Annotated in this window: 203 protein-coding genes, 16 tRNA genes, 3 rRNA genes, 1 pseudogene and 1 riboswitch (2 of these 224 only partly in view); of the genes and pseudogenes, 145 read left to right on the top strand and 78 right to left on the bottom strand. The window is 33.4% G+C overall.

The genetic code is table 11. The features are described 5' to 3' along the window. Together AC1QSP_RS08905 and AC1QSP_RS08900 are read left to right on the top strand one after the other, a co-directional pair. Positions 1-2438, top strand: partial view of a DNA gyrase/topoisomerase IV subunit A gene (locus AC1QSP_RS08905; protein ID WP_484078392.1) — the 3' portion only. 124 nt of this gene lie to the left of the window's left edge; only the last 2438 of its 2562 coding nucleotides appear in the window; its start codon lies off the left edge, out of view; its stop codon occupies positions 2436-2438. A 5-nt stretch (positions 2439-2443) separates the two neighbouring features. Further along, a complete protein-coding gene (locus tag AC1QSP_RS08900; protein WP_484078391.1) occupies positions 2444-3145 on the top strand; it encodes a rhomboid family intramembrane serine protease in 702 nt (233 codons plus the stop codon). A 56-nt stretch (positions 3146-3201) separates the two neighbouring features. Here the strand turns inward: AC1QSP_RS08900 and AC1QSP_RS08895 are convergent, their stop codons facing one another. Continuing rightward, positions 3202-3834 (bottom strand): C40 family peptidase, encoded by a 633-nt coding sequence (locus tag AC1QSP_RS08895; protein WP_484078390.1) that lies wholly within the window; start codon positions 3832-3834, stop codon positions 3202-3204. A 222-nt stretch (positions 3835-4056) separates the two neighbouring features. Between AC1QSP_RS08895 and AC1QSP_RS08890 the strand changes: the two genes are divergently transcribed. From AC1QSP_RS08890 to AC1QSP_RS08870, 5 genes are all read left to right on the top strand, one after another. Beyond that, positions 4057-4128, top strand: a tRNA-Glu gene (locus AC1QSP_RS08890). A gap of 98 nt (positions 4129-4226) precedes the next feature. Beyond that, entirely contained in the window at positions 4227-4481 is a 255-nt protein-coding gene (rpsT, locus tag AC1QSP_RS08885) for a 30S ribosomal protein S20 (protein WP_322971637.1), read from the top strand. 13 nt (positions 4482-4494) lie between these two features. Next, positions 4495-4566: transfer RNA gene (locus tag AC1QSP_RS08880), tRNA-Glu, on the top strand. Between the two features lie 304 nt (positions 4567-4870). Next, positions 4871-4942: transfer RNA gene (locus AC1QSP_RS08875), tRNA-Glu, on the top strand. 98 nt (positions 4943-5040) lie between these two features. Then, positions 5041-5112: transfer RNA gene (locus tag AC1QSP_RS08870), tRNA-Glu, on the top strand. A 191-nt stretch (positions 5113-5303) separates the two neighbouring features. Here AC1QSP_RS08870 and purE read toward each other — a convergent pair. Next, positions 5304-5807 (bottom strand): 5-(carboxyamino)imidazole ribonucleotide mutase, encoded by a 504-nt coding sequence (gene purE / locus AC1QSP_RS08865; protein ID WP_484078389.1) that lies wholly within the window; start codon positions 5805-5807, stop codon positions 5304-5306. A 6-nt stretch (positions 5808-5813) separates the two neighbouring features. Further along, positions 5814-6944, bottom strand: a complete 1131-nt coding sequence (locus AC1QSP_RS08860; RefSeq protein WP_484078388.1) for a 5-(carboxyamino)imidazole ribonucleotide synthase — start codon at positions 6942-6944, stop codon at positions 5814-5816. A gap of 152 nt (positions 6945-7096) precedes the next feature. On the opposite strand from AC1QSP_RS08860, the gene AC1QSP_RS08855 reads away from it, so the two are divergent. Next, on the top strand, positions 7097-7948 hold the full coding sequence (locus tag AC1QSP_RS08855; RefSeq protein ID WP_484078387.1) for an endonuclease/exonuclease/phosphatase family protein: 852 nt from the start codon (positions 7097-7099) through the stop codon (positions 7946-7948). 36 nt (positions 7949-7984) lie between these two features. On the opposite strand, the gene AC1QSP_RS08850 is transcribed toward AC1QSP_RS08855, so the two are convergent. The 3 genes from AC1QSP_RS08850 to AC1QSP_RS08840 all read right to left on the bottom strand — a co-directional run bounded on the left by AC1QSP_RS08850 (position 7985) and on the right by AC1QSP_RS08840 (position 9719). Further along, a complete protein-coding gene (locus tag AC1QSP_RS08850; protein WP_484078386.1) occupies positions 7985-9010 on the bottom strand; it encodes a tetratricopeptide repeat protein in 1026 nt (341 codons plus the stop codon). Beyond that, a complete protein-coding gene (locus tag AC1QSP_RS08845; protein ID WP_484078385.1) occupies positions 8976-9275 on the bottom strand; it encodes a hypothetical protein in 300 nt (99 codons plus the stop codon). The genes AC1QSP_RS08850 and AC1QSP_RS08845 overlap by 35 nt, the downstream gene beginning before the upstream one ends. 138 nt (positions 9276-9413) lie before the next feature. Further along, a complete protein-coding gene (locus AC1QSP_RS08840; protein ID WP_484078384.1) occupies positions 9414-9719 on the bottom strand; it encodes a GNAT family N-acetyltransferase in 306 nt (101 codons plus the stop codon). Positions 9720-10001: 282 nt separating this feature from the next. On the opposite strand from AC1QSP_RS08840, the gene AC1QSP_RS08835 reads away from it, so the two are divergent. Beyond that, positions 10002-12137, top strand: coding sequence for a TonB-dependent receptor (locus AC1QSP_RS08835; protein ID WP_484078383.1), 2136 nt, complete (start codon positions 10002-10004; stop codon positions 12135-12137). Between the two features lie 40 nt (positions 12138-12177). Here the strand turns inward: AC1QSP_RS08835 and AC1QSP_RS08830 are convergent, their stop codons facing one another. From AC1QSP_RS08830 to AC1QSP_RS08815, 4 genes are all read right to left on the bottom strand, one after another. Then, on the bottom strand, positions 12178-13023 hold the full coding sequence (locus AC1QSP_RS08830; protein ID WP_484078382.1) for an alpha/beta hydrolase family protein: 846 nt from the start codon (positions 13021-13023) through the stop codon (positions 12178-12180). A gap of 84 nt (positions 13024-13107) precedes the next feature. Next, entirely contained in the window at positions 13108-13953 is an 846-nt protein-coding gene (locus AC1QSP_RS08825) for an alpha/beta hydrolase family protein (RefSeq protein WP_484078381.1), read from the bottom strand. After that, positions 13940-14575: an endonuclease III gene (gene nth / locus AC1QSP_RS08820; protein WP_323674078.1), complete on the bottom strand. Its 636-nt coding sequence runs from the start codon at positions 14573-14575 to the stop codon at positions 13940-13942. Before nth ends, AC1QSP_RS08825 begins: the two co-directional genes overlap by 14 nt. A gap of 60 nt (positions 14576-14635) precedes the next feature. Beyond that, entirely contained in the window at positions 14636-15337 is a 702-nt protein-coding gene (locus AC1QSP_RS08815; RefSeq protein ID WP_484078380.1) for a DUF4919 domain-containing protein, read from the bottom strand. A gap of 83 nt (positions 15338-15420) precedes the next feature. Between AC1QSP_RS08815 and AC1QSP_RS08810 the strand changes: the two genes are divergently transcribed. The 3 genes from AC1QSP_RS08810 (at position 15421) to recA (ending at position 18896) form a co-directional block, all read left to right on the top strand. Next, entirely contained in the window at positions 15421-17253 is a 1833-nt protein-coding gene (locus tag AC1QSP_RS08810) for a mechanosensitive ion channel family protein (RefSeq protein ID WP_484078379.1), read from the top strand. Between the two features lie 116 nt (positions 17254-17369). Further along, entirely contained in the window at positions 17370-17825 is a 456-nt protein-coding gene (gene bcp / locus AC1QSP_RS08805) for a thioredoxin-dependent thiol peroxidase (RefSeq protein WP_323674079.1), read from the top strand. A gap of 12 nt (positions 17826-17837) precedes the next feature. Next, on the top strand, positions 17838-18896 hold the full coding sequence (gene recA, locus AC1QSP_RS08800; protein ID WP_484078378.1) for a recombinase RecA: 1059 nt from the start codon (positions 17838-17840) through the stop codon (positions 18894-18896). A gap of 240 nt (positions 18897-19136) precedes the next feature. On the opposite strand, the gene AC1QSP_RS08795 is transcribed toward recA, so the two are convergent. Then, positions 19137-20579 carry a TonB-dependent receptor gene (locus AC1QSP_RS08795; RefSeq protein WP_484078377.1) on the bottom strand — a complete coding sequence of 481 codons (1443 nt, stop codon included), beginning with the start codon at positions 20577-20579 and terminating at the stop codon, positions 19137-19139. 39 nt (positions 20580-20618) lie between these two features. Between AC1QSP_RS08795 and AC1QSP_RS08790 the strand changes: the two genes are divergently transcribed. From AC1QSP_RS08790 to AC1QSP_RS08775, 4 genes are all read left to right on the top strand, one after another. Next, a complete protein-coding gene (locus AC1QSP_RS08790; RefSeq protein ID WP_322971655.1) occupies positions 20619-21401 on the top strand; it encodes an MBL fold metallo-hydrolase in 783 nt (260 codons plus the stop codon). A gap of 53 nt (positions 21402-21454) precedes the next feature. Then, a tRNA-Leu gene (locus AC1QSP_RS08785) sits at positions 21455-21534 on the top strand. Positions 21535-21757: 223 nt separating this feature from the next. Beyond that, complete coding sequence (locus AC1QSP_RS08780; RefSeq protein WP_484078376.1) at positions 21758-22111, top strand: hypothetical protein; 354 nt, start codon at positions 21758-21760, stop codon at positions 22109-22111. 61 nt (positions 22112-22172) lie between these two features. Next, positions 22173-23918 carry an N-acyl-D-amino-acid deacylase family protein gene (locus AC1QSP_RS08775; protein WP_484078375.1) on the top strand — a complete coding sequence of 582 codons (1746 nt, stop codon included), beginning with the start codon at positions 22173-22175 and terminating at the stop codon, positions 23916-23918. 36 nt (positions 23919-23954) lie between these two features. Here AC1QSP_RS08775 and zupT read toward each other — a convergent pair whose 3' ends face one another. Beyond that, on the bottom strand, positions 23955-24752 hold the full coding sequence (gene zupT / locus AC1QSP_RS08770) for a zinc transporter ZupT (RefSeq protein ID WP_484078374.1): 798 nt from the start codon (positions 24750-24752) through the stop codon (positions 23955-23957). A 156-nt stretch (positions 24753-24908) separates the two neighbouring features. On the opposite strand from zupT, the gene AC1QSP_RS08765 reads away from it, so the two are divergent. Continuing rightward, positions 24909-26213, top strand: coding sequence for a mechanosensitive ion channel family protein (locus tag AC1QSP_RS08765; protein ID WP_484078373.1), 1305 nt, complete (start codon positions 24909-24911; stop codon positions 26211-26213). On the opposite strand, the gene AC1QSP_RS08760 is transcribed toward AC1QSP_RS08765, so the two are convergent. After that, a complete protein-coding gene (locus AC1QSP_RS08760) occupies positions 26210-28285 on the bottom strand; it encodes a DUF2339 domain-containing protein (RefSeq protein ID WP_484078372.1) in 2076 nt (691 codons plus the stop codon). The genes AC1QSP_RS08765 and AC1QSP_RS08760 overlap by 4 nt on opposite strands. Before the next feature lie 321 nt (positions 28286-28606). Here AC1QSP_RS08760 and porQ point away from each other — a divergent pair, with 321 nt between their 5' ends. The 7 genes from porQ to rrf all read left to right on the top strand — a co-directional run bounded on the left by porQ (position 28607) and on the right by rrf (position 36411). After that, on the top strand, positions 28607-29632 hold the full coding sequence (gene porQ / locus AC1QSP_RS08755; protein ID WP_484078371.1) for a type IX secretion system protein PorQ: 1026 nt from the start codon (positions 28607-28609) through the stop codon (positions 29630-29632). A gap of 53 nt (positions 29633-29685) precedes the next feature. Next, positions 29686-30375: a (d)CMP kinase gene (gene cmk, locus AC1QSP_RS08750; protein WP_484078370.1), complete on the top strand. Its 690-nt coding sequence runs from the start codon at positions 29686-29688 to the stop codon at positions 30373-30375. A gap of 967 nt (positions 30376-31342) precedes the next feature. Beyond that, positions 31343-32859 (top strand): 16S ribosomal RNA (locus AC1QSP_RS08745). A gap of 119 nt (positions 32860-32978) precedes the next feature. Continuing rightward, positions 32979-33052 (top strand) — tRNA-Ile (locus AC1QSP_RS08740). A 34-nt stretch (positions 33053-33086) separates the two neighbouring features. Beyond that, a tRNA-Ala gene (locus tag AC1QSP_RS08735) sits at positions 33087-33160 on the top strand. Between the two features lie 216 nt (positions 33161-33376). Next, a 23S ribosomal RNA gene (locus tag AC1QSP_RS08730) occupies positions 33377-36157 on the top strand. 146 nt (positions 36158-36303) lie between these two features. Beyond that, a 5S ribosomal RNA gene (rrf, locus tag AC1QSP_RS08725) occupies positions 36304-36411 on the top strand. Together the 16S, 23S and 5S rRNA genes with 2 tRNA genes alongside form the textbook arrangement of a ribosomal RNA operon. Positions 36412-36952: 541 nt before the next feature. On the opposite strand, the gene AC1QSP_RS08720 is transcribed toward rrf, so the two are convergent. The 9 genes from AC1QSP_RS08720 to AC1QSP_RS08680 all read right to left on the bottom strand — a co-directional run bounded on the left by AC1QSP_RS08720 (position 36953) and on the right by AC1QSP_RS08680 (position 45471). After that, complete coding sequence (locus AC1QSP_RS08720) at positions 36953-37738, bottom strand: nitrilase-related carbon-nitrogen hydrolase (RefSeq protein ID WP_484078369.1); 786 nt, start codon at positions 37736-37738, stop codon at positions 36953-36955. Further along, on the bottom strand, positions 37735-38391 hold the full coding sequence (locus AC1QSP_RS08715) for a phosphatase PAP2 family protein (protein WP_484078368.1): 657 nt from the start codon (positions 38389-38391) through the stop codon (positions 37735-37737). Before AC1QSP_RS08715 ends, AC1QSP_RS08720 begins: the two co-directional genes overlap by 4 nt. Positions 38392-38481: 90 nt before the next feature. Next, the gene (gene rplT / locus AC1QSP_RS08710; RefSeq protein WP_322971675.1) at positions 38482-38826 is read right to left on the bottom strand and encodes a 50S ribosomal protein L20; all 345 of its coding nucleotides are present in this window, start codon (positions 38824-38826) and stop codon (positions 38482-38484) included. A 102-nt stretch (positions 38827-38928) separates the two neighbouring features. Further along, positions 38929-39126 (bottom strand): 50S ribosomal protein L35, encoded by a 198-nt coding sequence (gene rpmI / locus AC1QSP_RS08705; RefSeq protein WP_286512418.1) that lies wholly within the window; start codon positions 39124-39126, stop codon positions 38929-38931. Between the two features lie 57 nt (positions 39127-39183). Then, positions 39184-39693, bottom strand: coding sequence for a translation initiation factor IF-3 (infC, locus tag AC1QSP_RS08700; RefSeq protein ID WP_484080399.1), 510 nt, complete (start codon positions 39691-39693; stop codon positions 39184-39186). Between the two features lie 59 nt (positions 39694-39752). Then, positions 39753-41675 (bottom strand): threonine--tRNA ligase, encoded by a 1923-nt coding sequence (gene thrS / locus AC1QSP_RS08695; protein WP_484078367.1) that lies wholly within the window; start codon positions 41673-41675, stop codon positions 39753-39755. 139 nt (positions 41676-41814) lie between these two features. After that, complete coding sequence (locus tag AC1QSP_RS08690) at positions 41815-42909, bottom strand: LptF/LptG family permease (RefSeq protein ID WP_484078366.1); 1095 nt, start codon at positions 42907-42909, stop codon at positions 41815-41817. Between the two features lies 1 nt (position 42910). Continuing rightward, a complete protein-coding gene (gene tgt, locus AC1QSP_RS08685) occupies positions 42911-44041 on the bottom strand; it encodes a tRNA guanosine(34) transglycosylase Tgt (protein ID WP_322971678.1) in 1131 nt (376 codons plus the stop codon). Between the two features lie 125 nt (positions 44042-44166). Next, positions 44167-45471, bottom strand: a complete 1305-nt coding sequence (locus tag AC1QSP_RS08680) for a DUF937 domain-containing protein (protein WP_484078365.1) — start codon at positions 45469-45471, stop codon at positions 44167-44169. 150 nt (positions 45472-45621) lie between these two features. On the opposite strand from AC1QSP_RS08680, the gene AC1QSP_RS08675 reads away from it, so the two are divergent. Together AC1QSP_RS08675 and AC1QSP_RS08670 are read left to right on the top strand one after the other, a co-directional pair. Further along, the gene (locus AC1QSP_RS08675; protein WP_484078364.1) at positions 45622-46515 is read left to right on the top strand and encodes a mechanosensitive ion channel family protein; all 894 of its coding nucleotides are present in this window, start codon (positions 45622-45624) and stop codon (positions 46513-46515) included. 16 nt (positions 46516-46531) lie between these two features. Further along, complete coding sequence (locus AC1QSP_RS08670; protein ID WP_484078363.1) at positions 46532-47791, top strand: D-alanyl-D-alanine carboxypeptidase/D-alanyl-D-alanine-endopeptidase; 1260 nt, start codon at positions 46532-46534, stop codon at positions 47789-47791. 44 nt (positions 47792-47835) lie between these two features. On the opposite strand, the gene AC1QSP_RS08665 is transcribed toward AC1QSP_RS08670, so the two are convergent. After that, positions 47836-48312 carry a DUF6702 family protein gene (locus AC1QSP_RS08665; protein WP_484078362.1) on the bottom strand — a complete coding sequence of 159 codons (477 nt, stop codon included), beginning with the start codon at positions 48310-48312 and terminating at the stop codon, positions 47836-47838. 183 nt (positions 48313-48495) lie between these two features. Further along, positions 48496-48909: a hypothetical protein gene (locus AC1QSP_RS08660; protein ID WP_484078361.1), complete on the bottom strand. Its 414-nt coding sequence runs from the start codon at positions 48907-48909 to the stop codon at positions 48496-48498. A 146-nt stretch (positions 48910-49055) separates the two neighbouring features. On the opposite strand from AC1QSP_RS08660, the gene trmB reads away from it, so the two are divergent. Continuing rightward, positions 49056-49733 carry a tRNA (guanosine(46)-N7)-methyltransferase TrmB gene (gene trmB / locus AC1QSP_RS08655; protein WP_484078360.1) on the top strand — a complete coding sequence of 226 codons (678 nt, stop codon included), beginning with the start codon at positions 49056-49058 and terminating at the stop codon, positions 49731-49733. Positions 49734-49842: 109 nt separating this feature from the next. Then, positions 49843-51294, top strand: a complete 1452-nt coding sequence (locus AC1QSP_RS08650) for a M20/M25/M40 family metallo-hydrolase (RefSeq protein ID WP_484078359.1) — start codon at positions 49843-49845, stop codon at positions 51292-51294. Between the two features lie 58 nt (positions 51295-51352). Here AC1QSP_RS08650 and AC1QSP_RS08645 read toward each other — a convergent pair whose 3' ends face one another. After that, positions 51353-52708 (bottom strand): orotate phosphoribosyltransferase, encoded by a 1356-nt coding sequence (locus tag AC1QSP_RS08645; RefSeq protein WP_322971686.1) that lies wholly within the window; start codon positions 52706-52708, stop codon positions 51353-51355. Between the two features lie 185 nt (positions 52709-52893). On the opposite strand from AC1QSP_RS08645, the gene nadA reads away from it, so the two are divergent. The 14 genes from nadA to AC1QSP_RS08575 all read left to right on the top strand — a co-directional run bounded on the left by nadA (position 52894) and on the right by AC1QSP_RS08575 (position 69354). Further along, the gene (gene nadA, locus AC1QSP_RS08640) at positions 52894-53898 is read left to right on the top strand and encodes a quinolinate synthase NadA (RefSeq protein ID WP_484078358.1); all 1005 of its coding nucleotides are present in this window, start codon (positions 52894-52896) and stop codon (positions 53896-53898) included. Further along, a complete protein-coding gene (nadB, locus tag AC1QSP_RS08635) occupies positions 53898-55457 on the top strand; it encodes an L-aspartate oxidase (protein WP_484078357.1) in 1560 nt (519 codons plus the stop codon). The genes nadA and nadB overlap by 1 nt, the downstream gene beginning before the upstream one ends. A gap of 1 nt (position 55458) precedes the next feature. Then, complete coding sequence (locus AC1QSP_RS08630; RefSeq protein WP_484078356.1) at positions 55459-56325, top strand: hypothetical protein; 867 nt, start codon at positions 55459-55461, stop codon at positions 56323-56325. Position 56326: 1 nt separating this feature from the next. Then, positions 56327-57187, top strand: a complete 861-nt coding sequence (nadC, locus tag AC1QSP_RS08625) for a carboxylating nicotinate-nucleotide diphosphorylase (protein WP_484078355.1) — start codon at positions 56327-56329, stop codon at positions 57185-57187. Positions 57188-57247: 60 nt separating this feature from the next. After that, entirely contained in the window at positions 57248-58030 is a 783-nt protein-coding gene (locus AC1QSP_RS08620) for a hypothetical protein (RefSeq protein ID WP_484078354.1), read from the top strand. 3 nt (positions 58031-58033) lie between these two features. Beyond that, positions 58034-58879: a hypothetical protein gene (locus AC1QSP_RS08615; protein ID WP_484078353.1), complete on the top strand. Its 846-nt coding sequence runs from the start codon at positions 58034-58036 to the stop codon at positions 58877-58879. Positions 58880-59398: 519 nt separating this feature from the next. After that, the gene (locus tag AC1QSP_RS08610; RefSeq protein WP_484078352.1) at positions 59399-61807 is read left to right on the top strand and encodes a TonB-dependent receptor; all 2409 of its coding nucleotides are present in this window, start codon (positions 59399-59401) and stop codon (positions 61805-61807) included. Between the two features lie 404 nt (positions 61808-62211). Further along, positions 62212-64680, top strand: a complete 2469-nt coding sequence (locus tag AC1QSP_RS08605) for a TonB-dependent receptor (protein WP_484078351.1) — start codon at positions 62212-62214, stop codon at positions 64678-64680. Positions 64681-64768: 88 nt separating this feature from the next. Further along, positions 64769-65701, top strand: a complete 933-nt coding sequence (locus AC1QSP_RS08600) for a S66 peptidase family protein (RefSeq protein ID WP_484078350.1) — start codon at positions 64769-64771, stop codon at positions 65699-65701. A 9-nt stretch (positions 65702-65710) separates the two neighbouring features. Continuing rightward, positions 65711-66346: a uracil phosphoribosyltransferase gene (upp, locus tag AC1QSP_RS08595; RefSeq protein WP_484078349.1), complete on the top strand. Its 636-nt coding sequence runs from the start codon at positions 65711-65713 to the stop codon at positions 66344-66346. Positions 66347-66364: 18 nt separating this feature from the next. Next, entirely contained in the window at positions 66365-66730 is a 366-nt protein-coding gene (locus AC1QSP_RS08590) for a YraN family protein (protein WP_484078348.1), read from the top strand. A gap of 6 nt (positions 66731-66736) precedes the next feature. Continuing rightward, positions 66737-67396, top strand: coding sequence for a DedA family protein (locus tag AC1QSP_RS08585; protein WP_484078347.1), 660 nt, complete (start codon positions 66737-66739; stop codon positions 67394-67396). A gap of 44 nt (positions 67397-67440) precedes the next feature. Further along, complete coding sequence (locus tag AC1QSP_RS08580) at positions 67441-68079, top strand: VTT domain-containing protein (RefSeq protein ID WP_484078346.1); 639 nt, start codon at positions 67441-67443, stop codon at positions 68077-68079. A gap of 159 nt (positions 68080-68238) precedes the next feature. Further along, positions 68239-69354: a GNAT family N-acetyltransferase gene (locus tag AC1QSP_RS08575; protein WP_484078345.1), complete on the top strand. Its 1116-nt coding sequence runs from the start codon at positions 68239-68241 to the stop codon at positions 69352-69354. 53 nt (positions 69355-69407) lie between these two features. On the opposite strand, the gene AC1QSP_RS08570 is transcribed toward AC1QSP_RS08575, so the two are convergent. The 3 genes from AC1QSP_RS08570 to AC1QSP_RS08560 all read right to left on the bottom strand — a co-directional run bounded on the left by AC1QSP_RS08570 (position 69408) and on the right by AC1QSP_RS08560 (position 70675). Further along, positions 69408-69608 (bottom strand): CsbD family protein, encoded by a 201-nt coding sequence (locus tag AC1QSP_RS08570; protein WP_484078344.1) that lies wholly within the window; start codon positions 69606-69608, stop codon positions 69408-69410. A 99-nt stretch (positions 69609-69707) separates the two neighbouring features. Continuing rightward, positions 69708-70295 (bottom strand): SOS response-associated peptidase, encoded by a 588-nt coding sequence (locus AC1QSP_RS08565; protein ID WP_484078343.1) that lies wholly within the window; start codon positions 70293-70295, stop codon positions 69708-69710. A gap of 298 nt (positions 70296-70593) precedes the next feature. Next, positions 70594-70675, bottom strand: a tRNA-Leu gene (locus AC1QSP_RS08560). A gap of 118 nt (positions 70676-70793) precedes the next feature. Here AC1QSP_RS08560 and AC1QSP_RS08555 point away from each other — a divergent pair. Both AC1QSP_RS08555 and aat read left to right on the top strand, forming a co-directional pair. Next, on the top strand, positions 70794-71171 hold the full coding sequence (locus tag AC1QSP_RS08555; protein WP_484078342.1) for a DUF3127 domain-containing protein: 378 nt from the start codon (positions 70794-70796) through the stop codon (positions 71169-71171). A gap of 70 nt (positions 71172-71241) precedes the next feature. Further along, positions 71242-71883 carry a leucyl/phenylalanyl-tRNA--protein transferase gene (gene aat / locus AC1QSP_RS08550; RefSeq protein ID WP_484078341.1) on the top strand — a complete coding sequence of 214 codons (642 nt, stop codon included), beginning with the start codon at positions 71242-71244 and terminating at the stop codon, positions 71881-71883. A gap of 35 nt (positions 71884-71918) precedes the next feature. Here the strand turns inward: aat and AC1QSP_RS08545 are convergent, their stop codons facing one another. From AC1QSP_RS08545 to AC1QSP_RS08535, 3 genes and pseudogenes are all read right to left on the bottom strand, one after another. Further along, positions 71919-72683 carry a DUF3108 domain-containing protein gene (locus AC1QSP_RS08545; protein ID WP_484078340.1) on the bottom strand — a complete coding sequence of 255 codons (765 nt, stop codon included), beginning with the start codon at positions 72681-72683 and terminating at the stop codon, positions 71919-71921. Positions 72684-72868: 185 nt separating this feature from the next. Next, positions 72869-73102 (bottom strand): annotated as a pseudogene (locus AC1QSP_RS08540) (NifU family protein); the annotation flags it as partial. Position 73103: 1 nt separating this feature from the next. Next, positions 73104-74207 (bottom strand): Mrp/NBP35 family ATP-binding protein, encoded by a 1104-nt coding sequence (locus AC1QSP_RS08535; RefSeq protein WP_484078339.1) that lies wholly within the window; start codon positions 74205-74207, stop codon positions 73104-73106. Positions 74208-74343: 136 nt separating this feature from the next. Between AC1QSP_RS08535 and AC1QSP_RS08530 the strand changes: the two genes are divergently transcribed. Beyond that, entirely contained in the window at positions 74344-74805 is a 462-nt protein-coding gene (locus AC1QSP_RS08530) for a DinB family protein (protein ID WP_484078338.1), read from the top strand. A gap of 46 nt (positions 74806-74851) precedes the next feature. Here AC1QSP_RS08530 and AC1QSP_RS08525 read toward each other — a convergent pair whose 3' ends face one another. Further along, complete coding sequence (locus AC1QSP_RS08525) at positions 74852-75424, bottom strand: nitroreductase family protein (protein ID WP_322971710.1); 573 nt, start codon at positions 75422-75424, stop codon at positions 74852-74854. Positions 75425-75497: 73 nt separating this feature from the next. Between AC1QSP_RS08525 and AC1QSP_RS08520 the strand changes: the two genes are divergently transcribed. The 5 genes from AC1QSP_RS08520 to AC1QSP_RS08500 all read left to right on the top strand — a co-directional run bounded on the left by AC1QSP_RS08520 (position 75498) and on the right by AC1QSP_RS08500 (position 81812). Then, positions 75498-76253 carry a hypothetical protein gene (locus AC1QSP_RS08520; RefSeq protein ID WP_484078337.1) on the top strand — a complete coding sequence of 252 codons (756 nt, stop codon included), beginning with the start codon at positions 75498-75500 and terminating at the stop codon, positions 76251-76253. 12 nt (positions 76254-76265) lie between these two features. Then, positions 76266-77225: an aminodeoxychorismate synthase component I gene (locus tag AC1QSP_RS08515; protein WP_484078336.1), complete on the top strand. Its 960-nt coding sequence runs from the start codon at positions 76266-76268 to the stop codon at positions 77223-77225. Next, positions 77209-77820, top strand: coding sequence for an aminotransferase class IV (locus AC1QSP_RS08510; protein ID WP_484078335.1), 612 nt, complete (start codon positions 77209-77211; stop codon positions 77818-77820). The genes AC1QSP_RS08515 and AC1QSP_RS08510 overlap by 17 nt, the downstream gene beginning before the upstream one ends. Before the next feature lie 44 nt (positions 77821-77864). After that, a riboswitch (SAM riboswitch) is annotated at positions 77865-77966 on the top strand. 73 nt (positions 77967-78039) lie between these two features. Further along, the gene (locus AC1QSP_RS08505; RefSeq protein WP_484078334.1) at positions 78040-80436 is read left to right on the top strand and encodes a TonB-dependent receptor plug domain-containing protein; all 2397 of its coding nucleotides are present in this window, start codon (positions 78040-78042) and stop codon (positions 80434-80436) included. An 83-nt stretch (positions 80437-80519) separates the two neighbouring features. Beyond that, on the top strand, positions 80520-81812 hold the full coding sequence (locus AC1QSP_RS08500) for an APC family permease (RefSeq protein WP_484078333.1): 1293 nt from the start codon (positions 80520-80522) through the stop codon (positions 81810-81812). A 36-nt stretch (positions 81813-81848) separates the two neighbouring features. On the opposite strand, the gene AC1QSP_RS08495 is transcribed toward AC1QSP_RS08500, so the two are convergent. From AC1QSP_RS08495 to AC1QSP_RS08485, 3 genes are all read right to left on the bottom strand, one after another. Further along, positions 81849-83852 carry a flavohemoglobin expression-modulating QEGLA motif protein gene (locus AC1QSP_RS08495; protein WP_484078332.1) on the bottom strand — a complete coding sequence of 668 codons (2004 nt, stop codon included), beginning with the start codon at positions 83850-83852 and terminating at the stop codon, positions 81849-81851. Then, positions 83849-84829, bottom strand: a complete 981-nt coding sequence (gene gshB / locus AC1QSP_RS08490; protein ID WP_484078331.1) for a glutathione synthase — start codon at positions 84827-84829, stop codon at positions 83849-83851. The genes AC1QSP_RS08495 and gshB overlap by 4 nt, the downstream gene beginning before the upstream one ends. Before the next feature lie 204 nt (positions 84830-85033). Next, positions 85034-85549, bottom strand: a complete 516-nt coding sequence (locus AC1QSP_RS08485; RefSeq protein ID WP_484078330.1) for a TlpA family protein disulfide reductase — start codon at positions 85547-85549, stop codon at positions 85034-85036. A 106-nt stretch (positions 85550-85655) separates the two neighbouring features. Between AC1QSP_RS08485 and pth the strand changes: the two genes are divergently transcribed. From pth to AC1QSP_RS08465, 4 genes are read left to right on the top strand one after another with little or no spacing between them, the layout of a single operon-like run. Further along, entirely contained in the window at positions 85656-86222 is a 567-nt protein-coding gene (gene pth, locus AC1QSP_RS08480; protein ID WP_484078329.1) for an aminoacyl-tRNA hydrolase, read from the top strand. After that, a complete protein-coding gene (locus tag AC1QSP_RS08475; protein ID WP_322971722.1) occupies positions 86212-86625 on the top strand; it encodes a rhodanese-like domain-containing protein in 414 nt (137 codons plus the stop codon). The genes pth and AC1QSP_RS08475 overlap by 11 nt, the downstream gene beginning before the upstream one ends. Beyond that, the gene (locus AC1QSP_RS08470; RefSeq protein ID WP_484078328.1) at positions 86625-86858 is read left to right on the top strand and encodes a DUF3820 family protein; all 234 of its coding nucleotides are present in this window, start codon (positions 86625-86627) and stop codon (positions 86856-86858) included. The genes AC1QSP_RS08475 and AC1QSP_RS08470 overlap by 1 nt, the downstream gene beginning before the upstream one ends. Before the next feature lie 36 nt (positions 86859-86894). Beyond that, positions 86895-87506, top strand: coding sequence for a hypothetical protein (locus AC1QSP_RS08465; protein WP_484078327.1), 612 nt, complete (start codon positions 86895-86897; stop codon positions 87504-87506). Positions 87507-87537: 31 nt separating this feature from the next. Here AC1QSP_RS08465 and AC1QSP_RS08460 read toward each other — a convergent pair whose 3' ends face one another. The 5 genes from AC1QSP_RS08460 to AC1QSP_RS08440 form a co-directional block, all read right to left on the bottom strand. Next, the gene (locus AC1QSP_RS08460; protein WP_484078326.1) at positions 87538-87981 is read right to left on the bottom strand and encodes a GNAT family N-acetyltransferase; all 444 of its coding nucleotides are present in this window, start codon (positions 87979-87981) and stop codon (positions 87538-87540) included. Between the two features lie 6 nt (positions 87982-87987). Next, positions 87988-88554 (bottom strand): nicotinate (nicotinamide) nucleotide adenylyltransferase, encoded by a 567-nt coding sequence (nadD, locus tag AC1QSP_RS08455; RefSeq protein ID WP_484078325.1) that lies wholly within the window; start codon positions 88552-88554, stop codon positions 87988-87990. A 101-nt stretch (positions 88555-88655) separates the two neighbouring features. Further along, positions 88656-89243 carry a Maf family nucleotide pyrophosphatase gene (locus tag AC1QSP_RS08450; protein WP_484078324.1) on the bottom strand — a complete coding sequence of 196 codons (588 nt, stop codon included), beginning with the start codon at positions 89241-89243 and terminating at the stop codon, positions 88656-88658. Further along, on the bottom strand, positions 89243-89773 hold the full coding sequence (locus AC1QSP_RS08445) for a KdsC family phosphatase (RefSeq protein WP_484078323.1): 531 nt from the start codon (positions 89771-89773) through the stop codon (positions 89243-89245). The genes AC1QSP_RS08450 and AC1QSP_RS08445 overlap by 1 nt, the downstream gene beginning before the upstream one ends. Further along, the gene (locus tag AC1QSP_RS08440) at positions 89770-90534 is read right to left on the bottom strand and encodes a Rossmann-like and DUF2520 domain-containing protein (protein WP_484078322.1); all 765 of its coding nucleotides are present in this window, start codon (positions 90532-90534) and stop codon (positions 89770-89772) included. Before AC1QSP_RS08440 ends, AC1QSP_RS08445 begins: the two co-directional genes overlap by 4 nt. A gap of 209 nt (positions 90535-90743) precedes the next feature. On the opposite strand from AC1QSP_RS08440, the gene AC1QSP_RS08435 reads away from it, so the two are divergent. Beyond that, the gene (locus tag AC1QSP_RS08435; protein WP_484078321.1) at positions 90744-93137 is read left to right on the top strand and encodes a TonB-dependent receptor domain-containing protein; all 2394 of its coding nucleotides are present in this window, start codon (positions 90744-90746) and stop codon (positions 93135-93137) included. Positions 93138-93226: 89 nt separating this feature from the next. On the opposite strand, the gene AC1QSP_RS08430 is transcribed toward AC1QSP_RS08435, so the two are convergent. The 4 genes from AC1QSP_RS08430 to AC1QSP_RS08415 form a co-directional block, all read right to left on the bottom strand. Beyond that, on the bottom strand, positions 93227-94393 hold the full coding sequence (locus tag AC1QSP_RS08430) for a dicarboxylate/amino acid:cation symporter (RefSeq protein ID WP_484078320.1): 1167 nt from the start codon (positions 94391-94393) through the stop codon (positions 93227-93229). Positions 94394-94474: 81 nt separating this feature from the next. Then, complete coding sequence (locus AC1QSP_RS08425) at positions 94475-96331, bottom strand: amino acid ABC transporter substrate-binding protein (protein WP_484078319.1); 1857 nt, start codon at positions 96329-96331, stop codon at positions 94475-94477. A 38-nt stretch (positions 96332-96369) separates the two neighbouring features. Further along, positions 96370-97968, bottom strand: coding sequence for a bacillithiol biosynthesis cysteine-adding enzyme BshC (gene bshC, locus AC1QSP_RS08420; RefSeq protein ID WP_484078318.1), 1599 nt, complete (start codon positions 97966-97968; stop codon positions 96370-96372). Positions 97969-97973: 5 nt separating this feature from the next. Further along, positions 97974-98870: a glycerophosphodiester phosphodiesterase family protein gene (locus tag AC1QSP_RS08415; RefSeq protein ID WP_484078317.1), complete on the bottom strand. Its 897-nt coding sequence runs from the start codon at positions 98868-98870 to the stop codon at positions 97974-97976. Positions 98871-98953: 83 nt separating this feature from the next. Between AC1QSP_RS08415 and AC1QSP_RS08410 the strand changes: the two genes are divergently transcribed. Together AC1QSP_RS08410 and AC1QSP_RS08405 are read left to right on the top strand one after the other, a co-directional pair. Then, entirely contained in the window at positions 98954-99370 is a 417-nt protein-coding gene (locus AC1QSP_RS08410) for a hypothetical protein (RefSeq protein ID WP_484078316.1), read from the top strand. A gap of 131 nt (positions 99371-99501) precedes the next feature. Next, positions 99502-100467 carry a hypothetical protein gene (locus AC1QSP_RS08405; RefSeq protein ID WP_484078315.1) on the top strand — a complete coding sequence of 322 codons (966 nt, stop codon included), beginning with the start codon at positions 99502-99504 and terminating at the stop codon, positions 100465-100467. Positions 100468-100506: 39 nt separating this feature from the next. Here the strand turns inward: AC1QSP_RS08405 and AC1QSP_RS08400 are convergent, their stop codons facing one another. Together AC1QSP_RS08400 and AC1QSP_RS08395 are read right to left on the bottom strand one after the other, a co-directional pair. Beyond that, positions 100507-101577, bottom strand: a complete 1071-nt coding sequence (locus AC1QSP_RS08400) for a mannose-1-phosphate guanylyltransferase (RefSeq protein WP_484078314.1) — start codon at positions 101575-101577, stop codon at positions 100507-100509. A 5-nt stretch (positions 101578-101582) separates the two neighbouring features. Beyond that, on the bottom strand, positions 101583-102173 hold the full coding sequence (locus tag AC1QSP_RS08395) for a SprT-like domain-containing protein (protein WP_484078313.1): 591 nt from the start codon (positions 102171-102173) through the stop codon (positions 101583-101585). 53 nt (positions 102174-102226) lie between these two features. Between AC1QSP_RS08395 and AC1QSP_RS08390 the strand changes: the two genes are divergently transcribed. The 6 genes from AC1QSP_RS08390 (at position 102227) to AC1QSP_RS08365 (ending at position 106522) form a co-directional block, all read left to right on the top strand. After that, positions 102227-102973 carry an MlaE family ABC transporter permease gene (locus AC1QSP_RS08390; RefSeq protein ID WP_484078312.1) on the top strand — a complete coding sequence of 249 codons (747 nt, stop codon included), beginning with the start codon at positions 102227-102229 and terminating at the stop codon, positions 102971-102973. Next, the gene (locus tag AC1QSP_RS08385) at positions 102973-103740 is read left to right on the top strand and encodes an ABC transporter ATP-binding protein (RefSeq protein WP_484078311.1); all 768 of its coding nucleotides are present in this window, start codon (positions 102973-102975) and stop codon (positions 103738-103740) included. Before AC1QSP_RS08390 ends, AC1QSP_RS08385 begins: the two co-directional genes overlap by 1 nt. 8 nt (positions 103741-103748) lie before the next feature. Beyond that, positions 103749-104342, top strand: a complete 594-nt coding sequence (locus AC1QSP_RS08380) for a porin family protein (protein ID WP_484078310.1) — start codon at positions 103749-103751, stop codon at positions 104340-104342. A gap of 75 nt (positions 104343-104417) precedes the next feature. After that, positions 104418-105122, top strand: coding sequence for a tetratricopeptide repeat protein (locus AC1QSP_RS08375; RefSeq protein ID WP_322971742.1), 705 nt, complete (start codon positions 104418-104420; stop codon positions 105120-105122). Positions 105123-105219: 97 nt separating this feature from the next. Beyond that, on the top strand, positions 105220-105711 hold the full coding sequence (gene ribH / locus AC1QSP_RS08370) for a 6,7-dimethyl-8-ribityllumazine synthase (protein ID WP_484078309.1): 492 nt from the start codon (positions 105220-105222) through the stop codon (positions 105709-105711). A 67-nt stretch (positions 105712-105778) separates the two neighbouring features. Then, positions 105779-106522 carry an acyl-[acyl-carrier-protein] thioesterase gene (locus AC1QSP_RS08365; RefSeq protein ID WP_322971744.1) on the top strand — a complete coding sequence of 248 codons (744 nt, stop codon included), beginning with the start codon at positions 105779-105781 and terminating at the stop codon, positions 106520-106522. Between the two features lie 28 nt (positions 106523-106550). Here AC1QSP_RS08365 and AC1QSP_RS08360 read toward each other — a convergent pair whose 3' ends face one another. Beyond that, the gene (locus AC1QSP_RS08360) at positions 106551-107015 is read right to left on the bottom strand and encodes a copper resistance protein NlpE (RefSeq protein WP_484078308.1); all 465 of its coding nucleotides are present in this window, start codon (positions 107013-107015) and stop codon (positions 106551-106553) included. Between the two features lie 103 nt (positions 107016-107118). Then, positions 107119-107535 carry a nucleoside-diphosphate kinase gene (locus tag AC1QSP_RS08355; RefSeq protein WP_484078307.1) on the bottom strand — a complete coding sequence of 139 codons (417 nt, stop codon included), beginning with the start codon at positions 107533-107535 and terminating at the stop codon, positions 107119-107121. 199 nt (positions 107536-107734) lie between these two features. Here AC1QSP_RS08355 and AC1QSP_RS08350 point away from each other — a divergent pair, with 199 nt between their 5' ends. From AC1QSP_RS08350 to AC1QSP_RS08340, 3 genes are read left to right on the top strand one after another with little or no spacing between them, the layout of a single operon-like run. Next, positions 107735-108160, top strand: a complete 426-nt coding sequence (locus AC1QSP_RS08350; protein ID WP_484078306.1) for a MarR family winged helix-turn-helix transcriptional regulator — start codon at positions 107735-107737, stop codon at positions 108158-108160. 3 nt (positions 108161-108163) lie between these two features. Beyond that, positions 108164-108589, top strand: a complete 426-nt coding sequence (locus AC1QSP_RS08345; protein WP_484078305.1) for an organic hydroperoxide resistance protein — start codon at positions 108164-108166, stop codon at positions 108587-108589. A gap of 6 nt (positions 108590-108595) precedes the next feature. After that, on the top strand, positions 108596-109231 hold the full coding sequence (locus tag AC1QSP_RS08340) for an NAD(P)H-dependent oxidoreductase (RefSeq protein WP_484078304.1): 636 nt from the start codon (positions 108596-108598) through the stop codon (positions 109229-109231). Between the two features lie 33 nt (positions 109232-109264). On the opposite strand, the gene AC1QSP_RS08335 is transcribed toward AC1QSP_RS08340, so the two are convergent. Both AC1QSP_RS08335 and alaS read right to left on the bottom strand, forming a co-directional pair. Continuing rightward, positions 109265-110167 carry a DMT family transporter gene (locus tag AC1QSP_RS08335; RefSeq protein WP_484078303.1) on the bottom strand — a complete coding sequence of 301 codons (903 nt, stop codon included), beginning with the start codon at positions 110165-110167 and terminating at the stop codon, positions 109265-109267. Between the two features lie 83 nt (positions 110168-110250). Further along, entirely contained in the window at positions 110251-112860 is a 2610-nt protein-coding gene (gene alaS, locus AC1QSP_RS08330; RefSeq protein WP_484078302.1) for an alanine--tRNA ligase, read from the bottom strand. A 98-nt stretch (positions 112861-112958) separates the two neighbouring features. On the opposite strand from alaS, the gene AC1QSP_RS08325 reads away from it, so the two are divergent. The 13 genes from AC1QSP_RS08325 (at position 112959) to AC1QSP_RS08265 (ending at position 123457) form a co-directional block, all read left to right on the top strand. Continuing rightward, a complete protein-coding gene (locus tag AC1QSP_RS08325; RefSeq protein ID WP_322971751.1) occupies positions 112959-113909 on the top strand; it encodes a peptidoglycan DD-metalloendopeptidase family protein in 951 nt (316 codons plus the stop codon). Between the two features lie 115 nt (positions 113910-114024). After that, complete coding sequence (locus AC1QSP_RS08320; RefSeq protein WP_484078301.1) at positions 114025-114387, top strand: MerR family transcriptional regulator; 363 nt, start codon at positions 114025-114027, stop codon at positions 114385-114387. Positions 114388-114498: 111 nt separating this feature from the next. Then, complete coding sequence (gene dnaE, locus AC1QSP_RS08315) at positions 114499-118899, top strand: DNA polymerase III subunit alpha (RefSeq protein WP_484078300.1); 4401 nt, start codon at positions 114499-114501, stop codon at positions 118897-118899. Between the two features lie 108 nt (positions 118900-119007). Then, a complete protein-coding gene (gene trxA / locus AC1QSP_RS08310) occupies positions 119008-119325 on the top strand; it encodes a thioredoxin (protein WP_322971755.1) in 318 nt (105 codons plus the stop codon). Positions 119326-119458: 133 nt separating this feature from the next. Next, positions 119459-119535: transfer RNA gene (locus AC1QSP_RS08305), tRNA-Asp, on the top strand. Positions 119536-119582: 47 nt separating this feature from the next. Beyond that, positions 119583-119659 (top strand) — tRNA-Asp (locus AC1QSP_RS08300). Between the two features lie 45 nt (positions 119660-119704). After that, a tRNA-Asp gene (locus AC1QSP_RS08295) sits at positions 119705-119778 on the top strand. Between the two features lie 59 nt (positions 119779-119837). Then, positions 119838-119914, top strand: a tRNA-Asp gene (locus AC1QSP_RS08290). 266 nt (positions 119915-120180) lie between these two features. Further along, positions 120181-120600: an NUDIX hydrolase gene (locus tag AC1QSP_RS08285; protein WP_484078299.1), complete on the top strand. Its 420-nt coding sequence runs from the start codon at positions 120181-120183 to the stop codon at positions 120598-120600. 123 nt (positions 120601-120723) lie between these two features. After that, complete coding sequence (locus tag AC1QSP_RS08280) at positions 120724-121560, top strand: TraB/GumN family protein (RefSeq protein WP_484078298.1); 837 nt, start codon at positions 120724-120726, stop codon at positions 121558-121560. 82 nt (positions 121561-121642) lie between these two features. After that, positions 121643-122074, top strand: a complete 432-nt coding sequence (locus AC1QSP_RS08275) for an RNA polymerase sigma factor (protein ID WP_484080398.1) — start codon at positions 121643-121645, stop codon at positions 122072-122074. Then, positions 122058-122654 carry a hypothetical protein gene (locus AC1QSP_RS08270; RefSeq protein ID WP_484078297.1) on the top strand — a complete coding sequence of 199 codons (597 nt, stop codon included), beginning with the start codon at positions 122058-122060 and terminating at the stop codon, positions 122652-122654. The genes AC1QSP_RS08275 and AC1QSP_RS08270 overlap by 17 nt, the downstream gene beginning before the upstream one ends. Positions 122655-122743: 89 nt before the next feature. After that, complete coding sequence (locus AC1QSP_RS08265) at positions 122744-123457, top strand: hypothetical protein (protein WP_484078296.1); 714 nt, start codon at positions 122744-122746, stop codon at positions 123455-123457. An 84-nt stretch (positions 123458-123541) separates the two neighbouring features. Here AC1QSP_RS08265 and ahcY read toward each other — a convergent pair whose 3' ends face one another. Then, positions 123542-124855, bottom strand: a complete 1314-nt coding sequence (gene ahcY, locus AC1QSP_RS08260; protein ID WP_484078295.1) for an adenosylhomocysteinase — start codon at positions 124853-124855, stop codon at positions 123542-123544. A 72-nt stretch (positions 124856-124927) separates the two neighbouring features. On the opposite strand from ahcY, the gene AC1QSP_RS08255 reads away from it, so the two are divergent. The 4 genes from AC1QSP_RS08255 (at position 124928) to AC1QSP_RS08240 (ending at position 127769) form a co-directional block, all read left to right on the top strand. Beyond that, positions 124928-125557 carry a 4'-phosphopantetheinyl transferase family protein gene (locus AC1QSP_RS08255; protein WP_484078294.1) on the top strand — a complete coding sequence of 210 codons (630 nt, stop codon included), beginning with the start codon at positions 124928-124930 and terminating at the stop codon, positions 125555-125557. Positions 125558-125586: 29 nt separating this feature from the next. Further along, positions 125587-126252: a nicotinamide riboside transporter PnuC gene (gene pnuC, locus AC1QSP_RS08250; RefSeq protein WP_484078293.1), complete on the top strand. Its 666-nt coding sequence runs from the start codon at positions 125587-125589 to the stop codon at positions 126250-126252. 33 nt (positions 126253-126285) lie between these two features. Beyond that, positions 126286-126981, top strand: a complete 696-nt coding sequence (locus tag AC1QSP_RS08245) for a Bax inhibitor-1/YccA family protein (RefSeq protein WP_484078292.1) — start codon at positions 126286-126288, stop codon at positions 126979-126981. 71 nt (positions 126982-127052) lie between these two features. Next, the gene (locus AC1QSP_RS08240) at positions 127053-127769 is read left to right on the top strand and encodes an LOG family protein (RefSeq protein WP_484080397.1); all 717 of its coding nucleotides are present in this window, start codon (positions 127053-127055) and stop codon (positions 127767-127769) included. Positions 127770-128287: 518 nt separating this feature from the next. Here AC1QSP_RS08240 and AC1QSP_RS08235 read toward each other — a convergent pair. From AC1QSP_RS08235 to AC1QSP_RS08225, 3 genes are read right to left on the bottom strand one after another with little or no spacing between them, the layout of a single operon-like run. Further along, positions 128288-129361 carry a SusE domain-containing protein gene (locus AC1QSP_RS08235; protein WP_484078291.1) on the bottom strand — a complete coding sequence of 358 codons (1074 nt, stop codon included), beginning with the start codon at positions 129359-129361 and terminating at the stop codon, positions 128288-128290. Position 129362: 1 nt separating this feature from the next. Beyond that, complete coding sequence (locus tag AC1QSP_RS08230) at positions 129363-130982, bottom strand: RagB/SusD family nutrient uptake outer membrane protein (protein ID WP_484078290.1); 1620 nt, start codon at positions 130980-130982, stop codon at positions 129363-129365. An 11-nt stretch (positions 130983-130993) separates the two neighbouring features. Further along, positions 130994-133915: a SusC/RagA family TonB-linked outer membrane protein gene (locus AC1QSP_RS08225; protein ID WP_484078289.1), complete on the bottom strand. Its 2922-nt coding sequence runs from the start codon at positions 133913-133915 to the stop codon at positions 130994-130996. Positions 133916-134137: 222 nt separating this feature from the next. On the opposite strand from AC1QSP_RS08225, the gene AC1QSP_RS08220 reads away from it, so the two are divergent. The 11 genes from AC1QSP_RS08220 (at position 134138) to AC1QSP_RS08170 (ending at position 152358) form a co-directional block, all read left to right on the top strand. Next, positions 134138-135157, top strand: a complete 1020-nt coding sequence (locus AC1QSP_RS08220; RefSeq protein ID WP_484078288.1) for a LacI family DNA-binding transcriptional regulator — start codon at positions 134138-134140, stop codon at positions 135155-135157. Positions 135158-135316: 159 nt separating this feature from the next. After that, the gene (locus tag AC1QSP_RS08215) at positions 135317-136663 is read left to right on the top strand and encodes an MFS transporter (protein WP_484078287.1); all 1347 of its coding nucleotides are present in this window, start codon (positions 135317-135319) and stop codon (positions 136661-136663) included. 5 nt (positions 136664-136668) lie between these two features. After that, complete coding sequence (gene pgmB / locus AC1QSP_RS08210) at positions 136669-137325, top strand: beta-phosphoglucomutase (protein WP_484078286.1); 657 nt, start codon at positions 136669-136671, stop codon at positions 137323-137325. Positions 137326-137354: 29 nt separating this feature from the next. Beyond that, a complete protein-coding gene (locus tag AC1QSP_RS08205; protein WP_484078285.1) occupies positions 137355-139649 on the top strand; it encodes a glycoside hydrolase family 65 protein in 2295 nt (764 codons plus the stop codon). Positions 139650-140022: 373 nt separating this feature from the next. Beyond that, on the top strand, positions 140023-141879 hold the full coding sequence (locus AC1QSP_RS08200) for a glycoside hydrolase family 13 protein (RefSeq protein ID WP_484078284.1): 1857 nt from the start codon (positions 140023-140025) through the stop codon (positions 141877-141879). A gap of 229 nt (positions 141880-142108) precedes the next feature. Next, complete coding sequence (locus AC1QSP_RS08195; protein WP_484078283.1) at positions 142109-144214, top strand: glycoside hydrolase family 97 protein; 2106 nt, start codon at positions 142109-142111, stop codon at positions 144212-144214. Positions 144215-144555: 341 nt separating this feature from the next. After that, a complete protein-coding gene (locus tag AC1QSP_RS08190) occupies positions 144556-146925 on the top strand; it encodes a glycoside hydrolase family 31 protein (protein WP_484078282.1) in 2370 nt (789 codons plus the stop codon). 24 nt (positions 146926-146949) lie between these two features. Beyond that, positions 146950-148605 carry an alpha-amylase family glycosyl hydrolase gene (locus tag AC1QSP_RS08185; RefSeq protein ID WP_484078281.1) on the top strand — a complete coding sequence of 552 codons (1656 nt, stop codon included), beginning with the start codon at positions 146950-146952 and terminating at the stop codon, positions 148603-148605. 18 nt (positions 148606-148623) lie between these two features. Next, positions 148624-150006: an alpha-amylase family glycosyl hydrolase gene (locus tag AC1QSP_RS08180; protein ID WP_484078280.1), complete on the top strand. Its 1383-nt coding sequence runs from the start codon at positions 148624-148626 to the stop codon at positions 150004-150006. Positions 150007-150103: 97 nt separating this feature from the next. Continuing rightward, positions 150104-150616, top strand: coding sequence for a PepSY-like domain-containing protein (locus AC1QSP_RS08175; RefSeq protein ID WP_484078279.1), 513 nt, complete (start codon positions 150104-150106; stop codon positions 150614-150616). Between the two features lie 146 nt (positions 150617-150762). Continuing rightward, complete coding sequence (locus AC1QSP_RS08170) at positions 150763-152358, top strand: class I SAM-dependent methyltransferase (RefSeq protein ID WP_484078278.1); 1596 nt, start codon at positions 150763-150765, stop codon at positions 152356-152358. Between the two features lie 63 nt (positions 152359-152421). On the opposite strand, the gene AC1QSP_RS08165 is transcribed toward AC1QSP_RS08170, so the two are convergent. Both AC1QSP_RS08165 and AC1QSP_RS08160 read right to left on the bottom strand, forming a co-directional pair. After that, positions 152422-153375 carry a hypothetical protein gene (locus AC1QSP_RS08165; RefSeq protein ID WP_322971781.1) on the bottom strand — a complete coding sequence of 318 codons (954 nt, stop codon included), beginning with the start codon at positions 153373-153375 and terminating at the stop codon, positions 152422-152424. Between the two features lie 107 nt (positions 153376-153482). Then, the gene (locus AC1QSP_RS08160; protein WP_484078277.1) at positions 153483-156224 is read right to left on the bottom strand and encodes a M16 family metallopeptidase; all 2742 of its coding nucleotides are present in this window, start codon (positions 156222-156224) and stop codon (positions 153483-153485) included. Positions 156225-156341: 117 nt separating this feature from the next. On the opposite strand from AC1QSP_RS08160, the gene AC1QSP_RS08155 reads away from it, so the two are divergent. The 5 genes from AC1QSP_RS08155 to AC1QSP_RS08135 all read left to right on the top strand — a co-directional run bounded on the left by AC1QSP_RS08155 (position 156342) and on the right by AC1QSP_RS08135 (position 165360). Beyond that, positions 156342-158759 (top strand): alpha-ketoacid dehydrogenase subunit alpha/beta, encoded by a 2418-nt coding sequence (locus AC1QSP_RS08155; protein ID WP_484078276.1) that lies wholly within the window; start codon positions 156342-156344, stop codon positions 158757-158759. Between the two features lie 84 nt (positions 158760-158843). After that, on the top strand, positions 158844-160109 hold the full coding sequence (locus tag AC1QSP_RS08150) for a type IX secretion system plug protein (RefSeq protein WP_484078275.1): 1266 nt from the start codon (positions 158844-158846) through the stop codon (positions 160107-160109). Between the two features lie 98 nt (positions 160110-160207). Further along, positions 160208-161764, top strand: coding sequence for a GEVED domain-containing protein (locus AC1QSP_RS08145; protein WP_484078274.1), 1557 nt, complete (start codon positions 160208-160210; stop codon positions 161762-161764). Positions 161765-161843: 79 nt separating this feature from the next. Then, on the top strand, positions 161844-162824 hold the full coding sequence (locus AC1QSP_RS08140; protein WP_484078273.1) for a hypothetical protein: 981 nt from the start codon (positions 161844-161846) through the stop codon (positions 162822-162824). A 1-nt stretch (position 162825) separates the two neighbouring features. Continuing rightward, complete coding sequence (locus AC1QSP_RS08135) at positions 162826-165360, top strand: hypothetical protein (protein ID WP_484078272.1); 2535 nt, start codon at positions 162826-162828, stop codon at positions 165358-165360. 36 nt (positions 165361-165396) lie between these two features. Here AC1QSP_RS08135 and AC1QSP_RS08130 read toward each other — a convergent pair whose 3' ends face one another. Continuing rightward, positions 165397-165840, bottom strand: coding sequence for a hypothetical protein (locus AC1QSP_RS08130; RefSeq protein ID WP_484078271.1), 444 nt, complete (start codon positions 165838-165840; stop codon positions 165397-165399). A gap of 114 nt (positions 165841-165954) precedes the next feature. Between AC1QSP_RS08130 and pruA the strand changes: the two genes are divergently transcribed. From pruA to AC1QSP_RS08020, 22 genes are all read left to right on the top strand, one after another. Beyond that, on the top strand, positions 165955-167583 hold the full coding sequence (pruA, locus tag AC1QSP_RS08125) for an L-glutamate gamma-semialdehyde dehydrogenase (RefSeq protein ID WP_484078270.1): 1629 nt from the start codon (positions 165955-165957) through the stop codon (positions 167581-167583). Between the two features lie 45 nt (positions 167584-167628). Beyond that, on the top strand, positions 167629-168558 hold the full coding sequence (locus AC1QSP_RS08120; protein WP_322971790.1) for a cation diffusion facilitator family transporter: 930 nt from the start codon (positions 167629-167631) through the stop codon (positions 168556-168558). Between the two features lie 240 nt (positions 168559-168798). Further along, on the top strand, positions 168799-169941 hold the full coding sequence (locus AC1QSP_RS08115; RefSeq protein WP_322971791.1) for an acyl-CoA dehydrogenase family protein: 1143 nt from the start codon (positions 168799-168801) through the stop codon (positions 169939-169941). A gap of 68 nt (positions 169942-170009) precedes the next feature. Further along, positions 170010-170204, top strand: coding sequence for a 30S ribosomal protein S21 (gene rpsU / locus AC1QSP_RS08110; protein ID WP_484078269.1), 195 nt, complete (start codon positions 170010-170012; stop codon positions 170202-170204). An 86-nt stretch (positions 170205-170290) separates the two neighbouring features. After that, entirely contained in the window at positions 170291-171190 is a 900-nt protein-coding gene (locus tag AC1QSP_RS08105; RefSeq protein ID WP_484078268.1) for a tyrosine-type recombinase/integrase, read from the top strand. 3 nt (positions 171191-171193) lie between these two features. Further along, positions 171194-171493, top strand: a complete 300-nt coding sequence (hpf, locus tag AC1QSP_RS08100) for a ribosome hibernation-promoting factor, HPF/YfiA family (protein ID WP_322971794.1) — start codon at positions 171194-171196, stop codon at positions 171491-171493. Between the two features lie 139 nt (positions 171494-171632). Further along, positions 171633-171706 (top strand) — tRNA-Thr (locus tag AC1QSP_RS08095). A 30-nt stretch (positions 171707-171736) separates the two neighbouring features. Continuing rightward, positions 171737-171818: transfer RNA gene (locus tag AC1QSP_RS08090), tRNA-Tyr, on the top strand. Between the two features lie 83 nt (positions 171819-171901). Further along, a tRNA-Gly gene (locus AC1QSP_RS08085) sits at positions 171902-171974 on the top strand. A gap of 159 nt (positions 171975-172133) precedes the next feature. Continuing rightward, positions 172134-173321, top strand: coding sequence for an elongation factor Tu (tuf, locus tag AC1QSP_RS08080; RefSeq protein WP_484078267.1), 1188 nt, complete (start codon positions 172134-172136; stop codon positions 173319-173321). 66 nt (positions 173322-173387) lie between these two features. Then, positions 173388-173458 (top strand) — tRNA-Trp (locus tag AC1QSP_RS08075). A gap of 16 nt (positions 173459-173474) precedes the next feature. Then, complete coding sequence (gene secE / locus AC1QSP_RS08070) at positions 173475-173663, top strand: preprotein translocase subunit SecE (protein ID WP_484078266.1); 189 nt, start codon at positions 173475-173477, stop codon at positions 173661-173663. A 38-nt stretch (positions 173664-173701) separates the two neighbouring features. Next, positions 173702-174250: a transcription termination/antitermination protein NusG gene (gene nusG / locus AC1QSP_RS08065; protein WP_322971796.1), complete on the top strand. Its 549-nt coding sequence runs from the start codon at positions 173702-173704 to the stop codon at positions 174248-174250. Positions 174251-174329: 79 nt separating this feature from the next. Then, entirely contained in the window at positions 174330-174770 is a 441-nt protein-coding gene (gene rplK / locus AC1QSP_RS08060) for a 50S ribosomal protein L11 (protein WP_322971797.1), read from the top strand. An 18-nt stretch (positions 174771-174788) separates the two neighbouring features. Next, positions 174789-175484 (top strand): 50S ribosomal protein L1, encoded by a 696-nt coding sequence (gene rplA / locus AC1QSP_RS08055; protein ID WP_322971798.1) that lies wholly within the window; start codon positions 174789-174791, stop codon positions 175482-175484. An 18-nt stretch (positions 175485-175502) separates the two neighbouring features. Continuing rightward, a complete protein-coding gene (rplJ, locus tag AC1QSP_RS08050; RefSeq protein WP_484080396.1) occupies positions 175503-176024 on the top strand; it encodes a 50S ribosomal protein L10 in 522 nt (173 codons plus the stop codon). A 49-nt stretch (positions 176025-176073) separates the two neighbouring features. After that, on the top strand, positions 176074-176442 hold the full coding sequence (gene rplL, locus AC1QSP_RS08045) for a 50S ribosomal protein L7/L12 (RefSeq protein ID WP_484078265.1): 369 nt from the start codon (positions 176074-176076) through the stop codon (positions 176440-176442). A 101-nt stretch (positions 176443-176543) separates the two neighbouring features. Beyond that, positions 176544-180386 carry a DNA-directed RNA polymerase subunit beta gene (rpoB, locus tag AC1QSP_RS08040; protein WP_484078264.1) on the top strand — a complete coding sequence of 1281 codons (3843 nt, stop codon included), beginning with the start codon at positions 176544-176546 and terminating at the stop codon, positions 180384-180386. Positions 180387-180447: 61 nt separating this feature from the next. Then, positions 180448-184725: a DNA-directed RNA polymerase subunit beta' gene (gene rpoC / locus AC1QSP_RS08035; RefSeq protein WP_484078263.1), complete on the top strand. Its 4278-nt coding sequence runs from the start codon at positions 180448-180450 to the stop codon at positions 184723-184725. Continuing rightward, the gene (locus AC1QSP_RS08030; RefSeq protein WP_322971803.1) at positions 184725-185015 is read left to right on the top strand and encodes a DUF3467 domain-containing protein; all 291 of its coding nucleotides are present in this window, start codon (positions 184725-184727) and stop codon (positions 185013-185015) included. The genes rpoC and AC1QSP_RS08030 overlap by 1 nt, the downstream gene beginning before the upstream one ends. Positions 185016-185247: 232 nt before the next feature. Further along, positions 185248-186561, top strand: a complete 1314-nt coding sequence (locus tag AC1QSP_RS08025; RefSeq protein WP_484078262.1) for a dihydrolipoamide acetyltransferase family protein — start codon at positions 185248-185250, stop codon at positions 186559-186561. Positions 186562-186645: 84 nt separating this feature from the next. After that, positions 186646-187149 (top strand): hypothetical protein, encoded by a 504-nt coding sequence (locus AC1QSP_RS08020; RefSeq protein WP_484078261.1) that lies wholly within the window; start codon positions 186646-186648, stop codon positions 187147-187149. Here AC1QSP_RS08020 and AC1QSP_RS08015 read toward each other — a convergent pair. Both AC1QSP_RS08015 and AC1QSP_RS08010 read right to left on the bottom strand, forming a co-directional pair. Next, entirely contained in the window at positions 187133-187615 is a 483-nt protein-coding gene (locus AC1QSP_RS08015; protein ID WP_484078260.1) for a hypothetical protein, read from the bottom strand. The genes AC1QSP_RS08020 and AC1QSP_RS08015 overlap by 17 nt on opposite strands. A gap of 130 nt (positions 187616-187745) precedes the next feature. Next, positions 187746-189245 (bottom strand): Do family serine endopeptidase, encoded by a 1500-nt coding sequence (locus tag AC1QSP_RS08010; RefSeq protein ID WP_484078259.1) that lies wholly within the window; start codon positions 189243-189245, stop codon positions 187746-187748. 168 nt (positions 189246-189413) lie between these two features. Between AC1QSP_RS08010 and dapF the strand changes: the two genes are divergently transcribed. After that, on the top strand, positions 189414-190190 hold the full coding sequence (dapF, locus tag AC1QSP_RS08005; RefSeq protein ID WP_484078258.1) for a diaminopimelate epimerase: 777 nt from the start codon (positions 189414-189416) through the stop codon (positions 190188-190190). Between the two features lie 2 nt (positions 190191-190192). Continuing rightward, positions 190193-191212, top strand: coding sequence for an endolytic transglycosylase MltG (gene mltG, locus AC1QSP_RS08000; protein ID WP_484078257.1), 1020 nt, complete (start codon positions 190193-190195; stop codon positions 191210-191212). Positions 191213-191732: 520 nt separating this feature from the next. On the opposite strand, the gene AC1QSP_RS07995 is transcribed toward mltG, so the two are convergent. The 9 genes from AC1QSP_RS07995 to panB all read right to left on the bottom strand — a co-directional run bounded on the left by AC1QSP_RS07995 (position 191733) and on the right by panB (position 201207). Continuing rightward, entirely contained in the window at positions 191733-194462 is a 2730-nt protein-coding gene (locus tag AC1QSP_RS07995; RefSeq protein WP_484078256.1) for a carboxypeptidase regulatory-like domain-containing protein, read from the bottom strand. 23 nt (positions 194463-194485) lie between these two features. Next, a complete protein-coding gene (locus AC1QSP_RS07990; protein WP_484078255.1) occupies positions 194486-195262 on the bottom strand; it encodes a GLPGLI family protein in 777 nt (258 codons plus the stop codon). A gap of 42 nt (positions 195263-195304) precedes the next feature. Next, entirely contained in the window at positions 195305-195907 is a 603-nt protein-coding gene (gene pncA, locus AC1QSP_RS07985) for a bifunctional nicotinamidase/pyrazinamidase (RefSeq protein WP_484078254.1), read from the bottom strand. A gap of 118 nt (positions 195908-196025) precedes the next feature. Further along, positions 196026-196808 (bottom strand): GLPGLI family protein, encoded by a 783-nt coding sequence (locus AC1QSP_RS07980; protein WP_484078253.1) that lies wholly within the window; start codon positions 196806-196808, stop codon positions 196026-196028. A gap of 74 nt (positions 196809-196882) precedes the next feature. Continuing rightward, positions 196883-197647, bottom strand: a complete 765-nt coding sequence (locus AC1QSP_RS07975) for a GLPGLI family protein (RefSeq protein ID WP_484078252.1) — start codon at positions 197645-197647, stop codon at positions 196883-196885. 68 nt (positions 197648-197715) lie between these two features. Further along, positions 197716-198708, bottom strand: coding sequence for a glycosyltransferase family 2 protein (locus tag AC1QSP_RS07970; protein WP_484078251.1), 993 nt, complete (start codon positions 198706-198708; stop codon positions 197716-197718). Continuing rightward, a complete protein-coding gene (locus tag AC1QSP_RS07965) occupies positions 198705-199577 on the bottom strand; it encodes a lysophospholipid acyltransferase family protein (RefSeq protein ID WP_484078250.1) in 873 nt (290 codons plus the stop codon). The genes AC1QSP_RS07970 and AC1QSP_RS07965 overlap by 4 nt, the downstream gene beginning before the upstream one ends. A gap of 22 nt (positions 199578-199599) precedes the next feature. Beyond that, complete coding sequence (locus AC1QSP_RS07960) at positions 199600-200283, bottom strand: RluA family pseudouridine synthase (protein WP_484078249.1); 684 nt, start codon at positions 200281-200283, stop codon at positions 199600-199602. A gap of 108 nt (positions 200284-200391) precedes the next feature. After that, complete coding sequence (gene panB / locus AC1QSP_RS07955; protein WP_484078248.1) at positions 200392-201207, bottom strand: 3-methyl-2-oxobutanoate hydroxymethyltransferase; 816 nt, start codon at positions 201205-201207, stop codon at positions 200392-200394. A gap of 286 nt (positions 201208-201493) precedes the next feature. Between panB and rfbB the strand changes: the two genes are divergently transcribed. The 11 genes from rfbB to AC1QSP_RS07900 all read left to right on the top strand — a co-directional run bounded on the left by rfbB (position 201494) and on the right by AC1QSP_RS07900 (position 211397). Then, positions 201494-202540 (top strand): dTDP-glucose 4,6-dehydratase, encoded by a 1047-nt coding sequence (rfbB, locus tag AC1QSP_RS07950; protein WP_484078247.1) that lies wholly within the window; start codon positions 201494-201496, stop codon positions 202538-202540. 44 nt (positions 202541-202584) lie between these two features. Beyond that, on the top strand, positions 202585-202950 hold the full coding sequence (locus tag AC1QSP_RS07945) for a four helix bundle protein (protein WP_484078246.1): 366 nt from the start codon (positions 202585-202587) through the stop codon (positions 202948-202950). 36 nt (positions 202951-202986) lie between these two features. Further along, positions 202987-203847, top strand: a complete 861-nt coding sequence (gene rfbA / locus AC1QSP_RS07940) for a glucose-1-phosphate thymidylyltransferase RfbA (protein WP_484078245.1) — start codon at positions 202987-202989, stop codon at positions 203845-203847. Between the two features lies 1 nt (position 203848). Continuing rightward, positions 203849-204688, top strand: a complete 840-nt coding sequence (locus AC1QSP_RS07935; protein WP_484078244.1) for an ABC transporter permease — start codon at positions 203849-203851, stop codon at positions 204686-204688. A gap of 9 nt (positions 204689-204697) precedes the next feature. Continuing rightward, a complete protein-coding gene (locus AC1QSP_RS07930) occupies positions 204698-205942 on the top strand; it encodes an ABC transporter ATP-binding protein (RefSeq protein WP_484078243.1) in 1245 nt (414 codons plus the stop codon). Positions 205943-205947: 5 nt separating this feature from the next. After that, complete coding sequence (locus tag AC1QSP_RS07925) at positions 205948-206658, top strand: glycosyltransferase family 2 protein (protein WP_484078242.1); 711 nt, start codon at positions 205948-205950, stop codon at positions 206656-206658. After that, a complete protein-coding gene (locus AC1QSP_RS07920) occupies positions 206648-207577 on the top strand; it encodes a glycosyltransferase family 2 protein (RefSeq protein WP_484078241.1) in 930 nt (309 codons plus the stop codon). The genes AC1QSP_RS07925 and AC1QSP_RS07920 overlap by 11 nt, the downstream gene beginning before the upstream one ends. Positions 207578-207973: 396 nt before the next feature. Further along, complete coding sequence (locus tag AC1QSP_RS07915; RefSeq protein ID WP_484078240.1) at positions 207974-208690, top strand: hypothetical protein; 717 nt, start codon at positions 207974-207976, stop codon at positions 208688-208690. Between the two features lie 228 nt (positions 208691-208918). Further along, a complete protein-coding gene (locus AC1QSP_RS07910; protein ID WP_484078239.1) occupies positions 208919-209851 on the top strand; it encodes a glycosyltransferase family 2 protein in 933 nt (310 codons plus the stop codon). Continuing rightward, a complete protein-coding gene (locus tag AC1QSP_RS07905) occupies positions 209848-210720 on the top strand; it encodes a glycosyltransferase family A protein (RefSeq protein ID WP_484078238.1) in 873 nt (290 codons plus the stop codon). The genes AC1QSP_RS07910 and AC1QSP_RS07905 overlap by 4 nt, the downstream gene beginning before the upstream one ends. Further along, on the top strand, positions 210717-211397 hold the full coding sequence (locus AC1QSP_RS07900) for an NAD-dependent epimerase/dehydratase family protein (RefSeq protein WP_484078237.1): 681 nt from the start codon (positions 210717-210719) through the stop codon (positions 211395-211397). Before AC1QSP_RS07905 ends, AC1QSP_RS07900 begins: the two co-directional genes overlap by 4 nt. Here the strand turns inward: AC1QSP_RS07900 and AC1QSP_RS07895 are convergent. Beyond that, complete coding sequence (locus AC1QSP_RS07895; protein WP_484078236.1) at positions 211379-212383, bottom strand: glycosyltransferase family 2 protein; 1005 nt, start codon at positions 212381-212383, stop codon at positions 211379-211381. The two genes, AC1QSP_RS07900 and AC1QSP_RS07895, sit on opposite strands and share 19 nt — an antisense overlap. A 90-nt stretch (positions 212384-212473) precedes the next feature. Between AC1QSP_RS07895 and AC1QSP_RS07890 the strand changes: the two genes are divergently transcribed. Genes AC1QSP_RS07890 through AC1QSP_RS07880 form a run of 3 tightly spaced genes read left to right on the top strand, consistent with a single transcriptional unit; the run spans position 212474 to position 214954 of the window. Continuing rightward, positions 212474-212998, top strand: coding sequence for an acyltransferase (locus AC1QSP_RS07890; protein ID WP_484078235.1), 525 nt, complete (start codon positions 212474-212476; stop codon positions 212996-212998). Next, positions 212991-213932, top strand: coding sequence for a glycosyltransferase family 2 protein (locus AC1QSP_RS07885; protein ID WP_484078234.1), 942 nt, complete (start codon positions 212991-212993; stop codon positions 213930-213932). The genes AC1QSP_RS07890 and AC1QSP_RS07885 overlap by 8 nt, the downstream gene beginning before the upstream one ends. Then, positions 213929-214954, top strand: a complete 1026-nt coding sequence (locus AC1QSP_RS07880) for a glycosyltransferase (protein WP_484078233.1) — start codon at positions 213929-213931, stop codon at positions 214952-214954. The genes AC1QSP_RS07885 and AC1QSP_RS07880 overlap by 4 nt, the downstream gene beginning before the upstream one ends. Here AC1QSP_RS07880 and AC1QSP_RS07875 read toward each other — a convergent pair. The 7 genes from AC1QSP_RS07875 to nusB form a co-directional block, all read right to left on the bottom strand. Further along, positions 214947-215930 (bottom strand): polysaccharide pyruvyl transferase family protein, encoded by a 984-nt coding sequence (locus AC1QSP_RS07875; protein ID WP_484078232.1) that lies wholly within the window; start codon positions 215928-215930, stop codon positions 214947-214949. The genes AC1QSP_RS07880 and AC1QSP_RS07875 overlap by 8 nt on opposite strands. A 78-nt stretch (positions 215931-216008) precedes the next feature. Continuing rightward, complete coding sequence (locus AC1QSP_RS07870; protein ID WP_322971841.1) at positions 216009-216704, bottom strand: response regulator transcription factor; 696 nt, start codon at positions 216702-216704, stop codon at positions 216009-216011. A 4-nt stretch (positions 216705-216708) separates the two neighbouring features. Continuing rightward, a complete protein-coding gene (locus tag AC1QSP_RS07865) occupies positions 216709-218259 on the bottom strand; it encodes a sensor histidine kinase (RefSeq protein WP_322971842.1) in 1551 nt (516 codons plus the stop codon). Positions 218260-218282: 23 nt separating this feature from the next. Beyond that, positions 218283-218885, bottom strand: a complete 603-nt coding sequence (coaE, locus tag AC1QSP_RS07860) for a dephospho-CoA kinase (RefSeq protein WP_484078231.1) — start codon at positions 218883-218885, stop codon at positions 218283-218285. Positions 218886-218951: 66 nt separating this feature from the next. Next, positions 218952-219299: a preprotein translocase subunit YajC gene (yajC, locus tag AC1QSP_RS07855; protein WP_322971844.1), complete on the bottom strand. Its 348-nt coding sequence runs from the start codon at positions 219297-219299 to the stop codon at positions 218952-218954. A 16-nt stretch (positions 219300-219315) separates the two neighbouring features. Then, positions 219316-219807: a DUF1573 domain-containing protein gene (locus AC1QSP_RS07850; RefSeq protein WP_484078230.1), complete on the bottom strand. Its 492-nt coding sequence runs from the start codon at positions 219805-219807 to the stop codon at positions 219316-219318. Between the two features lie 47 nt (positions 219808-219854). Further along, complete coding sequence (gene nusB, locus AC1QSP_RS07845; RefSeq protein ID WP_484078229.1) at positions 219855-220802, bottom strand: transcription antitermination factor NusB; 948 nt, start codon at positions 220800-220802, stop codon at positions 219855-219857. A gap of 63 nt (positions 220803-220865) precedes the next feature. On the opposite strand from nusB, the gene AC1QSP_RS07840 reads away from it, so the two are divergent. Then, a complete protein-coding gene (locus AC1QSP_RS07840; RefSeq protein WP_484078228.1) occupies positions 220866-222629 on the top strand; it encodes an ABC transporter ATP-binding protein in 1764 nt (587 codons plus the stop codon). 110 nt (positions 222630-222739) lie between these two features. Then, entirely contained in the window at positions 222740-223129 is a 390-nt protein-coding gene (locus AC1QSP_RS07835; RefSeq protein WP_484078227.1) for a PUR family DNA/RNA-binding protein, read from the top strand. A 110-nt stretch (positions 223130-223239) separates the two neighbouring features. On the opposite strand, the gene sucC is transcribed toward AC1QSP_RS07835, so the two are convergent. Beyond that, on the bottom strand, positions 223240-224433 hold the full coding sequence (sucC, locus tag AC1QSP_RS07830; protein WP_322971851.1) for an ADP-forming succinate--CoA ligase subunit beta: 1194 nt from the start codon (positions 224431-224433) through the stop codon (positions 223240-223242). 174 nt (positions 224434-224607) lie between these two features. On the opposite strand from sucC, the gene AC1QSP_RS07825 reads away from it, so the two are divergent. The 5 genes from AC1QSP_RS07825 (at position 224608) to AC1QSP_RS07805 (ending at position 229117) form a co-directional block, all read left to right on the top strand. Beyond that, the gene (locus AC1QSP_RS07825) at positions 224608-226260 is read left to right on the top strand and encodes an ArnT family glycosyltransferase (RefSeq protein ID WP_484078226.1); all 1653 of its coding nucleotides are present in this window, start codon (positions 224608-224610) and stop codon (positions 226258-226260) included. A 20-nt stretch (positions 226261-226280) separates the two neighbouring features. Next, positions 226281-226961: an ABC transporter ATP-binding protein gene (locus AC1QSP_RS07820; RefSeq protein ID WP_322971853.1), complete on the top strand. Its 681-nt coding sequence runs from the start codon at positions 226281-226283 to the stop codon at positions 226959-226961. Further along, the gene (locus tag AC1QSP_RS07815; RefSeq protein WP_484078225.1) at positions 226962-227726 is read left to right on the top strand and encodes a TIGR02757 family protein; all 765 of its coding nucleotides are present in this window, start codon (positions 226962-226964) and stop codon (positions 227724-227726) included. 65 nt (positions 227727-227791) lie between these two features. After that, entirely contained in the window at positions 227792-228370 is a 579-nt protein-coding gene (locus AC1QSP_RS07810) for an NUMOD4 domain-containing protein (protein ID WP_322971855.1), read from the top strand. A gap of 90 nt (positions 228371-228460) precedes the next feature. After that, positions 228461-229117, top strand: a complete 657-nt coding sequence (locus tag AC1QSP_RS07805; protein ID WP_484078224.1) for an alpha/beta hydrolase — start codon at positions 228461-228463, stop codon at positions 229115-229117. A gap of 36 nt (positions 229118-229153) precedes the next feature. Here AC1QSP_RS07805 and AC1QSP_RS07800 read toward each other — a convergent pair whose 3' ends face one another. After that, positions 229154-229669 (bottom strand): hypothetical protein, encoded by a 516-nt coding sequence (locus tag AC1QSP_RS07800; protein ID WP_484078223.1) that lies wholly within the window; start codon positions 229667-229669, stop codon positions 229154-229156. A gap of 92 nt (positions 229670-229761) precedes the next feature. Here AC1QSP_RS07800 and AC1QSP_RS07795 point away from each other — a divergent pair, with 92 nt between their 5' ends. Beyond that, a protein-coding gene (locus AC1QSP_RS07795) for a glycosyltransferase (RefSeq protein ID WP_484078222.1) crosses the window boundary here: on the top strand, positions 229762-230686 show its 5' portion. The gene runs 266 nt beyond the window's last position; 925 of the gene's 1191 nt are visible here — the first part of the coding sequence; its start codon is at positions 229762-229764; its stop codon lies off the right edge, out of view.

The raw sequence follows: 230686 nt of genomic DNA, 5'->3' as shown, positions 1-230686 counted from the left end.
TGCAACGAAGAATTTTACATTCGATGCGCGAGTTAGAAGATGGACGTTACAATAAAGTAGCCAATATTGTTGGTAATACAATGAAATATCACCCGCATGGGGATGCAGCCATTTCTGATGCTATAGTACAAATCGGTCAAAAGGATTTGTTAATCGATATGCAAGGAAACTGGGGGAACGTTTATACAGGCGATCGAGCTGCTGCTGCGCGTTATATCGAGGCACGTTTAACAAAGTTTGCCTTAGAAGTTGTATTTAATCCAAAAACAACGGATTGGCAACCATCTTATGATGGTCGTAATAAAGAACCAAAGGATTTACCGATTAAATTTCCACTTTTACTTGCACAAGGAGTAGAAGGGATTGCGGTAGGTTTATCCACAAAGATATTACCTCACAATTTTAATGAATTAATTGATGCTTCAATTGCTCATTTACGGGGTAAAAAGTTTCAGTTGTATCCTGATTTTTTAACAGGAGGTTTGATTGATATATCAGATTATAATGATGGCCTACGTGGAGGTAAAGTACGAGTACGTGCTAAAATTTCGCAAGAGGATAAAACATTATTAAAGATTACTGAGATTCCATACGGAACGACTACGGGCTCATTAATTGATTCGATTTTAAAAGCCAATGACAAAGGGAAAATTAAAATCAAAAAAATTGAAGATAATACTGCCGCTGAGGTCGAAATTTTAATTCATTTAGCGCCAGGAATTTCACCGGATAAAACAATCGATGCTTTATATGCTTTTACCGATTGCGAGATTTCAATTTCTCCTAATGCTTGTGTGATTCATGATCAAAAGCCTGAATTTTTAAATGTGACGGAAATTTTGAAATTCAATACCGACAATACTTTACAATTATTAAAACGTGAGTTGGAAATTGAATTGGATGAGTTACAAGAGCAATGGCATTTTTCATCTTTAGAAAGAATCTTTATCGAAAATCGTATCTATCATGATATTGAGCAAGAGGAAACGTGGGAAGGAGTGATCGAAGCAATTCGTAAAGGTCTTCAACCACATATTGCACATTTGGTACGTGAGGTAACAGAAGAAGATATCATTCGATTAACCGAAATTAAGATCAAACGAATTTCAAAATTTGATTTAGATAAAGCTCAGCAATACATCGAATCTTTAGAAGATAAGATTGCGAATGTTAAACATCACTTAGAGCATTTGGTGGATTTTGCGGTGGAATACTTTAAATCACTAAAAGCGAAATACGGAAAAGATAAACAACGCAGAACAGAGATACGTACCTTCGATACCATTGATGCTTCGAAAGTAGCAGTAGCGAATACACGTTTTTATGTGGATCGCTTTGAAGGATTTATTGGAACGTCTTTAAAGAAAGATGAATTTGTTTTCGAATGTTCTGATATTGATGATATTATCGTTTTTAAACAGGATGGATCGATGGTTGTAACCAAAGTGGATGTAAAAACATTTGTTGGTAAAGGCATTATTCATGTAGGCGTTTGGCGAAAAAATGATAAACGTACCATTTACAATTTAATTTATCGCGACGGTAAAAATGGGCCAGCTTATCAAAAACGATTTGCGGTAACGGGAATTACTCGTGATAAAGAATATGATTTAACCAATGGAACAAAAGGATCGGATATCCTTTATTTTTCAGCCAATCCCAATGGAGAGGCAGAAGTGGTTTCGGTTATTTTGAAAACGCATCAACGCATTAAAAAATTAAAATTTGATGTTGATTTTGCGGAGCTAGCTGTAAAAGGACGATCAAGTAAAGGAAATTTGGTAACGAAATATCCAATTAAGAAAATCGAACTGAAAGAAGAAGGTGTTTCAACATTAGCTCCAAGACAAATTTGGTACGATCCAACAGTTCGTCGATTAAATGCGGATGAACGAGGAGAATTATTAGGTTCGTTCAAAGGGGATGATAAGATTTTAACCATTAATTCAACGGGAGAAGCAAAATTGGTATCCTTTGATTTAGGAAATCGTTTTGATGATGAAATGATCATTATTGAAAAGTGGAAGCCAACTAAGCCTATTACATGTATTTATTATGATGCAACCAAAGACAAAAATTTTGTCAAGCGTTTTGTATTAGATGATACTGCAAGTACTCAAGTATTCTTCACTAATGAGGATGAAAAATCAGAAATTAAATTTATATCAACGGATTATTATCCAATGATTGAATTGGTTTTTGCTAAAATAAAAGGAGTAGAACGTGAACCAGAGGTGATAAATTTAGAAGAATTTATTGCTGTAAAAGGAATTAAAGCGCAAGGAAATCAGCTGACTGCTTACAAATTACGTCAAATTGTAACCTTAGATCCTTTGCCTTACGAAGAACCTGAAGAGGAAGAAGTAGAGGAGGATGAGGTGCAACCAACTTTATTTGATGCCGTTACTGAAGAAGAAACGACTAACGAGGAAGAATAAAATTAATGGGAAGTATTTCATTCATCACATTATTAGTGATAGGAGTTAATGTATTGGTCAGTTGGAAAGGATTTAATGATCAATCATTTTTTGAGAAATATAAATTTCAAGTAGGATCGATTTTACATCGAAAAGAAAATTATAGAATCTTAAGTTCTGGATTTTTACATGTTGATTTTACACATTTGTTTTTTAACATGTTTGCATTGTATATTTTCTCCGATTTAATCATCGATTTTTATGCGAGTCCTAAAGCGATGTTTTTTGGAGATTATTCGATGGTGAATAAAAATTTAGGATATGGCATGTTTCTATTAATTTTTATGGCATCGGTAATTGGAGGAAACTTGTTGGCTTTATTTATGCATAAAAATGAAAATTACTATTCTGCAGTTGGAGCATCGGGTGGAGTTTCAGGAATTCTATTTGCAGCGATTGCGGCATTTCCAGACTTAACATTGAATTTGTTTTTCTTTTTACCTATTCCTGCATGGTTATTTGGAATCCTTTATTTGGCTTACTCGGTCTATGGGATGAAGAATAATGTCGGAAATATTGGACATTCAGCCCATTTGGGTGGTGCAATTGTAGGGTTAGTGGGAACAATTATTTATTTTCCCGATTTATTAGCTTATAATTTACTGTATATCCTAGGAATGTTGATACCACTCGCAGTATTAGGATATTATATCATAAAGAATAAATAAAAAAAAAGGCTTGGATGAATTTCCAAGCCTTTTTCTTTTAGATACTAAATATGAGATTATAAAACTCTTTTTGCGTATAAAAAACGTTTTCCCCAGTAACTATCATTTAAAGGAGAAATCATTACGCCTTGAGAAGTAGAGGAATGAATAAAGGTAAGAACACCCTCTTCATTTCTTCCGTGAACAATTCCTACATGAGATACGCGACCTCCTCCTCTTGTGGCGAAGAAGACTAAATCACCTTCTCTTGCTTCTTCCGTAGAAATTCTAAAACCTTGTTTTGCTTGATCAGCTGAAACACGTGGTAAGTTCATGTTAAACGTCTCAAAAACGCTTCTTACAAAGGCCGAGCAGTCAATTCCACTTCGTGTAGTTCCTCCGTAACGGTAAGGAGTTCCAATGTAAGTTTCAGCTTCTTTTAATAAGAATTCTGTGAATAAATTGTTCGTTTCATCTAATACACTATTTAAAACGACCATTGATGAATTTTCATCTTTAACATTCACAGGCTCAACTTCTAAGTTGGCACGCTTGTTGATTAATTTAGTTTGAGTCTCCATAAGTCTTGCTTGTGGTACAAAACTTCTAGAAGAATATTCTTTGACCTCAGAAACTGGGGTTAAGGATGAACATGAAGTAATGAACATCGTACAAATTATTGCAGCCACACCTAATAGCGATGTTTTCATGATTGTATTTTATTTTTCGTTATATCTTTTATTCAAGTAGCTCAAATATATTAGATTAAATTTTAACACTTAATATAGATGAGCTCTTTTGACATTATATTAACTTCTTTAACATTTTTTAACACATAAATTAACATAAAAAAATCTCAAAAAAATTTGGTGGTTTAAAAATATGTTCTAAATTTGCACTCGCTTTTGATAACAACATCAAAAGCTCGGAATGGCCCATTCGTCTAGTGGTTAGGACATCAGATTTTCATTCTGGAAGCAGGAGTTCGATTCTCCTATGGGCTACTCAAGAAATATTTTCAAAATATTAATAAAATTATTTTGGCTAGATAAAATTTTTGTTTTTATCTTTGCCGAACTAAAATAGAAAGAGATTAAAGGTTATGGCAAATCATAAGTCAGCATTAAAAAGAATTAGACAATCAGCGGTTAGACGCGATCGTAATAAATATTATCACAAGTCAGCTCGTACAGCGATTAAAGCATTAAGAGCGACAGAAGATAAATCAGAAGCAGAAACTGTATATCCAAAAGTTTCTTCAATGATTGATAAATTAGCGAAAAGAAACATTATTCACAAGAATAAAGCTTCAAACTTAAAATCTAAGTTAGCTAAACATATCGCGGGATTAGCTTAATAATCATACAAGTGGTCCCTTCGTCTATCGGTTAGGACACTAGATTTTCATTCTAGAAAGAGGGGTTCGATTCCCCTAGGGACTACAAATTAATAGATAGATTGCTGAAATATGCAATCTTTTTTTTCCTTGTTCATAGTTGTTGATTAAAACAACCAGTAAAATTACTGTGTAAAGGAAATTGTTTTTTGTGTTTTGTTTGTAAAGGTTAAACATTTTGTTGATGTTTAATCGGGAAATGAAAATGTCGCTGTATAATTCACTTGGTTCATATTATAAAAGAATTATACATCGACTTTTCTCTAAGCCCGCACAGGAAGTCATCTATTACAATTAAAAAAGACGTTCTTTAAAAATATTTTTAAGATAATAGTATAATTTTGATCTATGGTCCCTTCGTCTATCGGTTAGGACACTAGATTTTCATTCTAGAAAGAGGGGTTCGATTCCCCTAGGGACTACAAAATTTATCTATTTAAAAATATTTAAAAAATAATTTAAATTTTATTTGCAGATTTAAAAAAGATATCTATCTTTGCATCGCAATAAAACGTAAGGCGGTCCCTTCGTCTATCGGTTAGGACACTAGATTTTCATTCTAGAAAGAGGGGTTCGATTCCCCTAGGGACTACAGAAAAAAGCATTCATCTTTTGAATGCTTTTTTTATTTTGAAATAGTTTAGTTTTATTAAGAGAAATCTTAATTGGAAGCGTTTGAAGGTTTACAGTATACTCAAACGCTTTTTTTGTATCATCTACTTTCATTTTGAGAAATAAAAAAAAGCCACTCAACCGAGTGGCTTTTTATATATTCAATAATTTCTATTGATCAAATCCATTAGGATACTCCTGTTTTACAATTTCAATTTTTGCTTCAACAGCTTTTTGTAAATCGTGTTGATATTGTATCATACGTTGCTGAATCTCTGGATTCGTTGCCCCTAAGGTGCGTGCCGCTAAGATTCCCGCATTTTTTGCAGCATTTACTGCTACTGTAGCTACTGGAATTCCATTCGGCATCTGTAAGATTGATAAAATCGAATCCCATCCATCAATCGAATTAGATGACTTAATCGGAACACCAATGACAGGTAAAGGAGTAATTGAAGCGACCATTCCTGGTAAATGGGCTGCTCCACCTGCTCCTGCGATAATCACGTTGATTCCACGTTCATGTGCAGTCTTTGCATATTCGAACATACGCTCAGGCGTACGATGTGCTGATACAATGGTTAATTCGAAAGGAATGTTTAACTCAGTTAATACATCAGCCGCTTGTTTCATGATAGGCAAATCGCTATCACTTCCCATTATAATTCCTACCATAGTTGTTTACTTTTTGGCAACGACACGAATTGTTTCGTTAACCTGTTTTATGTTTTGTTTTAATTGTTCGAAGTCATCATTAACCAAAGTCACATGTCCCATTTTACGACCAGGTTTTGTAACCGCTTTCGCATACCAATGCAAGTACGAACCTGGAATTTGTAATAATGTTTCCACATTTTCAATTTGGGCAGGTCCAGTTTCTCCTTCTGCACCAATTAAATTGACCATCGCAGAAGTAGTATATAACTGTGTTGAACCTAAAGGTAATTCCATTAAAGTTCTTAACATTTGATCAAACTGTGAAGAATAAGCACCTTCAATCGTGGAGTGACCTGAGTTATGAACACGCGAAGCCGTTTCATTTACCCAAATGGATTGGTCTTTGTTCAAGAACATTTCAACAGCAAATACTCCTGGAGAATTTAATGCTTTTACCACATCGCGCGCGATTGCTTCTGCTTTATCGGTTACTTCTGGGGATAATGTAGAGGGTATTAATAAATAATCCAACAAATTGTACTCCTCATTTATGACGAATTCAACTGTTGGATATGTAATGATATTTCCTAAATGGTCGGCAACGGTAACGACAGCAATTTCTCGGTCCAAATCCGCTGGAGTTTCAAAGATAGATGGCGCTTGTAGCATTTTGTCCAAATCATTTGCAGATTTCAAGAACTGAACACCTTTTCCATCATAACCATCTTTTCTCGATTTTTGAAAAATTGGATATTGAACATCTTCCTTCGATTTTAAATCTTCCCAATGTTCTAATTCAAAATACGGTGCAGTCGGAATGTTATTTTTTACATAGAATTCTTTTTGCACACCTTTATCTTGTATAATGGCTAAAGCTTCTGGATCTGGCACCACCTTTTTACCTAAAGCTTTCAAATGACGTAATGCATCTACATTGACATGCTCGATTTCAATACCAATCGCATCTAAATTTTTTCCAAATTCGACTACGGTATCGTAATCTTTAAAATCTCCTTGTACAAAATGATGTGCATGTGGTGCACATGGCGCATCAGCAGCTGGATCCAAGATGCTGATTTCACAAGGATATTGCAATGCATTTTGCAAAAACATATATCCAAGTTGCCCTCCTCCTAAAATTCCGATTTTTATCATATCGCGAAGTTAATGAATATTATAATCTTTACTTTTACAGCAAATAAAATTTAATTGACGAGATGTTAACAAAGAGTACAAAATTTATTTTCCTATTTCTGATAGGATTTTACCTCCTAAGCAAGAGTTTTTATTCCTATTTTGTATTCGATATGTTGGTGCATTATTCGATATATGCTTTAATAATCGCCTTCTTTGTTTTATTATTTTATAATTTCTTAATCCGAAAAGAAAAAAATAAATCCATTCTCTTTTTAATTCCTTTATTTGCTATTCCTTATATCGTCTACAATGAAATGGGATATTTCTATTTCGGAGAAAATGCAAAGGGGGAAGAAAAGAATTTTAAGATTATTTCCATTAATATCTTTTCACAGAACGATGAATATCAATATTTGAAAAAATACATTACTGAAGAAACTGCTGATGTAATTGTTCTTCAAGAATTAACACCTTCATGGCAAAAAAATGTTGAATTTATTCGTGAAAAATACCCTTATTATAAAGAGGAACCACGTAGCAATAATTTCGGAATTGCCGTATATTCTAAAATTCCTTTTGATACCGTCATGACCAAAAATTATATTGATGATATGCATCCTTCATTGATTGGAGAATTAACGGTCAACGGAAAATCAGTTTCAATGCTGATGACCCATCCAGTGCCACCTTTACCCAATCAAGCACGATTTGAACGTCGCAACAAACAATATAAAAAAATGAAAGAGGAAATTGATCAAATGAGCAGTCAGCACATTATTTTAATTGGTGATTTGAACAGTACAGTTTACTCTCCTAATTTTAAATTGGTTCAATCCGATAAATTAAAGGATGCACGAACAGGCTTTGGTTTACAAAATTCATGGAATGCTTTTATTCCGTTACTTCGTACCAATATCGATCAATGTTGGGTGTCCAAAGAAATGAAAGTGACAAATTTCTACAGAGGAAAAGATATTCAATCGGATCATTTTCCAATTGTAGTCGAATTAAAAATAGAATAATAAAAAATGCCTTGAACTTATTCCAGGCGTTGTTTTTTATAATTGCAATTGATTCTTAAAACCGTTGATGATTTCTCGTTGTACTTTTAGCTTGCGCTTATATTGAACATTAAAGAAGATAATAATCAAAATCGCTGTTCCAACAATACTAAGACAAACATATAACAAGGTTTGAATTTTTGTATAACGATTAGTTTCTTCCAATTGTTTGATCCGCTGGTTGGCTTGTTCCGTCTCATAAAAGATTTCTAATGACTTTGTACTGTTATCGAATTGGTATTGATTCTCTTGAAGAATTAATTCTTTTTCTTCTTTCAAATAGCGTAGGGCATCATTCAGATTACCTTTTTTTTCTGCATTACTAGAGAGGTTCGAAAGAAATTTAATTTTATAATTCGTTAATTGTTGATTATCCTTCACCAAATCATACGCCATTTTAAAATATTTTTCCGCTTCATCATAATTTCCCCTTAGACTATAATTTGAACCAATATTATTGTAAATAAATGATTTAAAATCATTGTAATTACTATTCTTATTGGCAATGACCAAAGCTTGCAAAGAATATTTTAAAATTTCATCGGGGTGATCTTTACCTTTTACAAATCCTACCAAACTACTCTGATTCAGATTGTATACAATCATCGAACGATCTCTTACTCTTTCGTCTTCAATTAATTCGGCATAATGTAAAGTTTTTTGAGCTACAGTTACTGCAGAATCAATGTATTTATAATCTTCCGTTTCGTGAAATTTTTGTTTGTAATAATAACCTAAATTGCTGTAGGTATAATTGATTAATAAAGGATTTTTAGAAGCAATTGCATGTTTATTTGCCAATACCGCATCAGTACGGGTATCATTCTCTAAACTATTTTTTGATTTATAATTGTAACGCAAAAAATACAATTGAGTTAAAATAAAATCTTCATCCTCAAAAGCAGAAAATTCATTGATGGTTTGATTTAAAGTTTTGATGAATAATTCATCTTGCTTTAATCGAGAATAATAACGTGTATAACCAAAATTAACATAGGCTTGATCGATTGGTATTTTGAGCAATTTTCTTCGCCGCCTCTAAAGATTCTACCTTCTTTTTTTCATTGTTTACTTCTCCATAATAATCAGCCAAGTAAACATACCCGATAATTTTACGAGTAGGTTCAATCGAAGTGAGAAACTTACTATTGATTAATGATTTTGCTTGATTATATTGTTTGCTATACAAGTAGGAATAGACTTGTTGTTGGTCTTTATCCTGATTGCTTTGCGCAAAAAGAGGTAGACTTATCAAGCAAGTAAGGAACATGAATAAACGATTCGGCATATGACATTACGTTTTAATAGTTTAGGTTTGTTGAGCCGGCAAATATAGAATCTAATTCATTGTTCTGCAATAGGATAAAGTGTTAATGTTGCAAATGAATTACGGAAAAAAAAAGTCCTTTTTGAAGGACTTTAGGCTTTATTCATTTTCATCCAAATATTCTTCATCGAGAAAAGGTCTTAATTCAGGTTTCTCGTTGAATTGTTTAAGGATATAGGGACAAACAGGATAGATTTTAACATCATTTTGTTCGGTAAATTCAAGCAATTCATCAAATAAAACTTCGCCTAAATTTTGTCCTCTTTTGGATTCATCAACGAATGTACCTGTGGCCTTAATATTTCCATTCTTAGCCCACTCGTATTTTATATATCCAATTAAATGATCGTTTTCATATAACGAAAACTGACCATCATTTACGGTTTGAGAGTGTTTTATTTCCATGTTGAAGACTTTACGATTGATGCTTTAAATTACAACAAACTTTTAAATTGAGAAAGGCTTTTTAAAGTTTTAAAATGGTTTCATTTTGAAAATTGAAAAAGTTGATTATCTTTGGTTTATCAAAATCGAAAGGGGTGCTTTATTTTTTATAAGGCTGAGATTATACCCACTGAACCTGGGCGGGTAATGCTGCTAAGGGAAATGGTACTTCACCAAATTACATTCGCGCGTTAAATTTTAAAAAGTGTAAGATGGCTCCTTTCATAATTTTTAAACAATTTTATGAAAAGGTCGATTATTTTATTGTCTTTACTTGGTGCATCGATAGGGTATGCACAAACGAATGATTCGATTCCGGATCACGAAGAAATTTATTTACAAGAAGTTTCAATTACCGAAAAACTGCCAATTACGGTAGAAAAAATTTCCAATAAAATTCTGCAAAAAAAGAATTTGGGACAAGATATTCCCACGTTACTGAACGGTGCGACCTCTGTGATTACAGCGACAGAAGCCGGAAATGGAATTGGATATTCAACCATTCGAATTCGTGGATTGAATGAATCTTCCATTAATGTAACATTAAACGGTATTCCATTAAATAATGCTGAATCCCAAGGGGTTTTTTGGGTGAATATGCCCGATTTAGCGTCTTCCACTAATTCCATTTTAATTCAGCGTGGAGTCGGAACTTCATCCAACGGGATGGCTTCTTTTGGAGCAAGTGTCAATATCGAAACTCAAAATCCTTCTAAAGATCCGTATGCGGAAGCCAATCTTTCGTTTGGAAGTTTCAACACACAGAAATATACCATTCAGGCCGGAACTGGGAAAATCCTCAACCATAAGTTAAGCATCGATGGACGTTTTTCGAAGATTAATTCGGATGGATACATCGAGCGCGCTTCGGCAGATTTATTGGCTTATGACATCACCGCACATTATGAACTGAATGAAAAAACAAGGTTTCGTTTTCAGAACATGTATGGAAAAGAAAAAACATACCAAGCGTGGAACGGAATTGATGGTGAAACGATGAAACGAAATCGTCGATTTAATTCAGCAGGTGCCATTTACAATGCCGATTGGTCGGAGGTCATAGGTTATTACGATAACGAGGTGGATGATTACCAACAAAACCATTATTTCTTAACGTGGATGCAAGATTTTGGACAAAATTGGACATCCAATGTGACGTTGCATTATACAAAAGGTAAAGGTTTTTATGAAAATTATAAGCAAGATGAAAAATTATCGAAGTATAAATTAACGGATTTTCCTTTTACCCGTACCGATTTGGTACGTCAGAAATTCCTAGATAATGATTTTTACGGATTCAATATCGATGTGGAAAACCAAAAGTTAGGAAACTTTAAGGTCTTCTTTGGATTATCTGGAAATACATACGATGGTGACCATTTTGGTCACATTAAATGGATGAAAGATTACGATTGGTCAGCTACAGATTACAAATATTACGAGAACAATTCGTTGAAACGTCAATTATCAGCGTATGGGAAAGTGTTGTATCAATGGAATCAATTGGAATTTTTTGGCGATTTGCAGTACCGATATGTGGACTATGTCGCAAAATATTTACCAAATGGTGAAAATGAAGACGATGATTTCCGTCCCTTTGATGCCACGTTTCATTTTGTGAATCCAAAAGCAGGGGTGAATTACAAATTAAATGCGAACAACATATTTTATGCTTCATACGGAATTTCGCAACGTGAACCTTTGCGTGCTGATTATGAAAATATCGGAAATGAACCCAAAGCGGAGTTTTTACAAGACTATGAATTAGGTTATCGAAAATTAGGACGCTTCTCCATGAGTGCAAACTTTTTTTATATGGATTACCGCAATCAATTGGTACCTACGGGTCGTGTGAATGATGTAGGAACACCGATTCGAGAAAATTCAGGTGCAAGTTATCGCCGAGGGATTGAGTTGGATGCATCTTATCAATTGATGCCATCAAAATTCACCGTATTTGGAAATGTGACGTTATCCCAAAATCAAAATCAAAACTTTACAGAAGAAGATTGGGAGAACGGTGGTATCAAATCCTATGGAAAAACAGCCATTGCGTTGTCCCCAGCTATCATTGCTGCCTTTGGATTTGAAATAAATCCAACCCAAAATCTGTTGATCAATTGCACCAATAAATATGTTGGTGAACAATATTTATCGAATACTGAACCAACGGATGGAAAACTATCGGATTATTTGGTTACCGATCTATTGGTTCGTTATGCACCAAATTGGTTTGGCTTAAAGAAATTAGAATTTTCAGTTTTAGTGAATAATTTATTGGATGTCGAATATGAATCCAATGGATATTATTACGAAGGACCTTATTATTTCCCACAAGCAGGAATTAATGTTTTAGGAGGAATCACCATCCGATTATAATAGCACCCTTGTCAAGGTTTTAAACCTTGACAAGGGTTATTTAACTTTCAATAAATTCCAGTGGAATATGCCACAATTCATTTTTATTTTTTTCTCGGAAAAAGTCCATATGCCCGATATTTTTTAACCCTACATCTTGCGGTTTAATGTTCAGTCGTTTCTTTTTGGCATTCACCATTACTTTAGAAGCGAATAAATCGACCGTTTTCGGCGGCGCCATATAATCATCATCCAAACTAATCATCAACATAGGTTGGGTAATTTCTTTGTAAAAATTTTGGGTCTTATTCGCATAACCAAGAATTGACTCTTGGCCTAATATAATACTCTTCCAATTGTAAGCAATGCCTTTTGGTAATGGATCGCCCATATTTACTTTTTGGGAAGGGAAATAGCCATAAAGAGGGGTAAGCAAAGGTATTATCACTTTAAAAAAAGTTTTAATCTTAAACTTGTCTTTATCATGGAAGTTCTCGATGTACCCAAATTGAGATCCAATCGTGACAAATTTATCATACACTCGAAAGGCACGGGATAAGCCCAACATAATTCCTCCCATCGAATGGCCAATCAAATACTTTTGATGCTTCGGGTACATTTCTTCAATGTATTGAGAAATCGCCATAAAATCTTTATCTGCCCAATCGATAAATTCTGCGTTGAAACCCTTTAACGATTGAGGTTTGGATTGTCCAATGCCTCGATAATCATACGTAAAAACCAAATACCCTTTGTTGGCCAAATAAGTGGCAAACTTGGCGTAAAATTTTTGAGTTACTCCGATGGCTGAAGAAATGACGATAATTTGATGTGTCGAATTATTTTCGCCAAAGGAAGTCACCGCTATGGGATACTGATCAGATGTTTCAAGTTGGAAAGACTTCATTTTTTGTGTTGTTTCACTAAATATACTGAAATCCTTACAATGATAATCATAAAAAAAGCCTCAATCAGTTGAGGCTTAGTGTTTTTATTTTCGAAAGAAAGCTAAGGCATTATCCATCGCTACTTGGAAATCTTCAGGCATTTCGTCTTTTGTCCAAGGATGAGCTGAACCAAACGAATGATTGGCATTTTCAATCAAATACAATTCGACCTTTTCATTCCAGCTTTTAATTAATAAAGCTTCATTCATTTTTACCGTTTCATCGGCTGAACCGTGAATACATAAAAATGGTTTATCTAAATGTTTAATATTTTTTTCGATGCTTAGGCGCTCTTGGTTGTCGATGTAATTTTGATAAAATTGATAGTACAACGGCATCATTTGTTTGGTACGTGTATTCTCAAAATAATGTACACCTTCATTTTTCCAATGATCCAAAGCAGGTTGAGGATATTTGAATCGATTTAAATCGCAAATAGCTCCCAACGAAACAAATTTCTTCACACGATCATCTTCTAATCCTTTTAGAATGGTAATTCCTCCACCACGCGAATGTCCCATCAAATAAATTTCATCCGTATCGATTTCATCTAAAGGAATTATTTCTCCGTTAATGGTTTTAGAAATAATAATATCTAAATCATCCAATTCAGTAGTGTAATTATTTTCTCCAAATGCATTTAGATCGGGAAAGTCAATGGGTTCTTCCACCGTTCCTCCATTGTAAGAGAAATTAAATTTGATGAACGCAAAATTACGTTCAGCCCAATATTTAGCCATCAAATCAAAACATCCGTGGTCTTTGAAGCCTTTGAAACCGTGAGAAAAGATGATAACAGGTTTTTTGATTCCATTATCTTCATAAAACGTATCGTAAACCGATTGACGTTCACGACTTCCTTGGTAAATATTATTTTTAGTTACTTTCATTTTTTTGAAACATTGTACGTGTAATATAATCCTTTTCTAAACTCCAACCACGTGCCGGAGAATATTCTCTTCCGTAGTAGATGATTTGGATGTGTAATTTATTCCATAATTCCTTAGGGAAAATACGTTTCGCATCTTTTTCGACCAATTCTACAGTCTTTCCGTTGCTTAATTTCCATAAGCGTAATAATCGGAAAATATGTGTATCAACAGGGAAAGCAGGATGACCAAACCATTGCGACATCACAACCGAAGCTGTTTTATGACCCACACCAGGTAAAGCTTCTAATTCTTCGAAACTTTCAGGAACTTCGCCATCGTATTTTTCAACTAAAATTTCGGCTAATTTTTTAATGTTCTTGGCTTTGGTATTCGATAAACCAATCTGACGGATATAATATTTGATTTCATCCACTTCTAGTCGTGCCATTGCTTTGGCATTGGCGGCTTTGGCAAATAATTCGGGCGTCACTTCATTCACTTTTTTATCAGTGGTTTGAGCCGATAACAACACCGCAATTAACAACGTAAAGGCGTCTTGGTGATCCAAAGGGATAGGAGGGACAGGATATAATTTTTCCAATTCGTCAATCACGTATTGGATGCGTTCTTTCTTTAACATCATCAGCTAAAAATCTTTGGGGTAAAAATAGAAAATCCTCCTCAGAGAGAAGGATTGTACTTATTTAAATTTCTTATCGTAGAATTCAAAAGGTTTTGTTACATCAAAATACAGCTTGATTTCATTGCCTTGCTCATCTTTTGTTTCTAATAAATCGTAGGAGCGCTTCTGATGATGATGTAACGATTGTTTTTGGGAACGTAGTCCCAAGGCATATAAAATACTATACTCATGTCTTGCATTAATTACATCAATAGCTGTTTCCATACTTTGACCATCACCCGTTAAAAATAGTGCATCCAATAATTTATGGTAAACGTTGATAATTTGTTCAACAATAGGAAGATTTTCTTCAAATGAATGAATAAAGGCTAAAATCTCTGTCGTCTTTAAATCCACCAATGGTTTTTCTTTATAAATTGTTGTATAATATTCTTTTACTATTTGAATATCTGCAGGAGTGAGTTGTTCATTCTTCGATTCAATAGCAATAATATTTTGCGGTGTTTCAATCGTTTCAAATACATCAAAATCTTTTTGAAAAATTCTACCATAATAAAAATGATACAAATGTTCAACAGTCATCGTCGTATCCATTTTCTGAAATCGTTCGATAAGAGTAGGATAATAAAAATCAGAATTTTTATCCGTGATCATTTTCTCAATGGCAGGATAATCCACCGTTCGAAACTCAACTTCTTGGGCATTTACAGAGAATACCAATGGCATAAGAAGAAGTAGGAATGAAATGAGTTTATTCATATTAGAGGTTTTGCATATAAATATAAATTTTATTCTTTGATTCCTTTTGTTTTTCATTTACTTTGATGGCTCAAATCGATCGCATGAAAAAAATCTTTTCTATATTTCTATTGTTTTCATTGACAGTAGGTTTATTGGCTCAAGATACTGTTCAGAAAAATTTAGAGAAACGTTTAATCGAGTTCTCTCAACAACGAAAAGAAGATTCCATTAAACGAATCGAATTAGAAAATCGTTTATTAACCATTCAGACCAATTCAAAAGATAAAGAGGGGTTATTAAAGGAACTAAACTTCTTAAAAAGCCGAGATTCCTTGTCTTTAATTCGTCAAAAAACGAAAATAGATTCTCTTCGAAAAATAAATAAAGGAGTGCCTGTAATACCTTTCCAGGATACATTATTTATGTTATACCGTGGAGTAGGAGGATTTTCAACCAAAGAACGTGCGCAAGCGTTGGAAGAAAAAATTCGAGAATTATCCAAACAATATGATTTTTCGAAGGATTCAATCAAATTATCAAAAGATGACAATACCTTCTTAATCTATTCCAATAAGAACATGATTTCGAGCATCAGCCTTCAGGATGCATTGTGGGAAAACACCACACCAGAAGCTCTAGCAAAAAAACATTTGGAAATTATAGGGAGTGCAATAGAAAAGCATCGCGCAGATGTCAGCTTACCAACACTTGCCAAAGGTGCTTTTTATGCGATGATCGTTTTATTTGTTTTGGGATGTTTAATTCATTTGATCAATAAATTCAATCATTGGTTGAAACTGAAATTGTATGAAAAGAAAGATGTTGTTTTTGCACCATTGGTGAAAAAGAATCTGAAAGTTTTAAACATCAATAAACAAATCGAATACATTTGGTTTGGACTTGGAATTATTCGATGGTTAGTAATTATTTTATTGATCTACTTGGCCCTACCGATTTTATTTAATTTCTTCCCCACAACACAAGGGTATACAGTAGTATTGTTGGATAATATCATCGAACCATTGCGTAAAATGGCGCGAGCAATCATCGATTATCTCCCGAATCTTTTGACAATTCTTGTAATTGTTACAGTCTTTCGATTTGTGTTTAAATTTTTAAAATTCATCATGATGGAATTGGAAGATGGGCGATTAACCATTAATGGATTTTACAAAGAGTGGGCAAAACCGACTTATCAAATTTTTAAAGTGTTGTTACTGATCTTTATGATGATTGTAATCTTCCCTTATTTACCAGGAGCGAAGTCGCCTATTTTTCAAGGAGTATCAGTATTTGTCGGAATTTTAGTCACATTTGGTTCAGCTGGTGCTTTAGGAAATATTATGGCGGGTTTACTTTTAACCTATACCCGTTCGTTTTCGAATGGAGATTATGTAAAGATCGGCGATGTCACGGGTGAAATTATCGAAAGAAATTTGTTGGTGACTCGAATCCGAACAATTAAAAATGAAATCATTTCTGTTCCCAATTCAACAGTAATGAATAGTCATACTTTAAATTATAGTACAGATGCTTCAAAGAAAGGATTAATTATTTATACCGAATTTGCCATTGGATATGATATTGCTTGGGAAAAAGTACATGATATTGCGATAAAAGCAGCGAACAATGTGCCCGAAATCATGAAGAATCCAAAACCATTTGTATTTCAACAAAAGCTGGATGATTTTTATGTAACCTATCAAATCAATGCGTACATCAAACATGCCAATCGCCAAGATTTTATTTATTCGGATTTAAGGAGGGAATTAATCAACGAATTTAATTTAGCGGGAATTGAATTAATGTCACCGCATTTCATGTCTGTTCGTAGTGGAGCGGAAGCGCAATATCCAGAAGGGCAAGTTCCTCCGACATATAAGAACTATCCATTTGATATTCAAATGAAAAAAAATAATTCGGATAAAAACTAAGCGACGTTTTTTGGCGTTTTACTTCCGTATCTTTGTACTACAAATAAGGAATAAACGATTTTTGAACCAAAAATTTAAGATTAAATCCTTATTTTTACGAGTAGTTCATAAAAGAAATAACAATGTTAAAAGTAGGAGATAAAGTTCCGGATTTTCAAGGAATCGACCAAGATGGAAATACTGTTTCATATCAGAATTATGCCGGTAAAAAGTTAGTTGTTTTCTTTTATCCTAAAGCAAGTACACCAGGTTGTACAGCAGAAGCTTGTGATTTAAGAGACAATGAAAATGCTTTAAAAGCACAAGGATATCAAATAGTAGGAGTAAGTGCTGATTCAGTTGAAAGACAAAAGAAATTTGCCATCAAATACGAATTGCCTTTTCCGTTATTAGCCGATGAAAATCGTGAAGTTATCGAAGCTTTTGGTGTATGGGGTCCTAAGAAATTCATGGGAAAAGAATACGATGGCATTCATCGTACGACTTTTATCATCGATGAAAATGGAACAATTTCGGATGTGATCGAAAAAGTAAAAACAAAAGAACACGCAAAACAAATTTTAGAAAAATAAAGAAATAATATAATGAGCGATTTAGATAATAAAAAGAAAGCGCTTCAACTTATCTTAGATAAGATGGACAAGGCATACGGTAAAGGAACTGTAATGCGTATGGGGGATTCTGCTGTCGATGATAAAATCGAAGTGATTCCTTCAGGATCTTTAGGATTAGACATCGCTTTAGGAGTAGGAGGTTACCCTAAAGGACGTGTCATCGAAATCTATGGACCTGAATCATCAGGTAAAACAACGTTAACATTACATGCTATTGCTGAAGCACAAAAAGCAGGTGGTATTGCAGCATTTATCGATGCAGAGCATGCTTTTGACCGTTTCTATGCTGCAAAATTAGGTGTAGATGTAGAAAACTTAATTATTTCTCAACCTGATAACGGGGAACAAGCTTTAGAAATCGCTGATAACTTAATTCGTTCAGGTGCGATTGATATTATTGTGATCGACTCGGTTGCGGCTTTAACACCAAAAGCAGAGATTGAAGGAGAAATGGGTGATTCTCGTATGGGATTACAAGCTCGATTAATGTCTCAAGCCTTACGTAAGTTAACAGCGACTATTAATAAAACAAACTGTACAGCAATTTTCATTAACCAGTTACGTGAGAAAATTGGAGTAATGTTCGGAAATCCTGAAACAACAACAGGAGGTAATGCTTTAAAATTCTACGCTTCTGTACGTTTAGATATCCGTCGTTCAACTCAAATTAAAAATGGAGATGAGGTCATCGGTAACCACTCAAAAGTTAAAGTGGTAAAAAACAAAGTTGCGCCACCTTTCCGTCAAGCGGAATTCGACATTATGTATGGAGAAGGTATCTCTAAAGTAGGAGAAGTTCTTGATATGGGTGTTGAGAAAGGAATTGTTCAAAAATCAGGTTCTTGGTATTCATACAACGACAGCAAGTTAGGGCAAGGTCGTGATGCCGTGAAAGAATTATTAAAAGATAATCCTGAATTATGTGAAGAAATTGAAGCTAAAATTGTAGCTTTAATCAAAGGAGAACCAGTGGAAGGAAAACCATCAGTGGACAATCCTGCAGACGAAGATGCTTTATTCGCTGAATAATTAATTCGTTGAATGAATTTTTATTATAATGACTTGAAAAGCCTTTCCAATTGGAAAGGCTTTTTTTTATCTGTGAATCTCTAAATTAGAAATTAAAATCCAAAGCATGTTTTTAATGAAATGACAGTAACGAAGATTAAATTACTTGAAGTGATGCTCAGATTGTGCTCAAAATAATGGGGTAAACTTTCAGAATGCTCATCCATATAGCATCCACTTTTACCCATTAAGAACCAATAATTATTCTAAAATATATTTTAAACGATAACCGAACATTCCTCGTTCTTTAATCATTTCGGCTACTCCTTCAGGACATTCCGATTCCCAACCGGATTCTCCTTTCGCAATTTTTTCTAAAATCTTACGTGAATAAGAGTGTAAATATTCTTTATTATAATTTAAAATATCCTCGATTCGACCATTATACAAGAAGAATTTATATAGCTCGTGTAAGTTGTCGGATACTTTTAAGTTTTTAGACGTTAAAAGCAAATCTTTTTCTTTGTCTAAATACGGATACAAGTAGATTTTAACATCTTTCTTAAACAATTTACCAAAGGCTTCCATAATTCCACCGGGAAGATTATCATAATACTGCTCATTAAAAATCTCCAATAAATTGTTAACCCCCATGGCTAAACCAATTTTAGTTTTGTTGCGGGTAAACTTCGTAAAGTAATCCGTTAATTTATAGTATTCAGAAAAATTAGAAATGATAACATTATATCCTAATTTTCCAATAATGTCAGCACGATCCAAGAAATCCCGTTCATTCAATTGACCTTCTTTTCCAGAAGCCATTAAATTAGAAAGGGTAATTTCAAATAAAATCTCAGTATTGGCTTTGGTAATGCCTTCTCCTTGTTTAAAGATTTCTAAACCTCCTTTAAACATGTCCATATTCACATTCATAAATGGACGGAAAGAACCTCGAATGGCAAAAATGTTTTTCTTGTACAATAAATCGGCAGGTAAAATATTTTTTCCTTCAGGATTAAATACCACAACATCCGTCATTCCATTCTTCACCAATTGCAACGACATCAAACGGTTATCCACATATTTAAATTGAGGTCCACGGAAATTAATCATATCAATTTCCAATTGGTCTTTATCTAATGTGTCGTATAAAGAATTGATTAAACGACGCGGATTATCATAGTAATTGTAAGCCCCATAAATCAAATTCACACCCAAAACCCCTAAAGTTTCTTGCTGCAATTGAGCCGAATTCTCTTTGAATTTAACGTGTAAAATAATTTCGTTCGCTTTTTGATCTTCAACATTCAGTTTAAAACGAATTCCCACCCAGCCGTGTCCTTCGTTTTTCTTCGCATAATCAATCGTTGTTACAGTGTTGGCATAAGTAAAGAAAGCTTTCTCTTGGTAAATATCATGAGTTAAGCGTTGTCTCATCAAGTCAATTTCGTGGTCCAGCATCTTTTTTAAACGAGCTTGCGTCACGTAACGTTTATTTTCTTCAACACCATAAATGGAATCAGACATTTCTTTGTCGTACGCGCTCATTGCCTTTGCAACAGTACCCGAAGCAGCACCAGCTCGGTAAAAAAATCGAACTGTTTCTTGTCCTGCACCAATTTCAGCAAACGAGCCGTAAATTTTCGGATTAAGATTAATTTCTAAAGCCTTTTGTTTGGGCGTAAGAACTTGTTGTAAAGCCATAAAAAAATCAATTGTTTGCAGTAAATTTACCAAAGAATTATGGCTAAATCAAAATTAAAAATACATTTTTTAGGGACGGGAACCTCACAAGGAATCCCAATTATTGGAAGTGATCATCCGGTCTGTCTCTCTGATAATCCGAAAGATAAGCGGCTACGCTCTTCTATCCTGCTAGAAAAGGACGATAAAGTATTAACGATAGATTGCGGTCCCGATTTTCGACAGCAAATGTTGCGGGCCAATGCCCAACGTTTGGATGGAATTTTATTTACGCATGAGCATACCGACCATGTGTTAGGATTAGATGATATTCGACCATTGGTTTTCAAATCAGGGAAAGATATGCCGGTATATGGTTTAGCACGTGTGTTGAATGAATTGCACAACCGTTTTAATTATATGTTTCAGGAAGTAAAATATCCTGGAGTACCCACGGTCATAGAAAATGCTGTAGAAAAAGATATCTTCCACATTTTTGGTTTTGAAATCGAGCCCATTAAAATTTACCATGGGACACTGCCTATATTAGGCTACATCATCGATCAAAAATTTGCATATTTAACGGATGTAAAGACCATTCCCGAAGAATCATTAGAAAAATTAAAAGGGGTAGAAGTATTAGTGATTAGTGCTTTGCGCCAAGAAGTAGAACATTTTTCGCATATTTTGTTGACTGAAGCCATTGAATATGCTAAAAAAGTGGGAGCACGTAAAACATATTTCACCCATATTTCTCATTACATGGGTTTCCATGATGAAGTAAATCAAGAACTTCCACTCGGAATGGAGTTGGCTTACGATACTTTAGAAATTATTTTGTAAAAAACGTTTGGTAAAATAAAACTTGCACTTATATTTGTACTCATAACTCCGACGCCTGGATGGCGGAATTGGTAGACGCGCACGACTCAAACTCGTGTTCTTCGGAGTGCGGGTTCGATTCCCGCTCCAGGTACAAGAAAGCTCGAAACATCGTTTCGAGCTTTTTTATTTCATAAAATTAAGATTTTCAATGGCTTATTGTGGGGTGTTTTTTGCTGATTTTATTAAAAACCAACCATTTATGCAATGGATTTTATTATTTCTTATGTTTATTCTGCTCCCAATTCATGCAAAAGCCGATCAATTTTATCTCCTAATCTACGAACAGGCAACTTCCGCCAAAAAGTTTTTAGAAAATGAAGAATATCTCATACCATATTGTGGTTGTTGTACTGAGTGTAAAAGATTACATCAAAATAAAAAAGGTGAGTATGGAGCAATATCCAAACTCATGGGATGGAAAACAATATTATACCATTAATGTTTCAGGAGTTAATCCAATCACAAACAAATCGATGGAAGAGACTTTGGATTTAGCTTATACTTATTTTGTCCGCTCAGATCAAAAAGCTTATAATGTTGCCATTGTCTTATTATTGAATGCCGATCCTTGTATGATTGATGCCATTGAAGTGGATCCATACATTAAAACCAAAAAGAAATTTATTGAGCGGGAAGCCTATTACAGAAAGTTTTCTGAATTGATTTAATTGATACGAAACATTATATCAAATAAATTCTTATTTTTAATAGAACCACAAACGATTTAAAATGAGAATATTAATAAAAAATGGACGCCTTTATTCGGGAGATAAAGATGAGAAGGCAGCCATAAAACATCTTCTGATTGGAGAAGATGGAATTATAGAAAAGATATCTTCTGATCCCCTTCTTGAACAAGATTGTCATATTATAGATGCATCGGGAAAATGGATTACACCCGGATTCATCGATTGTCATACCCATTATGATGCTGAAATTATTGCTTCGCCTGGCTTAAAGGAATCAGCGAGACATGGAATAACAACAGTTATTTTAGGAAGTTGTTCGGTTTCGGCCATTTATAATAATCCAGAAGAAACTAGCGACTGCTTTACAAGGGTTGAAGCCATTCCAAGGGAAGTCATGCTCCCTTTAATGGAACGTGAAAAATCGTGGAAAAATGTCAAAGAATGGAAAAACTACATCGAAAATAAACCTTTAGGTATCAACGTGGCTTCGTTCATTGGACATTCGGATTTGAGGATTAGAGCAATGGGAATGCAACGTTCGGTACAAGACAACGTTGAAGCGACAAAGCAAGAACGACAATTGATGGAACAATTGTTAGAAGAAGCTTTAGATGAAGGATTTGTTGGTCTTTCAACGATGGATAATCCTTGGGATAAGATGGACGGCGATAAATATTGGTCCCATAAAACACCTTCTTTTTATGCTTCATGGAAAGAACGTAAAAATTTAATTGAATTATTGCGAAAAAAAGATGCTGTTTTACAAGGTGCTCCTAATCTAGTGACCCGTGTGAGTGCTATTAATTACATGCTGGCTAGTATGGGAATCTTCCGAAAGCCATTGAAAACAACCATGATTGCTTTGATGGATATGATTGGGGATCGATACATTTATCCGTTTGTGTCACGTGCCGTTAAATTGGTCAATTGGATGAATGCTGATTTCCGAATGCAATCACCTCCTGTGCCATTTACCGTCTATTATGATGGAGTCGATTCGGTAATGTTTGAAGAATTTCCTTCTGGAGAAGCCATGCGCCATTTAGCTAAAAACATTGATGAACGTAATGCGTTGATCCGGGATCCATCATTCCGCGAAAATTTTAAGAAAGAAATTAAAAATAAATTTGCCCCTAAAGTTTGGCATAAGGATTTGAGTATAGCCTATATTTTAAAATGTCCAGACGACTCTCTCATAGGCAAAAACTTTTATCAAATCGCGGAAGAACGCGGAGAGCATCCGGTGGATACCTTCTTAGATTTAGTGATTACTTATGATAAAGAAATTTCTTGGACAACTACATTGGCCAACGATCGCGAAGAAAATTATAAGCATTTGTATAATTATCCCCATAATTTTTTATGTTTTTCTGATGCTGGTGCGCATCTCAATAATATGGCATTTTACAATTTCAATCTGCAAATGATGAAACGGGTAAAGGATTCGATAGATAAAGGAAATCCTATGATGTCTATGGAAAAATGCATTTGGCGTTTAACAAAAGAGCAGGCCGATTGGTTTAATTTGGATTGTGGCTATATAGCGGAAGGAAAGCGTGCCGATTTGGTTGTAATAGATCCAAATCATTTTTCCCGCGTGACAGATGAAGTGCAGCAACAACCAATCGAAGAATTTGATAATTATCCTCGTTTAGTCAATCGAAACCCAGGTTTAATTCATTATGTATTGGTCAATGGAAAAATTATATTTCACAATGAGGAATTTGTTGAAGGCTATGGAAAAAATAAAAAATTTGGTCGATTTCTGCCTCGTAAGGCGAGTTAAATTAAAAAAGCTCATCCTTACCGGATGAGCTTTTTGTTATATGAATAGTAATAAACTGATGGCCATAATAAGCATTCCGACTAATATACCCCACATGGTGATTTTTTGTCCCGCATATTCTCGAGCCGTTGGTATTAACTCATTTAACGAAATATAAACCATGATTCCTGCAACGGATGAAAATATAATTCCGAAGATTGAATCATCGAAAAATTGCCTTAGGATAAAATACCCAATTAATGCTCCAATAGGTTCTGCAAGTCCAGATAAAAAAGAATACCAAAAAGCTTTCTTTCGTGATTTCGTTGCATAATAAATCGGAATGGCAACTGCTATTCCTTCAGGAATATTATGAACAGCTACTGCAAAAGCAATTGATAATCCATAAGAAGGTTCATTAATAGCGCTCATAAAAGTGGCTAATCCTTCAGGAAAATTATGAATAGCTAAGGCTAATGCTGAAAAAATTCCCAGACGATATAATTTTTGATTTTGATTTCCTTTGACCGAAGATGCGTTTTCATCCTCATGATCATAATCGTGGGAAGGAATTAATTTATCAATAAGAATGATCGCTAAAATACCAGAGAAAAAACCGATAACCGTATATATTGCGCCTAATTGTTCTCCAAAAACTTCAGTTAATGAGATTTTGGCTTTATTAATAATTTCTGCAAATGAAACATAAAGCATAACTCCAGCCGAAAGACCAAGCATTCCGCCTAGAAACTTGGGGTTAAACTTTTTGTACACTAACGAAAGAATACTTCCCACACCCGTACATAAACCTGCTAATAAGGTCAAGCCGAATGCAAAATAAAAAGGGTTGTTCATATTGTTAGATTTACTAAACAAATTTATTAGAATTATTTTAAACCGAATATAAAAAGCAGAATTACTTTTTTAAGTTGAAAAAAAATAGCTGTGTTTTATCATTTTAAGCAACTATTTTAGAGATATGGTTATTTTTGTTCGGATTAATAATGAAGAATGGAAATATTAGATAAGAGTTTGCAGAGCGATGTGTATAATAATTTTTTGGATTTTGTACTTACCTTGGGATTGTCCACGTATTATACCTATATGGTAACCTCAGTTTTACTGTCTTTGGTATTACTTCTTGTATTATATGCAGTAGATTATGTTTTACGAAAAGTGCTTTTATTAGTAGTAACTGATTTTATCAGTCGAAGTAAAACCCAATTGGATGATCTGTTGATTAAAAATAAAGTTTTACAATTTATATCTCATCTGGTTCCCATTATTGTTGCAAAAGCGGCTGTACCATTGATTTTTATGGGATTTCCGAATTGGATCATCTATTCGATAAAAATAGTCGACATCGCCTTAATCCTTACAGTTTGCCTCCTTTTAATTAATATTTTAAAAGCTTTTAGAGATTTATTGAAAACAAAGTCAGCATTTGCTGATAAACCTTTGGACAGTTATCTTCAAGTTGCAAGTATAATTTTATACAGTATAGGAGGAATTTTAACGTATTCCATCATTACGGGCGAGTCGCCAAAATCTTTTTTGGTTTCATTAGGAGCGGCTTCGGCTATTTTAATGTTAGTTTTTAAAGATTCGATTCTCGGATTTGTGGCAAGTATACAAGTTTCTTCGAATGATATGGTTCGTGTAGGAGATTGGATCGAGATGTCAAAATATGGTGCTGATGGAAATGTGATTCAAATTAATTTAAGTACCGTAAAAGTTCAAAATTTTGATAAAACCATTACGACCATCCCAACTTATGCATTGATTTCGGATTCATTTAAAAATTACCGTGGAATGCAAAATGCAGGGGGACGTCGTATTAAACGATCAATTAACCTGAAAATGTCTTCGATTCGATTTTTAGAAGAACATGAAATTGAGGAATTAAAACGAATTGATCTTTTAAAGTCTTACATCGAACAACGTTCTCAAGAAATCAAAGCGTTTAATGATAAGAATTCATTTGATCCGACCATGAAAGTGAACGGTCGTCGAATGACGAATATCGGATTGTTTCGAGAGTATATAAAAGCGTATACTTATCAAAATCCACACATTCATAAAGATTATCATTTTATCGTTCGTCAAATGCAACCCACCGAACATGGATTACCGATTGAGTTATTTATGTTTACAAATACAACCGTTTGGGTCGAATTTGAAGGGATCGTTGGTGATATTTTTGATCATTTGTTTGCCGTAGTTCCTTTTTTTAAACTCGAGATTTTTGAGCTTCCTGCATCAGATGATATCCGAGGGTTAGTAAATCATATTGAAATAAAAAAAGGTGAATCTTAAGATTCACCTTTTTTTTCATCTTGTGCTTCAAACAATTGATTGAAGACTTGTTTTAATTTTTGATACATAAACGAAGTAAGTAAAATAAGTATTCCTAAAACAATAAAAGAAATCACGCGTAATCCACTGCTCATTTCCCAAACATCAATGACATATAATTTTATGACAATTAATCCGAAAAGTCCAAATCCCATAAGGGGTAGATTTTTTTCCCCTTTCCTATACCCAAAATTGATCAATGCAAATCCCATAATAGCCCATACAATAGGTAAAATGACCATACGATAGATGGTTTCATGATGATTGAAAGTTTGTAAATCATTTCGTGGTGTTGAGACAATCATATAAAAATTAAACAATTCGTAACTAATAATAAATGCTGAAACTATAAATACAAACCATTGATTAAATTGATTTTTTTTAAGCAATCTAAATTCCGATTGATTGAAAAATTGAAAACTAAAATATCCAAAAGGAATCACATACAGCAAATAGAAGATATAATAACTCAAGGGTTGATTTTCGAGAAGAATTTCGGAATGAATTTGTATGATGAGTGGATAAATTAACATTAATCCAAAATTGATAATCCCTAAGCTATATTTAGTGTACGTGTTAATGTTAAATGCCCGATTAAACATCAGAATGATTGATATAAAATAAATGGAATAAAGTAGTGCAATACCGGCTACAAAATGCGCACTAAAGTATTTATCGGTTTGATAAATGATTTCAAACAAAAGTCCTAAATACATGAACAAAATGGAAACAATCGAAAAGACATTTTTAGCCGAGTATAGATTGAAACCAAAAATTCGTTCTGTATCTTGAAAATCTTTTATCAGATAGATGTTGATGATGGAACAAATAAATACAAAACTGCTGCTCGTAAAAATGGGATTAAAGATTAACGCATAATGGGTATCATTAAAAATATAATTCGACCAATTGATGCATAAGGAAATGATAAAGAAAGGAACGAGGGCGATAAATCCAACTTTGAATATTGGATTATTCAAACGTTTCCATAAATACAACAATAATGTAGATTGAATGGCCCAAAGAATTGGAATTATATGTGCATCAAATTCAATACCGATGCATAAAGTGACCCATGCGATGACTAGGCTGAGCGAAACATTATTTAATACAATATCTTTTCGATAGGTTAATCCTAATACAATAAAATTAGTAACCATTGCGATGAAAGGAGCAATTGATATAAACGATGTGTAATAATGGGTGTAACTTAATATTCCGATCGCAACGAAATAAAAGTTTTGGGCAATGTACAAGATGATATGTTTCGTATCAAATGGCTTTCCTTTTAGGTAAGGCAAAAGAGAAGAAATCGTAAACATAAAGTAATAAAGCATTAAAAAAAGAAAAATCACTTGATGGGTAGGTTCTACGGCCCAAAAAATAAAGAATAGTGCGGTTAGTATAAATGCTATGAATCGAATAACGATCCAATCTTTTTTCCATGCAATAAATAATGTTCCGAGGTTTAAAATGCCCAAATATGTAAACAAGAAAATATAGTTACTTTCTCCTGTACTGACCATGAGCGGTGCTGCAAATCCTCCCAAAATTGAAAAGATCACCAAGGTTTGCTGATTGTATATATAAGAAAGTATGATCGATAAGAGAGTCACGAAGGCAAGAAGTACAAAAGTCAGTTGTTGAGCAAACATGTGGTATTCTCGAAAAGCAATGGTAAGGGTAAAATACAAGACGGATATCCCACCACCGACCACAATCGATGAAAAAACTGAATATTTTTTCCGCAGATAGTGGCCTGTTCCGATGATAAGAAATCCAATTCCAATTCCAATCACAACCCGTAGGGTTTCATTAATCCAATTTTGATCAATGGCATACTTTACAAAATATCCTATTCCAAGTACTAAAGTGATGATACCAACGATAGTTAAAAAATTTTCTTTTAAAAAATCGATCGTTCTTTCAATAAAAGTTGGAGCAGAGGGTAAAGGAGATGGATTAGATTTTAAATGTTGAGGGATTTCATTTGCTGATGTGAGTTTTGATAATGGCGGAGATGTTTCATGCATTTCAACATGATAAAGGGAACTAGGGATATTTTCCGATTGAAGCTTTTGATGCGAGGTCTTCTCACATTGATTTTTCTGATCAAGTTCTTCTCTGATATGATTTATTCGTGCGTTGAGGTCATCAATTTGATTCTCCAGCTTATTTATTTTTTTCTGAAAAAGAATGACGATAATAAAGATGACGATGAGTGCGATAATCCCCATAAGTATTAATTAAGTGATTTAAATATACTTATATTCAAAATGCATCTTCAATTTTTAACGCTTTATACCAAAATAATTTTGTTTACGTTATATCTACAAAAAGTATAAATTTGTTTCATGTTTAAAAATTTATATACATTATTGTTTCTCTTTTCGACTTTAGCTGTATCAGCTCAAGATGGTACACGCGTATATGAATTTTTGAACTTATCCAATTCTGCTCGTCAAACTGCTTTAGGAGGGTATAATGTAACCGCTTGGGATGCTGATCCCAACAATGCATTAGCTAATCCCGCGTTGATGAATGCCGAAATGCACGGACAATTTGCTGTAAATTATTTAACGCAGATTGCTGATGTAAAAAATGCAACATTTTCGGGCGTATATCGAATTTCAGATTACGATTATATCTCAATAAATGGTCAATATTTAGATTATGGGGATATAGTGGGTACAGATGAAATAGGTACTGTAACGGGTAACTTTAAAGCACAAGATGCAGCAATTACCTTAGGTTATGCACGCGAAATAGCTGATTATTGGACAGTGGGTGCAAATCTTAAATACATTAATTCAACCATCGAAACGTATAAATCCTCTGCTGTTGCTGCAGATATTGGAGTTTCTTATCATGACTTTGATGATCGTGTAAAGATTGGTTTAGTTTTTAAGAATATTGGAAAACAAATTCAAACCTACAGTGGGAAAGTAGAACCTATGCCATTTCAAGTGAATTTAGGGATTGCTCATGAATTAGAATATGTTCCTTTAGAACTGAATTTAACATTACACGACTTACAAAAATTTGATATTTCACAATCCTATAATAAATCAGGACAAGAAGTGAACGTTGGAAGAAAAATAGCAGATCATATTGCAGTGGGAGCTGAACTCTTTCCGGGTAGAGACTTTAATTTACGTTTAGGTTATAATTTCAAACGTGGAAATGAATTGGCTGTAGATGGAATTCGTTCTTTCTCGGGACTGACGTATGGTTTTGGTCTTCGTATGAATGCTTTTCGTATAGAGTTTGGTCATAGCAATTATCATACTTCGGGTGGAGCAAATCACTTTAGTTTATTAATCAATTTGGATCGACTAATTCAAGGTAGAGATTATTGGAGAAGTAGCCCATGGCGTTAATCGCATTCTATTTCTAAACAATTCCTTATATTTGTCGACTATTCATCTTATAAATGAAACAAAATTTAATTATAGCGATAGATGGTCATTCATCGACAGGGAAAAGTTCTTTGTCAAAAATCATTGCCAAAAACTTGGGATATACTCATATCGATAGTGGTGCAATGTATAGAGCAGTTACTTTATTTGCCCTACAGAATGAATATATCGTAGATAATAAGGTAGAGGTAGAAAAATTAGTACCTCGTTTACCTGAAATTAACATTGAATTTAGATATAATCCTGATTCAAATCGAAACGAAACATTTTTAAACCATAGGAATGTGGAGCATGAGATCAGAGGGTTAGAAGTGTCTTCGATGGTTAGTCCTATTGCTGTTATTCCAGAGGTACGCGATTATTGTGTAGCATTGCAACAAAAAATGGGAGAAAAAGGAGGTATTGTTATGGATGGTCGTGATATCGGTACAACAGTATTTCCAAATGCAGACTTAAAATTGTTTATTACAGCATCTGCAGAAATTCGTGCAAAGCGTCGTTTCTTAGAATATGAACGCGAAGGAAAAAATATTTCTTTTGAGGAGGTATTAGCAAATGTCCAAGAAAGAGATCATATTGATTCATCGAGAGAGTACTCACCTTTACGTAAAGCAGAAGACGCCATTGAAGTGGATAACTCCAATCTTAATTTAGAGGAAACCGTTGAAACCGTAATGCAAATTATTTCAAATTATACAAAATAATATATCAGAAGCACCTTTTAGAGGTGCTTTTTTTATTTCATGAAATTTAATACGTCTTTATAATGGTTGAATATAGATGTCATAAATTGGTGAATGTGAAAATTTGAGAATTCGAGAATGTGATCTGACAGATTGATATTATATCTTACGTCTTATTTAAGTGGTTAGGTGTACTGGGGTTTTGTATTATATGAAAAGTGAAAAGTGAAAAGTGAAAAATTAAAAGTGAAAATTTACTTTTCTTCTAACCTATCCGTCACTTCGAGTAATTTTCGAAATGAAATGAATAAAATTTTATCGAGAAGTAAGACGATAAGTGGCAAGACGCATAAAATTTGTCAAAAATTCTAAGCTTCAATATTTCGATAATAAAATCATTAAATATAAAAGCTCGCAGTCTTTTTAATAGATACTCCCTAGATAAAGGCAGGATAAAGGCAGGATAAAGGCAGTATAAGGTATAGACAGTATATCAATTTGTATTTTACTAACCTTTATCCCATAGCTATTAACCCAAAACATAAAACACTTTAAAAAATATTTCACCGAGGTTCAGTGAGTTAGGGATAAGAGTGAAAATAATTCACAAAAGCATTTGGAAAAACGAATTATGTTGCGCTATATTTGCACTCTCAATACGAAAGAAGAGTAGTATTGAAAACTTGAAATCGCGAAGAAGTAACTTATTAATGAGAGATGAGAATTAAGATTATTCTTAATAAAGTCTTGAAAAAATAAAACTTCAAAAATTTTTGAAAAAAGATTTTGCAGTTTAAAAATAAGTATTACCTTTGCAACCGCAAACAACGAAAGAAGTTTGCTTGACTAGAGAAGTTCATTTGAAATTACAATATAGACAGAAGAAATAAAAGCCGAATATAAATTAGGTCAATCCTTAAATAATAGAGTCATAAGGAAATTCGAAGTTGTAAAACATAGAAGCTAACGCTTCAAACAATATTTATTTACAATGGAGAGTTTGATCCTGGCTCAGGATGAACGCTAGCGGGAGGCTTAACACATGCAAGCCGAGGGGTAGAGATAGCTTGCTGTCTTGAGACCGGCGCACGGGTGCGTAACGCGTATGCAACTTGCCCTACTGAAAGGGATAGCCCAGAGAAATTTGGATTAATACCTTATAATAAATTTCATTGCATGATGAGATTTTGAAAGATTTATCGCAGTAGGATAGGCATGCGTCAGATTAGCTAGTTGGTGAGGTAACGGCTCACCAAGGCGATGATCTGTAGGGGGCCTGAGAGGGTGAACCCCCACACTGGTACTGAGACACGGACCAGACTCCTACGGGAGGCAGCAGTGAGGAATATTGGACAATGGGTGAAAGCCTGATCCAGCCATCCCGCGTGAAGGATGACGGCCTTATGGGTTGTAAACTTCTTTTATATGGGGATAAACCTACTCACGTGTGAGTAGCTGAAGGTACCATATGAATAAGCACCGGCTAACTCCGTGCCAGCAGCCGCGGTAATACGGAGGGTGCAAGCGTTATCCGGATTTATTGGGTTTAAAGGGTCCGTAGGCGGACCAATAAGTCAGTGGTGAAAGCCCATCGCTTAACGATGGAACTGCCATTGATACTGTTGGTCTTGAGTGAGGTTGCAGTGGCTGGAATGTGTAGTGTAGCGGTGAAATGCTTAGATATTACGCAGAACACCAATTGCGAAGGCAGGTCACTAAGCCTCAACTGACGCTGATGGACGAAAGCGTGGGGAGCGAACAGGATTAGATACCCTGGTAGTCCACGCCGTAAACGATGGATACTTGCTGTTGGGCGCAAGTTCAGTGGCTAAGCGAAAGTTATAAGTATCCCACCTGGGGAGTACGTTCGCAAGAATGAAACTCAAAGGAATTGACGGGGGCCCGCACAAGCGGTGGAGCATGTGGTTTAATTCGATGATACGCGAGGAACCTTACCAAGGCTTAAATGCATAATGACGTATTTGGAAACAGATATTTCTTCGGACAGAATGCAAGGTGCTGCATGGCTGTCGTCAGCTCGTGCCGTGAGGTGTTAGGTTAAGTCCTGCAACGAGCGCAACCCCTATCATTAGTTGCCAGCGTTTAAAGACGGGGACTCTAATGAGACTGCCAACGCAAGTTGAGAGGAAGGTGGGGACGACGTCAAGTCATCACGGCCCTTACGTCTTGGGCTACACACGTGCTACAATGGTAAGTACAGAGGGCAGCTACCTGGCGACAGGATGCGAATCTCGAAAACTTATCTCAGTTCGGATTGGAGTCTGCAACTCGACTCTATGAAGCTGGAATCGCTAGTAATCGCATATCAGCCATGATGCGGTGAATACGTTCCCGGGCCTTGTACACACCGCCCGTCAAGCCATGGAAGCTGGGGGTACCTGAAGTCGGTGACCGTAACAGGAGCTGCCTAGGGTAAAACTGGTAACTAGGGCTAAGTCGTAACAAGGTAGCCGTACCGGAAGGTGCGGCTGGAACATCTCATTTTTAGAGAACGACGAATTTTCTTCTATTTATAGAAGATTGACCTTAATTCGGTTTTATTTACTGTCAAAATTGATTTCAAAAACATATATTACAAAGACCACTCTTTAAGAGTATTAAAGAGTCTCATAGCTCAGCTGGTTAGAGCGCTACACTGATAATGTAGAGGTCGGCAGTTCGAGTCTGCCTGAGACTACAACGTTTAACGTTGTACGTAATACGTAAAAAGAGGGGGATTAGCTCAGCTGGCTAGAGCGCTTGCCTTGCACGCAAGAGGTCATCGGTTCGACTCCGATATTCTCCACGAAGTCCTAACGGACAAGAAGAGTTCATTGACATTATTAGAAAAAGATAACAAGAAATTGTTAACGACATACAATCAAACAGAGATTAAGAAATTAATCAAAGCAATATAGAATTAAATAATTAAACGATTTAATTCGGCAAATTGAAGGTATACAATTAAACAAAAACGAGTAAGATTAACATAACCGCTCATTATTATGACGGTTAAATTATGAAAAAAGTTACTAAGGGCGTACGGCGGATGCCTAGGCTTTGAGAGGCGATGAAGGACGTGATAAGCTGCGATAAGCTACGGGGAGCGGCACATACGCATTAATCCGTAGATTTCCGAATGGGACAACCCGGCATGTTGAAGACATGTCACTCTAATTTATTAGAGAGCGAACGTTGGGAACTGAAACATCTAAGTACCAATAGGAAAAGAAATCAATTGAGATTCCGTAAGTAGTGGCGAGCGAACGCGGATTAGCCCTAAAGACATTATAAGGATAGTAGAATAACCTGGAAAGGTTAACCGAAGAGGGTGATAGTCCCGTAAATGAAATTTTTATATTGTTGATAACGAGTAAGGCGGAACACGAGAAATTCTGTCCGAATATGGGAGGACCATCTTCCAAGGCTAAATACTCCTCAAAGACCGATAGTGAACTAGTACTGTGAAGGAAAGGTGAAAAGCATATCGAATAGATAGTTGAAATAGAACCTGAAACCGTACGCCTACAAGCGGTCGGAGCACGTAAGTGTGACGGCGTGCCTTTTGCATAATGAGCCTACGAGTTAATGTCACTGGCAAGGTTAAGTACTTCAGGTACGGAGCCGAAGCGAAAGCGAGTCTGAATAGGGCGATAGAGTCAGTGGTATTAGACGCGAAACCTTGTGATCTACCCATGGGCAGGTTGAAGCTTTGGTAACACAAAGTGGAGGACCGAACCGGTTGACGTTGAAAAGTCTTCGGATGACCTGTGGGTAGGGGTGAAAGGCCAATCAAACTGGGAAATAGCTCGTACTCCCCGAAATGCATTTAGGTGCAGCGTTTAGTGAAGTATATTAGAGGTAGAGCTACTGATTGGATGCGGGGGCTTCACCGCCTACCAATTCCTGACAAACTCCGAATGCTAATATATGTTTCTAGGCAGTGAGGGCATGGGTGCTAAGGTCCATGTCCGAGAGGGAAAGAACCCAGACCATCAGCTAAGGTCCCCAAATATATGCTAAGTTGAAAAAACGCGGTTGGATTGCATTGACAGCTAGGATGTTAGCTTGGAAGCAGCTATTCATTTAACGAGTGCGTAACAGCTCACTAGTCGAGCGATCCGGCATGGATAATAATCGGGCATAAGCATATTACCGAAGCTATGGATTCATACTATGTATGACTGGTAGGGGAGCATTCTAACGGCGCAGAAGTCACCTGGTAATGGGTGGTGGAGCTTTTAGAAAAGAAAATGTAGGCATGAGTAACGATAAAATAAGTGAGAAACTTATTCGCCGTAAGACTAAGGTTTCCTAAGCTATGCTAATCAGCTTAGGGTTAGTCGGGTCCTAACACGAACCCAAACGGGGTAGTGGATGGCAAACGGGTTAATATTCCCGTACCTGCACTCAATAAAAGTGACGAATGATTGTAGGAGGTGCGTGCTGACGGAATAGCACGTTGAACCTGCGTAAAGCAGGGATAGTACACAAATCCTTCGGGTGGCGTGATAATCCTCTGAAAATTGTTCCAAGAAATAGCGAGATGTGCAGCCCGTACCGTAAACCGACACAGGTGGTCGAGGAGAGTATCCTAAGGCGCTCGAGTGAGTCATGGTTAAGGAATTAGGCAAAATAGACCTGTAACTTCGGGAGAAAGGTCGCTGGCGTAAGTCAGCCGCAGTAAAAAGGCCCAGGCGACTGTTTATCAAAAACACAGGACTCTGCAAAATCGAAAGATGACGTATAGGGTCTGACACCTGCCCGGTGCTGGAAGGTTAAGGAAGGGGGTTAGCTTCGGCGAAGCTCTTAACTGAAGCCCCAGTAAACGGCGGCCGTAACTATAACGGTCCTAAGGTAGCGAAATTCCTTGTCGGGTAAGTTCCGACCTGCACGAATGGTGTAACGATCTGGGCACTGTCTCAACCATGAGCTCGGTGAAATTGTAGTATCGGTGAAGATGCCGGTTAATCGCAACGGGACGAAAAGACCCTGTGAACCTTTACTATAGCTTTGTATTGACTTCGGGTAAATAATGTGTAGGATAGGTGGGAGACTATGAAGCAGGTTCGCTAGGATTTGTGGAGTCATTGTTGAAATACCACCCTTTATTTACTTGGAGCCTAACTTCTAGATAGAAGGACAGTGCATGGTGGGTAGTTTGACTGGGGTGGTCGCCTCCAAAAGAGTAACGGAGGCTTTCAAAGGTACCCTCAGCACGCTTGGTAACCGTGCGTAGAGTGTAATGGCATAAGGGTGCTTGACTGTGAGGCCAACAAGCCGAGCAGGTGCGAAAGCAGGACATAGTGATCCGGTGGTTCCGTATGGAAGGGCCATCGCTCAAAGGATAAAAGGTACTCCGGGGATAACAGGCTAGTCTCCCCCAAGAGCTCACATCGACGGGGAGGTTCGGCACCTCGATGTCGGCTCGTCACATCCTGGGGCTGGAGAAGGTCCCAAGGGTTGGGCTGTTCGCCCATTAAAGTGGCACGCGAGCTGGGTTCAGAACGTCGTGAGACAGTTCGGTCTCTATCTGTTGTGATCGTTAGAAGTTTGAGCGGACTTGACTCTAGTACGAGAGGACCGTGTTGAACAAACCTCTGGTGTATCAGTTGTGCCGCCAGGTGCACCGCTGAGTAGCTACGTTTGGATGAGATAAGCACTGAAAGCATATAAGTGCGAAACTCGCCGCAAGATTAGACTTCTTTAAAGGGTCGTGGCAGACTACCACGTTGATAGGCTATAGATGTAAAGGCAGTGATGTCAAAGTCGAGTAGTACTAATTACCCATAAACTTTTTCAAATATTAATTTAACCGTCATAGAGAAGGTTAGTTAATCTTATTTGAATTGTATACTGGATTGTATAAGCAAGAGTAAATGATATCAAGTATCTAATAATGTCAAAAATATATTAGGAACAAAACCTAATTAAAAATAACTAAGAAATTAGGGTGGTTATAGCGAAAGGGCTCACCTCTTCCCATTCCGAACAGAGAAGTTAAGCCTTTCAGCGCCGATGGTACTGCTATTGCGGGAGAGTAGGTCGCCGCCAGTCTTTATTTAAATCCTCAATCATTTATTTGGTTGGGGATTTTTTTTATGCTATAAGCTGTAGGCTATAGGCTTTATGCTTTACGTTATTTTGTAAAAAGCAAAAAGATTAGTGAATAGCTAAAAGTGAAAAGTGAAAAATTACTTTTGTTCTAACTTCGTCTTACGTCTTACGTCTTACGTCTTACGCATTACGTAATACGTTTTGGTTTTTGTAAAATGTAAAAAGATTAGTGAATAGCTAAAAGTGAAAAGTGAAAAGTGAAAAATTTACTTTTGTTCTAACTTCGTTTTACGTGGTATGTTTTACGTAATACGTTTTGGATTTTGTAAAATGTAAAAAGTAAAATGATTAGTGAATCACTAAAAGTTATAAATTTACGTTGGTCATATGCCTCCTACATTAGCGATTGTTATGTTTTGAAGAGAATTTAATAGTTTCTTATGGATAAAGAAAAATCGGCACTGTAAAAGTCTCAGTAGCCGATTTCAAATTATTATAAAGTTGGATTAATCTTTTTAATTGTAATTATGCCTTTCTTGAGCTATCCAAAATAAAAGGAGTCACGATCATTTAAGAAATTAAAATGCTGACGTGTTTTATCCTGTTTTTCTTTATCAATTTCGAATTGTAAAATTTCAGGATGTGTATTGATTACCTCTAGTTCTTCTCCCAAGGTGTCGAACATATGCGAATCACCTTTATATTCTAAATTATAGCCATCTACACCTATTCTATTTACTCCAGCAACATATGCCATATTTTCAATCGCTCGTGCTTTTAAAAGCGAAATCCAAGCCTCTCGGCGCGCTTTTGGCCAACTGGCATTGCATAGCAATAAATCATATGGATTTTCTTCCGTATTTCGAATCCAAACTGGGAATCGTAAATCATAACAAACGATAGGACGTATTTTCCAGCCTTTGTAATCAATCGTTACAATTTTATCACCTGCTGAATAGACTGTGGCTTCTTTACCGTATGAAAACAAATGTTTTTTATCGTAGATATATATTCCATTATTAGGACTTATGAAATAAAAGCGATTATAATATTTATCCCCTTCTAAGGTGGAAACACTTCCTGCAATCGCACAATTTAATGTATTGGCTTTATTTCTCATCCATTCGAAGGTCGGTCCATAAGGTTTCTCACCAATTTTATCTACAGCCATAGAAAATCCTGAAGCAAACATTTCAGGTAATAAAATGAGATCTGATTCATGCCCTTCTAGCAATTTATCCAAATAATTATGATTCGCCTTGGCATCTTCCCAAATGACGTCATATTGGATAAGACTAACTTTTAAATTTGCTTTATTTTCAATCATTTGTTTTGTTTAATAATAGGGTGATGAAGAAATTTTTTATTGGAATTATTAAGTAAATAAAATACTAAAATAAACGTAAACATTCCAAGCACTGCACCACCTAATGTATCAATCATAAAATGTTTTGAAAGATACATACGACTGTAGGCAATACCGATGAAATGCAAAGAAAAAATACCTTGTAATAAACGATTGTTCGTCATAGTGCATAATGTCATCGTAATGATAATCGCTAATAGCGTATGGCCTGATGGAAATGTATAAGGAATTTGTAATTGTGCATCTGCAGGTAGATAAAGCTCTATATTATTTTGGTAAAAATAATAAGATGGACGATGTACATGTTTAAAGAAGGCTTTTTTTACAAATACATTAAATAGTCCAGCAATAATTTCAGTGATGGCAATGTAGCCAAGTGTGATCCAGTTCTTTTTCCACACGATGTAGAATATTAATAAAATAAACATTCCTGTGGTACCAAATTCAGTATAGAATTTAAAAAATTGGTCTGCTATCGGATGATGATATTGATTGATGGCTAAATGCAATTGATTGCGACCAAAATATTGGATAAGTGCTAACCCAAGGAATATAAATATAAAAAAGAATAAAAAGAAAGGCCATATTCTTTGGATGATGTCTTTGTTTTGCATAGAACAACAATTGGTATACAACCAAAAATAGGCATAAAAAAAAACTTGGCAAAAGCCAAGTTTTAAAACGTTTTAATTATATAAGTTAAATTATTTTACTTTTTCTACGATTGCTTTGAAAGCTTCTGGGTGGTTCATCGCTAAATCCGCTAAAACTTTACGGTTTAATTCGATACCTGCCTTTTTAGTAGCTCCAATGAATTGAGAATAAGACATTCCGTGTAATCTTGCACCTGCGTTAATTCTTTGAATCCATAACGCACGGAAATTTCTTTTCTTTTGACGTCTATCACGGTAAGCGTATTGTAAACCTTTTTCTACTGCATTTTTAGCAACAGTCCAAACGTTTTTACGTCTTCCGAAATATCCTTTAGCAAGTTTTAAAACTCTTTTTCTACGCGCTCTAGACGCTACAGCATTTACTGATCTTGGCATAATTTTTAATTTTTTTGAGGTGGGCGAGAAATTAAATCTTTCTACTTAAAGGCCCAGCAACAGGGTTAATGTTTAATTAATAAACCAAATAAGAATTTCTTCTTATTTTAATCTTAATTGTTGTTTTACTGAGTGTACGTCAGCTTGATCAACTAAACCAGTGTGAGTTAAATTTCTCTTTTGTTTAGTCTCTTTTTTAGTTAGGATGTGGCTTTTAAAAGCGTGTTTTCTTTTAATTTTACCTGTTCCTGTTAATTTGAAACGTTTTTTCGCTCCAGATTTAGTTTTTAATTTTGGCATGATTACAAATTGTATTTAAAATTAAAACGTTTTTATATTTTGGAAGATAGAACCTAATTATTTTTTAGGTCCCATCATCATAATCATTCTTTTACCTTCTAATTTAGGCATTTGTTCAACTTTACCAACTTCTTCAAGTTCTTGAGCTAAACGTAATAATAAGATCTCTCCTTGATCTTTAAAGATAATTGAACGTCCTTTAAAGAAAACGTAGGCTTTTAATTTAGATCCTTCTTCTAAGAAAGCTTTAGCGTGACGTTTTTTGAATTCGTAATCGTGATCATCAGTTTGAGGACCGAAACGAATTTCTTTAACCACAACTTTTTGTTGCTTCGCTTTTAATTCTTTCTCTTTTTTCTTTTGTTCGTATAAGAACTTTTTGTACTCTACGACACGACAAACAGGTGGAACAGCTTTTTCACTGATCATTACCAAGTCTAAATTCTGCTCTTGAGCTAACTCTAAAGCTTTAGCGATTGGATATACACCAGGTTCTATGCCTTCTCCAACAACACGCACTTCTTGCGCATCAATCTTATCATTGATCTTATGTTGATCTTCCTTAATTACTCTGGCTGGTCCTCTGCCGCCTTTTCTTCTAATTGCGATAGTATTCTGTTTTTAAATTATTTTAATTTTGTTTCTTCTTTAATGAAGTCGATGAATTGCTCTACTGTCATTTCACCTAAATCACCTTCCCCATGTTTACGTACAGAAATTGTACCGTTTTCGGCTTCTTTTTCACCGATAATTAACATGAAAGGAATCTTCTTCATTTCGGCATCACGAATTTTCTTTCCAGTTTTTTCATTTCTACTGTCAATCAATCCGTTAATTTCCTCTTCAGCCAACAAATTTAATACTTTTTCTCCATATTCCACATATTTTTCACTAATTGGTAAAATCGTGTATAAGTCTGGCGTTAACCAAAGTGGTAAATTCCCTGCTGTATTTTCTAATAAGATGGCAATGAAACGTTCCATAGAACCGAATGGTGCACGGTGAATCATTACTGGTCTGTGTTTCTCGTTATCCGCTCCTGTGTAAGTTAAATCAAAACGTTCTGGTAAGTTATAATCCACTTGGATTGTTCCCAATTGCCATTTACGTCCTAATGCATCTTTCACCATGAAGTCTAATTTTGGACCATAGAAAGCCGCTTCTCCATATTCTACTACAGTAGGTAAACCTTTTTCGCCAGCAGCTGTAATAATTGCTTGTTCAGCTTTCGCCCAATTTTCGTCCGAACCGATGTATTTTTCTTTGTTTTCAGGATCACGTAAAGAAATTTGAGCTGAATAGTTATCAAATCCTAAGTTTCTGAAAACGTATAATACTAAATCAATTACTTTTTTAAATTCTTCTAATAATTGATCTGGTGTACAGAAAATGTGCGCATCATCTTGAGTAAATCCACGTACACGAGTTAATCCGTGTAATTCTCCTGATTGCTCGTAACGGTAAACTGTACCAAATTCTGCATAACGTTTTGGTAAATCGCGGTAAGACCATTGAGAAGTTTTGTAGATTTCACAGTGGTGAGGACAGTTCATCGGTTTTAATAAGAATTCTTCTCCTTCGTTTGGTGTATGAATTGGTTGGAATGAATCCGCACCATATTTTGCATAGTGACCAGAAGTAACGTATAATTCTTTTTGACCAATGTGAGGTGTAACTACCATTTCGTACCCTAAACGAGTTTGTTGTTTCAATAAGAAGTTTTCTAATTTTCTTCTTAAAGCCGCACCTTTAGGTAACCATAATGGTAAACCTTGTCCCACTTTTTCAGAGAAAGCAAAGAATCCAAGCTCTTTTCCTAATTTACGGTGGTCACGTTTTTTAGCTTCTTCTAATAAAGTTAAATAATCTGTTAAGTCTTTTTGTTTAGGGAAAGTGATTCCGTAAACACGCGTTAACATTTTATTTTTCTCATCACCTCTCCAGTAAGCTCCAGCTACGTTTAAAATTTTCGCAGCTTTTACAATTCCTGTATGAGGGATGTGACCTCCACGACATAAGTCAGTGAAGTTATCGTGTGTACAAAAAGTAATTTCTCCGTCTTGTAAGTTGGAAATTAACTCTGTTTTGTACTCGTTATCTTTATATGTTTCTAATGCTTCTGCTTTAGATACTGGATATAATTTAAATTCCGCTTTTTTCTTCGCGTTTTCTAACATTGCTTTTTCCACTTTCGCGAAATCAGCTTCTGTAAATTTCTCATCACCAAAATCGACATCGTAATAGAAACCATTTTCGATTGCTGGTCCTATTGTTAATTTGGCGTTTGGGTAAAATTCTACGATTGCCTGTGCTAATAAGTGAGCAGATGAATGCCAAAAAGCTTGTTTTCCTAAATCATCGTTCCAGGTTAATAATTTGATCGTAGCATCTTCGGTAATTGGGGTTGTCACCTCCACTTGTTTATCATTTACTAATGCCGAAATTACATTACGCGCTAATCCTTCGCTAATGCTTTGAGCTACTCCCATCGGAGTAATGCCACTCTCATACTGTCTTACGCTTCCATCAGGAAGAGATACATTTATCATTTGTCCTATATACGATTAATTAAAGACACAAATTTACGGAAAACTATGTAGTTGTAAAAATTTATCTCGAAAGAACTGTCTTAGTTTTTAAAGTATTATGCAAAAAAAAGCTGTTTCAATCGAAACAGCTTTTAAATTATTAAATTTTAGCTCTCTTGTAATATAAGATGGCGGTTAGAATACCAAAAACGATGTTAGGAATCCATGCAGCCACAAATGGAGATACAAAACCTTTTTCAGAGAATGATGATGTAATTTGCGTAAAGAAAATGTAGACAAATGCTAATGTAATTCCTACCGCTAAATTAATTCCTATTCCACCTCTACGTTTTTGAGAAGAAAGCGATAATGCTAAAATCGTCAAAATGATTGTAGAAAATGGGTTAGCTAAACGCATATTCAATTCATTTTGATATGCATTAACATTTGCAGAACCTTTTGCTTTTTGACTTTCAATGAAGTCACGTAGTTCAAACGTATTCATGGTTTCAGCAACATAACCTTCAGGCAGAATCTCGTCTGGTGTAGCAGCAAATTTTTTACTGATGCTCGGCTGATAGTCGATTTTCTCTGTATTGTCTTTGTTGATGATACGAGTATAAACATTTCTTAACTCATAGGTTTGATTTTTTTCGTTCCAATCAAAAGCCGAAGCAATGATTTGTTCTTTGAGAACAGTGGAATCAAAACGCTGATAAGTAAAGGCATTTCCTAATTTTTCGATCCGATCATAACTATCGATAAATACAAATTCATTGGGAGAAATCTGAGAACCTACACGTTGACGTTTATAATAATCTTCGCGATCGCGCGAGTTTAATAAGTGTTCGTATTGGTATGCATTTTTCTTGATGTTGGCCCAAGGTAAAACTAAGTTATTCATTAACATTGCTGAACCTGCTAAGAACAATGAAACCCAAATGTATGGTAATGTAAATCGGTAAAAACTTATTCCACCCGCTTGGATCGCCACAATTTCTGTAAGATCTGTTAAACGAGAAGTAAAATAGATTACAGTAATAAAAACGGCAATGGGTAAAAATGTATTTACGATCCAAACACCCCAAAATGGATAGAAGTACAATAAAGCTTCTGTCGCGGTAGAACCACTGTCATTAATACGGGCCAATTTCTGACTTAAATCGATGATAATAGCGATTGAAGACAGAATAAGTACCATAAAAATAAATGTACTTATGAAGTTCTTTGCGATGTATTTATCAATAATTTTCAAACTACAGACGTTGTTTTAATTGTGGAACGATTTGTTCTTTCCATTGTGCAAAATCACCAGCAATAATGTGCTCTCTCGCAACTCTTACCAATTCTAAATAAAATGCTAAGTTATGAATTGAAGCAATTTGTTTTCCTAAAGCTTCTTGAGCATTGAATAAATGACGCACATAAGCTTTTGTGTAATAGCTGTCAACATAACTTGTTCCTGAAGGATCTAATGGCTCATAACAGTCTTTCCATTTGGCATTCTTCATGTTAATTACACCATTCCAAGTGAATAACATCGCATTACGTGCATTACGGGTTGGCATCACACAGTCGAACATATCTACTCCTAAAGCAATACACTCGATAATGTTCCATGGTGTTCCAACGCCCATTAAATAACGAGGTTTATCTTGAGGTAAAATTTCAGTGACCACATCTGTCATTTCGTACATTACAGGTTCTGGTTCACCTACCGATAATCCACCAATCGCATTACCATCTGCTCCAAAATCGGCAATGTATTTCGCTGATTCTTGACGTAATTCTTTGAAATCGTTTCCTTGAACAATAGGGAATAACGATTGTTTGTGACTGTAATACTCTGGATTATTATCCAACCATACTTTACAACGTTCTAACCAACGGTGAGTCACGTGCATAGCACGTTTTGCATCATGGTATTTAGCAGGGATTCCCGTTAATTCGTCAAAAGCCATAAAAATGTCAGCTCCGATGTAACGTTGGATTTCCATCGATTTTTCGGGCGTAAACATATGGTATGATCCATCGATGTGCGATTTAAAGCGTACACCTTCTTCTGATTTTTTACGACTTGCAGCTAAAGAGAAGACTTGAAATCCTCCTGAATCTGTTAAGATAGGTTTTTGCCAATTCATGAATTGATGTAACCCTCCAGCTTTATGTAAAATATCTGTACCAGGACGTAAGTATAGGTGATACGTATTTCCTAAAATAATTTGCGCTTTAATATCCTCTTCTAACTCACGTTGGTGTACCGATTTTACAGTTCCTACAGTACCAACTGGCATAAAAATAGGGGTCTGAATTGTACCGTGATCAGTTTCTAAGACACCGGCTCTCGCCTTTGAAAATTCGTCTTTTTTATCAATTGAAAATTTCATAGTGTGCAAAGATATTAATTGTTTGTGTTCATACACTTTAACAAATGTGAAATTTTATCAAAAAATAAGAGCAATGAATTCACATTGCTCTTATTTGCATCATTTTTTGAATGAATTAGTAAACGTTATTTAGAAAATCGAATTGACATTTTACGATCTGCTGAACGTTCTTCGTCAGAAGCTTCAGCAGGAACAGTTGCAAACTCCGCACCATAACCTTCAGCACCAATCACTTGAGCTCCTACGCCTAAACGTGATAATTCTGATTTCAAGAAATCTGCACGTTTTTGAGATAGTACTTTGTTATCCTCAGGTTTTCCGACATTATCAGTATATGCTCCAATTTTAATCTTTGTATCTGGGTACTTCTTAAGAATTTGAGCTAAATTTTCTAACTGAATATTTGAATCTCCTTCTAATTGATCTGTTTTACCAAAAACGAAATTGATGTTATCAAAATTGAACCATTTTTCTTTTAATTGATCTTCTGAAGCATTTTTATATTCATCCGATTTTATATAGGTAATGATTTGTTCTTCAAAACCTCCCGGATAAGCTTTCAATGTCACACCATCTAAATCAATATCACTATAGGTTTTCGTCGTTACCACTTCAGTAGTATCTCCTTCTTGCACACGTACAGTGTCTGTTGTTGTAACAGGAGTTGTATCTTGATTATCATCTTTCTTTAACCAATTCCAAATCAAGTACCCTCCCAATAGAAGTAATAATAGTGGAATTAACCACTTCCAAAAGCTTGATTTTTCTTCAGGTTCGTTATTTCGTACTGGATCAACATAAGGTTCTTCTTTTGTTTCCACTTTACGTACATGCCCTCTTGTTTCCACTTTTGGTTTTTCAACCGTAAGATTTTCACGTACGATTTCAGTTTTAACATCTGATTTGTCTCCTCCAAAAATATTTCCTAAACCTAAAGCTCCAAGTCCTAAGCCAGCAGGTAAGAGTGATGCTAAAGAAGATTTATTAGTATTTAATAAACTTCCAAATTCAGCTTCACCTAAATTATTATCATTGGCATATTTTCCTAAAGAACCCAAAGATACTTCAGAGACTAAATTAAACAGTTTAGAAGATGATCCGTTTGAAATTCCTGCAAACTCGGCAATCTTACTCACTATTCCGGATTGGTTTGATCCAAATAATAAATTAATTAATTGTGAAAGCACAGGAGATTCTGAAGTTTGTGTAGATAAAGAATTTAATCCTCTTGATGCCCCGAATGATTTTAGGGTATGGAGTAATCCTCCGGTACTTGAGTTTTTATCTACTAATGTTCCTAAGATAATAGGAAGATAAGCACTAATCGCGTTATTTACGTTACTTGGGGATTCTCCAAGTTCATGAGATACTTTATCGACAGTGTCTGTTGTTAAGTATTTTTTTGCTAAGTCAATAATGTTAATAGACATAGTATAAAGGTTTTGGTTATCAACTATTTACGTTCACTAATATTGTGCCAAAATATTCTGATTTAAAGTTTTATAAGTCGAGATTTTATAATTCATATTTTTTCTGCTACTTTGTGAGAAATAATACCTTAATCAATAAATTTTAAGAAAATGCAAGAGAATGAACCTGTAGACAGCTTAAAGGATGTTATCGAAACGCCTTTGCGTGATTTGGAGTATGTAACGAATCTATTAATTACAAAAGGATCCGAAATTGGATGGAGTTTAGTTTCTGCGATTCTAACGTTAACCGTTGGGTTTTGGTTAGCAAATCGTATTCGTAAAATCGTTGAAAAACGAATGATAGCACGTGATATTGATCTTTCGATTCGTACGTTCTTGATTCCTATTATTAATATTGTTCTAAAAGTCATCATCGTTATTTTTGTGGTGGACCGATTAGGGTTAAATGCCTCAGGTTTTATCGCAGCAATTGGTGGCGTTGGTTTAGCCGTTGGTTTAGCGTTACAAGGCTCTTTATCTAATTTCGCTGCTGGGATTTTAATTATCATTTTTAAACCATTTAAAGTAGGCGACTACATTATCTCCCAAGGACTAGAAGGTACAGTGGAATCGATAAGTATCTTAAATACAAAATTAGCAACAGTTAAAGGTCAGGTGATTACGTTGCCTAATGGGAATTTATTTAATAATCCTATTACTAATTATTCAGTGAAAGAATTCCGTCGTTTAGATGTAAATATTGGGATTTCATATGATGATGATTTTGAAGAAGCTCAAAAAGTAATTTTAGGAGTTTTACATCAAGAAGAATTGGTAGAGAAAGATCAAAATATGACGGTTGAGATTTTAGAATTTGCAGATAGCAGTGTCAACTTAGCTATACGTTGTATGATAAAAAATGAAAATTATTGGACAGCTTATTGGCGATTACACCGTAACATTAAATATGCTTTAGATAAAAATAATATTTCTATTCCTTATCCACATACTGAAATGATTGTTCGCAATTCATCAAATGATCAATTACCTATCAACGATTAATTAAAATTTAGTAAACATGCGATACAAAGGAATACAATTCCTATTTGTTTTACTTTCCAGTTGGGCGTTTGGACAAACTGAAGCATTGCAAAATCATTTAGATAGCGATTTTTATAAAACTCAGTTTGTAGGGTTCTATCTGTACGATCCTCAAGAGAAGAAAGAAGTTTTTTCGTATAATGGAAATAAATATTTTACACCAGCATCCAATACAAAAATATTTACATTATATGCGGCGATGAAAACTTTGACAGATTCTATCCCGGCTTTTAAATATGCTATTCGTGGGGATGAATTACATTTGGAAGGAACAGGGGATCCCACATTTATGCATCCGAAATTTAAGAACCCAAAAGTCTTAGATTTTATTAAAAATAAAGGAAGCAAGATTGTTTTTCATTGGAATAATTTTGATGAAGAATCTTTTCTGCCCGGATGGACATGGGATGATTTTAGAAAAAAATATTCTCCAGAACGTAGTCAATTTCCAATTAATGAAAATTTGGTTACCATTTCTAAATCGGGAGGAACTCTGAAAACATTTCCTTCGATTTTTAAGGAATCAACAGTAGTAAAAGAATCATCAGAATCGCGTGACTTTTATGAGAATAAATTTTATATCGGTGCGCGTTCAAATTCTGTGAAAGTTCCATTTATTGTCAAAGAAGATGTGATCAAACAAACAATTACAGACTTGACAGGAAAACCAGTGGAGATGACAAAATCGCCAATGCCTAGTCCCTCAGTAATTTTTTACAGTCAAATATCGGATAAGGTATATAAAGAAATGATGGAAGAAAGTGATAACTTCTTAGCAGAGCATCTGTTGATATTATCCTCAAGTACGATGAATGGAAAATTAAGTACAACGCAGACCATCAAAACGATTTCATCTCGATATTTGAGTGATTTGGCGCAACGACCAGAATGGGTTGATGGTTCAGGTTTATCCCGATATAATTTATTTACGCCTCAGAACTTTGTGCAGGTACTAGACAAGATGTATAAAGAATTCCCTGAAAACCGATTGTTTTCTATTTTTCCTGTGGGCGGAAGAACAGGAACAATCAAAAACAGATATAAAGATTCACCTCAGCCTTATGTCTATGCAAAAACGGGAACATTATCAAATACGGTGACATTAAGTGGCTATTTAAAAACGAAAAGTGGAAAGACTTTAATTTTTAGCCTATTGAATAATAATGTGACGAAGGATTTATCCTGGGTAAGAAATGAAAATGAAAAATTGTTACGCTTAGTTCGTGATCAATTTTAAAATAAAAAAAGACCTCCGTTTACGGAGGTCTTTTCATTTATAGACTAAAATGTAATTTTTAAAATTTCGTTTTCTTTGCGAATTACAAAAGGCTTTTTGTTGTTTTTGATATCCACTTTTAAGAAATTCTGTTGATCTTCGTAAGTATCCATCAACAAAGCAAATTTAATTTCGATGGATTGAATATCACTTATTTTTTCTGCTTTTAGGTAAATGCGAGTCGTATGATCATTAGTTTGAAATCCATAATACGATACATTTACGGGTTTGCCATTGACTTTAATACTTACTTTATTATTGATGTAATTTTTTAGTTTTGCATCAAATGACGATTTGTTCGTTGTTTTTTCACCTACAGCTTTTTCAATCCCAGCAGTATACAATCTTGAGGTAAGATTTAATGTCCCACTTTCTATTTCATAATCAATATTAGTGTTCGAAGTATGAAATTGTTGTTGTCCAAAAATAGGAATGGTAGCAAGAATTAAAAGTAAAGGGAGTATATATTTCCAAATTTTCATTAGCGTTCAGTTTAATTAAATTCATTTCGTATTAATTCAATTCTAGTGCCAAATTGATGATTAACCCGATGAAATTGAATAACTAGTTTTAGGTATTTTTAAATGTTTATTTTTGTATGAATGTATAAAAATAAAAAAAAGAGTATTATAAAATACTCTTTTCAAATTTATTTCTTTTAAATCTTATCCCATCCAGATTCCCCAAGGAATTCTTGATAATAAACAAATCATAGAAATTACTGCAAAAATTACAACTGCCATAGGAACTACAGTAGAACGTTTAAGTTTTGCATTGGCAACTGTCATAAATGCTACAGCAGCAATCATCATCATTGGGTGTTCAACGAAAGTTAATCGTAAAATGTCACTTTGCATAATGTTTCCTCCTTCGAAAGCAGAGAAACGCATAATGTAGTACACTAATCCTACTAATAATTGAACGTGGAAAGAAATTGTTGTAAATAAACCAATTTTTTTAATCACGTTATCTGTGTCTTTTTTAGATACAGCATAAACTAATGTAGAAACGACAAAAATAACTCCCATTAAGATAGTTAAATAAGCCCAACCGCTATGAAATTGTTTAATAAAATCCATTTTTTTCTAATTTTTAATCATTACAAAAATAGCAAACCTTTTTACATTATTATCAAACTTATATCATATTGTCCGATTTTATAAAAAGTGGATGTTTTTAGTATTCAGTAAATTCTTGTAATTTTGCCCAAATTAATTAATCCGAAATGGGAAAAGATAAAATCAGAAGATTTAACGAAAACAAAACTTTTGAAAATGTAGTTCAACCAACACGCGAAGAAGTAGTCAATAATTTTCCGTTAAAAGGGAATTGGAATAAAGATTTCTTTAAAAATGACAACCCAATCGTTTTAGAATTAGGTTGTGGTAAAGGAGAATACACTGTTGCAATGGCGCGTCGTGATGCGAATCGTAACTTTATTGGAATTGATATCAAAGGTGCTCGTTTTTGGAGAGGTGCGAAAACTGCTTTGGAAGAAGGATTAGATAATGTTGGATTTATGCGAACTCAAATCGAATTAATCGATCAAGTGTTTGCTGAAAATGAAGTGAGCGAAATTTGGATTACTTTCCCAGATCCACAAATTAAATACCGTCGTACAGTTCATCGTCTTACTAACCCTGATTTCTTAGCTAAATATAATAAAGTATTGAAACCAGAAGGTACAGTGAATCTGAAAACGGATTCTGAATTCTTACATGGATATACGCATGGAATGATTCAGTTATTAGGACACAAAGTCATTAAATCTTCTCACAATGTTTATCACCCAGATAATCGTGAATTACCTAAAATTGTTACCGAAGTGCAAACATATTACGAAGAAAAGTTTAAAGCTTTAGGTAAAACAATTACTTATATTCAGTTTCAATTTAAAGATTAATACCGTTCAAATTTTATATAAAAGTCGTAACATTTTGTTACGACTTTTTTTTGTGATAAACATGTTAATTGGTTTTTAAATAGTATTTTAGAATAACAATTAACAACATATGAAACTAAAATCTTCTCTTTTGATGCTGATGTTATCAATGGGTATCTTTGCTCAAGATAAATCAGAATTTATATATGCTTCACTAGAAGTTCAGCATGCTTCTGAACTAAAAGCTTCTCATCCGGAATTAATCGATATTATAACGACTCATAATGATGTTACCATAGCTCATCTGCATCCTGAAGCAGCTCATGAGTTACATCAAAAAATTCTTTCTCATGGTCCAGGTTATCTAATGCACCCTTCAAAAGAAGCAGCAATAGATAAGATAAAAAATGTAAAAGAACAATCCCGCACAGTATTGCAGTTTACTATTGATCAGCAAGCGTTTGTTCGTCAAGCATTAGATGAGGTATCACAATCCAATATAGAAGAGGTTATGTTGGCTTTAGAAGCTTTTGGAACACGTTATCATACATCAGTACAAGCTAACCAATCAGCCGAATATGTGAAACAAACGTGGGAAAATATTATCGCACTCTATGGTCGTGAAAATGATGTTAGTGTCCGTTTAGTTAATCACAACAATACTCCAATGAAATCAGTTGTAGTGACCATCAATGGTACACAAACTCCAAATGAATATGTTATTATTGGAGGACATTTAGATTCTACCGTAGGAGGATGGGATAAATCGTTTGCCCCTGGATCTGATGATGATGCTTCGGGTATCGCAACCATTACAGAAGCTTTACGCGTGCTGTTAGCGAATAATTTTCAACCCAATCGAACAGTAGAAATCATGGCATATGCTGCAGAAGAAATCGGATTAGTAGGATCTAATGAGATTGCAACATCTTACCGAAATCAAAATAAAAATGTCGTTGCTTTTGTACAATTTGATATGACGAATTTTAAAGGTTCTTCTCAAGATGTGTACTTGGCTACCGATAGTTTTATTAATAATGCATTAAACCTTTATTTGATCGAATTGATGGAAGAATACAATTCATCAGGTCATCATCAGTTTACGTATGGTACAACACGATGTAATTATGGATGTTCAGATCATTACAGTTGGGCGGTAAATAACTTTCCAGCAGCCTTTCCATTTGAAGCTTCATTTGATGACTCTAATATGAATATTCATACACCTTATGATACTTTTGAACTGATAGGCGATGCAAGTCATTCAGTGAAATTTGCTAAACTAGCAATTGAATTTTTAGTAGAAACAGCAAAACATACCGGACCTTTAGCCACTACGGATTATCCATCCCTGAAAGGACAATTTTATTTGGATCAAAAAGTGTTAGGATTCGAATTGCCTTCTACCACTAAAGTTATTTCGGCTACCGTAATGAATGTAGGTGGACAAAAAATGATCACTAAAACCCAATTGAATTCGAAAGATCGAATAGATTTGAATCATTTATCACAAGGAGGATATATACTTATCTTAGAAACTCAAGATGGACAAAAAATAACCCACAAATTTGTTTTAAAATAAAAAAAAGGCACTCGATTGAGTGCCTTTCTAACTATATAGAAAGTATCAAAAATTTTGATTAACCTTTTAAACTTTGTAAGTACGAAACCCAACCTAAGGTTTGGTATTCTTTAGCGGCTGTTTTTACATCGGCTGCTTTGTAAATTCCACGTCCAACAATCATAAAGTCGGTGTGGTAATTTTTGAATACTAATTCAGGTGTGTTGTACTGTTGACCTTTGTTATCACCTGTTGATGAAATATTAACACCAGGTGTAAATAATAATAAGTTGTCTGGAATTTGACGTTGCGCTACTGCTCCTAAGACATTTCCTGATTCTTCCGAAACATTAATTGCTTTTGTAAAATAGTAATCATCCGTTAATGTTCCTTTCGAAGACATTTCTACAATCGTAATAACCCCTGTGTTTTCAAAAACTTTTAAAGATTCTAAACCTCCAATTGGATGTACCGTCACTAAATCAGCCCAATCCGAAATTTTGTAGATTGATTTTTTGAATTGTAATTCTTGTGTATTTCCGATATCACCAAATTTGCGGTCTTCGAATAATAAAAATTCTTTTTCACGCGCAATTTTCTTTAACTCTACAATCAAGTTATCCGAGAAATCTTGGATAATGTCTGAGTGTAATTTTAAGGCAACGATGTGTTCACCTACTTGCTCAGCAAAATCGATGATTTCGGCAGAAGTAATTAAATCTGCAGAAGCAATTAAGTTGGATTGTTTTCTTAATGCTAATTCAACTAATCGTTTTCCAACAGGATGAACTATTTTTTTATCTTCTAAAGCGACACGTTGTTTTGCAGGAGCTTCTTCAGGTGGTAAAGCTAAAAAGTCTTTGATTTTTTTCGCTTCATCATCATTTAAGCGGTGATATTTGTGTAAGATATCAATAACTTCATTAATGGTAAATAAAGTACGAACATTGTATCCTTGTTCTTTTAATTTTTGAACTCCACCTTGTTCACGGTCAAGAACAACAACTAAATCTTTTACTTTTAAACCTTCACGTTCTACTTGATCACACGTTTCTAATAACGATTGACCAGAAGTAATTACGTCTTCTACTAATAAACAAGATTGTCCATTTTCGAAAACCCCTTCAACCATCTTTTTTGTTCCGTAACCTTTATTCTCCTTACGTTTAATGATTAAAGGAATGTTACAAGTTAAACTCATCGTTGTTGCCATGGGTAATGCGGCATAAGGTACTCCACAGATTAAATCGTATTGTACATCATCAACTAAGTCTAATAAATTATTGGCTAATGTTTTTAATAATTGAGGGCTTGAAGCTAACGGTCTTAAATCGACGTAGAAAGGTGATTCGATTCCGCTTTTTAAAGTAAAGTTTCCAAATTTGATAATTCCAAGCTCGTAAGCTTTTAATAAGAAATCTTCGCGCTGTTGCATTTGTGTAATGTTTGAGCAAAGTTAATAGCTAGATTATTTATTACCTAATTATATGCAAAGTTTTTAAATCTTTATTTTTCAAAACCTAATATGGAATCGTTTTTTATTCCTTAATCCTTATTTTTGAGTCTTTAATTTAATAATTGGAATTAAAATCACTTCCATTAATATAACTATATAAAACTATGCTTACGTTAGATCAGGCGATTGAAAATCTTGATAAAAAAGGATATTTAAATCTTGAAATTCCACAAGGAATCGATTTAGTTGAGGAAATTAATAAACTGAGAAAAGAAAAAAATGCGGTTATTTTAGCGCATTACTACCAATCGGGAGAAATCCAAGATTTAGCGGATTACTTAGGCGACTCATTACAATTGGCGCGTGCTGCTGCTAAGACAGAAGCGGATATGATTGTATTTTGTGGAGTTCATTTTATGGCTGAAGCTGCTAAAATTCTTAATCCAACTAAAAAGGTCGTTCTTCCAGATACAAAAGCTGGATGCTCTTTAGCCGATTCATGTTCAGCAGAAGGATTAAGAGGATTACGTGAAAAACATCCCCATGCGATTGTCGTAAGTTATATAAACTGTGATGCAGGGGTTAAAGCGGAATCAGATATTATTGTAACCTCGTCTAATGCTGAAGAAATTATTAATTCTTTACCCGCGGATCAAGAAATTATTTTTGCGCCAGATCGTAATTTAGGCCGATACTTGAATCAAGTGTGTAACCGAAACATGATTTTGTGGGATGGTGCGTGTATCGTACACGAAGCATTTTCGTTGGAAAGAATTGCACAGCAAATGGCAGAATATCCAAACGCAAAATTAATTGCTCATCCTGAAGCACAAGAAGATTTATTAAAATTCGCACATTATATTGGATCAACTTCTCGTTTATTGGATTACGTAGTAGAAAACGAAGCTGAAGAATTTATCGTTGCTACAGAAGAAGGAATTTTACACGAGATGCAAAAATTAGCACCAAACAAAAAATTAATTCCAGCTTTAGTGCAAGACGAATCATGTAATTGTTCAGAATGTTTTTATATGAAGTTATCCACTTTAGAAAAGTTGTACTTATGTATGAAATACGAATTGCCAGAAATTACAATGGACGAAGATTTACGTGTAAAGGCATTGGCTTCGATTAACCGTATGTTAGAACTTTCTGAAAAAATTAAGTAATGCAAGATGTTTTAGTCATCGGTTCTGGTATTGCAGGATTATCGTATGCATTAAAAATTGCATTGAAAAATCCAGAAGCAAAAATTACCATTGTCACCAAAGCCAACGAAGACGAAACCAATACAAAATATGCGCAAGGTGGAGTTGCTGTTGTAAGTGATTTCATCAAAGATAGTTTCGAAAAACACATTGAAGATACGTTACGTGCAGGTGATGGGATTTGTAAGAAAGATGCTGTTGAGGTTGTAGTGCGTGAAGCTCCTGAACGTATCCATGAAATTGTGAATTGGGGTGTACGTTTTGATAAGAATGAAGAAGGAATTTACGATTTAGGTCGAGAAGGTGGACATACTGAAAACCGAATTGTTCATCATAAAGATATTACCGGTTGGGAAATTGAGCGTGCATTATTAAAAGCCATCGAAAATCAACCGAATATTCAGATTTTGACGCATCATTTTGTGGTCGATTTGATTACGGAACATCATTTGGGTCAAAAAAGCCAAGAAGAAACAACGTGCTATGGTGCTTATATTTTAGATACTTCAACCAATCAAATTTTACGTTGTTTAGCCAAGGTTACTCTATTAGCAACTGGAGGAACAGGTCATGTCTATAAGAATACAACCAATCCGATTATTGCGACTGGAGATGGGATTGCTTTAGCGACACGCGCTGGTGCAAGAGTTTCAGGAATGCAATTTATACAGTTTCATCCAACTGCTTTTTATAGTCCGATGGATGGACAATTATTTTTAATTTCAGAAGCGGTAAGAGGTTTCGGTGCAAAATTAAGAACAGCCGATGGTGAATTATTTATGCACAAATATGATGAGCGCGAAGAATTAGCTTCACGTGATATAGTCGCTCGTGCAATAGATAATGAAATGAAGTTGCGTGGTGATGATTTTGTATACATTGATTGTCGTCATCTGGATCAAGAAAAGTTTTTGCAACATTTCCCAAATATTTACGATAAATGTAAAAATGAAGGGTATGATATGTTCTCTGAATTAGTTCCTGTTGTTCCAGCGTCACATTATTTGTGTGGAGGAATTGATGTGGATTTGGACGGAAAAACAACAATTGAAAATCTTTTTGCTGTGGGTGAATGTTCGAATACGGGATTGCACGGTGCAAATCGTTTAGCATCGAATTCATTAGTAGAAGCGATGGTTTTTGGTCATCGTGCTGCGATGAAAACAGCTGAATTGTTAGCAGAAAATTCTTTTAAGATTTTAAACCATCAGTTTCCGGAATGGAATGCAGAAGGAATGAAACCACAAGAGGAATTGGTTTTAATATCTTATTTCCGTAAACAATTACAAGCCATGATGAGTGAGTTGGTAGGAATAGTTCGAAGCAATGAACGTCTTACTATCGCTCAGAAACGTATTCGTGAAATTGAAAAAATGGTGAAAGAAATTTATAATTTTTCCATCATTTCGACTCCATTATTAGAATTAAGAAATTTAGTGAATGTTGCTCAGTTAATAATAGATCAAAGTATTGATCAAAAAGAAAACCGAGGAACTTTTTATAATAAAGATTTAAAATAAAATGAATATCCGAAAAATAGCTTCTATCGCAATGTTTTCCATTTTAGCGGTATCACAAGGGCAACAGAAAAATAAAAAAGAAGGTAAAATGCCTGTTTTTATTGGTTGTGAAGCGTATTCCACAAACGAAGAATTAAGATCGTGTTTAAACAATGGAATGAATGCTGCTTTAAAAAATGAAATCGAATTTTTTTCGAATATTGCAGACTATTTACACATCGGAGATTCAGCATCCATTCTTCGTTTTACAATTACTAAAGAAGGTGACTTTGCTAATGCAAATGTAGAAGGGATTAATCCTATTTTTAATAGTTTTGTTTGGACAAGTATTGTGTTGTTACAAAATCGTTTGGATCAAAACAATTTGAAGTTAAAACCTGGTTTAGATTCAAACAATCAACCGAAGGATGTCAATCTAACCATTCCAGTACGATATCAAACGGAATATGATACGAAAACTTATACAGAATTTCCGGCTAATGAACGTGTTTTGTTTACCATCAATTTTGAAGATGAAATTATTGAAGTTCGAATGAATCGCGAGCATTTGATTCGAACGATTGGAATCAATAACGAAAGAGAATTTTATTTAGGGAAATACAATAATCTGTTCGAACTAGCGACTGTAGAGCCTTATGCTTCACAAATCAATGATGCATTTAAAGCTTCCTATATTTTGGTCACAAAAGGAACAATTGAAGGTAAAGAATATAGTATCCGTTTAAAAAACTTTTTTAGTACTAATCCTGAAGATTTCGTATTGATTGAAGTGTTTCGAGAAGAAAATAACACTTGGGCTGAATATTATTCGTATAAAACGAAGGAAGAATTTAATCAATCAAAATTTGCAAAACTAACTTATAGATAACATGGAATTCCCACATTATATTACAGAACAAAAATTACAACAATTTATTCGTCAAGCATTTTTAGAGGATGTTGGTGATGGCGACCATTCTACTTTAGCAGCAGTGCCTTATCATGCCATACAAGAAGCAGAGTTGAAAGTAAAAGATAATGGAATAATCGCTGGAATTGAATTGGCGAAAATTATTTTTGATACGTTTGATCCTGATTTACAAGTAGAACAATTATTATACGATGGGGACCGAGTGAATTATGGCGATATCGCGTTTAAGGTAAAAGGATCGGCTCAGTCTATATTAACATGTGAACGTTTAGTTTTAAATTGCATGCAGCGTATGTCTGGAATAGCTACATATGCCAATGAAATGATGCGATTGGTAGAAGAAACGAATGCTAAAATTTTAGATACGCGAAAAACGACCCCTAATTTTCGGATGATTGAGAAATGGGCGGTAAAAATAGGTGGAGCAGAAAATCATCGCTTTGGTCTATACGACATGGTCATGCTCAAAGATAATCATGTGGATTTCTGTGGAAGCATTACAAAAGCTGTTGAACAAACGAAATCTTATTTACAATCGAATAATCTTGATTTAAAAATTGAAGTGGAAACTCGTAATTTGGAAGAGGTAAAAGAAGCTTTAGTGGCCGACGTTGATTTTATTATGTTGGATAATTTTGATTTGCACACGATGAAGCAAGCGGTAGAATTCATCGGTGGAAAAGTGAAAACAGAAGCTTCGGGCGGAATCACCAAAGAGTCAGTAAAAGCCATTGCGAAAACGGGTGTTGACTTTATTTCTTCAGGAGCAATCATTCATTCCGCACCTAATTTTGATTTAAGCCTTAAGGCATTAAAATAATTGTAAAAAACGTTTAAGGAAACTTAGACGTTTTTTTTATTAATTGTTTATTTTGCTGTGATGAAAAAACTTGTACTACTATTTCTATTATTGAATTCCGTAACTTTTGGTCAAATTCAATATCCAATAGCTCCAGGCTGCGAACACTTCCAAGAGAAGGTAGAGCGAATAAAATGTTTTAATACATATACGGCAGATTTATTAAAAACTTACTTTTATGTGAATTCGAATGTTTATCAGTACTTCAGATTACCTTCTCTGAATGAAAAAGTGAATTTTCAAGTAGGAACATCGGGCGAATTTCGATTCAAACCACATGAGGGAAATACGTTATTGATGAATCATTTGGCATCAGATGTATTTTATTTTTTTAATCGAATCCAAGAATTATCGAATCGAAAAATTATTCCTGCAAAAACTGGAGATGGCAGACCTGCAATTTTAAGTTTTAATATTCCAATTAACTTAGCACAGAATAAAAATTTCAAATATGATAACAACAAAACCCCTATTTTATTTACTGTTCCTAATGGAAATTATGTGGTAAGATTAGGAGAAGATTATTCGTTTCATATTTATAAACATCATGAATTGATTTCTACGGTTTATTCGATTAAAGATTTTTATGATCATGAAATTTTAAAACCATTAACTGAAAACGTAAAAAATCTTATTGTTGAGAAAAAACTGAAAGGGAAAATTATAAAATTAGAGGTAGAGAATCTTTTTAAAAATCAACAAGGAGAAATAAAAATTTCGTACTTTGAAAATGAAAAATTGATTAAAGAATTTTCGAATATGGAAGATTTTTTAACCTCAAGTTATTCTAACCACATTTATTAATTCATGTATAAAATAATTTCTCTCGCATTTGTGTTCATCGCTATGGTATCAGTTGATGCACAGAAAAAAAATCTAGACTCTATTTCGGTGCCATTATTTACAGGATGTGAAAAGCAAGAAACTAGAGAAGATCAGTTTATTTGTTTACAAAAAAATATCACAACGATTTATACGAATCAATTACAACGCTACATTTATGCTTTTGAGTATTTAAACATTCAATCTGCAGAAGCAGAAATACAGTTTGTAGTGCATAGAGATGGGAGTTTAAAACTAAAATATGTGGATACCAATGAACCCACGTTTAGAGCATATAATGTATTAGCTTTTCAAGATATGTTGGAATATATGCAGAAGAATAAATTAAGCATTGGTGTAAAAGATATAAACGCGGCCAATCAAGCGGCAGATTTGGTTTTAAAGTTTCCCATTAAAATTTCATTGAATGAGGTTGTAGAGGAGAGTTCTAATCGCCTAGTAAATGTTTTGTACGATAGAGCGATTAAATACGAGATTGTCATGACTCCTACAACCGATTTTAAAATCTATGAGATAAAAGGTGATCAGTCGTTTTATTTAGGGAAGTATAATTCGTTGTTAGAAATCAAGAATACTCTACCTTATAAAAATTTAATGCAGGACGAAAAAGAGTTGGTTACATTGGCTGAATCAGACTATGGAACCTCTAAAATTTTATTACAAACAAAGAATATTTTCTACGAAAAAGATTTTTATACATTATTCATTGTTTCAGAAGTAAAGGGGAAAAGGATTAAACAATTGCGTAAATATACTTCGTTGTCTGCCTTAAAAGACTCACCTTATTACGATTGGATTATTCGAAATTAATATTTTTTGTGTTGTTGTATTTGTTATTAAACAAATATTGTTTATCTTTAAATATCAAAAATAGAGGAGAATGAAGTTTACTTCATCTCAAAGTTTAAAGTTTACATATTCCTAAAATTTTCTTAATAAAGATGTCGTCTGTTATAAAATTGATTTTTTAACAGATAGGACGTTTATTTTTATTAGACTGGTTCTAAATAATATTTTTAAATGATTGATAGTGTCTGAATTGGATAATTCATGGCGTAAAATAATATCATGTAATGTTAATTTTATTAAGAATAATTTTAACATTTTTCTTCTTAAATTATCACTTTGTTCCATTTCATCTCTTAAAGTACTGTTAAATTTATATTATTAATAATTTTATAGCTGTTTTTTTGAATAATAGTTAAATCTGAAAAATATCATTCAGAACATTACAATTTTTTAACCTTAAAATGAGGATTTAATAATTGAAATAACGGAAATTTGCAACGTAAACTTTTAAAACTATTTCAAGAGATGAGGTTAAACTCAATGAAGCTTTTATTCGTAGGAGCTTTTGCTTTAACAGCAACATTATCATTTGGTCAGGTAACTGAGCCAATTGACTCAACTTCAGTCAACAACGAAGAACATGTATCATTAACAGAAACATTAATCGTTGGTAAAGGGGTAATCGACTTAGTAGAAGATCGTAAAACTCCAGTAGCGGTTTCTACAATTACTAAAGAGGCTATTCAAGATAAAGCAGCTGGTAACGTAGATTTCCCAGAAATTTTCACAACTACACCATCAGTTTACGTAGCGGACCAATCTTCAGGATTTGGAGATTCTAAAATGTTCTTACGTGGATTTAGCAGCCAAAATACAGCTTACTTATTAAACGGACAACCAATTAATGGTATGGAAGACGGTAACTTATACTGGTCGAACTGGTCTGCGATGACAGAGGTAGCGAATGCTGTACAGGTGCAACGTGGTTTAGGATCTTCTAAATTAGCAATTTCTTCAGTAGGTGGAACTGTAAATATGGTAACGCGTGCTACTGAGAAAAAGCAAGGAGGATACGTTAAATACAATGTTGGTAACGATAGTTATATGTCAGCTACTGTAGCTTACAATACAGGTATGAAAGGGAAATGGGGTGCTTCGATCTTATTCAACCACTGGCAAGCACATAGAAGCTATGCTAAAGGTACTGATGGATCAGGACAAGCTTACTTTGTTTCTGTTGGATATAAACCAAACGAGCGTCACCAATTCAACTTTATGATTTTTGGTGCTCCTCAAGAACATGGTCAAAACTATTCTACAAAGAGTGAGACACAATGGGCTAGAGGTGCGCACGCAGGTAAAAAATATAACTCTACTTACGGTTATTTAAACGGTGAGGGGAAAAATTTAAGAACAAACTACTACCACAAACCAGTAGCAAACTTAAACTGGGATTGGACAATTAATGAAAATGCGTCTTTATCTACAGTATTATATGCTTCTACAGGTACAGGAGGTGGAACGTCTGGAGTTGGTCGTGCAACAGCAACAGCTAATTTAGATGGTTTCGGAGAAGTTAACTTCGATAAATTATATGCAGATAATGCAACGATTGCTGACGGTGTTGGGGGATCAGGAGTTTCTTCTGCAATCAGAACATCAGTGAACAACCACTTCTGGTATGGAGGTGTAACAAACTTCAACTACGATACAAAAACAGGTTGGCAATTTAATGTTGGTGCTGATATCCGTATGTACAAAGGATACCACTTCCAGCAAATGAATGACTTAATGGGATTATCATCTTGGAATCAAAGAAGAAATTCTGATGGTCAAACAATCAATGTTACGGAAACATTCAGTACAAACCCATGGTCAGCATTATTCAAATCAGCTGATAAAGATCAAAGAACAAATAGAGATTACCGTGAGGACTTAAACTACCAAGGAGTTTTTGGACAAGTTGAGTATTCAACTGGAAAATTATCTGTTTTCGCTCAAGGGGCAATTTCAAATCAATTCTACCAAAAATTCGATACTTGGAACTATGGTGGTGTAGAAACTGCATCTGAGAAAGTAAACAAAACAGGATGGAACATTAAAGGGGGTGCTGCATTCCAAATCAATGAAGAAAATACTGTTTTCGCGAATGTAGGTCGTTACTCACGTCAACCATTCTTAGATAACGTTTTCGAATATAATTCAGTTGCTTTACGTGAGCCTAAAGTTGAAAACGAAGAAATTACAGGTTTTGAAGTTGGATACAAATATGAGACACGTAACTTAAGAGTTAATGTGAATGCATACCACACAACTTGGGGGAACAGATTTTTAGGTGTTTCAGGTTCTGTAACAGGTACTAATGCTGAAGGAAACCAAGTTGAGCGACCAATCTATACATCTTATACTGATGTTACTCAAATTCACAAAGGAATTGAGGTTGATTTTGATGCTAAAATCTCTAGAGCATTTGGTATGTACGGTTTCTTATCTGTAGGAGATTGGAAGTATGATGGAGAAACTCCATACGAATCTATGTATACAGATGACAACACAATGTTCGAGAAAGGTAAAGTTGATTTAACTGGTTCTTACATTGGAGAAGCTGCTCAAGTAACATTTGGTGTAGGTACTAAAGTTAACTTTACAAAGAACTTATACTGGGATTTAGACTTCATGTATAATGGAGCGATCTACGGTCAAGTAAGTCCAGAAGATGTAATTGCTGCTGCAGAAAAAGGTGAAATTTACCAGGCTGAAAAAATTAGCCCATTCGTAAGAGCAAATACAGGTTTAACTTACCAATTCAAAATTGGATCTCAAAAGATCAAATTTAGAGGTAATGTTAGAAACTTATTCAATGACCAATACGTGTCTAAAATCGACCGTAACGGAGTTGGATATGCAATCGGTAGAACTTGGACTGCTGGTGTAACGTATAATTTCTAAGAAATAATTAAGATTATATTATGAGAGCGAATCGAAAGATTCGCTCTTTTTTGTTTCAGTATTAAAATTTTAACTTCATATTCTAATTTATTTAGATTGGTTCTGAATAATTAAACTTTAAGAATATATTTAGATTCATTTATGAATAAATATTCTAAAATTTTATCATATAAGGAGTATTTCAAAAATGTATTAAAACATTATTTTATCGGATATATGATAATTATATAATTAAACGTTTGTTTAATTAATGATATCATATTATTTTCTGTTAAAAGAATAATTTTTCTTTTTAATAATATATATACAGAATAAGTTTCAATAAAAAATCCGTTTCAAGGGATATCTTCAGAAATTTGCACCAGTAAACTATAAAACTATTTCAAGAGATGAGGTTAAACTCAATGAAGCTTTTATTCGTAGGAGCTTTTGCCTTAACGGCATCATTATCTTTCGCACAGGTAACTGAACCTACTGATTCAGTTAAAGTCACTCCAATTGATTCTTTAGCAGTTGAAGAGGTTTTAGCAGACGACGTATCATTAGGTGAAACGTTAATCGTTGGAAAAGGGGTAATCGATTTACAAGATGATCGTAAAACTCCAATTGCAGCAACAACAATCAAAAAGGAAGCTTTAGAAAATAAAGTGGGTGCAGCAGACATTACTCAAGCGTTTGTTAACACACCTTCTGTTTATGTTGCAGGACAATCTGGTGGTTTTGGTGAATCAAGAATTGTAACACGTGGATTTGATCAATCTAATACAGCATTCTTGTTTAATGGGCAACCAATTAACGGAATGGACAATGGTAGTTTATACTGGTCTAACTGGTCTGGATTATCTGATATTGCAAGTGCAGTTCAAATTCAACGTGGTTTAGGATCTTCTAAATTAGCAATTTCTTCAGTAGGTGGTACGTATAACTTCGTTACAAAAGCTACTGATAAAAAACAAGGAGGTTTCTTTTCAGCAGGGATTGCAAATAATCACTACTACAAATCTACAATTGCATATAACACAGGTTTAATCAACAACAAATTTGGTGTTTCTGTAATGTTATCTCACTGGCAAGGGAATGGGTACAATAACGCAACTCAAGGAGAAGGTCAAAATTACTTCATCTCGTTAGGGTACAAACCTGCTAGAAGACACACGTTAAATTTAATTTTAACAGGTGGACCTCAATGGCACGACCAAAACTCATCAAACAAAATCTCAGATTTATTAAAATACGGACGTAAATACAACCGTAACTGGGGAATGTTAAATGGTGAGGAATACAATGTAAGAAGAAATTATTACCACAAACCAGTAGCAAATTTAAACTGGGATTGGGATATTTCTAGTAAAACAACATTATCTACAGTATTATATGCTTCTTGGGGTAGAGGTGGAGGATCTTCTTCTATCACTACTGGTAAAGATAAAAATAATCCAGATGCACCTTACGGAATCTTAGGAAATACAGAACCTAATGGATTATTAAACTTACAACAAGTTTACGATAGACAATCAGAACAAGGAGGTGAAGCATTAGACCGTGTGGTTTCTTCTATCAATAATCACCAATGGTTTGGTATGGTATCAAATTTAAATCACAAAATCAATAAAAGTTTAAGCTTCAATGTTGGTTTCGATTTAAGAACGTATGAAGGACAACACTTACGTCAAGCGAATAGTTTCTTAGGTGCTGATTACATCACTGAGACTGCAGATAAACAAAATCCTTCTTATCAAGTTGATCAAACATTCTCTCAAAGCCCATGGAAAGCTTTAAACGGGTTTGCTAAATCATACGAAGATCGCATTGGATGGTACTACAAACAACGTATTAATTACGGAGGATTATTCGGACAATTCGAATATTCTGGAGATCGTTTTACTGCATTCGTACAAGGATCTGTTTCTGAGCAATCAAATCAACGTATTGATTACTTCAACTATACAGCAGGTAACGAGAAATCTGAAAAAGTAACAAACTTTGGTTACAACATCAAAGGTGGAGCTAGTTTCAGAATTTCAGAAAACCACCAAGTTTTCGCAAATGCGGGGTACTATTCTCGTCAACCATACCAAAACAATATCTTCATGAACTATAAGAATGATGTAAACCCATTCGCTAAAAATGAAGAAATTTTAGGTATTGAAGCTGGTTATAAAATTAAAGCTAGAAACTTCTGGGCAAACTTAAATGCTTATTATACAACTTGGGAAAACCGTATTACTTCAACAAGTCAATTCGTAGGACCTGAAGGAAATGATAAATACCCAGGATTATACAACCAATACGTTTACACTGTAAACCGTGGTGTAAAACAAGTACATACAGGGGTTGAATTAGAAGTTAACTATAAACCAATTCGTACATTAACGTTAACAGGTTTTGCATCTCTTGGTAACTGGGAGTACAAAGGAAACTCTTTAGTAACTAATTACGATGAGCAACAAAATATCGTTGGAACTCCAAAAACAGAGAACTTTGATGGATTAAAAGTAGGAGATTCTGCTCAAACTCAATTAGGTTTAGGAGGTACTTTCGAAATTATCAGAGGATTATCTGTTGATGCTGATTACCGTTACAACGGAGATTTATATGGTTCTCGTGTAAATGAAGAAAATGGAAACTTAAAGTTACCATCTTACAACATTATGGATGCTGGGGTAACATATAACGTTAGCTTAACTCCTAAAAATAAATTCACTTTCCGCTTTAATGTAAATAACGTATTAAACCACATTTACATTCAAGAGGCTTCAACAAACTTACAAGCAACTGAAGGTACTCAAACGTACAAAGGAATTAACGTAGATAACCAAATTTATTTTGGATACGGAAGAACATGGAATGCTTCTGTTAGATTTACATTCTAAGATGATTTAAAATCTTCATATATTAAAGACGAACTTTCGGGTTCGTCTTTTTTTTGTTTATACATTTACTTCATATATTATTTTTGAAATGATTCAACCACCTTATTTAAAAAAGGGAGATAAAATAGCAATCGTTGCTCCTGCAAAACGAATTGTAGTAGGGGAATTAGAAGAGGCTATTCAATTGATCAAAGATTGGGGATTTGTCCCTGTTTTGGGTAAAAATATCTACCAACAATTTGATTTAGGCTATTTATATGCTGGTACAGATCAAGAACGTGCAGAAGATTTTCAATGGGCTTTAGATGACCCTGAAATAAAAACCATTTGGTGTGCACGCGGTGGATATGGTTGTGTTAAGATTATTGATCTATTGGATTTTACACAATTTATTCAACATCCAAAATGGATTATCGGATATTCAGATATTACGGTTTTTCATAACCATGTAAATCACTTAGGAATTCAAACTTTACACGGGGTAACAGCAAAACGTTTGGGGGATGTAGAATATCATTATGATTCTTATCCTAGTGTTTATCGTGCTTTAACGGGGGACAAAATGAATTACTCAATCCAAAGTCATGCATTTAATAAAATTGGAGAAGCTGAAGGCGAACTTGTCGGTGGAAATCTTTCGATGATCTACTCATTACTTGGGAGTGCTTCAACATTAGAAGCTTCAGATAAAATTTTGTTTTTGGAGGATTGGTTTGAAAATTGGTATGCTGTAGATCGTATGCTAATGAATATAAAGCGAAATGGAATTTTGGATCAAATCAAGGGATTGATTTTGGGAAGCTTTACTCGAATGGATACAGAAGAAGAAAATCAAGAGAATTATTTTCATCCCCATGATCCCAAAACTTATGAGATTATCCAATCCATCGTCAAAGATTATGATATACCAATTTGTTACGGATTTCCAGCGGGACATACGGGGCATAATATTGCCCTTAAAATGGGATCAAATGTTCGACTAAAAGTCGATACAAATTCAGTAAATTTGTACTCTATATAATAATTTCATATGAAACAAGATAATTTACACGTCATCAACCACCCTTTAGTAAAAGCTAAAATTACGCAAATGCGTGACAAAGAGACTACAACTAAAGAGTTTGGGGAGTTAGTGGACGAGATTTCTGGATTAATGTGTTACGAAATTACACGTGATTTAGAATTGGAAGAGGTAGTAGTAGAGACGCCAATAACTAAAACGGTAGGTTATAAAATGAAAGGAAATGATATGGCTATCGTACCAATCTTACGTGCTGGTTTAGGAATGGTAAAAGGTATTCATCAGTTGATTCCAACGGCTAAAATTGGTCATATTGGATTGTATCGTGATCATGATACATTACAACCGGTAGAATATTTATGTAAACTTCCTACAGATTTAGAATCTCGTGACGTTATTTTAGTGGATCCTATGTTAGCAACAGGAGGATCAGCTATCAAAGCCATTGAGATTTTAAAAGAAAAAGGAGCTAAATCGGTTCGCTTGGCTTGTTTAGTAGGATGTCCAGAAGGGGTTGAAGCTGTTGCTAATGCTTATCCAGAAGTTCCTGTTTATTTAGCAGCTTTAGATGAAAGATTAAATGAAGAAGGATACATTGTTCCTGGTTTAGGGGATGCAGGTGACCGTCTTTATGGTACGAAATAATATTTAATCGAATGCAGAATGAGTACATCTTACGATTTTGGTCGTGAAGCGGAGCGTTTTGCAGTCGATTATTTCCGTTCTCTTGGATATAAGATCATTTGGCAAAATTATTTTTATCAAAAGGCTGAAATTGATTTAATTCTAGAAACAACCAACCAGATAGTAATTGTTGAAGTAAAAGCTTTAACCTCTGAAAAATTTAAACATCCCGAGGATTCAGTTACTATAAAAAAGAAAAAACTACTTGTTTTAGCTGCTAATCAATTTATTTTAGAAAATAATATTGATGCTGAGATAAGATTCGATATTTTAGCATTGATAAAGCAAAACAACAGATGGATAACCAATCATATTGTGGATGCTTTTAATGCGTTTGAATTATAATTTGTAATGGAAGTACTTTTAAATTTATTTGACTTTGTAATGCATATTGATCAACATTTAAATCAATTTGCAAACGATTATGGCCTTTGGCTCTATGCTATTTTGTTCTTAATTATTTTTGTGGAAACAGGGGTGGTCGTTATGCCTTTTTTACCAGGCGATTCCTTGTTATTTGCAGCTGGTATGGTTGCAGCTTTAGCTGATAATGATCTTAATGTATGGATTATTGTTGGTTTATTAATTATCGCTGCCATTCTCGGCGATACGCTAAATTATACCATTGGTAGAAGTATAGGGTATAAAGCAGTTCAAATTAAAATTTTTGGTAAACAATTTGTTCAACCAGAACATTTAAATAAAACGCATGAATTCTACGAAAAATATGGTGCTAAAACGATTGTTATTGCTCGTTTTGTGCCTATTGTTCGCACATTAGCTCCATTTGTTGCTGGTATTGGTAAAATGTCTTACAAAACATTTATCACGTATAATGTTATTGGAGGAGTGATATGGATCACAAGTTTAACTTTAGCGGGATATTTCTTAGGAAGCATCCAGTGGGTTCAAGATAACTTCTCAAAAGTCGTTCTTGCAATTATTGTAATTTCAGTATTCCCTTTAATATTTGAAATTTACAAAGAAAAATTTAGTAAAAAACAAGCATAATATTTGTACCAAGCTCATTTCGTAAGAATTGAGCTTTTTTTATCATGGAGATTTTAGATTATTTATTGCACATCGATGTGTATCTACAACAAATGATGGAATCTTATCCAGGATGGTTTTATGCCATTTTATTTCTCATCATATTTATGGAAACAGGCTTAGTCGTCTTACCATTTTTACCTGGGGATTCTTTACTTTTTGCTACGGGGGCATTAGCCGCAAGTTTTCCATCAGAGCTTAATATATTTATCGCTTTAGGATTATTATTGTCAGCTGCAATTTTAGGTGATACAGTCAATTATTCCATTGGGAAATATTTTGGGCGACAGCTCACGCAAGCAAAATTATTTGGTCATCGACTAATTAAAGATGAGCATATTTTAAAAACAGAACACTTTTTTGAAAAATATGGTGCTAAAACCATTGTAATTGCTCGATTTGTACCAATTGTTCGAACGTTAGCTCCTTTTGTGGCAGGATTTTCGTCTATGCATTATTCTACTTTTATTCGATTTAATATTTTAGGAGGTTTTTTATGGGTATTTGGCATTACATTAATCGGATATTTTTTGGGAAATATTCCAATTGTTCAAAAGAATTTCGAATATGTAGTGATTGGAATCATTCTATTTTCAATACTTCCTATCCTTATTGAATGGATCAAAGCACGTTTAAAAGCGTAGTATATATTTATAATTTATTGAAATAAAGTACAAAAATTAAAGTGAAATTTATTTTTAAAATCGGTTTAATGATCTTTTAAATTCTCTTGAAAGAATAAATTTTGCTTTCAGTTTTTTTGTATCTTGTTTTAAAATCAGTACTAAAAATTATTCAATCTAATGATTACAATTAGAGAAGTCAAATCTTCTGATGATTGGAAAACATTTATCAATTTACCTTTTCAGATTTATAAAAATAATTCTTTCTGGGTTCCTCCAATTAAGAAAAACGAAATTAAAAGTTTTAATCCTTCAAACGATATTTTTAAGACCGTTGATGCGACGTTTTTATTAGCTTACAAAGACGGGAAAGCAGTTGGTCGAATAGTGGCAATTATTAACTGGACAGAGGTTAATGAATTGCATAAATCGAAGGTCAGGTTCGGCTGGTTAGATTATGAAAATGATCTTGAAATTTTAAAAGCCTTGTTGGATGAGGTTGAAAAAATAGGAAAACAACATCGCTTAGAATATATGGAAGGGCCAATGGGTTTTTCTAACATGGACAAGGCTGGAATGTTAACCGAAGGGTTTGACTATCGTGCAACAATGATTGGGATTTATAATCATCAATATTATCCAACACACATTCAAGCCTTGGGATTTAAACCTGAAGCGGAATGGTTGGAATATACTTTCCGATTTGATTCAATCGACATCGATAAAGCAAGAAAATTACAAGCAATTATTGAAAAACGATACGGAGTATCTAATTATCAATTCAAATCTATCAATGATTTAATGCCTTATGTGGATGAGATGTTTGATTTAATCAATAAAACATATGCGGAATTACAAAGTTTTGTCCCAATCGAAAAATTTCAAGTAGAACATTACAAAAAGAAATATCTAAAATTTATTCATCCTGATTTTATTTCTTGTGTAAAGGATGCTCAAGGTAAAATGATTGCCTTTGCGATAACGATGCCTTCCTTTTCTAAAGGATTTCAAAAAGCCAATGGAAGTTTATTTCCTTTTGGATGGTGGCATCTGATGCAAGCGACAAAGAAAAATGATCATGCCGAATTTTATTTAATCGGTATTGATCCTGAATATCAAAACAAAGGAATTAATGCTTTAATTTTTACACAATTATATGAGAGTTATAAAAAGAGAGGTATTGAGACCATAGAAACGAATCCGTTGTTGGAAGAAAATACTAAAATTCAACACTTATGGAAAAATTTTGATCCAAAAATTCATAAACGTCGAAAAACCTTTCGAAAGAATATATAAAATAAAAAAGTCAGTAGAAATACTGACTTTTTTATTCTATAAAAAGGAGCTTATCAAGCTTCATCTTCTTTCCAATCTTCAATCACCTTTTCAATATCTTCTTTGGTGCGTCCAGTTTTTTCTTGGATTTTTCCTACGACTTCATCCCATTTACCTTCTGCATAGGCTTGATCATCATCTAACCACTCACCGTATTTTTGTTTAACTGCACCTTTAATACGGTTCCATTTTCCTTCTAATTCTAATTTATCCATAATTGTTTGGTTGTAGTTTATTGTTTGAATTAAAATTAGAAAAATTGATTTTTATAATATCACAAATAATTTATAAGTGTTTGTTAATTAAATGATAAGCTAAAATAAAGTAAGTTGAAGTGGATCCAGAGGAGTCGCTTTAAAATCTTCTCTACCGTACAATTCTTCTCCTTCGAGCCATGCCATCATTTCTTCTTCTGTTTTTAGCGCAATAGGCATTCGTAGTTTAGTATTATGAATTTCTCTCATGATGCCTCGTGCTTCCGTCGTGACAATGCTGTATGTATGATTATCATATATACCTCCAAAAGCAAATAATTTATCATCAAAGCCAATTTCAAATTTCGTTTTATGTTTTCCTTGATGCTGCCATTCATAAAATCCATTTGTAAGTACCAAACAACGGTTTTGCGCTACGTTTTTAAAGGCAGGCTTATCGTGTAAGGTTTCTCTTCTTGCATTCAATGTAAAGGCTTTATTCCATTCTGTATTGGCCCAATGCGGAATCAATCCCCATCCTAACATTTCAATAGTAAATATATCAGTGTTTTTAATGACAGGAGTTTGTGGAAAATCAAACCCATTGATGATTGTTTTGGGTTGATACTCTTGGAAAAATTTAAATTGAGCATTGAATTTTTGCTCTATTTGCTGAGGTTTTTTATCTAATTTTTGAAAGAAGCACATAAGCAATGCAGTTTTAAGATAATTTTCAAATGTACAATAAAAAGAATCTCAATAGATTTGACTAATATTGCGTAATATTAATCGAAAGAATTATGCCGTTACTGATATTATTTATGATCATGGTATTTTGCGCATTTGTTTACATCTTATATGTATTCAATCGCAAGCCAAAAAACTAAGGATAGAACACTATTTTAGGATATATAGAAGCAACTCGTAGGAGTTGCTTTTTTTAGTTATAAGTGATTTTAATGCAAAAAAAAAAGGAACTGATTCATCAGTTCCTTTTTAGAAGTTGTACGGGCGGAGAGACTCGAACTCTCACACCTTGCGGCACTAGATCCTAAGTCTAGCGTGTCTACCAATTCCACCACGCCCGCATCAAATCTCATCGATTTGGATTGCAAATATACACAAGATTTCTATTTAACAAAATTTACAAATAAAATTTTTTTAATCTTTTTTATAAATTAAATTTGCAGAAAGCTTTTAATCAAAATGGAAATTACAGGAAGAATCAAAAAGATATTTGACACTCAGGATATTACGGCTAGTTTCAGAAAAAGAGAGTTTGTTGTGACAACACAAGAACAATATCCACAAGATATTTTAATTGAGTTCACACAAGACAAAACTTCTTTATTAGATTCATATCAGCCAGGTGCAGAAGTACGTGTAGCGATTAATATTCGCGGTCGTGAATGGATTAATCCAGAAGGTGTCGCTAAATATTTTAATACTATCCAAGGATGGAGAATTGAGAATTTAGCACAAGCAGCTCCTCAAGGTGGAAATGGAAATTACCCTCCACAAGATTTTGCTCCAGCACCAGCTGTTGATTTTGGATCATCTGATGATGATGATTTACCATTTTAATTTGTAAATTTTCAACACAATCATAATTTAAACGTACTCTTTTAGGGTACGTTTTTTAATTTTATATTCGATGTATTGGTTAGGTAAAGATTTAATATTTCCAGATTATTCAGAAGTTTCAGATGAAGGCATTATTGCTTTGGGTGGTGATTTATCACCTGAGCGATTAATAATGGCTTATAAAAAAGGAATTTTTCCTTGGTTTAATGAAGATGAACCTATTCTGTGGTGGTTTCCTCATGATCGTTTTGTGCTTTTTCCTGAAAATTTATATGTATCGAAATCGATGAAAAAAGTTTTCAGAGATAAACAATTTACTTTTACTGAAAATAAAGCTTTTCGTGATGTCATTATGAATTGTGCCCAGGCCCCTCGAAAGGATCAAGATGGAACATGGATTACCAATGATATGATTGAAGCATACTGTACATTACATGAAATGGGAGTGGCTAAAAGTATCGAAGTTTGGCAAGATGACGAATTAGTAGGCGGATTCTACGGTGTTGATATGGGACATATTTTTTGTGGAGAAAGTATGTTTGCGAAGGTGAGTAATGCTTCAAAAGCTGGTTTTATTCAATTTGTAGCAAAATATCACAAGAAATATGAGCTAATCGATTGTCAGGTGTACACGGATCATTTGGCATCTCTTGGTGCTATAGAAATTCCTTCGGATATCTTTTTAAATTATTTAGAACCGCAAGGAGAATAAATAAAAAAGGAGTTACTTAGGGTAACTCCTTGATCTTATTTTGTAAACTTTACGGGATATTTTAAATTTTTATATTCATACAATTCAGCATTCAACGATCCCACGACTAAACTGGCTTTGATGTGAACAGGAACAAGATTTTGATCATCTGTTACCCACATGGTAACGGATTCAGACTCTTTAAATACACGACCTGATTGTACATATGGTCGAATTTTAATGGTATTTACTTTTCCAAATTTGGTCTTTTTCACCTCACGACCAAGGACCTTTAGACGAAATTTGTACGTTTCATCCCCTAAAAAAATATTTTCGTTGATATAGTCTCCTGTTTTTAATTTTGAGTGATCAACATTTCTCATGCTATAAAAAGCAGATAATAAATCTTGAGCATCAAAAGGAATAGATTCGTAAGAGACTTTCTTATGTTTTAAATCGTCGACTTTTACTTGTTTACGGGCATGATCAAAATAATAGATTTGATTACGTGTATATCCCCCTTCATAAATATCTCGTATAAATTTAGAAGGTTTCATCGTTGATTTATCAATATAAGATTCGTATAAATCTTCAACTTTATAAAAGGCACGTACAGCCCCACTAGAGCTCCCTTTCCCAACAATACGAAAATGATTTTTGTTATCATATTTCGCATCTTTCACTTCTAAAGTTGCAAATCCAGCATTAAGTCCTGTATAATGTAGTCTGTATTTTAAAAATTCGCCCGTTTTAAAATTCTGAGCATTGGCAATGGAAAACGAAAATAAAAAAGCGATAATTAAAATAAATAGTTTCTTCATCTTTTATGTTTATGATATCAGTTATCCAAAAGGTTTGCCAAAAATAAAACTCGTTTTCAAAATCCTTTAGAATAGACTTGAAAACGAGTTTTTTAGAATTTTATTTTAAAAGAATTTTATCTTTCGATAATATCTTCCGTATCTAAATTATCAATATCAACTGCATCAGTAGAAGTTTCTAAAGATGAAACATTGATTACTTGAACAATCTCTGGAACATATTTTTTAATCGTCATTTCAACGCCAGATTTTAAAGTCATCTGATTCACTGAACAAGCGATACAAGCACCTGTTAAACGTACTTTTACAATGTTATCTTCAACAGACACTAATTCGATATCACCACCATCCGAATTTAAGAATGGGCGAATCTCAGTTAATGCCTTTTCAACTTCTATAATTTTTTCTTCTGCAGTCATATTATTTGTTATTATTAGACGAACATCCTGCCATCGTTGTAATACGAACAGCCTCTGTTGGAGGTAATGTATTGTTACGTTCTACTAAACTAGCAACAGCATTTCGTGCAATATTCATATAAACTTCTGAAACAACAGTATCTTCTTGTAAGGCTGCAGGACGTCCAACATCAGCAGCTTCACGAATTGATTGAACGATTGGAATTTCACCTAAGAAAGGTACACCAATTTGATCCGCTAAGTTTTTAGCACCATTTTGTCCAAAAATATAATATTTATTGTTTGGTAATTCAGCAGGTGTAAAATAAGCCATATTTTCTACAATTCCTAATACTGGGACGTTGATTGCTTCCATTTGGAACATCCCCACTCCTTTTTTCGCATCTGCTAACGCAATATTTTGAGGAGTTGATACAACTACAGCACCAGTAATTGGAACTTGTTGTACAATAGATAAGTGAATATCACCTGTCCCAGGAGGTAAATCGATTACTAAGAAATCTAATTCTCCCCAATGTGCATCACGAATCATTTGATTTAAGGCTTTAGCAGCCATTGGTCCACGCCAAACAATCGCCTGGTCAGTATCAGCGAAGAATCCGATTGATAATAATTTAATTCCGTAAGATTCTACAGGTTTAATTTTAGTTTTCCCATTTACCTCAACAGAATAAGGACGTCCATCTTCACAATCAAACATAATTGGCATAGATGGTCCATAGATGTCAGCATCTAATAAACCAACTTTGAAGCCCATTTTAGATAAGCTGATGGCTAAGTTAGATGACACAGTAGATTTACCTACACCTCCTTTTCCCGATGCTACGGCAATAATATTTTTTACACCTGGTAATTCAGAACCTTTGATTTCTTGAGCTTTAGGTTCAGCTTCTACCGTAATGTTTAATTTTAAATTTGCTTCTGGTAAATTTTCTTTGAAGGCATTTTTTAAAGCAACTTCTAAGCGCTTTCTCTCATGCATTGCTGGAGAAGGAGATACGATATCTAAAATAATATCGTTACCCATAACTTGTGCATTACGCATCCAGTTACGAATTCCCAGTTCTTCTAAGACTTGATAGATTTGATCTCTTGTATAAGCCATTATTCGATTATTAATTCTGACAAAATTACTAAGTAAATACAACTTAGTAAAATCTATCCTTGTGATTTTAATCGTTTTGACTAATATTTTGATAAATAGAACTAATTTATAGTATCTTTAACATCTAAATCAGACTATGGAAGAGCATATTATTTATCTGAACAAAATTCGAAGACAGATAATTGACGAGCTTTCTCAGCATACGTTAGAACAGTTGTTGTACATTCCGGTTGGTTATAAAAACAATATTTTTTGGAATGCTGCTCATGTTTTAGCAACACAACAATTAATTCATTATTATCTTACCGAAAATCGAATGTTGGTGGATATGGAATTCATCAAATCATACAAAAAAGGTACTTTTGGAAATAACGAGGCTACTGAAAGCGATCTGGAAGAATTGATTGAATTGTTGGAATCTACTCCAATGCAATTACACAAAGATTACAGAGCAGAAAAGTTATCGAGGTATCGAAAATTACAAACGTTTTTAGGGATTGAATTGACGAATATTGAAGATGCAATTATTTATAATAATATTCACGAAGCCATGCATCTTGGATATATTTTAAGTTTGAAGAAAAATATCCCTTTTTAAAATAAAAAAGCTCGATTTTATCCATCGAGCTTTTCTTTTTATTGATTTAGTATGCTAATACTCTTACTTTATCTTCAATCGGTTGACGAACTGCAGAGGGTAATTCATGATCATATTTTCCCATATAGAAAATACCAACACATTTTTCACCTTCTTCCATTGGCGTAAACTCATCTACATTTGCAATAACATTTAGAGGCGATGACCAATAGGCACCAATTTTTAAAGCAGAGGCCATCAACCACATATTTTGTACAGCCATTGCCGTAGCTGCTAATTCTTCCCATTCAGGATTTTTGTAAGTATCCACAAAGTTTATTAACACAATTTTGTTTGATTTATCACATTTCTCAATCAGTGCGTTAATTTTACGATCACTTAAATCTTCTGGTGGAGTACCTTGAACATAGATACGTTTTACATATTCGCGAAAACGATCTTTAGCAGGTCCTTCTAAAACGACAAAACGCCAAGGTTCTGTTTTTTTATGCGAAGGCGCCCAATTGGCCGCTTCTAAAATTTGATTTAATTCTTCTTTTGTAATTTCTTCTTGGTTATATTGAGGAGGAAATACTGATCTTCTTGATTGAATAAGATCTAATAATTCTGTTGGATTCATGTTGTAACAATTATAATTTTTATGCAACTAATACTGCAAATTTACATTTAAAAAATTATTATATATACAAGGGATGATAAGAACTATTGATCAATATAAACTCGAAAAAGCAAAAAGAGAAAATGTAGAATTTAAATTAGGTGATTATTTTAATGAAGCGTTTTCCATTTATGGAAAACATTGGTTTGATTTTTCGTTATTTGCTTTTGTCTCTGGACTTATACTTGTGTTAGCTACGATTACGATTATAGGGCCATACTTAATTATTTTTCCTTTGCAAATGGGTTATGGAAACGTCGTGGATAAAATAGAAAAAGGAGAATCATTTGTTTTCAATGATTTTTTTATTGGTTTTAGAAAATGGACAAGTTTTATACCATATCTTTTTCTAATCATAGGGTTAGGTTTGGTACTTATAATTCCTTACATTTTTATTTTAGGAAGTTTTGGATTGTTTATGGATACGCCAGAAGTTGTAGGTCCGATTTTTGGATTATCGATGGTTGTAATTTTTCCAATTTATTTTATTGTTGGAATACTATTGACTGTAATATTGTATTTACCCCCTTACTTCATTTTTCATGGAAATATGAAAGCAATTGAAAGTTTAAAAATTTCTATTGCGATTGCTAAAAAGAATTTCTGGTATTTATTATTGTTCATTCTTTTCTTTTCCATTCTTTCGCAAATCGGGGTTTATGTTTGTATTATTGGATTATTCGTCTCGATGCCAATCGCTTATGTCATGAACTATTTGATGATAAAAGATATTTTATTGAATGAAAATAATTATGAAATAGATACTATTGGGCAATCGCAAGAATTATAATATTTTTATCGAATGTTAACAACGCATTCGATTTTTGAACAAATGAATGAATTGGGAGCTGAAAAAGTTCCCTTTTTTTTTATGATTGATTTTTTGAAGGAGAAAGGTGAAGTCATTCCACTGGAAGATTTATCATCGGATATTCAATTTTCGATGCATGAAGATCAATTAAATACACTTCCAATTGATTTTTCATTTGATAAATTTCCCATTTCTGCAAAAGAATATCAAAAACAATTTAAGATTGTACATGACCATCTCTTGTTTGGAAATTCGTATTTAACCAATTTAACCTGTACAACTCCTATAAATACAAATCTTAGTTTACAACAAATCTATACGCATACACAAGCGAAATACAAACTGAATTACAAAAACCAATTTGTTTGTTTTTCACCTGAGATATTTGTGCAAATCAAAGATGGCAAGATTGCATCTTATCCGATGAAAGGTACTATTGATGTGGCCATTGATGATGCACGATCTAAAATTTTAAACGACGAAAAAGAAGCTGCTGAACATGCGACTATCGTTGATTTGATTCGAAATGATTTAAGTTTAGTTGCAAATGAAGTGACTGTAACGAAATATCGTTATATTGATGAATTAATTACCAATGAAAAGAGATTGTTGCAAGTGAGTTCGGAGATCGTAGGACAATTACCTACAAATTACCATGAGCAATTGGGAACCATTTTCGATCAATTATTACCCGCGGGTTCCATTTGTGGAGCACCAAAGAAAAAAACAGTTGAGATTATTCTTGAGGCTGAAAATTATAATCGTAATTTTTATACCGGTGTTTTTGGAATTTTTGACGGAAAAAATGTCGATTCGGCTGTAATGATACGATTCATTGAACGCGAAAATGAACAATTGATTTTTAAAAGTGGAGGAGGAATCACGGCCAAAAGTGATTGCGAAAGTGAGTATAACGAAATGATCCAAAAAGTATATGTTCCAATTTATTGAAAGTATTTGTTGTCTTAATCGGGAATTAAGAAATTTAGAATTGCATCAAGCCCGCTTCGAGCGTACGCGTGTGGAGCATTTTCCAGATGCGCCATTTATGAGCTTAGAAGAAGCAATTGAAATTCCTGAGGATTTAGATGATAAAAAATATAAAGTACGTGTGATTTATGGGGCTGAAATCGAGTCCATAGAATTTATTCCGTACGAAATTCAGCCTATTGAGACCATCAAATTGTATTCAATAGATCCTGAGATTACTTATTTCTACAAATACACGGAACGTTGGTTTTTTGATCTTTTTATCAAAGAAACTCAATGCGATGATTTGGTTTTGGTGCGTGCAAATTATATTACAGATGCAACCTATTCTAATTTAATATTCTTTAATGGAATAGAGTGGCATACCCCAACAACTTGTTTACTTCAAGGAACAATGCGAGAAAAATTAATCCAAGAAGGTAAAATCAAGGAAAAAAATATAAAAACTCGCGATTTGGATAATTATTTTTCGTTTAAAAGGATCAATGCTATGATGAATTTTGACGAGGCTCAAACATTTGATATTCAGGTTTTATTAGATTCTCTACAGAAATAGTAGAGTTATTTTGTGTATCCTATATTTTCTTTTACATTTGCATCGACTTATCAAGAAAGGTGGAGGGAATTGGCCCAATGAAACCTTAGCAACCGGATTTCTTAATCAAGGTGCTAAATCCAACCTTAAAAAGGAAAAGATGAGGTGCGAATTTTTCTAAAAACAATTCCTACCATTTTTAAGGTTTCGATTTCTTGATTTATTAATGTTTTAATAAAGATGAAAAGAAACACATTATTATTAGCTTCTCTGGCTTTGTTAGTAGGGAATATAACTTTTGCCCAAGAAATAGAGGTTGAAGAAAACAATGCGTTAGATGAAGTTGTATTGGTTGGTAACCGATCAAATAATCGTACAGTCGTAAATTCTTCGGTTCCTGTGGATATTATTCAAGTGGAAGAATTAATTCAACAAGCTCCACAATTAACTTTAAATGATATTTTAAATTACGTTATTCCATCATTTAATTCTGTGCGTCAATCTTCTTCCGATGGTACAGAACATATTGATCCAATAACTTTACGAGGAATGGGACCCGACCAAGTTTTGGTGCTTATCAATGGAAAAAGACGTCATACAACATCACTTGTTAACTATCAAAATACAGTAGGAAATGGTTCTGTGGGTACAGATTTAGGAGCAATTCCGATTTCAGCAATTAAAAATATTGAAGTTTTACGTGACGGTGCTGCTGCTCAATATGGTTCGGATGCGATTGCAGGAGTTGTAAATGTTGTTCTTAAAGATGCTCCAGGAGGTGATGCTTCACTTACCTATGGACAAACATCCAAAGGTGATGGAGAGACATACAATTTTAATGGAAGTTACGGTGCCAAATTAGGAAGAAATGGATCAATTGTTTTTTCAGCCGTTGTATCAGAACGAAAAAAAACGACACGTACAGGTGATCATAATTTAGATATTTACGGTGATAATTTTGCCTATGATTTTGCAGATCATCCTGATGATGCCCGTGCTGCAGATGATGCCCTAATTGCAGCAAATGGATTAACACGTAAAGATTTTCGTTTTCAAATTGGTGACGCTCAGATTAGAAATCAACAATTTTTTGTGAATGCTGAGACAGAATTAGCTGATCGTTTTGAATTATATACTTTTGGTGGAGTATCCCTTCGTCAAGGAGAAGGCTATGGTTTCCGTCGTCTACCAAATGAAGTTCCATCTGAAAGTCGAACAATTTTTCCGAATGGTTTTCAACCTGTTTTAAAATCGAATGTCAATGATTATTCGAATTCAACAGGATTACGATACAAAACATTTAATCAATGGAATCTTGATTTATCTAATACATTTGGTTTGAATGAATTCAAATACAATGTAGATAATACTGTAAATTATGCCTTGGGTGCAGATTCACCAACTTCTTTTTACGCGGGTAAACACAGTTTTTTACAAAATACAGTGAATCTAGATGTTTCCAAGATAATCAATTCAAATGTTAATCTTGCATTTGGAGGAGAATATCGATACGAAAAATACCAAATAGAAGCAGGTGAAGCAGGTTCTTATGAAGGTGGAGGTTCACAATCTTTTGTTGGGTTTTCTCCCGATAATGCTGTGAAAGGTGATCGTCATTCAGTGGCGGCTTATGCTGATTTAGGATTAACGTTCGGAAATTTTACAGCAGATTTAGCGGGACGTTTTGAGAATTACTCTGATTTTGGAAATACGATGAATGGAAAATTAGCTTTACGCTACGAATACATCAAAGGATATTCGGTTCGTGGAGCGGTTTCAACAGGTTTTAGAGCTCCTTCATTACAACAAAAATACTTCAGTAATTCATATACCGACTTATACATCAGCGATAATGGCACACAAAGTTTAGTGACAAAAGGAATTATTCGAAATTCATCGGATTTAGCACAAAATAGGATTGGATTAGATGAATTAAAAGAGGAAAAATCGGTTAATGCAAGTTTAGGTTTAACATTTCGTCCAACTTCTAAGTTATACATCACCTTAGATGGATACTTTATCAAAGTAGATGATCGAATTGTTTTAACTTCTGATATTACAGATCCATCCTTAGAAGCAATTGGTGTATCAGCTGCTCGTATTTTCTCGAATGCTGTAGATACGGAAACACGAGGATTAGATTTAGTGGTTTCGTATAAAACACGTTTAGGTCAAGGAAATTTTAACGCTAATCTATCAGCTAATATCAACGAAACGAAAATTGTAAATTATCATTTTCCATCGAGCTTGACAGTTCCATTCAACCAATACTTTGGAGATGATCAAGTGAACATTATTGAAACTTTATCACCTCAAGTGAAAGGTTCCTTGAACTTGGGATATGATATTCATCGATTTAATTTCTTAGTTCGTAACACGTATTTCGGAAAAGTAATTAAGGATGGTTATCCATGGGGTAGTGTACAAGAACATAGTGGTAAAGTTGTAACTGATGTAAGTATAGGTTATGATCTTGCAAAAGGTGTAAACCTTACCATTGGAGCAAATAATATTTTTGATATTTATCCAGATAAACAGGTATACGAAAATTCATATTATGGCGTGTTCAAATATGCACCTGTACAGATGGGAGTGACAGGAGCATATTATTTTGCGCGATTAAATTTTAGATTCTAATCTTTTTAAAACGACATATCAACTGTGCCATAAAAGTTGTACTTTTTTAAGTCTTTTATGGCACTTTTATTTTAAAAAATCAAATGGGAAAATTGAAAATAGGATGGAAGACCGCCACTGCTTTAGTCATATCCAATATGATTGGAACAGGAGTTTTTACAAGTTTAGGTTATCAAATTGGTGATTTAAATAATACCTACGCTATCCTTATGTTGTGGCTGATTGGAGGCTTTTTGGCTTTAATAGGAGCTTTTATCTATTCCGAATTAGCATCGAAGTTTAAAGAATCAGGCGGAGATTATATTTATCTTTCGCGAACCTATCATCCGGCATTAGGTTATTTATCCAGCTGGATTTCATTATTTGTTGGATTTTCAGCACCCATTTCATTAGCTGCTTTAGCAATGATAAAATATACCAATGGCTTTGGATTAAATTTAGGAAAAGAACATGCGATAGGAATAATTTTTATCGTTGCTATTTTTCAGTCGTTTAGTTTAAATCTGAGTAGTAAATTCCAAAATGTATTTACAATAATCAAAGTTATATTTATTCTTCTCTTGATTGGTTTAGGAGTTTTCTTTGCACCTTCAGTATCAAATAATGCTATTCTTTTCGATCATTCATGGCGTCATGAAATGGTATTACCAGCATTTGCAACGTCCTTAGTTTACGTTACGTTTGCGTATACGGGATGGAATTCGGCTTCGTATATAGTGGGTGAAATAGATCGACCTAAAATCAATTTACCCCGAGCACTTTTTATCGGAGTCATCTTTGTTACGATTACCTATGTTTTATTAAACTTTGTATTTTTAAAACATGCGACAGCTGATAGTTTAGCCTTTCAAGAAGATGTTGCTAATATTTCATTTTCAAATCTTTTAGGAACAAAAGGGGTAAAGTGGGTCAGTTTATTAATTGCTTTACAACTTGTTGCTACCATTAGCGGGTACTTATGGATTGGTTCACGTTTAACCCAAGCGACGGCCAAAGAGAATAAGTTATGGAATTTTATGGCGAAATCAAATCAAAATAAAGTTCCAGTGCGCGCCATTTGGGTGCATGCCTTAATTAGTATTGGGTTAATCTTTACAGGAGATTTTGAAGTGATTTTTACGTATACATCTTTTGTTTTACAGATTTTAGCCACATTAGCAGTTTCTACAGCTTTTTTTATTAAACCTACTGAACTAACCATTATCAAATCCAAATGCTTTTATATTCTGCCCACTTTATTCTTATTATTTAGTGGTTACATTTGTTATTTTGTACTGATGCAAAAGCCCAAAGAAAGTTTATTTGGTTTAGGAATTATTCTGTTAGGATTGATTTTATTTTTCTTTGATCAACGAATAAAAAATAATCAAGCATAAAAAAATCCCTTCCATTTGGAAGGGATTTTTTTATGTTTAGTCTTTCAAACCATCAAAAATATATTTTAAGATTGGGTTTATCTCAGGTTTTTCTTGATGCTGTTTAAAGATCTTAGTATAATATTTTGGTGGATTAATCATTTTACGTTCCACTAATTCGTTGATGGTATTCACGTACTCCACAGAAGTCTTTCCGATCAATAAATTGTCTAACTTTTTACCTTCATCTACATAGTTAAGAATCGTTTTTAATCCTTTAAGATACAAAGCATCTTTCGTGAAACCACCTCCACGGAATACACGTGTTGTTAAATAAAAGGCATTTTCTGGTGCCATTTTATATTCTTCGTGTAAAGTTAGGAATGTTTCATTGAATGTTTTTCCATTGGTCAACATATTGACTGCAAGAACACGTAAACCTAATTCGCGTAAACGATCATGATTTATCGAATCCGAATAGTATTCTGATAAAATAGCTAATCCTTCTTGCGTTAATGTATTGACAGGTAATCCAATTGAAAAAATCTTTAAAGGCTGTTTAACAGCATTCATTGTCGTTACCATATGAACTCCAATTTCGTGCTCAATTAAACCTTTAGTGAAACGACGGTCGAATTTTACACCACGTTTTATCACTACTTTTTTCTTTGAATTAATGACCAATGCTTTAGAAGCAATATGATCTGAAATTTCGATATCGAAATCAAAACCATAATCTTTTGTCGAATTTCTGAATAATTCAACAACTTCTAATTCGTTAAATTCTCCTTCTTTTTCCATACGGAATTCAGGACAATACAGAACGAAATTAGCATTTTCTACATCTTTCTTCGATGGTTCTCCAAAATAACGAAGGGAATTGTATAAGAATTTATTAGTTCCCAAATTCGCTAATAAATCCACTTTATCAAAGTACGAGTTAATGGTATCCACATACATATTCTGAATAGAGATATCATTAATTTTTTCTACCTTAATATTCGATAACTTACGTTTAAACTCGAAAGGATTTATGTTAAGCGGATTGTATTTGAATTGAGGTTCGTATTTATAATTTGATGCTAAAAATTTCTTCTTCTCAAATTCTAAGTTAATCGGATTGATTACACTTAATAATTCGAAGTCTTTCACCAAATGGTATAATTGCTTATCAATTTTTAATAAATCAGATTCTAATTCATTGTGTAAGATATTTACTTGTTTTGAAACTTTATAAGAAGTCTCATTTTTAATGAATTCGAAGGCATGATTTACAATAGCTGTTTTAAAACCTTCTTTGATTTGATTAATGACTTCAGGGAAAGATTCACCCGTTAATTCATCACAATAAATTTTAGATACTTCAGTTGCTAAAACCAATGTATTCTCAAAATGTTTAGTGATAAATCCTAATAAATATCCGCGACCGTAGAAAACATCATTTACAGCAGTGAAATTAGGGATATCTCCCAATTCAATTTGGCTTAATTCTTCACGCCAAGCTTCTACATAATTTCCGAATTTATCTGGATCAATTTTTTCAGCACCAATATTAAATACGGGTACTGGACGATCCCAACGTTTCCAATTGTATGAATGAATATCATATACAACACACTTTTCGAACTTTGATTCTAATTTTTGAATCAAGGCTTCAATCACTTCGTAAAATGCTTGGTGTTTTGCTAAACTGCGTTGTTTTTGAGATTCGCTTAAAGGAGTTTCCCAAACTTGTTTCCCCCAAGCTTCTTCATAAATAGCGGTTTCAGGATCACGGTTTAAGTCATACTCAAATCGTGAATCACACCCTTGAATTAAGATGGGGAAGCTACCAACGAATTCGGCAGTATGAGGATCTTCTTCATACCAACGTTCGTAATTGGATAAACTACATTTCTCTAAGATATCGTCTCGCATGTGTCCACCATCATGGATAGCGGCACATACATATGGAATATATTCATCAATTTTAATCTTAAATGATTCGTCTTCGGCATAAGCTTCAAAAACAACTTCATTTTCGATATTTTTGATGATTTGTTGGATCGTTAAAATTTTCATTTTATAAATTCTTCATATTTCTCTAAAATCATAGAGATAATTTGTTTTTGAATTTCTTGATTTCCGTTTACATTATTATGAGGAACGATTCCACCAGGGCTTACGACATTTAATTCAACCATTTTACCGTTGATTAAGTCGATACCTGTAAAGAAAATACCATCTTTTACTAAACGTTCACCCATTTGGCGACATAATTGGATTTCATGCTCTGTTAAATCATGCTTAATGGCAGATCCTCCAGCCGAAATATTCGAACGGTGATCTCCTTCTGCAGGTACACGCATTATGGCTCCAATAGGTTCACCATTAATAACAATTGCACGTACATCCCCTTTTTCTGCACCTTCGATATAATTTTGGCAGATTATTGGTTGAGGTTTACCCGCATGATTGATATAAAAATCCGCAATAGAACTCAAGTTTCCTGTATTATTTGCTTCGAAAAGAATAACTCCTTTACCACCCATACCATCTAAAGGTTTGATGATAAATCTCTCGAATTTATTTTCTTCTACAAATTCTTTAATCAATTCAATATCGCGAGTGATTAAAGTTTGTGGAACAATTGTTTCTAAACCATCATCAAAAGATGCGGCATAGATTTTATTATTTGCTTTACGAAGACCAGATGGTTTATTGACAAAGAAAACTTGGTCTTCGATCATTTCTAACATGTTTAATAAAAGTGGATCAACTGGTGGATCACTTCTCATAAAAATCATGTCGAAAGTCGTTAAATCTTTTACTGCTGTTTCAAATTGCATGGTATGATAAAATTCCACACAATCTTCCGTTTCAATAGAAATTAATTTATTGCATTTCCCTACAACCTTTCCTTTGTTGATCGAAATGTCTTTGGTTGTTAAATAAGATACTTCAAAACCACGATTAACGCATTCTTTTATAAGACGCATAGTGGTATCTTTTCCTGGTTCAACTTTGTCCCAAGGATACATTACGAAGCATATTTTCATATAATATAAACGGATTTTAAATTTGATGCAATAATAACCAAAAGTTTGATACAAAGTTTTAAACCAATGAAATTTGGGAAAAAATTATTATCGCACTTCTAAATATAAGAAAATCAGCCAATAAAATGTGAAGAAAAAAGGTGAATGCTTTAATTTGTTTAAAACATTCACCTCTCATGTTGTAAACTTAAAATCTAATTTCAATTATTTTATCATCAATCGATCAATTGTTGCTTGTACTTCAGGATCATCTGCTTTAACTGAATAATACTTAGCAATTTTACCATTTTGATCTAAAATGATGTATCGAGGAATCCAATTCAGATCAATAGAAGTCGAAAATTCAAACTTCCAATTGTTTCCCATATAATAATGATCCCCTTCAATTTTATATTTTTCAATGCCTTTTTTCCAAGCTTCTTGTGTTTTATCCATTGAGAAATATACAAAAGCAACATTTGGATTATTGGCTTTTAACTCTTTCAATTTAGGCATTCCTGTGATGCAATCTCCACACCAAGTCGCCCATAGGTCCAATACAACCACTTTCCCGTTGTACGATTTAAGAACCTCATCAATTAATAATTCTTTTCCATCGATAGATTCTACTTGATCTTGTAAAGCAAGTGTAGAAAATTCGGTCTTCATGACAGTTGGTACTTTTTGTGCAAAAGTGAATAAGCCAACCATTATAGCGATAACACTAAAAATCTTTTTCATCTCGATTAATTGTCTTGTCAATATCCAAAACCTATACCAAATTAATAGATTTTTATTAAATACCGCTAATTTTTTTAAAACATCTTAAATATCGTAACTTTGCTTTATGCAAAAATATTTGATCATCGGACTAGGGAATATCGGTGCGAAATACGAAAATACCCGTCATAATATTGGATTTAAAGTTGTAGACCGAATTGCAGAAAAGGCTGGAGCTAAGTTTACTCCATCAAATTTTGGAGAAATTTCGCAATTTAAGTACAAAGGTCGTCCAGTAACATTGCTTAAACCTAATACATATATGAATTTGAGTGGTGATGCTGTAAAATTTTGGATGAAGAAGGAAAACATCGCGATCGAAAATATTTTTGTGATCACCGATGATTTAAACTTACCTTTTGGTTCGATTCGAATGCGATCTAAGGGAAGTGATGGAGGTCATAATGGATTAAATGACATTCAAAACAAACTACAATCTCAAGCTTATCCACGATTACGCTTTGGAGTTGGTAATGAATTTTTGAAAGGTCAGCAGATTGATTATGTTCTTGGAGAATGGACAGCAGAGGAAAATGAAATAATGAACGAACGATTAAACCATTCAGCAGACGCAGCTTTATCTTTTGTATTTGCAGGTTTAAACAATACAATGAATCAATACAATGGGAAATAAAATAGTTTTAACGCTTGCATTATGTGCAGGTGTATTCTTTACATCTTGCCAAACTAATCAAGTGGAAAAAGTTACGACATCGGAAGAAATACAGAAAATAATCTCTTCTTTAAATAATGTCAATCAAGTGGATTTGAGCAATCCAAATAATGTATTGATAGATGTTCGTACACCAGAAGAGTATGCAGAAGGACATGTTCCAGGTGCAATTAATTTAAATGTTAAAGATGATAATTTCGGAAAACGTGTATCTGAATTAGATTCGACTAAAAATTATTACATCTATTGCCGCTCAGGAGTACGTGCGAAATCTGCAGAAATGATCATGTTAGAAAATAACTTGAACAAAGTACATACTTTCCAAGATGGGATGATGACGTACGAAGGGGAGATTGCTAAATAATGGAAGGTTTAAAACCTGAATATCTAAAAGATATTGTAACCACTAAAATGCCTTTTGGGAAATATCAAGGATACTTACTTTGTGATTTACCAGTTTCCTATTTGGAATGGTTTGTGGCGAAAGGAGGATTTCCTGCAGGTAAACTTGGGCAATTGTTATCCACAGTGTATGAAATAAAATTAAATGGATTAGAAGATATAGTTAATGTATTGAAAAACAATTATTTAAAATAAAATAATATCTTTACGTTTCTATTATATTTTAAATTTATGAGAAAGTATTTTAACGTACTTCTCTTTACTATCCTAACTCATTATAATGTAAATGCTCAAGAACGAGGTGAACTTTCCATCGGAGTCGGAGATGGAATCGCTTATGAATTCTTTTTTGAATTTGAATCTATCGTAAGTCATCTTGTACCTTCTATGATTTCGGGACATTCTTTTACCGAAGATGTAAGTGTTAATACACCTTATTTGTTCTTAGATTATCGTAAACCGTTATCAGATCGGTTGAAAGTTGGAGGCCAAATCGGATATTATGCATATAATGGCAGCACCACTGAATACAGTGCAGGACAAACGGTATATGACGTTTATGATGTGAAAAAATCGGTATTTGTGCTAATGCCTGGAATAGATTATAGTTACATTCAACGGAATAAATTTCGTTTTTATGGAAATCTAATGCTTGGAATTGGTATTGCATCATCAGAAGTTAATGGAACGATGGATCGTTCGAAAAGAGGAGAAGAAAATAATGTCTTGTTCGCTTTTCAGGTGAATCCTATAGGATTATCCTATGGGGATCAATTCAAAGTCTTTGCTGAAGGTGGAATAGGAATTTCTCTGGTCAATGCAGGAATACGATTTAAATTATAAAATAAAAGAGCTTCAATCCGAAGCTCTTTTTTTATTGTATTTCCCATTCATAGAAATTAGCGTCATCACGACGTATAAATCCTGTTTCAGGGTATAACTGATTTCCAATTTGGTTTTCTTTGCTCGTCTCGAGAAGCATGCCACAGGCATTTGTTTGTTTACAAAGGTTTTTAGCTTCTTCAATTAAGGCTTTAGAATAGCCATTCCCTCGAAATTGTGGTAAAACAAATAAATCATTTAACATCCAAAATCGTTTTAATCGTGTAGAAGAAAATAAAGGATACAATTGTACAAAACCTGTGATTTGATTTTCCTCATTCACGGAACAATAAATAACCGATTCTTGGTTTTCCATTCGATCCGTTAAAAATGATTTCGCTGCATCGATGTCTGAAGGTTTATCATAAAATTGACGATATGCATCAAATAGTAATGTCAGTTCATCGAGGTGCTGTAAGTGAGCGGTTATAATCATGATAGGTTATTTGTAAAGTCCAATTTTATCTAAATGCTCATACACCAGATGAGGTAACATCGGTTTAATGTTTTTATCTTCTTTGATGGCTGAACGAATGAAAGTCGAAGAGATTTCCATTAAAGGAGCTTCAACGATTTCTACGTTTGCTAAATTTTCGTCTTGTACATAACCTGGACGTGGATATACATAAATCGGATATTTCGATAAAATTAAATCGCTATTTTTCCATTTGTGTAATCCCTCTAAATTATCTGATCCCATAATTAAGCAAAACTGATCCTTTGGATACTTTTCTTCCAAATGAACTAATGTATCGATGGTATAAGAAGGTTTGGGAAGTCGAAATTCAATATCACAAGCGCGGAGATTAGGATAATCTTTAATGGCAATTTCCACCATGTCCAATCGATCGAATTCATTAGCTAAAGAAGCTTTTTTCTTGAACGGATTTTGAGGCGAAATCACAAACCATACTTGATCTAAATCGGTAAAATTTTGAAAGTGATTGGCAATAATTAAATGTCCAATATGGATAGGGTTGAAAGAACCAAAGTATAATCCAATTTTCATACGCTTCAATTTTTTACAAACTTATTAACTTTTGTGAATAACATCATCATTTTGATTCGTGATAAAAAAAAGACTTCCATTTCTGAAAGTCTTCATATTGTTTAAAATTGTTGTAATTCTTTATACAATTGATGTACGGGTAATCCCATCACGTTAAAATAACTTCCCTCTATTTTTTCAACACCAATATAACCAATCCATTCTTGGATACCATAAGCCCCTGCTTTGTCATAAGGTTTATATTGATCGATGTAAAAATAAATCTCTTCATCAGTTAATTCGGCAAACGTGACTTTCGTTTCAGCAGTAAAGGTAACCTCTTTTTCAATCGATTTAATTGTAACAGAAGTATACACCGAGTGGGTTTGATGACTTAATGCTTTTATCATACGATAAGCATCTTCACGATTTTCGGGTTTTTCTAATGATTCTCCATTAGCCCAAACAGTGGTATCTGATGTGATGATTATTTCATGAGGCTTTAATGCTTTGTAAGCATTTGCTTTTTTCGCCGATAAATATTCTGTGATATGTTGTGCCTTATAAATTTCACGATCAAAAGACTCATCGATATCTAATGAAATCGTAGAAAAATCGATTTCTAGCCCTGCTAATAATTCTCTTCTTCGAGGAGATTGAGATGCTAAAATAATGTGTTTATCCTTTAATTTTTCTTGTATTAGTGCCATTATACAGAAGGGATATATTTTGCATCTTCATTATACCAAAGTCCTTGTACTTTTAAGATTTGTTCTAATAAATCACGAACACATCCTTTCCCTCCATTTTCAGGTGAGATATATTCAGCTGCTTTACGAACATCCATACAAGCATCATTTGGACATGTTGATAATCCAACTAAATTCATAACTGCTAAATCAGGATAATCATCTCCCATATAAGCAATTTCATCTGGATTTAATCCATAAGAAAAAACTAGATCTTGGAATGCATCCACCTTATCATGAGCACCTGCATAGATGTCTGTTAATCCTAAATATTTTAAGCGATCCACAACAGCTTGATCTTTTCCACCTGTAATAACAGCAATACGAATTCCTTTTTTTATCGCTAATTGCATAGCATAACCATCTCGGGTATTCATGCTGCGAACCATTTCTCCGCTTGGCAATAAAATTAAATTTCCATCTGTTAATACTCCATCTACATCTAGAATAACCGTTTTAATGGTATTCAGCTTTTCTTTGTAACTTATCATTTGTCGTAATCTCTTTTAATCGAATCGGTAAGAATTTGATAGATCTGTAATAAACGAGAATCATTTTGTAATAGATCTAAATGGCGATTAATAATTATATCATCTCCGCGACGTGCTGGACCCGTTTGGGCATCATAAGGCGACATCTCTTCAACTTTAAGAGATGTTTCTTGGATTAATGGTAATAACACATCAAATGGAATATTATTTTTTGCACAAATATCTCCTGCAATTTTGTACATGTGATTTACAAAATTAGCAGCCCAAACGCCACACATTTGGATTTCCATGCGTTTTGCATAATCTAATTCATAGACATCATTTGAAATTCGAAAAGCCAATTCTTTTAAAGCATTAGTATCTTCAGGCGTTTCGGCTTCTACAAAAAATGGAATCTCATCGTAGCGTAATTTTTTCGTTTTTGTGAACGTTTGTAAAGGATATAATACTCCTTTACGGTAATCTCCTTTAAGGGCTGATATTGGAGATGATCCAGAAGTGTGTACAACTAAGACATCATCAAAAGGGATGTAATGAGAAAATTCTTCGATACCGCTATCTGCACATGCAATAATGTATAAATCTGCTTTTTCTATTTCAGAAATTTTATCGGTATAGGCAATACGATTGGCTTCACCAATTTCTTGTGCATGTGCTAACGTTCGGTTAAAAATTTGACGAACATTAACTGTATTTTCAATTAATGCACGAGTAAGATGGAAAGCTACATTTCCAGCTCCTAAAATGACTATAGAATTCAATTTATATGGTATAATTATCAGTTCGACATGTATAAAATTAAGGTATTTATGCGACTTTGAAAAAAAAGTATAATTTTTTTAAAATTCTTTGTAACATTTTTAAATACTAGACGTCTAATAAGTAAAAATGAGACAAATTGTGTACGTGTATTATGTAAAACAAAGTACTATACATTAAACACTAAAATTAAATTATTGATACGATGAGGATGAGAAAATACACTTTAACATTAGCCTTTGCATTCTGCTCGATGTTTGCTATGGCACAAAACCATTTTTCGATCAAGGGTTCGATTGAAAATGTAAAACAAGAAAAATTAGCATATACTTCAGTTACGTTATATAATGCTGATAATAATGCGTATGTGGTTGATGTGGTAACGGATGAAAATGGCGCATTTGATTTTTCGGAAGTTGCAGACGGAAAATATAAGTTGGTTATAACTGAATTTGGATATGCACAATATGAACAAATCATTGATTTGAAAGATGGTGCGGCTGATTTAGGTACGATTCAGTTAGTTGAAAACAAGGGGGATCAAGCCGTAGAATTAAAAGGAGTTTTTATTCGTAAAGAAACATCTCAATATCGAAATGAAATTGATAAACGTGTGGTAGAAGTCGGAAATGATTTGGTTTCTGCAGGTACGGATGCAGCATCGGTATTGAATAATATTCCTTCAGTGAATGTTGATCAACAGTCCGGGGCATTAAGTTTACGTGGAAATGAAAATGTTCGCGTTTTTGTGGATGGAAAGCCTACATCACAATCGGCGGCTGAACTTTTAAAACAGATTCCATCGAACCAAATTCAACGTGTGGAGATTATTACTAATCCATCTGCAAAATATGAAGCTGATGGTAAATCGGGAATTATTAACATCATCTTAGTCAAAGGACAAAAGAAAGGATATAATGTAGGTTTAACTACAGGATATGAGCAAGGAAAAAAATCACGTTTCAATTCATCCATTAATTCTAATGTTAATGTAGGAGATTTTAATTTCTTTGGAAACCTAAACTATGCGAAACGTCCTAGAGTTCAACATGGAATAGGTCAGAATTTTACCGATGAAATTGATCAACTTTTTGAAATTAAAAATCAAAATACAAACCTTTCCTACAAAGTAGGATTTGATTGGTTTATTAATGATAAAAATGCCTTAACGATTTATACTAATCAATGGGATGGAGATGCTGATGCACAAATCTTAACCGACATTGTTACATCAAACATCAATCGTAATAACCTAAATGAACTATGGAGTAATTATAAGGGATCAGATTATAGTTTAAATTACAAGTTAGATTTTGATAAAGACGATCACAATATTGTTTTAGATGCTTTCTATTCTAAAAATAAAAATGGAGACGATCGTGATTATACCAATACATATCCGTTTGATAATTTCTACAGTGAAGCCCGTCTAAGTGATACAAATAATACGCGTATTAATTTAGATTATACCAATCAGATTGTAGGAGCCGGAAAGATTGAAGCTGGATTACAATTCAGAAATGAAACACTTGAAAGTGGCATGAATTCAACTTTAGAAATTGTTGAAGATGGATTAACTTTTAATCCAAATGTCGATTTTGAATTTGATCGTAAATTTTTCTCTGGATATGCCAATTACAAACAAAAGTTTAACAAATTTGGTGCTCAGGTGGGCTTGCGTTTAGAACGCGTCGAAGATCAAGCAGAATGGTTGTTTTCGCCCGCTAACCGTGGAGAATTGAAGAAAGATTATATGGATTTCTTTCCATCTGCTTTTTTAACTTATGATTTAACAGATAAAGCTCAAATTTCATTTAATTATAGTCGTCGTATTGATCGTCCAGGAATGTACCAATTAACGCCTGTTCCCCAATTTACTACGGCGTTAATGTCAAGCAAAGGAAATCCAGAATTACGTCCTGAATATACGAACTCCATTGAACTTGGATATTTGCATCAATTGGGGAAAGGTTCTATTTCGGCTAATGTATTTTATCGACATGTGTCGGATAATATCATTCAGACATTTACAAAAGATCCTGAACAAGAATCGGCATTTATTCAGTATAATATGAACTATGATAAAGTGAATAATTATGGAATTGAAGCCAGCTTAAATTATCGTTTCACAAAGTGGATGAGTACGTTTGTTTCTGGAGACTTTACATCATCTCAGATGCAGAGTGTAATGGCTGACGCAAACAATAACCCAACCGTAGAAGAAATTACAGCGAACGTTTTAACACTTCGTATGAACAATAATTTTACACTGTCGAAGAATTTTACATTACAACATTTTATGATGTATAATGGTAAAACAAAATTTTTACAAGGTGAAATGTTGGATATGTGGATGATGAATTTAGGATTGCGTTACACTTTTATAGAAGGTAAAGCCTCTTTATCTGCTCGTATGAATGATATTTTTAATACCATGAGAGCTCGTGTACATATGAACAATCCTTATATAGGATATGCCAACTTTAATTGGGAATCTCAAACGTTCTATTTAGGATTTACATACAACTTTGGAGGAAAAGTAAAAACAAGAGCTGAAGTACAGAAAAATCAAACCGAAGTACAAGGCGGAAATATCGGGATATAATAACTCCCATTCCTATATCTAATTTTTTGTATCAAAAAAGGCAACTCGAATTCGAGTTGCCTTTTGTCTTCTATATAATTACCTCCTTATTAAGCTTTATTACCAAAAAAACGATTTAAGATAACAGCAATTGCTCCATCTCCCGTTACATTTCCTGCGGTACCAAAACTATCCATCGCAATATAAAGGGCTATCATTAAGGCTTGATTTTCGGCACTAAATCCTAACATCGATGCAATAATTCCTATAGCTGCCATAATAGCACCTCCAGGTACTCCTGGAGCAGCAACCATTGCAACACCTAACATTATAATAAATCCTAAAAATTGAATAAAATCAAACGGCATGCCTTGAATCATCATTAAGGCAATACAACACATAACAATCTTAATCATTGATCCAGATAGATGGATTGTTGCACACAAAGGGACAGCAAAGCTAGCGATTTCTGGATCTACACCATTTTTCTTCGTTTGTTCTAAAGTCACTGGAATTGTAGCTGCAGAAGATTGTGTTCCTAAAGCTGTAAAATATGCTGGCATCATGTTTTTGATCAATCCTAATGGATTTTTCTTTGCAATAACACCCGCTGTAACAAATTGAATAGCTAGTAATAAAACGTGCATCACGAAAATGACTCCAATAATCTTTAAAAATACATTTAGGATGACCATGACTTGACCTGAATAGGTCATGTTTAAAAATATCCCGAAGATAAATAAAGGTAAAAGTGGAATAATTACTGTTTGGATTAAGAACGTGATGATGGATTCAAAATCATCGGCAAATTTCTCAAAAACTGAATTTTTCAATTTTGATAATCCGATTCCGAACAAAAATGAAAAGATCAATGCCGGCATCACATCAAAAAATGGAGGAAATTCAATCGAAAAATAGGGTAAAAGCTCCTTACCATTTTCCGCCAATGAAATCTTTCCTGTTTGATTTTCTAATAAAGATGGAAATAATGATACTGCAGAACCATAACCTAATAATCCAGCCATTATGGTTGAACCATAAGCGATCAATACGGTGGTTAATAATAATTTACCAGCTGTTTGTCCTAATCGACCAATGGATGGAACTATTAACCCAATGATAATTAATGGAATTAAGAAATTTAATAATTCACTAAAAAAGTCATTAAATGTAGCGAAAATTCGACCAATAGATTCAGGAATAATTAAACCTAAAACAGTACCTGATGATATGGCAATGATTACTTGTAAAAGTAAATTGTCTTTTAATTTATGCATAGGCTAATTTATAAATATTAATGCAAAAAAAAGCGATACTCAATTAAAGTATCGCTTTAAATATATGAAATAGAAAAAAAATTATTTTTTAGGTAGACGGATTAAACGCGCAGAATCATTGGCATACGCCTTTGTATTTCCGATTCGTTTGTATGCAAATTTATAAGATAAACGCGTGTTTTCTGCAGTCACATTGTTTAAAAAGTCCCCTTTGCTGTTCATACGATCAACGATGTCATAAACCACATCATATCCTAACTGCTCAGCACGTGTTGGAATGTTGCAATACACATCTTTAAAATCTTTTAAAATACTAATGGTTTCATCATTACGCGTATTCATGATATAAGATGTACTATATACAAAGCCAAATTCACGGAAAGCATCAATATTTTTTGCATTTTCAGAGTTATAAATATCGTATACATCTACTGATTTAATTCCAAATCCTTTGACATAATCTTTATTAAACGTCTTCATACGTTCTAGATATTGTTTTCCTAAAGCGTCATTGTCACCAACCATTACTGCAATGATAGGAGTAAAGTAATCAACATCACCTACTTTATCATTAGGTTGTATAATTTTATTGGCTTCTTTTACGATTACTACATTTGCCTTTAGTTGTTTTTCTAAAGCCTTTTTGGTGTATTCCGCTAAATCTTGGTGATCATTATCCGTTAATAAATACACTTGTTCACCAGCATATGATTTTTTAATCTCATCAATAATTTGATCAGCTAAAACTTCCTCACGAGGATTAGCGACAAATAAGTTTTCGTAATTATTTAGCTCATCTGTATTCGCAAAAGGAGAAATAATTCCAATGCCAGAACCTTTCAAGAAATCAGCAACTTCTACCACAGCACCCGATTTAATTGGACCAATAATCGCATCCGTTTTCGATAAGTCATGAGTAGCTAAAATGGATTGAATATCACTTTCGTTCTTTGTATCAATTACTTTTACGTTGATATTTTTCCCTGATTTAGATAAGCGATTTAAAGCCACTTTTGCTCCAGTGAAAAATTGCATGGCTTGATTATTTTTTAAGCCAACAGAATTTTCTGCGTTGAAAGGTAACATCAATACAATGTTAATTTCATTATCATTAATACGTTTTACCTTTCCAGGTTCAGCATATTTGATGATTTTTGCATTTTTTTGCAATGGTAATTTTAAGACCATTCCACTTTTAAGACCATTAATCACATCAGGATTTAATGCAATTAATTCATCTAAAGTCGTATTATAACGTTGGATAATATTATAGGCTGTATCTCCTGATTGAACAGTATAATTAATCGTTTGATCTTCGATCACTGCACGACCTGATTTTTTAGGAATAACGATAACAATTCCTTCTTTTAAACCTTCAGTCTGTAATTGAGGATTTTCAGCATAAAAATCATCCACCGAAACATTATATTTCTTCGATAAGCTATATAAAGTCTCTCCTTTTTCAACCATGTGTTTACCTGATGGTAAAGAAACAACTGGTTGATTCGAAGAATCCGATTTTTGTTTTTTAGGAATACGCAATACATCACCAACTTTAAGTCCACTTTCCAATTGTTTTGGGTTTAATGATCGCAAGGTTGTTTCAGAAACATCATATTTTTTCGTTAGTTGAAAAATACTTTCTTTGGCTTGTATTGTGTGGTAGATGTATTGTTCATCTTCATAATTCACAGGAGTTTTTGATTCTGCTAAAGGAGCAGGTTTATCTTCTTTAACGCCCGGAATGACAATGATATCACCAATTTGTAACCCATTTTTTTCGATGGAAGGATTGGCTTTATATAATGCATCTTGTGTAACACCATACTTTTTTGCAATTCCATAAACTGTTTCTTTGGCTTCAACTTTATGTGATTTTTGTTGAGCAAATAAAACAGTAGAACCAATAAAAAGTAATAATGAGACTATTTTTTTCATGTAAATGATTTTCGGTATAAATATACGAATTACTTTCCTTAAATATCTTCAGCTAATGTATTTATGATAAAGTTAAATTCGAATGGTTGTATCGCTTGATAAACAGATTCGATAAATGTTGAAATATCTACATAATCAAAATCAGCAAAGTGACGGACACGTTCTTGTAAACCTTTTTCTTGCGATAATTCTTTTAAAAGATTTTCTATCCGTTGATGTGTTTCACTATTTTTCTTTAATTCTGCTTTGATTAATCGTTTTTCTAATTTTTCAAATCCATTCAATTGTTTTGTTCGCTGAGCCTGTACCATATTAGCAAAGGAAAGATCAGTTTTTTCTGAAATAAGCTCTAATGATTTAAAAATAGCTTCAAGCTCCTCTTTCAATTTTGGAAGTTCATGAACTAGTTCAGAATTTTCATTGATCTCTTCTTTTACAATCGAACGACTTGAGCGGAACAAATCTTCATCTCTCAAATTTAACGCCAATTGTTTCTCCCATTGTTTTTTTGTTCGAATTAACATGGAGTTTCTAAGAACCAATAATGGGAATGGAATCCCATATCCTTTAAACATTTCTTTTAATTCAAACCAATACGCAATTTCGCCTCCACCGCCAATATAGGCTACATTTGGTAAAATGGTTTCTTGATACAATGGACGTAAAATAACATTGGGACTAAAACGTTCCGGATGTTGATGAAGTACTTGGATTATTTCATCTTTGGTAAATTGAATGCTCGTATTAAGAACATAAAATTTCTCATTTTCAAAAACAATACGTTCTCTCGAGTTAGGCTCTGCGATATAAAATAAATTAATTTCTCTTGGATTCACTTGAATTTTATACCCCAATTGCTCTAATGCTGAAGCTGATGAATTAACCCATTGAAAAGATTTTTCTTCTAAAATTTCTTGTTCGAAAGTCGGAATCATCAATCGTTTTAACGTTGCATCATCACCATCAATCATTAATAGTCCATAATCTTTAAATAACAAATGAACCAATTGTCGTGTGGCTTGAGTTAAAGTATCTGCTGAGAAATATGAAGCTTCAATTAATTCATTTAATTGTTCCTTTTTCTTTCCTTGAGGCAAAATAGCCAAATAGGAATTGAAAACTTCGCGTAGTCCTTCAGTTGATAATTGACCTACAGGTCCGCCATGATCTTTTTCCCAATGAACAATGCGATCTCCTGAGCGGAAATGATTGATTTCATCAAAATCATGATCTTCTGTTGCCATCCAAAAAATAGGAACATAATGGTATTGATCTTGCGATTTATTTAATTCCTTACACTGTTTAATTCCTTGAAGAATTTTATAAAAAAAGAAAATCGGCCCCGTAAATAAATTCAACTGATGACCAGTCGTAATGGTTACCGTATTCTCTTTCTTCAGTAATTCAAGATTTTTGATTTGTTTTTTAGAAAGTGAAAGACCTTGTAATTGTTGTGTTAATTGCTTTACAAGAGTTTCACGATGGGTATAATATTTTAATTTATCCTCAGCTTGTTCAATATAGGAAGACTTGGAAGGAAAACGATGGTAAAAAGGTTTCACTTCTTCTTTTTGATGGATATAATCCAACATTAACGAAGAAAAATAATTCGAGTCTTTTAAACTGACAGTTTTCATTTCCATTAATTTTTATTTATTGTGTGATATACTTCTAATGCACGATCAGTTGCAAATATATCAACACCTTGCTGTTCTAATTCTTGATATATGTTATTTCCTCGTGCAGCAGCACTTTTATCAATATTTCCTAAGGTTCCTAAAATAACCATGATGTTTTGATGATGGATTTTACGGTATAATTCATCTGATGATCGACGTGTACCTGTAAATGCTACCATCTGATGCGGAGGGATTCCACTTTGCATCATATCATTAAACTCTCGTTCATTTCGCATCGAAACTGATAACAACATCTCTGGAGCAAGCTGATGTAGCTTTTTAGCTTGCTGTACAGAATAAGAAACCAATACAACTTGCTTTTCCATTTGATGAGTTCGTATTTCTTCAATCAATTGACGATAATCCACATCTTTTTTAATATCAACCATAAAGTAAATGGGTTTTGATTTTCCCCATTGTAATGCCTCTGTAAATGTTGGTATTTTATAAGAAATTAGATTACCGAAATCATCTACCAAAAAGTATTCCTTTATGCGATCTAAGGTAATTTGGTTCACATCTTGTCGGCCAGTAGAAGTTCGCTGCAAACTATTGTCATGCATTAAGATGAGTTGGTGATCCTTCGTTTTAGCTACATCAATTTCAAAAATCTGAATGCCTTGTTCAAACAAATAATTCATGGTTTCAATGCAATTTTCAGGATAATTTTCAATTCCACTTCCACCACGGTGTGCACTGACTAAATTTTTTTCTTTTGAGGAATAATTGAAATCAAATTCATTTTGGTTTAAAACTTGCTCATTCTTTTTGGATTGATGCGAAGGGTTACAACTCCAAATCAATGCAATGGCCAATAAGGTTAAGTATAAATGATTAAATTTTAAATATTTACTCCTCATAGTTTTGTAGAATTTAAGATTTAAGAATATCTTTAAAATCGATTGTAAATTTAAGTGATAATCAACATAAACAATTAAATAAAATGGGATTCGTTAGAAGTTTTTTAAAAAAAGTCATCAGTAAAGTAGATAAAACTGCTGATAAAGAAGGAGAGAGATTAGATCATGTGGTAGATACATTATCTAAAACAGGATCTGTCATAGCAGAAGATGCATTAGATTTTGCAAAACGCACATTTCATCACGTAAAAGATGCTGCCACTGATCTTAAAGAAGTTTCTAAGGAAGCAACTAAAGACATTAGAGAACGAGCAAAAGAAGATTATAATGATGTGAAGGAAATTGCAGAACGTCGTATGCATGAAACGAGAGACATTGTAAAAGAAAAAATTGATCAGGTGAAAACCAAGACTGAAGAAGTCGTGGAGGAGGTCAAAGAAGAAGTTTCAGAAAAGCCAAAATCAAACATTTCATCTCCAAATTTTCCAAAGGTGGATTAAGAAAATCAGCTATATCTTAAATATAATTTACTATTTGCCTCAATTATTTGATAGAATTGAGGCAAATATCGTTTTATGGATTGATTTTTGATAATGCATTTGCGGATTGATTGGGAAAAAAAATGAGTAAAATGAAGAAGAGTGAAGAATATATTGATTTAGACAATAAACCTACATTTTCTAAAAATATAATTATTCTTTTACTATCAATAGTATTATGTGGAGCTATCGGATATATATTTTATCAAGATCGTCAACATAAAATGGCGAAGAATGGTGAAATTTCAATGATAGATGATTTAGAGCGCTCCAGAGAAATTCTAAAACAAGAATTACGATTAGCTCGCGCAGATTATGACACGGCTAAAACTGTAATTGTAGCGAAAGATGCAGATTTGATTGAAAAAGATCGTATTATTTTCGAGAAACAAAAGAAAATTCAACATATTTTAAATCAGGATGATTTAACAAAATCTGATTTATATGAAGCGAAACGATTAATTACTTCTTTAAAGGCTGAGTTGGATGATTATAAAGAACAAATCCGAATTTTAAAAGCTCAGAATAAAAAATTACAAGAAGATAATACGGAACTAGCTGAAACCAATAAATTGGTTAGTGAGAAAAATGAAGTGATTTCAAAGGATTTAGAAACGGTAAAAACGGAAAAAGAATCTTTAAATAAAAATGTTAATTCGACACTGTCAATTTCAAATTATAATTTAACAGGATTACGTATCAAAAGTTCTGGGAAGGAAGTAGAAACTGAAAGAGCAAGTCGTATTAATAAAATGCGAGTTAGCTTTATAGTGGATCCAAACCAAAATGCATTAAGTGAAACGAAAGAATTATTTATTGCGATTTATAAACCGGACGGAACGTTAGGACGTTTTGAGGATGCAAATCCAGGTAAATTACCACTTCGTTCAGGGAAGTCGGTGGAATTCTCGGATCGAGTGACATTTAATTTTGATGCAACGAAAGGAAATCGTATTTCGTTCGATTGGAAAGATTACGATTTTCCAAAAGGAGATTATGTAATCGATATCTATAATAACGGATTTAAAATCGGTCAAAATAAGATTTCATTAAAATAAAGAGATAAAAAAAGCTACTCTTTCGAGTAGCTTTTTTGTTTAACAATATTTTTCGCCTCTGTTGAGTTTCAAATCGCTGACATATGTTCGGATGTCTTTTACGTTTTCTTTAGGACAAATAATTAATCCATTATTGGAATCGATCACTACGTAACCTTTTAATCCATCTATAATAATGGCTTTGTCTTGTGTGGTATGCACAAAGGTATCTTCAGTATTGTATCCTCTAAAATGTTTGCATCGGATATTATTTCCTTTTTCATCTCCTGGAGTAAAATCATTAATTGCTTTCCATGTCCCCATATCGTTCCATCCGATTTGTGTTGGAATGACATAAACGTTATTCGCTTTTTCTAAAATGGCATGATTAATCGAAATGACATCTAACGTGGTATAAATAGGTTTTAATGTTTCTAAATTCTGATTTTCCTGGTTAAAGTAACGATTAATGATCTCTACCATCATAGGTTTGTGTTTTTCAAACGCTTCGATAATGGCTTTTGCAGACCAAACTAAAATTCCAGTATTCCATAAAAAATCTCCACTTTCGATGAAGGATTGCGCAAAGTCTTCGTCGGGTTTGTCAACAAAAGTTTTTACTTTCTTTACCGCTTGTTCATCATGTATAATTTGAACATAACTCAAATTAGTGTCTGGACGCGTCGGTTCTACGCCTAATAAAATCAAATGTTCCTCATCGGCATATTTAAATGCTAATTCGATATTTTTTGTAAAATCATCGGCATCATAAATCAAATGATCAGATGGAGCGATAATCATTTTACCTTCTGGATTCTTTTGCTGAATAATTTTAGCAACCAATAAATTACATGCAGCTGTATTCATTATTCGAGGTTCAATTATAATATTTTCATCGAGTAGACCAGGGATTTGTTCTTTTACAATGGGTACATATTCTTTCGTTGTAATGACTAAAATATTTTGTTCAGGAACAACTTTTTTTAATCGATGATATGTGGTTTGAATTAAGGTTTTACCGATACCTAATAGGTCGAGGAATTGTTTTGGTTTTTTAATGGTACTCATTGGCCATAAGCGTACACCTGTACCACTGGCCAAAATAACTGCATAGTGGTTATTTGGGTTCATAGAGTTTATCGTTTTTCAACTAACGTTGATGCGTTTACTAAATATTTTTTGTTGGTTTTCTCATCACAACAAATGTACCTTAATTTCTGTTTTTCCATTTTGATAAATATTCGATTTTTTAATAGAAATCGAGCCCCTAGGGGCAATTCATCCAAATAGATTTGATGCGGTTGTATATCGTTAATCAGATATTTAGCGATATTCGGATCAGCTCCAACAGAAGCTTTAGGAGATTTGGCGTGTTTTAAAATGTGTGGTTTTAAGTCATCCGAATAAACGGATAATGAATCGACCAATAATTTTCCAAAAATAATTTTCCATTCTTTGCCATGTGGCATAACTTCGTGGTAAGCAAATTTTGCATAAACAATCATATGTGCGATTTCGTGAGTGAAAACAAAGAAAAAGGCCTCCTTGTTCAAATCACCATTGACGGTAATTTGATGGCGTTGGGCTTGATTAATTTTACGATAATCGCCTAATTTAGTCTCTCTGCTTCGAGTAATTTTTAAAGTTAATGGGTAAGGTTTAATCCATTCTTGAATAAATTTCAAAGCATTTGCAGGTAAATAGGGTTGTAATTGGTCTAAATTCACAATGTGCAAGATAAATAAAAAGCTTTTTCAATAAAAATCTTAATTTTGTCGTAATGAAATTATTTGAACACATCGGAGCGTACTTTATGCTTTTGGCTAAAGTTTTTAGCAAGCCACAAAAGCTTAAAGTCTTTTGGAAATTAACGATTCGAGAAATTTGGGATTTAGGCGTGAATTCTATTGGGATTATGACCTTTATTTCAACTTTCATGGGAGCCGTTGTAGCAATCCAAATGGCGCAAAATTTTCAAGGAGCAGATATCCCGGTACCAGATACTTATATCGGGTATGCGACAAAAGTGGTATTGGTTCTTGAGTTTGCACCTACAATTATGTCGTTGATCTTAGTAGGGAAAGTAGGTTCGTACATTGCTTCGAGTATTGGAACAATGCGTGTAACAGAGCAAATTGATGCATTGGATGTGATGGGGATAAATTCACCCAACTTTTTGATACTACCAAAAATTATAGCCTGTGTATTTTTTAATCCAATTTTAGTTATGATCAGTATTGGATTTGGATTAATCGGAGGGCATTTAATTGGTGTTAGTACAAAAATGTGGTCTGAAGCTGACTTTATCACAGGTTTACAAATGCAAATGGCAACGAAATTATACGTTTACACCTTTATCAAAACGATGGTGTTTGGTTTTGTTATTGCAACAATTCCAGCATACTACGGGTATAATGTAAAAGGAGGTTCATTAGAAGTTGGTCGTTCGTCGACAACTGCTGTAGTTTGGACTTCGGTTACCATTATCGTGATCAACTTAATATTAACGCAAACAATCTTAAGCTAATGATTGAAGTTAAAGAAATTCGAAAATCGTTCGATAGTATTGAGGTTTTAAAAGGCTTCTCATTAACTTTCGAGAAAGGAAACGTTAATTTAATTATCGGGCAATCGGGATCAGGGAAAACGGTTTTTCTTAAAAATTTAATTGGCTTATTAACACCTACATCTGGAAAGATTTTATATGAAGGTGAAAATATGGTCGAATACGATTACAAAGAAAGGCAGCGATTACGTAGTGAGATTGGTGTAGTATTCCAAGGAAGTGCTTTGTATGATACAATGAACATTTTAGAAAACGTAAAATTCCCTTTGGAAATGTTTTCGGATATGTCTGCAAGTGATATCGACAAACGTGCACGAGAAGTATTGGATCGTGTCGAAATTGCACGTACAGCTTTAAAGAAATTTCCATCAGAGATTTCGGGAGGAATGCAAAAGCGTGTGGCCATTGCGCGTGCGATTGTAAACAATCCAAAATACCTTTTTGCGGATGAACCAAACTCAGGATTAGATCCAAAAACGGCCTTAGTCATAGACCAATTAATTTATGACATCACCAAAGAACTAAACACAACTACTATTATTAATACGCACGATATGAACTCGGTTATGGAGATCGGTGATCATATTGTATTCTTAAAGAATGGATATTTAGAATGGGAAGGAAATAAAGATGAAATTTTAGTGGCTGATAATCCAGCTGTTATTGACTTTGTTTACTCATCTAACTTATTCAAGAAATTAAGAGAAGCGTTACTTAAGGAAAAATAAAAAACAGAATGAAAAAATTATTATTTACTGCATTGGTTGCAGCATCATCATTTGTATCAGCTCAAGGAATTGACTTTGGTGCAAAAGCAGGTTTAATTTTTAATACAGATAAAGGAGAAGTTTTATCTGATGTTGTTAACATTTACAATAACAAAGGTAAAGGTTCAACTGGATTCCAATTAGGAGTTTTATCTCGTATCTCTTTAGGAGGTTTATACGTACAACCAGAGTTACTATACTCTCAATTCAAAAATGAATATTCAGTAGATAATGAGACATTCGATGTTACAAAAAAACGTCTTGATGTTCCTGTAAATGTAGGAAAAACAATTTTAGGCGTAGGGCACATTCAAGCAGGACCTGTTTTTTCCTATTATATGAGTGATAATATTTCTTGGAAAGAAGTAAGTAAATTAAAGCAGGATGACTTCAATGTCGGTTTACAAGTAGGAGCTGGAGCTAAATTGTCAAGTTTCTTAGTGGATGTTCGCTATGAATTTGGATTAGGTAAAATGACTTCTAAATTCGTAAACGAAAACACGACGTTCAGTACTGAAACTCGTCCACGTTTCTTAAATGTATCTGTAGCATACTTATTTTAATCAAATAGTTTCAATTTAAATAAATTGGATATATTTGTTCTATAATGTATTTTTGCAAACTCGTAATTAAACACAATGGCAAAAAATAATAACAAAGAAGAATTTGCTACAGAGCAATTTGTTCAGAAATTAGATAAAACAGCTTTCGATGTAGAAACTTTCGTTGAAGAAAATGCGAAAATTATCGTAGGTGTTTTAGTCGCTTTAGTTGTAGCCGCATTAGGTTATTTCGCTTATACTAAATTCGTAGTTGAACCAAAAAGTGAAGAAGCTTTAACAAACATGGTTCAAGCAGAACGTTTATTCGATCAAGATTCAGTTGCTCAAGCATTAAAAGGTAGTGCTGGTGCATATCAAGGATTACAACAAATCGTTGATGAATATGGGAATACTGAAGCGGGGAATTTAGCTCGTTTTAAAGCAGCTAGTTCTTATTATAAATTAGGTGACTACGCCTCTGCAGTTAAATTATTAGAAGAATTTGACACGGATGATGAGGTTATGTTAGCTCAGAAATATGGAATGTTAGGAAATGCTTTAACGCAATCGAATAAAGTAGAAGAAGCCTTACCATATTTTGTGAAAGCTGCTGAAGCTACAGAAGTAGAAACTTTAGAAGTGACGTACTACACTAAAGCAGGAGAGATTGCAATGAGTGTGGGTAAAAACGAAGAAGCTTTAAAATACTTCCAAATCATTGTAGACAAGTATCCAGGTGCAAATAACGGAAATGCAGAGAAATTCGCAGAACGTTTAAAATATACTTTAGGGGTTAATTAATTCCAATAAGTCTAAAATTTAAGAAGCTGAATCCAATGGGTTCAGCTTTTTTTATTCTTGTTAGTTTCGTACATTTACTCTTCAAAAATAACATCAAATGGCAACTGAAAATAAAAATCTATCTCAATATAATAAAGCGGAGTTACCGAATGTAGATGGGAAGAAATTCGCTATAATTACTTCGGAATGGAATAATCATATTACCTTTAATTTACGTGATGGTGCAAAAGATACTTTAATCGACTTAGGAGCGTCTCCAGATGATATCTTATTGTATCATGTGCCAGGAAGTTTTGAATTAATTTATGGTGCAGATAAAGTAGCAAAAGCACATCCTGATTTAGATGGTATTATAGTAGTTGGATGTGTTATTCGTGGGGCTACAGCACACTTTGATTATGTTTGCGAAGGGGTAACACAAGGGGTAAAAGATTTAAACATCAAACATGATATGCCAATCATTTTCTGTGTATTAACCGATGAAAATGAACAACAATCCATCGATCGTTCAGGAGGGAAACATGGAAATAAAGGAGTTGAAGCAGGAGTTGCAGCAGTGATGATGGCGAACTTCAAAGAAAATTTATAAAATCAATAGAGTTAATACATAAAATCGGATGGGAAACTATCCGATTTTTTAATAAAAAATAAAGAGAATGCCGGTTTCACCACATTTTAAATCGAAACACTATAAAGAGTGGAATATCTATTTTCCACAATGTTATCCAAATGCTTATTTAAAGCTTCAAGAAATGGCTAATTTCTTCCAAATAACGGCTTCCGAACATGCAAATTTAGGAGGAGTTGGGTTTTCAGACTTACAAGAATATAATCAATCTTGGGTGTTGAATCGCATGCGTATTGAAATTGATGAAATGCCAGGATGGTTAAATCAAATTGAAGTCAATACATGGGTTGAAGAGCTAAAAGGAGCAAAATCTACCCGTAATTTTACAATCGAACGTGAAGGTAAAAAATTAGTTGGGGTATCAAGCCTTTGGGCAATATTCAATACCGAAAGAAGACGACCAGATGTATTAGCAATCAATACCGACCATATCGAACGTTTTCCTGAATTGCACGCGACTGAGAAACCAAATGATCGTATTAATTTAGAGGTTGAATATACTGAACAATTTCATTATAAAGTTCAATTCTCCGATATCGATATTGTAAATCATGTAAATAATACTAAATATTTAGAATGGTGTCTGAATTGTATGGATCCTGCAATCGTTTTACAAAATCAAATCAAATCGATTGATCTAAACTTTATGCGAGAAATCAGCTTGGGGGAAGATGTTTTGATCGAAAAAGCTATTTTTGGCAATTCTATCGTATTTAAAATTTCAAAACAAGAAACCAATTGTTTTGCATGTCAATTCGAATTAAAATCATAAATAAAAAAGCTCCTTTTCGGAGCTTTTTTTATTTTTTTAGTAAGATGTATTTTTCAGCATCAGGACCTTCAATTTTCTTTTGATCTTTATCCAATTGATAAATTTTACCTTCCGAAATGAAAAAGGCATTCGGTACATTGGCAATCTGATCCAAAACAATTGTATTTCCATCATTTTCAAAATGGAATGTTCCTGTTGTCATTAACTCTTCTTGATCAATTCCTAATCGTTTTGTTGAGTAAACAAATACACCATCAGGCATCAATTGCAGTTTTAATTCAATTTCTTTACAATCTGATTTGATGCAAGGAAGCACACCTTCATAAGTTCCTTCGTAATCAATAGAGGTCTGAGCAGTATGTGTATCTACCGTGGTAGAGTCTATTTTAATGGTATCAGTAGTATTCGTTGATTTTACCGATTCAGCATCATTTTTACAACTTAGCATGGCAAAAGTTAACCCTAAGGTAAGCGCTACGAAAATTTTTTTCATAGAATATGTTTTAACTTCACTAAAGATAAGAAATCTTTAGGCATTAAAAAATCCTTTCAACATCGTCGAAAGGATTTAATATATAGAAATTAATTTCTTTTAATTAGAAAATTTCTTTTGCAGCGAAGTGGAAAGCAGCTTCGATCGCAGCGTTCTCGTCTGAATCAGAACCGTGAACAGCGTTAGCATCGATAGATTCTGCGTATTTCGCACGGATTGTACCTTCAGCAGCTTCAGCTGGGTTAGTAGCACCAATTAAAGTACGGAAATCAGCAACAGCATTTTCTTTTTCTAAAACTGCAGCAACGATTGGTCCAGAAGTCATGAATTCTACTAAATCTTTGAAGAATGGACGCTCGCTGTGGATAGCGTAAAATGCTTCAGCATCTTGTTTCGCTAATTGAGTCATTTTAGCCGCTTTGATTTTGAAACCTGCGTCTGTAATATCTTTTAAGATATCTCCGATGTGTCCTTTTGCTACTGCATCAGGCTTGATCATTGTAAATGTAATGTTTGCCATTTTATTGATATATTATTTATTTCTAATAATGAGAATGCAAAATTACAAAAAATCATTAAAATCATTCATGTAAATAGCATAAATCTTAATTAGATAAATTATAACTTTTTTATTCATAAAAGTTATAGCTATGTTAATTGTGTAAAATTATATTGTGCACAATATAAATTGAATTAACTTTGTTTTTCAGAATTATACTATGGATCATTCAGAAGATTTAAAATTGTCGAACCAATTGTGTTTTCCTTTATATGCATTATCAAAGGAGATCATTAATCAATACCGACCTTTTTTGGAAGCTTTAGATTTAACTTATCCACAATATCTTGTCATGCTTGTCCTTTGGGAAAACGATGGGTTAACAGTAGGACAAATTGGGGAAAAAGTTTTCTTAGATAGTGGAACATTAACTCCTTTATTAAAGCGTTTAGAAATGAAAGGGATCATATCACGTCATCGCTCAATTGAAGATGAACGTGTTGTTTTAATCTCTTTAACGGATCATGGAAAGGTTTTAAAATCGAAAGCATGTACAATTCCTCAGCAAATGCACGAAAAAATTAATTTAACTGAAGAAGAGATTCAAGTACTAAAATCAATTATTTGTAAAATTAAACAATCATAAAATATGAAAACGTTATATACAGCTGACGCTACCGTTACAGGTGGTCGTAATGGTCGAGTTCAGTCCCAAAATGGTGTATTAGATATAGAAGTTCGTATGCCTAAGGCATTAGGTGGAGCAAATGATGAATATGCGAATCCCGAAATGTTATTTGCAGCAGGTTATGCTTCTTGCTTCGATAGCGCTTTGAATGTTGTTATAAAACAAAGTAAAATTACCACGGGAGAAACTTCTGTTACAGCCAAAGTTAGTATTGGTCAATTAGAAAATATGGGATTTGGTTTAGCTGTTGAATTGGATATTACAATACCAGGAGTCGAGCAAAAAGTTGCTGAAGAATTAGTTGAAAAAGCTCATCAAATTTGTCCTTATTCAAATGCTACAAGAGGAAATATCGAAGAGAAATTAAAAGTATCTACACAAGATTAAATATATATGTCATTAATTGAAAATTTACAATGGAGACATGCAGTAAAAGCATATGATCCAACAAAAAAAGTAAGTCAAGAAAATATCGATAAAATTGTTGAAGCTGCTCGTTTAGCACCAACATCTTCGGGATTACAACCATTTAAATTAATTGTAATCGAAAATCAAGAAATTAAAGAAAAATTGGTTGATGGCGCATTAAATCCTGAATGTATGAGAGACTGTTCTCATGTATTAGTTTTTGCGGCATGGGATCGTTATACAGAAGAACGAATTGATTATATCTATGATATGACGACTGATGAAAGAGGTTTACCTCGTGGACGTTTCGGAAGTTATACGGATCAAATCAAAGGTATTTATTTGAATGAAACTGCGGAAGAAAATCACGCCCATATTGCACGTCAAGCTTATATTGCCTTAGGTATGGCATTAGCACAAGCTGCAGAATTAAAAGTTGATTCAACTCCAATTGAAGGGTTTGATAATAAGCACATCGATGAAGTCTTGAACTTAAAAGAACAAAACTTAAAAAGTGTTTTATTAATGTATGTAGGATACGGAGATGATGAAAACGATTGGTTAAAGAATATGAAGAAAGTTCGTTTACCAAAAGAAGAATTTGTAATAGAAATTAAATAAGAAAATGCCACTCTTGATTGAGTGGCATTTTTTTTATGCTTTTTTTCTTTTCAACATTTCCGGTTTATAATTGGTGATAAAAACGCCTGTGATAATGAAAAAAGCAGCTAATATAAATTTTAGCGTAATTTCTTCATTTAAAATTAACCATCCTAAAATGATAGCAATAATTGTATTGATATAAGAAAGTATGGAAATCTGAATGGGCGAGACCTTTGTTAATGCATAATGAAATGAATAAAACGCAATAACGGAACCGAAAATAGCTAAATAAAGCATAGCTCCTAAACTTTTAATTGACCAATTTTCAAAATTATATTGCTCGCTAAATTGTAAAGCTAAACCAATTTGTGCTATTCCTGCAAAAAGAAATTGGTAGAATAAATTGAGCGTAATATTATCAACTTTCAACTTTAATTTTTTAGTAAATAACGTTCCTAGGGCCCATCCTGAAATAGCACCGAGCATCAGAAGAATGCCATTTAAATACGAAGGATTAGCTAAATCTTGTAAGCCATCCCAAAAAATAAATAATATTCCACTGAAACAAAGTAATATTCCAAATAATCCTTTGAAACTGAACTTTTCTAAACCAATAAAAATACTTCCGATAAAAACCAGTATAGGAGTGGTTGCGGAGATTAAAGAAGCTAAACTACTAGTTAACGTTTCTTCCGCTACAGTGGTTAGACCATTGGCACCAATCAACATTAAAATGGAAAAAATGATTTGATAAGAAAGATTTTTCCAACCAATCCATTTCATTTCCTTGCGATATAAGAGAATTAACATCATGATAATTCCTGCAATCATTTGACGAATTCCTGCGACAAACCACCCCGGTATGGTTTCTACCGCAATGCGAATACCTAAAAAAGTAGTCCCCCATACAATAGCTACTAATAGGATGGCAATTATAAGTTTAATGTCTTTCAATTTTTTATCAATTAGAGAGCAAATGTAGAATAAAAAAAGCGACTCAAATATTGAGTCGCTTTTAATTATATAAGGAATGTAAATTATTTTACAAATTCTTCTGCTTGTACTAAAGCTGCATCTAATCCAGCAACTTCTTTACCACCTGCAGTCGCTAAGAAAGGTTGTCCACCTCCGCCACCGTTGATGTGCTTCGCAATTTCTTTTACGATGTTACCAGCGTGTAATCCTTTTTCTGCTATTAAGTTTTTAGCAATAGAAATTGTGATCGATGGTTTTACTGCATCATTTGTACCTACAACGATAAATGCATTTTCGATTTCGTTTGTTAAATCAATTGCATTTTGTTTCGCGGCATTGGTATCTAAATTCGTTTTAATCGCTAAGAAATTAATTCCGTTAATTGCTTTTACGGCTGCTTTCCAAGTTGCCTTTTCAGCAGCTGCTTGTTGAGCAACGAATTTTTCGACTTGTTTCTTTAATGCTGCATTTTCATCTAATAAAGATTGAACCGCTTTAACCGCATCGTTTTTCGTTTTTAAGGCAACTAAAACGTCGTTATAGTTTTGTTCCGCATCTTTTAAAGCATTGATGGCAGTATCAGCAGTAATTGCTTCGATACGACGAATACCAGCAGCAGTCGAAGATTCAGATAAAATCTTGAATAAACGAATATCAGCTGTATTTTTCACGTGTGTACCACCACATAACTCTACTGATGAACCAAAACGAATCACACGAACTTTATCCCCATATTTCTCACCGAATAATGCCATTGCACCTTCAGCTAAAGCTTCGTCCATAGACGCTTCTCTTTTCTCGATTAATGGTAAAGCTTCAACGATTTTTTCGTTCACTTTTTGCTCAACGATTGCAATTTCTTCTTCTGTCATTTTTGCAAAGTGAGAGAAGTCGAAACGTAAGTAATCATCACCAACGTAAGAACCTTTTTGTTCAACGTGCGTTCCTAAAACTTCACGTAAAGCTTCGTGCATTAAGTGCGTAGCCGAGTGATTTTTAGTTGTCGCATTACGTTTCGCAACATTTACTTTAGCTTGGAAAGTTCCTTCAATGTTTTCTGGTAAAGTTTCAACGAAGTGAATAATTAAGTTATTCTCTTTTTTCGTGTCAACCACTTCAATTGTTTCGTTTGGAGAAACAATCACCCCTTGGTCACCAATTTGTCCTCCCGACTCAGCGTAGAAAGGTGTTTGGTTGAAAACTAATTGATAGAATTCCCCTTTTTTATTTTTTACTTTACGGTAACGCGTTACTTTTACTTCAGCTTCTAAGTTATCGTAAGCAATCGATGTTTCATTTCCAGATCCGTCTAAAACTACCCAGTCATCAGTCACTAAAGCTGTAGCTTTTTTAGAACGTTCTTTTTGTTTTGCCATTTCTGTTTCGAAACCAGCTTCATCAATTGTGAATCCGTGGTCTTCTGCAACGATACGAGATAAATCGGCTGGGAAACCGTACGTATCATATAATTCGAAAACGACATCACCAGGAACAACTTTAGAATCTCCTAATTGCTCGATGATTTGGTTTAAACGATTTAATCCTTGCTCGATTGTTCTTAAGAAAGAAGCTTCTTCTTCACGAATTACACCTGTAACAATTGTTTCTTGTTTCACTAATTCTGGGAAGAAATCGCCCATTTCAGCTTTTAAGATTGGGTATAATTGGTAAATGAAAGGCTCGTTTAATCCTAAGAAACGGTATCCATAAGAAATCGCACGACGTAAAATACGACGAATAACGTAACCTGCTCCCGTATTAGATGGTAACTGACCATCAGCAATAGCGAATGCTACAGCACGTAAGTGGTCAACTACAACACGAATGGCAATATCTGTTTTTTCTGCAGCTCCGTAAGTAACTCCAGAAATTTCTTCTAATTTTTTGATGGTTGGTTGGAAAACATCGGTATCATAGTTGGATGTTTTACCTTGTAATACCATTGCCAAACGCTCGAATCCCATTCCTGTATCGATATGTTTTGCAGGTAACTGCTCTAAAGAACCGTCTGCTTTACGTTGGTATTGCATAAACACTAAGTTCCAAATTTCGATCACTTGTGGGTGATCCATATTCACCAATGTTTTACCATCTACTGCTAAACGATCAGCTTCTGGACGAATATCAACGTGGATTTCAGAACATGGTCCACATGGTCCGATATCACCCATTTCCCAGAAGTTATCTTTTTTATTTCCGTATAAGATACGATCCTCCGCAATATGTTTTTTCCAAAGTTCTAAAGCTTCAGTATCTAATTCTGTTCCGTCTTCTTTGTCTCCTTCGAAAACTGTAACATAGATTTGATCTTTAGAAATTCCATACACTCCTGTTAAAAGTTCCCAAGCCCAGGCGATTGCTTCTTCTTTAAAGTAATCTCCGAATGACCAGTTCCCTAACATCTCAAACATCGTGTGGTGGTAAGTGTCCTTTCCTACATCATCTAAATCGTTATGCTTACCAGAAACACGAAGACATTTTTGAGTATCGGCAATACGATTATTCTTAGGAACCCCATTACCTAAAAAGAATTCTTTGAATTGGGCCATTCCTGAATTATTGAACATTAAAGTTGGATCATCTTTAAGTACAATCGGAGCAGAATCAACGATTAAGTGCCCATTTTTTTCAAAAAAACCAAGAAATTCTTTTCTTATATCTTTGGATTTCATTTAATTATATTATTTTTATATTTTGATTAACACGGATGCTGATACAATATTTGTTACTTTGCATTCGTTTTACAAAGATATAAAAAGGTTTGGTTAGAATGGAAAATAATAACTATAAGTATAAAACTACGAATGTTTTAAAGGAATGGGCCACGAAGCGGCTGAAGAATATCCCGAAAACATTCTACTATGGATTTGCTTTTTTATGTTTATCGACGATTAGTGCAGGAATGATCGGTTATAATTTCAACGATTCAGAATTTGCAATGACCGCCAATAAATTTAAAAACAATCAAAGCAAATTGCTTGCCGAACTTCAAAAAGCGCAAAAAGAAAATAGCGAATTGAACGAAAAGTTCAAAGAAGTTGAAGCAGCATTAACTGAATTAGAAGAAAAAGACCGTAATATTTATCGTACCATCTATGACTTAAAAGTGGATGAAGACATTGATTCGATCAATAAAGAAATCAATAATTATACGGCAGAAGATATCGATAATTTATTATCCAAAATTGAAGAAGAAAAAAAATCTTTAGATGAAGTTCTTCGTAAAGCTGGAGGTAAAGACAAAGATTTAACATCTTTACCAGTTATTAAACCAGTTGCTGATAAATACCTTAACCGCGTTGCTTCAGGTTATGGTTCTCGTTTTCACCCAATTTTAAAAGTAAATAAGATGCACAATGGTTTAGACTTCGCTGCATCTACAGGAACTCCAATTTATGCGACTGGAGATGGGACCGTTAAAATGGCAGGATTTAACTCTGGTTATGGAAATGTTGTGGTGATTCGTCATAGTAATGGTTACGAAACCTTATATGCGCATATGAGTCGTTTAAAAGCACGTAATGGTGCTAAAGTAAAACGTGGAGATGTTATAGGATATGTAGGTTCTACGGGATTATCAACAGGACCACATTTGCATTATGAAATTCATAAAGATGGAAAACCAGTGGATCCAGTCATGTATTTTTATGACGATGTCGATCCAGATGATTTCATCAAAATTTACCAAAATGCGAAAAAAAGTACGTTATCGTTAGATTAATACAAATCGTAGATATACAAAAGAGCAGATGACTTTGTGTTATCTGCTCTTTTTTTATTTTACAAGTTATTGATAATGTTTGGTCTGATAAGATTTTTTGTTAAATTTGAATGATATGAAATTCGATTTACCAGACAAAATATACTATTCAATCGGCGAAGTCGCAAAGGCTTTTGATGTCAATACATCACTGATTCGATTCTGGGAAAAAGAATTTGATGAAATCAAACCCAAAAAGAATAATAAAGGGAATCGATTATTTACTCAAAAGGACATCGAAGTATTCAAAACCATTTATTACTTGGTCAAAATAAAAGGGCATACCCTTGAAGGTGCAAAACAATCGTTAAGTAAAAATCCGTCCAAGAAAGAAGAAATCGATGTAATAACTCGTTTAGAAAATATAAAAGCTGAACTTCAGAAACTAAAAATGAGTTTTGAAGAGATGGAAGAATTAAAGAATGAAGATGAGCAGTAATGGGTTCATCTTTTTTATTTATTGTATTCTTATTAACTTATGCTAACAAAATCGTGTGCATAGATTTTTGTACCTTTGCATACTTAATTTATTAGAAGCCAAAATCGTCCAATGTATTTAATTTTTGATACCGAAACTACCGGTTTACCAAAAGATTGGAATGCTCCAATCACCGATGTAGATAACTGGCCACGTTGTATACAAATCGCATGGCAGTTGCATGATGAAATGGGGAATTTAATCGAACATCAGGATTACCTAGTGAAACCGGATGGATTTGATATTCCTTATGATTCGGAACGTATTCATGGGATTTCGACTGACTTAGCAATCGAAAAAGGGGTGCCTTTAAAACAAGTTTTAGACTTATTTCATGAAGCTTTAGGAAAAGCTAAATTTATCGTAGGTCAAAATCTTGGTTTCGATATTAAGATTATGGGAGCAGAGTTTTATCGTATGAATTATGAAAATGATTTAACGAAAAAACCTGTTTTAGATACGTGTACAGAAGTCACGGCAGAACTTTTAAAACTTCCTGGTGGTCGTGGTGGTCGTTATAAATTACCAACGTTAACAGAATTGCACCAATATCTTTTTGGTGTCCCTTTTGGCGAGGCACATAATGCGACGGCCGATGTGGAAGCAACGACGCGTTGTTTCTTTGAATTAATTCGTAAAGAAATTTTCACAAAACAAGAATTACAAGTAGAGGACGACTATTTTGTACGTTTTGCTGAAGCCAACCCAACCAATATACAGCCTGTAGGTTTAAATCACATTAACCTAAAGAAGGCTTCTGAAGAAATTGCAAAGCTTAAGGCGAAAAATGAACCTCAGATTGATCAACCGGTTATTTCGGATGAAATCAAACAAAAGTTTGCTGAAGCTCAATTCTCGCATTTACATAATCATTCTCAATTTTCCATTCTTCAGTCGACGATTTCAGTGAATGATTTAGTAGCGGCGGCGGCAAAAAATAAAATGCCAGCGGTAGCAGTAACAGATCATGGAAATATGATGTGTGCGTTTCATTTTAATGCTGCGGTACAAAATCATAACAAAGCAGCGAAAGCGAAGAACGAAGAATTAGTTGCTGATGGACAAGAGCCTACTGAACAAATTATCAAACCAATTATTGGTTCTGAATTTTTTGTATGCGAGGATCACTTGGATAAATCGAAAAAAGATAATGGATACCAAATTGTTTTTTTAGCGAAGACGAAGAAAGGGTATCATAATTTAGCGAAATTATCATCAATCGCTTATACAGAAGGTTTCTATTATGTTCCCCGAATCGATAAAAAGTTAATTGAGCAATACAAAGAAGATCTAATTGTTTTATCAGGAAATTTACAGGGTGAAATTCCAAATAAGATCTTAAATATAGGTGAACGTCAGGCAGAAGAGGCTTTGGTGTGGTGGAAAGAGCAATTCGGTGAAGATTTCTACATCGAAATGATGCGTCACGGACAAGAAGATGAAGATCGTGTCAACCAAACACTTTTAGCTTTAGCACGTAAACATGAGGTTAAATTAATTGCAACCAATAATACGTATTACATAAATCAAGACGACTCTAATGCACATGATATTTTACTATGTGTACGAGATGCTGAAAAACAATCAACACCGATTGGTCGTGGACGAGGTTTCCGATTTGGTTTACCAAATCAAGAGTATTATTTCAAGTCACAGGATCAAATGAAACAATTGTTTCAAGATGTTCCTGATGCAGTTATTAACATTCAAGAAATTGTTGATAAAGTTGAAGAATTTACACTTTATCGTGATGTCTTACTTCCAAAATTCGATATTCCAGAAGAATTTATTCATCTTGAAGATGAGGTAGATGGAGGAAAACGTGGGGAAAATGCATACTTAAGACACTTAACGTATGAAGGAGCCAAAATTCGTTACGGTGAGATTACACCAGAGATTCGAGAACGTTTAGATTTTGAGTTATTAACAATTGAAAAAACCGGTTATCCGGGTTATTTCTTAATTGTTCAAGATTTTATTCGTGCCGCTCGTGAGATGGGAGTTTCAGTTGGGCCAGGGCGTGGTTCAGCTGCTGGATCTGCGGTGGCGTATTGTTTATGGATTACGAATTTGGATCCTATTCAATACGATTTACTTTTTGAGCGTTTCTTAAATCCTGACCGTGTATCCATGCCCGATATCGATATCGACTTTGATGATGAAGGTCGATCATTGGTAATGGATTATGTGATTAATAAATATGGAGCCAGTCAAGTGGCCCAGATTATTACGTATGGAACAATGGCGGCGAAATCGTCGATAAAAGATACTGCACGTGTTTTAGATTTACCGTTATATGAATCCGAGCGTGTGGCAAAGCTAATTCCAAATATGAAATTGGCTAAAATCTTTAAGTTAGATGATAAAGCACTAAAAGACTCGTTACGTTCAGAAGAATTGGAAGCTGTCAATGAATTGAAACGTTTATGTAATGGGACAGATCTAATTGCAGAAACCATTCAACAAGCGAAAATTCTAGAAGGTTCGGTTCGTAATACGGGAATTCATGCTTGTGGGGTGATTATTACACCAGATGATATCACGAATTTCGTTCCTGTAACTACAGCTAAAGATTCGGACTTATATGTAACGCAATTTGATAACTCCGTAGCAGAAAGTGCCGGATTATTAAAAATGGACTTTTTAGGGTTGAAGACTTTAACCTTAATTAAAGATACCATAAAGTTAGTTAAAATGCGTCATGGTATTGAAATCGATCCTGATAAAATTCCAATTGATGACGTCAAAACATATGAATTATTCCAGCGTGGTGAAACCATTGGAGTTTTCCAATACGAATCACCTGGAATGCAAAAATATATGCGCGATTTAAAGCCGACAGTTTTTGCGGATTTAATTGCCATGAATGCCCTTTATCGTCCAGGACCATTAGAGTATATTCCGTCATTCGTGCGTCGTAAAAATGGGGAAGAACCAATTACGTATGATTTAGATGCGTGTGAAGAATACTTGGCAGAAACTTATGGAATTACAGTTTATCAGGAGCAAGTAATGTTACTTTCTCAGAAACTAGCTGATTTCTCAAAAGGTGATGCCGATGTACTGCGTAAGGCGATGGGGAAAAAACAAAAAGCCGTTCTGGATAAAATGAAACCTAAATTCATTAATCAAGCAGCGGAAAAAGGTCATGATCCAAAAATTTTAGAAAAAATTTGGACCGATTGGGAAGCCTTTGCATCTTATGCCTTCAACAAATCGCACTCGACGTGTTATGCGTGGATTGCTTATCAAACCGCTTATTTGAAAGCACATTATCCTGCAGAATACATGGCTGCAGTTCTTTCAAATAATATGAATGATATCAAACAAGTAACATTCTTTATGGAAGAATGTAAACGAATGGGATTATCTGTTTTAGGTCCAGATATCAACGAATCGATTACCAAATTCAATGTAAATGAGCATGGACAAGTTCGTTTTGGAATGGGTGGAGTAAAAGGAGTGGGACAAGCTGCCGTAAATTCCATTATTCGGGAACGTAATGAAAATGGTCCTTTTAAAGATATATATGATTTCGTAAAAAGGGTCGAATTACGAACGGTCAACAAAAAAACAATTGAAAACTTGGTGCTAGCCGGTGGATTTGACTCCTTCGAATTCCATCGAGGGCGGTACTTCTTTATTGATAATGGAACAACGAACTTAGAGAAACTGATTAAGTATGGGGGAAATTTTCAAGAACAAAAGAATTCAGCTCAAACTTCATTATTCGGATCCTTTGGAGATGATGGAGGTGAAGTCGATGATGTAGTGCCAATGCTACCCGATTGTGAGAAATGGAATATGATTCAGACACTTGCGAAAGAGAAAGAAGTGGTTGGAATCTATTTATCAGCCCATCCATTGGATGATTTTAAACATGAAATACGTTTGGTATCGAACATGACGATTTCTGATTTAAAAGGAAATGAAGATCAGTTGGTAGGTCGTGAAATTTCAATGGCGGGAATGATGACTAATATTGCCCATCGAATTTCAAAAACGGGTAATGAATTTGGTAGTTTTACCTTTAGTGATTATACCGATTCCTATGATATTACTTTATTTGGTGAAGATTATTTAAAGTACAAACACTTTATGCAAGAAAATATGTTCTTGAATCTTCGCATGAGTATATCCAAAAGAGAGTTTAAAGACAAAGACGGAAACGTAACGAGTAGTCGTATTTTTACAAAAATCAATCGACTTCAATTGTTAAGTGAAATCATTGAAACTCAGGTCGAAAAAATCACGTTGAATGTGGATATCAATGATTTTGACGATGATATCTTGTTGAAGTTATCAGAAATTGTTTATAAATATCAAGGGGATAAATCGTTACGAATTAAATTATTTGATTCAAAAGAACAACAACAAATTGATTTACCTGCGCAAAAATTACGTGTAAACATCTGCCGCGAATTGTTAAAAGAAATTGAAGAGAATACGAGTATTACATTTAAAATCAATTAAATATATTTAAAACTTATTCGTGAATTGATAGAAAGTATGAAATGAATTTCTTACACGAATTATTTTATGTAGCTTTGTAAGATTAATGATTTAATAAAAATAGAAATTATGGCATTAGAAATAACAGACGCTTCATTTGCATCAGATATTATCGAGTCAGGAAAACCTGCAATGGTTGACTTTTGGGCTGTATGGTGTGGACCATGTCGTATGGTTGGACCAGTTGTAGAAGAAATTGCTGCAGAATATCAAGGGAAAGCTATCGTTGGTAAAGTTGATGTAGATACAAATCAAGAAGTAGCTGCTCAGTATGGAATCCGTAATATTCCTACAATTTTATTCTTCAAAAACGGAGAAGTTGTGGATAAAGTAGTCGGAGTTGTTCCAAAAGAACAATTAGTTGAAAAATTAAATGCAATTTTATAATTTTTTAAATTGCTGATTATAAAATAGTAAAATCTCAGTTTGAAAAAAACTGAGATTTTTTTTGAAAAATATTTGGTAACTTCAAAAAAGCGCCTAACTTTGCAATCCGAAAACAATACGACACTGTTTCACTGATCCGGTAGTTCAGTTGGTTAGAATACTTGCCTGTCACGCAAGTGGTCGCGGGTTCGAGTCCCGTCCGGATCGCCAACAATTTGTAGTTCTTTAACAGAATAATATATTTTAAAAATTTCACTGATCCGGTAGTTCAGTTGGTTAGAATACTTGCCTGTCACGCAAGTGGTCGCGGGTTCGAGTCCCGTCCGGATCGCCAATTTTTTATTGTCTTAAAATATATTATAATTAATTTATAATTTTTGATCCGGTAGTTCAGTTGGTTAGAATACTTGCCTGTCACGCAAGTGGTCGCGGGTTCGAGTCCCGTCCGGATCGCATCTATTTCTTTTTCTATTTTAGAATGATCAAAGAATTATAAATCATATTTAAAGACTGATCCGGTAGTTCAGTTGGTTAGAATACTTGCCTGTCACGCAAGTGGTCGCGGGTTCGAGTCCCGTCCGGATCGCCAACATGTTGATAAAAGCCTTACTATTTTTATAGTGAGGCTTTTTTATTTTCTCTAATTCTTAATTTCATCTCCAACAAAATTCTAATTTTGCATAACGCATAACGCATAACGCATAACGCATAACGCATAACGCATAACGCATAACGCATAACGCATAACGCATAACGCATAACGCATAACGCATAACGCATAACGCATAACGCATAACGCATAACGCATAACGCATAATGCATAACGCATAACGCATAACGCATAACGCATAACGAATGAACCAAATTTATTTAGCCAATGCATTGGTCACGGATGCTGAAGGAAGAATGTTAGCTGTTCGTAAGAAAAATTCTAAATTTTTCCAGATGGTCGGTGGGAAAATTGATGGAGATGAAGAACCAGTGGAAACATTACATCGCGAATTCTTAGAAGAAATTAATATCGATATTAGTCAGCATCGGGTTGAATTCTTAGGAAGGCATACTACGACAGCCGTAAACGAAGCGAATACGCAAGTTAATGCAAAGGTGTTTCATGTTCAATTAAACTCTTTAGAAGGGATTAAAATCGCTGCTGAAATCGAGGAAATGGCTTGGATTACCAAGGAAGATTATAAGAACTATCAATTAGCACATTTATTAGAAGAATTTAGTTTACCCATTTGGTTGAAATTAAATTTTAAAAAAATATTTTAGTTCAGTTTACAATTGATGAATAAAGGATTTCAAATGATTTTGAAATCCTTTTTTTTATAAAATTTATTTTTTCTTGTAACGAAATGCCTTTTTGTCTACTTACTTGATAAATTATCACTAAAAATGAAAAAGTTATTCTCCATTTTATTTTTATTCTTAGTTGTATCTGTCTTCAGTCAAAATTCTTTGTTATGGAAAATTGAAGGAAATGGACTACAAAAGCCGTCTTATTTATTTGGAACTGTTCATATGATTTGTAAAAATGAGTTTCAAATGTCAGATAAATTACAAAAAGCAATCAATTCATCAGAACAGGCCTATTTTGAGATTGATATGGGAAATCCCAACTTTATGAGCGAAATGCAAGCGAATATGATGGGAGATAAATCAATCACTTCTCAGATATCAAAAGAGGACGCCGATTACATCAACTCCTTATTAAAATCAAAATTTGGAGTGGGTATCGAAGCTTTTGATCAAATGAAACCTATGATGGTTATGTCTCTTTTAATGCAGTCTGCTTTTCCTTGCGAATTAACGAGTTTAGAAGGTGAAATTATTAGTCAATTAAAAGATAAAAATCGCCCTATGGGTGGATTATCTACAGTGAAAGAACAATATGGATATCTGGATCGTTTTATTGATGTTAATCAAATGGTCACGACTATTAAATCGTTGAATGATGAAGAATTTAAAACAGTGTTTGAATCGATTCGATCATTATATCAAAAGGAAGATATTAAGGGTCTGGATGATATTATGGTAAAGTATACTGGTGCAAATCCTGAAATGTATGATATTTTGATGGTAGAACGCAATGTTATTTGGTCTGAACGTATTCCTGAAATTATATCAAAACAATCGACATTAGTCGCTGTTGGATCCGGGCATTTAGCAGGTGAAAAAGGTTTAATTTCGTTATTACAAGCAAAAGGATACCAATTAACTCCAGTGTATTAATCTTTTCAAATTGAAAGCGAAGCAACAAGAATTTTTAAACCTCATCGACAAACATAAAGGGATTTTACACAAAGTCTCCAAGATGTACATGGATGAAGCGGAGGATCAAAATGATTTGATTCAAGAAATTGTGTTACAACTATGGAAATCCTACGAGCGGTTTGAAGGAAATTCTCAATTCTCTACTTGGATGTATCGTGTGTCGTTAAATACAGCCCTGACGTACTTTAAGAAGGAAAAGAAAAAATCGGAACATTATACCTTTTTAGAAAACATCGATCGGGTAGATGATCATGAATCATCAGAAAAAGAAACACAATTAGAATTATTTTATAAAGCAGTACACGAATTAAATAAAGTTGAAAAAGCATTAATCTTTCTTTTTCTGGAAGGGCAAAGCCACAAGGAAATCGGTCAAAATTTGGGGATTACAGAAGGGAATGCACGCGTTAAATTAAACCGAACAAAAGATAAATTACAAACCATCATAAAAACCTATGGCTATGAATTTTGATGAATTAAAAAAACAATGGGATAATCAATCCTCAGATAAGGTGCAGATTAATCCAGATTTAGAAGCAAAAAAAGAAGCGAATACTACAATAGACAAGGTGAGAAAAGTGATGAAGAAAGATTTCTTTTTTCAGTTGACAACTTTTCCGATGTTATTGATTTATCCCTACTTATTTGGATTAAATACGCCAATTGTATGGTGGGTACTAGCATGTATCGTTGCAATAATGATTGTGCCCTTATATTATTTAATAAAATTTTATAATTCTTCCTACAAATTAGAATATAACTCGTTAAGAAATATCAATTGGTTTTATTATAACTTTAAATCATCCATAACGATTTTTAGTTTATACACGTATACTTTAAGCATTCTTTGCATATTATTTATAGGAACAGTTTTAATCGAAAAACAAACATATACCCATTTTGATAGTTTATTGAAATTTGGAATTTTTTACTTTATTATATTAATTATATATATTGGATTTTGCATCTGGATGCTGAAATGGTGGATAAAGAAATTATATCAAAAACCATTAAAAGAATTAGAAGAAATCTTAAATCAATTGGAAGAATAAAATCAAAGCGAATCGAAAGGTTCGCTTTTTTTATTTGAAAATCAGTATTAAAACTTACATTTATGTAATTATTGATTAAAATTAACACAATGAAAAATATTTTTGCATACTTATTATTAATTGTTTCGATAGGATTATTTGCACAAGATAAAACATATCAATTTTTGTATGATTATCAACAAAAAGGTGAGTTATCGCCTGAGGTAAAGAAAAAAAATCCTTCGCATATAACAGAAATGGCGACAGAAGCTTTGAATAAAGTTTATGAATTTGAAGTGTTGGTTAATCAGAATTATTCTTTAGTTAAGATTTTACCGCGAGTAAATAACAATCAAAGTGGAAATTATTTAGAAATTTTACCAGAACCATCTTGGTTGCTGATTGATTTTGAAAAAAATGAAAGTTATCAACAAAATGAAAATCTATTTGTCAAAGATTCGATAGAAGAATTCAATTTTGTTCCGACAAAAAACAAAAAAATAATTTTAGGATTAGAAGCGAAAGAATTTAAATTTGAAGATGATACTAAATTACATACCATTTGGTTAGCCAAACAGAATAATTTAACGGTAAGTCCAACTTATTTTCAACCCAAAGGATATTTGGTGATGTTGTACCATGTATTTTATAAAGATATGGCTGTAAAAGGTGGTCATCGCGAATTTACGTATCAGTTAAAAGAAATTAAAGAAACCAAATCAACCGATTTAAGTAAACAAATTCCGAAGAAATCAATCACGAAAAAAGAATATGTTGAACGAATGAAATATCTAATGCAAGAGGATGGGGTTGATGTAAAATAAAAAAAATGCCCTCGCTTGTTCAGGGCGAGGGCTATAGTTAAGTGTATGATTTTTTTAATTCAAATAAAAACTAATTTAAAATTATTAATATCTATAATATTCTGGTTTGAAAGGTCCATCAACAGTTACACCGATATAAGCGGCTTGTTCTTCTGATAACTTTTCTAATTCAACTCCTAATTTAGCTAAGTGTAATTCTGCAACTTTCTCATCTAAGTGCTTAGGTAAAGTGTAAACTTTATTTTCGTAAGCTTCAGAGTTAGTCCATAATTCGATTTGAGCTAACGTTTGGTTTGAGAATGAGTTCGACATAACGAAAGAAGGGTGCCCTGTAGCACATCCTAAGTTAACTAAACGACCTTCAGCTAAAATGATAATATCATTTCCGTTGATGTTGTATTTGTCAACTTGAGGTTTGATTTCCTCTTTAGTATCACCGTAATTAGCATTTAACCAAGCCATATCGATTTCGTTATCGAAGTGACCAATGTTACATACAATTACTTTGTCTTTCATTTTCTCGAAGTGCTCAGCACGTACGATACCAAAGTTACCAGTTGTTGTAATGATAATATCAGCGTTTGCAACTACTGTATCTAATCGTTTTACTTCATAACCTTCCATAGAAGCTTGTAAAGCACAGATTGGATCAATTTCAGTAACTGTAACGATTGCTCCAGCTCCTCGGAAAGAAGCCGCAGTACCTTTACCAACATCACCGTAACCACAAACTACTACACGTTTACCAGCAATCATTAAATCTGTTGCACGCTTAATCGCATCAACAGCAGACTCACGACATCCATACTTGTTGTCGAATTTCGACTTCGTAACAGAATCGTTTACGTTGATTGCAGGCATAGGTAAAGTACCTTTCTCCATTCTTTCATAAAGACGGTGAACACCTGTAGTTGTTTCTTCTGATAATCCCTTGATCTCAGCTACTAATTCTGGGTAACGATCAATCACCATGTTCGTTAAATCTCCACCATCATCCAAAATCATGTTTAATGGTTTACGATCTTCTCCGAAGAATAATGTTTGTTCGATACACCAATCGAATTCCTCTTCGTTCATCCCTTTCCAAGCATACACAGGAATACCAGCAGCAGCGATTGCCGCGGCAGCATGATCTTGTGTAGAGAAGATATTACATGAAGACCATGTAACGTCTGCTCCTAAAGCAACTAACGTCTCGATTAATACCGCAGTTTGGATTGTCATATGTAGACAACCCGCAATGCGAGCACCTTTCAGAGGTTGAGCCGCCTTATACTCTTCACGGATAGCCATTAACCCAGGCATTTCAGCCTCAGCCAACGTAATTTCCTTTCTTCCCCACTCAGCTAAAGAAATATCTTTAACTTTGTAAGGAATGTATTGCGTTTTTGTATCCATCAATTGATATAATTAAACTATATTCCTATATTATAAGTAGACAAAGTTACAAACTAAATTACGATTTTAAAAATGCCAATTATCGATAATATCAATAAGCATAACCTTGTAAAAATCATTACTTGGGAGGTGAATGAATCTAACGAAGACCTGCTTGAATATCTAAAGCTTAATGATTATCGTATGGAAAAATATCAGAACTTAAGGGCTAAGCAAGCTCGTGAATATTTGGGTTTACGTGCATGTCTTAAGGAGTTAGGGGTTGATTACGATGTAAATTACGATGAAAAAGGAAAACCTTATTTGCCTACTGATGCTCAAATTTCAATTACGCATTCGTATGGAAAGGTTGCAGTAGGTATATCAGAATTTCCTATCGGAATTGATATCGAGCTTTCTCGTCCCCATAAAATCGCTAACATTAAAAATAAATTTGTCCGTCTGGATGAACAAGAATGGTTACCTAAACAAGATGAAAATGAATATTTGCATATTATTTGGGGAATAAAGGAAGGACTATATAAATTAAATGGTGGTAATCTATGGAATTTCTTAAATCATTATCGCGTTGAAGCGTTTGATTTAAAGCCAAATTCTCCAATACAATGCTGGATTTCGGACGATCATAAAAGTCAAAAATTTACCGCTTACTATAAAATGTTAGAAGACCATTATTTGATTTGGGTACTTGATCATGAATAATTTCGTTATTGCTAAAACCACTACAATTCATGAACGAATTTATTCAATACATTATATCTCCGTATAGAGAATATTCTACAACTCATATTTTATTGGAGATCATAGCCACAACGTTTGGGATATTATCTGTTATCTTTTCAAAAAATCGAAACATTTGGGTATATCCAACCGGAATTATTTCTACTTTTTTATACATCTATCTTTTCTTTACATGGGGGTTGTATGGAGAGACATTAATTAATCTCTATTATACTTCGATGTCAATCTATGGTTGGATGTTATGGAACAAAAAAACGGAACATGATAATATCCATGTGCAAGTGGAATGGGCAACTAAAAACGATTATTTCAAATCCATTGGACTTTTTTGGGCAACATTTATTTTCATTATAATTCTTTATCATTTTCGCCCCATCATCGATCGCGTATTACCTTTAAGTGAAATAAACTCATTAGGCTGGAATTATACCTTTATTGATTTCATAGATGCCTCCCTTACAGGAATATTTCTGATAGGTATGTGGTTCATGGCTAAAAGAAAAGTCGATAGCTGGTATTTTTGGATTATCGGCGATCTGGTCATGGTTCCATTGCTACTGTACAAGGGATATGCAATCTCATCCTTTCAATATTTGTTTCTGACTATTTTGGCTGTAATGGGGTGGATGGAATGGCGTAAAAGTGTTGTGAAATAATTTTATTATCTTCGTTAAAAATCACTTACAATTATGATGTATCAAGACTATAAGCAAGTCGTAGCCCAAGCAACTTCTGCAGAAAGAGCTACATTTTACAAACATACTTATGGCCATGTTGCTGGAGGAGTATTAGTATTTATTTTGTTAGAAGCCTTATTCTTGCAATCAGAATTTCTGGTAACAACATTATTAAGTTTCACACAAGGTTATCTGTGGTTAGTATTAATCGGTGGATTTATGGGAATTTCTTGGATCGCACAAAAGATGGCGATGGATGAAGTTTCTAAACCAAAACAATATTTAGGTTATTTCTTATACATAGTGGGGCAAGCCCTATTATTTGTACCGATGATGTATATTGTTATTAATTACACAGGCACAATCGTGTTAAAACAAGCGGCAGCTGTAACGGTAGCATTATTTGTGGCCTTGTCGGTTATTGCATTTACATCTAAAGTAGACTTTTCGTTTTTACGTGGAATAATTACCATCGGATTTATTTTGGCTATTGGTGCAATTATTGCGGGAATGTTATTTGGGTTTACGTTAGGACTATGGTTTTCGGTAGCCATGTGTGCATTAGCAGCAGGGTCTATTTTGTATGAGACTCAGCAGATCCAATACCAATACTCAACGAATCAGTATGTGGCAGCGGCATTAGGATTATTTTCATCATTGATGTTATTATTTTGGTATGTGCTACGTATATTTATGAGCAGAGATTAATAAATTGATAATAAATTTTAAAGATATAAACCGTAGCTCTCGTTACGGTTTTTTTTAATTGAATGAAACAGATGACAGATAAAGAGAGAGAAGACGACAGAATACAATCGCCCTTTCGCCCAAAAGATTGGAATGAAATTAGAATAAATGATTCATGGGCGTTGTTTAAAATCATGAATGAATTTGTTATGGGGTACGAAGCGATGGCTAAAATTGGACCTTGTGTTTCTATTTTTGGTTCAGCACGTACACCAGCAGATCATCCTCATTATAAAATGGCAGAAGAAGTCGCTTATCAATTAACTAAAATTGGTTTTGGCGTGATAACAGGAGGTGGTCCGGCTATAATGGAAGCTGCAAATAAAGGTGCGCAAAGAGGAGGAGGAAGTTCGGTAGGGCTTGGAATTCGTTTACCTTTTGAAACAAAATTGAATGATTACATCGATCGCGAATATGAAATCAATTTTGATTATTTCTTCGCGCGAAAAGTAATGTTTGTAAAATATTCACAAGGATTCATTGTAATGCCTGGAGGTTTCGGAACGCTTGACGAATTATTTGAAGCTTTAACTTTAGTTCAAACCAAAAAAACAGGAAGATTTCCAATCGTTCTTGTAGGGAAAGATTATTGGTCAGGATTATTTGATTGGATCAAAAATAGAATGTTTGAGGAAGGTTATATTTCTGAAGAAGATTTTGAATTATACCGATTAGTCGATACCCCTGAAGAAGCCGTAGGACATATCAAGTCATTTTATGAAAAACACAACATTAAATTGAATTTTTAAACCATTAAAAAACTCCGATCAATTGACCGGAGTTTTTTGTAACATTAGTTTATAAAAGTTTTAGTGTTAAATGGAGAAATCCTTGGCAGTAACTTCTCTGAAGTAAAAATAAGAAATATTTATTTAAAATGAATCTATTTTAAATAAAAAACTAAAAAAAGATGCTTTTTGTACTATAATGAACATTTTAGAGCAGAAAGTCCATCATGAGATATTTGAATTCTGGTAGAATAAATAATGGATAGAAGTGAGAATCACAATAGCTTAATAGATGTATTGATGTAATTGAATTTTACCTTTGACTTAAGGACTCTTTAATTGAATGAACGATATTCCTAAAGGTTGAAATATTATTTGCGTTTGTATAGGATTTATCAGGTATCTATTAGCGTAATTCTTGTATTAAAAGTTGAATATGGGAGTTTTGATTTAAAATTTATTATTAAATGTAAAATAAAAGCCATTCCAAATAATTATTGGAATGGCTTTTTATTATGTATGTTGAATAGAAGAAATTTCTATTGCGCTGGAATAATTGAATACGCTAAATTTTGTAAATCCAAAACGATATTATATGTACCAGCTGTAACTTGGATATTATCTCCTCCAGGAGCTAAAGTTCCATTAGAACCTCCAAAATTGATATCCCAAGCATTATTTACACGGAATTTTATCATTCCGTCTGTAAATGTAACGTTATTGGCGATCCATATATCATTTGCTGAATCATAAGTTAACAATTGTGCATCTGGACCATCCCAACTATTTGGAGTAGCATCACCTGTAATTCCAAATTCGTATTTCTCTGCTGAGAAAGTCATTTCATTCAGGTTAATTTTAATATGGTAATGTCCAGCTTGTGGAACAGTAATGTTACTTCCTCCAGCTACTAATGTTCCTTCAAAACTTGATGCGGTTGTCGACATGATGTTTCCTCCAAAATCTTCAACCCATTCATTGTTTTTACGAATTTTAAATTCAATTCCTCCGGTTGCATCTGGAGCTAAATAAGCATATGTCTCTAAAACTCCTGCAGTAGAAGTTTTCCAAAATTTAACATCTGGACCATTCCATCCATTTGGTGTAGCGCTTCCTACTAATCCCCATGGAGTTTCTCTGCTTGTAGAGTAAGGAGTTAAAGTAATTGTTTTTGGTTCAGAATATAATTTATTCGCACCTCCATAAGTTCCTAGGAAAGCTGCAATACGATATTTGATTGTTGCTTCTTCATTTTCAGCTAATCCTAATTTTTCAACCACAAATGCATTTAGTTCAGCACCTGTGATATCAAAAGTGGTTTCAGTTGTTGACGTTAGAATTGTAGCCTCATCAAATTGACCTTCTGCTGTAGTAACTTCAATATCATATTTAATAGGAGAAGCAACGCCAAAGCTAGCATCAGTCCAATCGAATGTAAAGGCGACAGCGTTTTGTGTATCTTCAGATAATTCAGCTGTAGTAGCTGTTGTTGTAATTGTTGGATTAACGAAATCATTAGGATTTAATTGGATATCGTCATTGTCCTCATTACAGCTGCTTAGGGAAATAATCCCTAAACATGCTGCTGTGATATATTTAAAAAATGTTTTCATTTTAGTAACCAGGATTTTGAGTTAAATTTGGATTAATCGCAATAATGTTTACTGGAATAGGGAATAATTTACGAATATCAGAAACTGTTGTTCCTCCAGGTACATCCCCTTTGAATGGCCAGTTGTATCCTGATACAAATTTGTTGAAACGAATTAAATCCGTACGACGTGTTCCTTCCCAGTACAATTCTCTTGCACGTTCATCTAAGATAAAATCTAATGATAACTCAGCATTGGTAATATTACCTGATGTGTTTCCATAAGCACGTGTTCTTAAAGCATTAATGTAATTTAATGCTGTAGAACGATCACCACCAGCACCACCACGTAAAACTGCTTCGGCGTAGTTTAGATAAATTTCAGCCAAACGAATCATAGGAACATCTGTGTCAACAAATTCTCCAGTGGCATCGTTACCATTTGTACCATCTGATTTTTTGTTAGAGAATTTCATCACAGCATACCCATCACTGAATTGAGAGACATTATTGATTTCATACGATTGTCCATCTGTATAAAACATCGCACGCTTGTCCGCCCAAGCAATTGGGTATCCATCAGCATCTGTTTGTGAAGCTTGGAATTTTTCTACTAAAGCTTTTGTAGAGCGAGGTCCACCCCAGTTTCCATTAACTCCAAAATCTGCAACCTGCATTGTTCCTCCAATAGCTCCTTTTACTAAGAATGTTGATCCACCGTATGTTTTAGAATTATTTCCATCAAAGTTAAATGCAAAAATGAATTCGTTTTGAGCACCATTACGATCGTTATCCGCTAAGAACAACTCGTCATAAGCTGTACCGTTTCCATTGACATCTGTTGTATGTAATGTATAACCTGATTGAATTGCTAAATTCGAATACGTAATTGATTCCGTATATTTTGCTTGGTTAATCCAAGTTTCTGCATTTAAATACAAGCGTGATAATAATCCATAAGCTGCCGCTTTGTCTACACGACCATATTCTACAGTGCGAGGTTCTCCTAAAATATTTTGTATATCTAATAATTCAGATTCTACAAAAGCAAATATTTCTTCACGATTACTTTGTGTTGGTAAATCTGGTGTAATTTCAGTAACCAAAGGGACATTCGCGTATAAATCCATTAAGTTATAATACGCGTAAGCGCGGATAAAACGAGCTTCTGCAATATATTGTTTTACTTCTGGATTAGATGCAGCTAAAGCCTCAGCATTTTTGATGTAAGAATTGGCAAAAGAGACAGTAGTTGCTAAACGGAAGTACATTCCTTCGATGAAACTGTTGTTCGATCCCCAGCTCATAGCATGCATATTTGGTAAACCTGGATCTCCCCAACCAACAATTGCTTCATCTGTAGTAATAACATTTAACGTGAATAATGATCGTGTAAACTGAGATGCACCCTCATCAACTCCTTGGATATCTCCATTTCCAGCAGGACCTTCTTGTCCTGTGATTGCTAATGAAGCATATACTTTTGCTAAAGCAAACTTCGCTTGTGTAGCATCTGCAAACACGTTGTTTTCTGTGAATACATCAGGATCATTAGGTAATAAATCTAAATCATCGTGACATGATGAAATTGAAAATGCTAATGCAGCTGCTAATAAATATCTTGTTAATTTAATTTTTTTCATGACTGGTTTGATTAGAATTTAACATTTAAACCAAATACAAATGTTCTAGGACGTGGATAGAAGTTATTATCGATACCTCTATAAATTTCAGGATCAATTCCATCGTATTTTGTAAATACAGCAACATTCTGTACAGCACCATATAAACGAACATTCATTCCTTTGATCGGTTCATTTAAGTTATATCCTAACGTAATGTTATCAATACGTAAGAATGAAGCATCTTGGATATAATGATCACTTAAAAGGTTAGTTTCTGTAATGTTTACAAACCCTGTATTGTAGTAATCGCGATGTACATTTGATAAGTAATTTTGCCCATTTCCTGTAGCTTTACGGCTATATCCTTTAGCAGATGCTACGTTATTATAAGCGTAGTTTCCAATGTTTGCTCGAGCAGCTGCAGATAAATCCCAATTTTTGTAACGGAAATAAGTATTGAATCCCATGGTTACATCAGCAAATGGATCTTTGTATATGTAACGGTCGTTATCATTAATAACTCCATCGCCATTTAAATCTTCGTAAGCTCCTTCTATTGCCTTACCATTCGCATCATAGATTTGTTTGTAGACGAAGAAACTGAATGGGTCGTTTCCTTCACGGTGAATCTGAATTTTATTTCCAGTTCCTCCATCAATATCACCTACGCGATTGTCAGTAGATAAATTGGTAATTTTATTATCATTTAATGCGATATTATATCCAATTTTGAAATCAAAATCTTGTGTTTTAATAATATCAGCATTAATGCTAAATTCCACCCCTTTATTTTCCATATCACCAATGTTTTTATCGATCATATTTCCAAAGTTTGTAAATGGATCAACATAAACATTTGCGATCAAATCTTTAGTTTTCTTTTGGTAAACATCAATCGAACCGTAGATTCTGTTTTTAAATAAAGAGTAGTCTAAACCAATATTTAATGTTTCGGCAATCTCCCATTTTAATCCTTTACTTAATGGTGCAGGACGATAAGTTTGGTAGAATTCGCTTCCAAATTGATAAAATGCAGTAGATTGAGAAATATCGTAACGCGTCATGTATTTAAATGTTCCTAACCCATTTACATTACCTACTTGTCCAAAACCAGCTCTTAATTTTAAGTCATTTACGAAAGAAGATCCTTTTAAAAATTCTTCATTCGAAATATTCCAAGCTACGGCAACCGATGGGAAATAACCCCATTTTTCACCTTCATCAAATTTAGAAGAAGCATCGGCACGTAAAGTTCCTGTTACAATATATTTGTTATCGTAGTTGTAATTAAAACGTCCGTAGTAAGATAATAAGGCATGGTGATCACGATCTACAAATTCGTATACCGGATTTCCTTGTTCAAACAATTCGCTATTGTACGAATATTTATATTCATTAAAATATTGGTATCCGTAACCCGCGACCACATTTAAGTTATGTAATCCAAACTCTTTACTAAATGTTAAATAAGCATCTAACAATTTATTATAGTTTTGGTTATCGTATTTGTAGTAAGATCCATCCCAATTGTCATTTATACTTGGCATATTAGCCGAAACTATTGCACGTCCATTGGCATTAGAAATATCATAACCTACGTTAACTGTTGCAGTAACAGATGGTAAGAAATGTAATTTATAATCTACTTTAGCATTTCCTACAAAACGACGAACTTCCGACGTATCATCTTTTTCGTTAATTAAAGCGACTGGATTAGTAGGAGATAAGTCACGTTTTTTATCGCCATTCATCCACGTATGGTAACCTCCAAAATATGGAGCACCCGAATAAATAGGTTGTGTAGGATCGTATTCTAAAGCTGCACCAATGGCATCACGATTGGCGAAAGTATTTTCGATATAAGAACCACGAGCATTAAATTCGAATTTTAAATGATCATCAAAGAAAGTTGGTGCTAATACCATCGAAGCTGTAGTACGATTGATATTATCTCCTTTTAAGATACCATCTTGATTTGTGTTTGATAAGGAGAAACGAGATGGCATTCGATCGCCAATGTTACCCATTGCGCTAAAACTGTGATCAAAACCAGCTGCCGTTTTATAGATTTGTTTTTGCCAGTCGGTAGAAGCAGTACCTAAAGAAGCAATTTCTGCTGGTGTACCTACTTGATTCACTAATTGACGGAATTCATTCGCATCCATCATATCAACAAATTTTGTTGGTTGATAAATCGATGTAGTAGAGTTGTAACCGAATGTAAATTTTCGTCCTTTTCCTTTTTTAGTTGTAATCATTACAACCCCATTGGCAGCACGAGAACCGTAAATAGCTGTGGCAGAGGCATCTTTTAAGATGGTCATTGTTTCAATATCATTTGGATTAATGAAATCTAATGGATTTCGTGATCCTCCAATATTATTTTCTGCTAATGGTACGCCATCTACAACATATAATGGTTGAGAATTTAATGATAATGAGCTGTTTCCACGAATAATAATGTTTTGTCCATCACCAGGAGCACCACCTGCTGATGTAACAACTACACCAGAAATTTTACCTGTTACTAACTCTTGTGCAGAAGTAATCGATCCTTTATTAAAATCTTTTTCACCAATCTGATTTACAGCACCTGTAACATCTTCTTTCTTTGCTGTACCATAACCAATAACCACCACTTCTTCTAAAGCTGTGTCTATAGTTTTTGATAATTGAAACTGAAGTTGATCTTGGCCTGTATAAGTATATTCTTGATCATCATAACCAAAGGAACTAATTACGATGATATCGCCGTTTTCTGCTTCCAACGAAAAGTTTCCTTTTTCGTCAACCACAACTGTTTTTCCCGAAGTTATATTCGTAACTTCAGCACCTGATAAAACGGTATTCGTTGATTGGTCTGCAACAGAACCTTTTACAACATTTTGAGCCATTAATAGAGCAGGGCATGAAAAAACTAAAGCGATTAGAGATTGCTTTAAAACTCTCATATGTTATTTGTTTTGTTTGTATAATATTTTAATTATATTTTTACTTCTCAATCACGAAATTAGTTAATTAAATCATTAAATGTGTATCAGTTACACTAATAAACATCACGAAAACGATTTCGTGTTAATAAAAATTTAAATTTTAGAAATTTAATAGTTAATTTCAGGAAAAATCAGATGCTTGTTTGTCTGATTGAATGATGAAAAGTTTAGTAAGATTTGATGAAAAAAAATTTAACATTAAAAGATATTGCAAAGGAGTTAGATGTTTCTGTTTCAACAGTTTCAAAAGCGCTTAAAAATAGTGACGAAATTAGTGAAGGAACTCGCCAAAAAATTCAGGCTTTTGCAAAATTATACAATTATAAGCCCAATAATATAGCGCTTAGTCTTAAGAATCGAAAAACGAAAACGATTGCGGTGATTATTCCAGAAGTGGTTCATCATTTTTTCGCAATGGTAATCAGTGGAATAGAAAGTGTAGCCAATCAACATGGTTATAATGTAATCATTTGTATGTCGAACGAATCTTACGAAAAAGAAGTCATCAATATGGAGATGTTAGCGTCTGGAAGTATTGATGGTTTTATTATTTCTTTAGCTAAAGAATCACAAGAGAAGAAAGATTATCATCATATCAAAGAGGTTATAAACCAAGGAATGCCTGTAGTTATGTTTGATCGTGTAACGCGCGAAGTTTATACCGATAAAGTTATTATTGATGATGAATTGGCAACTAAAGAAGGGATTCAGTTCTTTTTAAGCCGAAATCGTAAAAAGATAGCTTTGATTTCTACGCCCGATTATATTTCTGTAGGTCGTTTAAGAACAGAAGGTTATAAGAAAACATTAGAGCAAAATGATGTTGCGATTAACGAAGATTTAATCTTACGCATTGATGATGATGCTCAATTGGAAGAAAAAGTCAAAAAACTTTTTGATGAACAGAAATTTGATGCATTAATGGCTGTAAATGAGTTGTTTGCTGTTGCAGCATTAAAAGAAGCTTTAAAACGAGGAATCAAAGTTCCAGAAGAGCTTAACATTATTGGTTTTACAGATGGAATTATATCTAAACACTCTACTCCATCCATATCAACAATTAAACAAAATGCGTTCAAAATGGGAGAGATCTCGGCTAAACTTTTAATTAATAAGTTAGAAGATGAAAGCGAACACGAACATTATATAACAGAAGTTATAGGGACTGAAATTGTACATCGTGAAACTACATCGTTATAGTAGAAAAAATCAGTTAAATCCTTGATTAACTTGCAATAATCCCAAATATATTTCTTAAAATTGCAGCAGAATCAAAACATATTTTTACTTCTCAAAAAATAAAATATAGTTTTGATAAGCTGCAACGCTTATCGTAAATAATTCATAATAATTACGATAATGGAAAAGCGTAGACTCGGATTCTGGGAAATCTGGAATTTAAGTTTTGGATATTTTGGTATTCAAATGGGATTTGCATTGCAAAATGCAAACGCAAGTAGAATCCTCCAAACATTTGGTGCGGATGTGCATCATTTGTCTTGGTTTTGGATTGTGGCTCCTTTAATGGGTTTAATTGTACAACCGATTATTGGACACTATTCAGATAAAACGTGGGGCCGCTTCGGTCGACGTAAACCTTATTTTTTAGTAGGTGCTGTATTAGCAAGTTTAGGATTAATTTTAATGCCTCAGGCTGGAGCATTTACCGCTTTATTACCTGCACTTTGGATGGGCGCTGGTTTCCTAATGATTATGGATGCTTCATTCAATATTGCCATGGAACCTTTCCGTGCCTTAGTTGCAGATGTTTTACCTTCAGACCAACGGACATTAGGCTTCTCGGTCCAAACAGCATTAATTGGTTTTGGCGCTGTTTTAGGATCTTGGCTACCTTATATTTTAAGTAAATGGGTAGGCGTTGAAAGTATAGCCGCTGAAGGAGAAATACCTTTTCATTTAATTTTTTCATTCTTAATCGGGGCTTTAGTTTTAATTCTTTCTGTAATTATCACTGTTTCTACGACTAAAGAATATTCACCGGAAGAATTAGAAGCCTTCGATCGTGCCGAAGGGAAAGAGCCTGTAATCGAAGAACAAGCCACATTATCTCAAATTTTTAAAGATTTTGGCAATATGCCAATGACCATGAAACAATTGGGATGGGTTCAGTTTTTTACATGGTTCGGATTATTCGGAATGTGGGTTTTTGCAACACCTGCTATTGCCCACCATGTGTATAAACTTCCATTAAGCGACACTTCTTCAGCTACGTACAATGAAGCAGGAGACTGGGTCGGAATCATTTTTGGGGTTTACAATGCTGTTTCAGCAATCTTCGCTTTCTTCTTGCCAGCGATTGCCTTGAAAATCGGTCGAAAAACTACTCATACCATTTCATTAATCGCAGGAGGTCTTGGTTTAATCTCCATTTATTTTATTGATAATCCTTATTTACTCATCCTTTCGATGGTAGGTGTTGGTATTGCTTGGGCTAGTATTTTAGCCATGCCTTACGCCATGTTAGCCGGTTCTATCCCTGCAAAGAAAATGGGAGTTTATATGGGGATTTTCAACTTCTTTATCTGTATTCCTCAAATCATCAACTCGATTTTAGGAGGTCCAATTGTTAAATATTTTTATGGTGGAAATCCAATTTACGCAATCATGATGAGTGGTGTTGCATTCATATTAGCAGCCTTACTTGTACAACGCGTTCAGGACGATGAAAAACCAATCAAAGCATAATTATTTTGAAAACGAAAGCATTTATTTTCGACTTAGATGGTGTTATTGTAGATACTGCAAAATACCACTTTTTGGCTTGGCAAAAATTAGCGGAGTCTTTAGGAATCAACTTTACACACGAACATAACGAACAATTAAAAGGAGTATCTCGTGTGCGATCATTAGAAATTATTCTTGGATTGGGGAATGTAGAAGCAACTCAGGAACAAAAAGACGAATGGTTAGTTCAGAAAAACAAAGATTATTTACAATACATCGATAAGATGGATGAATCTGAAATTTTACCTGGGGTTATGAAAGTGTTAGAATTTTTAAAATCGAACCATCAACCGATTATTTTAGGTTCAGCTTCTAAAAATGCGCGTCCAATTTTAGATAAAGTAAAAATCTTACACTATTTCGATGACATCGTGGATGGTAATGATGTTTCGAATGCGAAACCTGATCCAGAAGTATTTTTAGTAGGAGCAAAAAAAGCCAATCAACCGAATGAAAACGCCATTGTTTTCGAAGATTCAGTAGCTGGAATCCAAGCAGCGAATAGTGCTGGAATGATAAGCATAGGTATCGGTGAAGCATCAGTTTTAAATGAGGCAGATGTTGTATTCAATAACTTCACAGAAATTACAGAAGAATTCTTAAGAGAATTGATAAACAAATAGAACACAAACAAACATACAATACAACAAAAATGAATCAAGATTATATCATCCCGAATGCGTGGTCAATTATTGAAGAAGGGTTTGAAAAAGATCGAGTGAAATCGTCTGAAAGTTTATTTTCTATCGGAAATGGGGCGATGGGACAACGTGCCAATTTCGAAGAGTTTTATTCAGGAGATACTTTCCAAGGTAGTTACATTGCCGGAGTTTACTATCCAGACAAGACGAAAGTGGGATGGTGGAAAAACGGTTATCCAGAATATTTCGCGAAAGTTTTAAATGCACCAGTTTGGATCGGAATCAATATCGAAATCAATGGTGAACAATTCGATTTAAACACGTGTAAAGAAGTAAAAAACTTCCGTCGCGAATTAAATATGAAAGAAGGTATTTTAGATCGTTCATTTGTAGCGACTTTACCTTCAGGTTTAGAAATTGAAGTGTTTGTACGTCGTTTCTTAGCTGCTGATTTAGATGAATTAGGTGCTATTAAATACGATATCAAACCTATCAATGGAGAGGCGAAAATTGTTTTTAACCCTTACGTTGATGCTCACGTAAAGAACGAAGACGCGAACTGGGAAGAAATTTTCTGGGAATCGATCGGATCAGAAATTAAAGGTGAGCAAGGTTTCGTACAAGCGCGTACATTCAAAACACATTACAATGTGGTAACGTATATGGAGAACGCAATTTTCATCAATGGTGAAAAACAAGCCATTACTCCAACGGCTACAAAAACGGAATGGAAAGTTGAATTTACGTACGAAGTTAATGTTAAAACAAACGAAACAGCAACCATCCAAAAATTTGGAGGGTATGTCGTTTCAACCAATCATAAAGAAGACCAATTAGTTGCTGCTGCAGAAAATGTGTTAGCACAAGCCAATGCTTTAGGTTATGAACAATTGTTAACAAACCAAAAAGAAGCGTGGGCTAAAACGTGGGAAATGGCAGATATCACAATTGATGGTGATGTAAAAGCCCAACAAGGAATTCGATTCAATATCTTCCAATTAAACCAAACGTATTCTGGTAAAGATGCTCGTTTGAACATCGGACCAAAAGGATTTACAGGGGAGAAATACGGAGGGTCAACGTATTGGGATACAGAAGCATATTGTTTACCATTTTATATGGCGACGAAGAACCAAGAGGTGGCACGTAATTTATTAACGTATCGTTACAACCAATTGGACAAAGCGATTGAAAATGCAGAGAAATTAGGATTTACGAATGGAGCGGCTTTATACCCAATGGTAACTATGAACGGAGAAGAATGTCACAACGAATGGGAAATTACATTCGAAGAAATTCATCGTAATGCGGCCATTGCATTTGCCATTTTCAATTATACACGTTTCACAGGAGATCAATCGTACATTCCTGAAGCTGGTTTAGAAGTTTTATTAGGAATTGCACGTTTCTGGAAACAACGTGTCAACTGGTCTGCAGATAAAAAACAATACGTAATGTTAGGAGTTACTGGTCCTAATGAATACGAAAATAATGTGAATAATAATTTCCACACGTCTTACTGTGCACAATGGTGTATGAACTATTTAGTGGAACAAGTGGAAAATGTGAAAACAAATTATCCAGAAGATTTCGCTCGTATTGCTGCTAAAACAAACATCACAGATGAAGAATTAGCAGAGATGAAAGAAGTAGCGGCTAACATCTATTTCCCATACAGCGAAGAGTTAGGGATTTACTTACAACAAGACGGATTCTTAGATAAGGATTTAACTCCTGTTTCTGAATTGGCAAAAGAAGAACGTCCAATTAACCAAAAATGGTCTTGGGATAGAATCTTACGTTCGGCTTACATCAAACAAGCGGATACATTACAAGCATTCTATTACTTCGAGGATCAATTCTCAAAAGAACAATTAGAAAAACACTTTGATTTCTATGAACCATTAACAGTTCATGAATCATCTTTATCACCTTGTGTGCACTCGATTCAAGCGGCTACTTTAGGTCGTATGGAACAAGCGTATACATTCTATTTAAGAACTTCTCGTCTAGATTTAGACGATTACAACAAAGAAGTTCACGAAGGATTACACATCACTTCCATGGCAGGTACTTGGATGTCGATTGTAGAAGGATTTGGTGGAATGCGTGTGAAAAATGATGCGTTATATTTTGAACCTCGTTTACCAGAACAATGGGAAGGATTCTCGTTCAAAATCAATTTCCGTAACCAAATTTTAAAAGTCAATGTAAATAAAGGAGAAACAACTTTCGAATTGGAAGGAACAGAACCATTAGAGGTTTATGTTTTCGACCAAAAAGTTGTGGTGCAGCCTTCTATTTAATAAAGGGAAAAATAGAATACCTTGAAGGCTTCGGCTTTTGAGGTATTTTTTTATTAATTCATAGATTAAACTTCCATCATCTTGGAATCGTTTCAGGATCTCATAAAATTAGGAAGTTCAGCTTGGTTATTAAAATAATTAAAAACGGCCTCTAAATCTATGACGTTAAGAAAATAAATGAAGTGAAGGGTTAGAATGAATTAGTGACCGAAGGGAATCATTTAATTCATTCCCGAAATGAAATTTATTTTTAGTCAAATAGATTTAAAGCCTTGATTTTTTGAATTCTTTTTTATCAAGAAAAAAGTATTGAAGAAATGTATCGTTTCTGTGTCAATACAAAAATGAAAATCAATAAACACAAATTACGAGAATGAAAAAACTATTTATACTAACCTCTTTTCTTTCATCTTTCGCCTTTGCACAAATCCAAAAGGTCGAACCAATGTTTTGGTGGAAAGGAATGAAAAATCCGGAACTACAAATTTTAGTATACGGAAAAGACATTAGTAAATATAACATCGAGTTATCGGACAAAATCCAAATCAAGGACATTACAAAAACAGAAAATCCAAATTATGTTTTTGTAACGGTAAACACAAACGAAATCAATTCGCCATCTTTCAAGATTAACATCAAGAATAAAAACAAGATTGTTGATTCTTATACCTATGAGTTAAAAGAACGTCAGCCAAATTCAGCGAATCGTTCGTCTTTCTCATCAAAAGATGTAGTGTATTTAATTATGCCCGATCGTTTTGCAAACGGAGATGAAAGCAATGATTCGAAAAAAGAATTGCGTGAGAAAGTGAATCGTCAATTGCCAGGTGGTCGTCACGGAGGAGATTTACGAGGAATTATCAACAATTTAGATTATATCCAAAATTTAGGAGCTACTGCAGTTTGGTTAACTCCAGTAAACGAAGACAATGAAAAAGAATATTCGTACCACGGCTATGCCCAAACGGATTTATATAAAATTGATGGACGTTACGGAACAAATGAAGAATACCATGAATTGTCTCAACAATTAAATCAACGTGGAATGTATTTGATTCAAGATTATGTCACGAATCATTGGGGAATTTCACATTGGATGATTCAGGATTTACCGACTAAAGATTGGATTCATACGTTTCCAGAAGGAGAAAATGGTTTCCGTCGTTCAAATTACAGGACAACAACACAATTTGATCCTAATGCATCAGAAATTGATAAAATCGGAGCGTTAAACGGTTGGTTCGATACCACGATGCCAGATATCAATCAAGCGAATCCTTTGGTCTTAAAATACATTACACAAAATGCGATTTGGTGGGTAGAATATGCTGAATTAGGTGGATTGCGTGTGGATACATATCCTTACAATAACAAAGAAGGGATGGCAACTTGGGTAAAAGCAATTACAGATGAATATCCTAACCTGAATGTCGTAGGAGAGGCGTGGATGCATTCGCCGGCTCACGTTTCGTATTGGCAAAGAGATTCTAAAATTGGAGAAATGGCAGGTTACAATTCGAATTTACCTGCGGTAATGGATTTTTCATTGTACGCAAATATGACAAAAGCTTTTCAGGAAGAAGAATCTTGGGATAAAGGTTTGGTGAAAATCTACGAATCATTTACAAATGATTTCTTATATCCAGACATCAATAATTTATTGGTCTTTTTCGAAAATCATGATACGGAACGTTGGAATGAAATTTATAAAGGAGACATTAAGCCATATCAATTAGCAACGACTTTAATCGGAACGGTTCGCGGTATTCCACAAATTTATTACGGCACTGAAATCGGTATGGCGGGTGATAAAAATACTGGTGGAGATGCAGCGATTCGTCAAGATTTTCCTGGAGGATGGAAGAATGATAAACAAAATGCATTCAATCCAAATTCACGAACAGCATCACAAAATGCATTTTATGAATTTACAGCGAAAGTATTCAATTGGCGTAAAAACAAGGAAGTGATTCATTCAGGTAAAACAAAACATTATGCACCAATCCATGATGTCTATGTGTATTTCCGTTACAATGACAACGAATCGGTAATGGTGATTTTAAATAATAAATCGGACAAGCAAACTTTAAAATTGGATCGATTTGTAGAATCCATCAAAGGGTATAATACCGGAAAGGATATTTTATCTGAACAAAATTTCACAATTAATACCAATGGAGAAATTACAATCGATGGTAAATCTTCAATGATTATTGAGTTGAAAAAGTAGTATTAGGTGCAAGTCTTAAGTTATAAGACTTAAGGTAGCCTTCCGTCACTTCGAGTGAATTTTCGAAATGAAAAGCAGAAAATTTGTATCGAGAAGTAAGACGGAAACAAATGAAAAGATAAATCCTATAAGACTAAGCCTATCGAAGTTTTTTTTAGATTCTTCAATAACCTCAGAATAACAAAATCGTACAACGTATAACATCAAACGTAACACGTAAAAAAACAAAATGAAAAAATTAACAACAACTATATTTACTTTACTAGCCATTGGTGCATTAAATGCCCAAACCATAGAATCGCCATCGAAGCAAGTAAAAGTTAACTTCGAATTAACAGCAAATGGTCAACCATCGTATTCGGTAACGTATAAAGGAAAAGAAATTGTAAAACCTTCAACATTAGGTTTCGTTTTAAAAGATACAGAAGCTTTAGAAAACGGATTTACAGTTACAAATTATACGACTAAATCGGTGAACGATGCTTGGCAACCTGTTTTAGGAGAATACAAAGAAATTAAAGATATTCATAACGAAGGTACGTTTCAATTAACGCAAACTTCTACTAACCGAAATGTAAATGTTACGTTTCGAGTTTTTGATGAAGGTGTAGCATTTCGCTATGAATTTCCGAAGCAACAAAACTTAAATTACTTTATCGTTAAAGAAGAAAAAACGCAATTTAATTTAACAGGAGATCACCAAACATTTTGGCTACCTGGTGACTTCGATACACAAGAATATACCTACATCGAATCTAAAATTTCAGGAATCGATCACAGCAAAATTGATATGAATAATGGAATTGGAGTGAAATCAATTGGGAAACCTAATTCAGTTCAAACGCCATTACAAATGAAAACTGCCGACAATATCTATTTGAATATTTTCGAAGCAGCAGTGGTTAATTACCCCGTAATGCATTTAGAATTTGATAAAAATACGTATCAATTCAAATCACATTCTGCGAATAATGCAATTGGTGATATGGCTTATTTACAAGCGCCTTTCAACACACCTTGGCGTACGATAATGGTATCAGATGATGCTCGTGATATTGTAGGAAAAGGTCCACAAATGATTTTAAATTTAAATGAACCCTCAAAAATTGAAGATACATCTTGGATAAAACCCATGAAGTATGTCGGGATTTGGTGGGAAATGCACGTTGGGAAATCAACTTGGGATCGTCAAGGAACTCAAAACGCACAAAACCAAGTCGGGCAAGAGGCAATTAAATTTCCTCACGGCGCGACTACAGAAAATACAAAACGTTACATCGACTTTGCAGCGAAACACGGATTCGACGGAGTTTTAGTGGAAGGATGGAACGAAGGATGGGAAGATTGGTACGGGAACTGGAAAGAAGATGTCTTCGATTTCACAACACCTTATGCTGATTTCGATATCAAAGAGATTTCTGACTATGCAAAATCGAAAGGTGTAAAAATGATTATGCACCACGAAACTTCGGGTTCAGTAGCTAATTATGAACGTCGTTTTGATCGTGCAATGGAGGTAATGAAACAATACGAATACCCTGCAGTAAAAACAGGATATGTTGGTCGAATTATTCCAAGAGGAGAATTCCACGATGGGCAAACGATGGTGAACCACTTCAATTGGACGGTAGAGCGTTTTGCGGAAAATAAAATTTTAGTCAACACGCACGAAAGTTCTCGTCCTTCAGGTTATCACCGTACCTATCCAAACTATATCGCTGCAGAAGCTGGTCGTGGAAACGAATTCAATGCGTGGAGTTATGGAAATCCTCCAGCGCACGAAACGATTTTACCTTTCACGCGTCAGTTAGGTGGTCCAATGGATTATACGCCTGGAATTTTCGAAACAGAAATGAAAGTATATAATGTTGGTCGTGATACAAAAGTGCATACCACTTTAGCGAAACAATTGGCGTTATATGTGACGTTATATTCTCCGTTACAAATGGCGGCTGATTTACCAGAAAACTACGAGAAGTATGCCGATGCTTTCCAATTCATCAAAGATGTAGCAGTAGATTGGGACGATACAAAATACTTAGAAGCTGAACCTGGAGATTATTTAACAGTAGCGCGTAAAGCAAAAGGAACAGAGAATTGGTTTGTAGGTGCAATTACAGATGAAAAAGCTCGTCAGACAGAAATTAAATTAGATTTCTTAGCACCAGGAGTAACGTACGAAGCAACAATTTACCAAGATGCGAAAAATGCACATTGGGATAAAAATCCAAAAGCGTACGACATCAAAAAATTGAAAGTCAATTCAAAATCAAAACTGAAATTGAATTTAGCGGCGAGTGGAGGAACAGCAATTTCGATTTTTCCAATAAAATAAATGAAGTTGTAAGGTATAAGGTATAAGACTTAAGTCATAAGGCTTTTTGATAGGCTTAGAATGACAAAAAAAATGACATCCGATTTGTAGACGAGAGTCAATTCATTGAGAGAAATGTAAAAATGTTTACTGAGCGATAGCGAATGATATAAACATTTTAGTGAAACGAAATGATAATTGACCGTCGAAAATCGAAGTCTTGATTTTTTTGTTTCGTTTTTGTGTCAAGACAAAAATGGAAATTATAATCGTCCAATTTCTCGATACAATTCTTATCAGAATCACTCGAAATGACGATGATCGTAAAACGTAAAACAAACAATGTAAAGCGTAAAAAAAAAATGAAAAAACTAACACTTTCAATCATATTACTTTCTTCTATGGCTTGGGCACAAAATCCCAACCGTAGTTTCCAATCGTACAAAAAAGTACAGAATGGAGTAGAGGTAAAGACGAATGATGGAACTTATTATATACAACCTTATTCAGAAAAAATTGTCGAAACCTCTTTTGTACCGAATGGTCAACAAAGAAAAGATGGTTCTCACACCGTGATTATGAAACCTCAATCTGTTTCGTCTAAAATTAAAGATTCAAAAAAAGAATTAGTGATTGAAACGAAAGGGTTAAAAACGGTGATTAATAAGGCGCCTTTTCAAGTAAAATATTACTACAAAGACAAATTAGTCACTTCTGAAAAGTTAGGGTATCAACAAGTGAACGATTCAACTGAAACGATTCAATTCAACTTAACAAAAGACGAAGCGCTTTATGGTGCTGGAGCTCGTGTGTTAGGAATGAACCGTCGTGGAAATCGATTAGAATTATACAATCGTGCGCACTATGGTTACGAAACGGAATCGAAGTTAATGAACTTTACGATGCCGATTGCGATTTCATCGAATCAATATATGATTCACTTTGATAATGCACCAATTGGATTCTTGGATTTTGATTCGAAAAAAGCAAACGAATTAACATATGAAACGATTTCAGGGAATAAAAAATACCAAGTGGTCGTAGGAGATTCGTGGGCAGATATGGTAAGCAATTATACGAACCTTACAGGGAAACAAGAAATGTTACCACGTTGGGCAATGGGAAATATTGCCTCAAGAATGGGCTACCACGATCAAGCCGAAGTAAAATTTGTGGTGGATAAATTCCGTCGTGATTCAATTCCGTTGGATGGAATCATTTTAGACTTGTATTGGTTCGGAAAAACGGTACAAGGAACAATGGGGAATTTAGATTGGGATAAAGATAATTTCAATCGCCCAGATGAAATGTTAGCTTACAATAAAAAGCAAGGGGTTAAAACGGTTTTAATTACGGAGCCTTTTATTTTAACGACTTCATCGAAATGGAATGAAGCGGTTCAAAAAGATATATTAGCGAAAACAAAAGAGGGGAAACCGTATACGTACGATTTCTATTTCGGAAATACAGGGTTAATCGACATTTTCAAACCAGAAGCAAAAACCTGGTTTTGGAATGTGTACAAGAAATTCATTAATCAAGGAATTGATGGTTGGTGGGGCGATTTAGGAGAGCCAGAAGTTCATCCAAAAGCATTACAACATATCAATGGTTCTGCTGATGAGGTCCATAATATTTATGGATCAGAATGGGCGAAATTGGTATATGATGGTTACAAGAAAGATTTCCCAGAACAACGTCCTTTCATTTTAATGCGTTCGGCTTATTCAGGCGCACAACGTTATGGGATGATTCCGTGGTCGGGTGATGTGAATCGTACGTGGGGAGGACTTCACGGTCAAACCGAAATCAGTTTACAAATGGGAATGCAAGGAATTCCTTATATGCATTCAGATTTAGGTGGATTTGCGGGTAATTACGAAGATGATGAATTGTACACGCGTTGGTTACAATATGGCGTGTTTCAACCGATTTACCGTCCGCACGCCCAAGAAGATGTGCCATCAGAACCAATTTTTAAAAATTTAGCAACGAAAGAATTAGCGAAACAAGCCATTGAGTTACGTTACCAGTTAATTCCTTACAATTATACACTAGTCTACGAGAATAGTATTTCTGGGCAACCATTAATGCGTCCTTTATTCTTCGAAGATAATTCGAACAAAGAATTATTGAATGTTGCGTCGACTTATTTTTGGGGTAAAAACTTTTTAGTGTCTCCAATTGTTGAAAAAGGTTTAAAAACGCAGCAAGTACATTTCCCGAAAGGATCAAACTGGTTTGATTTTTACACGGACGAAAAAGTCGTAGGTGGACAAGTTAAAGCAATAAAAACGGTTGAAAATTCTATCCCAACGTTTGTTCGTGGAGGAAGTTTTATTCCAATGGCGAAATTGGTTCAAACCACAGAAGATTATAACTTAGATGAATTTGAAGTGCATTATTTCTTGGATGAAACTGTAAAGCAATCTTCTGACTATCTTTATAACGATGATGGGAAAACGCCAAATGCTTTTGAAAAAGGATTATTCGAAAAAATTAATTTTACTTCAAAAGTTGAAAAATCATCTGTAAAGATTGAGATAGCAACAGAAAAGGGAAAGAATTACCAAGGTTCTAAGAAGAAAGTAAAATTAGTGATTCATAATGCACCATCTAACTTGAAATTGAATGAAGGTTTAAATGGTACTTATGATGCGGCTAAAAAACAATTTATTGTAGAAGTCGCTTTAGAAGCTGTAGGTAAAACACAAATTAATTTTAGTTTCTAATTCATCCATCAAAACACAAATCCAATGAAAAAAGTATTATTCAGTATAGCGTTAGGAAGTTTGTTTTTGACTTCTTGTTCAAAAACAACTTTACAAAGCACGCAACAAATTTCGAAAAGTGACCAACCATTTGTTTGGAACGGTGCGAACGTATATTTTTTACTAACAGATCGTTTCAACAATGGCGATACAACCAATGATGTCAATTACGGAAGAACGCAAGAAACAGCGAAATTAAGAGGTTTCGAAGGTGGAGATTTACGTGGCGTAATCCAAAAAGTAGAAGAAGGATATTTTACTGATTTAGGTGTAAATGCGATTTGGATGACGCCTTTAGTGGAACAAATTCACGGAGCAGTTGATGAAGGTCAAGGTCCAACCTATGGATTCCACGGGTATTGGACAAAAGATTGGACGACTCTAGACAAAAACTTTGGAACGGAAAAGGATTTAGAAGAATTAGTTAACAAGGCACACGCGAAAGGAATTCGAATTATGTTGGATGCGGTAATCAATCATACAGGTCCAGTAACGGAATTGGATGAGGTTTATCCAGCAGATTGGGTTCGTGTTTCACCACATTGTACGTATGATAATTACGTGAATACAACTTCTTGTACGTTGGTTAAAAACTTGCCAGATATTTTAACCAACAAAGAAGAAGATGTAGCGCTTCCTATGCAATTGTTAGAAAAGTGGCAAAAAGAAGGTCGATTAAAACAAGAAATCGAAGAATTAAATACATTCTTTGCGAAATATAATCTTCCCAAAGCACCGAAATATTACATCATGAAATGGTTGTCAGACTATATTCGTGATTATGGGATTGATGCGTACCGTGTGGATACCGTAAAGCATACAGAAGAAGAAGTTTGGAAAGTATTTGCCGTAATTTGTAAAGATGCGTTTAAGGAATACAAAGAAAATAATCCTCATAAAGTTTTAGACAATAATGAATTTTTCTTGTTAGGAGAAGTGTACAATTATACGATCAATGAAGGGCAGAATTTCTCTTTCCCGGATAAGAAAGTGAATTATTTTGAACATGGATTTGATGCCTTAATCAATTTTGATTTGCGTTCATCACAAAACGAAACCTATCAAAAATTATTCAATCGCTACGATGATATCATCCACAACGAAATGAAGGGTAAAACGGTAATGAATTATATTTCTTCTCATGATGATGGTTCGCCTTATGATAAAGAACGTAAAGATGCTTGGGATGCAGGGACAAAGTTATTGTTAACACCTGGTATTTCTCAAATTTATTATGGTGATGAAACGGCTCGTCCTTTAGTAGTTGAAGGAGCAGAAGGAGATGCGAATCTTCGTTCATTAATGAATTGGGAAGCGATTCAACCTAATTCAGAAACTTTATCATTACTATATCATTACCAAAAATTAGGTCAGTTCCGTAACAATCATCCCGCAGTAGGAGCAGGAAAACAAACCGTATTAAAAGCTGAGCCATATATTTTCCATCGAAAGTATAACGATGACGAAGTGATTATAGCTTTAGATTATTTTAGAGAAGATAAAATGATTGAAGTTGTTGGTTTATGGAAAGATGGAACAAAAGTGCGCGATGCATACTCAGGCATAACATCAGTGGTTAAAAATGGAAGAGTGATGATTTCAACTGCATCAGATGTAGTTTTATTAGAAAGAATTAAATAAAAGGAAAAATATAAACACATGATCAAACAATTTTTAGCTTTAAGTTTAATCGCTGGATTATTTATCACAAGTTGTGGTCAAAAAGATCAAGCAAAAACTGAAGTGGAACAAACGGAACAAAAAGAAGATATTATAGCACCTTTTACCTCTGATATGGCAGAAACTGCTGTAATTTATGAGGTAAATGTTCGTCAATTTTCACCAGAAGGAACATTTGCTGCAGTTACAAAAGAAATTCCGAACATTAAAAAATTAGGGGTTAAAATTCTATGGTTAATGCCTATACATCCAATTGGAGTAGAAAAACGAAAAGAAGGTTTAGGATCTTATTATTCCATTAAAGATTACAGAGGAGTAAATCCTGAATTTGGAACTGCAGAAGATTTAAAAGCTCTAATTGCAGAAGCGCATAAGAATGGGATTTATGTGGTGTTAGACTGGGTTGCGAATCATACGGCTTGGGATCATCCTTGGATGAAATCAAACCCAGATTTCTATGAAAAGGATGAAAAAGGAAACTTTGTGTCTCCATACGATTGGACAGATGTTGTATCATTAGAATATAATAATCCAGCAATGCGTAAAGCTATGATTGGAGATATGAAATATTGGTTGGATGAATTCAACATTGATGGTTTCCGTTGCGATATGGCTCATATGGTTCCGACAGATTTCTGGGCAGAAGCAAAGAAAGATTTAGCGAATGGTCGTGAAATTTTCATGCTAGGTGAAACGGAAGAACCAGAATTACTTAAAAATGGTGTATTTGATGCCGCTTATGGTTGGGAATTACACCACATCATGAATGATATTGCGAAATCGAAGAAAGATGTTTCTGCGATTGATGTATATATGGATAGTATTCAATACAAATGGGAGAAAGATGATTTCAAAATGTTATTTACTTCCAATCATGATGAGAACTCTTGGGCTGGAACGGAATATGAACGTATGGGAGATGCCGTTGAAACTTTTGCTGCACTTACGTATGCTTTACCATCAGTTCCATTAATTTATAATGGGCAAGAAGAAGATTTTAATCGTCGTTTAAAGTTCTTTGTAAAAGATTCAATTGATCGTAACCCAAATGCAAAAATGCGTGGAGTATATAAAAAATTAGGGGAATTAAAAGTAACGAATGAAGCGTTTAATGGAGGAAAAAATGCAGCTTCTTATGAACGTTTAAAAACCTCTGACGACAAATCTATTTTAGCTTTTAAACGTAAGAAGAATGCTGCAGAAGCTTACTTTATAGGAAACTTTACAAAAGCAAATAAAGAGGTGTTAGTACCTGTGTCTGGAACATTCAAGAATTTCATGACGGGTGAACAAGTTAGTTTAGATACCAACAATAAAATTGCTTTAAAACCTTGGCAATACTATATTTTAGTTCAGAAATAAGAAGAATTTAAAGATTATATTTTAAAAGTCGGATAGGAAACTATTCGACTATTTTTATGGTATAAAGATTGAGAAGCATTTGGTAAAACCATTAACTATGAAAAAAATAATATTAAGTCTTGTAATCATTGTATCGATTACTGCTGTTTCGTGTCAACCTAATTCAGAAACTAAACAAACGTATACTGAAATAGAAGATAACGGAACACAGAAAGTGGAAACGGTAGATCGTGATGAATCGCTTATCCAAGAAAACCAATTGCCAGAAAATGCACAGAAATTTATTAAAAATAATTTTGGAAGTGAATCTGTTCAAAACATAATCAAAGAGAAAAATGTAACAGGAGATGAATATAAAGTACAATTAGGAAACGGAATCAAAATTGAATTTAATGCCAATGGCGAATGGAAAGAAGTGAAAGCAGAGCTTCCAAATCAATCTGTAGGTGCATTATTCCTTCCTCAAGTTACGCGTGATTATCTTTCAAAAAATTATCCTGATATTGGAATTGAATCTGTAGACCAGGATGCACAAGGTATCGATATAGAATTGCTAAATAAGGTGGATTTAAAATTTGATCCCCAAGGAAATTTTTTACGTATTGATTAAAAAAAAGCTTCTATTTGAAGCTTTTTTTATAGAATATAATTTACTGAAAATGATTAAATTTAAAATATTTATCTAAAATACTATATTAAACCAATAGAGTTTAAGGTGTATTTGGTTATATTTACGATACAAATCAAGCATTCGCTATGGATAAGAAATTTTTAAGAGCATTAATTTTTAGACACCTAGATGGTATTGTTACAGCGCCAGTGTTAGCGAGTTTAGCCCATAAAGGTGTTCTTCACTATATCGTCGAAAATAAAAAAGTGACACTTTCTCAACTATCCAATCAATTTCAGACTAATGAAGGATATTTAAATGTCGCTTTACGTGTCTTAGCTTCGCAGAATATGTTGAGTTATGCGCTAGATTCCGTTAATGATGTAGTCACAATAGAAGTAAATAAATATTCTGAACGTGCATTTACTAATTATGATATCTACGAAGATTTATACCAATTTTTAAAATTAGATGAAGTTATTAACCGTAAAGATTTTTCGGATGAGTTTTGTAGGCATTGGATTCAATTGTTCGATAAATATGAAAATTATTTGCTAACAAGTAATGACAGTGAATTTGTAGAAAAACCTTTACACTTTCAAATCTGTAAACATATTGAGGGCGTATTAATCGGTCCACTTATCGTTCGTTTAGGAATGAGTGGATTGTTCCATAAATATTTTATGGAAGCTTCTTTCAGTGCGGATGAGTTTCATAAAAATCCCCAACATTTTGAAAAGATCCTAGACCGATTGGTGAAATTAGATTGGTTTACAAAACAAGGCAAGAATTATCAATTCACAGAAACAGGTTTATTCTTTGCCCGTCGCGCCTCTGCATATGGTGTAACTGTATCTTATTTACCTATGTTTTCGAAGCTGGATGATTTAATTTATGGATCACCTTCTAAAATTCGAGAAATTAAGGATGGTGAAGATGAAATTCATGTGGATCGTGAAATGAACGTATGGGGGAGTGGAGGAGCTCATGCTACTTATTTCAAAGTGATTGATGAATTTATCATGGATATTTTTAATCGCCCTTTAGACGAACAGCCAAAGGGAATTTTAGACATGGGATGTGGTAACGGAGCATTATTACAACATCTTTATGAAGTAATCGAACGTTATACTTTACGTGGTCGTCATTTGGATGATTATCCATTATTTTTAGTGGGTGCAGATTACAATCAAGCTGCGTTAAAGGTAACCCGTGCCAACCTGATCAAAAATGATATTTGGGCTAAAGTGATTTGGGGTGATATTGGAGATCCTGAACGTTTGTCAAATGATTTAAAGCAAGATTATAATATCTCTTTAAGTGAATTATTAAATATACGTACATTCTTAGACCATAATAGAATTTGGAGTGATACTTTCGGTACTGATAAAGAAGCAACTTCTACAGGAGCTTATGCTTATAGAGGTAAACGTCTAAGAAATGCAGATGTGGAAGAGAGTCTAAAAATCCATTTACAAAAATGGGCGCCTTACGTTCAACGCTATGGATTATTATTGATCGAATTGCATACGCTAGCGCCACAAATAACATCCAAAAATTTAGGAAATACTGCTGCATCAGCATATGATGCGACGCATGGTTTTTCAGATCAATATATTTTAGAAGTAGATGTATTCCATCGCATTTGTCAAGAAGCAGGATTATCTCCAGATGAAAAGTTATTTAAAAAATTTCCAAATAATGAACTTGCAACCGTAAGTATCAATTATTTGAAAGCATAAAAAAGCGAGGTGAAATTCACCTCGCTTTTTTTAATAAAAAATCTCTAATATTTGTTCCCTGTATTATCTTAAAACTACGTCAGCTTGACTAATTTTAAATCCATTTTGGTAAATGTCAATTTTATATGTTCCAGGTTCAAAGGCAGCATCTTCCCAATCAAAACTTACCGTTTGTCCAGCTCCATTTTGATAGTTAATTCTTACTTTATCAGAGTAAGCTACTTCTTCCCCAGAATGTAATTTTAATGTTCCAGCTTCAGCACCACCAAATTTTCCAATTTGTCCATTCGGTTTACGAATTGCAACATAAATATCTTTTTCTCCACTTACTGCTCGAGAGTTGCGATCAATATCAAAAGATACACGGATTTTATCCACTTTTTTTGCACGATCTTTTGTAACTTCTTTTCCGTTATTACGAACTTTTAAAGGTGCAATTTTGTGGTTAGATACAGAAAGTGTAGAACTTAATTCTTCTTCTTTTTCTTTTGCTACTTGACGTTCAGCAACACGCTCAGTTCTTTCAGTTGTTAAAGCTGTTGAAATACTATCTCGTTCTGTAGTCAATAATGCATTGTTTTTAACTAAAATGGCATTCTCTTTTTCTAAACGAACAATTTCAGATTTATACGTTGAGATTTCAGATTTTAAATTTTTAATCATCGCTTCTGCTTTCTTTAAATCTTCTTTAGAAGCATTCGCGTCATTTAAAATTTTATTAATCTCTTCTTGCTGAATTTGGATATTGTGTTCTTTATTCGCAAGTAATCCATCATTGTCAACAATAGAGCTTTTTAATTGCTCGTATTCGTCTTGTAAATTTTTATAATCAAATTCCAATTGCGTTTTCTCAGATGAGACAGTTGATAATTCTTTAACTGAATTAGCTAAAGTTTCTTGATTGTTTTTATTATCTACAAATTGATAAGCATTAAACCCTAAACTCAATAAAAGTCCTGCTCCTAAAGCAATTGGTAAAATGTTGTTTTTCTGTTTCTGTTCAGTCTGATTTTCCATTGGTAATTAAATTTGTGTTGTTATTTTTACTCCCATAAACATGCAAAATTGATTCCAAAAATAAAGGCAATCTAAAAAGATTGCCTTGTTGCTTGATTATGAGTAAATTATTTATTAAAAGTACCCGTGTAAATTGATGTGATTTTATTCAAATCAAAGTGTTTTTTTACGACTTCATTTACTTCTTTCACAGATAATTTTTCAATTTTTTGTTCTAAAGCTGTAAATTCATCAAACGAAATATTATTTAATAAGTACGAATTAGATAAACCGATTAGTGTACCATCACTACCTAAATTAGTTGCTCTCCCTGTCTTCCAGCTGGCAATATTCGTTTTTAATTCTTCAGCAGTAAATCCTTGTTCAATCGCTTTTTTGATCTCATCTTTAACAGCATCTTCAACCGCTTGACGCTTCGTAGGATTTAAGAAAGCGAAGTAACCCCAAGTCGCACTTTCGTTCTTTGGATCATTAGCAATATCTAAATAAGACCCTGCTCCATAACTGATACCTTCTTTCTCACGCAAACGCATAGGAATACGAGCCGATAAGAAACCTCCACTACCTAACATTTCATTGGCAATGACTAATGCGGGATAATCAGGATGGTTACGATTCATTTTAAAATTGAATACACCTACCGCAGCAGCATTTTCTTTATCGGCGATGTTAATGATTTTATCGGTTTTCTTTGTTTCAAAAACAGTTGGATAAGCCTTTTCAAATTTCGATTTACTGTTCCATTTCCCGAATGTATCTTCTAATAATGATTGAACTTTTGTTTTATCATTTGTTCCGATAACAGTTGCAACTCCATGATTTGCTCCCATGATGTTTTTATGGAAATCAACTAAATCATTACGTTTCACTTTTTTTGTTGCATCAATTAATTCTTGGAATGTAGCCGTATAGAAAATAGATGTTTTAGGATAATTGGTTGTAATTCTTGAAATCTCAGTAAACGCTACCGTTTGTGGATCGTTCATGTTTCCTTCAAGATAAGTTACATTTTCATTGATTGCTTTTTGTAATTCCGTTTCAGGGAATATAGGATCAGTAATCATATCTTTTACGATCTTCATCGTTTCATCTAATGATTTCTTATACGTATTAATCGAAACCGTTAAATTTTGACTAGAGAAACCAAAATATACCGAAGATTTTAATTCATCTAAGCGGTCTTTAATTTGTTCTTTGGTCATTGATTTTGTTCCTGCACTTAATAATTGTGCTGTTAGTTCACCAATGGTTTGTTTATTGGCCAAATCTTTTTCGTTTGATAAAGGTAAATTCAATGAAATGGAAACTTTTTCACCTTTAATTTCTTTATCAATAATTCCGAATTTTAAACCGTTTGATAATTGACCTTCAGAATAATTTGCTTTTAAATTTTTGATCGTTGCTTCAAAAGGTTTTGCCTCTTTTTCCATTTCACGACCTTTGTAGTTTGCCGTTAAATTTTTAATGTCAGCAGTTGTAATTTCAGTTGGTTTTACACGAACTTCATCTTTAGTCGGGATAAATACACCTACCGTACGATTATTGGATTTAAAGTATTTTTCAGCCACACGTTTTACATCCGCTAGAGTTACTTTTTCAACATTATCACGATAGATAAAATCCAGACGATAATCTCCAGAACCAATAATTTCACTTAAATTGATTGCTTGGTAAATGGTGTTATTGTTGATGTTTTCAATGTTTTTAATTAAGGAAGATTGCGCACGCTTAACATCTTCGTTTGTGTAATTTGTTGACGCAATTTTATCCAATTCTTTACGGATATCTTCACGAATAACCTGAATGTCTTTTTCCTTACTTACATCTGCACCGATAAATAAAAATCCAGCATCACGTAATTGAGGTAAGAACGACCATAAAGAAGAAACTTTGTGTGTATCAACTAATGATTTGTACAGATATCCCGAAGGATTAGAAGTTAAAATTTGATCTAAAACAGCTAATGCTGCATAATCTTTATCTGCAAAAGCAGCCGTGTGGTACATAATACCAACGGCTTGGCTATCTCCTGCACGTTTGATTTCTACAAAACGCTCTCCATCTTGTGCAGGTTCTACGGTTTGAATATTTTCTAAAACACGTGTAGGTTTTGGAATAGCTCCAAAATATTGGTTAATGTATTCTATGGCCTTTTTCTCATCAAATTTTCCGGCAATGACTAAAACAGCATTATCAGGTTGATAATATTTTTCATAGAATTTGCGCAATTGTGAAGTTTTTACACGTTCGATATCTTCACGAGAGCCAATGGTAGAATTTCCGTAATTGTGCCATAAATATCCTGCATTAATTACACGTTCCATCAAAATGCGGGTTGGATTGTTTTCGCCAATCTCAAATTCGTTACGAACAACTGAAAATTCTTTGTCTAAATCTTCTTGTAATAAAGTCGCATTAATCATACGATCAGCTTCCATTTCGATGCTCCAACGTAAATTATCTTCCGAGTAGGGGAATACTTCATAATAATTTGTGCGATCGTACCATGTAGTTCCATTGGCATTACCACCTTTGTCCGATAACATTTTTTTGATGTCACCTAAATTTGTGGTACTCTTAAATAACATGTGTTCTAGTAAGTGTGCCATCCCTTTCTCACCATATCCTTCATGCTTTGAACCCACATGATAGGTGATATTGACAACAAGGTTACTCTGTGAAGCATCAGGAATTAACAAAACTTGTAAACCATTGTTTAATTTGTATTCTTTAATTCCTTCTACTTGGGTTACATATTCTGCTTTAGATGAGTTATTTTTTTGGGCAAATGCATAAGGAGCAGAACCTAATACGAATGCCAAAACAAGTGAGTAAATCGTTTTTTTCATTATAGATTAACTTAGATTGTTGATTTGTTAGATATTAAATATATGCCTAATAAGTTGTAAATATTGTGATTATGTTACAAATCTTTTGTTAAATTTGTTTTGCAACAAACAAATGAAATGGAAACAAAAGAAGTAAATAAAATTACTTTCGAAGAATTCAAAAATCAAATCATTAATGATTACCGAATTGCTTTCTTATCACGTGAAGTCAGTCTACTTGGTCGTAGAGAGGTGTTGACAGGAAAAGCTAAATTTGGGATTTTTGGAGATGGGAAAGAATTGCCTCAAATCGCTATGGCTCGCGTTTTTAAAAACGGAGATTTTAGATCGGGGTATTATCGTGATCAAACTTTTATGTTCGCGATCAATGAATTAACTGTAGAGAACTTCTTTGCACAGTTATATGCGTTAACCGATTTAGAATATGAACCTGCATCTGGTGGTCGTCAAATGACTTCTCACTTCGCAACTCGTTCATTGAATGAAGATGGTTCATGGAAAAACTTAGCGGATCAAAAAAATTCAAGTTCAGATATTTCTCCAACGGCAGGACAAATGCCTCGTTTATTAGGATTAGCACAAGCTTCTAAAGTTTATCGCCAAGTAAAAGCAGCGGATCCAAAGCAACAATTTTCTCGTAATGGAAATGAAATTGCATTTGGAACAATTGGAGATGCGAGTACTTCTGAAGGTCATTTTTGGGAAACAGTAAATGCTGGAGGTGTTTTACAAGTTCCAATGATTATATCGATTTGGGATGATGGGTATGGGATTTCAGTTCCTGCACAATTTCAACGTACGAAATCAAATTTATCTGAATTATTATCCGGTTTTCAACGTACAGAGAAGGAAAGAGGATATGAGATTATTTCAGTTAAAGCTTGGGATTACCCAGGATTAATCGAAGCATATTCAAAAGCAGAAGAATTTGCAAGAGAACACCATATTCCTTGTATTGTGCATGTATCTGAATGTACTCAACCACAAGGTCATTCTACATCAGGTTCACATGAACGTTACAAATCAGAAGAACGTTTAGCTTGGGAAAAAGAATATGATGGAATTGTAAAATTCCGTGAGTGGATCATCAAATTCGGAGAATCTGCTCCTGAACCAATTATTTCACGTGAAGATTTAATTGAATTAGAAAACCAAGTTAAAAAAGAAGTGCGTGAAGCACAAAAGAAAACGTGGGATAATTATCTGAATCCAATCCTTTCATTAAAAAATGAAGCATTAGATTTATTAGAGAAAGTGCAAGCTGAAAGTGTGAATAACGCTTTTGTAGGAATCGAAATAAATCAGTTAAAAGGAAAATCATCTCCATTTAAACGTGATATTTTTTCTGCTATTCGTAAAGTTTTACGCATTGTTCGCGAGGAAAACTTAACGTCTAAAGCTGAAATGATTCAATGGTTGAATAACCAAATGGAAATTCAAGAAGATATTTATTCATCCTTATTGGTTTCGGGTTCAGCAGTCAATGTACCACAACAAGAAATCCTGTATGAAGGAGAAGAAATTTACGAAGATGGTCGTGTGATTATCCGAGATAACTTTGATAAAATCTTTGAAAAATATCCGAATACATTAATTTTTGGTGAAGACTCTGGAAATATCGGAGATGTTAATCAAGGGTTAGAAGGGCTACAAGCGAAATACGGTATCGAAAGAATTATGGATACTGGTATTCGTGAAGCAACGATTTTAGGACAAGGGATAGGTATGGCGATGCGAGGATTACGTCCAATCGCAGAAATTCAATATTTAGATTATGTCCTATATTGTTTACAAGGAATTTCAGATGACTTAGCTACTGTTCTTTACCGTACAAAAGGGGGACAAAAAGCACCTTTAATTATCCGTACTAGAGGACACCGATTAGAAGGGGTTTGGCATTCGGGATCACCAATGGGAGGAATTTTAAATTTAGTACGTGGTGTAAATGTTTTAACGCCTCGTAATTTAACGAAAGCAGCAGGTTTTTATAATACATTATTGCAATGTGATGAACCGGCAATTGTTGTAGAAAGTTTAAATGGATACCGATTAAAAGAACAAGTTCCATCGAATATCGGAGAATTTACAACTCCAATTGGAGTAGTGGAAATCACAAGAGAAGGAGCTGATGTCACGTTATTAACTTATGGATCGACATGGCGAATTGTTATGGAAGCAGCAAAAGAGTTGGAACAACTAGGAATTTCTGCTGAAGTAATCGATGCTCAATCGTTATTACCTTTCGATATCAATCATGATGTAGCTCAATCGTTAAAGAAAACAAATCGTTTGGCTATCATTGATGAAGATGTACCAGGAGGTGCAACTGCTTACTTATTACAGGAAATCATCGAGAAACAATCGGCATATTTTAGTTTAGATAGTAAACCGATTACCATAACGGCTAAAGCTCACCGTCCACCATACGCAACAGATGGAGATTATTTCTCAAAGCCATCAGTTGATGAGATTGTAGAGCGAGTTTACGAAATGCTACATGAAGCAAATCCAACAAAATATCCTTCTATTTACTAGAAATTAGAAGAATTCATACAAAAGTGTTCAACTGAAAAGATGAACACTTTTTTTATTATTGTATTTTAGTAAAAAATTATTCCCATGAATTTTTTCAGATCTCTTTTAGTTGTTGTAATCACATTCATACATTTTTATGGTTTTGCTCAAGTTATCGAGGTAAAACCTCCACAGAATATTGCAACCATTCAAGTATTTAATCCCCAACGCAATGATAATACTCCAATCATTAAATTAAATTCCAATGAATATTTATTGTTTTTGTTTGATGATTTAGATGCTGGCTATAAACGCTACAATTATAAGATTGAACATCGAAACGCTGATTGGTCAGAGTCTGGAATATTTGAATCTGAATTTATTCAAGGACAAAACAGTGATTTTATTCGTACCCATAAGAATTCGTTTAATACCTATAAGAAGTATACCAACTATCAATTGCAGTTTCCGAATCGAGAAATGAATGTGAAATTAGGAGGAAATTACTTGTTGAAAGTCTATTTAGATAATGAAGATCAGCCTGTTTTTACTAAGCGATTCGCAGTCTATCAAGGTAACGTAGAAGTTGGTATGCAAACTTCTCGTTACAATAATCCGGTAAACAAAGAAGTGAACCAAAGAATACAAACAATCGTTTCAAGTGGTTCACAAAATTTTACAGAAACACCGGATGGTGGTCGTTTATTTATCATGAAAAACAACAATTGGAATGAACACATCACAGATATTCGTCCCGATTTTACACGTAACAATCAATTAACGTTTAATAATGTAGAGTGGACATTTGAAGGAGGGAGTGAATATAATTGGTTTGATACTAAAAATTTGGATGTACCTGGTTTAACTACAGAACGTAACTTCAGAAAAGATTCAGTGTATCACACAGTTTTACGGGTAGACTTTCCGAAATACAATTTACCATATGACGATTTTGGAGATGTCAATGGGAATTTCTATATCCGAAATAATCGTTATGGAAACGAATATTTAGCAGCATCAGAAGCAGACTATTCTTGGATCTATTTTGCTTTAGATGCTTTTGAAGATCAAAACGGGCAATTCGAGCCTTATGTTGTAGGAGCTTTTAATAATTGGGAAATTTCGCCTACATCGAAAATGAAATATAATTCAGAATCCAAATTATGGGAAAATGAATACTTTCTGAAACAAGGATATTACAATTATCAATATGTAGTTCTAAATAAAAAGACGAATCGTATAGAACCAAGTTATGTCAGCGGAAGTTTTTGGCAAACAGAAAATATGTATCAAGGTCTATTTTATTATCGCCCTTGGGGAGGACGATATGATATCTTAATGGGCTATGGTGAAGCCAATACAAGAAGATAGATGAAAGTTACTTCAAGTAACTATTTATAATCTTTGGTATATTGTAAAATGTTTTGTTATTTCGTGCACATTAACATGAATTAACAAACACACTTATTATGAAGAAAAATTTACTTCTACTATCTTTACTTTCTTTACCAGCATTTGGTTTTGGACAAGTCGTATTAAATGAGACTTTCGATAATGGAATTCCATCATCTTGGTCAATACAACAAACTAATGCAAATGAGTCATGGGAATCTTATGATTTACAAGGGAATATCGTTGCAAGCGTTACATATGATGCGAATTTAGAGCAACAAGATGAGTGGATGATTACACCAACTATCGATTTATCAAATGTTACAGGAGCATATTTTTTGACATTTGATGCAAGTTTAAGTTATTCTTGGTCGATAAGCCCTCAAAATACATATGATGTATTTGTAAAAGTTTCGACTGATAACGGAGCAACTTGGTCTCAATTATGGACAGAATCGGATTTAGGTACATTTGGCGATTATGAAATTACGCCTGTTCGCATTGATTTATCAGAATATATGGGACAATCTAATGTGAAGATTGCTTTTCAATATGTAGGATTAGATGGTGCACAAGCTATTATTGACAATGTAAAAGTTGAAGGATTTGAAGTAGCACCTACTGTACCTAATTGTAGCGCATTAATATCGCCAGCGAATGGAGCTACAGGTGTAGAATTTTCACCAAGTATCCAATTGGTATGGGAAGCACCAACTTCAGGTGATGCACCAACTGCATATGAAGTACATTTTGGAATTAATCCGACACAGTTAAATCTATTAGGAGCTACTCCTAATACAGCGGTTGGAATTACTGCAGCATCAGCAGATACCACTTACTATTGGTCTATTGTTCCTAAGAACGAAGTCGGAGCGGCTACAGGATGTGAAGTTTATTCGTTTACAACGACTACAGGTCCATTCTCACCTTATTGTGGTGATTTAAATTTCTCTAATGCTGTGGAACCAATTACAAATGTTTCATTCGCTGGAATTAACAACCGTACTGCTACTCAAAGTACTGTTAGTCATGAAATTTTCTTAGACCAAGCAGCAGATGTTACACCAGGTATGACATATACAATGTCATTAGAAGGAAATACTGATGGTGATTTTACAAATCGATTCTTTGTATTTATTGATTGGGATCAAAATGGAGTTTTTGATGAAAATGAATTGTATATGCCGTCAACAACTTTAGTTAACTCTACTGGGAATGATGGAAAAACAGTTACATTGGATATTACGGTTCCTGAAAATGCTGTTCAAGGTACAACTCGTTTACGTATAAAGAAAACATTTAATACAACTGAATATTCAAACCCTTGTTTAGCAGAATCATCTTACGGTCAAGCGGAGGATTATTCTGTCAATGTAGGAACATTATCTACAGTAGATACAACAAAATCTTCTATAAAAGTTTATCCTAATCCAGTGGTAGATTATTTAGTTGTAGAATCTTTCTCTGAAGCAAAATCCATTTCAGTTATTGATATTACAGGACGCCAAGTGTTATCTCAAAACGCATCGTCTAAAATAAATCGCGTGAATATGTCATCATTATCTGCAGGAACATACATTGTTACTGTTGAGTCAAATGATGGTGTCCAATCATTTAAAGTAATTAAAAAGTAGTTTTTTTTAACAAAAGATAATATGCCCTTGGTCGTTGATCAGGGGTTTTTTGTTATAAATTAGATGAGATTTTATGCTTATGAAATTTTATTCAATTATAGCTTTTCTTTTTTTATTAATTGGTTGCTCTAAAGAACAGAATATCCCCATTGATTTTTATTACTGGCGTTCGAATTATTCTTTAAATGATATAGAAAAACAAGCAGTAAAAGATTATGAAGTGCATAATCTTTATGTACGATTGTTTGATGTGGATCGAAAAGACATCCTTCCACAACCTATTGGTGTGATTAAAAATTTTGATGCATCAATGCTAGATGTCAATTATATTCCCACCGTGTTTATTACCAATCGAACATTTCAATCCATGAATGTATCCGAAGTTAAAATTTTAGCAAAAAACGTAAATCAATTGATTGCTGAGATTGCAAAAGCAGGAAAATTAGACAAATATTCTGAAATTCAGATTGATTGCGATTGGACAAAATCAACACGAGAGAATTATTTTCAATTTCTGAAAGAACTTAAGCAAATCTCAAATAAGCAAATTTCAGCTACTTTGCGTTTGCATCAAGTCAAATTTAAGGATAGGGAAGGGGTTCCTCCATTAGATAAAATGGTTTTGATGTGTTATGCTACTGAAAATCCATCAGAAGTGAAGGATAAGAATTCCATTTTAGATGTTGATTTAGCGAAAGATTATTTGGAGAATTTGGAGGATTATCCCATAAAGATGGATGTTGCTTTACCTATATATTCTTGGGCAATATTGACGAATCATTTAGGGAAAATCAAATTGATTAATTCTTTCTCGGAAGAAAATTTAAAAGATAAACCTGTAAAACCTTTAGGAAATGGAGTCTTTGAAGTTGAAGATGATTTTTTTATCGAGCAGTTTTATGTTAGTAAAGGATTTAAAATAAAAATTGAAAATGTTCCTAGTGAAACTTTAACGACCATGAAACAATTTATAAATCGTAAATTACATGATGATTATCGATTAATTTATTATCATTTGGATCAAAAATTTATTACCAATTATAATCTTAACCGTCTTTAATATGAAAAAAATAATCTTAGGTCTGTCCTTAGCGTTTGGACTATCTATACCATCTTTAGCTTGTGCTGATAGCAGTGAAGATTATTCTTATTATAATCTTTTCAATCAAGCCATTATCCATTCACCGCAATATCAACCATTTTTAATGACTTTTGATAATCCTTATTACGATACAACAGGTGTTGATATGAAGGATGAAAAAATTGAAGATTGGTCAAAATATCTGAATATTTCTTATGATGATGCATACTATTTAGTCTACAAAGTATCTAAACAATCTGTAGACCAATTAACAAAAACGGGTAAAACCGCGGATCAGAAACTAAAATTTGCAAATTCATCATTTGTTCAAAAACATAAACAAGCACTTTTATATTTATCGTATGCGAAGTATTTAGAACCATACATGAATCACAATTATATTGATACAGGTGAATCATGGAGCTATATACCGCGCAATGATCAAAAAGCTACACTTTTAGATTACAATAAAGTAATGGATGTTTTGGAGCGCAGTTATAAAGCGGAATCGGATACAGAATTGAAAATGCGATATGCTTATCAAATGGTTCGCTTTGCACATTATTCGAATCAATACAAAACGGCAATTCAGTTGTTTAATCAATACGTTAAACCCTTGAATACTAAATCCACGATGTATTATTATGCTTTAGATCAAAAAGCAGGAGCGGAGCGTGCAGTTGGGAATTACATCCAAGCCAATTACGATTTCTTTGAAGTATTTTCTCACACCAAAAACAGAAAAGAAAGTGCTTATAATTCAATGAAAGTAACTCAGGATTTGAATTTTGAACAAATGCTATTGAAGGCGAAAACCAATCAAGAAAAAATGGATTTATATCTATTGATTGGATACCGAGAGTTTAGTAATCCATTGGCAGCTATGCGACAAATCACGAAATTAGATCCAAATGCTGAACAAGCAAAAGTATTATATGCTCGTGCTATTAACTTGATTGAACGAAATTATTTACTTCAATATGCGAACGGGAACAATTGGTCTGATAAGAAAGTAAATCCATCGAAATTGCCCTCATTATCTCAAAATGGTTTTGATACTGATTTGCCAACTAGTTTTTTAAATGAAACTTTAGCTTTAGGAAAAGAACAAGCTCAAAAAACTAAAGATGGAGATTTTTGGAATCTTTCAGTGGCTTATTTAGCAACAATTTCGAAGGATTTTTCGACGGCTAAATCTTATTTAAGTAAGGTAAATTCGAAACATTCCGATTTTATTCTACATAAAAAAATGATTGAAATGCTGATGGATCTGAATCAACAGGACAAAATTACACCGGCTTATGAACAAAGTATTATGGCAAAATATGGTGAGATTTTAAACTTTGAACTGAAATATCCAGCAGAATACGAATATGGAGCTAAGATTTTTACGGATGATGAATTACTAAAAGATCGTTTTAGAGAAATTGCGAAAGATATTTTAGCCAATCGATATTTTTTACAAGGTGATAAAGCAAAAGCTTTTTTAATTCATAATTCGATTTATGATTTGGCATACAATGTCAATTGGCCATTACTGAATGCTATTGATGCACTCGATCAAAAGTCCAATAAGAATGAGTTTGAAAAGTATTTGGTTTCGAATATTACTTATTTCAAATATAATGAGAATACGTATGAATCTTGGAAAGAAAAATCAAAATTTAAGTTAGCAGATTTTATAGCAAACTATAAAGGAACTTTATATTTGAAGGAGCGTAAATTTGATTTGGCGAAGCGCGAATTTTCAAAAGTCCCGACCGATTTTAGCATCGAAACATCATCTTATTATACATTGGATAAAAATTATTCGTACAATTGGTATAGTGGTATTTCTAACGGAATTTTTGGATACAATAAAATAGAATGTTTTACATGTCCCGAGTCTGAAGTGATTTCCAAGCCGTATGTTTCGGAGTTTACATTCATCAAACCTAAAATGAATAAATTAGAATTGACGGAAGCCATTATTAAGTTAGTAGATATCGCAAAGAAATCGGATGAATGTGGAATTAAAGCAAATTATTTATTAGCTAATTTCTATTATAATACGACTTCTTTAGGCTATTTTAGAGAGCTTCTATCATTTGATCGCAACAACGAACATGGTCCAAAGTTTCATAAATTCATTAATCCAAAATTTGAAAATAAAATAATGGATGAGCTTTTTATCAATTACTATAAGAATTATGAAATGGCAGCTCAGTATCTAAGTAATTATACGATTAGTTCCGACTATATAAAAACAGCTTTAGCGAAAGTAAAAGATCCAGAATTGAAAGCTCAAATTCTATTTACAGCTTCTAAAATTGAACAGGGACAATTTTATGATTATGCTGCAAATAACTTAACGGACTATGAATGGTACATTGATTTTGCTACGGATGAAATGATTAAATATAAGGTGAAAAATTACCGAAAGTATTTTGATCAACTGAAATCTTTATCTTCGACAAAAACATATAAAGAAGTAAAAAGTAACTGTAAGTATTTTGATACCTACGTTAATTTATAAAAAAAAGGTTCTCCAATGGAGAACCTTTTTTTTATATTATAGTATTTCAGAAGCCGGGATGAGAACCGATTTCGTAGGATATGTTCTTCCGTCAGGAAATCCTAATTGTAAAAAGACTTCAAGTGTATCTTGAGGAGTTAAAACTTCACTTAATTGTTTATTTGAATCTTGAGGTAAAATTTCTACTGTACTTTGATAGGAATAAGAATCTCCTATTTTTTTTGCGTTTTTTGAATCAAATATACCTTTAATACGAACTTTTTGTTCTTTAAAAGATTGTGTTTTGATATGGCCGATCACACGTTGATCTGGAAATCGATATTTTTCTTGTATGGATTTTAAGTCAGCATTTGTGGATAAAGTAATTTCAAAATTTCCTTTATTTTTTTTGATTTCCACCAATTCACTTGCATAAGTTTTGTTGTCTAAATGGCATGAAAATAAAAGTCCAAAAAATAAAAGTCCAAAAAGTTTTCTCATAATAGGAGTGGATAGTGTTCATCTGTAGTTACAAATGTATCAAATCGAATCCATTTATTTTTCTTAAATTTGAAGGGCTTAAAAAAAGCAAACAAAACAAAATATTATAAAGAAATGGCTAAATCATTTGCACAAATTCCTACTGTCGTAAACGAAGAGGTAAAATCTTATGCTCCTGGATCTCCAGAAAAAGCAGAGTTATTAGATACTTATAAGAAAATGTATAATGAGGTAATTGAAGTTCCTCAATATATCGGTTCTGAAGAAATTTACACTGGTGTGAAGAAAGAGATTCGTCCACCACATGATCACCAAAAAGTAGTTGGTTACTATCACGAAGGTACGCAAGCTGATGTACAAAAAGCAATTGATACAGCATTAGCAGCAAGAAATTCTTGGGCAAATATGGCGTGGGAAGATCGTGCAGCAATCTTCTTAAAAGCAGCAGATTTAATCGCCGGTCCTTACCGCGCAAAAATGAATGCAGCTACAATGATCGGGCAATCAAAAAATGCAATGCAAGCAGAGATCGACTCAGCATGTGAGTTAATTGACTTTTTACGTTTCAACGTGAAATTCATGACAGAAATCTATGCTGATCAGCCAATTTCATCTCCAGGGGTTTGGAATAAAGTAGAATATCGTCCTTTAGAAGGATTTACTTTTGCGATTACGCCATTCAACTTTACAGCAATTGCTGGGAATTTACCATCATGTATGGCTTTAATGGGAAACGTTGTAGTTTGGAAACCTTCAGACAAACAAGTTTATGCAGCTAAAGTCACTATGGAAGTGTTCAAAAAAGCAGGTTTACCAGATGGTGTAATTAATATGGTCTTAGCTGATCCAGCGGAAACGGCTACAACGTGTATTTCTCACCCAGATTTTGCAGGGTTACACTTTACAGGTTCAACACATGTTTTCAAACATTTATGGAAACAAATTGGAAATAATGTTGATATTCACAAAACTTATCCACGTGTAGTAGGAGAAACAGGAGGAAAAGATTTTGTAATGGTTCACAAATCTGCATGTCCTACAGAAGTAGCAGTAGGTTTAGTTCGTGGAGCATTCGAATATCAAGGTCAAAAATGTTCAGCGGCATCTCGTGCATATATTCCGTCGAATTTATGGCCAGAAGTTGAGAAACAAATGAAAGAAATGTTAGCTACAATTACAGTAGGTTCTCCAGAAGATTTCTCAAATTTTGTGACTGCTGTGATTGATTCGAATTCATTTAAGAAAATTACAGGATTTATTGATCGTGCAAAAGCATCTTCTGAAGCAGAAATTATTGCTGGAGGTACTTATAATGATGAAGTAGGTTACTTTATTGATCCTACAGTGATTGTAACTACAAATCCTAAATACGAATCAATGACGGATGAAATCTTCGGACCTGTGTTATCTATCTATGTTTATGATGAGAACCAGTATGAAGAAACTTTAAAATTAGTGGATGAAACTTCGGCTTATGCTTTAACAGGTTCAATCTTTGCTCAAGATCGTGCAGCAGTAGAAACAGCTTATAAAGCGTTAGAAAATGCAGCAGGTAATTTCTATATTAATGACAAGCCAACAGGAGCAGTTGTTGGTCAACAACCATTCGGTGGAGCACGTGCTTCTGGAACTAATGATAAAGCAGGTTCAGCAATGAACTTATTACGTTGGGTTTCTGTCCGTACAGTGAAAGAAACATTAGTACCAGCGAAAGATTATAAATACCCATTTTTAGCAAAATAATATTTATCTTTATAGCCCCGCAAGAGCGGGGCTATTTTTTTGATAATGAGCAAGAATTCAGAAACAGCAGTAAAGGCTTCAGTATTCAGTATTATAGGGAATGCGAGTTTAGCGTTAATTAAATTTTTAGGAGGTTACTTTGGGAACTCTTATGCTTTGATTGCTGATGCTATCGAGTCTTCAACTGATGTTTTCTCTTCCATTTTAGTTTTCTTAGGATTAAAATATTCGTCTCGTCCGGCCGATGAAAATCATCCCTATGGGCATGGAAAAGCAGAGGCATTAATTACTTTTTTAGTTGTATTATCACTTATTGTTGCTGCTATTGTTATTGCGTACGAAAGTGTTCATAATATTTTTACACCTCACGAACGTCCAGAAGCATTTACATTAATTATTTTGGGAGGAATTATCATTTTTAAAGAAGCTTCTTTTCAATATGTGATGAAGAAAAGTCGCCAAACGAATAGTTCTTCTTTAAAGGCAGATGCCTGGCATCATCGTTCAGATGCTATAACCTCTCTAATGGCATTTATCGGGATTTCGATTTCTTTGATTATGGGTGATGGATGGGAAATAGCCGATGATGTAACAGCATTAATTGCATCTGGATTTATTATTTTTAATGCTTACAATATTTTAAGACCAGCACTTGGTGAAATGATGGATGAGGATCTTTACGGAGTTGAAAACGAAAGAATCAAAGTTATTGCTCGTAAAGTACCAGGCGTAAAAGCTGTTGAGAAATGTGTGATGAGAAAATCAGGAATGGTTTATTTTGTGGATATGCATGCAGTAGTTAGTGGAAGTTTATCGGTCGCTGAAGGTCATGCAATTAGTCATTTGATTAAAGATCGAGTAATGGAAGTTATCCCAGAAATACAAGATGTGCTCGTGCATATCGAACCTGATTTTGTTTCGATCGAAGAATATTATAAAAATTTTAGAAAAATATCAATCAATAGAGAGCTGTAATACATACAGCTCTTTTTTTTTGCAATCCATGTATTTTCGATTAGATCGTTATTTTACCCAATTTAAAATTACAGAAAGAGCGCATCAACAAGGTATTGTTAAAGCTTAAAAACATTCTATTTTAGATGGATACAAACATTTTTTTAAACAAATTAAATAAGACTTTTATAATAGAATCAATCCTGTAATTTTGCAGGTTATTATATTTTGTTAAATTTGATATTATCAATCAACAAAAAAATGAATTATTTAGAAAACGAAAATTTAGAACTGATTGCACAATCTGCAAGAGAATTTGCAGAACAATATATTCGTCCAAACATTATGGAATGGGACGAAGCACAAACGTTCCCTGTAGAATGTTTCAAGGAATTAGGTAAAATGGGATTCATGGGAATCGTAGTTCCTGAAGAATATGGAGGAAGTGGATTATCTTACGATGAATATGTAACGATTGTTGACGAAATTTCTCAAGTTGATCCTTCAATCGGGTTATCTGTTGCAGCACACAATTCATTATGTACAAACCATATCTTAACGTTTGGAAATGAAGAACAAAAGAAGAAATGGTTACCGAAATTAGCAACTGCTGAATGGATTGGAGCTTGGGGATTAACAGAACATAATACAGGATCTGATGCAGGAGGAATGTCAACTACTGCTGTAAAAGACGGTGATGAGTGGGTGATTAATGGAGCGAAAAACTTTATTACACATGCGATTTCTGGTGATGTTGCAGTTGTAATGACAAGAACTGGTGAGAAAGGGGCTAAAAACAATGCAACAGCTTTCGTAATTGAAAAAGGAACACCTGGGTTTACTTCTGGTAAAAAAGAAAATAAATTAGGTATGCGTGCCTCAGAAACCGCTGAATTAATCTTTGATAATGTACGTGTTTCTGATGCAAACCGTCTAGGTGAAGTAGGAGAGGGATTCAAGCAAGCATTGAAAATTTTAGACGGAGGTCGTATCTCTATTGCAGCTTTATCTTTAGGGATTGCTAAAGGAGCTTACAAAGCCGCATTAAAATATGCTCAAGAGCGTCACCAATTCGGTCAAGCAATTGCCAATTTCCAAGCCGTGAACTTCAAATTAGCAGAAATGGCAACAGAAATTGAAGCTTCTGAACTTTTAATTCGTAAAGCATCGTATTTAAAAAATAAACATTTACCGATGGCAACTGAAGGTGCAATGGCGAAATATTATGCATCTGAAGTGTGTGTGAAAGTAGCGAATGATGCTGTACAAATATTTGGAGGTTACGGATATACAAAAGATTTTCCAGTTGAGAAATTCTACCGTGATTCTAAATTATGTACGATAGGTGAGGGGACGACAGAGATCCAAAAATTAGTCATTGGACGAAATATTTTAAAAGATTAATTAAAAAGGATTTGTTTAATAATTAAAGAGTTGTATATTTGCAATCTCAAAAAGAAATAGATAGAATTATGTTGATTATACCAGTAAAAGACGGAGAGTCAATCGAAAGAGCTCTAAAAAAATACAAAAGAAAATTTGATAAAACAGGTGTTGTACGTCAATTAAGAGCACGTCAGCAGTTCACAAAACCATCTGTTACAAATAGAATTAAGAAAAGTAGAGCAATCTACAAGCAATCTTTACAAGTTCAAGAAGAAGCTTAATTGTTGCTTAAAAATAAATGGAATTCGTAAGAATTCTTCTAAGACCTATTTATTAAAGTTTTATCTTTGGTAAATAGGTTTTTTTTATGGATTATACGCAGCAATTTTTAGATTATTTAGGGTTAGAAAAGAATTATTCAGCCTTAACAATAACAAGTTATAAACGTGATTTGGATGATTTTACCGCGTTTTATCAACAGGAAGAAAATTCAATAGAAATCCAAGAGGCTAAAAAGTCTCATATCCGCGCATTTGTGATGTTCTTATCACAAGAAAAAAAATCAGAGAAAACGGTAAATCGTAAATTGAGTACTCTACGTAGTTTTTATAAATACTTAATTAAAGAAAAAGTCTTAACCATCAATCCAATTGAACAAGTTCATTCTTTAAAGCGAAAGAAAGAAGTAGTTGTACCCTTTACTCAAAATGAAATTAGTGATCTCTTAGATAATGAGGAACATTTTTCAGATGATTTTGATGGAGTAAGAGATCGATTAATGATTGATTTATTGTATCAAACAGGGATACGTCGAGCAGAATTGATAAATCTCAAGGAGTCTGATATAGATTATAACCAGTTTTCGATAAAAGTATTAGGAAAAAGAAATAAAGAGCGATTGGTACCTGTATCAAAATATTTATTGCAAGAAATCGATATCTACAGAAAACAAAAAAATGAGCTCGGATTAGCTCAATGTACGAATTTATTTGTTACAAAAAAAGGGAAACCTTTATATGACACTCTTGTTTATTCAAAAGTTAAACATTATCTTAGTTTAATAAGTGTAAAACATAAAAAAAGTCCTCACATGTTGAGGCATTCTTTTGCAACCCATATGTTAGATTCTGGTGCGGATCTGAATGCTGTAAAAGATCTTTTAGGGCATTCAAGTTTGACATCGACACAGGTTTATACACATGGAAGCATAGAAAATCTTAAAAAAGTGTTTAATCAAGCTCACCCACGTGAGTTAAAAAAAGAGTAAACTATGACAATTAATGTACAAGCAGTTAACTTCGATGCTAAACCAGGTTTAGAGGAGTATTTAGAAAAGAAATTATCAAAGTTAGAAACGTTATCCGATAAGATCATTTCTGCACAGGTTTTTTTCAAAATTGAAAATACTTCTGAAAAAAATAATAAATGTATCGATATAAAATTAGAGGTTCCTGGAGATGATATTTTGGTGAAAAAATGTGGTCAATCTTTTGAGGAATGTATTGATTTGTCTGTAGATACGTTGAAAAAATTAATCATTAGAAAAAAAGAAAAAGTGAGTGAGCGTTAATCTCAATCAAAAAAAAACTGAAAATATTTTTACGAAAATTTGGTTTATTCAAAAAACCACGTAAATTTGCAGTCCGTTAAACAAAGAGAATGACTCTTGATAACGGACTGTTCTTTTGAAATGATTGAATAACTAAATTGCCGATGTAGCTCAGTTGGCCAGAGCAGCTGATTTGTAATCAGCAGGTCGTGGGTTCGAATCCCTCCATCGGCTCTATTTAGAAAATAATTTAGTGATAAATTTGGGGAGATACTCAAGCGGCCAACGAGGACGGACTGTAAATCCGTTGGTTTCACCTTCGCAGGTTCGAATCCTGCTCTCCCCACATTAACTAAATTTTAATCTTAAAAAGGTTTTGTAGATTTAAATTAATGATTAAATTTGCAAAGCTTTATTAAAGATGGTATTGCGGGAATAGCTCAATTGGTAGAGCGTCAGCCTTCCAAGCTGAATGTTGCGGGTTCGAGTCCCGTTTCCCGCTCAACTTTAAAACGAAGTTGAGCGTTGCAGGTAAATAAGTTTTATCAAGAGCTCTTCAAAGTGAAAATACTTTATATAAAGCTACAGTGTTAGAAATAACATTGTGTTTAGTGTAAATATTTAGTTTAAGTATAACAATAGAAATTAATAAAAAAGTAAAATGGCAAAGGAAACTTTCAACCGTAGTAAGCCGCACTTAAATATTGGTACTATTGGTCACGTTGACCACGGTAAAACAACTTTGACTGCAGCGATTACTAAAGTATTAGCTGATGCTGGTTATTCAGAAGCAAAAGCTTTCGATCAAATCGATAATGCTCCAGAGGAGAAAGAGCGTGGTATTACAATTAATACATCTCACGTAGAGTATGAAACTGCTAACCGTCACTACGCACACGTTGACTGTCCAGGTCACGCGGATTACGTAAAGAACATGGTTACAGGAGCTGCACAAATGGATGGTGGTATCTTAGTAGTAGCTGCTACTGATGGACCAATGCCTCAAACTCGTGAGCACATCTTATTATGTCGTCAGGTAAACGTTCCTCGTATCGTTGTTTTCTTAAACAAAGTTGATATGGTTGACGATGCTGAGTTATTAGAGTTAGTTGACATGGAGGTAAGAGATTTATTATCTTCTTACGAATATGATGGAGATAACACTCCAGTTATCCAAGGATCTGCTTTAGGAGCTTTAAACGGTGAGCCTCAATGGGTTGAAACTGTATTAAACTTAATGAATGCAGTTGATGAGTGGATTGAAGAGCCAGTACGTGACTCTGACAAACCATTCTTAATGCCAATCGAAGACGTATTCTCTATTACAGGACGTGGTACTGTAGCAACAGGACGTATCGAAGCAGGTGTTATCAACACAGGTGATCCAGTTGATATCGTAGGTATGGGAGAAGAAAAATTAACTTCTACTGTAACTGGGGTTGAGATGTTCCGTAAGATCTTAGATCGTGGTGAAGCTGGTGACAACGTAGGTATCTTATTACGTGGTATTGACAAGTCTGATATCCGTCGTGGTATGGTTATCGCTAAGGCTGGATCTGTAACTCCACACAAAAAATTCAAAGCTGAGGTTTATATCTTAACTAAAGAAGAAGGTGGTCGTCACACTCCATTCCACAACCGTTACCGTCCACAGTTCTACGTACGTACAACTGACGTAACAGGAGAAATCTCTTTACCAGAAGGTGTTGAGATGGTATTACCAGGAGATAACTTAACTATTACAGTTGAATTATTACAACCAATCGCATTAAACGAAGGTTTACGTTTCGCAATCCGTGAAGGTGGACGTACAGTTGGTGCTGGTCAGGTAACTGAAATCTTAGACTAATTATTAGTTTAAATAAATAAATCAGAAGACGTGGTAGTCTTCAAAGACTACCACTCTTTTTATTCTACGGGCATAGTTCAATGGTAGAATAGCGGTCTCCAAAACCGTTGATCAGGGTTCGAATCCTTGTGCCCGTGCTAATTTCACAACGATATGAAAATCGTAAATTACATTAAAGAATCTTTTATCGAGTTTAAAGATAATGTGACATGGCCAACATTCTCTAAGCTACAACAAGATACTATAATTGTTACAATAGCTACAGCTTTGTTAGCTATATTTTTGTATGCGGTAGATTCATCTTTTGCTTCAGTGCTTAATGTAATTTACAGCATATTTTAATTGTTTATACAAATTTCCCGTTCAGTAATTAAAGAATCATGAGTGATAAAAAATGGTATGTAATCAAAACTGTAGCTGGTCAAGAGTTAAAAGTTAAAGATTATATTGAAAGAGAAATTCAGTACCAAAATTTGAATGATTATATAGGACAAATTGTTGTTCCTATGGAAAAAGTGATTCAAACTAGAAACGGTAAAAAATATCAAAAGGAGAAAGTACACTTTCCTGGATATGTAATGATTGAAGCAGCTCTTCAAGGGGAGGTGCCTCACGTGATTAAGAATATCTCTGGAGTTATTAGTTTCTTAAGTGCAACTAAAGGTGGTGATCCTGTGCCGATGCGTCAATCAGAAGTAAACCGTATGTTAGGTATTGCGGATGAATTAGCCGTTAATGTAGATAATACTTACATGGCTCAATACGCTATCGGAGAAACTGTTAAAGTTATCGATGGTGCTTTCAATGGTTTCAATGGTACTGTTGAAAAAATTATTGAAGACAAACGTAAATTAGAGGTAATGGTTTTAATCTTCGGACGTAAAACACCTTTAGAGTTAAACTTCAATCAAGTAGAGAAAATCGCTTAATCACGATTTCCTCACAAATTATTAAAGTAGAATAAATTTAGGCTGCTTCCACATAACGCTTAATTTTAAGATAAAAAAAATGGCAAAAAAAATTGAAAAAGTTGTAAAACTTCAAGTTAAAGGAGGGCAAGCAAACCCTTCGCCACCAGTAGGACCTGCTTTAGGTGCTGCCGGAGTTAACATTATGGAGTTTTGTAAACAATTTAATGGACGTACACAAGATAAACAAGGTCAAGTATTACCTGTTGTTATTACTGTGTTCCAAGATAAATCATTTGATTTCGTAATCAAAACTCCTCCAGCTGCTGTTCAGTTAATGGAAGCTGCGAAATTAAAAAAGGCTTCAGGTGTTCCTAACCGTCAAAAAGTTGGTACTGTCACTTGGGATCAAGTTAAAGCTATTGCTGAAGATAAATTAGCAGATATGAACTGTTTTACAGTTGAGTCTGCAATGAAAATGATTGCTGGAACTGCACGTTCTATGGGGATAACTGTAAAAGGTGGTCAAGCTCCAGAATAATTTTAAAATAATTTAGACATGGCAAAGTTGACAAAAAGACAAAAAGAAGCGCAAGCTAAAGTAGATAAAAACAAATTATACTCAATCGAAGAAGCATCTTCATTAGTAAAAGAAGTTAACTACGCAAAGTTTGACGCATCAGTAGATATCGCTGTTCGTTTAGGAGTAGATCCTAAGAAAGCAAATCAAATGGTACGTGGTGTAGTTTCTTTACCTCACGGAACAGGAAAAGATACTAAAGTTTTAGCTTTAGTTACTCCAGATAAAGAAGCAGAAGCAAAAGCTGCAGGTGCTGATTATGTTGGATTAGACGAGTACTTACAAAAAATCAAAGAAGGTTGGACAGATGTTGACGTTATCGTTACTATGCCAGCTGTAATGGGTAAATTAGGACCATTAGGACGTATCTTAGGACCACGTGGTTTAATGCCTAACCCTAAATCTGGTACAGTTACTTTAGAAGTTGGTAAAGCAGTTGCTGAAGTAAAAGCAGGTAAAATTGATTTTAAAGTAGACCGTTACGGAATCATCCACGCAGGTATTGGTAAAGTATCTTTCGATGCTGATAAAATTAAAGATAACGCGAACGAATTAGTTCAAACTTTAATTAAATTAAAACCAACTGCTGCAAAAGGTACTTACGTAAAAAGCATCACGCTTTCTACTACTCAATCAGTAGGTGTTCCAGTTGATCCAAAAAGTGTAAACGCTTAATATTAGTAGACTATGGCAATGACAAAACAAGATAAAGCAGCAATGATCGAAGAATTACAAGGTGTATTAAATTCTTCAAAAATCATTTATTTAGCAGATATCGAAGGTTTAAACGCTGTTAATTCTACTGAATTAAGAAGAGCTTGCTTCAAAAGCAATGTTTCTTTACGCGTTGTAAAAAACACTTTATTAAAGAAAGCTATGGAGCGTGTAGAAGATAAAAACTTCGAAGAGCTTTATGGATCTTTAAAAGGGAATACTGCAATCATGACTGCTGAAGTAGGAAACGCTCCTGCTAAAGTAATCGATACTTTTAGAAAAAAGGCTGAGAAGCCAATCTTAAAAGGTGCATGGATTGAAGATAATGTATATGTTGGTGATGATAAATTACCTCAATTAGTAGCATTAAAATCTCGTGAAGAATTAATCGCAGATATTATTATGTTACTTCAGTCTCCAATCAAGACAGTTGTTTCTCAATTAGAGAACAAAGAAAATGCATCTACTGCTGAAGCTACAGAAGAAACAGCAGCTGAATAAGACGCACTCATATTATAAATAAAGTTGTAAAACAAAAAAAAACAAAACAATGGCAGATTTAAAAAAATTAGCTGAAGAGTTAGTAAACTTAACAGTTTTAGAAGTTAACGAATTATCTACAATCTTAAAAGACGAGTACGGAATCGAGCCTGCTGCTGCTGCAGTAGTTGTTGCTGCTGGTGGAGCTGGAGAAGCTGCTGAAGAGCAATCAGAATTCGACGTAATCTTAAAAGATGCTGGTGCATCTAAATTAGGTGTAGTTAAATTAGTTAAAGAATTAACTGGAAAAGGATTAAAAGAAGCTAAAGATTTAGTTGATTCTACTCCAGCAGTAGTTAAAGAAGCAGTTTCTAAAGATGAAGCTGAAGCTTTAAAGAAACAGCTTGAAGAAGCTGGTGCAGTAGTTGAATTAAAGTAATTTTACTTCCAACAAGATATAGGTTAGGGCCTTCACAGCTAGTGAAAGGTCTTAACCTTTTTACGCATAAAGTCATTTTATAAACCAAAATTCATTCGAAATTGGCCACTAAAGCAACAACAAACAACTCGACTGAGAACAAGCAAAGATTGAGTTTTTCATCTGCTAAAGCAGTAGCTCAGTTCCCTGATTTCCTTGACATTCAGATTAAATCTTTCGAAGATTTTTTCCAATTGGAAACAAGACCTGACCAACGCTCTAACGAAGGTCTTTATAGAACATTTGCTGAGAATTTCCCAATTACGGATACTCGAAATCAGTTTGTTTTAGAATTTTTGGACTACTTCGTAGATCCACCTCGTTACACAATCGATGAGTGTATTGAAAGAGGATTAACTTACAGCGTGCCGTTAAAAGCGCGTCTAAAACTATACTGTACAGACGAAGAACACGAAGATTTCGAAACTGTTGTACAAGACGTATATTTAGGAACTATTCCTTATATGTCTCCTTCAGGTTCGTTTATCATCAATGGTGCTGAACGTGTTATTGTATCTCAATTACACCGTTCTCCTGGTGTATTCTTCGGTCAATCTTTCCACGCAAACGGTACGAAATTATATTCTTCTCGTATTATTCCTTTTAAAGGTTCTTGGATTGAATTTGCAACTGACATCAATAGCGTAATGTACGCCTATATCGATCGTAAGAAAAAGTTACCTCTTACGACTTTATTACGTGCAATTGGTTACGAAAGAGATAAGGATATCTTAGAGATTTTCGACTTAGCTGAAGAAGTAAAAGTCAACAAAGCAAACTTAAAGAAAGCAATCGGACGTAAGTTAGCAGCTCGTGTTTTAAATACATGGCATGAAGATTTCGTAGATGAAGATACTGGTGAAGTAGTATCTATTGAGCGTAATGAGATTATTTTAGATCGTGAGACAATCATCGAAAAAGATCACATTGATCAAATCGTAGATTCTCAGGTTAAAACAATCTTATTACACAAGGAGGATATTAATTCTGCAGATTATAGTATTATCCACAATACTTTACAGAAAGACCCTACTAATACTGAAAAAGAAGCAGTAGAGTATATCTATAGACAATTACGTAACGCTGAGCCACCAGATGAGGAAACAGCACGTGGAATCATTGAGAAATTATTCTTCTCTGATCAACGTTACTCATTAGGTGAGGTAGGTCGTTATCGATTAAATAAAAAATTAGGTTTAAATATTTCGGAAGATATCCAAGTATTAACGAAAGAAGATATTATCTCTATCATTAAATACTTGATCGAATTAATCAACTCTAAAGCAGAGGTGGATGATATCGACCACTTATCAAACCGTCGTGTTCGTACAGTTGGTGAGCAAATGGCTTCTCAATTTGGTGTTGGTTTAGCTCGTATGGCTAGAACAATCCGCGAAAGAATGAATGTTCGTGACAATGAAGTGTTTACGCCAATTGATTTGATCAATGCTAAAACATTATCATCTGTTATCAACTCTTTCTTTGGTACAAACCAGTTATCTCAGTTCATGGACCAAACAAACCCATTATCTGAGATTACACACAAACGTCGTTTATCGGCATTAGGACCAGGTGGTTTATCTCGTGAGAGAGCTGGATTCGAGGTACGTGACGTTCACCATACACACTATGGTCGTTTATGTCCAATCGAAACACCAGAGGGGCCAAACATTGGTTTAATTTCGTCTTTATGTGTATTTGCTAAAGTAAATAACTTAGGTTTCATTGAAACACCTTACCATACAGTAGAAAATGGAGTTGTAGACTTAGAGTCTGAACCAATCTATTTATCAGCTGAGGAAGAAGAAGGAAAAGTTATTGCTCAAGCGAATGTTAATATCGGTGATAATGGAGAAATCTTAACTGAGCGTGTTACTGCTCGTGAAGACAGTGATTACCCAGTAGTTGAGCCAAACGATGTACATTTAATGGACGTAGCTCCAAATCAGATTGCTTCGATTTCTGCTTCATTAATTCCATTCTTAGAGCACGATGATGCCAACCGTGCGTTAATGGGATCTAACATGATGCGTCAGGCTGTTCCATTATTACAACCTCAAGCTCCAATTGTTGGTACAGGATTAGAAAAGCAAGTAGCTAAAGATTCTCGTATCTTAAATAATGCAGAGCGTGATGGTATCGTAACTTATGTAGATGCAAACAAGATTGTAGTTAAATATGATCGTTCGGAAGATGAAGAATTAGTAAGTTTTGATATTGCTGAAAAAACTTATAATTTAACGAAGTTCCGTAAAACGAATCAAGGTACTACTATTACATTAAAACCAATCGTTAAAGTTGGTGATCGTGTAGTAAAAGGTCAAGTTTTATCTGAAGGTTATGCGACAGAAAACGGAGAATTAGCAATTGGTCGTAACATGGTTGTTGCCTTCATGCCTTGGCAAGGGTACAACTTCGAGGATGCCATTGTAATCTCTGAAAAAGCAGTTCGTGAAGACTGGTTTACTTCTATCCACATTGATGAGTATTCATTAGATGTACGTGATACAAAATTAGGAATGGAGGAATTAACTTCTGATATCCCTAACGTTTCTGAAGAAGCTACGAAAGACTTGGATGAAAACGGTATGATCCGTATCGGTGCTGAAGTTAAACCTGGTGATATTTTAATTGGTAAGATTACTCCAAAAGGAGAATCAGATCCAACTCCAGAGGAAAAATTATTACGTGCGATCTTTGGTGACAAAGCTGGCGATGTAAAAGATGCTTCATTAAAAGCTTCTCCATCATTACGTGGTGTTGTTATCGATAAAAAATTATTCTCACGTAGTATCAAAGATAAACGTAAGCGTTCTCAAGATAAGGCAATCATTGACAGCATCGAAGCTGAATACGATGTTAAGTTCAATGAATTAAGAGAAGTTTTATTAGAAAAACTTTATGTATTATTAAACGGTAAAACATCTCAAGGTGTTTATAACGACTTAAATGAAGAAGTAATCAAAAAAGGCGTTAAATACACTCAAAAAATCTTATCTAGCGTTGAGGAATTCTTAAACTTAACAGGTGTTGAAACTATGTGGACAACTGATGAGGATAAGAATGAATTAGTAAAAGAATTATTACACAACTATAAAATTAAGTACAACGACTTACAAGGTGCATTAAACCGTGAGCGTTTCACAATTTCTGTTGGGGATGAATTACCTGCAGGTATCGTTAAATTAGCGAAAATCTATATTGCTAAGAAACGTAAATTAAGAGTAGGGGATAAAATGGCCGGACGTCACGGTAACAAAGGTATTGTTGCTCGTATCGTTCGTGACGAAGATATGCCTTTCTTAGAAGACGGAACTCCTGTAAATATCGTACTTAACCCATTAGGGGTACCTTCTCGTATGAATATCGGTCAGATTTATGAAACGGTATTAGGTTGGGCAGGTATGAAGTTAGGTCGTAAGTTCGCAACACCAATTTTCGATGGTGCTACAGCTGAACAAATTGACGAATTAACGGAAGAAGCTGGATTACCACGTTTCGGTACAACGTACTTATACGATGGTAATACAGGTGAGCGTTTTGCTCAAAAAGCAACTGTTGGTGTAATTTACATGTTGAAATTAGGACACATGGTAGATGATAAAATGCACGCGCGTTCTATCGGACCATACTCTTTAATTACTCAGCAACCATTAGGAGGTAAAGCACAATTCGGAGGTCAGCGTTTCGGAGAGATGGAGGTTTGGGCATTAGAAGCATTCGGTGCTGCTAATATCTTACGTGAAATCTTAACGGTTAAATCGGATGACGTTATCGGACGTGCTAAAACTTACGAAGCAATCGTAAAAGGAGAACCAATGCCAGAACCTGGTATTCCAGAATCATTTAACGTATTGTTACATGAGTTACAAGGTCTTGGATTAGACATAAACTTGGAAGAATAATAGGGTAACCTATTATTCTCCATTTTCGTTACTATAATATAATTGTTAGATACATTTCTATATGTCAACAAAAAACAAAACAAGTCAATTCTCAAAAATTCGTATTGGGTTAGCTTCTCCAGAATCGATTCTTCAAGAATCTAAAGGTGAAGTTTTAAAACCTGAGACGATTAACTATAGAACGCACAAACCAGAGCGTGACGGGTTATTCTGTGAGCGTATCTTTGGACCTGTTAAAGATTACGAATGTGCCTGCGGAAAATATAAAAGAATCCGTTATAAAGGTATTGTTTGTGACCGTTGTGGGGTTGAAGTTACTGAAAAGAAAGTTCGTCGTGAGCGTATTGGACACATCAATTTAGTTGTTCCAATTGCACACATTTGGTATTTCCGTTCACTTCCTAATAAAATTGGTTACATCTTAGGATTACCATCTAAGAAATTAGACATGGTAATTTACTATGAAAGATATGTTGTAATCCAACCAGGTATTGCTAAAGGGCCAGAAGGTGAAGAATTAAATAAACTAGATTTCTTATCTGAAGAAGAGTACTTAGATATTTTAGAAACTCTTCCGATTGAAAATCAATATTTAGAAGATACAGATCCTAACAAGTTCGTAGCGAAAATGGGAGCTGAAGCTTTAGAAGATTTATTATCTCGAGTTAATCTTGATGAATTATCTTATGAGCTTAGACACAAAGCACACCACGAGACTTCTAAACAACGTCGTACTGAAGCGTTAAAACGTTTACAAGTTGTTGAGTCGTTACGTGAATCAAATATGCACCACGTAAACCGTCCTGAATGGATGGTAATGCGCGTTATTCCGGTTATTCCACCAGAATTACGTCCATTAGTTCCATTAGATGGTGGTCGTTTTGCAACATCAGATTTAAATGATTTATACCGTCGTGTTATTATCCGTAACAATCGTTTAAAACGATTAATGGAAATCAAAGCGCCAGAGGTAATCTTACGTAATGAAAAACGTATGTTACAAGAGGCCGTTGATTCATTATTTGATAATACACGTAAAGCATCTGCTGTTAAAGCCGATGGTAACCGTCCGTTAAAATCATTATCTGACTCATTAAAAGGTAAGCAAGGTCGTTTCCGTCAAAACTTATTAGGGAAACGTGTAGATTATTCTGCTCGTTCTGTAATTGTTGTTGGACCGACTTTAAAATTACACGAATGTGGTTTACCTAAAGATATGGCTGCTGAATTGTACAAACCATTCGTTGTTCGTAAATTAATCGAGCGTGGAATCGTTAAGACAGTTAAGTCAGCTAAGAAAATTATCGATAGAAAAGAGCCAGTTGTTTGGGATATTTTAGAAAATGTAATTAAAGGACACCCAGTTTTATTAAACCGTGCCCCTACGTTACACCGTTTAGGTATCCAAGCATTCCAACCGAAATTAATCGAAGGTAAAGCGATTCGTTTACACCCATTAGTGTGTACTGCCTTCAATGCCGATTTCGATGGTGACCAGATGGCCGTTCACTTACCATTAGGACCAGAGGCTATTTTAGAAGCACAATTATTAATGTTAGCTTCTCAAAATATCTTAAATCCTGCAAATGGTTCTCCTATTACTGTCCCTTCTCAGGATATGGTACTTGGTCTTTACTACATGACAAAGATCCGTTACTCAACTGACGAAGTTAAAGTAAAAGGTGAAGGATTAACATTCTATTCTGACGAAGAGGTACAAATCGCTTACAATGAAAAGGCTGTAGATTTAAATGCACCGATTAAAGTTAAGACGACTATTCGTAAAGGAGATGAATTAATCGAAAATCAAATTATAGAAACTTCTGTAGGACGTGTGTTATTTAACCAAATCGTACCTAAACAAGTAGGTTTTGTTAATGAGGTATTAACGAAAAAATCGTTACGTACGATTATCAATAATATTATTAAGATTACAGATTTCCCTACAACGGCAAACTTCTTAGACGATATGAAATCGTTAGGATACCGTAATGCCTTTGAAGGTGGTTTATCATTCTCATTAGGAGATATCTTAATCCCTGAACAAAAGAAAGACCTTATCTCTAATGCCATCTCTCAAGTAGAGAACATTAAGATGAACTATAATATGGGTCTTATTACAAATAACGAACGTTACAACCAGGTAATTGATGTTTGGACAACAACAAACGCAACTTTAACTGAAATTGTAATGAAACGTATGACAGAAGACCAACAAGGATTTAACTCTGTATTCATGATGCTTGATTCTGGAGCTCGTGGTTCGAAAGAGCAGATCCGTCAGTTATCTGGTATGCGTGGATTAATGGCGAAACCTCAGAAAGCTGGTTCTTCAGGAGGGGACATCATTGAAAACCCGATTATCTCAAACTTCCGTGAGGGATTATCGATCTTAGAGTACTTTATTTCTTCGCACGGGGCGCGTAAAGGTCTTGCCGATACAGCCTTAAAAACAGCCGATGCCGGGTACTTAACTCGTCGTTTAGTTGACGTTGCACAAGACGTTATTGTCATGTCTGAAAACTGTGGTACTTTAAGAGGATTAGAAGTAACAGCACTTAAGAAAAAAGAAGAAATTATCGAAAGAATTTCTGATCGTATCTTAGGACGTACTTCTTTAAATGACGTTTACAACCCAGATAATGGTGAGTTAATCGTTGCATCAGGAAGCATGATTACAGAAGAAATTGCAGAAGCAATTGAAAATGCTGGTATCGAAGCAGTTGATGTACGTTCTCCATTAACTTGTGAGGCTAAAACTGGTATTTGTGCGAAATGTTACGGACGTAATTTAGCAACTGGTAAATTAGTTCAACGTGGTGAATCTGTTGGTGTAGTTGCTGCACAATCAATTGGTGAGCCAGGTACACAGTTAACATTACGTACGTTCCACGTTGGTGGTACTGCCGGAAACGTTTCTGAGCAAAACTCATTATTAGCGAAAGTAGATGGTATCTTAGAGTTTGATGATTTACGTACAGTTAAGTCTGAAACAGAAGAAGGTAACATCGTAGATATTGTTGTTTCTCGTTCAACAGAAATGAAATTAATTGATGATGCAGGTAATGTACGTCAAACAACTAATATCGCTTACGGTACAATCTTATTAGTTGAAAACGGAGCAAGAGTTCAAAAAGGTCAAGAGATCGGTAACTGGGACCCTTATAATGGGGTAATTGTTGCTGAGTCAACTGGACGTATTGAATACGAACAATTAGAGCAAGGGGTTACTTTCCAAATTGAAATCGATGAGCAAACTGGTTTCCAAGAAAAAGTAATTTCTGAATCTCGTAATAAAAAGTTAGTTCCTGCGTTACGTGTTATAACATCTGATGGAGAGGAGAAAACATACAATTTACCAGTAGGTGCCCACTTAATGGTTAACGATGGTGATAAAATTAAAGCTGGTAAAGTTTTAGTTAAGATCCCACGTAAGTCTGCTAAGACAGGGGATATTACCGGAGGTTTACCTCGTATCACAGAGTTATTAGAAGCTCGTAATCCATCAAATCCAGCTGTAGTTTGTGAGATGGATGGTGTTGTAACATTTGGTAAAATTAAACGTGGTAACCGTGAGATCATCGTTGAATCTAAAAATGGTGAAATCCGTCGTTACTTAGTAAAATTATCAGCTCAGATTTTAGTTCAAGAAAATGACTTTATCCGTGCGGGTGAGCCATTATCTGATGGAGCTATTACACCAGAAGATATCTTAAAGATCAAAGGACCTACTGCAGTTCAAGAATACTTAGTAAACGAAATTCAAGATGTATACCGTTTACAAGGGGTAAAAATTGATGACAAACACTTCGAAATTATCGTACGTCAAATGTTACGTAAAGTTCGAATTGTTGACTCAGGAGATTCTCGTTTCTTAGAAGATAGTTTAGAGCATAAAGACGACTTCATGGCAGAAAACGATCGTTTATTTGGTATGAAGGTAGTTGAAGATGCTGGTGATTCTGACGTATTAAAACCAGGACAAATCATCACTGCACGTGAGTTACGTGATGAAAACTCTAAGTTAAAACGTGAAGATAAAAACTTAGTAACAGCGCGTGAAGCTATGCCAGCAACAGCTGAAGCAGTTTTACAAGGTATTACAAGAGCATCGTTACAGACGAAATCATTCATGTCTGCTGCATCGTTCCAGGAAACAACTAAGGTTTTAAATGAAGCTGCAGTTGCTGGTAAAGTAGATAGTTTAAATGGATTGAAAGAGAATGTAATTGTTGGTCACTTAATTCCAGCTGGTACAGGTCTTAAAGAATACCAAAACATTATCGTAGGATCTAATCGTGAATACGAAGAATTAATAAACGCAAAACAAGAATTATAATGTCAGAAAATCAACAAAACGAAGGATTAAACATTGAGTTAAACGAATTAGTAGCTCAAGGAGTTTATGCAACAGGAGCAATCATCAACCACTCACCATCTGAGTTCGTTGTAGATTTCGTACAATTTATGCCAGGTGCTAGACCAAGCGTAAAATCTCGTATCATTTTATCTCCTTTACAAGCAAAACAATTAGCTTCTTCTTTAGCTGAAAACGTAGCTACTTTCGAGAAAAATTTTGGTGAGATTAAACAACCTCAACAAAACGGAACTGCAAACTACGAAGCTTAATATTAGCTTTAAATAAAATTTGAAACCGCTGGATTTATCCAGCGGTTTTTTTTGTGCTTAATTATCATATTCTTAAAGATCATCCCATTTTTAAGGTTTAATTTTATTGAATTAATAATTTAATTCTAATTAACTGATGATAATTTAAAATTAATTCCCCTGAAAATTAACTGGATGTGTTCAATCATTCAAAATTTTGATTAGATTTGTAGGACAAGCAAAAATCACTATAATGTCTGACTATAAATTAATTTTACCTTCTATGGGAGAAGGTGTAATGGAAGCTACAGTAACCAATTGGATAAAAAATATTGGTGATGCAATTGCAGAAGATGAATCTGTAGTAGAAATTGCAACAGATAAGGTCGATTCTGATGTTCCATCTCCAGTAGCGGGAATTTTGAAAGAAATACTTATTCCTGTCGATGGAATTGCTAAAGTTGGTGAACCTATCGCTATTCTAACTGTATCAGGAAATGTTGACCAACAAGAAAGTGTTGAATCAACGCATGAAGACCCTGCTCAAGAAATTAAAGAAGTTGCTCAACAAATTGAAAAAGAAATTAAAGTTGTAGCTCAGACAGCTACAAATGATCAATACAAATCAGATAAATTTTACTCTCCTTTAGTTCGTTCGATCGCTTCTGAAGAAGGTATATCCGCATCCGAGTTGGATTCAATTCAGGGTACTGGTGCTAATGGAAGAGTAACCAAAGATGATATAAAAAAATACATCGATCAAAAGGCAAATGGTACATTACCACAACCTGTAATAACTGAATCGATAAAACCTGTAGTAGCAACGCCTCCTGCAGCGCCTGTAACAATTCCATCTGGTGATGATGAAATTATTGAGATGGATCGTATGCGTAAAATTATTGCGCAAAATATGGTACAAGCGAAACAAGTTGCTCCACACGTAACCTCTTTTGTAGAAGTAGATGTGACAAACATTGTACTTTGGAGAGAAAAAAATAAAAAGGAATTCGAAAAGAAACATGGTGAGAAAATCACTTATATGCCAATTTTTATCGAAGCAGTTACTAAAGCAATTCAAGATTTTCCAATGATTAATGTATCTGTTGATGGAGATAACATTATCAAAAAGAAAAATATTAATGTAGGAATGGCTGCAGCTTTACCATCAGGAAATTTAATTGTACCAGTCATTAAAAATGCGGATCAATTTAATCTGGCAGGATTAGCGAAACAAGTGAATGATTTAGCGGTAAGAGCTCGTAATAATAAATTAAAACCAACGGATATCCAAGGTGGTACTTATACAATCACGAATATTGGTACATTTGGAAATGTTTTAGGAACACCAATCATTCCACAACCTCAAGTGGCTATTTTAGCTGTGGGTGCAATTGTGAAAAAACCTGCAGTTATTGAAACGCCAACTGGTGATGTCATAGGAATTCGTCACAAAATGTATTTATCTCATGCTTATGACCATCGTGTCGTAGATGGAGCATTAGGAGGTATGTTTGTAAAACGTGTAGCAGAATATTTAGAAGCGTTTGATATCAATACATCAATCTAAAACTTCTTCATAAATAAAATTTAAAAACCTTTGATTTATTTCAAAGGTTTTTTTTATACCTTTAGATAACTAATATTACTAGCCATGGGAGCATTCATATCAATCTTTATCATTTTTGCAGTTTTTATTCTTTTCTGTGGGATCTTTTTTATGGTAGCGATATCAGATGCTAAAGTCAGAGAAAAAAGTGCGTTAGAATTGTATAAATCCCTTCCTACTCATATAAAAAATAAATGGGTGGTGCGATACAATATTGGTCGACCTGAAGGACGATTTCTTAAAATGAAAACATTTCAAGGAAGTGGTGTTTTATATGTCCATGAAAATGAAATTCTTTTTGAAGATATTTTAGGTAATGAAACGCATTCATTTTCAATGGATAAATGTAAAATTTCTTGGGTTGAAAATAAAATTAATGGTATTACAAACGCTTTTAAAATTGTCGATAACGAAAGCGCAATGTTCTTTTATGTTGAGAAAGGCGCTCCTTTAGTTCATACTATTGATGAAAACGAATCCACTTCGGAATTATATTCGCGCTTAAAAACCATAAAAAAAGCCTATAAGGCTTCTAAAAAAGTTGGGTAGGAAGATGTAAGGTGAATCCTAATCTAAACCCATCCATAGCTTTGAAATTTTTATTTTCTCGAAATTCGAAAGCATACCCTGCATTTAATTCCAATAAGCTTAAGACTGCAATTCCTGCTTTTGGTGTAATGGTCCATGGTGAAGCATCAACACGTAGAACGTAAAAAGCAGAATTCATATTGCTACTATATGGATCACCCAAATTATTCTGAAAATTGAAGAGATATCCAACACCCACTTCGGGAATTGCTCTGAATTGATCTCTCATGTATCCTAAATTAACATTCGCATTAACAGATATAATGTTGTCATTGTATTGCACTAAGTATAAATCAGCGCCCACACGTCCATAATTTCCATTCCAATATTCGTATCCCGCGTTAATCACAAAATATGGGGTTGTTTTTTGTTGTGCGTAAGTCACAAAAGATAACAAGATAAGAAGTAAGGATAATATTCTTTTCATGGTGTAAAAATAAGAAATAATAAGCTCTAATAGATGAAGTGAGGTGAGTAAATTAAAAAATCGGACAAATGACATGTTTTGTCAAATGCCCGACTCTTATTTTAAATCGACTATAATGTACGAATACGACTTATTCTAATGTAAATCCTTTCGTATAGATTCTTCCATAGAAATCAGCAAACTTAATGTTTACACGACCTTTGTGATTTTTAAGAATTTTTTCAATATCATTTTTAGATGATACTTCTTTATCATTGATGGATAATAAAATAAATTCTTCTTGTACTCCAGCTCCAGCTAATTTACCATTAGGTTCAATGTTTTTTACCATAACACCATAGTTAATTCCAAAGCTATCTTTTTGTCTTTCTGTTAATGGTTCAAAATCTGCTCCTAAGATTTCTAAAGCTGTTAAATCCGCTTTACTTCTTGTAGATGAATTACCTTTTGCATCCTTTAACACCAAAGTATAATTTCTTTCTTTACCATCACGTAAGACTGTTACTTCAACTTTATCTCCAGGACGTTTACTTCCAACTTGGAAAGATAAGTTAGAGAAATTATTTATTGTTTTACCATCAATTTTTGTAATGATGTCACCTTCTTGAATACCAGCTTCAATTGCAGAACCTTTTGGAACAACACTTGTGACCATTACACCTTTATCTGTTTTGATGTTCTTTTTCTCTTGCTGATTATATTGTCTCACCGCTTGAGCATCAGATAAATCAAATCCTTGAATACCTAAATACCCTCTTTGGACTAGTCCATACTTTTTAATATCTTCTACAACTTTCTTCACTAAATTCGATGGAACGGCAAATCCATATCCAGCATAAGAACCAGTTGGTGAAGAAATCGCAGTATTAATACCGATTAAATCTCCATTCGCATTGACTAAAGCTCCTCCCGAGTTACCTGGGTTAATGGCAGCATCCGTTTGAATAAATGATTCGATAGGTGAGTCAGAGTTTTGTCTTAAGATGTTAATACTTCTACCTTTTGCAGAAATAATACCTGCAGTAACTGTAGAATTTAAACCAAATGGATTACCAACAGCTAACACCCAATCACCTACATTAATCACATCAGAATCAACAAATTTAATGTATGGTAAGCCTTTATCTTCGATTTTTAAAAGGGCAATATCTGTACTAGGATCAGAACCAATTAAATCCGCTGTATATGTTTTTTGATTATTTAATTTAACTTCGATTTTATTTGCCCCTTTTATCACGTGGTTATTTGTAACAATATAACCATCAGGAGAAATAATTACCCCAGAACCTGATCCTGCTGGCTGGTTTTCTTGACTTCTTTGTTGTTGTCTCTGCTCAGGGAAACCAAAAAAGAAATCAAATGGATCCATCTGACGCTGTCTTTGTGTTTGCGTTTGATAGTTATTAATCGCAACAACTGTGTTAACCGATTTATTGGCAGCTTCAACAAAGCTTGGTGCAGTATATCCGTAATTTCCTTTATAATCAACAAATTCAAAGTCTCCATTTTGCTGTGACGATGCACTAGTCACTAAAGGGTTTTCAATTTTATCTTGTAATAAGTAAAACCCACCTAATGTTGTTACAGAACTCATAAGTCCGACCAACATGTAATTTGTATATTTTTTCATTTCCGTAATAATTAATTGAGTTTGTTTATTTATGTCTTATTCAAATTTAAGACCAAAATTTTAACATTTACAACCCCTTTAACTCACATTTAACAATTTTGTCAAAACATTTAAACAATACTTAAGAGTGATAAAAAATCATTTATTTTGTAGAAAATTTAATGAAACATGAAAATTAAATTCTATAAATATCAAGGAGCTGGTAATGATTTTGTGATGATCGATAATAGAGAAGGTGGTTTTCCAGTAAAAACAGAAACAATTGCCAAAATTTGTGATCGTAATTTCGGAATTGGTGGAGATGGATTAATTCTGTTAGAAAATGATGCAGAATCAGATTTTAGAATGGTTTACTTTAATTCAGATGGAAATGAAAGTACCATGTGTGGTAATGGTGGTCGTTGTATTGTTCGTTTTGCACATGATTTACAAGTGACAGATGAAAAAATGACATTTAATGCCATAGACGGGTTACACCATGCTGTTGTGGATGGCGATACGATTCGTTTACAGATGATTGATGTACAAGAAGTAGAAGATCATGATCGATATTTGTTTATGAATACAGGTTCGCCTCATCACGTTGAATTTGTAAAAAATGTAGCAGATGTCGATGTGTACAATTTAGGAAAGAAAATCAGAAATGGGTCTCCTTACTTTGAGGCAGGATCGAATGTGAATTTTGTAGAAGTGTTACCGAACAAAACACTGAAAATAAGAACATACGAGCGGGGAGTAGAAGATGAAACATTAGCATGTGGTACAGGAATTACGGCTGCTGCTATTGCATCATATGTCAGAGGTTTTGTAAAAGATTCGGATATTAAAATTGAAGCTTTAGGTGGAAAATTATCCGTTAATTTTGATGAAAAAAATAATACCTTTGAAAATGTATGGCTTAATGGGCCAGCAGTAAGAGTTTTCGAAGGCGAAATTGAAATTTAACGATGACAAAAAAGTTATATTTATTCGCAATGCTGTCAGTTTTAATGCTGACAAGTTGTGATTTTATCAAAGGTTTTAAAGGAAATGCAACCAAAGACGGTTTTGTATATATTCCTCGTGGAGCTAATTTCGAACAAGTATTAGATTCATTAAAACCTTATTTGAAAAATGTAGATGAATTCAAGAAGTTTGCCGAATCAGCAGATTATCCATCAACAATTAAACCTGGAAAATATAAGATTTTAGCAGATGATAGTAGTAGTTCTATTATCGATCGTTTGCAAGGTGGAGAACAAGAGGAGGTTAAATTACGCATTAAGAACGAACCTACATTATACCATATGATTGGTTCAGTTTCACGACAAGTTAATGTGGATTCAGCAGCTTTAGCTAATTATGTTATGGAATGGGCTGCTGAAAAAGATACTGCATTGAATGCAGAAACTGTAAAACAATATTTTATTCCAGAAACGTATTTTGTGTATTGGTCATTGACTCCAGAGAAATTTATGGAGCGTATGGAATCTCAATACAATAAAGTATGGAATACTGATCGTTTAGCAAAGGCCAAAGCGATGAATATGACACCACTTGAGGTGACAACGTTAGCGTCTATTGTTCAATTAGAATCATCTGATCACGAAGAGGATCAAAAAGCTGTAGCTAAAGCATATTTAAATCGTTTAGCCATTGATATGCGTCTAGAGGCTGATCCAACTTCAATTTATGCCCATAAATTAGAAAATGGATTTGATCAGAAGGTACAACGTGTCTATAAAAAATTAACATGGTCGCATAATGCGTATAATACCTATCGTAATAAAGGTTTACCACCAGCGCCGATTTGTTTACCAAATGTACAAATGATCGACGCTGTTTTGAATCCAGCAGATCATGATTTTATCTATTTTGCTGCAGATCCTGATCGTCCAGGGTATCACAGTTTTGCCAAAACATTTGAAGAGCATAAAAAGAATGCCGACAAATACCGTGAATGGGTCAAGAAAAATAACATCAAATAAAATATTAAAGCCACTCGATCGAGTGGCTTTTTTTATGGGATCAAAGATTCTCTTTTTTGAAAAATATGATATTTCGTAATCTTTATAGAATCGATACAATGTTTAACAGAACCAATACATCTCGAAGGGTCCAATTGTTCGATTAATAATTCTTCGTTTTCACTAATTTCTATCCTTTGGAGCGGAGTATTTTTGGTAGGAATTTTTTGATACATCACGACCAAACATAAGAACAATGATAATATACCTGTAGCTTTTTTTAAAGCAATATTTTTGGTTGACACTTTTATCCAATAGTAGAATGAAAACAATAACGTGAGAATCATTACAATGAATTCGATCGAATTAAAATCAACTTTTTGAAATTCCCATTCCGGGAAAAGTATTCTTTTGAATAATAACAGCGTAAAGATAATAAGGGATAATTTAATGGTGGTGAACTTCATATAAAGTGATATGCCTAAAGGTACAAATAAAAAAAGAGGCTATAAAGCCTCTTTTACAATTTTTCAATATGGGATTAGAATTTATATCTCAAATTCACAATAAAGTATCTTCCTAACACATCAGTTGTACTGGTTTGGACATAGTTGTTGTTGAAAGAGTTACTTACAATGACATTATTTCCTAAGATATTTCCTGCAATAAATGAAATATATGTTTTCTTAAATGCATTATATCGAATCGAAGCATTTAATTCTTTCGCTTCATTGATTCTGCTACCATCACGATTTTGGATGCGATATGAAAAGTCAGATTGTAATAATAATTTATCTGTAATCGACCATGCCACATCTCCGAACGGACGCCATGTTTCAAATTCTTGTGAAACTAAGGATTCGAATTTACTGAATGATGCATTTAATCCAGCTTTTAATTCTAAACGTTTTTTGAAGGTAAATGTATTGGTTAACGTATAGTTTTGAGATAAACTTTTGTTGTTAACAGTTTGTAATTCTGGTTCAGTAATCGTGTTCGTGTACGTAAAGTTATCCGAATAACTTACATTACCATTAAAACGTACATTGTACCATTTTTTGAAACGTTTGCTGACATTTAAATTCGCAGCATAGGTTTTATCATCATACTCAGAATTAAGTAATGTATTAATCTGAGAAATTGTAAATGCATCAGGATTATTTGGATCTGTAGCTACACGTTCAAATTGAGATGCAGTTTGTATGCTTCGATCTCTTTGGGTATACGATAAGTTAGCAAATACATTAAAGAAAGAAAACGAATTAAAGTGATTGAAACCTAACGAACTTGTATGAGTTAAGGCCTGTCTCAAATCTTGATTTCCTGCAAAAATCGAACGATAACTTTGTAAAGTATAAGACTCTGTTAAGTCTTTCGCATGAGGGAAACTATATCCTTTGTTATAGTTAAAGAAAATAGATGTTGCATTATTAAAGTTATATCTCAAATTTGCGTGTGGCAAAATTTCAGTTTCGTTGAATTTTACACTTGGCGAATTATAATAATTTACTTTTTCATTGAAAAATGAAACGCCTGCCCCTAAATCTGCTTGAAACTTCCCAATCTTCTTTGTAATTGTTGCATCTGCAAATGTTTCATTGTAATCAAAATCCGTGTTCGAAATGGTATTTACTCCATTGACAGCTTGTGTTATTAAATTTCCTTGATCATAAATTTTGTTCTCAAAATCTTGAACAGAGAAATTTGTTCCAACTTTTAATTTTAAGTTGGTTGTATTATTAATCAAGTGATTATATACAGAATATAATTGGATCGTATTGGTAATATAATTTTGATTTTGGCCCAAAATATAGCGTCCACCAATATTGGTAAGATTTCCAAAAATATTAAACATTGGTTCTTCCGCATTCATTAACAGATCAGGTGTTTCTTTTTGGTACTGGTGACGTACATAAAAACCAATATTGTGATCGCGCCCAATTTTCTGAATATACGATAAAGATTGCGATAAACTAAAGTTCTTACGATCCGTTAAGTTGGTGTTGTAACCTACTGATTCATTATTTCTAAAACGATTTACATTTTGTTCGTCTTCGTTTCCTGTATAATTGAAATTAATACGGTATTTGAACTCACCTCTATCATTTGGACGGTAGTCTAAACGTAAGCGGCTCATTGCAGAGATCAATTTGTTTTCGTTTTGTTGTTCATCTACCTCTGTAAATGGCGTTTCTAGCGTATTATAATAACGCTCGATTTTAGAATTGTATCGAATGTTATTAGTATTGACTAACCCAAACCCCGATAATTTTAATTTTTTATTTGGTTCATATCCAAAATGGGCTGCACCATTGTACGTATTCATTTCAGCAGCATTGGTGTTCGAACCGAAGTTTAATGCTGAACTTCCTCCACGTAAGGAATAAATACTCCCTTCTGCATTAAATTCAGAAAATCCACCGAAAAAACTGAAGTAATCTTCACGATCAAATACTTCTTTCCCATAGGTGTTGAAGTCGTTAATCACCGTAGCATCCATTTTCTCACTAAAATAGAAGGCTTTTAATTGTGCATCGGCGTGATCTTTCGAGTCTCCACCAATTGTGGCATTTCCAAATAAAAGACTTTTAGCATCTTCCTTTAACTCAATATTCAAAGACGCTTGTTCATCTTCTTGTAAAGATGAGGCAAAAGGATTGGATTTAAATTTAGTATTCAACTGAATTTTAGAAACAGCATCAGACGGTAAATTCTTATTTAAAAGTTTAGTGTTTCCACCAAGAACTTCTCGTCCACCAACAGTAATTGTCGTAATCTCTTTTCCTTTGTGGTATACTTTACCGTTTTCAACTTCAATTCCAGGAAGTTTCTTCAAGATATCTTCTAGCACTTCTTCATTACCCACTTTAAAAGAGTCAGCATCATATTCAACTGTATCTCCTTTAATTTTGATGGCTTGTTGCGCTTTGATAATAGTTTCTTGTAACGAAATAGATTCAGTTCCTTTTACCAGTTTTAATTTCTCGTTTTTGTTTCCGTCTAATTCAATTTTTTTTACAAGAGTTTCATATCCGCTTTGTTCAATTTCAATTTCGTAAGGTTGATTACAAGGAAGTGTAAATTCAAATTCTCCAGACGAGTTCGTGAAAACAAAACCTTTACCTTCGTTTTTAGCATCGAAAATAGAAACCGACGCATCGGTTACGGGGATTCCCATTTCGTTAAGAACGGTACCTTTCAACTTACAATCTTGCGCAAATGTTATAGCAGCTGTAAGCTGAAATAAGATGAAGTAGAGTATTTTATTCATTTATTTTGGTTAATTTTTATGTATTAATTGGTGTCCACACCGCCACCCATCATTTCTTTGTATTGATCTTGCAGTTTTTTCATCTCTGCCATAAATTGATCTTGGGTTACGATGTTTCCTTTTGTAGGTAGTGTAAGTTTGATTTCTTTATCTGATATTTTTAAATCTTTAAGGGTATAAATCATTAAAGCATTGTTCATTTTAAATTCAGCTTTAACAATTAATCCAGGTAAACCTGCTAATGATGTTGGTCCATCTTTTACCGCAATATCAGGAGCATACCAAGCATTCACGGCAATAGAATCCATCATGACACCTTCTGCTTTTGTAACTTTATAACCTGCTATATCCGATTTTTCGCGCGTAATTTTCCATTTGTAATCCGGAACCGCATCTTTGATTAAATATTGTTTTACCCCCATATCCACTTCTTTATAATAAACAGGCGGAGTAACAGAGAAATCTTTATAAGTTGGTTTATTATCAAAAGCCATCATCTGCTGTACAATCATTCCTGATTGATTTTGAGCATTGGCAACTTTTTCTTCAATTTGGAAAGATGAAGTTTTACCGTTATTCTTTAAGAAATAATTGATGTAAATACCATTTGCAATTTCTGCTTTTAACATATCAGCGACTTGAGCACGATACGCTTGAGGAATGGTTTTCATCGTTTCCTCATAATCTAATTTCATTTCGCAAACATATGTTGCTTCGATATTTTGCGTTTTATGGTCCTGTGCAATGGATAATGTAGTCGTTAATAATCCTAAGGCAAATGTGAATAATAATTTCTTCATAATTTAGTATTTTATTAATTAGTAGTGGGTTAATGTAAAACGTTACAAGATATAGGAAGAAATTTGTCCACCTTTTGCTCTAAAATTATCTTTTAAATCGATATAATTAACAGGATCAATAGCTTTAACAGAAGCATCTAATATCGATGTTGAATAACCAAGTGATAAAGCATCCATTGCAGTATAATAAACACAAAAATCTGCAGCTAAACCACAAACATATACAGCATCTACTTTACGATCTTGTAAGTAACCATGTAATCCTGTATTTTTTTTACGACCATTGTCAAAAAATCCGCTATAAGAATCAATTTCTGGATTAGTTCCTTTTCTGAAAATAGCCTCAATACGATTGGTATTTAAATCTTGATGCAAATTAGCACCAGGTGTTCCTTGAATGCAATGGTCTGGCCAAAGCGTTTGCTGTAATCCATTTAATTCAATTACGTCAAATGGATTTTTTCCTTCGTGTTGAGACGCAAAACTTTTATGATTTGCAGGATGCCAATCTTGAGTTGCGACGATTAACTCAAATTTATTTTGTAATTCATTGATACGATCAATAATTAAATCTCCTTCAGGTACCGCAAGTGCGCCACCCGGCATAAAATCATTTTGCATATCAACAATAATAAGAGCTTTCATAGTTGTTGTATTTTAAGTTACAATAAGGAATAATCAAATTAAAGTCCAATTTAGGTCTTATCAGATTGAACTTTAGTTAAATATAATAAATTACGAAGATTTTTTACAACAGAATGGATTAATCTCTACGATTTACTCCTTGATTACGCATTTGTTCAAAACGTTCGCGTTGTTCTTTTTGTAATTTTTCATAATCAGCTTCTGTAATAGTTGATTTCGCTTTTGGCATTTCAATCGCTTTTTTATCATTAGAAGTTTTGATATTAGATATTACAATGATTTTTTTACCTTTAATCGGACCTTGTTCAATTTCAGATTCAACTTCTAAAATTAACCCAGGTAATCCCCAATAATTTTCAGGTCCATTTTTCGCAGGAATTTTAGTCGAATACCAAGCCGTAATCACTTTACCATCTTTTTCAGCTGTTGCTTTACGCGCTTCATTGCCTAAAATCGTACGCGTTTCTCGTGTTAATTTCCAATCAAAATTTGGTAACTCATCTTTTACAGTATACGTTTTCGACATCATGTTCACTTCTTTTGTATAAGATTTTGTTGAAATGTCTTTGTAAACGTTGTCATTACCTCCGAATCGCATCATGCGCATTCCTCCACGACCACCAGGACCGCTTTGTTGATCATTACTAATTTTTTCAATGGCCTTATATACGGATTGTTCCCCGAAAATAGTTAATACGGATTCTTGTGGTTCTTGGATGCGTTTTTTCATTTCATCCATCATTTCTTTTGGCATTTGACGTCCACCGCCACCACCAGGAGGTTGGAAAGTAAAATCTTCTGGTAAAATTAAACGTGAAGTATAAGTTACTTCAATTTTTTCTTGTTGAGCAAACGATAAAGTGGATAAGACGAATACTGATATTGCAAGTATTTTTTTCATTGTTGTTTATTGTATTTGATACCATTTAGACAAAAAAAACTCCGATTAGTTTAATCGGAGTTTAGAATTTGTATTTAATTTTTGGTTTCAACACCTTGATTTCTCATTTGTTCAGCACGTAAACGTTGTTCTTCTTTTAATTTTTCGAATTCAGCTTCAGTAATAGTTGTTTTTACTTTTGGAGCTTCAATCGGTTTAGTATTCGTAATTGGTTTAATATCACCAATTGTAATGACACGTTTTCCTTTGATCCAACCTTGATCTAATGGCGATTCAATTTCTAAAATTAACCCAGGTAATCCCCAATAATTTTCGGGTCCCGTTTTATTTGGAATTTTAGTAGCATACCAAACCGTTAACTCTTGATCATTTTGCATGAATGTGGCTTTGCGTGCTTCGTTTCCTAAAATTGTTTTGGTTTCACGCGTTAATTTCCAATCAAATGGTTTCAATTGATCTTTGATGGTATAATCTTTTGCCGAAATCATCATATCCTTATAATAGATTCCATTGGCTAAATCTTGAAAAATATTGTCTCCACCAAAGCGCATAAATTTCATATGCGAACGTCCCATTGAAGCTTCTTGATCATTACTGATTTTTTCTATAGCTTTATAAAACGATTGCTGACCAAATACTGTTAAGGTACTTTCTTGTGGTTCTTGTAACGCTTTTTTGAAGTCGTCTTGCATATCTTTTGACATTGCTCGTCCGCCAGAAGCTTGAAATTCGAAATCAGCAGGTAAAATGATACGTGTAATATAGGTCACTTCAAATTTATCTTGTGCAAAAATGCATGCGCTAAAGAATAGGAGAGTAGCTGCAAATAATTTTTTCATTTTAGTGGTGTCTTTTTTCAAATTTAATCAAAAAAATACTCCAATTCATTGAACTGGAGTATTGAGAATTATTCTAAATCTTGGTATTTTTTTCTTTTCTGAATGAAATATTGAACCGGAATTAATTTTTTCGATCCGTAATTTCTGATCTGATGAGGTCCACGTTTTTTATACATCTTCGAGAAATCTCTATAAAAATGCATATGCGACATAAAGATCGCCCAAAGATGACCAAATCCATTTTGGAATAAAAAGACAATTGCTGAAATTCCATCTAACGATAATCGGGAGAAGATAATCGGAAACAACTGATCTTTGGGTAAATTCTTTAGATACATATTTAAACAGTTTCTGAAATTTAAATATGTTTTCTTTGGATTATTTTTTTGTAAGGTTCCGCCACCTAAATGGTAAACGGTTGATTGTCCACAATAATAAATCTTACGGTTATCATTTTTTAAACGCCAACACAAATCAATTTCCTCCATGTGGGCAAAAAAGTCTTCATCGAAACCTTTTTGACGAACAAAATCTTCTTGGCGAATAAATAAACTAGCACCTGTAGCCCAAAAACATTCGATGGTGTCGTTGTATTGCCCTTTGTCTTCTTCTAAATCGAAAAAGACACGTCCTCTACAAAATGGATAACCGAATTCATCGATAAAACCACCTCCAGCTCCAGCGTATTCAAATTTCGATTTATTTTTATAATCTAAAATCTTCGGTTGAATCGCAGCAATGGATGCATCTTTTTTGAACAATTCCATAATAGGTTCTGTCCAATTGGCTGTGACCTCAACATCCGAATTTAAGAGACAATAAATATCGGCATCAATATGTTTTAATCCTTCATTGTACCCTTTAGCAAAACCGTAATTTCCGTGGTTTTGAACAATTTTAATCTGTGGATAATGTGTATTTAAAAATGAAATTGAATCATCCGTAGAGGCATTATCAATTACATATAATTCAGCATTATTAGTATGTGCAACGACTGATGGTAAAAATTCTTCTAATAATTTTCGACCATTCCAGTTTAATATAACAACGGCTAATTTCATTGGAAATCTTCTTTTTTATATTTCCAACGCTTATGGCTCCATAACCAGTTTGCTGGATCTTCTTTGATATGATTTTCTAATTTGGTAAAAAATTGTTCGACAATTTCGTTCTCTTTGAACTGAACACCATCTGCAGGATACATGCGTTCGAAAGTTGTATGATAATATCCTCTTTTTATTTTCTCGGTCTTACAATAAACAACACCGATGTTTTTTCGGATCGCAATTTTTTCAAAACCGTTGAAAGCAGGAGTATCTTGATTAAAGAATTTTGTCCAGAAATGAACAGCACTTTTCTTCGGACTTTGATCGGCTACGAATAAGAAAACGTGACTTCCATCGTTCGGTGCTTTCATCATAAAGCGAAGGACATCTTTCATATCAATTGTGATTGTTCCAAAACGTTCACGAATGTGATTGATTTTTTCGTTCCAAAATGGATTTTTTACTTTGTGATAAACCGCGCACGTATTTTCAATCGGCATGTATTTCCCTAAATTGATGTACCATTCCCAATTGAAAACATGGCCATTCATCATCATGGCATTTCGACCTTCGGCTTTAATTTCTGCAAAAGCTTCCATATTCGAAAAGGTATGACGTTGGTCCAATTCTTCTTGTGTGATCGAAAATGCTTTTAACGTTTCAACCAAATAATCAGTAAAGTAGCGGTAGAAATCTTTGTAAATCTGATCAATTTCTTTCTCTGATTTTTCAGGAAAACAATTGCGCAGGTTATTTTTAATCACATTTCTTCGGTATCCAATTACGGTGTACAATAAGAAATATAAGAAATCAGCAAACCAGTAAAGTACCGATAACGGTAACCTTGAAAGCTGATAAATGATAAAATAAAATACTGTATTCATTTTAATGAATTATAACGTGAAATTACGCATTAAATTGATTGGTTGCTTGCCAAATTTTATCCTTTGGTACAGGAGCAATTACCGTCATTTCTTCTTTTTTAACCGGATGTTCAAATGTGATGCGATAGGCGTGTAAACAAATGCTTCCATCCGGATTCGAACGTTTTGCTCCGTATTTTAAATCTCCTTTGATGGGACAACCAACCGCAGCTAATTGCGAACGAATTTGGTGTGAACGACCTGTGAATAATTTTACTTCTACACAATGAAAAGAATCCAAAGCGCCTAAATACGTATATTCTAAAATCGCTTTTTTGGCATCACCCGTAGGCTTATTAAAAACGGTTGTTTTATTGTTCTTTGGATTTTTGCGCAAGTAATGTTCTAATCGTTCAAAATCTTTGGGTGGTTTGCTCTGCACAATGGCACGATACACTTTATCAATGTGACGTTTTTGGAACATCTCATTCATACGTGTCAAAGCTTTTGATGTTTTGGCAAAAATAATCACGCCCGAAGTTGGACGATCTAAACGATGCACTAAACCTAAGAATACATTTCCGGGTTTGTTATCGCGTTTTTTGATGAAGTCTTTAAGGCTATCGACTAAAGGAATGTCACCTGTTTCGTCGCCTTGAGCCAATTCACCGGCTCTTTTATTGATAATAAGAAGATGATTATCTTCAAATAATATTTCTGGTTGCATTAAAATAAGTGCTAAAAAAATGAGCCTTGGAAAAGCTCGTATAACTTGTACAAAAATACGAAGTTTATACGGAACATTTTCCAAAACTCAAGTTAGATATGACTTATCTTAATATTGCTCGTTTGAATTGGGGAAGTCAGTTGATTTTACATCAGCAACGTATTGTTCGATGGCACCAACCACTTGATCTTCTAAGTTTAAGTATTTACGAACAAATTTAGGTTTGAACTCGTTGTTTAAACCTAACATATCGTGAACCACTAAAACTTGTCCATCACATCCATTTCCAGCACCGATACCAATTGTTGGGATTGCAATAGATTCAGTTACTTTAGATGCTAAACCAGCTGGAATTTTTTCCATGACTAAAGAGAAACATCCCAATTCTTCTAATAATTTAGCATCGCTTAATAATTGTTCTGCTTCTGCTTCATCCTTCGCGCGTACTTTGTACGAACCGAATTGGTAAATCGACTGAGGTGTTAATCCTAAGTGTCCCATTACAGGGATACCAGCATTCACGATACGACGAATGGATTCTGCTACTTCTTGACCACCTTCTAATTTGATGGCATGAGCACCCGATTCTTTCATAATACGAATCGCTGAATCCAAAGCTTTTTGTGGATCTGATTGGTATGTACCAAAAGGTAAATCCACTACGACTAACGCACGTTTAGCGCCACGAACCACACATTGTGCGTGGTAAATCATTTGGTCTAAAGTGATTGGTAAAGTTGTTTCGTGACCAGCCATTACATTTGCCGCTGAATCTCCTACTAAAATCACTTCTGTTCCTGCCTTATCTACTAATGTAGAGATCGTGAAATCGTAAGCAGTTAACATTGATATTTTCTCACCCTCAAACTTCATTTTACGTAAAGTCTCAGTCGTGATTCTTTTTATTTCTTTTGTAACAGACATTTTGTTTGATGAATATTTTTTGCTAATTTAATTATAAATATAATCGTACAAATATTTTCTTAACGTTTAAATTTGAAACTTATCATATTTTTAAAATTATGATTAAAATGCTGTAAGAAATGGAAATACAATAAACTTAAACCTCTATTCACTATAAATCGTTCAAAAAATTATAAATTTGTTTTTTGTGATTTGAATATCCAGGTTGCTTAAAATAAGTCCATTAATTTTAAAATACGTTCATATAAGTAACTCCTATGAACATCAATATAACTGAAATAAACGAATGAAAACGATACTAATTACAGGTGGAGCAGGTTTTATCGGTTCTCACGTTGTTAGAGAATTTGTATTAAAATATCCAGAATATAAAATTATTAATCTGGATGCTTTAACCTATGCTGGTAATCTTGAAAATTTAAAAGATATTGAAGATCACAGCAATTATCAATTTGTAAAAGCTGATATTGTTGATGCAAAACAGATCTTAGATATTTTTGAAGAATATAAACCAGATGGTGTAATTCACCTTGCCGCCGAATCACATGTCGACCGTTCGATTACTAATCCATTAGAATTTGTGATGACTAATGTGATAGGAACAGTTAATTTATTGAATGCTGCAAAACATATTTGGGCAGGTAATTATGAAGGAAAACGTTTTCATCATGTCTCTACCGATGAGGTTTTTGGAGCTTTAGGAGATGAGGGATTCTTTACAGAATCGACAAAATATGATCCACATTCACCCTATTCAGCTTCTAAAGCATCATCAGATCATTTTGTTCGTGCATATCATGACACTTATGGTCTTCCGATTGTTTTAACGAACTGTTCAAATAATTATGGACCGAATCATTTTCCTGAGAAATTAATCCCATTATGTATCCATAATATTTTAAATGGTAAACCACTTCCAATTTATGGTGATGGTAAATATACACGCGATTGGCTATTTGTAATCGATCATGCCAAAGCCATTGATTTAGTTTTTCATGAAGGTAAAAATGGAGATTCGTATAACGTTGGAGGATTTAACGAATGGAAGAATATCGACTTGGTGAAAGAATTGTGTAAACAAATGGATGAAAAATTAGGCCGTGAAGCAGGAACTTCAGAACAATTGATCACATTTGTAAAAGATCGTCCAGGGCACGATTTACGTTATGCAATTGACGCTACAAAAATTAATCAAGAATTAGGTTGGAAGCCATCAGTAACGTTTGAAGAAGGTTTGTCAAAAACAATTGATTGGTTCTTGTCGAATGAAGAATGGCTTAATAATGTCACTTCAGGGGATTATCAAAATTATTACGAGAAGCAGTATAGTTAATGGAGTGAATTTGATAATTTGTTAATTCGTTAATGAGGAAATAAATGACTAAGCAATTTTATTTTGAACGATTAGAAGTTTGGATAAATTCCAAAAACTTAGCAGTACAAATATATTTATTAACTGAAAAATTTCCTTCAAAAGAGCAATTCGGATTAACAAGTCAAATTAGAAGATCGACTATAAGTATTTCAGCTAATATTGCTGAAGGAATATCAAGGAAAACAAATAACGACAAGGCAAGATTTATTAATCAATCATTTTCTTCTGCTATAGAATTGCTAAATTATTTAATCATTATTAAAGATTTACAATGGATTAGTTATGATGAATATGAAAACTTTAGGAATCAAATTGAATTAATTACAAATCAGTTAAACGCTTTGTATAACAAAATAAAAAAAGGTTGATTTTACAAATCTTCATTTTTACAAATTAACTAATTTATGAAAGGAATTATTCTTGCCGGAGGTTCAGGAACACGACTTTATCCGCTAACTATTGCTGTTAGTAAACAATTAATGCCAGTATATGATAAACCGATGATTTATTATCCTTTATCAACTCTTTTACTTGCTGGGATTAAAGATATTTTAATTATTACTACACCACATGATTCTAAGCCTTTTCAACGCTTATTAGGAGATGGATCTCAGATAGGGTGTAATATTCAATATGCAGTTCAGCCAAGTCCAGATGGACTAGCACAAGCCTTTATCATTGGAGAAGATTTTATTGGAGAAGATTCAGTGGCTTTAGTGCTTGGAGATAATATTTTTTATGGAACAGGTTTAGAGCAATTATTAGAATCCAAAACTTCTGTAAAAGGAGGATGTGTTTTTGCTTATCAAGTAAGCGATCCAGAACGATATGGAGTAGTCGATTTTGATGAAAATCAAAAAGCTTTATCGATTGAGGAGAAACCTACACATCCAAAATCAAATTATGCTGTTCCAGGATTATATTTTTACGATAATCAAGTAGTTGAAATCGCAAAGAATTTGGAACCTTCCTCTCGTGGAGAATTAGAGATTACAGATGTCAATAAAGTTTATCTTGAGAAAGGAGAATTGGAAGTTGGGATCATGGATCGAGGTACTGCATGGCTAGATACGGGAACTTTTGAATCTTTACATGAAGCATCGGAGTTTGTTCGTGTTATTGAAAAACGCCAAGGGGTGAGTGTTTCTTGTATTGAAGAAATTGCTTATCGCAAAGGTTTTATCAATAAAGAACAACTTTTAGCTGCTGCAGAAAAGTATGGTAAAAGTGGATATGGAGCGTATTTGAAATCGATAGTGGAGTAGTATGGGGTTGAAGACAACGATATATACATCTGAAAGAAAGACTGGATTTATAGCAGAAATCAAAGCAATGTTTCAGGATTTGATTTCTTCGAGTGAACTTGCAAAAAGACTTTTTATTCGAGATAAAAAAGCTGAATATCGACAATCTATTTTAGGGATCCTTTGGGCATTTATTACCCCCTTAATTAATGCGGCAGTTTGGATATTCTTAAGTATGTCTGGTGCTATAAAAATAGAAACAGATCAGTTGCCTTATCCTTTATTTGTATTTATAGGATCCATGTTATGGAGTGTATTTTCTGAAAGTATTAATTCACCGTTAATTTCCACAACAAATGCAAAATCTTTAATTTCTAAAATTAATTTTCCAAAAGAGGCAATTTTACTTTCGGGCTTTTATAAGGTTATCTTTAATACCGTGATTAAGTTAGTAATTATAGGTTTCGCATTAGTTGCTTTTAAAATTATACCAGGTTTAGAAATCATCTTTGGATTGGGTATGATTTTGTTTTTGATTTTATTCGGCTTTGCAATAGGATTATTAATTACACCAATTGGTATGTTATATAAAGATATAGGTAGAGGAATTCCTTTGGCTTTATCTTTTTTAATGTATACCACTCCAGTAGTGTATCAAGAAATGAAAAATCCATTCCTATCCCAATTAATAGGGATTAATCCTCTAACACCAATTATTAATTCAACACGTAACTTATTATCAGGGTATGGATGGGATCAACCTTTCTATCTGTTGATTATATTTATTGTGAGTTTAATTGTATTTATTATTGGGTGGATTTTCTATCGTATATCTATTCCAATTATTGTAGAACGTATGTAATAATCAATTATGGAAAAAGAAGTTTTAATAAAAGTTGAAAATGTTTCGAAGAAATTTTGTAAAAACCTCAATTTAGGATTATTATACGGTTTACAAGATTTGGGAAGTAGTTTTTTTGGAAGTAGCAAACAAAGAGATTTACGTCCTAAAGAATTTTGGGCGGTAGATGATATTAGTTTTGAAGTGAGACGTGGTGAATGTTTAGGCTTACTCGGACATAATGGAGCGGGTAAATCGACATTATTAAAAGTCTTAACAGGATTAATTTCTCCTGATCGTGGAAAAATTACCATGAAAGGAAGAGTAAATGCTTTAATTGAGCTTACTGCAGGATTTAATCCTATACTGACGGGTAGGGAGAATATTTATAATAATGGTGCTGTATTAGGCTTGACGGAAAAAGAAATTGATCAGAAATTTGATGAGATTTTAGCCTTTTCAGAACTTGAGGAGTTTATCGATACACCAGTACAATATTATTCATCAGGTATGAAAGTTCGTTTAGGTTTTTCGGTTGCCGCTTTTACTGAACCAGATGTTTTAATTTTAGATGAAGTCTTAGCCGTAGGAGATGTAGGATTTAGAATTAAATCCTTTAATAAGACATTAGAAATTATGCAAAATGCGGCTGTAATTTTTGTAAGTCATTCCATGCCAGATGTTACTCGTACATGTAATCAGGTATTGTTTATGCGTCATGGGAAATCATATTATCAAGGCACAAATATCCATAAAGGAATCGATCTTTATCTTAATGAATTTAATAATGATAAATTAGGGTTAATAGAAATGCAAGAAGGTGCGGAATTATCTAATTTTAAAATAAACGATCAAGAGATAAATTTTGAAGCTAATTCAGGTAAGCATAATCCAATCAACTTACCTTTTGGTCATGATATCAAATTAGAATTTGATGTTGATCTTAAAAAAGATTACAAAGAATATTTTGCAGTTATTCGTATCAGTGATAAAGATATGAAAGTAATAGGCTCTATATATACTAATCGTTTTCATGATTATTTTATTGGTGAGAAAAAATCAAATTTATGTATTGATTTAAAAGATGTTAGATTGATAAATGGGGAGTATTCGATAACCTATATGTTAGCGGTAAATACGGATAATAACCAAGATAAAATTAAAGAATGGTTATGTATTTATAGAGATTATGTCAAGTTTAAAGTGGAAGGTTTAGAATTGGCAGATTATGCACCTATATTTTTTGAATCTGAAGTAAAACAAACATTAACCTAAATTATATGGAAAATAAATCCGTAACAGTTGTAATAGCTTCATATAAATATGGACATTTAGCTGCACATTGTATAGAATCAATTTTATCCCAAACAGTAATGCCAGATAAAATATTTTTTGTTGATGATGGAATTGGAGATTGTAAACATTTAGTTAAATTATATCCTCAAGTTGAATTTATTCTACGTAAAAAAAATTTGGGTACCGTCGCTAATTTCCAGGATATGTTAAACAGAGTCACTACAAACTTTTGTATGTTTATTGGAGCAGATAATTGGCTAAGATCTGATGCGGTTGAATTATTAAAAAGCAAGAATGCGGATGTAGTAACATACGATATTATCGTGACAGGGGAATTGAAAGATGAAATGTTAGAAAGTTGGTCTAATAAATTAAATTTATATAAAGGAGATTTTTATTGGAATAGAGAAGGAAATCATCACGGTTCAATTTTTTATAATGTAAAACTTGCTAAAAAAGTAGGATATAAAAAATATAAAGAAGGACATAGATATACTACTGAAGATTTACGTTTATGGAATGGACTAATCAACCAAGGTGCTAATATTGAATATATTAATGAAGGATTATTATATTATAGGCGACATAAAGAAAATTTTAACAAGTATGGTAAATATTATCGTCCGAAAATTGAATATACTTTTTCTCAAAAACTTAAACGTATTTTAAAAAAATATTTAAAAATTGATTTATAGTATAATAGTTATTTACAACGGTATGAGAAATAATTGGATTCAAAAATGTTTCGATTCAATTATTAACTCTAGTTTACCATGTCAAATTGTAGCCATTGATAATAATTCTTCAGACGAATCTGTAGCTTTCATCAAATCAAATTATTCAGATGTCCATTTGATAGAAAACAAAGAAAATAAAGGCTTTGGAGGTGCAAATAATCAAGGAATTTTGTATGCTTTAGAACAAGGGGCAGAGTGTTTTTTTCTACTAAATCAAGACGCTTGGGTAGATCAGAATACAATAGAAGATTTAATTAAAATATCTTATAATAACCCAGAATTTGGAGTCATAAGTCCTATTCATTTAAATGGAAAAGGTGATGCATTAGATTATAATTTTTCGAATTATATTGTACCAAGTAGTTGTAAAGAATTATATTCAGACTTTGTGTTAAATCAAACTAAACCTAAAATTTACGAATCAGGTTTTATTTGTGCTGCTGCATGGTTGTTAACAAAAAAGTGTGTTGAAAAAGTAGGAGGTTTTAGTCCAACATTTTTTCATTATGCAGAGGACGATAATTATATACATCGATTAAAATACAAAGGGCTTAAAATTGGAGTTTATCCAAAAGTTTTTATTTATCATGACCGCGAAGGAAGGGATAATTCTATATATTTTAACCCTAGTATTTCAAATGAAAGGAAGTTGTTGTTAGAATTTTCTAATCCAAATCATTCACTTAATCACAAAAAAGAATTAAATATTATTCGAAATAAAATTATAAAGAATACATTATTATTTAATTTTAAAGAAGTCGATCGTTTAAAAAAACAAAAAGATTTAATAAGTAAAACCTTTCAACAATCTATTCATAATTTGACTTTATCAAAAGAAGATAAATCTTACATTTTTTTAGATTTCAATATTTTATAATTCTGAATCTATAATTTTCTTATTTATGTTACCATTTTCAATAAACATTCGAAAAAGGTATTATTATATAAAATGATTAATATTATAAGTGTCGAATTGAATTTATAATATCAGAAAGGAAAATTGCAACCCCAAACAAATTGCACAACAGCATTTAGATTTATACACGAGTATTTTAAAGCTAAACTAAACTATAACCTAAGTAGGTGCCTTTATCTATACTCTATCTTCCTTTTTAGGTCGAATAAACCATGGTATAGAAGGGCTATAAAAGCGATATAAAGGTAGTATAAAGGCGTTATAGAAAGAATATTCAAATCGAATAAATTTTGAAGTATTGTAAAATAATAGTAAATTTAAACTATTGACATTCAGTAATGTAAATATAATACTATTATGGCAAAGTTAGACAGTTTATTTAGTATCAGAGGAAAAGTAGGAGACTTGATCTTTTTTGAACGTAATGGACAATCATTTGTCAAAAAAAATACAGGAGGGTTTGTAAATGGAAAATCCCATGAACACCCAAATACCAAAGCAGCACAACAACGTTTCAAAGAAGTCGCCACATTCGTAGGGCGTTTTAAAAAAGCACTTAATCCTATGATATGGCGACAAAAAGATGGAACCTTTCACAATCAATTGGTATCTTTTTTTTCTAAGGTTAGAAAACAATCGGATCAAGAAAATTTATATTTAGCATTGAAACAAGCTTATGAGGAACGGAGGCTTCAACAACTAAAATTAAATAAAAACTCGAAATTATATCCGTTGGATTGTTCTTATTCGTTGGAGAAGAACAGCTTGATGATAAGCATGAATCTACTTCGATCTTGTGCTCAAAAACACCCTAATTCGTGCTTAGAGATTTCATTTGCATGGATGCAGTGTGACGAAAGTTTAGAATTAGACCTCGTCAATCTACAGTATTTCTATTTTCCTCTTTCCGAAAAAGAAAAACCTTTGCATCAAATTGAAATACAGTTGAGGGAAGAAGCTTTATTCTCTGTTGGTTTTACCTTGCCTGTCATGAGTGTGACAGTTGTTGAGCAACCGCATGCCTCTTCTGCCTCGTTGCATCCTTATCATTTTACCCTTACAACAATATTATAAAATACATGTCATTCCAAATCTAATTCTGTATATTTGCGTGACTTAAACACTATGTAGACTACATTCAAGCGGAAATCATTGCGTTTGAACAATAAATTATACAACATCACTTGACCCAATAGGTCAAGTAATCTGTTGCCGTCAAGTTTGTATCCTAATAGGTAATTTAAGAAGGATAAAGTTCTCGTTGATTTACAGAACTATCCTATTAAGAAAACAATTTTATAAATGACCGAACAACCTTTAGTATCTATCATTATTCCTACCTACAATAGAGCAGAACTGATTGGTGAGACCCTCGATTCAATCATTGCACAAACCTATACTAATTGGGAATGTATTGTGGTGGATGATGGGAGTACAGATAATACAGATGAGGTCTTAAAGAATTATATTAACAAAGACTCTCGTATACAATATCATCATCGACCAAAACAATACAAACCAGGGGGAAATGGAGCAAGAAATTATGGTTTTGATCTTTCCAAGGGAGAGTACATCAATTGGTTTGATAGTGATGATGTGATGTCTACAACTTACCTAATTGAAGTGATAACTAAATTTGAAAAATCAGACTTAGCATACGTTATTACAAAATTAGGATATATGGGAAATTATAACTATCTTAAAGAATCTAAGTTTGAAACAAATGGATTAATATTACATAACTATGTATCAGGTAAAATTAATATTTTAACCAACAATATTATTTTTAAAACATTTTTTTTACAGCAAAACTATTTACGATTCAATGAAGATTTAAAAGCTGCTCAGGAGTGGGAATTATTTTGTAAAATTTTTTCATATGATAAAGCAAATTTTGACTACATAAGCAAAATTTTTGTTCACAATAGAATTCACAACAATAACATTTCGAACAATCCGAAAAGTAAGTACGAAAGATTTTATAATTATATAATTGCCCGACGTATTATTCGAGATTACTTAATTAAAAAAGGTATGTACTCTAAAAATTTAAAAAATATCTTTAATGAAACAAATAAGAAATTCATAATTGAACTGTTACGAGATAAAAAATATAAATTAATTAATAAAGCTCTTTTCTTTACCGGTTTCACAATAAACAACATAAAAAGTTTCTTATCGGTATATTTTTTCATAATTACAAAAAGAAATTTAAGTAGAACAAAATTTATATGATCACCATCTTCACGCCAACTTATAACCGCGCTTATATCCTACCAAAATTATATGAAAGCTTATCAAATCAAACTATTAAAAATTTTGAATGGTTGATTGTTGACGATGGAAGTACTGATGATACTGAAATATTAATAAAAACATTTATTTCCAAATCAAATTTTCCTATTTTATATTTTAAAAAAGAAAATGAAGGAAAACATATTGCTATAAATTTTGGAACACAAAAAGCAAAAGGTAATTTATTTTTTATTGTTGATAGTGATGATTTTATTGCAGAAAATACAATTGAATACTTAGAAAAAAAATATAAAGAAATAAAAGATAATAAATTAATAGCAGGAATAGGATTAGGTTGTTATTCAATAAAAAATAATGGTCGACGTATTTATTCAAAAGAAATTCCTAATGGTGAAATTTTATTAACACATAATGAATTAGTCTATCAATATAAAATAGTAGGCGATTTTGCGACAGCTTTTAAAACGGATATTCAAAGAAAGTATCCTTACCCTCAATTTAAAGGTGAGACTTTTTTTAGAGAATCGTATGTTTATCGACTAATTGGAAAAAAATACAAAACACTTTATGTTAGTGAAAAGCTTTATTTTGCAGATTATTTAGATGATGGACTAACAAGTAAATCTTGGCAATTATTAAAAAAATGTCCTTATGGAGCTTCATTTTTTTTTAAAGAATTGAGTAAGGAAAATATTCCATTAAGAGCAAAATTATCGGCATTAAATGCCTATTGGGATTTTCAATTAAATGATATAGAATCTTCAATCATCTCTAAATTTAAAGATGTTAATTTATTATTATCTGCTATCGTATTATTTAATAAAAAATTTAAGATTATTAATTTATGATTATAGGTAAAGGTCTAATTGCTTCTCAATTTTACGAAGTGGATCGAGAAGATATAATATTTTTTGCCTCTGGAGTGTCAAATTCTTCAGAAACTAGAAATAAGGAATTTTCTCGAGAAAAGAATTTAATAGAAGAAACAATTCGTTTGAATTCGGATAAACTATTCATCTACTTTAGTACATGCTCCATATACGATTCCTCAAAATATAATAGTCCTTATGTTTTACATAAATTACATATGGAGGAAGTGATAAAAGAATCTGCACCTAAATATTTAATTCTACGTATAAGTAATGCAGTAGGAAAGGGAGGAAATCCTAATTTGTTGATAAATTATCTTTACCGTCAAATTATAAACGAGTCTGAATTAGTGATTCATCAAAATGCAACACGAAATTTAATAGATGTAGAAGATGTGAAAAATATTACTCTTAAATATATTAATTCAAATTCTTTCAATGAAATCGTTAATGTAGCTTATGTTCATAATTATTACATTGATGAAATTGTTTCTGCCTTAGAAGAAAATCTTAATAAAAAATCAAAAAAAATCGTTCAAAACAAAGGAGAGCATTATTCGATAGATATTCATGAGTTGGATTATGATTTTAATTTTTTTGAAAAAGAGAAATATTTAAGAAGTATACTATCTAAATATTATTTCCAACCCTCATAACGTTTCTTAAAAATATAAAATCCCAAAGATGAAGGAAGATTTAGTAATAAATTTTCCTTTTTTTGTTCTTTAGTAAAATCGGAACTTATATAATCTAATAAAGTTAAACTAGGAACTTTTTTAAGACGATTATAGTTCTGTTTCCAATAATCTTCATCCTCTCTCATGCACTTATATTGCATTTGTAGAGTAAGTTTTTTAAAATTCACAATTTTTTTTCTGATAAGAGTCTTTCTTTCGTTATCAGAATTGTTATAAGATTTAGTAAACCATTCTACAATTGTTTGATGATTTTCGAAATTTATTTTTGTTTTATTAAAAATAGTTGAAGCAGAATTCATATAATAAATATATGTAACATCTGGAATAAAACTAATGGACTCTAATTTTTCGGCACAATGAAAAGCCCATAATTCATCTTGTGAAAATAAACCTTTTACAAACCTTAAATGATGTTTTTCAATAAATTCTCTTAAATACAATTTATTAGGACCAATAATAGGCCAATAACCATTAACGAAAGCTTCAAATATTTTTTCATTACCTTTTATTATATGAGATGGACTTTTAATTTGAAATAGTTGTTTTCTATCACCAGTATCTTCATATTCGCAAATTACTTCAGCAACGCTTATTTCACACTTATATTCTTCTGAATTTTGAACTAATTTTTCAATACAATCTTCTGTAATATAGTCATCGCTATCTAACATATAAATGTATTTACCTGTAGAGTTTTCTATACCAGTATTTCGAGCAACAGAAAGTCCTTGATTGGAATGATGTGAAATTAAGTTATAATTAAACTCTGGATGTAATTGTTTGTAATTATCTATAATTTGTATGCTATTGTCAGGTGTACAGTCATTTACAAGAATAACTTCTATATTACGATAACTTTGATTTCTTACTGAATCTAGGCATTTGGTAATAAATTTTTCACATTTATATACAGGAATATTAATACTAACAAGTGGGCTTTCCATTAATATTGGTTTTAGGTTTGAGGAAAATTATTTATATCGGTATATTTACCATAACAATTTAAATCTATGATAAATTCCTTCATAAAATTGATGAATAGAATTCAATTAAAGTTTAATAAATTGAAATTTCTTTCACATTCAAATGTAAAAGTAGGTAATAATTTCAAATTAGGAAATTACACTACTACTATAATACATGCATCTTCAAAGATAACACTAGGAGATCAAATAGATATTCGAAATTTTTTTAATGTCACAGTTGGGAAAAATGCTGAACTCATTATTGAAGATAGAGTTTTCTTTAATAATGGTTGTTCAATAAATGTTCTTGAAAAAGTGACAATTGGTAAAAATACATTATTTGGTGAAAATGTGAGATTGTATGATCATAATCATAAATATGATACACATCAAGTTTATCATAAAGATTTTACTACAGCTCCAATTACAATTGGTGAAAATTGCTGGTTAGGATCAAATGTTGTTGTGCTTAAAGGGGTAACGATTGGAGACAACGTTATAATTGGTGCAGGATGCGTAATATATAAAGATGTTCCTTCTTATTCTATTATTATTAATCAACAAAATCAACAAATAAATATAATCAATGATTAAATCAAAGCCTTATTTATCTGTAATTATGTCTGTTTATAATGCAGAAGATTATTTATCTGAATCGATTGAATCGATTTTAAATCAGACTTATAAAGACTTTGAGTTTATTATTATAGATGATGCTTCAACAGATGGATCTTTAAATTTAATTAAGTCATTTAATGATGAAAGAATTGTTTTAATCGAAAAAACTGAAAACAAAGGTTTTAAAGGCTTTGTTGAAAATTTAAATATAGGTCTAAATATAAGTAAAGGTGAACTAATTGCTAGAATGGATGCTGATGATATTTGCTATCCTAATAGATTCGAAATACAAATACAGTATTTATCTAAAAATCCACGTGTATTTATGGTTGGGAATTCAATGGATTTGATTGATGAATCGGGTAAATTTTTATATAAGAAAAATGCTACTATTGGATTTGTGAATATTGTAAGACAATTCAATTATACTAATCCAATGTTTCATCCAACTTTAATGTTTAGAAAAACATCAATACGTTATCGTGAGAATTTTATTGGATGTGAAGATTTCGATTTTCATTTGCAGCATTTATCGAAAGGATTTATTTTTGAAAATTTATCCGAAAGTTTAATTAAATATCGAATACTAAATCAATCTATTTCAAGAAGTACAAATAAATTAAAGTTATTGATCGGTATGGAGGCTTCTAGAGATTCATATTTATCAAGAAAATACATGGATTCAAATGATGAATTACAATTACTAAATAGATATTTAGAAAATTGTTTAACTCAATCAGATAAACGTAAGATTTTATGGATTGCTATAAAATATAATTCAGCTAATTATTCTGAAGTATTAAATAAATTTAATATAAACGATTTAGTATTTAAAATATTTAATATTTCAGAATTAAGAAAATTATACTCAAAAATTGCAATATATCTTTTTAAGAAAGTTAAGTTATGACAACAATAATAATTAAATCTTTTAATCGACCTCATTATTTAGATCGCTGTTTATATTCTATAATCGATAAAGTAAATGGTACTTATAATATTGTAATTGTAGATGATGGTACTCCTCAAAAATATCTTAATAAAATCTTGGAAAAATATCCACAAGTAAAAATTAAAAAGTCTTATAATTATAATAAAAAAGTAAAAGCTATAGAGGAGAATTTACTTTCAGGAAAATTAATAAATGGATTTGAGATTCCAATCTCTGAATGGAAAAATGCAGTGAAAGAATCTGGTGATTATATATTAATGACTGAGGACGATGTATGGTTTACAAAAGAAATTGATTTAGATCTTATTGTTAATACAATGAGGAAATATAAAACATCTTTGATAAAGATAGGATGGATTTCGAATAGACCAATACTGAGTTCAATTATTAGAGAAGAGGATGATGTACAGTTCATTAAACCAAAATTAATTACAGGAAATAGACTCTTAATGAATTCCATTTTGAAAAATAAATTTAAACTATTTTCGATTTTATACAGATTAGGAATAGTAAATGAAAATACTAAAAAAGAATATTGGATTCTTAATGCATTATTAATGGGAATTTATGAAAAAAAATATTGGTTACATGTATGGTCGACTTTAGATAAAAAAGTTGATGAAACTGAGCAATTAATTAATGCATCTATATGGTATCATAAAAATAAATCCAATCATTTTCTATATGGGAAAATTAAACGATTAGTAATGAACACTACATTTCAAAGTTCTGCAACCACTTCCTACCATGAACATTATGGGATTAATTTTGACATTAATAAATTTAATTATATATTAAATGAAAAGTGGCTAAATAATGAATTAGATGTAATTTCAGATTTACCAAAAGATATAAATGCTGAAAGAATTATAAAAATTTTAAATAGTGAAAATTTAGAAAATTGTTCTTCAAATTTATGGAATAATTGGACAAATAAATTTAAAGAACAATACATAAAACAAGATGTAAATGTTAATTAATGATTTTAACATTTTTAAAATCTTGCAACCATGATTTATAGAATCTTGATAGTTTTTTATGTTTATTATCTATAATAACAACATTCTTATCCAATAAAACAGCTAAAATTAATCCATGTAATCTTGTAGTATATATAGTATTAAATTGATTCAAAAAATTAATACCTATTAAGATGTATTTTTCTCTTTGATTTCTAGGTTTTAAGCCAAACCTTTTATCTACAAATTTATTAAGTATTGGATTAGAAATAATTTTTTTTGACAAAATTCTGTTGTATCTTTCTTTTCTATATTCAATACGATGTTTATTCTTTGAAATGTTAAATGTTGGCCAATCCAATATTTCTATACCTGGATTTTGTTCAATAACTTCATTCATTGTATCATACGAACTTAATTCTTTATCCTTTCTTTTCATCAATAATTTTTTATTGTTATGAATTGGATTAATCTCGTATTTGCTAAAATCAATACAAAAGGCCATGTCTGGCAATAAATAGATATTTTCTAATCCATTTGTTATAAGTAAGTCATAAGATTCTTTATCTCTCACACATATATGTAAATTAGGATGATTTTTAATGATATGAATATCTCTTTTAAAAAATTCCATATCATTATAATGAATACTTTGAGGGAAAATAATTATTTTTCGATCTATATATTTCTCAATTAAATGAATTTTTAAATCTTGTGATTCCTTATATAAATCCCCAAAGTTGCCGCCTCCATGAATTAATATGATACTACTATTTGGTAAATCTTTATCTCGGAATAACCAACAGTTTGTTTCATATAATTTTTTATATTTTAAACGAGATAGATAATCTAATTCACCCTCCCAAATAAGATTATCCCCTATGTTATTATGATCAGGTATATCAATTAAAGAATAATCGGCGTCAATTAAAGAATCTAAACAAGTATAAATTTTATTTTGAAGTTTTTTTATATGAATGTCATTGGTATTTTTCATTTTCTAAGTTTAGTTGCTTACACAAACATAAAAAAAACCTCAACATTAGTTGAGGTTTTTTTATTATAATATCAGATTTTATTCTTGTACTAATAATCTGAATCCTTCACCGTGGATATTCACAATCTCAACAGCTGGATCTTTTTTAAGATACTTACGTAATTTCGCAATATATACATCCATTGAACGTGATGTAAAATAATTGTCATCGTGCCAAATACGTGTTAATGCAATCTCACGAGGCATTAAATCGTTTTTGTAAATTGCTAATAAACGTAATAATTCATTTTCTTTTGGAGAAAGCTTTTGCGATTTTCCATCATAAATTAATTGTCTCAACTTCGCATTGAAATTAAAACGACCAATTTTGAAGTCGTCTTGCTCAAATTTTTCTTCTTCTCCAGAATTGCGTTGTAAGACCGCTTTTATTTTATACAATAAAACTTCAGAATCAAATGGTTTTAAAACGTAGTCATCTGCTCCGATTTTATATCCATTCAATACATCTTCACGCATATTTTTTGCAGTTAAAAAGATGATTGGTTGCTCACTTTTCAACTCTTTGATTTCTTTCCCTAATGTAAATCCGTCCTTTTTAGGCATCATTACATCCAAGATACATAAATCATAATCACTTTCCTTGAATTTTGTAAGACCATCCTCTCCGTCGATTGCGTGAGTCACGTCGAAATCATTTATTACTAAATAATCCTTTAATACACTTCCAAAGCTAGGATCATCTTCTACTAAAAGTAATTTTTGTTTATCACTCATTGATCTATGATTTTAAAGGAATCTTAATGTAGAAAGTACTCCCTTTTCCAGGTTCACTTTCAGCGACCACTTCACCATGATGAAGTTGGACAATTTTTTTAACATATGCTAAACCTAGTCCATGTCCCTTTACATTATGTACATTTCCTGTTTCTTCTCTATAAAATTGTTCAAATATTTTTTTCAATACATTTGGAGACATTCCAATTCCTTTGTCGGCAACTTCTACAACAAAGTGTTTGTCTGTATTGTATGTTTTTACTTTGATTTGTGGTTTACCTGTAGAGTATTTACGAGCATTATCTAAAATATTAATGATGATGTTTTCCAAATGGAAAGGATCACCTTCTACAAAAACCTTATCCGCATTGTATTCTTCAAATATTGTACCATTTCTCTCTTCAACAATAAAACGTATGGGCTCAATACTTTTCTGAACGATTCCATTCATATTTACATCCTCTATATTAAGATCCATTTGGTTTCGTTCTAATTTAGCCATACGCAATACCATTTCAACATGCGTATTCATTCGTTTATTTTCTTGCTTAATTAAGTCTGCATAATATTTAACTTTATCAGGCTCAGAAATTATTTTTGCATTTTTTAAAGCATCTGAAGCAATATTAATGGTAGCGATAGGAGTCTTAAACTCATGAGTCATGTTATTGATAAAATCGGTTTTGATTTCAGAAATTCGACGTTGCATTTGCATGTAGTAAATTGCCAAAGCAAAAACCGTTACAATAATCATGGTAAGGATGAATGTTAGTGATACAATCGGTATCACGTCTCCCAAAATGACATAATTTTGATCCGGAAAATAAGCGGTTAAATTGTATTCCGCATGATCATCTTTATCATAGAATAAAGGTACAGTAAATTTGATATTTTTTTCTTTAAAATTTTCTGATTTTATATTCGTTAATAATGAGTCTTTGGTGATCACGCCTAGTCGTGGAGTCGCCTTAATTCCAAAACGATGCAATTCTTTCGTAAAGATTGAATCTAGCATTTTATAAGATATACGCTTATCCAAAGGAGTAGTCCCAGCGTCCCAACGTGCCATATTTTCGATTGTATATGTTCCGTCGCGTAATGATTCCTCAAGGTTTAAATTTAAATTTCCTATACCTTTTGAGGCTGAATCTTTATCGATTTTATACACTTTTTCTTGCGTATAAATATTGGCTTTTGTTAAACTGTCATTATACACTCCAGAAATCGGAACCATTGATTTTTCAATGACAAATTTTGTCACATAAGCATAAGTAACGCCTAACGAATCTTTGATGATTTGAGATGTAAATGCTTGTGGTTTGTCTACACTTGCTTTTAAATCATTATTAACATTATCTAATTTGTAATAATATTTTTCAACTTCGTATTTGTTAATCTTAGCTGTTGTGGCATTCATCGCCTGATAAACACTGGTATTAAAATTTTCTAAACCAGACCTAAAGGTAAGATTAAGCCAATAGAATTGTATAATCATCAATCCAATTAGCGCAATACTCATGATGGCGATTAAGACCTTGTAAAACCCTTTTCTCATGTCGTTTTAATTCACATTCAAAATTAATGTTGTTTTTTGATTATAGCTGCAAGATTTTTGACCTGTTGTTGCAAGTGCATTAAATCTTGACTATTATCAATAATATAATCCGAATACTCTTTTCTTTCTTCGTCTGATAATTGATTTTTCATTCGAGCTTCAACTTGCTCACGTGTTAAACCATCTCTTTCAATTGTTCGATTGATTCGTATTTCTTGATCAGCAATGACTGAAATAATTAAATCACATTCTTTATAGCTACCACTTTCAATTAAAATTGCAGCTTCTTTGATCACGAAATCTGTATTTTGTTGTTCAATCCAATCCTTAAAATCTTTGAAAACTGCAGGGTGTACAATGGCGTTTAGTTGCTGAAGCAATTCTTTGTCTTTAAATGTTTTGGATGCAATATATGGCCTATTCATTCCTTCAGAAGTATAGGATTCATCTCCAAATACATTTTTGATGGCTTGTATTACTTCAGGATTATTATTTTGTATCATTCGTGCGCGTTGGTCCGAATTATACAATGGAAATCCTAATGCTTCAAAATATTTAGCAGCAGTTGTTTTCCCAGAACCGATACCGCCTGTAATTCCAATAATTTTAGGTTTGTTGATTTTCATGAATTGAATTTAAAATAAAATGCCGAGGTTAAAACCCTCGGCATCATAAATTTTATGAAAGATTTATTATTTCTTTTCTTCTTCTGTTTTCTCAACTTGTTTCGCTTCTGATTTAATCCCGTAGCGCGCTTCTGTTAAGTCTCTTGAAATAGCAGCTTTCTCAAATCTAATTTTCCCGGCACCAGTTTCAATAACTACTGCATCGTCGAAAATTTCATTAATTCTACCGTGAATTCCTGCCGTTGTTACGACTTGTGTTCCACGTTTTAATTCTGCTTGAAAAGCTTTTTCTTTATTTGCTTTCTTTTTTTGTGGAAGGATCATGAAAAAATACATGATCGCGAACATTCCACCAAGCATTAAGATAGACATATATCCACCTTGACCCGCTTGTAAAAATATAGTTTGAATCATTTTATAATTTTAAAAATTATTGTCCAAATGCTTGTTGAGCAGATTGTGGTGCTTCAGAAGCTCCTACAACATTTGCAGTGATATTAAATTGTTCAGTACCGTTAACTGTATTTGTTTTTAAAGTCACTGTTTTTTGTTGTTTCCCATTCATATTCCCAGCAGTATATTCTACTTTGATCGAATCTGTAGTTCCTACTGCAATTGGATTTTTAGGAAATTCTGGAACTGTACATCCACAAGTTGCTTGTGCGTCTTGGATAATTAATGGTGATTTACCTTCGTTGGTAAATTTAACATATGCTTGTACTTTTTCATTTGCTTTTACATCTCCAAAATCGTGTGATGCTTCAGCCAATTTCATAACGGGCGCTGTAGCAGGATCAACAACACTTTCTGCTTGTTGTGCTACTTCCTCCTCAGTGTATAAATCTGTTGCAGACTCTTTTTTACAAGATACTGTTGCGAATAATAAAGCAAATGCTCCTAATATAAATACGTTAGTTTTCATTCTTTTGATAAAATATGTTTCTCAAAATTAATAAAAAATCTAAACTATTATAATAAACCTCTACCGTATTTAGGTAAATTGTTGTTTTCTTTTAATTCCTTTAAAACTTTGTCTAAAATCCCGTTAACGAAAATCTTAGATTTTTCTGTAGAATAATTTTTAGCTAATTCGATATATTCGTTTATTGTTACTTTAGCGGGAATATTTGGAAAATATAAAAACTCCGTAATTGCTAATTGTAAAATGACTAAGTCGATAGTAGCAATACGATCAAGTTCCCAATTGCTTGCTTTATCTTCAATCATTTTTCTAATTTCAGTTTGGTGACGAACAGATTTACGGAATAATTCTTCTGTAAATTTTTTGTCATCCATATCTTTATATACCTTGAATAAACTAATCAAAGGTGTAGAGCTAGCACGGAAAGATTTTAATGTTGTATGCGTCATTGAATTGGCGATGTATAAATCATCGGCCCAGTTTAATTGAATTCCTTCAAACCAATCGTGTAAATCTTCATATTCAGCAATAAATTCTACAAAGAAGTTTAAGATAAATTCTTGATCCTCTTCGAAAGAATTTATTCCGCTATTCATATAATTTTTATATAAATCGCTTTCGATTAATTTATTGTAGATGTTATTAGGGTAAGTATCGTAGATATCCCAATCATACATTTTGTGATCTTGAGTATAACGAGATAATTCAATATTTTCATTTAAAATTTTGAACATCTTGTTATTCACAAACTTCATGTTTGGATTTAAATCTTCTGCAGTTGGAAAGTTTTTGTTTTTAGCAAGTTCAATCTTGTTTGAAGCAATTTCTTGTTGTACTTTCACTAAGTTTAATAAGTAGATGTATAAATCGTAGATATGGTCGATTCCTTTCATCAAGTTTTTTTCAACCAATCTCTCTTCACCATCCGTTCCTAAACTGTTGTATGCATAAACACTTTGCATTACTTTTTCGCGGAGTTGTCTTCTTCCCAACATAATTTCAATGATATAACGTCTATTAAGAGTGCAAAGGTAAGCAAAAAGATGTAAATTTGTTTTGTGAAATCGTTACAGAAACTAAATATTTTTTTATGGAAGTATAAATGGAGGCTATTATTAGGTTTCCTTTTTACGATATGTGCAAATTTTGTACAAGTCTATTCCGTTACATTTATTCGTCATGCTGTCAATACAGTAGAGGAATTGTTGGCCAATTTTGGATCAAGCACTGAATTAACTCTTGATTCTTTAAAAACAGGTTTAATGTATGCCTCATTTGCATTTCTTGGATTTAAGGTTCTTGGAGGAGCACTTACCGTAGGAACACGTCAAATGATTATAGTGACTTCTCGATTAATAGAATTTGATTTAAAGAATAAAATCTATAAACATTATCAATACTTGTCGCTTTCGTTTTATAAAAAGAATAAAACGGGAGATTTGATGAATCGCATTACTGAGGATGTTTCTTTGGTGAGAATGTATTTAGGTCCTGGGATAATGTATCCTGTAGATTTAGTTTCCCGCGTTGCTATTATCGGATATTTTATGTCGCGTGTGGATACGGATTTAACATTGTATACATTATTACCTCTTCCTGTGTTGTCTTTTTTGATTTATAACGTAGCTAATCGAATCAATCAACGCAGTAAACGTGTTCAACAACAACAATCAACTATTTCTTCCTCTGTACAAGATACTTTTGCAGGTATTCGTGTTATTAAATCATTCAATACAGAACAGAATGTAAAAGATAATTATGCTTTAGAGGCCGAAGAATATCAAAAACGTGCCTTGCATCTTTCTCAAATTCAAGCCGCTTTTGGTCCATTAATGGTAGTCGTTGTAGGTATTTCAAATTTAATTATTCTTTACTTAGGAGGTTTAAAATACATTCAAGGAGATTTAGATATTGGTGCAATTGCCGAATTTTTCTTGTATCTTAATATGTTGATTTGGCCTTTTACTTCGTTAGGATGGATTACAACAGTAGTACAACGAGCAGAAGCTTCAATGGCTCGTATTAATGAGTTCTTAGATTTTAAATCAGAAATTAAAGATCAACCCGAAAATCATATTGATGTTCAAGGGGAGATTGAGTTTAGTAATGTGACATATACTTACGAAAATACAGGTATCACGGCTTTAAAAAATATTTCCTTTAAAATTAAAAAAGGAGAGACATTAGCTATTTTAGGAAGTACAGGATCAGGTAAATCGACCATCGCTTTGTTAATCGCACGTTTATTAGAGCCAACTTCTGGTGAAATCTATTTTGATGGACATCATATTCATGATGTAAGCGTTTCATCTATACGCAAGCAAATAGGATATGTTCCACAAGAAGCATTTTTATTTTCAGATTCTTTAACCAATAATATTTTATTTGGATCGGATCAAGAAAATGTAGAAGTAGCAAAACAGTTTGCTCATAAAGCTGCGGTTGCGAACAATATCGAAGGATTTAAGGAAAAATATGATACAGTTGTAGGTGAACGAGGAGTGACATTATCTGGTGGTCAAAAACAGCGTATTTCTATAGCTCGTGCATTAGTTAATAATCCTAATGTGTTAATTTTTGATGATAGTTTATCCGCTGTAGATACCGAAACAGAAGAAACGATCTTAAATAACTTAGCATCCGATTTTGATGCTAAGACTTCTATTATAATTACTCACCGTGTATCTTCTGCTAAAAATGCAGATCATATCATTTATCTAGATGAAGGTAAAATCGTAGAATCGGGTACTCATGAAGAATTATTAAATATTAAAGGAAATTATTATGAACTCTTTAATAAACAAGTGATGGATGTGCATTAATTGTTTTTTCATTATTTTTTTGGAGTTTAATACTAAAGTTTAATGGTTTATTCAGATTTTTTTTTAGTTTTGTTAGGAAACTTTTAACAAATTAAACTCTATTAAGCCATATGAACGATTATGAAAACCAAGAAAAAATGGAAGCTGATGGGATATTCTCCAAGGTTTTAAGAGCCGGAAGACGTACCTATTTTTTTGATGTAAGAGAAACGAGAGCTGGTGATTACTATTTAACAATCACAGAGAGTAAAAAGAACACTTCAGAAGATGGAAATTTCTTCTATAAGAAACACAAAATCTATTTATATAAAGAAGATTTTGAAAGCTTCAAAGATTTATTAGACGAAACAACGCAATATGTTTTTCAAAATAAAGGGGAAGAGGTCATTTCGGAGCGTCATCAAAAAGATTTTGATGCAAAGAAATATAAAACTGTAGAAGAGGACGAGCCCGTAAAAGGGATCGAATCGTTTACCAATATCGATTTTGATGATATCTAAAAATCATAACGAATAAAATATCCCATACTGTCATTGGTATGGGATATTTCTATAATTACATCAAAAAAAAAGTCTTTCAGAATTCTGAAAGACTTTTTTTAAGGATATGATTAAGCAACTAATTCTTTTACTTTGTTTGCAGCATCTTGTAATGTGATAGCTGAATGAACTTGTAATCCTGAATCGTCGATCATTTGTTTAGCTACTTCAGCGTTTGTTCCTTGTAAACGAACGATGATTGGAACTTTAATGGCGTCACCCATGTTTTTGTAAGCATCTAAAATACCTTGTGCAACACGATCACAACGTACAATTCCACCAAAAATGTTGACTAAAATCGCTTCTACATTTTCATCTTTTAAGATGATGCGGAAAGCTTTTTCAACACGTTCAGCATCTGCAGTACCTCCAACATCTAAAAAGTTTGCTGGGTTTCCTCCAGATAATTTGATGATATCCATTGTAGCCATTGCTAATCCGGCACCATTTACCATACATCCAACGTTACCATCTAACTTAACGAAATTTAATCCCGCTTCACCTGCTTCAACTTCTGTTGGGTCTTCTTCGCGTGTATCACGTAAAGCAGCAATGTCTGGGTGACGGAATAAAGCGTTGTCATCTAAAGTTACTTTAGCATCAACTGCGATGATTTTATCGTCTGATGTTTTTAAAACTGGGTTAATTTCGAACATAGATGCATCAATAGATACATATGCGTCATATAATGCAGTGATGAATTTTACTCCTTCTTTGAATGCATTTCCTGATAATCCTAAGTTGAAAGCAATTTTACGTGCTTGGAATCCTTGGATACCAACTGTAGGGTCAATTTCTTCTGTAAAAATTTTATCTGGTGTAGATTCTGCAACTTCTTCAATATCCATTCCACCTTCAGTAGAATACATAATCATATTTTTACCTGTAGCACGATCTAATAATACAGATACATAGTACTCTTCTGTTTGAGATTCTCCTGGGTAATAAACATCTTCAGCAATAAATACTTGATGAACCTTTTTACCTTCAGCAGAAGTTTGAGGAGTAATTAATTGCATTCCGATAATCTCGTTTGCTTTCTCTTTTACCTCGTCTAAGTTTTTGGCAAGTTTAACACCTCCACCTTTACCACGACCACCTGCGTGAATTTGAGCTTTCACAACATGCCATCCTGTTCCGGTTTCTTCTGTTAATTTTTTAGCGGCTTCAACAGCTTCTTCTGGTGTAGTTGCAACAATTCCACGTTGAACTCTCACACCATATTTACTAAGAATTTCTTTTCCTTGATATTCGTGAAGATTCATTTTTTTTGATTTTTCAGTTACAAAAATAGAATAATTGTTGAGGTATTCTAAATTTTGAGAGATTAATTTTATCAGGTCAAGGTTAAATTATACAATTAATTAAGATTTTGAAGGAAATATTGCCTCAAAAATGATAAAATATATTTTAAGTTTGTGCTTCTAGAACTATTGACAATGAATCTAAAAATCTTTTTAGCGATCGTTTTTATCCTGAATTTAGTTCAGGGTATTTGTACACCAGTAATTGATGATGAAGCATATTATTGGATGTGGAGTTTACGACTTGATGCAGGATATTTTGATCATCCACCAATGATTGCAACATGGATTAAGCTATCAGATTTATTCTTTGACGGTGAAATCGGATTACGATTCATAACAATCATAATGAATACAATTTCAGCTTTATTGATGTGGAAAATTCTATCTCCAAAATCGAAAAATCAGATCAATACATTTTTGGTGGTTTACTTTAGTTTAATTTTTGTTCAAATCTTTTCTTGGGTTTCTACACCTGATGCACCATTGTTATTTTTCACGATTTTCTATTTATATAGTTTAAAGCGATTTATTAAAGATAGTTCAATAATCAACACCGCATTATTGTCGATAGGTTTTGCAGGATTAATGTATAGTAAATACCATGGAATCTTGGTTCTAATTTTTACATTAATCCCTATACTTTCAAGTTTATATAAGAAACCTAGCTTTTACTTTGCAATATTAATCTCATTAGTTTTGTATGGGCCACATTTTTATTGGCTTTATGAAAATGACTTTCCGCCATTGTCTTATCACTTTATAGATCGAAGCGCAGAACAGAAATTTAGTTGGACACAACCTTTTATTTATATCGTAACGGCCCTTTTTGGTGCAACAGGATTATTAGTATATCATACATTAAAATCAATACGAGTTGTTGACCGTTCAGATGCATTTAAACGATCTGTTTTTTGGTTAGCTATTGGTCCATTTTTCTTCTTTTTGTTTTCTACTTTAAAAGATACGACACAAGCGCAATGGTTATTGATTAGTTACATAGCATGTGGATTATTATTGTATTGGAGTTATTCAGATGTTCAAAAAACAAAGTCATGGATGATTACAGGCGGTCTAACAATTGGACTTATTTTTATCGTTCGTGTTATTATAATGATTCCAAGTTTATCACCATTGTATGAAACAAAGAATTTTGGGGAGTTAGCAGGAAATTTAGTCACAGAAGATATTGTGGCATTTGAAAAATATCAAGAAGCGTCAATTTTCCAATTTTATAATCGGGATAAAAGAGGCGTGGTGTATCGTACACTTGGAAATAGAAATAGTCAGTTTTCCCTATGGGACGATGAAAGATTATTGAATAAGTCTTTTAATTATGTTACACCTTGGTCAAAATCTTTCGTCAGTTTCGAGGGACTTAAGGGAAAAGAATATTTTGTGAATAAAATTGAAAATTATCATCCAATTCATCAAATGAAGGGAGAAGTGATAAAAATTGATAGTTATGAGATAACAGATAAAATTGAGGTTATAAAAAATGCACATCATCAAGTTGAAGTTAAACTATCCGAAATAGATTGGGATTTAATTCAGCACCAAAATTATCGCTTAGAATTTTTTATTACGAAAGAACAACAATATAATATTGTTGAAGTATTACCTATAGAATTAAATGTTGAATCCATTGAACAAGATGAGATTTCATTAAAATCAAACTTTAAAACTATTTTAGAAAAAGGAACATATTCGCTTTATATCGGAATTACACCACCCAATTTAATTTCAAAATATGTGTCTAAACCATTAAAAATGATAGTTACTGAATAGTTTCTTATATTTACATCATCATGATTAAAGCAACGAATATTGTCAAAAAATACGGTGATTTGGAAGTTCTTAAGGGAGTTTCGTTAGAAATCGCTGAACGAGAAGTAGTTTCGATTGTTGGAGCTTCAGGTGCAGGTAAAACTACATTATTACAAATATTAGGAACTTTAGAAAAAAGTTCTGAACCAAAACAACATCAGACTGAAATTTTAATAAATGGTCAGGATGTGACAAAATTATCGGATCGAGAATTATCCAAATTCAGAAACGAAAATATTGGATTTATTTTTCAATTTCATCAATTATTGCCTGAATTTAATGCCTTAGAAAATATTTGTATTCCCGCGTTTATACGTAAGACGAATAAAGCAGAGGCGGAAAAACGTGCGAAAGAATTGATGCAGTATTTAGGATTGTCTCATCGTTTGACTCATAAACCAAATCAACTTTCAGGAGGAGAACAGCAGCGTGTAGCTGTAGCTCGTGCATTAATTAATCAACCAAAAGTTGTTTTTGCTGATGAACCTTCTGGAAATTTAGATTCTAAAAATGCAGAAGAACTACATGATTTGTTTTTTAAATTACGTGAAGAATTCGGACAAACTTTTGTGATTGTAACACACAATGAAGAATTAGCGGGACTAACAGATCGCAAATTGGTGATGCATGATGGTTTTTTTCAATCTGAAAGTATTCGATAAATGACGGCTAAAGAGTTAAAAGATTTTTTAGACGAAAAAGTTTATCAATACAACACATTCGAATTTATTGATACGGATCCTGTCCAAATACCGCATTTATTTCACTTGAAAGAAGATCAGGAAATTGCTGGATTTCTAGCTTCAACAATTGCTTGGGGAAATCGAAAAATGATTATTAACAATGCGCATAAAATGATGAATTTGATGGGGAATTCGCCATTTGATTTTGTAATGAATCATTCGAATCATGATTTAGATAAATTCGATGGGTTTGTACATCGAACATTTAATGCAGAAGATTTTAAATACTTTGTTATAAGCTTAAAAAACATTTATCAAAATCATGACGGATTAGAGGGGGTATTCACGAAATATCAATCCGAAGACTCGATGCAAGAAGCGATCTCAAAATTAAAAACCATATTCTTTGAAATAGATCCTTTAGAGCGTACGAAAAAACATGTATCAGATCCATTAAATAATTCGGCTGCAAAGCGAATTAACATGTTTTTACGTTGGATGGTAAGGAATGACGCTAATGGTGTAGATTTAGGATTATGGAAATCAATTTCTACTTCAAAATTATCTTGCCCTTTAGATGTGCATTCTGGAAATGTAGCTCGTAAATTAGGATTGTTGAAAAGGAAACAAAATGATGCGAAAGCATTAAAAGAGTTGGATATTCAATTAAGAATATTGGATGCAAATGATCCCGTGAAGTACGATTTTGCATTGTTCGGACTAGGAGTTTTTGAAGGTTTTTAGAAGAGGTGGTATAAAATTTGCAGCCCATTGAAAGAAAAATTATAGTAAGATTAAGGAGTAGTAGCATGTTGAGTATATTAGTAGGAGAAAAGTTTAAAGAATTAACATTAGAAGGGAATCAAAAAAGTAGATACGCAATATCCAACTATGGAAGATTAATCCGATTTACAGAGAATTTTGAAGACGGTCATTTACTGAAAGGTTCTGAAACGAATGGATACAAGGTGTTTCGATACAAATCAGTAGAAAATGGTAAAACAAAAAATTACTCAAAAATGTTTTCTCGAATGGTTGCTGAAAACTTTTTACCTGAACCATCAGCAGAACAAACATACTTACTTCATAAAGACTATAAAAAAGATAATTGTCAAGCAACAAATCTATTTTGGGCGACAAAAGAAGAATTTACCAATCATTTTATGAATAGTCCTTTGTATGAAGAAGGGAAAATAAAATCGCAGAATACGCGTAAGAAAATGGATGGGAATAAATTAACTTCTACACAAGTCATACGAATCAAAAAAATGATCAATGATCCCAATCGTAAGACACGATTAAAAATTATTGCGAAGCAATTTGGGATAAGTGAAATGCAATTGTATCGTATCAAATCCGGAGAAAATTGGGGACATATAGAAGTTTAAAATAAGATAAAGGTTAGCGCTAAAGTGTTGACCTTTTTTATTTCAGTTAGAGATTGTTATTTTTACAAGAATTAATAACAAAACAATTTGATGAAAGAACTTAACGGAATAAAATATATTGAACGTAAACCAACAGTTGTTACAGATAAACCTCAATTATTTTTGTTGATTCATGGCTATGGAAGTCATGAGGAAGACTTATTTAGTTTTGCAAATGATTTACCAGAGATAGCACATGTGATTGCTGTAAGAGCAAGGTATGATCTAATGTATGGTGGGTATGCATGGTATGACATTAGTTTTGAAAATAATGAAAAATATATGAATACCGATCAAGCCATTGAATCACGTGATGCACTAGTAGGGTTTATTGATCAGATTGTCGCACAAGAAAATTTAGATGCTGAAAATGTTTTCCTTGCAGGTTTCAGTCAAGGAGCAATTTTGAGTTATTCGATTGCGTTAAATTTTCCAGACAAGGTTAAAAATGTTATGATTTTAAGTGGTTATCCTGAGCATCAGATAATTGGCGACTTTGATAGAACTAATGATTTTTCAAAGTTAAATTTCTTTGTTTCTCATGGTGCTGAAGATGTGATTTTGCCAATTGAAGCTGCTCGTTTAGGAGAGAATTTATTAAATGAGTTAGGGATTAAAAACGAATATCATGAGTATAGATCCGGACATGGAATAGTACCTCAAAATTATTTTGATTTAATGGCGTTTATTAAAAATGCCAATTCATAGAATATAAAAACCCAAACATTTTGTTTGGGTTTTTGTTTATATATATTTGACTTCAATAGCATCTCCATGATAATCTTTAAATGATGCATCGTAAAATTCAATGTTGGTGTAACGATATAATAGTTCAGTTAACTCTTTTTTTAATACTCCTTTACCATAACCATGGATAAGAATCAATCGGATTTGACTCTCGAGCATAGCACGTTCAATCTCATTTCGAGCTACATCTAATTGCGTTTGTAAAATTTGGGCGGTATCCAACTCCTTCCAATTGTCTACCAAATTTTCGATATGCAAATCAACTTCTCTTGTAACGTAAGGATGACGATGTGATTTTCGGAATGTTTTAAAAACAGCTTTCGTCACTTCTTTTATTTCGATGTCTTTGTAATCGTCGTAATCAATTTCAATATCTTTAATAAGATCTGATTGTAAATATTCATATTCAAAACCAAATTCATCATCAAAATAGACATAATCACCTTTTACTTTTGTAATTACTCCACTGATGTCATCATCTAAAACCTTAACTTTTTGACCAATTTTGAACATGATACAAAATTAATTAAAAATTAAATATATAATCCAATAATGAGATTTAGTAATTACTAAAACATTAGTATTTTTGCTTAACTTAGAATCTAATGAAAACAGCCCAAGCCAACAAAAAAATCAAAGTATTATTTCGTCTTCGCTCTTTAGAAATGGGAGGAGTACCACGAGTAGTTCTTGATTTACTTCGAAATTTACCCAAAGACAAGTTCGACTTCACGCTGATGCTAAATTTATATCAGGGAGAATTGGTTAAAGATATTCCAAAGGATATAAAATTAATTGTGGTAGAAAAAGGAAAAGAGCAAATGAGTTCTAACTTTTATCTTCAAAAATTACAATTAGCATGGAGAAGGATCAAGTTAGAAATTTATGATCGTTTTCCTTCATTATTGTATGCATTAAAAGTTCCAGAAAAATATGATATAGAGGTTTCTCCAGGATATGCCGAATTCGATATGGTATTAAACTCACCGAATAAGAAATCCCGTAAAATAGGTTGGTTTCATTCTGATGTTGGATATGATAAAGATAAAAATCGTGTATTGAGTAGAATTGAAAAAATGAAACGTTTTGATTTCATGATTTTTGGATCTAAGCAAACACGACAAGTAATTGATGATCTATATCAAGTAACTTATCCTAAAAGTACAGTTATCTATAATGTGATAAAAATCAAAGAAATCTTACCGAAAGCAGATTTATTTGATTATAATTATAACACTGATTTGCCTGTTTTTTCCTCGATGGGGCGATTACATACACGTAAGGGATATCATACCTTAATGAAAGTACATAAACGATTATTAGATGATGGGTATCAACATAAGATAGCTGTAATAGGAGGAGGAAGTGAAATGAACAATTTGATTCAGCAACGGAAAGAATTAAATGTGGAAGAATCATTTTTATTGTTAGACACTCAAACTAATCCTTATCCTTATATCAAAGCGTCTGATTATTTTATTTTACCTACGCAATCCGAATCATATCCATTAGTAATTGGAGAGGTAATGT

Source organism: Faecalibacter sp. (assembly GCF_057177045.1).
The sequence above is the reverse complement of the archived record's forward strand: the minus strand, read 5'-3'. Positions and strand labels throughout refer to the sequence as shown.

What these genes read in the sequence shown, in the direction of transcription:
- AC1QSP_RS07960 (WP_484078249.1), bottom strand. Translation starts at nt 200,283, where the DNA reads ATGCAACCAGAAATATTATTTGAAGATAATCATCTTCTTATTATCAAT.
- AC1QSP_RS08030 (WP_322971803.1), top strand. Translation starts at nt 184,725, where the DNA reads ATGTCAGAAAATCAACAAAACGAAGGATTAAACATTGAGTTAAACGAA.
- AC1QSP_RS08340 (WP_484078304.1), top strand. Translation starts at nt 108,596, where the DNA reads ATGTCATTAATTGAAAATTTACAATGGAGACATGCAGTAAAAGCATAT.
- hpf (WP_322971794.1), top strand. Translation starts at nt 171,194, where the DNA reads ATGACAATTAATGTACAAGCAGTTAACTTCGATGCTAAACCAGGTTTA.
- AC1QSP_RS08600 (WP_484078350.1), top strand. Translation starts at nt 64,769, where the DNA reads ATGATTCAACCACCTTATTTAAAAAAGGGAGATAAAATAGCAATCGTT.
- AC1QSP_RS07925 (WP_484078242.1), top strand. Translation starts at nt 205,948, where the DNA reads ATGGAAAATAAATCCGTAACAGTTGTAATAGCTTCATATAAATATGGA.
- AC1QSP_RS08010 (WP_484078259.1), bottom strand. Translation starts at nt 189,245, where the DNA reads ATGAAAAAATATACAAATTACATGTTGGTCGGACTTATGAGTTCTGTA.
- AC1QSP_RS08365 (WP_322971744.1), top strand. Translation starts at nt 105,779, where the DNA reads ATGCCGGTTTCACCACATTTTAAATCGAAACACTATAAAGAGTGGAAT.
- rpmI (WP_286512418.1), bottom strand. Translation starts at nt 39,126, where the DNA reads ATGCCAAAATTAAAAACTAAATCTGGAGCGAAAAAACGTTTCAAATTA.
- AC1QSP_RS08320 (WP_484078301.1), top strand. Translation starts at nt 114,025, where the DNA reads ATGAAATTCGATTTACCAGACAAAATATACTATTCAATCGGCGAAGTC.
- nadC (WP_484078355.1), top strand. Translation starts at nt 56,327, where the DNA reads ATGGAATTCCCACATTATATTACAGAACAAAAATTACAACAATTTATT.
- dnaE (WP_484078300.1), top strand. Translation starts at nt 114,499, where the DNA reads ATGTATTTAATTTTTGATACCGAAACTACCGGTTTACCAAAAGATTGG.
- AC1QSP_RS08160 (WP_484078277.1), bottom strand. Translation starts at nt 156,224, where the DNA reads ATGAAAAAAACGATTTACTCACTTGTTTTGGCATTCGTATTAGGTTCT.
- AC1QSP_RS08430 (WP_484078320.1), bottom strand. Translation starts at nt 94,393, where the DNA reads ATGCATAAATTAAAAGACAATTTACTTTTACAAGTAATCATTGCCATA.
- AC1QSP_RS08680 (WP_484078365.1), bottom strand. Translation starts at nt 45,471, where the DNA reads ATGTCTATTAACATTATTGACTTAGCAAAAAAATACTTAACAACAGAC.
- AC1QSP_RS08510 (WP_484078335.1), top strand. Translation starts at nt 77,209, where the DNA reads ATGTTCCAATTTATTGAAAGTATTTGTTGTCTTAATCGGGAATTAAGA.
- alaS (WP_484078302.1), bottom strand. Translation starts at nt 112,860, where the DNA reads ATGAAATCCAAAGATATAAGAAAAGAATTTCTTGGTTTTTTTGAAAAA.
- AC1QSP_RS08165 (WP_322971781.1), bottom strand. Translation starts at nt 153,375, where the DNA reads ATGGAAAATCAGACTGAACAGAAACAGAAAAACAACATTTTACCAATT.
- AC1QSP_RS08760 (WP_484078372.1), bottom strand. Translation starts at nt 28,285, where the DNA reads ATGCATGAAACATCTCCGCCATTATCAAAACTCACATCAGCAAATGAA.
- AC1QSP_RS08015 (WP_484078260.1), bottom strand. Translation starts at nt 187,615, where the DNA reads ATGAAAAGAATATTATCCTTACTTCTTATCTTGTTATCTTTTGTGACT.
- AC1QSP_RS07895 (WP_484078236.1), bottom strand. Translation starts at nt 212,383, where the DNA reads ATGGAAAGCCCACTTGTTAGTATTAATATTCCTGTATATAAATGTGAA.
- AC1QSP_RS08140 (WP_484078273.1), top strand. Translation starts at nt 161,844, where the DNA reads ATGAAATTTTATTCAATTATAGCTTTTCTTTTTTTATTAATTGGTTGC.
- AC1QSP_RS08895 (WP_484078390.1), bottom strand. Translation starts at nt 3,834, where the DNA reads ATGAAAACATCGCTATTAGGTGTGGCTGCAATAATTTGTACGATGTTC.
- pruA (WP_484078270.1), top strand. Translation starts at nt 165,955, where the DNA reads ATGGCTAAATCATTTGCACAAATTCCTACTGTCGTAAACGAAGAGGTA.
- AC1QSP_RS07910 (WP_484078239.1), top strand. Translation starts at nt 208,919, where the DNA reads ATGACCGAACAACCTTTAGTATCTATCATTATTCCTACCTACAATAGA.
- AC1QSP_RS08620 (WP_484078354.1), top strand. Translation starts at nt 57,248, where the DNA reads ATGAAAAAACTTGTACTACTATTTCTATTATTGAATTCCGTAACTTTT.
- AC1QSP_RS08475 (WP_322971722.1), top strand. Translation starts at nt 86,212, where the DNA reads ATGGGAAATAAAATAGTTTTAACGCTTGCATTATGTGCAGGTGTATTC.
- AC1QSP_RS08720 (WP_484078369.1), bottom strand. Translation starts at nt 37,738, where the DNA reads ATGATTGAAAATAAAGCAAATTTAAAAGTTAGTCTTATCCAATATGAC.
- AC1QSP_RS07905 (WP_484078238.1), top strand. Translation starts at nt 209,848, where the DNA reads ATGATCACCATCTTCACGCCAACTTATAACCGCGCTTATATCCTACCA.
- dapF (WP_484078258.1), top strand. Translation starts at nt 189,414, where the DNA reads ATGAAAATTAAATTCTATAAATATCAAGGAGCTGGTAATGATTTTGTG.
- AC1QSP_RS08425 (WP_484078319.1), bottom strand. Translation starts at nt 96,331, where the DNA reads ATGAAAAAAATAGTCTCATTATTACTTTTTATTGGTTCTACTGTTTTA.
- nadB (WP_484078357.1), top strand. Translation starts at nt 53,898, where the DNA reads ATGCAAGATGTTTTAGTCATCGGTTCTGGTATTGCAGGATTATCGTAT.
- AC1QSP_RS08220 (WP_484078288.1), top strand. Translation starts at nt 134,138, where the DNA reads ATGAAAAAAAATTTAACATTAAAAGATATTGCAAAGGAGTTAGATGTT.
- AC1QSP_RS08650 (WP_484078359.1), top strand. Translation starts at nt 49,843, where the DNA reads ATGAAACTAAAATCTTCTCTTTTGATGCTGATGTTATCAATGGGTATC.
- AC1QSP_RS07965 (WP_484078250.1), bottom strand. Translation starts at nt 199,577, where the DNA reads ATGAATACAGTATTTTATTTTATCATTTATCAGCTTTCAAGGTTACCG.
- AC1QSP_RS08205 (WP_484078285.1), top strand. Translation starts at nt 137,355, where the DNA reads ATGAATCAAGATTATATCATCCCGAATGCGTGGTCAATTATTGAAGAA.
- AC1QSP_RS08345 (WP_484078305.1), top strand. Translation starts at nt 108,164, where the DNA reads ATGAAAACGTTATATACAGCTGACGCTACCGTTACAGGTGGTCGTAAT.
- AC1QSP_RS08285 (WP_484078299.1), top strand. Translation starts at nt 120,181, where the DNA reads ATGAACCAAATTTATTTAGCCAATGCATTGGTCACGGATGCTGAAGGA.
- AC1QSP_RS08610 (WP_484078352.1), top strand. Translation starts at nt 59,399, where the DNA reads ATGAAGCTTTTATTCGTAGGAGCTTTTGCTTTAACAGCAACATTATCA.
- AC1QSP_RS08675 (WP_484078364.1), top strand. Translation starts at nt 45,622, where the DNA reads ATGCAAGAGAATGAACCTGTAGACAGCTTAAAGGATGTTATCGAAACG.
- AC1QSP_RS08840 (WP_484078384.1), bottom strand. Translation starts at nt 9,719, where the DNA reads ATGGAAATAAAACACTCTCAAACCGTAAATGATGGTCAGTTTTCGTTA.
- AC1QSP_RS08565 (WP_484078343.1), bottom strand. Translation starts at nt 70,295, where the DNA reads ATGTGCTTCTTTCAAAAATTAGATAAAAAACCTCAGCAAATAGAGCAA.
- AC1QSP_RS07930 (WP_484078243.1), top strand. Translation starts at nt 204,698, where the DNA reads ATGGAAAAAGAAGTTTTAATAAAAGTTGAAAATGTTTCGAAGAAATTT.
- AC1QSP_RS08155 (WP_484078276.1), top strand. Translation starts at nt 156,342, where the DNA reads ATGGAAACAAAAGAAGTAAATAAAATTACTTTCGAAGAATTCAAAAAT.
- AC1QSP_RS07835 (WP_484078227.1), top strand. Translation starts at nt 222,740, where the DNA reads ATGAACGATTATGAAAACCAAGAAAAAATGGAAGCTGATGGGATATTC.
- AC1QSP_RS07875 (WP_484078232.1), bottom strand. Translation starts at nt 215,930, where the DNA reads ATGAAAAATACCAATGACATTCATATAAAAAAACTTCAAAATAAAATT.
- AC1QSP_RS07850 (WP_484078230.1), bottom strand. Translation starts at nt 219,807, where the DNA reads ATGAAAACTAACGTATTTATATTAGGAGCATTTGCTTTATTATTCGCA.
- AC1QSP_RS08180 (WP_484078280.1), top strand. Translation starts at nt 148,624, where the DNA reads ATGATCAAACAATTTTTAGCTTTAAGTTTAATCGCTGGATTATTTATC.
- zupT (WP_484078374.1), bottom strand. Translation starts at nt 24,752, where the DNA reads ATGAACAACCCTTTTTATTTTGCATTCGGCTTGACCTTATTAGCAGGT.
- trxA (WP_322971755.1), top strand. Translation starts at nt 119,008, where the DNA reads ATGGCATTAGAAATAACAGACGCTTCATTTGCATCAGATATTATCGAG.
- AC1QSP_RS08225 (WP_484078289.1), bottom strand. Translation starts at nt 133,915, where the DNA reads ATGAGAGTTTTAAAGCAATCTCTAATCGCTTTAGTTTTTTCATGCCCT.
- AC1QSP_RS07880 (WP_484078233.1), top strand. Translation starts at nt 213,929, where the DNA reads ATGACAACAATAATAATTAAATCTTTTAATCGACCTCATTATTTAGAT.
- AC1QSP_RS08775 (WP_484078375.1), top strand. Translation starts at nt 22,173, where the DNA reads ATGAGAATATTAATAAAAAATGGACGCCTTTATTCGGGAGATAAAGAT.
- AC1QSP_RS08825 (WP_484078381.1), bottom strand. Translation starts at nt 13,953, where the DNA reads ATGAAAGTAACTAAAAATAATATTTACCAAGGAAGTCGTGAACGTCAA.
- AC1QSP_RS08520 (WP_484078337.1), top strand. Translation starts at nt 75,498, where the DNA reads ATGATAAGAACTATTGATCAATATAAACTCGAAAAAGCAAAAAGAGAA.
- thrS (WP_484078367.1), bottom strand. Translation starts at nt 41,675, where the DNA reads ATGATAAATGTATCTCTTCCTGATGGAAGCGTAAGACAGTATGAGAGT.
- nadD (WP_484078325.1), bottom strand. Translation starts at nt 88,554, where the DNA reads ATGAAAATTGGATTATACTTTGGTTCTTTCAACCCTATCCATATTGGA.
- AC1QSP_RS08835 (WP_484078383.1), top strand. Translation starts at nt 10,002, where the DNA reads ATGAAAAGGTCGATTATTTTATTGTCTTTACTTGGTGCATCGATAGGG.
- AC1QSP_RS07970 (WP_484078251.1), bottom strand. Translation starts at nt 198,708, where the DNA reads ATGAAATTAGCCGTTGTTATATTAAACTGGAATGGTCGAAAATTATTA.
- AC1QSP_RS07980 (WP_484078253.1), bottom strand. Translation starts at nt 196,808, where the DNA reads ATGAAAAAAATACTTGCAATATCAGTATTCGTCTTATCCACTTTATCG.
- rfbB (WP_484078247.1), top strand. Translation starts at nt 201,494, where the DNA reads ATGAAAACGATACTAATTACAGGTGGAGCAGGTTTTATCGGTTCTCAC.
- AC1QSP_RS07870 (WP_322971841.1), bottom strand. Translation starts at nt 216,704, where the DNA reads ATGAGTGATAAACAAAAATTACTTTTAGTAGAAGATGATCCTAGCTTT.
- AC1QSP_RS08255 (WP_484078294.1), top strand. Translation starts at nt 124,928, where the DNA reads ATGCCAATTATCGATAATATCAATAAGCATAACCTTGTAAAAATCATT.
- AC1QSP_RS08645 (WP_322971686.1), bottom strand. Translation starts at nt 52,708, where the DNA reads ATGCAACAGCGCGAAGATTTCTTATTAAAAGCTTACGAGCTTGGAATT.
- AC1QSP_RS08405 (WP_484078315.1), top strand. Translation starts at nt 99,502, where the DNA reads ATGAAGAAGAGTGAAGAATATATTGATTTAGACAATAAACCTACATTT.
- aat (WP_484078341.1), top strand. Translation starts at nt 71,242, where the DNA reads ATGTATTGGTTAGGTAAAGATTTAATATTTCCAGATTATTCAGAAGTT.
- AC1QSP_RS08390 (WP_484078312.1), top strand. Translation starts at nt 102,227, where the DNA reads ATGAAATTATTTGAACACATCGGAGCGTACTTTATGCTTTTGGCTAAA.
- AC1QSP_RS08350 (WP_484078306.1), top strand. Translation starts at nt 107,735, where the DNA reads ATGGATCATTCAGAAGATTTAAAATTGTCGAACCAATTGTGTTTTCCT.
- AC1QSP_RS08175 (WP_484078279.1), top strand. Translation starts at nt 150,104, where the DNA reads ATGAAAAAAATAATATTAAGTCTTGTAATCATTGTATCGATTACTGCT.
- AC1QSP_RS08470 (WP_484078328.1), top strand. Translation starts at nt 86,625, where the DNA reads ATGGAAGGTTTAAAACCTGAATATCTAAAAGATATTGTAACCACTAAA.
- AC1QSP_RS08845 (WP_484078385.1), bottom strand. Translation starts at nt 9,275, where the DNA reads ATGCCGAATCGTTTATTCATGTTCCTTACTTGCTTGATAAGTCTACCT.
- AC1QSP_RS08195 (WP_484078283.1), top strand. Translation starts at nt 142,109, where the DNA reads ATGAAAAAATTAACAACAACTATATTTACTTTACTAGCCATTGGTGCA.
- AC1QSP_RS08385 (WP_484078311.1), top strand. Translation starts at nt 102,973, where the DNA reads ATGATTGAAGTTAAAGAAATTCGAAAATCGTTCGATAGTATTGAGGTT.
- AC1QSP_RS07805 (WP_484078224.1), top strand. Translation starts at nt 228,461, where the DNA reads ATGAAAGAACTTAACGGAATAAAATATATTGAACGTAAACCAACAGTT.
- AC1QSP_RS08415 (WP_484078317.1), bottom strand. Translation starts at nt 98,870, where the DNA reads ATGAGGAGTAAATATTTAAAATTTAATCATTTATACTTAACCTTATTG.
- ahcY (WP_484078295.1), bottom strand. Translation starts at nt 124,855, where the DNA reads ATGGATACAAAAACGCAATACATTCCTTACAAAGTTAAAGATATTTCT.
- AC1QSP_RS08545 (WP_484078340.1), bottom strand. Translation starts at nt 72,683, where the DNA reads ATGAAGAAACTATTTATTTTAATTATCGCTTTTTTATTTTCGTTTTCC.
- AC1QSP_RS08190 (WP_484078282.1), top strand. Translation starts at nt 144,556, where the DNA reads ATGAAAAAACTAACACTTTCAATCATATTACTTTCTTCTATGGCTTGG.
- porQ (WP_484078371.1), top strand. Translation starts at nt 28,607, where the DNA reads ATGTTTAAAAATTTATATACATTATTGTTTCTCTTTTCGACTTTAGCT.
- rpsT (WP_322971637.1), top strand. Translation starts at nt 4,227, where the DNA reads ATGGCAAATCATAAGTCAGCATTAAAAAGAATTAGACAATCAGCGGTT.
- AC1QSP_RS07945 (WP_484078246.1), top strand. Translation starts at nt 202,585, where the DNA reads ATGACTAAGCAATTTTATTTTGAACGATTAGAAGTTTGGATAAATTCC.
- AC1QSP_RS08570 (WP_484078344.1), bottom strand. Translation starts at nt 69,608, where the DNA reads ATGGATAAATTAGAATTAGAAGGAAAATGGAACCGTATTAAAGGTGCA.
- AC1QSP_RS08790 (WP_322971655.1), top strand. Translation starts at nt 20,619, where the DNA reads ATGGCTAAATCAAAATTAAAAATACATTTTTTAGGGACGGGAACCTCA.
- AC1QSP_RS08485 (WP_484078330.1), bottom strand. Translation starts at nt 85,549, where the DNA reads ATGAAAAAGATTTTTAGTGTTATCGCTATAATGGTTGGCTTATTCACT.
- recA (WP_484078378.1), top strand. Translation starts at nt 17,838, where the DNA reads ATGAGCGATTTAGATAATAAAAAGAAAGCGCTTCAACTTATCTTAGAT.
- AC1QSP_RS08150 (WP_484078275.1), top strand. Translation starts at nt 158,844, where the DNA reads ATGAATTTTTTCAGATCTCTTTTAGTTGTTGTAATCACATTCATACAT.
- AC1QSP_RS08535 (WP_484078339.1), bottom strand. Translation starts at nt 74,207, where the DNA reads ATGGCTTATACAAGAGATCAAATCTATCAAGTCTTAGAAGAACTGGGA.
- purE (WP_484078389.1), bottom strand. Translation starts at nt 5,807, where the DNA reads ATGGTAGGAATTATAATGGGAAGTGATAGCGATTTGCCTATCATGAAA.
- AC1QSP_RS08380 (WP_484078310.1), top strand. Translation starts at nt 103,749, where the DNA reads ATGAAAAAATTATTATTTACTGCATTGGTTGCAGCATCATCATTTGTA.
- AC1QSP_RS08670 (WP_484078363.1), top strand. Translation starts at nt 46,532, where the DNA reads ATGCGATACAAAGGAATACAATTCCTATTTGTTTTACTTTCCAGTTGG.
- AC1QSP_RS08325 (WP_322971751.1), top strand. Translation starts at nt 112,959, where the DNA reads ATGGAAAATAATAACTATAAGTATAAAACTACGAATGTTTTAAAGGAA.
- AC1QSP_RS07990 (WP_484078255.1), bottom strand. Translation starts at nt 195,262, where the DNA reads ATGAAGAAATTATTATTCACATTTGCCTTAGGATTATTAACGACTACA.
- AC1QSP_RS08400 (WP_484078314.1), bottom strand. Translation starts at nt 101,577, where the DNA reads ATGAACCCAAATAACCACTATGCAGTTATTTTGGCCAGTGGTACAGGT.
- yajC (WP_322971844.1), bottom strand. Translation starts at nt 219,299, where the DNA reads ATGATTCAAACTATATTTTTACAAGCGGGTCAAGGTGGATATATGTCT.
- AC1QSP_RS08445 (WP_484078323.1), bottom strand. Translation starts at nt 89,773, where the DNA reads ATGATAAGTTACAAAGAAAAGCTGAATACCATTAAAACGGTTATTCTA.
- AC1QSP_RS08025 (WP_484078262.1), top strand. Translation starts at nt 185,248, where the DNA reads ATGTCTGACTATAAATTAATTTTACCTTCTATGGGAGAAGGTGTAATG.
- AC1QSP_RS07890 (WP_484078235.1), top strand. Translation starts at nt 212,474, where the DNA reads ATGAATAGAATTCAATTAAAGTTTAATAAATTGAAATTTCTTTCACAT.
- AC1QSP_RS08555 (WP_484078342.1), top strand. Translation starts at nt 70,794, where the DNA reads ATGGAAATTACAGGAAGAATCAAAAAGATATTTGACACTCAGGATATT.
- AC1QSP_RS08815 (WP_484078380.1), bottom strand. Translation starts at nt 15,337, where the DNA reads ATGAATAAACTCATTTCATTCCTACTTCTTCTTATGCCATTGGTATTC.
- AC1QSP_RS08275 (WP_484080398.1), top strand. Translation starts at nt 121,643, where the DNA reads ATGTACATGGATGAAGCGGAGGATCAAAATGATTTGATTCAAGAAATT.
- AC1QSP_RS08505 (WP_484078334.1), top strand. Translation starts at nt 78,040, where the DNA reads ATGAAAAGAAACACATTATTATTAGCTTCTCTGGCTTTGTTAGTAGGG.
- AC1QSP_RS08765 (WP_484078373.1), top strand. Translation starts at nt 24,909, where the DNA reads ATGGAAATATTAGATAAGAGTTTGCAGAGCGATGTGTATAATAATTTT.
- rplT (WP_322971675.1), bottom strand. Translation starts at nt 38,826, where the DNA reads ATGCCAAGATCAGTAAATGCTGTAGCGTCTAGAGCGCGTAGAAAAAGA.
- nth (WP_323674078.1), bottom strand. Translation starts at nt 14,575, where the DNA reads ATGTTAAAGAAAGAACGCATCCAATACGTGATTGACGAATTGGAAAAA.
- AC1QSP_RS08590 (WP_484078348.1), top strand. Translation starts at nt 66,365, where the DNA reads ATGAGTACATCTTACGATTTTGGTCGTGAAGCGGAGCGTTTTGCAGTC.
- AC1QSP_RS08375 (WP_322971742.1), top strand. Translation starts at nt 104,418, where the DNA reads ATGGCAAAAAATAATAACAAAGAAGAATTTGCTACAGAGCAATTTGTT.
- AC1QSP_RS08495 (WP_484078332.1), bottom strand. Translation starts at nt 83,852, where the DNA reads ATGAAAATTTTAACGATCCAACAAATCATCAAAAATATCGAAAATGAA.
- AC1QSP_RS07800 (WP_484078223.1), bottom strand. Translation starts at nt 229,669, where the DNA reads ATGTTCAAAATTGGTCAAAAAGTTAAGGTTTTAGATGATGACATCAGT.
- AC1QSP_RS08530 (WP_484078338.1), top strand. Translation starts at nt 74,344, where the DNA reads ATGGAAGAGCATATTATTTATCTGAACAAAATTCGAAGACAGATAATT.
- AC1QSP_RS08515 (WP_484078336.1), top strand. Translation starts at nt 76,266, where the DNA reads ATGTTAACAACGCATTCGATTTTTGAACAAATGAATGAATTGGGAGCT.
- AC1QSP_RS08580 (WP_484078346.1), top strand. Translation starts at nt 67,441, where the DNA reads ATGGAGATTTTAGATTATTTATTGCACATCGATGTGTATCTACAACAA.
- AC1QSP_RS08245 (WP_484078292.1), top strand. Translation starts at nt 126,286, where the DNA reads ATGATGTATCAAGACTATAAGCAAGTCGTAGCCCAAGCAACTTCTGCA.
- AC1QSP_RS08500 (WP_484078333.1), top strand. Translation starts at nt 80,520, where the DNA reads ATGGGAAAATTGAAAATAGGATGGAAGACCGCCACTGCTTTAGTCATA.
- AC1QSP_RS07995 (WP_484078256.1), bottom strand. Translation starts at nt 194,462, where the DNA reads ATGAATAAAATACTCTACTTCATCTTATTTCAGCTTACAGCTGCTATA.
- ribH (WP_484078309.1), top strand. Translation starts at nt 105,220, where the DNA reads ATGGCAACTGAAAATAAAAATCTATCTCAATATAATAAAGCGGAGTTA.
- trmB (WP_484078360.1), top strand. Translation starts at nt 49,056, where the DNA reads ATGGGAAAAGATAAAATCAGAAGATTTAACGAAAACAAAACTTTTGAA.
- AC1QSP_RS08410 (WP_484078316.1), top strand. Translation starts at nt 98,954, where the DNA reads ATGGGATTCGTTAGAAGTTTTTTAAAAAAAGTCATCAGTAAAGTAGAT.
- AC1QSP_RS08525 (WP_322971710.1), bottom strand. Translation starts at nt 75,424, where the DNA reads ATGAATCCAACAGAATTATTAGATCTTATTCAATCAAGAAGATCAGTA.
- AC1QSP_RS08360 (WP_484078308.1), bottom strand. Translation starts at nt 107,015, where the DNA reads ATGAAAAAAATTTTCGTAGCGCTTACCTTAGGGTTAACTTTTGCCATG.
- AC1QSP_RS08665 (WP_484078362.1), bottom strand. Translation starts at nt 48,312, where the DNA reads ATGAAAATTTGGAAATATATACTCCCTTTACTTTTAATTCTTGCTACC.
- AC1QSP_RS07900 (WP_484078237.1), top strand. Translation starts at nt 210,717, where the DNA reads ATGATTATAGGTAAAGGTCTAATTGCTTCTCAATTTTACGAAGTGGAT.
- gshB (WP_484078331.1), bottom strand. Translation starts at nt 84,829, where the DNA reads ATGAAAATATGCTTCGTAATGTATCCTTGGGACAAAGTTGAACCAGGA.
- AC1QSP_RS07810 (WP_322971855.1), top strand. Translation starts at nt 227,792, where the DNA reads ATGTTGAGTATATTAGTAGGAGAAAAGTTTAAAGAATTAACATTAGAA.
- AC1QSP_RS07825 (WP_484078226.1), top strand. Translation starts at nt 224,608, where the DNA reads ATGAATCTAAAAATCTTTTTAGCGATCGTTTTTATCCTGAATTTAGTT.
- secE (WP_484078266.1), top strand. Translation starts at nt 173,475, where the DNA reads ATGAAAATCGTAAATTACATTAAAGAATCTTTTATCGAGTTTAAAGAT.
- AC1QSP_RS08135 (WP_484078272.1), top strand. Translation starts at nt 162,826, where the DNA reads ATGAAAAAAATAATCTTAGGTCTGTCCTTAGCGTTTGGACTATCTATA.
- rpsU (WP_484078269.1), top strand. Translation starts at nt 170,010, where the DNA reads ATGTTGATTATACCAGTAAAAGACGGAGAGTCAATCGAAAGAGCTCTA.
- AC1QSP_RS08630 (WP_484078356.1), top strand. Translation starts at nt 55,459, where the DNA reads ATGAATATCCGAAAAATAGCTTCTATCGCAATGTTTTCCATTTTAGCG.
- tuf (WP_484078267.1), top strand. Translation starts at nt 172,134, where the DNA reads ATGGCAAAGGAAACTTTCAACCGTAGTAAGCCGCACTTAAATATTGGT.
- AC1QSP_RS07865 (WP_322971842.1), bottom strand. Translation starts at nt 218,259, where the DNA reads ATGAGAAAAGGGTTTTACAAGGTCTTAATCGCCATCATGAGTATTGCG.
- AC1QSP_RS08185 (WP_484078281.1), top strand. Translation starts at nt 146,950, where the DNA reads ATGAAAAAAGTATTATTCAGTATAGCGTTAGGAAGTTTGTTTTTGACT.
- AC1QSP_RS08615 (WP_484078353.1), top strand. Translation starts at nt 58,034, where the DNA reads ATGTATAAAATAATTTCTCTCGCATTTGTGTTCATCGCTATGGTATCA.
- AC1QSP_RS08795 (WP_484078377.1), bottom strand. Translation starts at nt 20,579, where the DNA reads ATGGCTTTACAACAAGTTCTTACGCCCAAACAAAAGGCTTTAGAAATT.
- AC1QSP_RS08145 (WP_484078274.1), top strand. Translation starts at nt 160,208, where the DNA reads ATGAAGAAAAATTTACTTCTACTATCTTTACTTTCTTTACCAGCATTT.
- AC1QSP_RS07885 (WP_484078234.1), top strand. Translation starts at nt 212,991, where the DNA reads ATGATTAAATCAAAGCCTTATTTATCTGTAATTATGTCTGTTTATAAT.
- AC1QSP_RS08860 (WP_484078388.1), bottom strand. Translation starts at nt 6,944, where the DNA reads ATGATAAAAATCGGAATTTTAGGAGGAGGGCAACTTGGATATATGTTT.
- rpoC (WP_484078263.1), top strand. Translation starts at nt 180,448, where the DNA reads ATGTCAACAAAAAACAAAACAAGTCAATTCTCAAAAATTCGTATTGGG.
- mltG (WP_484078257.1), top strand. Translation starts at nt 190,193, where the DNA reads ATGACAAAAAAGTTATATTTATTCGCAATGCTGTCAGTTTTAATGCTG.
- AC1QSP_RS07915 (WP_484078240.1), top strand. Translation starts at nt 207,974, where the DNA reads ATGGCAAAGTTAGACAGTTTATTTAGTATCAGAGGAAAAGTAGGAGAC.
- AC1QSP_RS07820 (WP_322971853.1), top strand. Translation starts at nt 226,281, where the DNA reads ATGATTAAAGCAACGAATATTGTCAAAAAATACGGTGATTTGGAAGTT.
- AC1QSP_RS08435 (WP_484078321.1), top strand. Translation starts at nt 90,744, where the DNA reads ATGAGAAAATACACTTTAACATTAGCCTTTGCATTCTGCTCGATGTTT.
- AC1QSP_RS08020 (WP_484078261.1), top strand. Translation starts at nt 186,646, where the DNA reads ATGGGAGCATTCATATCAATCTTTATCATTTTTGCAGTTTTTATTCTT.
- tgt (WP_322971678.1), bottom strand. Translation starts at nt 44,041, where the DNA reads ATGAAATTTTCAATTGATAAAAAAGACGAATTTTCAAAGGCGAGAGCC.
- AC1QSP_RS08115 (WP_322971791.1), top strand. Translation starts at nt 168,799, where the DNA reads ATGAATTATTTAGAAAACGAAAATTTAGAACTGATTGCACAATCTGCA.
- AC1QSP_RS08605 (WP_484078351.1), top strand. Translation starts at nt 62,212, where the DNA reads ATGAAGCTTTTATTCGTAGGAGCTTTTGCCTTAACGGCATCATTATCT.
- pnuC (WP_484078293.1), top strand. Translation starts at nt 125,587, where the DNA reads ATGAACGAATTTATTCAATACATTATATCTCCGTATAGAGAATATTCT.
- AC1QSP_RS07975 (WP_484078252.1), bottom strand. Translation starts at nt 197,647, where the DNA reads ATGAAAAAATTATTTGCAGCTACTCTCCTATTCTTTAGCGCATGCATT.
- nusG (WP_322971796.1), top strand. Translation starts at nt 173,702, where the DNA reads ATGAGTGATAAAAAATGGTATGTAATCAAAACTGTAGCTGGTCAAGAG.
- AC1QSP_RS08830 (WP_484078382.1), bottom strand. Translation starts at nt 13,023, where the DNA reads ATGAAGTCTTTCCAACTTGAAACATCTGATCAGTATCCCATAGCGGTG.
- AC1QSP_RS08170 (WP_484078278.1), top strand. Translation starts at nt 150,763, where the DNA reads ATGGATAAGAAATTTTTAAGAGCATTAATTTTTAGACACCTAGATGGT.
- AC1QSP_RS08105 (WP_484078268.1), top strand. Translation starts at nt 170,291, where the DNA reads ATGGATTATACGCAGCAATTTTTAGATTATTTAGGGTTAGAAAAGAAT.
- cmk (WP_484078370.1), top strand. Translation starts at nt 29,686, where the DNA reads ATGAAACAAAATTTAATTATAGCGATAGATGGTCATTCATCGACAGGG.
- AC1QSP_RS08780 (WP_484078376.1), top strand. Translation starts at nt 21,758, where the DNA reads ATGAAGAATATCTCATACCATATTGTGGTTGTTGTACTGAGTGTAAAA.
- AC1QSP_RS08200 (WP_484078284.1), top strand. Translation starts at nt 140,023, where the DNA reads ATGAAAAAACTATTTATACTAACCTCTTTTCTTTCATCTTTCGCCTTT.
- rfbA (WP_484078245.1), top strand. Translation starts at nt 202,987, where the DNA reads ATGAAAGGAATTATTCTTGCCGGAGGTTCAGGAACACGACTTTATCCG.
- nadA (WP_484078358.1), top strand. Translation starts at nt 52,894, where the DNA reads ATGCTTACGTTAGATCAGGCGATTGAAAATCTTGATAAAAAAGGATAT.
- AC1QSP_RS08355 (WP_484078307.1), bottom strand. Translation starts at nt 107,535, where the DNA reads ATGGCAAACATTACATTTACAATGATCAAGCCTGATGCAGTAGCAAAA.
- AC1QSP_RS08810 (WP_484078379.1), top strand. Translation starts at nt 15,421, where the DNA reads ATGAAAAAAATCTTTTCTATATTTCTATTGTTTTCATTGACAGTAGGT.
- AC1QSP_RS08460 (WP_484078326.1), bottom strand. Translation starts at nt 87,981, where the DNA reads ATGATTATAACCGCTCACTTACAGCACCTCGATGAACTGACATTACTA.
- rplL (WP_484078265.1), top strand. Translation starts at nt 176,074, where the DNA reads ATGGCAGATTTAAAAAAATTAGCTGAAGAGTTAGTAAACTTAACAGTT.
- rplK (WP_322971797.1), top strand. Translation starts at nt 174,330, where the DNA reads ATGGCAAAAAAAATTGAAAAAGTTGTAAAACTTCAAGTTAAAGGAGGG.
- rplA (WP_322971798.1), top strand. Translation starts at nt 174,789, where the DNA reads ATGGCAAAGTTGACAAAAAGACAAAAAGAAGCGCAAGCTAAAGTAGAT.
- bshC (WP_484078318.1), bottom strand. Translation starts at nt 97,968, where the DNA reads ATGAAAACTGTCAGTTTAAAAGACTCGAATTATTTTTCTTCGTTAATG.
- AC1QSP_RS08215 (WP_484078287.1), top strand. Translation starts at nt 135,317, where the DNA reads ATGGAAAAGCGTAGACTCGGATTCTGGGAAATCTGGAATTTAAGTTTT.
- AC1QSP_RS08265 (WP_484078296.1), top strand. Translation starts at nt 122,744, where the DNA reads ATGAAAAATATTTTTGCATACTTATTATTAATTGTTTCGATAGGATTA.
- AC1QSP_RS08715 (WP_484078368.1), bottom strand. Translation starts at nt 38,391, where the DNA reads ATGCAAAACAAAGACATCATCCAAAGAATATGGCCTTTCTTTTTATTC.
- upp (WP_484078349.1), top strand. Translation starts at nt 65,711, where the DNA reads ATGAAACAAGATAATTTACACGTCATCAACCACCCTTTAGTAAAAGCT.
- AC1QSP_RS07935 (WP_484078244.1), top strand. Translation starts at nt 203,849, where the DNA reads ATGGGGTTGAAGACAACGATATATACATCTGAAAGAAAGACTGGATTT.
- pth (WP_484078329.1), top strand. Translation starts at nt 85,656, where the DNA reads ATGCAAAAATATTTGATCATCGGACTAGGGAATATCGGTGCGAAATAC.
- AC1QSP_RS07815 (WP_484078225.1), top strand. Translation starts at nt 226,962, where the DNA reads ATGACGGCTAAAGAGTTAAAAGATTTTTTAGACGAAAAAGTTTATCAA.
- AC1QSP_RS08130 (WP_484078271.1), bottom strand. Translation starts at nt 165,840, where the DNA reads ATGAGAAAACTTTTTGGACTTTTATTTTTTGGACTTTTATTTTCATGC.
- pncA (WP_484078254.1), bottom strand. Translation starts at nt 195,907, where the DNA reads ATGAAAGCTCTTATTATTGTTGATATGCAAAATGATTTTATGCCGGGT.
- coaE (WP_484078231.1), bottom strand. Translation starts at nt 218,885, where the DNA reads ATGAAAATCAACAAACCTAAAATTATTGGAATTACAGGCGGTATCGGT.
- AC1QSP_RS08575 (WP_484078345.1), top strand. Translation starts at nt 68,239, where the DNA reads ATGATTACAATTAGAGAAGTCAAATCTTCTGATGATTGGAAAACATTT.
- AC1QSP_RS08230 (WP_484078290.1), bottom strand. Translation starts at nt 130,982, where the DNA reads ATGAAAAAAATTAAATTAACAAGATATTTATTAGCAGCTGCATTAGCA.
- sucC (WP_322971851.1), bottom strand. Translation starts at nt 224,433, where the DNA reads ATGAATCTTCACGAATATCAAGGAAAAGAAATTCTTAGTAAATATGGT.
- AC1QSP_RS08900 (WP_484078391.1), top strand. Translation starts at nt 2,444, where the DNA reads ATGGGAAGTATTTCATTCATCACATTATTAGTGATAGGAGTTAATGTA.
- AC1QSP_RS08465 (WP_484078327.1), top strand. Translation starts at nt 86,895, where the DNA reads ATGAGAAAGTATTTTAACGTACTTCTCTTTACTATCCTAACTCATTAT.
- rplJ (WP_484080396.1), top strand. Translation starts at nt 175,503, where the DNA reads ATGACAAAACAAGATAAAGCAGCAATGATCGAAGAATTACAAGGTGTA.
- AC1QSP_RS08120 (WP_322971790.1), top strand. Translation starts at nt 167,629, where the DNA reads ATGAGCAAGAATTCAGAAACAGCAGTAAAGGCTTCAGTATTCAGTATT.
- panB (WP_484078248.1), bottom strand. Translation starts at nt 201,207, where the DNA reads ATGTCTGTTACAAAAGAAATAAAAAGAATCACGACTGAGACTTTACGT.
- AC1QSP_RS08855 (WP_484078387.1), top strand. Translation starts at nt 7,097, where the DNA reads ATGTTGGTGCATTATTCGATATATGCTTTAATAATCGCCTTCTTTGTT.
- AC1QSP_RS08235 (WP_484078291.1), bottom strand. Translation starts at nt 129,361, where the DNA reads ATGAAAACATTTTTTAAATATATCACAGCAGCATGTTTAGGGATTATT.
- nusB (WP_484078229.1), bottom strand. Translation starts at nt 220,802, where the DNA reads ATGTTGGGAAGAAGACAACTCCGCGAAAAAGTAATGCAAAGTGTTTAT.
- AC1QSP_RS08280 (WP_484078298.1), top strand. Translation starts at nt 120,724, where the DNA reads ATGAAAAAGTTATTCTCCATTTTATTTTTATTCTTAGTTGTATCTGTC.
- AC1QSP_RS08660 (WP_484078361.1), bottom strand. Translation starts at nt 48,909, where the DNA reads ATGGATTTTATTAAACAATTTCATAGCGGTTGGGCTTATTTAACTATC.
- AC1QSP_RS08585 (WP_484078347.1), top strand. Translation starts at nt 66,737, where the DNA reads ATGGAAGTACTTTTAAATTTATTTGACTTTGTAATGCATATTGATCAA.
- AC1QSP_RS08450 (WP_484078324.1), bottom strand. Translation starts at nt 89,243, where the DNA reads ATGGCACTAATACAAGAAAAATTAAAGGATAAACACATTATTTTAGCA.
- AC1QSP_RS08270 (WP_484078297.1), top strand. Translation starts at nt 122,058, where the DNA reads ATGGCTATGAATTTTGATGAATTAAAAAAACAATGGGATAATCAATCC.
- AC1QSP_RS08240 (WP_484080397.1), top strand. Translation starts at nt 127,053, where the DNA reads ATGACAGATAAAGAGAGAGAAGACGACAGAATACAATCGCCCTTTCGC.